This window comes from Microvirga sp. BF8 (assembly GCF_059888585.1).
Map to the genome: position 1 here is coordinate 1,193,438 of NZ_CM187619.1, position 218,783 is coordinate 1,412,220.

Annotated in this window: 227 protein-coding genes and 7 tRNA genes (2 of these 234 running past the window's edge); 143 read left to right on the forward strand and 91 right to left on the reverse strand. The window is 64.1% G+C overall.

All coding sequences use genetic code 11. The features are described 5' to 3' along the window. Together AC522E_RS05630 and AC522E_RS05635 are read right to left on the reverse strand one after the other, a co-directional pair. Positions 1–346, reverse strand: the start of a protein-coding gene (locus tag AC522E_RS05630) for an extracellular catalytic domain type 1 short-chain-length polyhydroxyalkanoate depolymerase (RefSeq protein WP_500749402.1). 887 nt of this gene lie to the left of the window's left edge; 346 of the gene's 1,233 nt are visible here — the first part of the coding sequence; the start codon lies at positions 344–346; its stop codon lies off the left edge, out of view. 112 nt (positions 347–458) lie between these two features. Beyond that, positions 459–878 carry a ribbon-helix-helix domain-containing protein gene (locus AC522E_RS05635; RefSeq protein ID WP_500749403.1) on the reverse strand — a complete coding sequence of 140 codons (420 nt, stop codon included), beginning with the start codon at positions 876–878 and terminating at the stop codon, positions 459–461. A 280-nt stretch (positions 879–1,158) separates the two neighbouring features. Between AC522E_RS05635 and AC522E_RS05640 the strand changes: the two genes are divergently transcribed. From AC522E_RS05640 to dksA, 3 genes are all read left to right on the forward strand, one after another. After that, the gene (locus AC522E_RS05640; protein WP_500749404.1) at positions 1,159–2,532 is read left to right on the forward strand and encodes an MBOAT family O-acyltransferase; all 1,374 of its coding nucleotides are present in this window, start codon (positions 1,159–1,161) and stop codon (positions 2,530–2,532) included. Continuing rightward, positions 2,507–3,544, forward strand: coding sequence for a hypothetical protein (locus AC522E_RS05645; protein ID WP_500749405.1), 1,038 nt, complete (start codon positions 2,507–2,509; stop codon positions 3,542–3,544). Before AC522E_RS05640 ends, AC522E_RS05645 begins: the two co-directional genes overlap by 26 nt. A 161-nt stretch (positions 3,545–3,705) precedes the next feature. After that, positions 3,706–4,125 carry an RNA polymerase-binding protein DksA gene (dksA, locus tag AC522E_RS05650; protein WP_500749406.1) on the forward strand — a complete coding sequence of 140 codons (420 nt, stop codon included), beginning with the start codon at positions 3,706–3,708 and terminating at the stop codon, positions 4,123–4,125. A gap of 74 nt (positions 4,126–4,199) precedes the next feature. On the opposite strand, the gene AC522E_RS05655 is transcribed toward dksA, so the two are convergent. Beyond that, complete coding sequence (locus AC522E_RS05655; RefSeq protein ID WP_500749407.1) at positions 4,200–5,465, reverse strand: hypothetical protein; 1,266 nt, start codon at positions 5,463–5,465, stop codon at positions 4,200–4,202. A gap of 405 nt (positions 5,466–5,870) precedes the next feature. On the opposite strand from AC522E_RS05655, the gene cckA reads away from it, so the two are divergent. From cckA to AC522E_RS05685, 6 genes are all read left to right on the forward strand, one after another. Beyond that, on the forward strand, positions 5,871–8,390 hold the full coding sequence (gene cckA, locus AC522E_RS05660) for a cell cycle histidine kinase CckA (protein WP_500749408.1): 2,520 nt from the start codon (positions 5,871–5,873) through the stop codon (positions 8,388–8,390). 196 nt (positions 8,391–8,586) lie between these two features. Then, positions 8,587–9,678: a recombinase RecA gene (gene recA, locus AC522E_RS05665; RefSeq protein WP_500749409.1), complete on the forward strand. Its 1,092-nt coding sequence runs from the start codon at positions 8,587–8,589 to the stop codon at positions 9,676–9,678. Between the two features lie 255 nt (positions 9,679–9,933). Further along, positions 9,934–12,585: an alanine--tRNA ligase gene (alaS, locus tag AC522E_RS05670; protein WP_500749410.1), complete on the forward strand. Its 2,652-nt coding sequence runs from the start codon at positions 9,934–9,936 to the stop codon at positions 12,583–12,585. Between the two features lie 82 nt (positions 12,586–12,667). Beyond that, complete coding sequence (locus AC522E_RS05675; protein WP_500750598.1) at positions 12,668–13,762, forward strand: cyclic nucleotide-gated ion channel; 1,095 nt, start codon at positions 12,668–12,670, stop codon at positions 13,760–13,762. Positions 13,763–13,847: 85 nt separating this feature from the next. Continuing rightward, a complete protein-coding gene (locus AC522E_RS05680; RefSeq protein ID WP_500749411.1) occupies positions 13,848–15,824 on the forward strand; it encodes a vWA domain-containing protein in 1,977 nt (658 codons plus the stop codon). 115 nt (positions 15,825–15,939) lie between these two features. Continuing rightward, the gene (locus AC522E_RS05685; RefSeq protein ID WP_500749412.1) at positions 15,940–16,704 is read left to right on the forward strand and encodes an SDR family oxidoreductase; all 765 of its coding nucleotides are present in this window, start codon (positions 15,940–15,942) and stop codon (positions 16,702–16,704) included. A 71-nt stretch (positions 16,705–16,775) separates the two neighbouring features. Here AC522E_RS05685 and AC522E_RS05690 read toward each other — a convergent pair whose 3' ends face one another. After that, positions 16,776–17,243 (reverse strand): GFA family protein, encoded by a 468-nt coding sequence (locus tag AC522E_RS05690; protein ID WP_500749413.1) that lies wholly within the window; start codon positions 17,241–17,243, stop codon positions 16,776–16,778. A 51-nt stretch (positions 17,244–17,294) separates the two neighbouring features. Then, positions 17,295–17,483: a hypothetical protein gene (locus tag AC522E_RS05695; RefSeq protein WP_500749414.1), complete on the reverse strand. Its 189-nt coding sequence runs from the start codon at positions 17,481–17,483 to the stop codon at positions 17,295–17,297. A gap of 24 nt (positions 17,484–17,507) precedes the next feature. Here AC522E_RS05695 and AC522E_RS05700 point away from each other — a divergent pair, with 24 nt between their 5' ends. The 3 genes from AC522E_RS05700 to ligD all read left to right on the forward strand — a co-directional run bounded on the left by AC522E_RS05700 (position 17,508) and on the right by ligD (position 21,935). Beyond that, the gene (locus AC522E_RS05700; protein ID WP_500749415.1) at positions 17,508–18,047 is read left to right on the forward strand and encodes a hypothetical protein; all 540 of its coding nucleotides are present in this window, start codon (positions 17,508–17,510) and stop codon (positions 18,045–18,047) included. 413 nt (positions 18,048–18,460) lie between these two features. Then, positions 18,461–19,366 (forward strand): non-homologous end joining protein Ku, encoded by a 906-nt coding sequence (ku, locus tag AC522E_RS05705; RefSeq protein WP_500749416.1) that lies wholly within the window; start codon positions 18,461–18,463, stop codon positions 19,364–19,366. Positions 19,367–19,370: 4 nt separating this feature from the next. Further along, positions 19,371–21,935, forward strand: a complete 2,565-nt coding sequence (gene ligD / locus AC522E_RS05710) for a DNA ligase D (protein ID WP_500749417.1) — start codon at positions 19,371–19,373, stop codon at positions 21,933–21,935. Between the two features lie 24 nt (positions 21,936–21,959). Here ligD and AC522E_RS05715 read toward each other — a convergent pair whose 3' ends face one another. Together AC522E_RS05715 and AC522E_RS05720 are read right to left on the reverse strand one after the other, a co-directional pair. After that, positions 21,960–23,174, reverse strand: coding sequence for an NADP-dependent isocitrate dehydrogenase (locus AC522E_RS05715; protein WP_500749418.1), 1,215 nt, complete (start codon positions 23,172–23,174; stop codon positions 21,960–21,962). Positions 23,175–23,286: 112 nt separating this feature from the next. Then, positions 23,287–23,670, reverse strand: a complete 384-nt coding sequence (locus AC522E_RS05720) for a phospholipase A2 family protein (protein ID WP_500749419.1) — start codon at positions 23,668–23,670, stop codon at positions 23,287–23,289. A gap of 256 nt (positions 23,671–23,926) precedes the next feature. Here AC522E_RS05720 and AC522E_RS05725 point away from each other — a divergent pair, with 256 nt between their 5' ends. Continuing rightward, positions 23,927–24,220: a hypothetical protein gene (locus AC522E_RS05725; RefSeq protein WP_500749420.1), complete on the forward strand. Its 294-nt coding sequence runs from the start codon at positions 23,927–23,929 to the stop codon at positions 24,218–24,220. A gap of 101 nt (positions 24,221–24,321) precedes the next feature. Here AC522E_RS05725 and AC522E_RS05730 read toward each other — a convergent pair whose 3' ends face one another. Further along, positions 24,322–25,719 carry a metal-dependent hydrolase family protein gene (locus AC522E_RS05730; protein ID WP_500749421.1) on the reverse strand — a complete coding sequence of 466 codons (1,398 nt, stop codon included), beginning with the start codon at positions 25,717–25,719 and terminating at the stop codon, positions 24,322–24,324. A 293-nt stretch (positions 25,720–26,012) separates the two neighbouring features. Here AC522E_RS05730 and AC522E_RS05735 point away from each other — a divergent pair, with 293 nt between their 5' ends. From AC522E_RS05735 to murI, 3 genes are read left to right on the forward strand one after another with little or no spacing between them, the layout of a single operon-like run. Further along, on the forward strand, positions 26,013–26,747 hold the full coding sequence (locus AC522E_RS05735) for an RNA methyltransferase (RefSeq protein ID WP_500749422.1): 735 nt from the start codon (positions 26,013–26,015) through the stop codon (positions 26,745–26,747). Positions 26,748–26,805: 58 nt separating this feature from the next. Beyond that, positions 26,806–28,008, forward strand: a complete 1,203-nt coding sequence (locus AC522E_RS05740; RefSeq protein ID WP_500749423.1) for a dienelactone hydrolase family protein — start codon at positions 26,806–26,808, stop codon at positions 28,006–28,008. Between the two features lie 14 nt (positions 28,009–28,022). After that, positions 28,023–28,886 (forward strand): glutamate racemase, encoded by an 864-nt coding sequence (murI, locus tag AC522E_RS05745; RefSeq protein WP_500749424.1) that lies wholly within the window; start codon positions 28,023–28,025, stop codon positions 28,884–28,886. A 106-nt stretch (positions 28,887–28,992) separates the two neighbouring features. Here murI and AC522E_RS05750 read toward each other — a convergent pair whose 3' ends face one another. Next, the gene (locus AC522E_RS05750; RefSeq protein ID WP_500749425.1) at positions 28,993–29,931 is read right to left on the reverse strand and encodes a PLP-dependent cysteine synthase family protein; all 939 of its coding nucleotides are present in this window, start codon (positions 29,929–29,931) and stop codon (positions 28,993–28,995) included. Positions 29,932–30,045: 114 nt separating this feature from the next. Here AC522E_RS05750 and AC522E_RS05755 point away from each other — a divergent pair, with 114 nt between their 5' ends. Further along, positions 30,046–30,726, forward strand: coding sequence for a winged helix-turn-helix transcriptional regulator (locus AC522E_RS05755; RefSeq protein WP_500749426.1), 681 nt, complete (start codon positions 30,046–30,048; stop codon positions 30,724–30,726). Between the two features lie 187 nt (positions 30,727–30,913). Then, the gene (gene rpsD / locus AC522E_RS05760) at positions 30,914–31,531 is read left to right on the forward strand and encodes a 30S ribosomal protein S4 (RefSeq protein ID WP_500749427.1); all 618 of its coding nucleotides are present in this window, start codon (positions 30,914–30,916) and stop codon (positions 31,529–31,531) included. Between the two features lie 439 nt (positions 31,532–31,970). On the opposite strand, the gene AC522E_RS05765 is transcribed toward rpsD, so the two are convergent. The 6 genes from AC522E_RS05765 to rpe form a co-directional block, all read right to left on the reverse strand. Beyond that, positions 31,971–32,561: a Spy/CpxP family protein refolding chaperone gene (locus AC522E_RS05765; RefSeq protein WP_500749428.1), complete on the reverse strand. Its 591-nt coding sequence runs from the start codon at positions 32,559–32,561 to the stop codon at positions 31,971–31,973. Between the two features lie 98 nt (positions 32,562–32,659). Then, a complete protein-coding gene (locus AC522E_RS05770; RefSeq protein ID WP_500749429.1) occupies positions 32,660–33,211 on the reverse strand; it encodes an RBBP9/YdeN family alpha/beta hydrolase in 552 nt (183 codons plus the stop codon). Between the two features lie 44 nt (positions 33,212–33,255). Next, positions 33,256–34,506, reverse strand: coding sequence for a cyclopropane fatty acid synthase (locus AC522E_RS05775; protein WP_500749430.1), 1,251 nt, complete (start codon positions 34,504–34,506; stop codon positions 33,256–33,258). A 71-nt stretch (positions 34,507–34,577) separates the two neighbouring features. Continuing rightward, complete coding sequence (purB, locus tag AC522E_RS05780) at positions 34,578–35,891, reverse strand: adenylosuccinate lyase (protein ID WP_500749431.1); 1,314 nt, start codon at positions 35,889–35,891, stop codon at positions 34,578–34,580. Positions 35,892–36,020: 129 nt separating this feature from the next. After that, positions 36,021–36,464 (reverse strand): CBS domain-containing protein, encoded by a 444-nt coding sequence (locus AC522E_RS05785; RefSeq protein ID WP_500749432.1) that lies wholly within the window; start codon positions 36,462–36,464, stop codon positions 36,021–36,023. A gap of 352 nt (positions 36,465–36,816) precedes the next feature. After that, positions 36,817–37,488: a ribulose-phosphate 3-epimerase gene (gene rpe / locus AC522E_RS05790; protein ID WP_500749433.1), complete on the reverse strand. Its 672-nt coding sequence runs from the start codon at positions 37,486–37,488 to the stop codon at positions 36,817–36,819. 198 nt (positions 37,489–37,686) lie between these two features. On the opposite strand from rpe, the gene AC522E_RS05795 reads away from it, so the two are divergent. After that, positions 37,687–38,928, forward strand: coding sequence for an NAD(P)/FAD-dependent oxidoreductase (locus AC522E_RS05795; RefSeq protein WP_500749434.1), 1,242 nt, complete (start codon positions 37,687–37,689; stop codon positions 38,926–38,928). 92 nt (positions 38,929–39,020) lie between these two features. On the opposite strand, the gene AC522E_RS05800 is transcribed toward AC522E_RS05795, so the two are convergent. Next, complete coding sequence (locus AC522E_RS05800; RefSeq protein WP_500749435.1) at positions 39,021–39,455, reverse strand: hypothetical protein; 435 nt, start codon at positions 39,453–39,455, stop codon at positions 39,021–39,023. A gap of 132 nt (positions 39,456–39,587) precedes the next feature. Next, positions 39,588–40,664 (reverse strand): P1 family peptidase, encoded by a 1,077-nt coding sequence (locus AC522E_RS05805; protein WP_500749436.1) that lies wholly within the window; start codon positions 40,662–40,664, stop codon positions 39,588–39,590. A 40-nt stretch (positions 40,665–40,704) separates the two neighbouring features. Here AC522E_RS05805 and AC522E_RS05810 point away from each other — a divergent pair, with 40 nt between their 5' ends. Further along, the gene (locus AC522E_RS05810) at positions 40,705–41,430 is read left to right on the forward strand and encodes a cytochrome c biogenesis CcdA family protein (RefSeq protein WP_500749437.1); all 726 of its coding nucleotides are present in this window, start codon (positions 40,705–40,707) and stop codon (positions 41,428–41,430) included. A gap of 35 nt (positions 41,431–41,465) precedes the next feature. On the opposite strand, the gene AC522E_RS05815 is transcribed toward AC522E_RS05810, so the two are convergent. From AC522E_RS05815 to AC522E_RS05850, 8 genes are all read right to left on the reverse strand, one after another. Next, positions 41,466–42,005 carry a GNAT family N-acetyltransferase gene (locus tag AC522E_RS05815; protein ID WP_500749438.1) on the reverse strand — a complete coding sequence of 180 codons (540 nt, stop codon included), beginning with the start codon at positions 42,003–42,005 and terminating at the stop codon, positions 41,466–41,468. Between the two features lie 11 nt (positions 42,006–42,016). Further along, positions 42,017–42,622, reverse strand: coding sequence for a helix-turn-helix domain-containing protein (locus AC522E_RS05820; RefSeq protein WP_500749439.1), 606 nt, complete (start codon positions 42,620–42,622; stop codon positions 42,017–42,019). A 195-nt stretch (positions 42,623–42,817) separates the two neighbouring features. Further along, on the reverse strand, positions 42,818–43,945 hold the full coding sequence (locus tag AC522E_RS05825) for a branched-chain amino acid ABC transporter substrate-binding protein (protein WP_500749440.1): 1,128 nt from the start codon (positions 43,943–43,945) through the stop codon (positions 42,818–42,820). Between the two features lie 125 nt (positions 43,946–44,070). Continuing rightward, positions 44,071–44,433 (reverse strand): DUF6867 family protein, encoded by a 363-nt coding sequence (locus tag AC522E_RS05830; RefSeq protein WP_500749441.1) that lies wholly within the window; start codon positions 44,431–44,433, stop codon positions 44,071–44,073. Further along, entirely contained in the window at positions 44,433–45,206 is a 774-nt protein-coding gene (locus tag AC522E_RS05835; protein ID WP_500749442.1) for an ABC transporter ATP-binding protein, read from the reverse strand. The genes AC522E_RS05830 and AC522E_RS05835 overlap by 1 nt, the downstream gene beginning before the upstream one ends. Further along, positions 45,203–46,045, reverse strand: coding sequence for an ABC transporter ATP-binding protein (locus AC522E_RS05840; RefSeq protein ID WP_500749443.1), 843 nt, complete (start codon positions 46,043–46,045; stop codon positions 45,203–45,205). Before AC522E_RS05840 ends, AC522E_RS05835 begins: the two co-directional genes overlap by 4 nt. Next, positions 46,045–47,460, reverse strand: coding sequence for a high-affinity branched-chain amino acid ABC transporter permease LivM (gene livM / locus AC522E_RS05845; protein ID WP_500749444.1), 1,416 nt, complete (start codon positions 47,458–47,460; stop codon positions 46,045–46,047). The genes AC522E_RS05840 and livM overlap by 1 nt, the downstream gene beginning before the upstream one ends. A gap of 10 nt (positions 47,461–47,470) precedes the next feature. Further along, positions 47,471–48,391 carry a branched-chain amino acid ABC transporter permease gene (locus tag AC522E_RS05850; RefSeq protein WP_500749445.1) on the reverse strand — a complete coding sequence of 307 codons (921 nt, stop codon included), beginning with the start codon at positions 48,389–48,391 and terminating at the stop codon, positions 47,471–47,473. 312 nt (positions 48,392–48,703) lie between these two features. Here AC522E_RS05850 and AC522E_RS05855 point away from each other — a divergent pair, with 312 nt between their 5' ends. Then, the gene (locus AC522E_RS05855; protein WP_500749446.1) at positions 48,704–49,231 is read left to right on the forward strand and encodes a flavin reductase family protein; all 528 of its coding nucleotides are present in this window, start codon (positions 48,704–48,706) and stop codon (positions 49,229–49,231) included. Positions 49,232–49,302: 71 nt separating this feature from the next. Here the strand turns inward: AC522E_RS05855 and AC522E_RS05860 are convergent, their stop codons facing one another. Both AC522E_RS05860 and AC522E_RS05865 read right to left on the reverse strand, forming a co-directional pair. Beyond that, on the reverse strand, positions 49,303–50,154 hold the full coding sequence (locus AC522E_RS05860) for a methionyl-tRNA formyltransferase (protein WP_500749447.1): 852 nt from the start codon (positions 50,152–50,154) through the stop codon (positions 49,303–49,305). A 90-nt stretch (positions 50,155–50,244) separates the two neighbouring features. After that, positions 50,245–51,711 carry a patatin-like phospholipase family protein gene (locus AC522E_RS05865; RefSeq protein ID WP_500749448.1) on the reverse strand — a complete coding sequence of 489 codons (1,467 nt, stop codon included), beginning with the start codon at positions 51,709–51,711 and terminating at the stop codon, positions 50,245–50,247. Positions 51,712–51,941: 230 nt separating this feature from the next. On the opposite strand from AC522E_RS05865, the gene AC522E_RS05870 reads away from it, so the two are divergent. Both AC522E_RS05870 and AC522E_RS05875 read left to right on the forward strand, forming a co-directional pair. Further along, a complete protein-coding gene (locus AC522E_RS05870) occupies positions 51,942–52,211 on the forward strand; it encodes an usg protein (protein WP_500749449.1) in 270 nt (89 codons plus the stop codon). Positions 52,212–52,316: 105 nt separating this feature from the next. Continuing rightward, complete coding sequence (locus tag AC522E_RS05875; protein WP_500749450.1) at positions 52,317–52,913, forward strand: exopolysaccharide biosynthesis protein; 597 nt, start codon at positions 52,317–52,319, stop codon at positions 52,911–52,913. A 183-nt stretch (positions 52,914–53,096) separates the two neighbouring features. On the opposite strand, the gene radC is transcribed toward AC522E_RS05875, so the two are convergent. Next, positions 53,097–53,783 (reverse strand): RadC family protein, encoded by a 687-nt coding sequence (gene radC, locus AC522E_RS05880; RefSeq protein WP_500749451.1) that lies wholly within the window; start codon positions 53,781–53,783, stop codon positions 53,097–53,099. 101 nt (positions 53,784–53,884) lie between these two features. Continuing rightward, positions 53,885–54,706, reverse strand: coding sequence for a type I methionyl aminopeptidase (gene map / locus AC522E_RS05885; protein WP_500749452.1), 822 nt, complete (start codon positions 54,704–54,706; stop codon positions 53,885–53,887). 146 nt (positions 54,707–54,852) lie between these two features. On the opposite strand from map, the gene AC522E_RS05890 reads away from it, so the two are divergent. Then, positions 54,853–55,677, forward strand: coding sequence for an FkbM family methyltransferase (locus tag AC522E_RS05890; protein ID WP_500749453.1), 825 nt, complete (start codon positions 54,853–54,855; stop codon positions 55,675–55,677). Positions 55,678–55,999: 322 nt separating this feature from the next. On the opposite strand, the gene sfsA is transcribed toward AC522E_RS05890, so the two are convergent. After that, positions 56,000–56,719, reverse strand: a complete 720-nt coding sequence (gene sfsA, locus AC522E_RS05895; RefSeq protein ID WP_500749454.1) for a DNA/RNA nuclease SfsA — start codon at positions 56,717–56,719, stop codon at positions 56,000–56,002. Positions 56,720–56,835: 116 nt separating this feature from the next. Between sfsA and AC522E_RS05900 the strand changes: the two genes are divergently transcribed. The 5 genes from AC522E_RS05900 (at position 56,836) to AC522E_RS05920 (ending at position 61,694) form a co-directional block, all read left to right on the forward strand. Next, entirely contained in the window at positions 56,836–57,582 is a 747-nt protein-coding gene (locus tag AC522E_RS05900) for a competence/damage-inducible protein A (RefSeq protein ID WP_500749455.1), read from the forward strand. A 37-nt stretch (positions 57,583–57,619) separates the two neighbouring features. Continuing rightward, a complete protein-coding gene (gpt, locus tag AC522E_RS05905) occupies positions 57,620–58,126 on the forward strand; it encodes a xanthine phosphoribosyltransferase (protein ID WP_500749456.1) in 507 nt (168 codons plus the stop codon). A gap of 28 nt (positions 58,127–58,154) precedes the next feature. Next, a complete protein-coding gene (locus AC522E_RS05910; protein ID WP_500749457.1) occupies positions 58,155–59,714 on the forward strand; it encodes an AMP-binding protein in 1,560 nt (519 codons plus the stop codon). Between the two features lie 98 nt (positions 59,715–59,812). Further along, positions 59,813–60,109, forward strand: a complete 297-nt coding sequence (locus tag AC522E_RS05915) for a hypothetical protein (protein ID WP_500749458.1) — start codon at positions 59,813–59,815, stop codon at positions 60,107–60,109. A gap of 244 nt (positions 60,110–60,353) precedes the next feature. Further along, the gene (locus tag AC522E_RS05920; protein ID WP_500749459.1) at positions 60,354–61,694 is read left to right on the forward strand and encodes a porin; all 1,341 of its coding nucleotides are present in this window, start codon (positions 60,354–60,356) and stop codon (positions 61,692–61,694) included. 128 nt (positions 61,695–61,822) lie between these two features. On the opposite strand, the gene AC522E_RS05925 is transcribed toward AC522E_RS05920, so the two are convergent. Then, a complete protein-coding gene (locus AC522E_RS05925; RefSeq protein ID WP_500749460.1) occupies positions 61,823–62,077 on the reverse strand; it encodes a hypothetical protein in 255 nt (84 codons plus the stop codon). 102 nt (positions 62,078–62,179) lie between these two features. Next, on the reverse strand, positions 62,180–62,626 hold the full coding sequence (locus tag AC522E_RS05930; RefSeq protein ID WP_500749461.1) for a GNAT family N-acetyltransferase: 447 nt from the start codon (positions 62,624–62,626) through the stop codon (positions 62,180–62,182). A 607-nt stretch (positions 62,627–63,233) separates the two neighbouring features. Between AC522E_RS05930 and AC522E_RS05935 the strand changes: the two genes are divergently transcribed. Continuing rightward, positions 63,234–64,220: a hypothetical protein gene (locus tag AC522E_RS05935; RefSeq protein ID WP_500749462.1), complete on the forward strand. Its 987-nt coding sequence runs from the start codon at positions 63,234–63,236 to the stop codon at positions 64,218–64,220. Between the two features lie 99 nt (positions 64,221–64,319). Here AC522E_RS05935 and AC522E_RS05940 read toward each other — a convergent pair. The 3 genes from AC522E_RS05940 to AC522E_RS05950 form a co-directional block, all read right to left on the reverse strand. Further along, positions 64,320–64,405: transfer RNA gene (locus AC522E_RS05940), tRNA-Leu, on the reverse strand. Between the two features lie 75 nt (positions 64,406–64,480). Further along, positions 64,481–65,662, reverse strand: coding sequence for an FAD-dependent oxidoreductase (locus AC522E_RS05945; protein WP_500749463.1), 1,182 nt, complete (start codon positions 65,660–65,662; stop codon positions 64,481–64,483). Further along, positions 65,659–65,934, reverse strand: a complete 276-nt coding sequence (locus AC522E_RS05950; protein ID WP_500749464.1) for a zinc-finger domain-containing protein — start codon at positions 65,932–65,934, stop codon at positions 65,659–65,661. The genes AC522E_RS05945 and AC522E_RS05950 overlap by 4 nt, the downstream gene beginning before the upstream one ends. Before the next feature lie 203 nt (positions 65,935–66,137). Between AC522E_RS05950 and AC522E_RS05955 the strand changes: the two genes are divergently transcribed. Both AC522E_RS05955 and AC522E_RS05960 read left to right on the forward strand, forming a co-directional pair. Further along, positions 66,138–66,902, forward strand: a complete 765-nt coding sequence (locus tag AC522E_RS05955; RefSeq protein ID WP_500749465.1) for an alpha/beta fold hydrolase — start codon at positions 66,138–66,140, stop codon at positions 66,900–66,902. 169 nt (positions 66,903–67,071) lie between these two features. Then, complete coding sequence (locus AC522E_RS05960; RefSeq protein WP_500749466.1) at positions 67,072–67,605, forward strand: class I SAM-dependent methyltransferase; 534 nt, start codon at positions 67,072–67,074, stop codon at positions 67,603–67,605. On the opposite strand, the gene AC522E_RS05965 is transcribed toward AC522E_RS05960, so the two are convergent. Next, complete coding sequence (locus tag AC522E_RS05965) at positions 67,592–68,392, reverse strand: enoyl-CoA hydratase (protein WP_500749467.1); 801 nt, start codon at positions 68,390–68,392, stop codon at positions 67,592–67,594. The genes AC522E_RS05960 and AC522E_RS05965 overlap by 14 nt on opposite strands. 82 nt (positions 68,393–68,474) lie before the next feature. Here AC522E_RS05965 and cysE point away from each other — a divergent pair, with 82 nt between their 5' ends. The 3 genes from cysE to AC522E_RS05980 all read left to right on the forward strand — a co-directional run bounded on the left by cysE (position 68,475) and on the right by AC522E_RS05980 (position 70,212). Then, positions 68,475–69,311, forward strand: a complete 837-nt coding sequence (gene cysE, locus AC522E_RS05970; RefSeq protein ID WP_500749468.1) for a serine O-acetyltransferase — start codon at positions 68,475–68,477, stop codon at positions 69,309–69,311. A gap of 93 nt (positions 69,312–69,404) precedes the next feature. Then, complete coding sequence (locus tag AC522E_RS05975) at positions 69,405–69,617, forward strand: DUF3126 family protein (RefSeq protein WP_500749469.1); 213 nt, start codon at positions 69,405–69,407, stop codon at positions 69,615–69,617. Positions 69,618–69,681: 64 nt separating this feature from the next. After that, positions 69,682–70,212, forward strand: coding sequence for a gamma carbonic anhydrase family protein (locus AC522E_RS05980; protein WP_500749470.1), 531 nt, complete (start codon positions 69,682–69,684; stop codon positions 70,210–70,212). 15 nt (positions 70,213–70,227) lie between these two features. Here the strand turns inward: AC522E_RS05980 and AC522E_RS05985 are convergent, their stop codons facing one another. Then, positions 70,228–70,917: a transglutaminase-like cysteine peptidase gene (locus AC522E_RS05985; RefSeq protein WP_500749471.1), complete on the reverse strand. Its 690-nt coding sequence runs from the start codon at positions 70,915–70,917 to the stop codon at positions 70,228–70,230. Positions 70,918–71,223: 306 nt separating this feature from the next. Between AC522E_RS05985 and AC522E_RS05990 the strand changes: the two genes are divergently transcribed. Then, a complete protein-coding gene (locus AC522E_RS05990) occupies positions 71,224–72,042 on the forward strand; it encodes a rhomboid family intramembrane serine protease (protein ID WP_500749472.1) in 819 nt (272 codons plus the stop codon). 132 nt (positions 72,043–72,174) lie between these two features. After that, positions 72,175–72,606 carry a CBS domain-containing protein gene (locus tag AC522E_RS05995; protein WP_500749473.1) on the forward strand — a complete coding sequence of 144 codons (432 nt, stop codon included), beginning with the start codon at positions 72,175–72,177 and terminating at the stop codon, positions 72,604–72,606. Here the strand turns inward: AC522E_RS05995 and AC522E_RS06000 are convergent, their stop codons facing one another. From AC522E_RS06000 to folE, 4 genes are all read right to left on the reverse strand, one after another. Beyond that, positions 72,607–73,620, reverse strand: a complete 1,014-nt coding sequence (locus AC522E_RS06000; RefSeq protein WP_500749474.1) for a patatin-like phospholipase family protein — start codon at positions 73,618–73,620, stop codon at positions 72,607–72,609. 97 nt (positions 73,621–73,717) lie between these two features. Continuing rightward, positions 73,718–74,860, reverse strand: a complete 1,143-nt coding sequence (locus AC522E_RS06005; RefSeq protein ID WP_500749475.1) for an MFS transporter — start codon at positions 74,858–74,860, stop codon at positions 73,718–73,720. Positions 74,861–75,096: 236 nt separating this feature from the next. Beyond that, positions 75,097–75,507 carry a phosphoribosyl-AMP cyclohydrolase gene (gene hisI / locus AC522E_RS06010; RefSeq protein WP_500749476.1) on the reverse strand — a complete coding sequence of 137 codons (411 nt, stop codon included), beginning with the start codon at positions 75,505–75,507 and terminating at the stop codon, positions 75,097–75,099. Between the two features lie 64 nt (positions 75,508–75,571). Beyond that, the gene (gene folE / locus AC522E_RS06015; RefSeq protein WP_500749477.1) at positions 75,572–76,213 is read right to left on the reverse strand and encodes a GTP cyclohydrolase I FolE; all 642 of its coding nucleotides are present in this window, start codon (positions 76,211–76,213) and stop codon (positions 75,572–75,574) included. A gap of 156 nt (positions 76,214–76,369) precedes the next feature. On the opposite strand from folE, the gene AC522E_RS06020 reads away from it, so the two are divergent. The 3 genes from AC522E_RS06020 (at position 76,370) to thrS (ending at position 79,229) form a co-directional block, all read left to right on the forward strand. Next, positions 76,370–76,813 (forward strand): iron-sulfur cluster assembly scaffold protein, encoded by a 444-nt coding sequence (locus AC522E_RS06020; protein ID WP_500749478.1) that lies wholly within the window; start codon positions 76,370–76,372, stop codon positions 76,811–76,813. Beyond that, positions 76,814–77,143 carry a membrane protein insertion efficiency factor YidD gene (gene yidD, locus AC522E_RS06025; protein WP_500749479.1) on the forward strand — a complete coding sequence of 110 codons (330 nt, stop codon included), beginning with the start codon at positions 76,814–76,816 and terminating at the stop codon, positions 77,141–77,143. A gap of 73 nt (positions 77,144–77,216) precedes the next feature. After that, positions 77,217–79,229 carry a threonine--tRNA ligase gene (gene thrS / locus AC522E_RS06030; RefSeq protein WP_500749480.1) on the forward strand — a complete coding sequence of 671 codons (2,013 nt, stop codon included), beginning with the start codon at positions 77,217–77,219 and terminating at the stop codon, positions 79,227–79,229. Positions 79,230–79,449: 220 nt separating this feature from the next. On the opposite strand, the gene AC522E_RS06035 is transcribed toward thrS, so the two are convergent. The 3 genes from AC522E_RS06035 to AC522E_RS06045 form a co-directional block, all read right to left on the reverse strand. After that, positions 79,450–80,787, reverse strand: a complete 1,338-nt coding sequence (locus tag AC522E_RS06035; protein ID WP_500749481.1) for a CBS domain-containing protein — start codon at positions 80,785–80,787, stop codon at positions 79,450–79,452. Positions 80,788–80,948: 161 nt separating this feature from the next. Then, a complete protein-coding gene (locus AC522E_RS06040) occupies positions 80,949–81,785 on the reverse strand; it encodes an RgsD C-terminal domain-containing protein (RefSeq protein WP_500750599.1) in 837 nt (278 codons plus the stop codon). 58 nt (positions 81,786–81,843) lie between these two features. Beyond that, positions 81,844–84,297, reverse strand: a complete 2,454-nt coding sequence (locus AC522E_RS06045) for a YfhO family protein (protein ID WP_500749482.1) — start codon at positions 84,295–84,297, stop codon at positions 81,844–81,846. A 320-nt stretch (positions 84,298–84,617) separates the two neighbouring features. Here AC522E_RS06045 and AC522E_RS06050 point away from each other — a divergent pair, with 320 nt between their 5' ends. Both AC522E_RS06050 and AC522E_RS06055 read left to right on the forward strand, forming a co-directional pair. Then, positions 84,618–85,181 carry a nitroreductase family protein gene (locus AC522E_RS06050; protein WP_500749483.1) on the forward strand — a complete coding sequence of 188 codons (564 nt, stop codon included), beginning with the start codon at positions 84,618–84,620 and terminating at the stop codon, positions 85,179–85,181. Positions 85,182–85,190: 9 nt separating this feature from the next. Then, on the forward strand, positions 85,191–85,799 hold the full coding sequence (locus tag AC522E_RS06055; protein ID WP_500749484.1) for a flavin reductase family protein: 609 nt from the start codon (positions 85,191–85,193) through the stop codon (positions 85,797–85,799). Here the strand turns inward: AC522E_RS06055 and AC522E_RS06060 are convergent. The 3 genes from AC522E_RS06060 to AC522E_RS06070 are packed head-to-tail and all read right to left on the reverse strand — an operon-like array spanning position 85,796 to position 88,003. Continuing rightward, positions 85,796–86,668: an HpcH/HpaI aldolase/citrate lyase family protein gene (locus AC522E_RS06060; RefSeq protein ID WP_500749485.1), complete on the reverse strand. Its 873-nt coding sequence runs from the start codon at positions 86,666–86,668 to the stop codon at positions 85,796–85,798. The genes AC522E_RS06055 and AC522E_RS06060 overlap by 4 nt on opposite strands. Before the next feature lie 6 nt (positions 86,669–86,674). Beyond that, positions 86,675–87,169 carry a MaoC family dehydratase gene (locus tag AC522E_RS06065; protein WP_500749486.1) on the reverse strand — a complete coding sequence of 165 codons (495 nt, stop codon included), beginning with the start codon at positions 87,167–87,169 and terminating at the stop codon, positions 86,675–86,677. A 60-nt stretch (positions 87,170–87,229) separates the two neighbouring features. Then, a complete protein-coding gene (locus tag AC522E_RS06070; protein WP_500749487.1) occupies positions 87,230–88,003 on the reverse strand; it encodes an NAD kinase in 774 nt (257 codons plus the stop codon). 50 nt (positions 88,004–88,053) lie between these two features. Between AC522E_RS06070 and cutA the strand changes: the two genes are divergently transcribed. Beyond that, a complete protein-coding gene (gene cutA / locus AC522E_RS06075) occupies positions 88,054–88,374 on the forward strand; it encodes a divalent-cation tolerance protein CutA (RefSeq protein WP_500749488.1) in 321 nt (106 codons plus the stop codon). On the opposite strand, the gene AC522E_RS06080 is transcribed toward cutA, so the two are convergent. Further along, on the reverse strand, positions 88,371–89,342 hold the full coding sequence (locus AC522E_RS06080) for an MBL fold metallo-hydrolase (RefSeq protein WP_500749489.1): 972 nt from the start codon (positions 89,340–89,342) through the stop codon (positions 88,371–88,373). The genes cutA and AC522E_RS06080 overlap by 4 nt on opposite strands. Before the next feature lie 66 nt (positions 89,343–89,408). Further along, a complete protein-coding gene (locus AC522E_RS06085) occupies positions 89,409–90,242 on the reverse strand; it encodes a TrmH family RNA methyltransferase (RefSeq protein WP_500749490.1) in 834 nt (277 codons plus the stop codon). A 137-nt stretch (positions 90,243–90,379) separates the two neighbouring features. Here AC522E_RS06085 and AC522E_RS06090 point away from each other — a divergent pair, with 137 nt between their 5' ends. After that, the gene (locus tag AC522E_RS06090; RefSeq protein ID WP_500749491.1) at positions 90,380–90,544 is read left to right on the forward strand and encodes a hypothetical protein; all 165 of its coding nucleotides are present in this window, start codon (positions 90,380–90,382) and stop codon (positions 90,542–90,544) included. 609 nt (positions 90,545–91,153) lie between these two features. Then, positions 91,154–91,663: a DUF4142 domain-containing protein gene (locus AC522E_RS06095; RefSeq protein ID WP_500749492.1), complete on the forward strand. Its 510-nt coding sequence runs from the start codon at positions 91,154–91,156 to the stop codon at positions 91,661–91,663. A 78-nt stretch (positions 91,664–91,741) separates the two neighbouring features. Here the strand turns inward: AC522E_RS06095 and AC522E_RS06100 are convergent, their stop codons facing one another. The 3 genes from AC522E_RS06100 to AC522E_RS06110 are packed head-to-tail and all read right to left on the reverse strand — an operon-like array spanning position 91,742 to position 93,576. Continuing rightward, complete coding sequence (locus AC522E_RS06100; RefSeq protein ID WP_500749493.1) at positions 91,742–92,245, reverse strand: hypothetical protein; 504 nt, start codon at positions 92,243–92,245, stop codon at positions 91,742–91,744. Further along, the gene (locus tag AC522E_RS06105) at positions 92,226–92,549 is read right to left on the reverse strand and encodes a hypothetical protein (RefSeq protein WP_500749494.1); all 324 of its coding nucleotides are present in this window, start codon (positions 92,547–92,549) and stop codon (positions 92,226–92,228) included. The genes AC522E_RS06100 and AC522E_RS06105 overlap by 20 nt, the downstream gene beginning before the upstream one ends. A gap of 40 nt (positions 92,550–92,589) precedes the next feature. Further along, positions 92,590–93,576 (reverse strand): hypothetical protein, encoded by a 987-nt coding sequence (locus AC522E_RS06110; RefSeq protein ID WP_500749495.1) that lies wholly within the window; start codon positions 93,574–93,576, stop codon positions 92,590–92,592. A 341-nt stretch (positions 93,577–93,917) separates the two neighbouring features. Here AC522E_RS06110 and AC522E_RS06115 point away from each other — a divergent pair, with 341 nt between their 5' ends. Then, entirely contained in the window at positions 93,918–94,244 is a 327-nt protein-coding gene (locus AC522E_RS06115; protein WP_500749496.1) for a putative quinol monooxygenase, read from the forward strand. A 40-nt stretch (positions 94,245–94,284) separates the two neighbouring features. On the opposite strand, the gene AC522E_RS06120 is transcribed toward AC522E_RS06115, so the two are convergent. Beyond that, positions 94,285–94,360: transfer RNA gene (locus AC522E_RS06120), tRNA-Thr, on the reverse strand. Positions 94,361–94,504: 144 nt separating this feature from the next. On the opposite strand from AC522E_RS06120, the gene AC522E_RS06125 reads away from it, so the two are divergent. Then, a complete protein-coding gene (locus AC522E_RS06125; RefSeq protein ID WP_500749497.1) occupies positions 94,505–94,822 on the forward strand; it encodes a hypothetical protein in 318 nt (105 codons plus the stop codon). Positions 94,823–94,924: 102 nt separating this feature from the next. Here the strand turns inward: AC522E_RS06125 and AC522E_RS06130 are convergent, their stop codons facing one another. Both AC522E_RS06130 and AC522E_RS06135 read right to left on the reverse strand, forming a co-directional pair. Beyond that, positions 94,925–96,604: an MFS transporter gene (locus AC522E_RS06130; protein WP_500749498.1), complete on the reverse strand. Its 1,680-nt coding sequence runs from the start codon at positions 96,602–96,604 to the stop codon at positions 94,925–94,927. A gap of 216 nt (positions 96,605–96,820) precedes the next feature. Beyond that, positions 96,821–97,645 carry a TrmH family RNA methyltransferase gene (locus tag AC522E_RS06135; RefSeq protein ID WP_500749499.1) on the reverse strand — a complete coding sequence of 275 codons (825 nt, stop codon included), beginning with the start codon at positions 97,643–97,645 and terminating at the stop codon, positions 96,821–96,823. Positions 97,646–97,828: 183 nt separating this feature from the next. Between AC522E_RS06135 and AC522E_RS06140 the strand changes: the two genes are divergently transcribed. The 39 genes from AC522E_RS06140 (at position 97,829) to AC522E_RS06330 (ending at position 128,678) form a co-directional block, all read left to right on the forward strand. Further along, a tRNA-Tyr gene (locus tag AC522E_RS06140) sits at positions 97,829–97,913 on the forward strand. A gap of 28 nt (positions 97,914–97,941) precedes the next feature. Continuing rightward, positions 97,942–98,015, forward strand: a tRNA-Gly gene (locus tag AC522E_RS06145). Positions 98,016–98,241: 226 nt separating this feature from the next. Next, the gene (gene tuf, locus AC522E_RS06150) at positions 98,242–99,432 is read left to right on the forward strand and encodes an elongation factor Tu (RefSeq protein ID WP_500749500.1); all 1,191 of its coding nucleotides are present in this window, start codon (positions 98,242–98,244) and stop codon (positions 99,430–99,432) included. A gap of 46 nt (positions 99,433–99,478) precedes the next feature. Further along, positions 99,479–99,555 (forward strand) — tRNA-Trp (locus AC522E_RS06155). A 165-nt stretch (positions 99,556–99,720) separates the two neighbouring features. Next, on the forward strand, positions 99,721–99,921 hold the full coding sequence (secE, locus tag AC522E_RS06160; protein ID WP_500749501.1) for a preprotein translocase subunit SecE: 201 nt from the start codon (positions 99,721–99,723) through the stop codon (positions 99,919–99,921). A gap of 12 nt (positions 99,922–99,933) precedes the next feature. Beyond that, positions 99,934–100,467, forward strand: coding sequence for a transcription termination/antitermination protein NusG (gene nusG / locus AC522E_RS06165; protein ID WP_224311551.1), 534 nt, complete (start codon positions 99,934–99,936; stop codon positions 100,465–100,467). A 166-nt stretch (positions 100,468–100,633) separates the two neighbouring features. Then, a complete protein-coding gene (gene rplK / locus AC522E_RS06170) occupies positions 100,634–101,062 on the forward strand; it encodes a 50S ribosomal protein L11 (RefSeq protein WP_500749502.1) in 429 nt (142 codons plus the stop codon). A 10-nt stretch (positions 101,063–101,072) separates the two neighbouring features. Next, positions 101,073–101,774 carry a 50S ribosomal protein L1 gene (gene rplA / locus AC522E_RS06175; RefSeq protein ID WP_500749503.1) on the forward strand — a complete coding sequence of 234 codons (702 nt, stop codon included), beginning with the start codon at positions 101,073–101,075 and terminating at the stop codon, positions 101,772–101,774. Positions 101,775–102,543: 769 nt separating this feature from the next. Further along, positions 102,544–103,062 carry a 50S ribosomal protein L10 gene (gene rplJ, locus AC522E_RS06180; RefSeq protein ID WP_500750600.1) on the forward strand — a complete coding sequence of 173 codons (519 nt, stop codon included), beginning with the start codon at positions 102,544–102,546 and terminating at the stop codon, positions 103,060–103,062. A 53-nt stretch (positions 103,063–103,115) separates the two neighbouring features. Next, complete coding sequence (gene rplL / locus AC522E_RS06185; protein WP_500749504.1) at positions 103,116–103,493, forward strand: 50S ribosomal protein L7/L12; 378 nt, start codon at positions 103,116–103,118, stop codon at positions 103,491–103,493. A gap of 256 nt (positions 103,494–103,749) precedes the next feature. Beyond that, the gene (gene rpoB / locus AC522E_RS06190; RefSeq protein WP_500749505.1) at positions 103,750–107,880 is read left to right on the forward strand and encodes a DNA-directed RNA polymerase subunit beta; all 4,131 of its coding nucleotides are present in this window, start codon (positions 103,750–103,752) and stop codon (positions 107,878–107,880) included. A 134-nt stretch (positions 107,881–108,014) separates the two neighbouring features. Beyond that, positions 108,015–112,190, forward strand: a complete 4,176-nt coding sequence (gene rpoC / locus AC522E_RS06195; RefSeq protein WP_500749506.1) for a DNA-directed RNA polymerase subunit beta' — start codon at positions 108,015–108,017, stop codon at positions 112,188–112,190. 526 nt (positions 112,191–112,716) lie between these two features. After that, positions 112,717–113,088: a 30S ribosomal protein S12 gene (gene rpsL, locus AC522E_RS06200; protein ID WP_109596495.1), complete on the forward strand. Its 372-nt coding sequence runs from the start codon at positions 112,717–112,719 to the stop codon at positions 113,086–113,088. Positions 113,089–113,122: 34 nt separating this feature from the next. After that, the gene (rpsG, locus tag AC522E_RS06205) at positions 113,123–113,593 is read left to right on the forward strand and encodes a 30S ribosomal protein S7 (protein ID WP_500749507.1); all 471 of its coding nucleotides are present in this window, start codon (positions 113,123–113,125) and stop codon (positions 113,591–113,593) included. Positions 113,594–113,618: 25 nt separating this feature from the next. Next, positions 113,619–115,694 carry an elongation factor G gene (fusA, locus tag AC522E_RS06210; RefSeq protein WP_500749508.1) on the forward strand — a complete coding sequence of 692 codons (2,076 nt, stop codon included), beginning with the start codon at positions 113,619–113,621 and terminating at the stop codon, positions 115,692–115,694. 44 nt (positions 115,695–115,738) lie between these two features. Continuing rightward, positions 115,739–116,929 carry an elongation factor Tu gene (gene tuf / locus AC522E_RS06215; protein WP_500749500.1) on the forward strand — a complete coding sequence of 397 codons (1,191 nt, stop codon included), beginning with the start codon at positions 115,739–115,741 and terminating at the stop codon, positions 116,927–116,929. A gap of 62 nt (positions 116,930–116,991) precedes the next feature. Continuing rightward, complete coding sequence (rpsJ, locus tag AC522E_RS06220) at positions 116,992–117,300, forward strand: 30S ribosomal protein S10 (RefSeq protein WP_009764298.1); 309 nt, start codon at positions 116,992–116,994, stop codon at positions 117,298–117,300. A 48-nt stretch (positions 117,301–117,348) separates the two neighbouring features. Then, positions 117,349–118,080 carry a 50S ribosomal protein L3 gene (gene rplC, locus AC522E_RS06225; protein WP_500749509.1) on the forward strand — a complete coding sequence of 244 codons (732 nt, stop codon included), beginning with the start codon at positions 117,349–117,351 and terminating at the stop codon, positions 118,078–118,080. After that, complete coding sequence (gene rplD / locus AC522E_RS06230) at positions 118,080–118,700, forward strand: 50S ribosomal protein L4 (RefSeq protein WP_500749510.1); 621 nt, start codon at positions 118,080–118,082, stop codon at positions 118,698–118,700. Before rplC ends, rplD begins: the two co-directional genes overlap by 1 nt. Next, positions 118,697–118,993 (forward strand): 50S ribosomal protein L23, encoded by a 297-nt coding sequence (locus AC522E_RS06235; protein ID WP_500749511.1) that lies wholly within the window; start codon positions 118,697–118,699, stop codon positions 118,991–118,993. Before rplD ends, AC522E_RS06235 begins: the two co-directional genes overlap by 4 nt. Before the next feature lie 20 nt (positions 118,994–119,013). Beyond that, positions 119,014–119,850, forward strand: a complete 837-nt coding sequence (rplB, locus tag AC522E_RS06240; protein WP_500749512.1) for a 50S ribosomal protein L2 — start codon at positions 119,014–119,016, stop codon at positions 119,848–119,850. A 15-nt stretch (positions 119,851–119,865) separates the two neighbouring features. After that, a complete protein-coding gene (gene rpsS / locus AC522E_RS06245; RefSeq protein WP_196272220.1) occupies positions 119,866–120,144 on the forward strand; it encodes a 30S ribosomal protein S19 in 279 nt (92 codons plus the stop codon). 1 nt (position 120,145) lies between these two features. Beyond that, on the forward strand, positions 120,146–120,526 hold the full coding sequence (rplV, locus tag AC522E_RS06250) for a 50S ribosomal protein L22 (protein WP_500749513.1): 381 nt from the start codon (positions 120,146–120,148) through the stop codon (positions 120,524–120,526). An 11-nt stretch (positions 120,527–120,537) separates the two neighbouring features. Further along, the gene (gene rpsC, locus AC522E_RS06255; protein ID WP_500749514.1) at positions 120,538–121,242 is read left to right on the forward strand and encodes a 30S ribosomal protein S3; all 705 of its coding nucleotides are present in this window, start codon (positions 120,538–120,540) and stop codon (positions 121,240–121,242) included. A gap of 24 nt (positions 121,243–121,266) precedes the next feature. Further along, entirely contained in the window at positions 121,267–121,680 is a 414-nt protein-coding gene (gene rplP / locus AC522E_RS06260; RefSeq protein WP_500749515.1) for a 50S ribosomal protein L16, read from the forward strand. A 10-nt stretch (positions 121,681–121,690) separates the two neighbouring features. After that, positions 121,691–121,903 carry a 50S ribosomal protein L29 gene (gene rpmC / locus AC522E_RS06265; RefSeq protein ID WP_500749516.1) on the forward strand — a complete coding sequence of 71 codons (213 nt, stop codon included), beginning with the start codon at positions 121,691–121,693 and terminating at the stop codon, positions 121,901–121,903. An 11-nt stretch (positions 121,904–121,914) separates the two neighbouring features. Next, positions 121,915–122,154 (forward strand): 30S ribosomal protein S17, encoded by a 240-nt coding sequence (gene rpsQ, locus AC522E_RS06270; protein ID WP_227386517.1) that lies wholly within the window; start codon positions 121,915–121,917, stop codon positions 122,152–122,154. 162 nt (positions 122,155–122,316) lie between these two features. Beyond that, on the forward strand, positions 122,317–122,685 hold the full coding sequence (gene rplN, locus AC522E_RS06275) for a 50S ribosomal protein L14 (RefSeq protein ID WP_009764309.1): 369 nt from the start codon (positions 122,317–122,319) through the stop codon (positions 122,683–122,685). Then, positions 122,685–123,002 carry a 50S ribosomal protein L24 gene (gene rplX, locus AC522E_RS06280; RefSeq protein ID WP_500749517.1) on the forward strand — a complete coding sequence of 106 codons (318 nt, stop codon included), beginning with the start codon at positions 122,685–122,687 and terminating at the stop codon, positions 123,000–123,002. The genes rplN and rplX overlap by 1 nt, the downstream gene beginning before the upstream one ends. Beyond that, entirely contained in the window at positions 122,995–123,561 is a 567-nt protein-coding gene (rplE, locus tag AC522E_RS06285) for a 50S ribosomal protein L5 (protein ID WP_500749518.1), read from the forward strand. Before rplX ends, rplE begins: the two co-directional genes overlap by 8 nt. A 39-nt stretch (positions 123,562–123,600) precedes the next feature. After that, the gene (gene rpsN / locus AC522E_RS06290) at positions 123,601–123,906 is read left to right on the forward strand and encodes a 30S ribosomal protein S14 (protein WP_500749519.1); all 306 of its coding nucleotides are present in this window, start codon (positions 123,601–123,603) and stop codon (positions 123,904–123,906) included. Between the two features lie 13 nt (positions 123,907–123,919). Beyond that, entirely contained in the window at positions 123,920–124,315 is a 396-nt protein-coding gene (gene rpsH, locus AC522E_RS06295) for a 30S ribosomal protein S8 (RefSeq protein WP_500749520.1), read from the forward strand. A gap of 37 nt (positions 124,316–124,352) precedes the next feature. Beyond that, a complete protein-coding gene (rplF, locus tag AC522E_RS06300; RefSeq protein ID WP_500749521.1) occupies positions 124,353–124,886 on the forward strand; it encodes a 50S ribosomal protein L6 in 534 nt (177 codons plus the stop codon). A gap of 12 nt (positions 124,887–124,898) precedes the next feature. Further along, positions 124,899–125,261, forward strand: coding sequence for a 50S ribosomal protein L18 (gene rplR / locus AC522E_RS06305; RefSeq protein WP_500749522.1), 363 nt, complete (start codon positions 124,899–124,901; stop codon positions 125,259–125,261). Between the two features lie 64 nt (positions 125,262–125,325). After that, positions 125,326–125,892, forward strand: coding sequence for a 30S ribosomal protein S5 (gene rpsE / locus AC522E_RS06310; RefSeq protein ID WP_500749523.1), 567 nt, complete (start codon positions 125,326–125,328; stop codon positions 125,890–125,892). A gap of 13 nt (positions 125,893–125,905) precedes the next feature. Beyond that, positions 125,906–126,115: a 50S ribosomal protein L30 gene (gene rpmD / locus AC522E_RS06315; RefSeq protein WP_500749524.1), complete on the forward strand. Its 210-nt coding sequence runs from the start codon at positions 125,906–125,908 to the stop codon at positions 126,113–126,115. A gap of 10 nt (positions 126,116–126,125) precedes the next feature. Continuing rightward, entirely contained in the window at positions 126,126–126,599 is a 474-nt protein-coding gene (rplO, locus tag AC522E_RS06320) for a 50S ribosomal protein L15 (RefSeq protein WP_500749525.1), read from the forward strand. A gap of 107 nt (positions 126,600–126,706) precedes the next feature. Beyond that, positions 126,707–128,044: a preprotein translocase subunit SecY gene (gene secY, locus AC522E_RS06325; RefSeq protein WP_500749526.1), complete on the forward strand. Its 1,338-nt coding sequence runs from the start codon at positions 126,707–126,709 to the stop codon at positions 128,042–128,044. Positions 128,045–128,096: 52 nt separating this feature from the next. Then, positions 128,097–128,678: an adenylate kinase gene (locus AC522E_RS06330; protein WP_500749527.1), complete on the forward strand. Its 582-nt coding sequence runs from the start codon at positions 128,097–128,099 to the stop codon at positions 128,676–128,678. 139 nt (positions 128,679–128,817) lie between these two features. Here the strand turns inward: AC522E_RS06330 and AC522E_RS06335 are convergent, their stop codons facing one another. Next, positions 128,818–129,045: a DUF6968 family protein gene (locus AC522E_RS06335; protein ID WP_500749528.1), complete on the reverse strand. Its 228-nt coding sequence runs from the start codon at positions 129,043–129,045 to the stop codon at positions 128,818–128,820. 713 nt (positions 129,046–129,758) lie between these two features. Here AC522E_RS06335 and rpsM point away from each other — a divergent pair. The 7 genes from rpsM to crcB all read left to right on the forward strand — a co-directional run bounded on the left by rpsM (position 129,759) and on the right by crcB (position 135,625). Further along, positions 129,759–130,127 carry a 30S ribosomal protein S13 gene (rpsM, locus tag AC522E_RS06340; RefSeq protein WP_500749529.1) on the forward strand — a complete coding sequence of 123 codons (369 nt, stop codon included), beginning with the start codon at positions 129,759–129,761 and terminating at the stop codon, positions 130,125–130,127. A 79-nt stretch (positions 130,128–130,206) separates the two neighbouring features. Beyond that, on the forward strand, positions 130,207–130,596 hold the full coding sequence (rpsK, locus tag AC522E_RS06345; RefSeq protein ID WP_091136316.1) for a 30S ribosomal protein S11: 390 nt from the start codon (positions 130,207–130,209) through the stop codon (positions 130,594–130,596). A gap of 87 nt (positions 130,597–130,683) precedes the next feature. Further along, complete coding sequence (locus AC522E_RS06350; RefSeq protein ID WP_500749530.1) at positions 130,684–131,706, forward strand: DNA-directed RNA polymerase subunit alpha; 1,023 nt, start codon at positions 130,684–130,686, stop codon at positions 131,704–131,706. 123 nt (positions 131,707–131,829) lie between these two features. Then, on the forward strand, positions 131,830–132,252 hold the full coding sequence (rplQ, locus tag AC522E_RS06355; protein ID WP_500749531.1) for a 50S ribosomal protein L17: 423 nt from the start codon (positions 131,830–131,832) through the stop codon (positions 132,250–132,252). A gap of 156 nt (positions 132,253–132,408) precedes the next feature. Next, positions 132,409–133,830, forward strand: coding sequence for a Do family serine endopeptidase (locus AC522E_RS06360; protein WP_500749532.1), 1,422 nt, complete (start codon positions 132,409–132,411; stop codon positions 133,828–133,830). Positions 133,831–133,891: 61 nt separating this feature from the next. Beyond that, entirely contained in the window at positions 133,892–135,202 is a 1,311-nt protein-coding gene (locus AC522E_RS06365; protein ID WP_500749533.1) for a replication-associated recombination protein A, read from the forward strand. Positions 135,203–135,238: 36 nt separating this feature from the next. Beyond that, positions 135,239–135,625 carry a fluoride efflux transporter CrcB gene (gene crcB / locus AC522E_RS06370; RefSeq protein ID WP_500749534.1) on the forward strand — a complete coding sequence of 129 codons (387 nt, stop codon included), beginning with the start codon at positions 135,239–135,241 and terminating at the stop codon, positions 135,623–135,625. Positions 135,626–135,643: 18 nt separating this feature from the next. Here crcB and AC522E_RS06375 read toward each other — a convergent pair whose 3' ends face one another. Further along, the gene (locus tag AC522E_RS06375; protein ID WP_500749535.1) at positions 135,644–136,243 is read right to left on the reverse strand and encodes a TetR/AcrR family transcriptional regulator; all 600 of its coding nucleotides are present in this window, start codon (positions 136,241–136,243) and stop codon (positions 135,644–135,646) included. Between the two features lie 96 nt (positions 136,244–136,339). On the opposite strand from AC522E_RS06375, the gene AC522E_RS06380 reads away from it, so the two are divergent. From AC522E_RS06380 to AC522E_RS06395, 4 genes are all read left to right on the forward strand, one after another. Next, entirely contained in the window at positions 136,340–137,080 is a 741-nt protein-coding gene (locus AC522E_RS06380; RefSeq protein ID WP_500749536.1) for a 3-oxoacyl-ACP reductase family protein, read from the forward strand. A 97-nt stretch (positions 137,081–137,177) separates the two neighbouring features. Further along, the gene (locus AC522E_RS06385) at positions 137,178–138,410 is read left to right on the forward strand and encodes an RluA family pseudouridine synthase (RefSeq protein ID WP_500749537.1); all 1,233 of its coding nucleotides are present in this window, start codon (positions 137,178–137,180) and stop codon (positions 138,408–138,410) included. Between the two features lie 290 nt (positions 138,411–138,700). Further along, complete coding sequence (locus tag AC522E_RS06390; protein ID WP_500749538.1) at positions 138,701–138,994, forward strand: hypothetical protein; 294 nt, start codon at positions 138,701–138,703, stop codon at positions 138,992–138,994. Between the two features lie 129 nt (positions 138,995–139,123). After that, positions 139,124–139,726, forward strand: coding sequence for a GNAT family N-acetyltransferase (locus AC522E_RS06395; protein WP_500749539.1), 603 nt, complete (start codon positions 139,124–139,126; stop codon positions 139,724–139,726). Between the two features lie 45 nt (positions 139,727–139,771). On the opposite strand, the gene AC522E_RS06400 is transcribed toward AC522E_RS06395, so the two are convergent. Further along, complete coding sequence (locus AC522E_RS06400) at positions 139,772–141,106, reverse strand: protoglobin domain-containing protein (RefSeq protein WP_500749540.1); 1,335 nt, start codon at positions 141,104–141,106, stop codon at positions 139,772–139,774. Positions 141,107–141,341: 235 nt separating this feature from the next. Here AC522E_RS06400 and AC522E_RS06405 point away from each other — a divergent pair, with 235 nt between their 5' ends. From AC522E_RS06405 to AC522E_RS06420, 4 genes are all read left to right on the forward strand, one after another. Next, entirely contained in the window at positions 141,342–142,409 is a 1,068-nt protein-coding gene (locus tag AC522E_RS06405; protein ID WP_500749541.1) for a patatin-like phospholipase family protein, read from the forward strand. A gap of 105 nt (positions 142,410–142,514) precedes the next feature. Further along, the gene (locus tag AC522E_RS06410) at positions 142,515–143,192 is read left to right on the forward strand and encodes an HAD-IA family hydrolase (protein WP_500749542.1); all 678 of its coding nucleotides are present in this window, start codon (positions 142,515–142,517) and stop codon (positions 143,190–143,192) included. A 17-nt stretch (positions 143,193–143,209) separates the two neighbouring features. After that, positions 143,210–143,989, forward strand: coding sequence for an ATP12 family chaperone protein (locus AC522E_RS06415; RefSeq protein WP_500749543.1), 780 nt, complete (start codon positions 143,210–143,212; stop codon positions 143,987–143,989). A 121-nt stretch (positions 143,990–144,110) separates the two neighbouring features. Then, positions 144,111–145,643 (forward strand): acyl-CoA carboxylase subunit beta, encoded by a 1,533-nt coding sequence (locus tag AC522E_RS06420; RefSeq protein ID WP_500749544.1) that lies wholly within the window; start codon positions 144,111–144,113, stop codon positions 145,641–145,643. A gap of 53 nt (positions 145,644–145,696) precedes the next feature. Here AC522E_RS06420 and AC522E_RS06425 read toward each other — a convergent pair whose 3' ends face one another. Then, entirely contained in the window at positions 145,697–146,308 is a 612-nt protein-coding gene (locus AC522E_RS06425; RefSeq protein ID WP_500749545.1) for an alpha/beta hydrolase, read from the reverse strand. 46 nt (positions 146,309–146,354) lie between these two features. Further along, the gene (locus tag AC522E_RS06430) at positions 146,355–147,281 is read right to left on the reverse strand and encodes a ring-cleaving dioxygenase (RefSeq protein ID WP_500749546.1); all 927 of its coding nucleotides are present in this window, start codon (positions 147,279–147,281) and stop codon (positions 146,355–146,357) included. Positions 147,282–147,587: 306 nt separating this feature from the next. Between AC522E_RS06430 and AC522E_RS06435 the strand changes: the two genes are divergently transcribed. The 5 genes from AC522E_RS06435 (at position 147,588) to AC522E_RS06455 (ending at position 151,441) form a co-directional block, all read left to right on the forward strand. After that, entirely contained in the window at positions 147,588–148,001 is a 414-nt protein-coding gene (locus AC522E_RS06435; protein WP_500749547.1) for a hypothetical protein, read from the forward strand. 110 nt (positions 148,002–148,111) lie between these two features. Next, complete coding sequence (locus tag AC522E_RS06440; RefSeq protein ID WP_500749548.1) at positions 148,112–150,112, forward strand: acetyl-CoA carboxylase biotin carboxylase subunit; 2,001 nt, start codon at positions 148,112–148,114, stop codon at positions 150,110–150,112. Between the two features lie 26 nt (positions 150,113–150,138). Then, complete coding sequence (locus AC522E_RS06445; protein WP_500749549.1) at positions 150,139–150,651, forward strand: gamma-glutamylcyclotransferase family protein; 513 nt, start codon at positions 150,139–150,141, stop codon at positions 150,649–150,651. 82 nt (positions 150,652–150,733) lie between these two features. Next, on the forward strand, positions 150,734–151,144 hold the full coding sequence (locus AC522E_RS06450; RefSeq protein WP_500749550.1) for a DUF6766 family protein: 411 nt from the start codon (positions 150,734–150,736) through the stop codon (positions 151,142–151,144). 6 nt (positions 151,145–151,150) lie between these two features. Further along, positions 151,151–151,441, forward strand: coding sequence for an acylphosphatase (locus AC522E_RS06455; protein ID WP_500749551.1), 291 nt, complete (start codon positions 151,151–151,153; stop codon positions 151,439–151,441). Here the strand turns inward: AC522E_RS06455 and AC522E_RS06460 are convergent. Further along, entirely contained in the window at positions 151,438–151,848 is a 411-nt protein-coding gene (locus tag AC522E_RS06460; protein ID WP_500749552.1) for a rhodanese-like domain-containing protein, read from the reverse strand. The genes AC522E_RS06455 and AC522E_RS06460 overlap by 4 nt on opposite strands. Before the next feature lie 69 nt (positions 151,849–151,917). Between AC522E_RS06460 and AC522E_RS06465 the strand changes: the two genes are divergently transcribed. After that, positions 151,918–152,625 carry a DUF599 domain-containing protein gene (locus tag AC522E_RS06465; RefSeq protein WP_500749553.1) on the forward strand — a complete coding sequence of 236 codons (708 nt, stop codon included), beginning with the start codon at positions 151,918–151,920 and terminating at the stop codon, positions 152,623–152,625. Continuing rightward, positions 152,603–152,875, forward strand: coding sequence for a DUF3253 domain-containing protein (locus AC522E_RS06470; RefSeq protein WP_500749554.1), 273 nt, complete (start codon positions 152,603–152,605; stop codon positions 152,873–152,875). Before AC522E_RS06465 ends, AC522E_RS06470 begins: the two co-directional genes overlap by 23 nt. Here the strand turns inward: AC522E_RS06470 and AC522E_RS06475 are convergent, their stop codons facing one another. Together AC522E_RS06475 and AC522E_RS06480 are read right to left on the reverse strand one after the other, a co-directional pair. Continuing rightward, entirely contained in the window at positions 152,876–153,673 is a 798-nt protein-coding gene (locus AC522E_RS06475) for a YdcF family protein (RefSeq protein ID WP_500749555.1), read from the reverse strand. 23 nt (positions 153,674–153,696) lie between these two features. Next, positions 153,697–154,401 (reverse strand): ribonuclease activity regulator RraA, encoded by a 705-nt coding sequence (locus tag AC522E_RS06480; RefSeq protein WP_500749556.1) that lies wholly within the window; start codon positions 154,399–154,401, stop codon positions 153,697–153,699. Between the two features lie 157 nt (positions 154,402–154,558). On the opposite strand from AC522E_RS06480, the gene AC522E_RS06485 reads away from it, so the two are divergent. Next, the gene (locus AC522E_RS06485; protein ID WP_500749557.1) at positions 154,559–155,506 is read left to right on the forward strand and encodes a DUF6454 family protein; all 948 of its coding nucleotides are present in this window, start codon (positions 154,559–154,561) and stop codon (positions 155,504–155,506) included. 7 nt (positions 155,507–155,513) lie between these two features. Here AC522E_RS06485 and AC522E_RS06490 read toward each other — a convergent pair whose 3' ends face one another. The 5 genes from AC522E_RS06490 to AC522E_RS06510 all read right to left on the reverse strand — a co-directional run bounded on the left by AC522E_RS06490 (position 155,514) and on the right by AC522E_RS06510 (position 163,942). Further along, positions 155,514–156,686, reverse strand: coding sequence for an isovaleryl-CoA dehydrogenase (locus tag AC522E_RS06490; protein WP_500749558.1), 1,173 nt, complete (start codon positions 156,684–156,686; stop codon positions 155,514–155,516). Positions 156,687–156,856: 170 nt separating this feature from the next. Continuing rightward, a complete protein-coding gene (locus tag AC522E_RS06495) occupies positions 156,857–160,756 on the reverse strand; it encodes an autotransporter domain-containing protein (RefSeq protein ID WP_500749559.1) in 3,900 nt (1,299 codons plus the stop codon). A gap of 203 nt (positions 160,757–160,959) precedes the next feature. After that, on the reverse strand, positions 160,960–161,847 hold the full coding sequence (locus AC522E_RS06500) for a glycoside hydrolase family 25 protein (RefSeq protein WP_500749560.1): 888 nt from the start codon (positions 161,845–161,847) through the stop codon (positions 160,960–160,962). Between the two features lie 200 nt (positions 161,848–162,047). Next, on the reverse strand, positions 162,048–163,472 hold the full coding sequence (mgtE, locus tag AC522E_RS06505; protein WP_500749561.1) for a magnesium transporter: 1,425 nt from the start codon (positions 163,470–163,472) through the stop codon (positions 162,048–162,050). Between the two features lie 385 nt (positions 163,473–163,857). After that, positions 163,858–163,942: transfer RNA gene (locus AC522E_RS06510), tRNA-Leu, on the reverse strand. 254 nt (positions 163,943–164,196) lie between these two features. On the opposite strand from AC522E_RS06510, the gene lipB reads away from it, so the two are divergent. The 4 genes from lipB (at position 164,197) to AC522E_RS06530 (ending at position 168,403) form a co-directional block, all read left to right on the forward strand. Beyond that, entirely contained in the window at positions 164,197–164,925 is a 729-nt protein-coding gene (lipB, locus tag AC522E_RS06515) for a lipoyl(octanoyl) transferase LipB (protein WP_500749562.1), read from the forward strand. A 95-nt stretch (positions 164,926–165,020) separates the two neighbouring features. Further along, positions 165,021–165,347: a hypothetical protein gene (locus AC522E_RS06520; protein ID WP_500749563.1), complete on the forward strand. Its 327-nt coding sequence runs from the start codon at positions 165,021–165,023 to the stop codon at positions 165,345–165,347. A gap of 117 nt (positions 165,348–165,464) precedes the next feature. After that, positions 165,465–167,072: a carboxyl transferase domain-containing protein gene (locus tag AC522E_RS06525; RefSeq protein ID WP_500749564.1), complete on the forward strand. Its 1,608-nt coding sequence runs from the start codon at positions 165,465–165,467 to the stop codon at positions 167,070–167,072. A gap of 443 nt (positions 167,073–167,515) precedes the next feature. Then, entirely contained in the window at positions 167,516–168,403 is an 888-nt protein-coding gene (locus AC522E_RS06530) for a tetratricopeptide repeat protein (RefSeq protein ID WP_500750601.1), read from the forward strand. A 16-nt stretch (positions 168,404–168,419) separates the two neighbouring features. Here the strand turns inward: AC522E_RS06530 and xth are convergent, their stop codons facing one another. Next, positions 168,420–169,205, reverse strand: a complete 786-nt coding sequence (gene xth / locus AC522E_RS06535) for an exodeoxyribonuclease III (RefSeq protein WP_500749565.1) — start codon at positions 169,203–169,205, stop codon at positions 168,420–168,422. 266 nt (positions 169,206–169,471) lie between these two features. Here xth and AC522E_RS06540 point away from each other — a divergent pair, with 266 nt between their 5' ends. From AC522E_RS06540 to AC522E_RS06560, 5 genes are all read left to right on the forward strand, one after another. Beyond that, positions 169,472–169,873, forward strand: coding sequence for a GFA family protein (locus AC522E_RS06540; RefSeq protein WP_500749567.1), 402 nt, complete (start codon positions 169,472–169,474; stop codon positions 169,871–169,873). A 291-nt stretch (positions 169,874–170,164) separates the two neighbouring features. Then, complete coding sequence (locus AC522E_RS06545) at positions 170,165–170,842, forward strand: ceramidase domain-containing protein (RefSeq protein ID WP_500749568.1); 678 nt, start codon at positions 170,165–170,167, stop codon at positions 170,840–170,842. Further along, complete coding sequence (locus AC522E_RS06550) at positions 170,839–171,381, forward strand: dihydrofolate reductase family protein (protein ID WP_500749569.1); 543 nt, start codon at positions 170,839–170,841, stop codon at positions 171,379–171,381. Before AC522E_RS06545 ends, AC522E_RS06550 begins: the two co-directional genes overlap by 4 nt. A 609-nt stretch (positions 171,382–171,990) precedes the next feature. Further along, positions 171,991–172,119, forward strand: a complete 129-nt coding sequence (locus AC522E_RS06555; RefSeq protein ID WP_500749571.1) for a hypothetical protein — start codon at positions 171,991–171,993, stop codon at positions 172,117–172,119. 63 nt (positions 172,120–172,182) lie between these two features. After that, positions 172,183–172,737 carry a peptidase S14 gene (locus AC522E_RS06560; RefSeq protein WP_500749572.1) on the forward strand — a complete coding sequence of 185 codons (555 nt, stop codon included), beginning with the start codon at positions 172,183–172,185 and terminating at the stop codon, positions 172,735–172,737. Between the two features lie 16 nt (positions 172,738–172,753). On the opposite strand, the gene AC522E_RS06565 is transcribed toward AC522E_RS06560, so the two are convergent. The 6 genes from AC522E_RS06565 to AC522E_RS06590 all read right to left on the reverse strand — a co-directional run bounded on the left by AC522E_RS06565 (position 172,754) and on the right by AC522E_RS06590 (position 179,873). Beyond that, the gene (locus AC522E_RS06565) at positions 172,754–173,704 is read right to left on the reverse strand and encodes an aldo/keto reductase (protein WP_500749573.1); all 951 of its coding nucleotides are present in this window, start codon (positions 173,702–173,704) and stop codon (positions 172,754–172,756) included. Between the two features lie 83 nt (positions 173,705–173,787). Further along, a complete protein-coding gene (locus AC522E_RS06570) occupies positions 173,788–174,903 on the reverse strand; it encodes a DUF1513 domain-containing protein (protein WP_500749574.1) in 1,116 nt (371 codons plus the stop codon). After that, positions 174,890–175,945 (reverse strand): imelysin family protein, encoded by a 1,056-nt coding sequence (locus tag AC522E_RS06575; protein WP_500749576.1) that lies wholly within the window; start codon positions 175,943–175,945, stop codon positions 174,890–174,892. Before AC522E_RS06575 ends, AC522E_RS06570 begins: the two co-directional genes overlap by 14 nt. Before the next feature lie 5 nt (positions 175,946–175,950). After that, entirely contained in the window at positions 175,951–177,135 is a 1,185-nt protein-coding gene (locus AC522E_RS06580; RefSeq protein WP_500749577.1) for a di-heme oxidoredictase family protein, read from the reverse strand. Continuing rightward, positions 177,132–178,595: a multicopper oxidase family protein gene (locus tag AC522E_RS06585; protein ID WP_500749580.1), complete on the reverse strand. Its 1,464-nt coding sequence runs from the start codon at positions 178,593–178,595 to the stop codon at positions 177,132–177,134. Before AC522E_RS06585 ends, AC522E_RS06580 begins: the two co-directional genes overlap by 4 nt. 3 nt (positions 178,596–178,598) lie before the next feature. Continuing rightward, a complete protein-coding gene (locus AC522E_RS06590; RefSeq protein ID WP_500749582.1) occupies positions 178,599–179,873 on the reverse strand; it encodes an imelysin family protein in 1,275 nt (424 codons plus the stop codon). A gap of 349 nt (positions 179,874–180,222) precedes the next feature. Between AC522E_RS06590 and AC522E_RS06595 the strand changes: the two genes are divergently transcribed. Next, on the forward strand, positions 180,223–180,555 hold the full coding sequence (locus tag AC522E_RS06595) for a hypothetical protein (protein WP_500749583.1): 333 nt from the start codon (positions 180,223–180,225) through the stop codon (positions 180,553–180,555). 27 nt (positions 180,556–180,582) lie between these two features. Here the strand turns inward: AC522E_RS06595 and AC522E_RS06600 are convergent, their stop codons facing one another. Then, a complete protein-coding gene (locus AC522E_RS06600; RefSeq protein ID WP_500749585.1) occupies positions 180,583–181,002 on the reverse strand; it encodes a DUF1236 domain-containing protein in 420 nt (139 codons plus the stop codon). A gap of 183 nt (positions 181,003–181,185) precedes the next feature. On the opposite strand from AC522E_RS06600, the gene AC522E_RS06605 reads away from it, so the two are divergent. Beyond that, positions 181,186–181,401 (forward strand): DUF1059 domain-containing protein, encoded by a 216-nt coding sequence (locus tag AC522E_RS06605; RefSeq protein ID WP_500749586.1) that lies wholly within the window; start codon positions 181,186–181,188, stop codon positions 181,399–181,401. 32 nt (positions 181,402–181,433) lie between these two features. Here the strand turns inward: AC522E_RS06605 and AC522E_RS06610 are convergent, their stop codons facing one another. The 3 genes from AC522E_RS06610 to AC522E_RS06620 form a co-directional block, all read right to left on the reverse strand. Then, on the reverse strand, positions 181,434–183,065 hold the full coding sequence (locus tag AC522E_RS06610) for an alpha-D-glucose phosphate-specific phosphoglucomutase (RefSeq protein WP_500749588.1): 1,632 nt from the start codon (positions 183,063–183,065) through the stop codon (positions 181,434–181,436). Between the two features lie 93 nt (positions 183,066–183,158). Continuing rightward, positions 183,159–184,121: a PfkB family carbohydrate kinase gene (locus AC522E_RS06615; protein WP_500749590.1), complete on the reverse strand. Its 963-nt coding sequence runs from the start codon at positions 184,119–184,121 to the stop codon at positions 183,159–183,161. Between the two features lie 147 nt (positions 184,122–184,268). Continuing rightward, positions 184,269–184,931 carry a phosphoribosyltransferase gene (locus AC522E_RS06620; RefSeq protein ID WP_500749592.1) on the reverse strand — a complete coding sequence of 221 codons (663 nt, stop codon included), beginning with the start codon at positions 184,929–184,931 and terminating at the stop codon, positions 184,269–184,271. A gap of 316 nt (positions 184,932–185,247) precedes the next feature. On the opposite strand from AC522E_RS06620, the gene AC522E_RS06625 reads away from it, so the two are divergent. Next, a complete protein-coding gene (locus tag AC522E_RS06625) occupies positions 185,248–185,379 on the forward strand; it encodes a hypothetical protein (RefSeq protein ID WP_500749594.1) in 132 nt (43 codons plus the stop codon). 218 nt (positions 185,380–185,597) lie between these two features. On the opposite strand, the gene AC522E_RS06630 is transcribed toward AC522E_RS06625, so the two are convergent. Further along, positions 185,598–185,999 (reverse strand): DUF930 domain-containing protein, encoded by a 402-nt coding sequence (locus AC522E_RS06630; protein WP_500749596.1) that lies wholly within the window; start codon positions 185,997–185,999, stop codon positions 185,598–185,600. A gap of 445 nt (positions 186,000–186,444) precedes the next feature. On the opposite strand from AC522E_RS06630, the gene AC522E_RS06635 reads away from it, so the two are divergent. Together AC522E_RS06635 and AC522E_RS06640 are read left to right on the forward strand one after the other, a co-directional pair. Next, a complete protein-coding gene (locus AC522E_RS06635; RefSeq protein WP_500749598.1) occupies positions 186,445–186,978 on the forward strand; it encodes a hypothetical protein in 534 nt (177 codons plus the stop codon). A gap of 102 nt (positions 186,979–187,080) precedes the next feature. Beyond that, a complete protein-coding gene (locus AC522E_RS06640) occupies positions 187,081–187,452 on the forward strand; it encodes a hypothetical protein (RefSeq protein WP_500749600.1) in 372 nt (123 codons plus the stop codon). A gap of 22 nt (positions 187,453–187,474) precedes the next feature. On the opposite strand, the gene mepK is transcribed toward AC522E_RS06640, so the two are convergent. Both mepK and AC522E_RS06650 read right to left on the reverse strand, forming a co-directional pair. Next, entirely contained in the window at positions 187,475–188,668 is a 1,194-nt protein-coding gene (gene mepK, locus AC522E_RS06645) for a peptidoglycan L,D-endopeptidase MepK (RefSeq protein WP_500749601.1), read from the reverse strand. Between the two features lie 277 nt (positions 188,669–188,945). After that, positions 188,946–189,644: a L,D-transpeptidase gene (locus tag AC522E_RS06650; protein WP_500749602.1), complete on the reverse strand. Its 699-nt coding sequence runs from the start codon at positions 189,642–189,644 to the stop codon at positions 188,946–188,948. 155 nt (positions 189,645–189,799) lie between these two features. Between AC522E_RS06650 and AC522E_RS06655 the strand changes: the two genes are divergently transcribed. Both AC522E_RS06655 and AC522E_RS06660 read left to right on the forward strand, forming a co-directional pair. After that, positions 189,800–190,093, forward strand: a complete 294-nt coding sequence (locus AC522E_RS06655) for a hypothetical protein (protein WP_500749604.1) — start codon at positions 189,800–189,802, stop codon at positions 190,091–190,093. Between the two features lie 135 nt (positions 190,094–190,228). Further along, complete coding sequence (locus tag AC522E_RS06660) at positions 190,229–191,047, forward strand: M55 family metallopeptidase (RefSeq protein ID WP_500749605.1); 819 nt, start codon at positions 190,229–190,231, stop codon at positions 191,045–191,047. A gap of 14 nt (positions 191,048–191,061) precedes the next feature. Here AC522E_RS06660 and copM read toward each other — a convergent pair whose 3' ends face one another. From copM to AC522E_RS06675, 3 genes are read right to left on the reverse strand one after another with little or no spacing between them, the layout of a single operon-like run. Then, positions 191,062–191,439 carry a CopM family metallochaperone gene (gene copM, locus AC522E_RS06665; RefSeq protein WP_500749606.1) on the reverse strand — a complete coding sequence of 126 codons (378 nt, stop codon included), beginning with the start codon at positions 191,437–191,439 and terminating at the stop codon, positions 191,062–191,064. 37 nt (positions 191,440–191,476) lie between these two features. Beyond that, positions 191,477–191,689: a heavy-metal-associated domain-containing protein gene (locus AC522E_RS06670; protein WP_500749607.1), complete on the reverse strand. Its 213-nt coding sequence runs from the start codon at positions 191,687–191,689 to the stop codon at positions 191,477–191,479. Between the two features lie 58 nt (positions 191,690–191,747). Then, a complete protein-coding gene (locus tag AC522E_RS06675) occupies positions 191,748–192,617 on the reverse strand; it encodes a LysR family transcriptional regulator (RefSeq protein ID WP_500749608.1) in 870 nt (289 codons plus the stop codon). Positions 192,618–192,710: 93 nt separating this feature from the next. On the opposite strand from AC522E_RS06675, the gene AC522E_RS06680 reads away from it, so the two are divergent. Together AC522E_RS06680 and AC522E_RS06685 are read left to right on the forward strand one after the other, a co-directional pair. Next, positions 192,711–193,013, forward strand: coding sequence for a putative quinol monooxygenase (locus tag AC522E_RS06680; RefSeq protein ID WP_500749609.1), 303 nt, complete (start codon positions 192,711–192,713; stop codon positions 193,011–193,013). After that, positions 193,010–193,294 carry a DUF2798 domain-containing protein gene (locus AC522E_RS06685; RefSeq protein ID WP_500749611.1) on the forward strand — a complete coding sequence of 95 codons (285 nt, stop codon included), beginning with the start codon at positions 193,010–193,012 and terminating at the stop codon, positions 193,292–193,294. The genes AC522E_RS06680 and AC522E_RS06685 overlap by 4 nt, the downstream gene beginning before the upstream one ends. A gap of 804 nt (positions 193,295–194,098) precedes the next feature. Here the strand turns inward: AC522E_RS06685 and uvrA are convergent. Beyond that, the gene (gene uvrA, locus AC522E_RS06690; RefSeq protein WP_500749612.1) at positions 194,099–197,062 is read right to left on the reverse strand and encodes an excinuclease ABC subunit UvrA; all 2,964 of its coding nucleotides are present in this window, start codon (positions 197,060–197,062) and stop codon (positions 194,099–194,101) included. Positions 197,063–197,352: 290 nt separating this feature from the next. Between uvrA and AC522E_RS06695 the strand changes: the two genes are divergently transcribed. The 4 genes from AC522E_RS06695 to AC522E_RS06710 all read left to right on the forward strand — a co-directional run bounded on the left by AC522E_RS06695 (position 197,353) and on the right by AC522E_RS06710 (position 200,067). Beyond that, positions 197,353–197,700 (forward strand): hypothetical protein, encoded by a 348-nt coding sequence (locus AC522E_RS06695; RefSeq protein WP_500749613.1) that lies wholly within the window; start codon positions 197,353–197,355, stop codon positions 197,698–197,700. A gap of 121 nt (positions 197,701–197,821) precedes the next feature. After that, the gene (ssb, locus tag AC522E_RS06700; protein WP_500747284.1) at positions 197,822–198,322 is read left to right on the forward strand and encodes a single-stranded DNA-binding protein; all 501 of its coding nucleotides are present in this window, start codon (positions 197,822–197,824) and stop codon (positions 198,320–198,322) included. A gap of 171 nt (positions 198,323–198,493) precedes the next feature. Continuing rightward, entirely contained in the window at positions 198,494–199,603 is a 1,110-nt protein-coding gene (locus AC522E_RS06705; RefSeq protein ID WP_500749614.1) for a M20 family metallopeptidase, read from the forward strand. Between the two features lie 119 nt (positions 199,604–199,722). Then, on the forward strand, positions 199,723–200,067 hold the full coding sequence (locus AC522E_RS06710; protein WP_500749616.1) for a GNAT family N-acetyltransferase: 345 nt from the start codon (positions 199,723–199,725) through the stop codon (positions 200,065–200,067). Here AC522E_RS06710 and AC522E_RS06715 read toward each other — a convergent pair. After that, positions 200,064–200,702 (reverse strand): MarC family protein, encoded by a 639-nt coding sequence (locus tag AC522E_RS06715; protein WP_500749618.1) that lies wholly within the window; start codon positions 200,700–200,702, stop codon positions 200,064–200,066. The two genes, AC522E_RS06710 and AC522E_RS06715, sit on opposite strands and share 4 nt — an antisense overlap. 70 nt (positions 200,703–200,772) lie before the next feature. Here AC522E_RS06715 and AC522E_RS06720 point away from each other — a divergent pair, with 70 nt between their 5' ends. Next, positions 200,773–201,624 carry a hypothetical protein gene (locus AC522E_RS06720; protein WP_500749619.1) on the forward strand — a complete coding sequence of 284 codons (852 nt, stop codon included), beginning with the start codon at positions 200,773–200,775 and terminating at the stop codon, positions 201,622–201,624. Between the two features lie 100 nt (positions 201,625–201,724). Here AC522E_RS06720 and AC522E_RS06725 read toward each other — a convergent pair whose 3' ends face one another. Both AC522E_RS06725 and AC522E_RS06730 read right to left on the reverse strand, forming a co-directional pair. Beyond that, positions 201,725–202,750 carry a M48 family metallopeptidase gene (locus AC522E_RS06725; protein ID WP_500749620.1) on the reverse strand — a complete coding sequence of 342 codons (1,026 nt, stop codon included), beginning with the start codon at positions 202,748–202,750 and terminating at the stop codon, positions 201,725–201,727. A 12-nt stretch (positions 202,751–202,762) separates the two neighbouring features. Next, positions 202,763–203,320, reverse strand: coding sequence for a LemA family protein (locus AC522E_RS06730; RefSeq protein ID WP_500749622.1), 558 nt, complete (start codon positions 203,318–203,320; stop codon positions 202,763–202,765). Between the two features lie 316 nt (positions 203,321–203,636). On the opposite strand from AC522E_RS06730, the gene gyrA reads away from it, so the two are divergent. From gyrA to tgt, 7 genes are all read left to right on the forward strand, one after another. Further along, on the forward strand, positions 203,637–206,411 hold the full coding sequence (gene gyrA, locus AC522E_RS06735; RefSeq protein ID WP_500749624.1) for a DNA gyrase subunit A: 2,775 nt from the start codon (positions 203,637–203,639) through the stop codon (positions 206,409–206,411). 257 nt (positions 206,412–206,668) lie between these two features. After that, the gene (gene coaD / locus AC522E_RS06740) at positions 206,669–207,169 is read left to right on the forward strand and encodes a pantetheine-phosphate adenylyltransferase (protein WP_500749625.1); all 501 of its coding nucleotides are present in this window, start codon (positions 206,669–206,671) and stop codon (positions 207,167–207,169) included. 29 nt (positions 207,170–207,198) lie between these two features. Then, complete coding sequence (locus AC522E_RS06745) at positions 207,199–207,747, forward strand: peptidylprolyl isomerase (RefSeq protein WP_500749626.1); 549 nt, start codon at positions 207,199–207,201, stop codon at positions 207,745–207,747. Further along, positions 207,747–208,253: a UCP034077 family protein gene (locus AC522E_RS06750; protein WP_500749628.1), complete on the forward strand. Its 507-nt coding sequence runs from the start codon at positions 207,747–207,749 to the stop codon at positions 208,251–208,253. Before AC522E_RS06745 ends, AC522E_RS06750 begins: the two co-directional genes overlap by 1 nt. A gap of 54 nt (positions 208,254–208,307) precedes the next feature. After that, positions 208,308–208,775: a peptidylprolyl isomerase gene (locus AC522E_RS06755; RefSeq protein ID WP_500749629.1), complete on the forward strand. Its 468-nt coding sequence runs from the start codon at positions 208,308–208,310 to the stop codon at positions 208,773–208,775. Positions 208,776–208,898: 123 nt separating this feature from the next. After that, positions 208,899–209,978: a tRNA preQ1(34) S-adenosylmethionine ribosyltransferase-isomerase QueA gene (gene queA, locus AC522E_RS06760; RefSeq protein WP_500749630.1), complete on the forward strand. Its 1,080-nt coding sequence runs from the start codon at positions 208,899–208,901 to the stop codon at positions 209,976–209,978. 101 nt (positions 209,979–210,079) lie between these two features. Further along, entirely contained in the window at positions 210,080–211,252 is a 1,173-nt protein-coding gene (gene tgt, locus AC522E_RS06765; protein ID WP_500749632.1) for a tRNA guanosine(34) transglycosylase Tgt, read from the forward strand. 220 nt (positions 211,253–211,472) lie between these two features. On the opposite strand, the gene AC522E_RS06770 is transcribed toward tgt, so the two are convergent. Continuing rightward, positions 211,473–213,881, reverse strand: a complete 2,409-nt coding sequence (locus AC522E_RS06770) for a thiamine pyrophosphate-binding protein (RefSeq protein ID WP_500749633.1) — start codon at positions 213,879–213,881, stop codon at positions 211,473–211,475. Between the two features lie 131 nt (positions 213,882–214,012). Between AC522E_RS06770 and AC522E_RS06775 the strand changes: the two genes are divergently transcribed. From AC522E_RS06775 to AC522E_RS06785, 3 genes are all read left to right on the forward strand, one after another. Next, positions 214,013–214,088: transfer RNA gene (locus AC522E_RS06775), tRNA-Lys, on the forward strand. A 603-nt stretch (positions 214,089–214,691) separates the two neighbouring features. Beyond that, positions 214,692–215,213, forward strand: coding sequence for an arsenate reductase (azurin) small subunit (locus tag AC522E_RS06780; RefSeq protein WP_500749634.1), 522 nt, complete (start codon positions 214,692–214,694; stop codon positions 215,211–215,213). A gap of 11 nt (positions 215,214–215,224) precedes the next feature. Continuing rightward, positions 215,225–217,843, forward strand: coding sequence for an arsenate reductase (azurin) large subunit (locus AC522E_RS06785; RefSeq protein WP_500749636.1), 2,619 nt, complete (start codon positions 215,225–215,227; stop codon positions 217,841–217,843). Between the two features lie 179 nt (positions 217,844–218,022). On the opposite strand, the gene AC522E_RS06790 is transcribed toward AC522E_RS06785, so the two are convergent. Next, the gene (locus tag AC522E_RS06790; protein WP_500749638.1) at positions 218,023–218,154 is read right to left on the reverse strand and encodes a hypothetical protein; all 132 of its coding nucleotides are present in this window, start codon (positions 218,152–218,154) and stop codon (positions 218,023–218,025) included. 194 nt (positions 218,155–218,348) lie between these two features. Here AC522E_RS06790 and AC522E_RS06795 point away from each other — a divergent pair, with 194 nt between their 5' ends. Beyond that, positions 218,349–218,783 carry the 5' portion of a nitroreductase family protein gene (locus AC522E_RS06795; RefSeq protein WP_500749639.1) on the forward strand. 201 nt of this gene lie beyond the right edge of the window, so only the first 435 of its 636 coding nucleotides appear in the window; the start codon lies at positions 218,349–218,351; the stop codon falls past the right edge of the window.

Here is a 218,783-nt window from a genome sequence, read left to right on the forward strand (position 1 = left end):
TGGGCGACGGGCCTGTCCAGCCCTGAGGTCCCCTGGCGGGGCCGGGTTGCGGCGGCCCGTCGAGGAATGCCCGGAGAGCCTCCGGCATCTGCGGCTGGGCCATGCCTCCGGAGAAATACGCGGCGGCAGGCGCCGACTGCTCCGTGCCTTCGGCCCGTCCGGATGCGGGCTCCATGTCCAGTAGGGGAGCCCGAGCCTCGGCAGGTCTCTGCCCTTCGTCGCCGCCGAGAGGCGCTTGCGAGGAGCCGTGAAGCGCCTTGCGCAGAACGGCCATTGCCTCTCCCAGGCGGCCTTCGCGCGTGAGGCGCGTCGCCTCCTTCATGTCGATCTTCGAGAGCAAAGTCATGGGATGGGGATCCTAATGGGGAGGAGACTCCGTCGGGGCAGAAGCTCGGACGAGCGCCTCCAGAACAAATTTGATGCGGTTTCACAAATGGTCGCGAAAGGACTGATCCGGTTCAGGAAATGCGGTCGGCAAGGGTCGCCTTGACTTCAGCGCTGGCCTGCAAAGCGCCTAGCACGTGAAGGGATGCGATCGTGTCGCGGGCCAGTTCGGGTGGGACATCGGCTGCGATGATGGCGAGGCCGAGGACCTGGATGTGAAGCCTTTCCCCCGCTGCTTTGACGGCTTCCAGATCCTGGCGGGTGTATTGGCGGAGGCCCAGATCGAGCCGGTGCCGTGTGACCGATTGCCGGATCGCTTCATTCTGGCGGTCGAGCTGATTGCGAATGGCCGTCCGAATGAAATCCGTGCGGTTGGAATAGAATCCCTCCCGGACCAGCAGGTCGATCTGGCCGAGATCCACATAGCCGAGATTGATCGTGATCTTTTCGGTATCGGCCGGCCTCGGGCGAAGCTCATGTACCTTGGTAGACATCGTTTCCATCCTCGCACCATCCATGTGGATGGTATATGGAGTTCAGGGTTTCCAATGCAAGGCGGAATTTCCGCGGCGATAACCCTGGCCCGGCCGGCCAAATTGCCGCTGTTCGAGTGGCAGGGGGCCGCCTGGGCCTTAGGGGCGAGTACCATGAACCGCTTCTTGGGCGAGGGCGCGTCGCTTCGGAAAGTTGACGCCGGGCCCGCATTCCCGCACAAGAGCGCGCCTTCTGGCGCGGAAGGGAGCATGGCGCGCCGTCTGACCCATTCAAATTGCGATGCTCTTTAATTCCTTTGTCTTCCTCTTTGCCTTTCTGCCGGTTGCGCTTCTCACGCATTGGCTCGTAGAGCGGTTCAAGCCTGAATGGCGCCTGCCGGTGCTTCTGGCGCTGTCCCTGTTCTTCTACGGCTACTGGGACTGGCGCTTCGCGCCGCTTCTCATCGTCTCGATCCTGGTCAACTGGCTCATCGCCCGCGCCTTCATCCGCTCCGGACGGGACATCCTGATTCCGCTCGCCATCACGGCGAACCTGATCGTCCTGGCGATCTTCAAGTATTTCAATTTCTTCGCCGATGTAGCGGCCCTGATCCCCGGGGTGGCGACGCCGCATTACGATATCGCGCTGCCGCTCGGCATCTCGTTCTTCACCTTCCACCACATCATGTACCTGACCGATCTGAAGGCCGGCAAAGCGCCGCGCTTCGATCTGGTCCGCTACGGGCTCTACATCGCCTTCTTCCCGCAGGTTCTCGCGGGCCCGTTGGTGCGGTGGAGCGAGATCATGCACCAGTTCGAGGAGCGTCCCTATGCGCGCCCCGACGCGGCGGAGCGGTTCGCCCGCGGCCTGATGCTTCTGGTGATCGGCCTCGCCAAGAAGGTCTTTCTCGGCGACCAGCTGGCTGAATATGCCAACCCGATCTACCAGTCCGCCACCGCGGGCCACGCCATCGGCATGGGCGAGGCCTGGCAGGCGGCGCTGGGCTTCACCTTCCAAGTCTATTTTGACTTTTCGGGCTACACCGACATGGCGCTGGGACTGGCGCTGCTGTTCGGCATCGTGCTGCCGCAGAACTTCGATGCGCCTTACCGTGCCGTCTCCCTGCAGGACTTCTGGAGGCGCTGGCACATGACCCTGTCGCGCTTCCTGCGCGACTATCTCTACATCGCCATGGGCGGCAGCCGTAAGGGACTGGCCGTGCAGATCGGAGCGCTGACCGCGACCATGACGCTCGGCGGGCTCTGGCATGGGGCGGGCTGGACCTATCTGGCCTGGGGAGCCCTGCACGGAGTTGGCCTTGCCGCCAACACCCTCTGGCGCAAGGCCGGATACACGATGCCGAAGCTCCTCGGCTGGTTCTTTATGTTCAGCTTCTTCGTGCTGACCATCATCGTATTCCGGGCGCAGAGCTTCGATGCGGCGTGGCGCATCTATCAGGGCATGATCGGCATGGGCGGCGAGGGCGCCGGAATGAAGTGGCGGGCCATTGCCGTCGGCGCGGCCTTCGCCTTCATCGGTCCGACTGCATGGACGCTGGTCCACAAGGTGCCGCCGCGGCGCTGGATCGCACTCGCCTTTGCCCTTCTCTTCGTGATCGTGTTGTTCAAGATCGGCGACGACGTGAACTATGAATTCATCTATTTCCAGTTCTGATTCCTCCTCGGAAGTCTCCTGGCGGCGCTTCGCCGTCTTCCTCGTCGGCATGACGGCGTTCGCCATCATCGCGATCATCGCGGCCGCCTATGTCATCGACCCCTACGATACGGGACGCTCGTCCCTTCTTGCCCGCGATGGCGTGCGGCCCCAGGGGCCGCGCACGGCCAATGCCAGCCGGGGACGTGATCCGTCCTTCGACTCCGCGATCTTCGGCAACTCGCAGATCCAGCTGCTCTCCCCGGAGCGGCTGAACCAGAGGACAGGGTTCAACTTCCTGCAGCTGGCCGTCCCGGCCACCGGGCCGAAGGAGCATTTCACCCTCATCGACTGGTTCCTCAAGCATCGGAAGGGGCCGGTGAAGGCCCTCGTCCTCGATTCCGACGAGACTTGGTGCATTTCGGATCCGGCGATGCCGAATTTCCGGCCGTTTCCGTTCTGGCTCTACGCCTCGAACCCGCTGGAATACGCCAAGGGCCTGATGCGCTACGACATTCTCGAGGAATTGCCGCGTCGCGTCGGTTACGTGTTCGGCAAGAATCCCGAGCGCGCCCGTCCGGACGGATACTGGGACTATGAGCCGAACTATCTGAACCTGGGCTATGACACCCGCCCCGAGGTGCGCGCCCGGCTCGAGAAGCCCTATTTCGCCAGCGAGCCGACCTTCGAACGCGACCCCAAGGAGGGCCGGCGCAGTTTTCCGGTGGCGGCGCGGCTGAAGGAGCTTGCCGATTCCCTGCCGGCCGAGACCGCCCTTATCCTCGTCCACCCGGCGCGCTACAAGAACTACCTGCCGCCCGCCGGCACGGAGGAGGGATATCTCGACAAGGCTTGCAAGGCGGCCATGAAGGCGGCTCTCGCGGGACATGCGAAGAGTGCTGTCGTGGACTGGCGAATCGACCGGCCCGAGAACCGCAATCCGGACTATTTCTTCGACCTGAGCCATTACCGGCAGCCAATTGCCATGGCGATCGAGGCCGATATTGCCAAGGCTGTCGAGAACCTGCGCTGAGGCCAGGATCGGGCATTTTCGGTACTTTCCTTGCTTTTCAAGCGGATAGCCCGTTCCCGCCTGCGGCGTCTTAGACAAACCGATGACGTTCTTGCGCGTTGTCCCGCGCCTCGCTTGACGATATAGGGGCGCCACGGTTCATCGGGGATAAACGGCCCACAATGACGAACATCCTGATTGATGAGGGTTATCGACCGACTGAGGACGAGCCCTTCATGAATGAACGCCAGCGGGAATATTTCAGACGCAAGCTTATCCGGTGGAAGGGCGAAATTCTGAAGGAGGCCCAGGAAACCCTGGCAGCCCTGCAGAGCGAGAACGAGAATCATCCCGATCTCGCTGATCGTGCTTCCTCCGAGACGGACCGCGCGATCGAGCTGCGGGCCCGGGATCGGCAGCGCAAGCTCATTTCCAAGATCGATGCCGCCCTGTCGCGGATCGACGACGGAACCTACGGCTACTGCGAGGAGACGGGCGATCCGATCTCCCTCAAGCGCCTCGAGGCCCGTCCGATCGCGACCCTGTCGCTGGAAGCGCAGGAGCGACACGAGCGCAACGAGCGGGTTTATCGGGACGACTGATCCTGACGAAAAAGGGCTCCGGTAACGGAGCCCTTCTTGTTTGGGTCTTTAGGATCGCGCGCGCTGCAGGCGGCTCAGCTCTTGCTGTCAGGGCTCCGCGGGCGGCCGAGGAGGCGGGCGAACTCCGCCTCGATCTCTTCCACCGAGAAGGGATCGCTCACCTTTTGCGCCGGGGCCGGTTGAGCGGGGGCGGGGGGAAGCGGAGGCGCAGGATGCGGCTCGGCCGTGGTCCGCATGGGCTCCGGAATGGAATGCCGCGGTTCGATCCTCTCCGCGACGGGCGCTGCATGCGACGCCGGCTCGTCCTTTTCCGGTGCCGCGACCGGCTCCAGGAGTTCGTCCTCGTCCAGGTCCGCATGGCCGGCGGGCGGTGCTGTTTCCGTCTCCGCCTCGACAGCAGCCGGCGGGACTGGCGCCGGCGCGATCGACGGCGCAGGAACGGGCTGTGCCGGACGCTTCAGGGCCTCTTCGAGCTGCTTGGCCATGTCCGACAGGATAGCGGCGTCGGGCGCTTTCGCTTCGGCGGCGTCCGGTTGCACGGGGCGCACGACCTCGGGAGCTGATGCGAGGGCGGCCGGTGGCGAGGGCGGCACGGGAGTCGGACGTGACTGGAAAGGCGGCGGCGCGACGTCGGGGCGCGGCTCGGGGCGCGACGGTTCGGGGCGGGTTTCCGGGCGCACGGAAGGGGGCGCCTGGAAGGCAGGCGTCGCAGGTGCGCGAAGGAAGCTCGACGGCTGCGGCTGCGGATGAGAGGGCAGGGGCTCCACGGAGGACGCCGAGGTGACCGTCACGTGATCCGGCTTCAGGACAGGTTCGGGCCGCGCTGGTGCCGGCGCAGTGACCGAGGCGACGGGAGCCAGCTCCTGATCGATGTCGGATTCCTCAGACGGGCGCCGGATGAAGGCACCGAGTTGGGCGGCGAGCTGCGTCTCGATGGATGGGCGGGCAGCGGGCTCGACCTGCGGACGGGCGGCCTGGTCGAAAGTCGGCTCGAAACGCTCGGGCGCGTTTTCCGCCACGGGAGCGGGAATGCGCGCGCCTGCGACGCGGACGATGTTGGTCTCGATCACGACGTCGTTGAGGCCGCCGATGAGCAGGAGATGCTCCACGTTGTCCCGGCGCAGGAGAACGAGCTGACGCTGGCGGTCGAGGTCGTAGATATCGACGACGCCGAGTCGCGGCTGACGGCTGCGGCCCCGGTCATGGCCAGGGATCATGAGGCGTCCGCCCGTCAGTTTGCGAAGAACCAAGCCGAAGAGCGCAACCAATACCAGGATGATCGCAAATGCGATCACGTATTGGGCGGCCCGTGACGCTTCGATACCTAAAAGAGATGACACGATGAACTCTCAAGCGTTGTTCAGACCTTGTCAGGCCCTATTCTTGACGCCGTTTGTACCACATCGGGCACCAAAGCCAGCGGCAAGGTTAACAGATGGTTAACGCCCTGGACGTGAAGCGAGGGCGCAGGTGGCGAAAACGAACGAATGGCGGCAGAAACCCTTGCCAAGGCCTTCTTTGTAAAGGCAGATGTGGTTCAGGGCTCGGAAATCACAAGGCCTGGATGTCTGCAAGGGGCGTCCGGCTATTGTTCCTGCCCATGCCGGCACCTTAGAGGTCGGTCAATAAATTCCGGATAGCCTGGGCGGAAGAAGGCATGGCCGGTCACCCCGCTCAAGCCGTGTCGTGAAGCCTAACGCGCCATTCCTTGGAGATACTGAAGTCCCATGGCTCACCAGGGCGAGATGCCAAAGAGCGCAACGATCGACCGCTCCGACCGTCCCGGCCATATCGGGCTGGTCCTGCTGCTCGCCGGCATTCTCGTCGGCGCCATTCTGGGCTTGCGCTTTCTCGAGACCGGTCAGGCGCAGATCCTGATTCTCAGCCTCCTCGCCTTCTTCGCGATGGCCGGCGTCTTCTTCCTTTTCGCTTCAGCCATCGGCGTCATCCGCTTCGCGGGCCATTCCATTCGCAACGACATTACGAAATCGATGGCGGACACCTCCGCGGATGGCGTGGTCGTCATCGAGGACGATGGCCGGGTTGTCTATGCCAACGAAACCTATCTCGCACTCTCGGGCTCTTCCGCCGGTGGCGACGTGCGGCCGGTGGAACGGCTGTTCACCGGTGCGCCGGAAGTCTCGGAGGCGATCTATCGCCTGTCCCAGGCCGCCCGCGAGCACCGCACCGGGGCGGAGGAGATCCGCCTGTCGCCCTCGCTCGACGGATCGCAGGAGTTCGGCTGGTACCGTGTCCGCGTCAGGCCCCTGCCGCGTCCGGGAGGGCGCCGGGCATCCCTGTGGATCATCGCCGATGTGACCCATGAGCGCGAACGGCAGGAAAACGTCTTTCAGGAATTACAGCACGCGATCGACTATCTCGATCACGCGCCAGCCGGCTTCCTCTCCATCGATCCGGCCGGACAGATCATCTATCTCAACGCCACCCTGGCCTCCTGGCTCGATTACGACCTCGCCCAGGTGGGGTCGGGGGGGCTGAGCCTCTCCGACATCGTGCCGCGCAACGTGGTGGCGATGATGACGTCCTTCTCCGGCGAGCCGGGCAGCGTGCGCACCGAGACCTTCGATCTCGACCTGCGCCGCCGCAGCGGCCAGTCCCTGCCGGTCCGCCTGTATCACCGCATCGCCTTCGGGCAGAACGGCCGCATGGGCGCGTCGCGGACCCTCGTCCTCAACCGCTCCCCCGGCCTCGACGTGGACGAGGGCCAGCGCGCGGCGGAGGTACGCTTCGCCCGCTTCTTCAACAACACGCCGATCGCCATCGCGACCGTGAATCGCGCCGGTCGGGTCCTTCAGGCCAACGCGCCCTTCACGAAGCTGTTCGGCGCCCTGCCGCGGACGGGCGAGAACGGGGAGGGGCCGACGATCGCCGCGGCGTTCCGCGACGGGGAGGGCGCGCAGGTTGAGGCAGCGCTCAGGGCGGCCGCCGAGAACCGCAGCGACATCCAGCCCCTCGAATTGCATACGGCGGGCAGCAACGGCAGTTCTGTCCGGGTGTGGGTCACGTCGGTCGATGTCGCCGGCACGGATGGCGAGAGCGCCATCCTCTATGCCCTCGACACGACCGATTTCCGCAAGGTGGAGGAGCAGCTCGCCCAGTCGCAGAAGATGAACGCGGTCGGCCAGCTCGCCGGCGGCGTGGCGCACGATTTCAACAACGTGCTCCAGGCGATCATCGGCTACAGCGATCTCCTCCTCGGCAACCACCGGCCGACAGACCCATCCTTCCAGGACATCATGCAGATCAAGCAGAACGCGAACCGGGCCGCGAGCCTTGTGCGCCAGCTGCTTGCCTTTTCGCGCCGCCAGACCCTGCGTCCGGAGGTGCTCAATCTCAACGACCGGCTCTACGACCTCTCCATGCTGCTCAAGCGCCTTCTCGGCGAGCGGGTCGAACTCGATCTCAGCCACGGCCGCGACCTGTGGTTCGTGAAGGCCGACCTGAACCAGTTCGAGCAGGTCGTCATGAACCTGGCGGTGAACGCTCGCGACGCCATGCCGGACGGCGGCAAGCTGTCGATCCGCACGGCGAACGTCGCTGCCTCCGAGGCTGCCCGCCTCTACGTGAGCGGCATGCCGCCGGCCGATTACGTGATGGTCGAGGTGGCGGATACCGGCACGGGCATGGCCTCCGAGGTTCTCGAGAAGATCTTCGAGCCCTTCTTCACCACGAAGGAAGTGGGCAAGGGCACCGGCCTCGGCCTGTCCACCGTGTTCGGCATCGTCAAGCAGTCCGGCGGCTTCATCGACGTGGATTCGAAGGTCGGCGGCGGCACGATCTTCCGCATCTATCTGCCGCGCCATATCCCCGAGGCCGAGGAGCTTCCGGAGACCGTCAAGGAGGACACCGCCAAGAAGCCCGCCGCCGACATGACCGGGCAGGGCACCATCCTGCTCGTGGAGGACGAGGATCCTGTCCGCGCCGTCAACGCCCGCGCCCTGTCCGCCCGGGGCTACACGGTGCTGGAGGCGGCCTCCGGCATCGAGGCGCTTCAGGTCATGGAGGAGCGCGGCGAGCCGGTCGACCTCGTGGTCTCGGACGTGGTGATGCCGGAAATGGATGGCCCGACGCTCCTCGGCGAACTGCGCCGGCTCTATCCGGACCTGAAGGTGATCTTCGTCTCCGGCTATGCCGAGGACGCCTTCCGCAAGAACCTGCCCGAGGGCGAGGAGTTCAACTTCCTCCCGAAGCCCTTCAGCCTGCGGCAGCTGGTGGAGACGGTGAAGCAGGTGATGGGGCGGTGAACGCGGGTGCAGTGCCCCTGGTAGCAGGGGTTCACACGCTGCCCTGACCGTCGGGTCCGAAGGGCTGCGCATCTCTGTGAATAAAGTTGCTTCAGAACAAAAAAGGAACTTGCTTCCGAGAACAAAAAGGGTACATATATGCCCTCAACATCGCGTTGAGATTCAGCCTCCCTCCGTGCCATAAGGATGCTTGGTCATGTCGCAGTCTTCTTTGAGACTGGTGGAAAGTTCATCAATGGATAAAGACAAGTCGAAAGCTCTCGACGCGGCGCTCTCCCAGATCGAACGCGCCTTCGGTAAGGGCTCGATCATGCGGCTGGGCAAGGGGCAGCAGCCGGTTGAGATCGAGACCATCTCGACCGGCTCCCTCGGCCTGGATATCGCACTTGGCGTCGGCGGCCTGCCGCGCGGGCGCATCATCGAGATCTACGGTCCGGAATCGTCGGGTAAGACGACGCTCGCCCTGCACACCATCGCCGAGGCCCAGAAGAAGGGCGGCGTCTGCGCCTTCGTGGACGCAGAGCATGCGCTCGATCCGGTCTATGCCCGCAAGCTCGGGGTCAACCTGGACGACCTCCTGATCTCCCAGCCCGATACGGGCGAGCAGGCCCTCGAGATCGCCGATACGCTGGTGCGCTCCGGCGCAGTCGACGTCCTGGTCATCGACTCGGTGGCGGCCCTCACCCCGAAGGCCGAACTCGACGGCGAGATGGGCGAGGTCCAGCCCGGTCTCCAGGCCCGCCTCATGAGCCAGGCCCTGCGCAAGCTCACCGGTTCGATCTCGCGCTCGAACACGATGGTGATCTTCATCAACCAGATCCGCATGAAGATCGGCGTCATGTACGGCTCGCCGGAGACCACCACGGGCGGCAACGCCCTGAAGTTCTACGCGTCCGTGCGTCTCGACATCCGCCGCATCTCGACCCTCAAGGATCGCGACGACCCGATCGGCAACTCCGTGCGCGTCAAGGTGGTCAAGAACAAGGTCGCGCCGCCCTTCAAGCAGGTCGAGTTCGACATCATGTTCGGCGAGGGCGTCTCGAAGGTGGGCGAACTCATCGATCTCGGCGTCAAGGCCGGCATCGTCGAGAAGTCCGGAGCCTGGTTCTCCTATGACAGCCAGCGTCTCGGCCAGGGGCGCGAGAACTCGAAGCAGTTCCTGCGCGACAATCCGGAGGTCGCCAACAAGATCGAAGGCCTGATCCGCCAGAATGCCGGCCTTCTCGCCGACCGGATCCTGGAGCAGGCGACGCCGACCGCGGACGACCTCGACGAGGGCACCGAATAAGAGATTTGCTCTCCTTCAAGGGCAAAAGGCAGGCCGTCGCGAGCGATCGCGGCGGTCTTTCCGTTTGCTCGCCTCGGCAGAACCGGGGCGCGGAGAACTCTCACCGATAGGACGAAGCCGAGAGTCGTGTCTGTGCCAAGGTGAACCACGCGCAGGCATCCCGATTCGAATGCCTCGACAGCGCCCCAGCCTGCGTCTAAAACCGCCTCCGCAATATTTTTTGGGCCCTGGCCTCCATTCCGAGCTTTGAATTCCATGAGCGGCGTCAACGAAATCCGGTCGACCTTTCTCGATTACTTCGCCAAGAACGGCCATGAGGTCGTGGCCTCGAGCCCGCTCGTGCCCCGCAACGACCCGACCCTGATGTTCACCAACGCGGGCATGGTGCAGTTCAAGAACGTCTTCACCGGGGCGGAGAAGCGTCCCTACAGTCGCGCGACGACGGCGCAGAAATGCGTTCGCGCGGGCGGCAAGCACAACGATCTCGACAATGTGGGCTATACGGCGCGTCACCACACCTTCTTCGAGATGCTGGGCAACTTCTCCTTCGGCGATTACTTCAAGGAACGGGCTATCGAGCTTGCCTGGAACCTGATCACCAAGGAATTTGACCTTCCCAAGGACAAGCTCCTCGTCACCGTCTATCACGATGACGATGATGCGGCGAACCTGTGGAAGAAGATCGCCGGCTTCCCGGATTCCAAGATCATCCGCATCCCGACCTCCGACAATTTCTGGCAGATGGGCGATACCGGCCCCTGCGGCCCGTGCTCGGAAATCTTCATCGACCAGGGCGAGACCCTCTGGGGCGGACCGCCCGGCAGCCCGGAGGAGGATGGCGACCGGTTCCTGGAATTCTGGAACCTCGTCTTCATGCAATACGAGCAGATCGAGCCGGGCAACCGCATCGGGCTGCCCAAGCCCTCCATCGACACCGGCATGGGGCTGGAGCGCATTTCTGCCATCCTCCAGGGCGTCCATTCCAACTACGATACGGACCTGTTCCGGGCCCTGATCGAGGCGGTCGCCCATGCGACGGGCGTCGCGCCGGAGGGCGACCGCAAGGCGTCGCACCGGGTGATCGCCGACCATCTGCGCGCTTCCTCGTTCCTGGTCGCGGATGGCGTCCTGCCCTCCAACGAGGGCCGTGGCTACGTGCTCCGCCGCATCATGCGCCGCGCCATGCGTCATGCTCAGCTGCTGGGCTCCCGCGATCCGCTCATGTACCGTCTCGTGCCGACCCTCGTGCGCGAGATGGGGCAGGCCTATCCCGAGCTCGTGCGCGCCGAGGCACTCATCACAGAAACGCTCAAGCTCGAGGAAAGCCGCTTCCGTAAGACCCTCGAACGCGGCCTCTCGATCCTCGACGAGGAGACCCGGAGCCTGACGACGGGCGAGAATCTCTCCGGCGAGACTGCCTTCACGCTCTACGATACCTACGGGTTCCCCCTCGACCTGACGCAGGATGCTTTGAAGCCGCGCGGCATTGGCGTCGACCTGCCGGCGTTCAACGCCGCCATGGAGCGTCAGCGCGAGAAAGCGCGTGCCGCATGGTCCGGCTCGGGCGAGGCAGCCACCGAGACGGTCTGGTTCGGGGTCAAGGAGCGCGTCGGCGCGTCCGAGTTCCTCGGCTATGACACCGAGATCGCCGAGGGCCTCGTTCTCGCTTTGCTCAAGGACGGGCAGGAAGTGACGGAACTCAAGGCCGGCGAGACTGGCCTCGTCATCCTCAACCAGACCCCGTTCTACGGCGAATCCGGCGGCCAGGTCGGCGACACGGGCATCATGCAGGGCGAGGGCGCCCGGCTGCGCGTGACCGGCACCGAGAAGAAGCTCGGCGACCTCTTCGTGCATCACGTCCTCGTCGAGCACGGGACGCTGAAGCTCAGCCAGTCCCTGGAGCTGACTGTCGATCACAGCCGGCGCTCGGCGATCCGCGCCAACCATTCGGCGACCCATCTCCTGCACGAGGCGCTGCGGCAGGTCCTCGGCGATCACGTGGCGCAGAAGGGGTCGCTCGTCGCGCCCGACCGTCTGCGCTTCGATTTCAGCCATCCCAAACCGATGGGCGAGGACGAGTTGGCCGAGGTCGAGACCATCGCCAATCGCGTGCTGCTGCAGAATGAGCCGGTCGTCACCAAGCTCATGGGCGTGGAAGAGGCCATCGAATCCGGCGCCCGCGCTCTCTTCGGGGAGAAATACGGCGAGGAAGTGCGGGTCGTGTCCATGGGCAAGGCCGACGGCAACAGGACCTTCTCTGTAGAGCTGTGCGGCGGCACGCACGTGAACCGCACCGGCGACATCGGCTTCATCACCATCGTTTCCGAAGGCGCGGTCGCGGCGGGCGTGCGCCGGCTCGAGGCCATGACGGGTGACGCGGCAAGGCACCATCTCGAAGACGGGAGCCGCAAGCTCCGCGAGATTGCTGGCCTTCTCAAGACGCCTGTCGACGAGGCGTCCGAACGTCTTGCAGCCCTGCTCGAAGACAAGCGCAAGCTCGAGCGCGAGCTGACGGAGGCGCGCCGCAAGCTTGCCATGGGCGGTGGCTCCGGCGAGAGCGAGCCGGTTCGGGATGTGGGCGGCATCAAGCTCATGGCCCGCGCGGTCTCCGGCATCGAGATGAAGGACCTCAAGAGTCTCGCCGACGAGGGCAAGAAGCGCCTCGGCTCCGGCGTGGTTGCCATCGTGGGCGTCGCGGAGGACGGCAAGGCCGGCATCGTCGTGGGCGTTACCGAGGATCTCACGGGCAAGGTCGATGCGGTCAGCCTCGTCCGCGCTGGCGCCGAGAAGCTCGGCGGCAAGGGTGGCGGTGGTCGGCGCGACATGGCGCAGGCAGGCGGTCCCGACGGGGCCCAGGCCGAGGCCGCGCTCGCGGCGGTCGAGGCGGCGCTCGCTACGGCCGCGTGAGGGCGCTGCCGTGGCCCGGGAGCGAGCGCACCCGACACGGCATCGGACCTACGAAATTTTGGAACGGAGCAGCGTGGACGACATGACCGTCCACGCGGTCCACGTTTTTCTCATCGTCCTCATCGTCGTCAACGTGACGGCGGTCGTGCTCGAAAGCGAGCCGTCCTTTCACCTGGCGTACAGGTGGCTTTTCATCGCCATCGAAGTTCTCAGCGGGTTCGTCTTCACAGTCGAATATGCAGCCCGCCTCTGGTGCGCACCGGAGCATGCGCCCTGGCGGCACATGAGGCCATGGCATGCCCGGCTCAGATGGGCACTCCACCCGCAATCGATCATCGATCTGCTCGCGATCCTGCCGTTTTATCTCGTGTACCTGGATGTCGGCGGACTGCGCGCGTTCCTTCTGCTCCGGCTCTTCCGGTTCTTCAAGCTGGCTCGTTATTCGCCCGGACTGACGAGTCTGATGGAGGCGATCTATTCCGAGCGCCGGGCATTGATCGCCTGTGGAGTCATTCTACTTGGCGCGGTTCTTCTGGCGGCGACCGCGATGAACCTCGCCGAGCGCGACGCCCAGCCCGACAAATTCGGTACCATTCCCGACGCGATGTATTGGGCGATCCTGACCTTGACGACGGTGGGATACGGCGACGTGGTCCCCGTGACGCCCGTGGGGCGTCTCATCGCAGGGATCGCGGCCGTGGCCGGCCTCATCATGCTCGCGCTTCCGGTCGGCATCATCGCCAGCGCCTTCTCGCGAGAAATTCATCGGCGCGACTTCATTATCACATGGAGCATGGTGGCGCGGGTGCCGCTCTTCGCCGATCTCAGCGTCGAAGAGGTCGCCTCCGTCATGCACCGGCTCCGCTCGCAGAGCTGCGGGCCGGGGGAAATCGTGGTCCACAAGGGCGAGTATGCCCATGCCATGTACCTGATCGCCGCGGGCGAAGTCGAGCTTCTGCTGCCAGGCGAAGCCGTCAGGCTCGGCCCGGGCGATTTCTTCGGCGAGAAGGGTGTGCTGGAGCGCCGCCGCCGTCGCATCACCGTCAGAGCCGCCACGCCCTGCAAGCTGCTTGTCCTCGATGCGGAGGAACTGCGCCAGCTCATGGCGGAGAATGCCACTATGGCGCAGCACCTGTATCATGCGATGCAGGAGCGCGACGACCGGCAGGCAACCTGAAGATTTCCTTTGGGTTTCCACCAAGCTTGACTTGACGGAAGCTGCATTATCCTCGATGCCTCGCCGAGCATTTGGATACGTTACAATGAAAAGATTCAGCGCGGCGGTTGTTGTTTTTCTCGGCGCTTTCTTCGCAATGGCGCAAGGGAATGCCCAGGAGAAGGGCGCCTCATCCACGGTCCTCGTCATCGACGCCTCGAACAGCATGTGGGCGCGGATCGATGGCAAGCCAAAGATGGACATTGCCCGGGACGCGGTCGCGTCCCTGGTCGAGTCCCTGCCGAAGGGGGCTCGTCTCGGTATTGTCGCCTATGGGCATCGCCGCGCGGGCGATTGTGGCGATATCGAAACGGCGCTGCCGGTCAGACCCGTCGACAAAGCCAGGATCCAGTCCGTCGTCAGCCGGCTCATGCCACGGGGCAAGACGCCGATTACAGCCTCGCTGAGGCAAGCCGCCGGCCTGCTGGATGCGGGAAAGCCGGGCGGCGTCATCATCGTCACGGATGGGATCGAGACCTGCAAGGGCGATCCCTGTGCGCTGGCCGAGGACCTGAAGCGCAGGAATGCCGGTTTCGTCGCGCATGTGGTCGGGTTCGACCTCTCTGCCGGGGAGCGCGCGAAGCTGTCCTGCATCGCGGAGCGGACGGGCGGGACTTTCGTCGCGGCTTCCAATGCCGGCGAACTCGGCGAGGCCCTGAAGACGACGGCCAAGGCAAAGCCGAAAGCGGCGGCCGTCACCCGCGCGATTCCCCTCGAGGCCACGGATGGCGGGCACCCGGTTCCCGAGGCGACCTTCACCATCGTCCGGAGCGGCGACGCGGGCGCGGTTGCCGAGGGCATTTCCGGTTCGGTGTCTCTCCCGCCGGGCCGCTACCGGGTCTCGGCGGTGACGGCTGCGAAATCCGGCCAGTCCGAGGTCGAGGTCACGAAGGATGCGCCTGCCAGGATCACGGTTGCACTCTCCACGAACCTGCCGAAGGCGAGCCTTCAGCCGGCCAGCACGAGCGTTCCCGCCACGGCATCGCTCGAGGTGAAATGGTCGGGCCCCAATGCCAAGGACGACTACATCGCCGTCGCACGCTCCAATGGCGAGACTTTGGAAACGAGGCACTACACCTACACGAGCGAGGGCAATCCCCTGAAGGTGCGCGTACCTGGCGATGCGGGCGAGTACGAGCTCCACTATGTCTCGGACGCGACGGGCGCGATCCTGGCCCGGGCCAAAATCACCGTCACCCCGGTGACGGCCAGCCTCGATGCTCCGGCGAAGGGCATGGCAGGCGCGGAAATCCTCGTGGCGTTCAAGGGGCCGAATGCGCCCGAGGACTGGGTCGGACTGGCAAGTCCCGGAGCCGATGCGAGCACCTATCTGTCCGGCGCGTGGATCTACGCGGATAATGGTTCTCCCGCGAAGCTGACGCTGCCGGCGGAAGCGGGACCCTACGAGATCCGCTATGTGTCCGGCCTCGATCCCAAAATTCTCGCCACCAGGAAGATCGACGTGACGCCAGCCAGTGCCGGAGTGACAGCGCCATCGCGCGCGATGGCGGGAACGACCATCCAGGTCGACTTCCGCGGCTCGGGAAGCGGTGACACCTTCATCGGCATCGTCAAAAAAGCCGCGCCTGAGGCAGACTGGATTACGGGTTCCTACGAGCGGCCGGAAGGCGACCGGGTTTCCCTGCGCGTGCCTGGCGCTCCGGGCGAATACGAGGTGCGCTTCGTATTGGAAGCCAATGGGACCTACAAGGTTCTTGCCGCAGCGCCGCTGACGGTCGAACCCGCGGTGGCCACCCTCAGCGCTCCGGACCGGGTCAAGCGGGGTGCGCGGGTCGAGATCGCATTCACAGGTCCCAAGGGCGAAGGGGACTACATCGCCATCGAGCGCCCCGACGCGCGTTTCGACGCGTCCGGCCATTACGATTCCGTCACGCCCGACAGCTCCTCCGCTACGGTGGACGCGCCCGATGAGCCTGGAGCGTACGAGGTGCGCTATGTCATGGTCGCGCCCGGCGACGACGGGTACCGCGTGATTGCACGCAGACCGATGAAGGTCGATTAGGCCCGTCCGCGCTTTCTCCCGCCGCAGAAATCGTGCGGCGGAAACGGGTCGCTGGCGGACCCCGGATGTCGCAATTCCCTCTCCGGGCACAAGGTCCCGGAAGAGGGTTTCATCCATGACGACGCTTATGAACAAGACGGCAATCGTAACCGGCGCCAGCTCCGGCATCGGCTTCGCCACGGCGAAACTGTTTGCGCGGGAAGGGGCGAACGTGGTCGTCACGGCGCGGCGCAGCGACGCGCTGGACCGGCTGGTTGCGGACATTGAGGCGGGGGGAGGGCAGGCCTTCGCCGTCGCAGGCGACATTCGGGACGAGGCGCTGGCCCGCAAGCTCGTCGATACGGCGCTCGGCCGGTTCGGCGGGCTCGACATCGCCTTCAACAATGCGGGCATGAACGGTGAGATGGGCCCGACACCGGGGGTTTCGCTTGCCGGGTGGAACGAGACGCTTTCCGTCAATCTCACAGGAGCCTTTCTCGGCGCCAAGTATCAGATTCCGGCCATGCTCGAACGGGGAGGCGGCTCGGTGATCTTCACGTCGACCTTCGTTGGCCACACGGCCGGCATGCCGGGCGTCGCTGCGTATGCGGCAAGCAAGTCCGGACTGATCGGGCTCACTCAGGCGCTTGCAACCGAGTTCGGGCCGAAGGGCATCCGCGTCAATGCACTGCTGCCGGGAGGCACCGACACGCTGATGGCCGAGGCCTGGGTTCCGACGCCGGAAGCGAAAGCGTTCGTGGAAGGGCTCCACGCGCTCAAGCGGCGCGCCCGTCCCGAGGAGATCGCGCAATCAGCGCTCTATCTGGCATCCGACGCATCGAGTTTCACGACAGGCATCGCGCTTCTCGCGGATGGGGGTGTGTCCATCAACCGGACCTGACCGCGCTGGTCTTCGCCGTTGAGCGCATGGCGAAAAGGCGGGCTGAGGGGCGTCGCACGCTGCGATGCTCCTCAGTCGTGATCCGGATGCTGGCGCGACGCCATGGTGGCCAGCTCCTCCTGCGTCGCGATCTCCTCCGTGCGCTCGCCCGGAAGGGTATGCAGGATTGCGAAATCGGGCAGCATGCTCTCGACACCGTATTGGATTGCGGGCCTGACACGGGCCGGCTCGTCGAGGCTGCCGATGGAGACACTGATGCGGTCATGCGCCATGAAGCGATAGGTCAGCGGCGTGCCGCAATCCCTGCAGAAGCCGCGTTCGACGGCCTGTGAACTCTTGAATACGCCGGGCGCACCTTTCGTCCAGGCCAGGTCCTGCAGCGGCACGCCGGTGAACGGGGCGAAATAACTCCCGAATGCCTTCTGGCACATGCGGCAATGGCAGATGCTGGCATGGGTCGGCTCGGACATCAGCGCATAGCGCACCGCGCCGCACTGGCAACCGCCGGTCATGACGGGGCGGCTTTGCTGTTCAGACACACGGACCTCCCGGGATGAACGTGGAATCGACGCGTTCGGCGCTTGTGCCGATTACGCTCCGGATGGAGTGATCCTAGCCTGAAGATCTTCCACGGTCACGCCGGTCTTCTCAGCCAGGGCGTGCAGGGTCGCGTCGTGATCCCACGGTCGCTCGCCGCGCCGCGCCTCTTCGAAGAGACGGTGATATTCTCTCACGGCATAGTCCAGAGAAGTGTCGGGCGAGGCTTTGTCATTGCTCATCGGTGCATTCCCATCACACGGACCATGCCGTATCTGGTGCCGGCTTCCACCAAGGCAAGGACATTGTGCCGACACGGCCGGGGCATTGTTCCCGACAGCGGATGGCGCTTGAGGCTCGGATGCTTCTGCTCCAATGGCAGTGCATCGTCTGTTGTGGAAAACTCCGGTTCCGTCTTCAATGACATGGCCGCCGGCCCAGCACGGAGAAGGCTGGGAGATCCGGTGTCACGAACAGAGAGAGTGAAATTGCCCTACACGGTCATCGTCGCCGACAATTTCCACTATCAAGATCCGGACGAAGAATACATGGCTGGAACGTTCGAAACGGCAGAGCAGGCGCTGATCGAAGCCCGCAGGATCGTCGATCGTAGCCTTGCCGAGTCTTTCAAGGCTGGAATGAGCGCAGCCGGTCTTTTCGAACTCTACACGATGTTTGGCGAAGATCCCTATATCGTCGCCTCGGACGGAGCCGCCGACGTCTCGTTCAGTGCATGGGACTATGCGCGTTCGCGCGCGAGCGAGATCATCGCAGCCGCTCTCGGGACCGACGCCGCACAGCATTGAGTTCCGACACTCCGCATGCGTGGGTGGATGTTCCCTGGCGCATCTGGCCGGCCGCCGGCGCACGACGCACATGTCCCTTCGCATGGGGCAGTCGATCTCCGTCGCTCGGTCGCCTTTATGGTCGCGGACCGGGCGATTGCAGCGATCGGACGTCCTCGTTTTGGAACAAAATGCGAACATTTCCAGTCACCTTATTCGGCGCTGTCCCGATTCCGCGCTGAAGCATTCGTGTCCGAAGGCGTGGCAGCCATCCTGGTTTCGCCGATTCTGCCGCACTTTTCGGAAGAAAAACCCCAAGAAAAAATGATTCGGAACGACTCAATTTGAGTCGCGTTTGATTCGGGCTGGGGCCGGGAAGAGTCGGCGGAGAGTCGATATGACTCTGAGGCGCAAGTATTGCGAGGAGTATTACTATGGCAGCGCGGGCGATCTGGAAAGGTTACTTGAAGTTGTCCCTGGTGTCATGCGCTGTCGCGATCTATCCTTCGATCAATTCCTCAGCTCGGATCCGCTTCAATACGCTCAACCGCAAGACCGGAAACCGTGTCCAGCGGCAGTTCGTCGACGCGGAGACGGGTGATCCGGTCGAGCCCGAAGATCAGGTCAAAGGCTATCAGGTCGGCAAGGGCAACTACATCATGGTTGAGGACGAGGAACTCGATGCCCTCAAGCTCGAGAGCACCCACACCATCGATATCGAGGCCTTCATTCCCCGCCAGGAGGTGGACGAGCGATACCTCGACACGTCCTATTACATCGCTCCCGACGACCGGGTGGCGCAGGAGGCGTTCGCCGTCATCCGCGACGCCATCCGCGACAAGGGCATGGCCGGACTCGGCCGTGTCGTGATGGCGCGGCGCGAACGGCTGCTGCTGCTGGAGCCGCTCGACCAGGGGCTTGTTGGCACGACCCTTCATTCCGCGGCGGAGGTGCGCGACGAAAGCGGTATCTTCGAGGATATCCCGCAGGTCAAATATCCGAAGGAAATGCGCGATCTCGCAGTGCATATCATCGAAGGGAAGACGGCCCATTTCGATCCCAAGCTGTTCGAGGACCGCTACGAGAACGCCTTGATCGAACTCGTGCGCTCGAAGCAGGAGGGACATGCTGCAAAAGCCGTGTCGGCGCCGAAGCCCTCGAACGTGGTCAACCTCATGGATGCCCTGCGCCAGAGCCTCGCGGCGGAAAAGGGCGCATCCGGAGGACGGGCGGCCTCGCCATCCAAGGCGCCGGCGCGCGGGTCGGGGCGGAAGAAGAGCGCCACGAAAGGGTCCGCATCCAAGGCGCGGCGCTCCAAGAGCCTGAAGCGGGCGAGCTGACCGGATGGCCAGAGACACTCCTGCGAAAAAGCCGCGCACGGTTCCCAAGCGCAGGCGCGACGCGAGCGACTCGCTCAAGATCTACGATGCCAGACGCGATTTCTCCGTTACCAACGAGCCCAGGGGAAAGCGTGCGCGGACGAAAGGCAAACGCTTCGTCATACAGAAGCACGCCGCGCGGCGACTGCATTTCGATCTCAGGCTCGAACATGACGGCGTGCTGAAGAGTTGGGCCGTCACCCGGGGCCCGAGCCTCGTGCCGGGCGAGAAACGTCTGGCGATCCATACCGAGGATCACCCGCTCGATTACCTCTCCTTCGAAGGCGTCATTCCTGCCGGTCAATACGGTGGTGGAACGATGATCGTATGGGACGAGGGGTGTTGGAGTCCGGAAGGCGATGTCCGCGAGGGCTATGCGAAGGGGCACCTCACTTTCACCCTCGAAGGCCTCCGCCTGAAAGGGCGATGGCATCTTGTGCGCACGCGGCCGAAGCCGCGCGAGACCAAGGAGCAATGGCTGCTTCTGAAATCCGACGATGAATACGCCCGCAAAGTCGGCGAGCCCGAGATCGTGGACACGGAAACAACCTCCGTACTGTCGGGCCGCACCATCGAGGAGCTGGCCTGTGAGGGCGAGGTGCGCTCCGATCATGCCGCACGCGCCAAGGTCGGCGCGTCGCGCCCCAAGGACACGAAGCGCGGCAAGGCTGTCCCTGGTGCGAAGAAGGCGATTTTACCGCCTTTCGTCGAGCCGTGCCTCGCCAGGTTGGCCACCGCGCCGGCGGGTCCACAATGGCTTCATGAGATCAAGTTCGACGGCTATCGGTTGCAGGCGAGGATCGACGGCGGCACGGTGCGGCTGCTGACCCGGAAAGGTCTCGACTGGACGGCGAAGTTCCGTCCCATCGCCAGGGCCTTGAGGGATCTCAAGCTCTCCTCGGCGCTCATCGATGGCGAAGTCGTGGTCGAGGATGAATCCGGTGTCTCGAGCTTCTCGGCGCTGCAGCAGGACCTGATGGAAAATCGCATGGACCGCATGGCGTTCTACGCCTTCGATCTGCTCTACTGCGACGGGCGGGATCTGCGCGGAGCGACGCTCCTCGACCGCAAGTCCCTTCTCCAGCTTCTCCTCGACGATGTGCCGGCCGGTGGTGTTGTCAGGTTCAGCGATCACATTGCCGATGATGGCGCCTCCCTCATTCGCCATGCCTGTCGCATCGGGCTGGAAGGCATCGTCTCCAAGCGCGCGGACAAACCCTATCGATCGGGACGCAGCGACATCTGGATCAAGAGCAAGTGTACGCAACGGCAGGAATTCGTGATCGGCGGATATGTGGCCTCATCCACGAGCCGCAAGGCCGTCGGTTCGCTGATCCTCGGCTATTACGATGGCGACAGGCTCGTCCATGTGGGCCGCACAGGCACTGGCTTTACGGCTGCGGCAGCACAGGCGCTATGGTCCGATCTCGGTGCGCGGGACATTCCGGCCTCGCCCTTCGCCGGGCGCCTGACGACGGAAGCGCGGCGCGGGGCGCGCTGGGTCAGGCCCGAACTTGTCGCCGAAATCGAATATCGGGGGTGGACGCATGACGGAAACCTGCGCCACGCGGCCTTCAAGGGCCTGCGGGAGGACAAGGATCCGCGGGAGGTCGTGCGGGAGGATATCGCGGCCGGCCGCGTGCCGACCATGCCATCGTCTCGTCGTCCGGCGATGGAACTGACCCATCCCGACCGGTTGCTCTGGGAGGGGGAAGGTGTGACCAAGCTCGGATTGGCGGAGTTCTATGCCGACATCGCCGACTGGATCCTGCCACACATCGTCAACAGGCCATTGTCGCTCCTGCGCTGCCCATCGGGATCGCAGAAGGAGTGCTTCTTCCAGAAACATGCCTGGGCTGGATTGGACGAGGATCTCGTCCGACGGGTCGATATCGGCGGCGACGAGGTCCTTGCGATCCAGAACCTCGGTGGCCTCCTGGCCCTTGTGCAGGCTGGCGTCCTCGAGATTCATCCCTGGGGCTCGACCCTCGCCGCGATCGATAAGCCCGACAGGATGACCTTCGATCTCGATCCAGGCGACGATGTGCCATGGAGCGCCATCGCGGAAAGTGCAATGGAGGTCCGCGAGCGCCTGAGTGCGCTGGGCCTCGCAAGCTTCGTGAAGACCACGGGTGGAAAGGGCTTGCACGTGGTCGTGCCGCTAAGTCCGAAGGCGGGATGGGATCGGGTGAAGGACTTCGCCGGGCGCGTTGCCCTCGCGATGTCGAAGGACAATCCGGATCGCTATACAGCCACCATGGCGAAGCGAGCGCGGACCGGTAGGATCTTCATCGACTATCTTCGCAATGGACGTGGCGCGACGGCTGTTGCGGCCTACTCGACGCGGGCTCGTGGCGGGGCTCCAGTCTCGACGCCCATTGGGTGGGACGAGCTTCCTGCGCTGCGCAGCGGGCAGCAGTTCCGCATCGCGAATCTGCCCGGACGTCTGCAGAACCTGAGGCAGGATCCGTGGTCAGGTCTCGCGAAGCTCTCGCAGGACCTGACCGATCGCATGGTGCGGCGCCTTTGAGGTGCCGCCGCAGACGAGGCGGATTTACGCCGCCATCGCCTTCTTGAGGTTCTCGTCGATCTTGTCGAGGAAGCCGGTGGTGGAGAGCCACTTCTGCTCGGCGCCGACGAGGAGGGCGAGGTCCTTGGTCATATATCCGGCCTCGACCGTGTCGACGCAGACCTTCTCCAGCGTATCGGCGAACTTGGCGAGTTCCGCGTTGTCGTCGAGCTTCGCGCGATGGGCGAGGCCGCGGGTCCAGGCGAAAATCGACGCGATGGAATTGGTCGAGGTCTCCTTGCCCTTCTGATGCTCGCGGTAATGGCGGGTCACGGTGCCGTGGGCTGCTTCCGCCTCGACGGTCTTGCCGTCCGGCGTCATCAGCACGGAGGTCATCAGGCCGAGCGAGCCGAAGCCCTGCGCAACCGTATCTGACTGTACGTCGCCGTCGTAGTTCTTGCAGGCCCACACATAGCCGCCCGACCACTTCAGAGCCGAGGCGACCATGTCGTCGATGAGACGATGCTCGTAGGTGATGCCGGCGGCGTCGAATTTCGCCTTGAATTCGTTGTCGTAGACCTCCTGGAAGATGTCCTTGAAGCGGCCGTCATAGGCCTTGAGGATCGTGTTCTTCGTGGAGAGATAGACGGGATACTTGCGGTTCAGGCCGTAGTTCAGCGAGGCGCGGGCGAAGTCGCGGATCGAATCGTCGAGGTTGTACATCGCCATGGCGACGCCGGCGTCCGGGAACTTGAACACCTCCTTCTCGATGACAGTGCCGTCCTCGCCTTCGAACTTGATCGTCAGGCGGCCCTTGCCGGGCACCTTGAAGTCGGTGGCCTTGTACTGGTCGCCGAAGGCGTGGCGGCCGACGATGATGGGCTGGGTCCAGCCGGGCACGAGACGCGGAACGTTCTTGCAGATGATGGGCTCGCGGAAGATCACGCCGCCGAGGATGTTGCGGATCGTGCCGTTCGGCGACTTCCACATCTCCTTGAGGTTGAACTCCGTCACGCGGGCTTCGTCAGGCGTGATGGTGGCGCACTTCACGCCGACGCCGTATTTCTTGATGGCCTCCGCCGCTTCGACCGTCACCTTGTCGTTGGTGGCATCGCGATTTTCGACGCTGAGATCGTAGTACTTGAGATCGATATCGAGATAGGGGTGGATCAACTTGTCCTTGATGAAGTGCCAAATGATACGGGTCATCTCGTCGCCGTCGAGTTCGACGACCGGATTGGCAACCTTGATCTTCGCCATGATCTCACCTTGCGCTTGAAAGCTTTGGGACCGCCCGCCGGACGGCAGGCATCGTGGCGCGGGCTATAGCGCGACTGGGCCCGAGGGGGAAGGGTCGACTTTCGGCGGGAATTCAGCGCCGGGCGGTGGTCGGGCGATTTTTCTGCGGTTCGACGCAGGGGGTGGCGCTGAACAGGGAATTGGCCGTTGCCGCCTTGCCGCGCAAGGTCTCGTCCATTCGCCGGCTGGCGATGAGGCGCGCCGTCGCCCTCAGGAAGGCCTTGTCGCAGGAGCAGGCGCCCCGTCCCATCCGCTCGTAGCAGAGGTCGTGCGCCCGGCAGGCCGAATCCAGGGCATCGACGGGCCTTGCCCGGTTCTCGTCGCCCGGGCCGCACCAATGGCCGTGAAAGAGGGGTGCGGCCGGCTCCGAGGGCGCTCTGTTCGCCGGTGCCGCTCCGGCCGTTCCCGCCATCAGCAGCAAGCCGAAGACGGCCTGCAGGGAAAGCAGCCGCTGCATGTGGTCAGACTCCATTTCAAGGATCGGGATATGGGGGTGTCCGGAGAGCGTGAGGGAAATGGCGGAGGCGGGGAGAGGTTCCCATTCCTGCCCTTGGGCAAACACTCCGTGTGCTGCCGCACTGCCGCGGAAGCTGAGCTGTTGAATTTATGAACAGCCTGATGAGGTAACCTAACGTAATATCACTTGACTCTTGAGATGATATTCCATTTAGAGCCCGAGGGCGAATTGCCGATCTTCATATGGGGAGCTGAAAATGCGTCTTGCTATCATCATCGGGATGGGGGCCACGGCCCTGCTTCTGGCCGGCTGCCAGACCGCTGAACAATCCATGGCCAATGCCGAGAACGTCTGCGTCGAATCGGGCCTGAAGCCCGGCACGAAGGCCTATGCCCGCTGCACCAATGCCAACTACCGCAACAACGTCGCGCAGTCGAACGCCGCTGCGAGCCAGGTCGCGGTCGGTACGGCCGTCGGCGTCATCGGCGGAGCCGCCATCGGCGCCGCCGCCGCGCGTCCGCACTACTATTGCGGCTGGGGCTGCTGGTAACACTCGAGACAATGGCCCGTCTCGGCGGGCCTACCGTCAGAGCCTCCTCGACGACTGGGCCTCGGGGAGGCTTTTTCTTTGCGAGAAGCCGGGAGGAAGCCTCACCTGGGCAGCGAATTTTTATAGATCCTGCCGTCCTTCATGATGACGAGAAAGCTCTTGCCCGGATCCGCGACGAGATCGAGGTTTTCCAGGGGATCGCCGTCGACCAGCAGCAGGTCGGCCAGGGCTCCCACCTCCACGACTCCGAGCCTGCCGGGATAGGGATTGATGAAGCCCGAAAGAGCCATCAGTTCACCATTGTCCGCGGTCGCCATCCTGAGTGCCTCGGCGGGTGTGTACCAGCGCGCCAGCATGGCAAGGGCGGCTCCCTGTCGGCCGGCCGCGTCTGCATCGCCGAGAATATCGGCGCCGAAAGCCGTCCTGATGTTGTATTTCTTGGCCAGCCGATAGGCATTGTCGGTGCCTTCGAATACCTGCATGGCCCGCTGCCGTGACGCAACCGGCATGTGTTCGGACATGTGGGTGTCGTAGGTCAAGGGTTGCAGGCTCCACCAGATTCCTTTCTCCGCCATCATCCGGGCCGTTTCCTCGTCGGCAAGCTGTCCGTGCTCGATAACCTTGACGCCCGCGCGAATGGCCATCTGGATCGACCGCGAATGGTAGGCGTGGACGGCAACATATGTGCCCCAGTTCTCCGCGGCCTCGACCGCCGCACGCAGTTCCGCCTCCGTGTACTGGGTCGACTCGATCGGATTGTGAGGCGGCGAACTGACGCCGCCGCCGGCCATGAGCTTGATCTGGCTGGCCCCCATTCTCAGTTGCTCGCGCACCCGCAGCCGGACTTCATCGGGGCTGTCGGCGATCGCCGAAATTCCCTGGGTCTCGGTATAGCTCAGTGGCCCGCCCGGCTTTCGCGGCAGTTCGAAGAGGAAGCGGAAATCGCCATGGCCGGAGGTCTGGGAGATGAAGGCCCCGGACGGATAGATCCGTGGACCAGTCATGACGCCTTCGTCGATGGCACGCTTGAGCCCGAATACAGGACCGCCGAGGTCACGGATGGTCGTGAAACCCCTCATCAGGGTCGCCTCGGCCTGTCGCGCCGCCAGCAGATGGAGATATGACGTCTCGGCCGTCATCAGGACCGATTGGGGCGTCGCGGCCATGAAGGCATGCCAGTGGGCGTCGATGAGGCCCGGCATCAACACCCGCCCACCTGCGGCGATGACCTGGAGATTCGCATCCGCTTCCAGAGCCGCCGGGTCCGTCGAAATGCGCTCGATGCGATTGCCTTTGACCAGTACGTCGGAAGGAGGCGACAGCACCGGACTTCTGCCGTCGAAGATGCGGACGTTCTTGAAAAGAGTTCCGGTGGGGCTGACGGCCGGAGCGGAAGGGGCGGCGCTCGGAACTGCCAATTCGTCCGCCTGGCTCGTTCCGCCGAGGCCTATCGTTCCCGCCGCCCATACCAGCCATGGAAGCAGCATCCGTTTCAGCATTCGCGTTCGACTAAGACGAGTGCCTGCTCTCCGCCTGCTCATGGCCGTGTACCTTTCGGGTCTCCAGAATGCAGATGCGCGATAGGTTTCAAATCCTCCAGGCAAAACATGTCTTTTCTGGGTGAATACTGTCATTTCACTCAGTCATGTCTGTAGAGGCCGCAAATGACCCGCTCAATCATGCGGCGTTATCCCGCTCTCCGGTTCAGGAGGCGCGACCCGAACCCCCTTGACTTCGCCCCGCCGGATCGTGTCATCCCCTGCTCATCGCCGCACGGTCCGAGAATGCGATCATGAAACATCCCATCATCGTCCTGGTCGAGCCACAGCTTGCCGAGAACATCGGGATGGTCGCCCGGGCCATGGCGAATTTCGGTCTCTCGGAACTGCGCCTCGTCTCCCCCCGCAATGGCTGGCCGAAAAAGGGCGCCCATTCTGCTGCCTCGGGGGCGACGCATATCCTCGAAAGCGCAAAGCTCTTCGACACGGCACGGGAAGCGATCGCCGACCTCAACTACGTCTTCGCCACCACGGCCCGCGAGCGCGGACAGATGAAGCGCATCTTCGGCCCCGAACCTGCGATGGCGGAGGCGCACGGGCGCATCGGCGAAGGGCAGGGGGTCGGCATCCTGTTCGGACGCGAGAGGACGGGCCTGGAGAACGACGAGATCGCGCTCGCCGACGCCATCGTCACCTTTCCGGTCGACCCGAAATTCTCGTCCCTCAACCTCGCGCAGGCCGTGCTTCTCATGTCCTACGAATGGCAGCGATGCGCGACCGGCGGCGCGTTGCCGTTCTCCGGGGAAAGGTCGTCGCTGCCGGCGCCACGGGAGATGCTGGTCTCGTTCTTCGATTACATCGAGAACGAGCTCGATGCGGTGAATTATTTTCCCGAGGACAAGAAGCCGATCATGGCGCGCAACATGCGGGACATCTTTCACCGCCTCGAAATGACGGAGCAGGAGGTCCGCACCCTGCGCGGGGCGATTCGTGCCCTTGCGGAAGGTCGTCGCTTGAGAAACCGTTAAAGATCTTATGGTTTGATAGCCCGAGCGTAATTTTCGCTTGCCGTCAGAACAGAGTCGCATGATGCGTCGCCCGCTATCCGCTTTCCTCCTCATCGGCACCTGTCTGATGGCTCCGGCGGCCCTCGCCGCCTCGCCGCCGAAACAGCCAGTGCGCGGGCCGGGTGGCGCCGATTATCCGGTATCCCAGGTCGTGAAGCGGGCCATCGGCACGGTGGGTGCTGCAACCTTCGTATTCCATGGTGCGGACGCTGCAAGCGCTCCCCGTCCGGTGGCGGTGTTCCTCCATTCCTGGGGCGCAACGAATCCCGGCCTCTACGGAGGATGGATCGACCACCTGGCCCGCAGGGGCTATGTCGTTCTCTATCCGCGCTTCCAGGACGTGAACCGCACGCGCCCCGCCGATGCGTCGGGGATTGCCGCAGGCCTCGTTAGGGCCGCGCTGGACGCGCTGGCGGCCGACGCTGCGGCCCGGCCCGATCTCGAGCGCGTCGCCTATATCGGGCATCTCGCGGGCGTACCGATCGCGCTCAATCTCGCGGCCGCGGACAGGGACCAGGGCCTGCCCGTGCCGAAGCTGCTTTTCGGCGTCATGCCCGGCGGCATCGCGTCCGATCCGAAGGCGCGGGGCATCCCGCTCGCCGACCTGTCCGCCGTCGACCCGTCGATGCTTTTCATCGCCATGAGCGGCGACCGCGACTACCTCCCGACGGATCGCGCCGCGCGGCGCCTCCTGAAGGAGACCGAGACCATTCCCGCCAGCCGCAAGCTCTTCATGCGCGCCGGTTCGGACGATCATGGCTTTCCGGCCCTCACCGCGACGCTGGCCTCGCCGGGATCGCCGAAGGCGGATTACGATGCCGCCACCATCAAGGTGCAGCCCGATCCACCCCGCGATCCGAAGCAGAAGAACACCTGGCGCTGGAGCGCCGACATGGCGTTGACCGGAGAGCAGACGATCCTGACGGCGCAGCTCGGCAACAACCCGACCGACTCGCTCGATTATCTCGCCTTCTGGAAGACCTTCGACATGGCGGCGGAGGCGGCATTCTCGGGCAAGGATGCCGCTGCCCTCGCTCGCGATCCGAGCTTTATCGACATGGGCGCCTGGACGGACGGCTGGCCTGTTCGACGCCTTTCGGCGCAGATGCCGAAGGGGCAGGGCGATGACGAGAAGCCAGAGAAGGGCCCGCGCCGGAAGCTGAACCTCGCGCCGAGCGAGACTCGGCAGACATTATCCGGGTTCCTGTCCGGCCGGTCCTGAGAGGCGAGGCAGGCATGCAGGTCGATCTTCTGGCTGGAACCGCTTATAACCCGGCCGCCATGCCGGCTCCCGTGCCCACGATCCTGGTATTCGATTCAGGCCTCGGCGGACTCACCGTCTTTTCCGAGGTGCTGAAGGCGCGTCCAGATGCGCGCTTTGTCTATGCCGCCGACGACGCCGCGTTTCCTTATGGCCGCCTCTCGGAGGAGGCCCTCGTCGCCCGAGTGCTGACGGTCATGGAGCGGCTGATCGGCCTTTACGATCCCGATCTTGCGGTGATCGCCTGCAACACCGCCTCGACCCTGGTGCTGCCGCATCTGCGCCGACGCTTCCCGATCCCTTTCGTGGGCACCGTGCCGGCGATCAAGCCGGCCGCGCAGACGACGCGCAGCGGCCTCGTTACGGTCCTCGCGACGCCGGGCACCGTTGCACGAGACTATACCCGCGGCCTTGTCGCGGCCTATGCCGCCGGCTGCCGGGTGAAACTCGTGGGCTCGACGAAACTCGCGGGATATGCGGAAGCGGAGCTCGAAGGTCGGCCCGTTCCCGATGAGGACTTGGTGGCCGAGCTCCTGCCCTGCTTCGTGGAGGAGGGTGGGCGCCGCACCGACGTGGTGGCGCTCGCCTGCACACATTATCCGCTGCTTCTGTCGCGCCTGAGGTCCCTCGCGCCCTGGCCCGTGACCTGGATCGACCCTGCCCCGGCCATCGCCCGGCGCGTGGTGCAGCTCATCGGCGGACCCGTTCCGGGCCATGAGGAGGGGGAGGACGAGGCCGTCGCCGTGTTCACGGAAGGGAGCGGGCTCACCACGCCCTTGCGCACGGCACTTGGGCAGAAGGGCCTGCCCGTCATCACTGTCGAGGACCTGCCGCTTTAGGTCATCCGAAAGGAAGGGGCCGGCGCGAAGCCGGCGACCGAGCCCGCGGAATAGAGCGCAGCCCCATGCTGGGATGACGACGGGCCGCCGGGGAGACGCGCGCCGCTCAGACGAGCTTGGTGCCGTACGTTCGCAGATACTTCATTCCCGTATCGCACATGATGGTGACGATAGTCGCATCGGGTCCCAATTGGTCGGCCAGCCGCAATGCGGCGATGACATTGGCGCCGGTGGATGTTCCGGCAAACAGGCCTTCCTCCCGTGCGAGGCGGAAGGCCATCGCCATCGCCTCCTCCGTCGAGACCTGTTCGATGGCGTCCGCAATGTCCTTCTGCCAGAGCGGCACGACGAATCCCGCGCCGATGCCGTCGATCTTGTGAGCTCCCGGCGGGCCGCCCGACAGGACCGGAGATTCGGAAGGCTCCACGGCGACGATCCTGATCCTGTCGTCGCGGCGTCGGAGAGCCTCTCCTGTCCCGCGAAGCGACGCTGCGGTTCCGACGCTCTGGACGAAGCCATCGATGCGACCGGCGGTCTGATTCCAGATTTCCTCCGCAAGTGTGTCATAGGCGGCGAGCTGGTCCCGGTTCTTCATCTGGTCCGTCCAGTAGGCTCCGGTTGCTTCCGCGATCACGCGCGCACCTTCGATCATGTCCCGCGTGAGCTTTTCCGTCATGCGGCCGCTCTCGCTTCGCACGATCTGGAGCCGCGCTCCGAGAATTTTCATGTGATCGAGCTTTTCGCGGGCGAAGGCGTCCGACGTTACGATATGCAGGGGATGGCCCTTGACGGCGCAGACGAGAGACAGGGACACGCCGGTGCTGCCGCCGGTATACTCCACGACAGGACCGCCAGCCGGGAGGCGACCGTCCGCTTCCGCCGCCTCGATCATGGCGAGCGCCATCCGGTCCTTCATGCTCCCCGTCGGGTTCTCGCTCTCCAATTTCAGCAGGATGCGCGCGCCGTTGCCGGGCACGATATTGCGCAGGGCCAATAGGGAGGTATTGCCGATGCGTTCAAGGATGGTGTGCCGCTGTCCATTCATGAGTCCCGTCCCTCGTTTATCCGGTCGCCCACCAGCGCTTAGGCCAGAGCGGCGGGAATGTCAGGTCCGGAATCCGGACTTCTCAGGCCGGGGGGAGCATGATAGCGCTTCGGCATGTCGGGTTATGGCCAGTTCTGCGCGGTGGCGCGCGCCCATGAAGCGTTGGGCGGTCGGTGGACGCTGCTCGTCGTGCGGGAGCTCCTCTGCGGGAGCCGCCGTTTCAACGATATCCGCCGCGGCATACCGCGCATTTCACGGACCATGCTCTCGGAGCGGCTGCAGGAGCTGATCCACGTCGGGGCCGTTATGCGCAGCGACGGCGGACATGGTCCCGAATACGATCTCACGGAGTCGGGCCGGGAGCTGGCAGCCCTCGTGAGCGCCCTGGGCACCTGGGGGCAACGGTGGCTGCCGAGGCAGGCGGAGAGTGAGGACCTCGACCTAGAGCCCGTGCTCGTCGACATGAAGCGGCGGGTCCGTGTCGAGGCTCTGCCCAGGGAGCCGGTCGTCGTCCGGTTCGAGATCGATAATAAGGCGCCTCGCTTCATGCTGCTCAAGGCAGGGGAAGCCTCCCTGTGTAACCAGAACCCGGGATTTCCGGAGCCGCTGCGCGTGCGTGCCCGGCTTCCCGCCCTGGTGGCATGGTGGCGGGGCGATATCGATTTCCGCGAGGCGCTGCGGACAGGGTTGACCGTGGAGGGGCCGAAGGTGCTGGCACGTGCCTTTCCGGACTGGTTCGAGCGCTACCTGTTCGCCGCCGTCGGCCCCGCCGCTCCGGGACAGGGAGCCTCCTGACCTCGTGAGCGCAGGTCTTCCTTGACACTTGGGCCGTTTTCCCCTAGGCCATCCCGGTTCGCGCGGTCCCGCAAGGGCCGCGTTCACTTTTTACGCTCCCGTGGCCCGGCTCCGGCCGGCCTGTCGTCCCGTAAGGGAAGAGGAGGGCGCGTTCCTCGCAATTTCGACCTGAGCAAGAGGAACAGCGATGTCGAAGCGCATTCAGGCCAAGCACAAGCTTGACCGCCGCATGGGGCAGAACATCTGGGGCCGCCCGAAGAGCCCCGTCAACCGCCGCGAATACGGCCCCGGCCAGCACGGCCAGCGCCGCAAGGGCAAGCTCTCTGACTTCGGCACGCAGCTGCGCGCCAAGCAGAAGCTGAAGGGCTATTACGCCAACATCACCGAGAAGCAGTTCCGCCGCTACTACGCGGAAGCGATCCGCCAGCGTGGCGACTCGGGCGAGAACCTGGTCGGCCTGCTCGAGCGCCGTCTCGACGCGGTCGTGTATCGCGCCAAGTTCGTTGCGACCCCGTTCGCCGCGCGCCAGTTCGTCAATCACGGTCACGTGAAGGTCAACGGCCGCCGCGTCAACATCCCGAGCTTCCTGGTGAAGCCGGGTGACGTGATCGAGGTGAAGGACAAGTCCAAGCAACTCGAGGTGGTCGTCGTGGCCTCTCAGCTCGCCGAGCGTGACGTTCCGGATTACATCGAGGTCGATCATTCCAAGATGACAGCCCGGGTGACCCGCATCCCGACCCTGTCGGAGGTGCCCTATCCGGTTCAGATGGAACCGAACCTCGTGATCGAGTTCTATTCGCGCTGATTGCCGCGACGCTGGTTGCAAATCCAAAAGGCCGCCCTCCGGGGCGGCCTTTTTCGTTCTTGCTCCATCGCCGCATCTTCGGTCGTTCTGGGACAGTGCGTGCCGCTCGGCCCGGAGCCCGTAGCCACCGACGATGCAGGACGAAGGGCTATGGTTGCCGCTACGTTCTATCCTCAACCGTTGCCGTTTATGGGTTCCGGACTCTCGCCTCGCTCGCCCCGGAATGACGGAGGTTGATGCTCTCACACTGTCATTCCGGGACGCACCAAAGGTGCGGGCCCGGAGCCCATAACCAAGACGGTTTGGAAAAGAGCGTGATCGATGCTGCGCCTGATCCTGAACCGTTGACGTTTATGGGTTTCCCCGCTTCGCGGGGCCCTTTGGGCCGTCCCAGAGCGACGGTCTAAAGAGAAAGGCCGCCAAGGTGGCGGCCTTTCATTTACGGCTGTTTCGGCGGCTGGGCGGGTTGTTCTCCGCCCGATCCCATCATGCCCTGGCCGCGCTGCATCATTCCGGGACGGCCCTGCATCATGCCCATATGTCCGCGTGGGCCGTGATGACCGCGCCAGGCGCCGCGGCCCTGGCGGCCCTCACGCATCAGGACTGGCAGAAGCCGCTTCTGGCGGTCGTCGAGCGAGGCCCAGAGGGGCTTCATGGCCGAGGAGAGCGCATTGAGGTTTGCAGCGCCCTTCGCGGCCAGATCGGCGCGCCGCTCGAGGCGCTGCATCATGTCGGGCCGCTCCGTCCGGGACCCCTGCTGGCGCCTTTCCTCGATCCGCTGCGCCCGTGATGCGGCCTGAGCCCGGAGAGCCTGCTCGACAGGCCCCCACAGCTTCTGCTGATCGGGGGTGAGCTTGAGCCCGGCCTGGATGGCGGCGATCCTGGCATCGGTCAACGAGTCGAAATCCTCCCGGCTCATCTGCGGTCGCGGGCCGGATCCGCCCTGCGGCGGAGGAGCGGGCTGAGCGTAGGCCACCGTGCCGGCCACCACGAGGGCCGTAGCTGCGGATAGGATGGCGAGAGTTTTCATGCAGGTCTCCTCCTTGGAGTTGAGGATGTCAGGATCGGCTCAGCTTGCTCTCGCCGAGGTGACTGCAACATGAACTTTTTGTCATGTGGAGGAGCGGGTCAGAGGATCTTGAGAAATCCCGCGAACCGCATCAGACCCTCTGGCCAGGGCCCGTGGCCGCTATCCGTATTGATGTGCCCGGCGTCGCCTGCATCGACGATAGCGGAGCCCCACGCATAGGCGACGTCCTCCGCCTTCTCGTAATCGCAATGCGGATCCGTGCGGCTCGCCACGAGGACGGAGGGAAAGGGCAGGGGCTCCCGGGGGATCGGTGCAAAGGCGCGGTCGATCTCCGGGACGAAACCAACCCTTTCCACGTCGGGGAGTCCTACCAGAAACGCACCCTGCACCTTGTCGGGGGGCAAAAGCGGCGCGGCATGGGCGATGGCGAGGACGCCCAGGCTGTGGCCGACGAGAACGACCGGCAGCCGGGCCCGCCCCACGTCCTCGACGATCGTCCTGACCCAGTCGTCCTTCCTGGGAGAATCCCAGCTCTCCTGTTTGATCCGCCGCGCGGTCGAGAGCTGCCGCTCCCAGCGGCTTTGCCAATGGTCGACGCCGGAATCCTGGTAGCCGGGAACGATGAGGATGTCGCAATCGGAAGTTTTCATGGTCCCGAGGTAGAGGTCCCGAGGTCCACCTTCAAGATCGAACCTCAGGCGCTCCACCGCATCTCCGTCGTCTCCGCCACTTTGAGCGCAGCCTCTCGCTCGGCAATGTAGTCCCGCGTCAGAGGCACGACATCGTTGCGCTTGGCGAGCTGGATCTGGAACACCACAGCGTCCTGGAACCGGAAGGCGGATTCCGACATGGCGAGATAGCACTCCCACATCCGGCAGAAGCGTTCGTCGTAGAGACGAAGCACCTCTTCCCGGTGGGCCATGAAGCGCTCGCGCCATTTCTCCAGCGTGAAGGCGTAGTGCAGGCGCAGGATCTCCACATCGGTCACGATCAGTCCGGCGCGCTCGATGGCGGGCGTGACTTCCGAGAGGGTCGGAAGATGGCCGCCGGGAAAGATATAGCGGGCGATCCAGGGATTGGTCGGGTAGGGCTGGCCCGTGCGTCCGATGGTGTGGAGCAGCATCACGCCATCGTTCTTGAGGAGGCGCTGGCACGTGGCGAAATAGGTGTCGTAGGAGGGAACGCCCACATGCTCGAACATGCCGACCGAGACGATGCGGTCGAAGGTTCCTTGCGTCGATCGGTAGTCCTCGAGCTCGAAACGGACCCTTTCCAGGATGCCGGCGGCTGCTGCCCGCTTTCGCGAGATGTCGAGCTGCTCCTCCGACAGCGTAACGCCTCTCACCGAGCCCGCGCCGCCGGCCTGGGCCATGTACAGCCCGAGACCGCCCCAGCCTGAGCCGATATCGAGGACACTCTGACCCGGATCGAGGAGGAGCTTGGCGGTGATATGCCGCTTCTTGGCCATCTGGGCCTCCTCGAGGGTGGCGTCGGGATGGTCGAAATAGGCGCAGGAATATTGCTTGTCGCTGTCGAGGAAGAGAGAGTAGAGGCGCCCGTCCAGATCGTAATGATGAGCGACATTGCGCTTGGAGCGAAGCGCATCGTTCTCGCTGCGCAACTTCATCCACGTCCGGATCTTGCGCAGGCGATGAAGGGGAAGTTCGTCGAGCTCTCCATGCGTGTCCTGAAGCAGGAGTTGCAGCAGGTCGAAGATCGTCCCGTGCTCGACGATGAGCCGGCCGTCCGTGAAAAGCTCACCAAGCTTCAGTTCGGGGTGAAGGCAGAGTGCGAGCTGGGCCGCATCGTCGGTGAAGCGGATCGCGACCTTGGGCTCGGTTCCGTCGCCGAAGGTGAACTTGCCCCCCTGGGCCGTTGTCATGGTCAGGGTGCCATGTTTCACGGCCCGCGTCAGGGCCGCCTTGAGAAGTCTCTCCGACAGCATGGATTATCCCCGTCGTCGTTTATCTCCGGACGGGGATTGTCGCGCATTGCGGAAAGATTTCCAGCCCGAAGCTATGCTTTGCTTGCGCCGAAGACCCGCGTGAAGATCGTATCCACGTGCTTGTAGTGGTAGCCAAGGTCAAAGCAGGCTTCGATTTCCGGTGGGGAAAGATACTTCGTCACGTCCTGATCATTCTTTAGTAGGGTCAGGAAATCTCCCTCTCCGCGCCAGACCGGCATGGCATTGCGCTGAACGAGACGATAGGCCTCCTCGCGGGAAGCGCCTTTCTGGGTGAGGGCCAGGAGCACGCGCTGCGAATGGACGAGACCGCCGAGGCGATCGAGGTTCTTCTGCATGTTCTCCGGGTAGACGACGAGCTTGTCGATGACGCTCGTGAGCCGCGCCAGGGCGAAATCGAGGGTGATTGTGGCGTCTGGACCGATCATGCGCTCGACGGAGGAGTGGGAAATATCCCGTTCGTGCCACAGGGCGACATTCTCCATGGCCGGCAGGGCGTAGGCGCGGACCATGCGCGCCAGGCCCGTCAGGTTTTCAGTCAGGACGGGGTTACGCTTGTGCGGCATGGCCGACGAGCCCTTCTGGCCCGCCGAGAAGAATTCCTCGGCCTCCAGGACTTCGCTCCGCTGCAGATGCCGGATCTCGACCGCGAGGCGTTCCATGGAAGACGCGATGACGCCGAGCGTCGCGAAATACATCGCATGCCGGTCACGGGGGATCACCTGCGTCGAGACCGGCTCCACGGAGAGCCCCATCTTCTCGGCCACGTATTCCTCGACCTGCGGATCGATATTGGCAAAGGTGCCGACGGCGCCCGAAATGGCGCAGGTGGCAACCTCGCGCTGGGCCTCGATGAGCCGGAGCTTGCAGCGCTCGAATTCCGCATAGGCCTGGGCGAGCTTGAGGCCGAAGGTGGTGGGCTCCGCATGGATGCCGTGCGAGCGCCCGATGGTCGGCGTCATCTTATGCTCAAAGGCGCGTCGCTTCAGGGCCGCGAGCAGGGCCTCGATGTCCTTCAGGAGGAGATCGGAGGCGCGCACGAGCTGCACGTTGAAGGTGGTGTCGAGCACGTCGGAGGAGGTCATGCCCTGGTGGACGAAGCGAGCCTCCGGCCCGACGATCTCGGCGAGATGCGTGAGGAAGGCGATGACGTCATGCTTGACCTCACGCTCGATCTCGTCGATGCGCTCGACATCGAAGGTCGCCTTGGAGCCCTTGTCCCAAACGAGCTGCGCGGCATCCTTCGGAACGACGCCGAGATCGGCCAGCGCGGTCGTGGCATGTGCCTCAATCTCGAACCAGATCCGGAATTTGGTTTCGGGCGACCAGATGGCCACCATCTCGGGGCGGCTGTAGCGGGGGATCATGGGCTCGTCTCATGCAATCGATGGGGGTTCGACGGCGGTAACACGCCAAGCCGTCGATCTCAACATTGCCCTCAGGATCGAGGAGCCGCCGTCACGCTGCCGGCCGGTCCGGGGAGGCTTCGGCCCCGATCAGCGATATCCGACGGACATGACGTAATCGCGCAGCATCTGCTCCTCGTCCTCGATCTCTCCCAGCAAGGCCTGAAGGGCGTCGCGGGCATAGAGGACGCCGAGGGCTTCCGCGCGCGAGCCGAGAACGGGCAACTGCAGCAATCCGGTGCTTTTCATGACAGACCAGGCATCCACAAGCCAGTCCTCGGGCCGGCAGGCCGTGATGTCCCGCGTCATCACGCTCGCCGCCGACGCCATGCACCCATCGCCGCGGCATACGGTCATTTGCCGGACGATATCGGTCTTGGTCAGCACGCCGGACACGACACCGCTCTCCGAGCAGACCAGGACGATATTGTTATGGCCTTGGCTAAGGAGCTTCGCGGCGGCCAGAAGGGGCGCGTCCTCCTGGACCGAAACAAGCCGTTCTTTCGCGATGTGCAATATCCGCTCGACCAGCATCACCCGATCCTTTCTCGAGGTCCATGCGGAAGCCTGAGCACGGTCTCAGAACCCCCTTGGGAACAGGCATTGGCGCAGTTCATGAGAGCCGGAGCGGTCCGGCAGGCGCCTGGCATCTCCGGCCCGCAACCCTCACGGTCGGTGCCTATGCGTCGATGCGCGGCTTGGTGTCGTCGTCCCGGTCGGGCCGAGACCGGCCCTCGCCGAGTTGGGGATCCTTGGCGGCAGCGTGAACTTAGCAATTCGAGCCTCCTCAGAACGGTGTCATGAGAGGGAGCGGTCGCCGGAGCGCGCGCGGCAGAGCAGAACCGCAGGACCCGAATGGCATCCTATCAGACGGCGAAGGGGAACTTCAACGCGCCTTCGCCGCCGCCTCGCGGATCGCGGAGATGTTCCCGGCATAGGATTCCGGGCCGCCCTTGAAGACGGCGGAGCCGGCGACGAGGGCGTTCGCGCCCGCGGCGGCCACGATCGGAGCGGTTTCCGGCGTTACGCCGCCGTCGATCTCGAGGTCGATGGGACGATCCCCGATCATCGCCTTGACCCGACCCACCTTCCGGGCGACCGATGAGATGAAGGCCTGCCCGCCGAAGCCAGGATTCACGGTCATCAGCAGGACGAGATCGACGAGGTCGATCACCGGCTCGACGACACTCTCGTGGGTGCCCGGATTGAGGACAACGCCGGCCTTCTTGCCGAGTCCCCGGATCATCTGGAGGGAGCGGTGGAAGTGCGGGGTCGCCTCCGCATGGATGCTGATGATGTCCGCGCCGGCTTTCGCGAAGGCCTCCAGATACGGATCGACCGGGGCGATCATCAGATGGACGTCGAACACCTTCTTGGTGTGCGGCCGGATGGCCTTCACGATGTCCGGCCCCATCGTGATGTTGGGGACGAAATGGCCGTCCATGACATCGATATGAATCCAGTCGGCACCGGCTGTGTCGATGGCGCGGACCTCCTCGCCGAGCTTGGCGAAATCGGAGGCCAGGATGGAAGGGGCGATGAGCAGGGGGCGTGTCATGCCCGCGCGGTAGCACGGGCCTCGCCGCGCGGCAACGGGGCGCGGTGGGCCTGCCGGGCCGAGACAGCTGGGGAGAGGGCCATTTGCCACAGGAAAGACATGGACGGCCCCGAACGAACGGGAGTAAAGAAGCCTCGCGCAAGAGGCTTGGGCGCCTCTTGCCGCTCGGCTTTGAGACATTAACGGGGCAGGGTCTTCATGCGTAAGGATGTTGTGGTTCTGGGCGCCGGCATTGTCGGCGTGTCGATTGCCGTTCATTTGCAGAAGAGGGGTCGTTCCGTCCTTCTCGTGGACAAGCGGCAGCCGGGCCTTGAGACGTCCTTCGGCAATGCCGGACTGATCCAGCGCGAGGGCGTCTACCCCTATGGCTTCCCGCACGATTTCGGCGCGCTCGCGCGCTATGCGCTGAACAACACCATCGACGCCTCCTATCACCTGGCGGCGCTCCCGAAGCTCGCACCCTTCCTGTTCCGGTACTGGATGCATTCCCGCCCCGAGGAGCACAAGGCGATCGCACGGCTCTATGCGCCGCTGATCGAACACAGCGTCATCGAGCACATGGCGCTGGCGGAGGAAGCGGGCTCGACCCAGCTCATCCGCCCGACCGGCTGGATGAAGGTTTTCCGTTCCGACAAGGCCATGGAGACCCAGTTCCGCGATGCGGAGCAGGTGAAGCGCGATTTCGGCGTCAATTTCGACGCACTGGACGGCAAGGCGGTGGCCGAGCGCGAGCCCCATCTCAAGGTGGCGTTGAAGGGCGGCATCCACTGGACGGATCCTGCCGCCATCTACGATCCCCACGCCCTCGTCATGTCCTATGTGGAGCTGTTCGAGCGCCTGGGCGGGGAACTGGCGGCGGGCGATGCCAAGACCCTCGAGCAGGACGCCGGCGGGTGGCGCCTCCAGACCGAGAAGGGGCCGGTCGAGGCCGGCGATGTCGTCGTGGCGCTCGGTCCCTGGGCCGACGTGGTCACGCGGAAGCTCGGCTACCGTTTCCCGCTGGCGGTGAAGCGCGGCTACCACATGCACTACAAGGCGGAGGGCAACGCGGTGCTTAATCGCCCGACCCTCGATTTCGAGCGCGGCTACTTCCTGGCCCCCATGGCCCGGGGCATTCGCCTCACCACGGGCGCCGAATTCGCGGACCGCGACGCGCCGAAGACCCCGGTGCAGCTCCAGCGCGCCGAACCGATCGCGAAAGCATTCTTCCCACTCGGGGAGCGGGTCGATCCCGAGCCCTGGCTGGGCATGCGCCCCTGCACGCCCGACATGATGCCGATCATCGGACGCGCCCCCCGCCACAGGAACCTCTGGTTCAGCTTCGGCCACGCCCATCACGGCATGACTCTGGGGCCCATCACCGGCCGCCTGATCGCCGAGATGGTGACCGGGGAAGCGCCCGTGATCGATCCCAAGCCCTACCGGCCCGAGCGTTTCTGACGAGCGCCGCCGCTGCCCGCATGAGGTATCAAAGAAATGAGCCGGGGCGATCACTCGCCCCGGCTCATTGCATTCCGATCCGGGCGTGACGATCAGCTCGCTGCGCGCTTCAGTGTCCAGCAGGAGACGACGCGGCTCGTGGCGAAGCTGTGGTGGTAGCAGACATCGAGGGTATCGGCGTCCCGCAGCGTGAAGGCGAAGCTGCCGTCGTCATCCGTCATGATTCCGGTCTTGTTGTCGCCGCTGACGGCACCGATCAGGGTCTCCGTGAACTTGCCGTTGCTCGAGGTCCCGGCGAAGCGATTTCCCTGTTGCTCTTTGATCGCGAAGGTGAACTCGATCTCATTGCCGGAAAAGTTCGGTCCGTTCTTTTCAGCGACCCGATAGGGATTGGAGCCGATGTGGACGGCCTGCGCCATGCCTTTCCATGTTCCGACCATCTTCGGCGGATCCTCGGCGCGAGCGCCGCTGGCCGACGCCAATCCCGCAACGATTACGGCCGTCGCGACTCCGATCCTTGTGTTCATGCAACCCTCCCGTCCCATGTTCTGGCGAGGGCGTTACAATGATGACGTTGCGTAAATATTTCGTATTGCGATCCCGACTGGTCACGTTTTCCTGAGGTGTTGCACCTCCTATACGAGGATCGACTTGACCCATCAGGTCGTATGCAAGTTCTTCGATTCCGTTCTTCCATGAAGATCTCTCCACGCCGGCTGCGCTCCGGGGAACGGCAGGGCCGTTGCCTCATACACGCCGCGGGCGATGGCACGGGCGAGGCAATCGGCGGCGGCTGCGGTGATGTGGGTGAAATCCGCATCGTCCCCGAGCGGCTTTCGCCCGGTGGCGGCAGTGAAGATGGTGTCGCCGTCGTAGAGGGCGTGAGAAAAACGCAAGCCCCTCGCGATGCCCGCATGGGACGAGAGGGCGAGGCGCTTGGCCTGGGCCTTGGTCAGGATCGCATCCGTGGCGACGAGGGCGATGGTAGTCGCTGGTTGCGGGCCGCCTTTCCAGATCAGCCTGCGCTGCTCGGGCTCGATCCGGACGGGATGGCCGAGGCCGCCGAATTCGTCTCCTTCCTCCAGGGTGCCGGCCCAGAAGTGTGGTCCTTGGCCGATCACGGCGGAGGCGATGCTGTTCACGATCACCAAGGCGCCGACGAGGTGGCCGGATACGGTGACCGTACTCGTGGAGCCCAGGCCGCCCTTCAAATTCGCCGTCGTCGCGCCATAGCCGCCGCCGGCGGTGCCGAGATCGAAAACCGTGGAGGCGTTGCGCGCCGCCTCGTAGCCGAGGTCCCGATAGGGCGGGTAGCGGCCCCATTCCTTGTCGCCGCCGTTGAGCATGTCGAAGACGACGGCCTGGGAGACCAGGGGAATACGGACATCTCCGACGGGAAAGCCGATTTTCTGCTCGCGCAGCCAGGCCTGGACTCCGCTCGCCGCATCGAGGCCGAACGCGGAGCCGCCCGAGAGGGTCACCGCATGGATGCCCGGCACCATTTTATCTGGTTCGAGAAGGTCGGTTTCCCGGGTGCCGGGGGCACCGCCGAGCACGGCGCAGGAGGCGACCGTCGGCGTGTCGAACAGGGCGACCGTGACGCCCGAGGCAAGGGCGGGGTCATGGGCATTGCCGATGCTGAGGCCGGCGATGTCGGTGATGAGGTTGCGCAAGGCGGTCATGGCGCAAGGCAAGCTCAAAACGGCCGCGTTCACAAGCTGGCGACCCTTCGCCACGCAGGCTTTCCTGTGCGCAGGCAACCGGCTAGAAGGCCTCATGCTCAACGTCTCGCTACCGGCTGCGGCTCTCGGCGGCCTCATCAGCTTCCTGAGCCCCTGCGTTCTGCCGCTGGTGCCGCCCTATCTGTCATTTCTAGCGGGAACCACCTTTGACCGCCTCAGCGCGGGCGATGGCGCGGTCCGGCGGCGTGCCATGCTCGCGGCGCTCCTGTTCGTAGCGGGTTTTACGACCGTCTTCGTGCTGCTGGGCGCCACCGCGTCCGCACTCGGCCAGGCGGTCCGGCAATATCTCGACGTGCTGAGCTGGCTTGCGGGCCTCGCCATCATTGCGATGGGCCTGCATTTCCTCGGGCTCTTCCGCATCGGGCTGTTCTATCGCGAGGCCCGATTCTCCGTGAACCGGCCGGTCGGCCTCTGGGGCGCCTACGTGATGGGCATTGCCTTCGCCTTCGGCTGGACCCCCTGCATCGGTCCCGTACTCGCCGCTATCCTGACCGTTGCCGGATCGGAGGCGAGCGTGTCCCGCGGCGCCCTGCTTCTTGCTGCCTATTCGGCGGGCCTTGGCATCCCCTTCCTTCTCGCCGCCTTCGCCATGAAGCCCTTCGTGGCGCTCACCAAACGTATGCGCTCGCATTTCTCCGTGGTTGAAAAGACGATGGGCGTGCTCCTCGTCCTCACCGGCATCGCCTTCCTGACCGGCTGGATCGGCAACATGTCCTTCTGGCTGCTGGAAACATTCCCGGCGCTGGGACGGCTGGGATAGGTTCCAGACAACAGAGGCGCGTCACCGCTCCGCTCTCACGCCGTTCCGATCTGCTTGTGGAACACCGTCGTGTCGCAGAGCCCGCCGCGGGGCCAGAGGGCATAATTGGGGATGACGCCCACGCGCATCCATCCGAGGCGCGCATAGAGGCGCTCGGCGTCGCCTCCTGTCACGGTGTCGAGCACGAGCACCGATCTGCCGGCCTGGCGGGCGGCCGCTTCGGCTGCCTGCATCAGAGCCGCGCCGACGCCCCGTTTCCGGGCATTGCGATGGACAAGCATCTTGGCGATGTCGGCGCGATGGGGCTGGTTGTCCGGCTGTTTGAGCACCACCTGCACGGTGCCGACGACAGTCCCGCTGTCCTGGTCCCGGGCGACGAGGAGGATGCGCTCGCCCCGGGCGACGCCGCCGGCCACATCCTGCCAGAACGCATGGGCTTTTTGTTCGCTCAGCGGCGCCATGAAACTGACCGAGGCGCCACCCTCGACACAGTCGATCAGCACGTCCGACAGGCCGCTGATGGCCCTCTCGGCCTCCGGCGCAGTCAGGATGCAGACGGAGATGGATTCGGTCATGGGAAGGGTCCTCAACGTTGTCTCTCGCCGAGGCCACCGGGCGCGGCGTCGGGCGCGAGCGCCACGAGATAGCGTGCCGGTCGGTCGGTGGGGTTGCAAAACACGTTCGGCCGGTCGATCCGCATGGCAAGGCAATCGCCGGCGCCGAGGCGAAAGGTGTCGGCTCCCGTCGTCACCACGACCTCGCCTTCGATCAACCAGATCTGCTGGCTGATGCCGTTGGTGCGCAGTCCCGAGTCGTAGGCGACCCGGGCGCCGGGCGGGAGGACGACCTCCGCCAGTTCGAGAGGGGACGAAACCCCGGGCGGCGACAGGATGCGGCGCAGATAGCCGCTTTCCGGATCGCGCCATTCCTTCTGCCCGGCATGGCGGACGAGGGGCGATGCGTCCGGCCTGGCCTCGGTCACGAACAGGGAGCCAAGACTTACACCAAGTCCTGATGCCAGCCTGTTCAGGACAACGGCGGTCGGGCTGCTCTCGCCGCGCTCGATGAGGGAGATCATGGAACGGCTGACGCCGGTCAACTCGGCCAGTCCGTCGAGCGTCAGGCCGCGCGCAGTTCGCAGGCCGCGCAGCCGTGCCGCGAGGTGGCGATTGATGTCGTACTCGGCTTCCATGAAACCAGACTATAAATCCAGTATATTGGAGTCAAGCGAGCTTGGCGGTAGACTTGCGCGGCCTTTTCCGGGACGCGACGGTCCTTTTCCTTCGGCCGCTGAACGCCGCGGCGCCCTGCAACCTGTCCGTTGCTCATGAAAAATCCCGCCCTGTCTCCAGGGCGGGTTCCATAGGTTCAGCTCAAGGCCGATCGATTACATGCCGATTTCGTTGCCGGAATAGTCGATCTTGCCGTCGGCGCCCTTCTTCCAGACATACATGACGTAGTCCGGACGGGTGATGTCGCCCTTCTTGGTGAAGGACAGGTCGCCGATCACGGTCTTGAACGGCTTGCCGGCGTGGATGACGTCGGCAACCTTCTTGCCGTCGACGCTGCCGGCCTGCTTGGCGGCCTCCGCCAGGACCTGGGTCGCGGCGTAGGAGTAGAGGGTGTAGGCCTCGGGATCGTAGTTCCTGGCCTTGAACTTCGCCACCACGTCCTTGGCATTCGGGTTCTTGCGCGGATCGGGCGAGAAGGTCATCAGAGTGCCTTCAGCGCCGGGGCCGGCGATCGAGGTGAACTCGGCCGACACGATGCCGTCACCGGACATCATCGGGGCGTTCAGGCCCTGGTCGCGCATCTGGCGGATGATGAGGCCGGCTTCCGTGTGGAGGCCACCGTAATAGACCACGTCGACGCCAGCCTGCTTCAGCTTCGAGACGAGTGCGGAATAGTCCTTCTCGCCCGGGTTGATGCCTTCATAGACGACTTCCGTGAGACCCTTGCCGTTCATGGCCTTCTTGGTTTCGTCGGCAAGGCCCTTCCCGTACGGGGTCTTATCGTGGACGACCGCAACCTTCTTGCCCTTGAACTTGTCGGCGAGATAGGCACCGGCCACGAGGCCCTGCTGGTCGTCGCGACCGCAGGTGCGGAACGTGTTCCACATGCCGCGCTCGGTGTATTGCGGGTTGGTCGACGCAGGCGAGACCTGAACGATGCCAGCTTCCTCATAGACCTGCGAGGCCGGGATGGACACGCCGGAGTTGAAGTGGCCGACAACCCACTTGACGCCTTCGGCCGCGAACTTGTTCGCTACCGACACGCCCTGCTTCGGGTCCGAAACGTCATCGCCGACGACAAGCTCAAGCTTCTGGCCATTGACGCCGCCAGCGGCATTGATGTCCGCGACAGCCTGCTCGACGCCGTTCTTGAGCTGCGCGCCGAAAGCGGCATTGGGGCCCGTGATGGGACCGGCAACGCCGACCTTGATCTGCGCGTTGGCAGCGCCGGAGAAGGCGAGGCCAAGACCGAGCGCGACGCCGGTCAACAGCAATTTCTTCATGAGGTCACTCCTCTGGGTGGTTTTATAGGCCCCCTTCCTGGGGCCGGTGCAGCAGGCTTGGGGCCCGCAGTCCGCGTGATATCATGACTCTTTTTGAGCGGAAGTCACGCTGGAATTTCTGGTACTTAGCCGTTCGTATGAGACGTTTTTTCCTTCCAGCCGAAAGGCCCCGTCCGCTCGTAGAGCCAGCGGTACTGCGTCGTCATCTGGGTTGCGCGATTATACTGGAACCCGAGCGCGCCGATGATCAGGACGACGATCGCGTCGATGGCGTAGTAGTGCACTGAAAGCAGGGTGCCGCCGAAAAGGGCGAAATGGATGAATCGCACGGCAGCCGCGAGGATCAGCAGGTAGACCAGGAGCTGCCGGAACGGACGCCATGTGATGGCGATGGCCCGGCCGGTCATCCAGGCGGCCGCGCCGCCGAGGACCACGGTGACAAAGAGAAAGAGCCAGATCGAGGGCTCTTCGTAAAGGAAGCCCTGCATCAGTGATGCCCTCCTTCGAGATAGGCGGCTTTGACCTGGGGATTTTCGAGCAACTCCTTGCCTGTGCCGCTCATGGTGATGTTGCCCGTCACCATCACGTAGCCGCGATGGGCCAGCTTGAGGGCATGGTAGGCATTCTGCTCGACCAGAAACACCGTCATGCCGTCCTGCTCGTTCAGCTCTTTGATGATCGTGAAGATCTGCCTCACGATGAGCGGGGCCAGGCCGAGCGACGGCTCGTCCAGGAGCAGGAGTTTGGGCCGGCTCATGAGGGCGCGGGCGATGGCCAGCATCTGCTGCTCCCCACCGGAGAGGGTACCGCCGCGCTGGGTCAGGCGCTCCTTGAGGCGAGGGAACAGGGCGCAGACGCGCTCGAGATCCTGGTCGAAATGGGCCAGCCCGTTCATGGACGCGCCCATCTGGAGGTTCTCGAATACCGTCATGCGCGGGAAGATGCGCCGCCCTTCGGGGGATTGGGCGATCGACAGGCGCGCGATCTCGTGGGTCGGCATCTTGGTGATGTCCTTGCCCGCGAAGGTGATCGTGCCCTCCCGCGCCCGCGGGTTTCCGAAGATCGTCATCATCAGGGTGGACTTTCCGGCGCCGTTGGCGCCGATCAGCGTCACGATCTCGCCCTCGTGCACGTCCATGTCCACGCCCTTGAGGGCGATGATGTTGCCGTAATAGGTCTTGACGCCACGGACGCTCAGGAGCGGCTGGCGCGCCACGCCGCTCTGGAGCGTCGCCGATGGGTTGATGGCAGCCGTACTCATGCGCCGATCTCCGCTTCGACTTTTTCCACTTCCTCGTCGGGAACGCCCAGATAGGCGGCGACGACGCGAGGATCGCTCCTGACCTCGACCGGCGTGTCGTCCGCGATCTTGGTGCCGTAATCCAGCACCACGACGTGGTCCGAGATCTCCATCACGACGGACATGTCGTGCTCGATCAGCAGGATGGAGGTGCCGTGGTCCTTGCGGATCGACAGGAGCAGCTCGTTGAGTTCCAGGGACTCGCGAGGATTGAGGCCCGCGGCCGGCTCGTCGAGGCAGAGCAGGAGCGGGTTCGTGCACATGGCGCGGGCAATCTCCAGCCGGCGCTGATCGCCATAAGGCAGGTCGCCGGCCGGATCGTCCGCCCGGTGGAGGAGGCGGGTCTTCTCGAGCCAGAAGCGGGCGCGCTCGATCGCCTCCTTCTCGGCCTTGCGGTAGCCGCCCACCCCGAGAACACCGAGGAAGGTGAAGCCCGAGGAGATCATGAGCGGGTTGTGCTGGGCCACCAGCAGGTTCTCCAGCACCGTCATGCCGGAAAACAGGCGGATGTTCTGGAAGGTGCGGGCGACCCTGCCTTTCCAGTTGATGTTATGGCCGGGAAGGCGCTCGAGGAGCAACTCCCCGCCTTCCGGCTTGCGAAGCGCGATCATGCCTTCGGTCGGCTTGTAGAAGCCGGTGATGCAGTTGAACACGGTCGTCTTGCCGGCGCCGTTCGGGCCGATGAGGGCCGTGATGTCGCCGCGCCCGGCGCGGAACGAGAGGTCGTTGATCGCGACGAGGCCGCCGAAACGCATCGTCAGATGCTGGACGTCGAGAAGGGGGTCCTGAAGCCAGCGCATTAGCCGTGTCCTTCTTTCACGAACGAGCCCGAGATCGCTTTGCGCTCTTTGAGGACGACCGAGGGTTCGCGCTCGGAGATCAGGCCGCGCGGACGCCAGACCATCATGGCGACCATGCCCATGCCGAAGAGCAGCAGGCGGTACTCATTGGGATCGAAGCCCTCGCCGAAGACAGCCTTGAGGAAGTCGAGGTTGCGCAGCATTTCAGGCCCGCCGACAAGCACGACAGCTGCGATGGCGACGCCGATCTGGGAGCCCATGCCGCCCATCACCACGATGGCCAGAATGATCGCCGATTCCAGGAAGTTGAAGCTCTCCGGAGAGACGAAGCCCTGGCGGACCGCGAAGAACGAGCCGGCGAACCCGCCGAACATGGCGCCGATGGCGAAGGCCGTCAGCTTGGTGTTGGTGGTGTTGATGCCCAGCGAGCGGCAGGCAATCTCGTCCTCGCGCAGGGCCTCCCAGGCGCGGCCGATGGGCAAACGGCGCAGGCGCATGGTGACGAAGTTGGTGAGCAGCGCCAGGGCCAGGATGAGATAATACAGGAAAATCATCCTGTGCATGCCGTTGAACTCGAGCCCGAACGTGCTCGCGAACCCGCCTTCGCCGGCCGTGAAGGGGAGGCCGAAGAACGAAGCGCGGGGAATCGAGGAGATGCCGGCGCCGCCGTTCGTGAGGTCCGTCCAGTTGATGAGCACCAGACGGACGATCTCCCCGAAGGCCAGGGTCACGATGGCGAGATAGTCTCCCCGCAGACGCAGGACCGGAAAGCCGAGAATGATTCCCCAAAAGGCGGCGAGGATGCCGGCGAGGGGAAGGCAGACCCAGAAGGAGAGCCCGAACGTGGTCGAGAGCAGGGCGTAGGAATAGGCCCCGACCGCATAGAAGGCGACATATCCGAGATCGAGAAGCCCCGCGAGGCCCACCACGATGTTCAGGCCCCATCCGAGCATCACGTAGGTGAGGATGAGGATGCCGAGGTCGACCCAGTAGCGCGACTCGGTGAGGCCGCCCTGAACGACGTAGACCAGGAACGGGAAGGCCAGGGCGATGCCGAGAAAGAAGGGAATCGCGTAGCGCGAGACCTTCTGGTAGGCGCTCGGCTCCGCATGGACCGGCTCTGTCGCCTGGTGCGGATCGGGCAGGGCCTGCCGCGCCGCGCGCGTCGCCATGAAGGCATGCTGCAGCACGCGGAGCCCAAAGATGATCGCGCACATGATGGCGACCAGGCCCCAGCGCGGGACGAGCGTCAGGCTCGAGCCGCTCTGGTCGGTCTTATAGGCCAGGATCGGAATCGACAGGCCAAGGGTAATCAATGCCGCCAGCAGGGCGTCCTTGAGGGCGGCTGCGAGATCGAAACGGCTCGGCGCGCCCGTCTGTTCGGCCGAGGAGGTCGTGATCGGAGGAGCGTTCATGGGGTGCTCCTTAAACCTTCTCGACCTCAGGCCGACCGAGAATACCGGAGGGCATGAAGATCAAGACGATGGCAAGGATCGAGAACGCGGCCACGTCCTTGTACTCGATCGTAAAATAGGCGGACCAGAATGTCTCGATGAGGCCGATGATCAGCCCTCCGAGAACCGCGCCCGGGAGCGAGCCGATGCCGCCCAGAACCGCTGCCGTGAAGGCCTTCACCCCGGGCACGAAGCCGTCGTTGAAGCTCACCACACCATAATACAACAGGTACATTGTGCCGGCGACCGCCGCGAGAGCGGCACCGATCACGAAGGTGAGGGAGATCGTCTGGTCCACGTTGATGCCGAGCAGGGCGGCCATCTTGCGGTCCTGCTCGCAGGCGCGCTGGGCCCGGCCGAGGGAGGTCTTCTGGACGATGTACCAGAAGATCGTCAGCAGCACGGCGGTCGAGACCATGATGATGATCTGCTTGTAGGAAAGGGCCACGTTGTAGCCGCTTTCACCCTGGAACAGGACGATCACGTCGCCGATCATGGGAGGAGTCGGCTTGTTGCGGGCGCCCTGGGACACCTGGACGAAGTTCGACAGGAAGATGGACACGCCGATGGCGGAAATGAGCGGCGCCAGGCGGAACGAGCCCCGCAGCGGCCGGTAGGCGATGCGCTCGATCGCCCAGCCCCACAGGGATGTCACCACCATCGCGAGCACCAGCACGATCAGCAATGCCACGACGACGGAGGAGATCCCGAGCCAGGTGGTCAAAATCAGAAAAAAGATGAGAGCGACGAAGGCCGAGAGCATGAAGACGTCGCCGTGGGCGAAGTTCACCATGCCGATGATGCCGAACACCATCGTGTAGCCGATTGCGATGAGGCCGTAGATCGACCCCAGCGTCAGCCCATTGATGAGCTGCTGCACAAAAATTTCCATGTCCTACCCTTGCCCCTCTGGAAGGGGTCATTCTTAGAGCCGTCCCACCAAAGCACGATGCCGGAGCAAGGCCAAGCGGGACATAAGGTGGAGGGGTCTCTAGCAAACCACGAACCCCGCGACAACAATCTGTTAAGTTTCCTATCAGTCGGGCTGATGATAGATCGGATCTCCTTGCGAATAGATCGGATCTCCTGGCGAAGAGAGCGTTCATTCGGCGCCTGCCACTTCCAAAAGTCGGGATGGCAACCATATGCCCCTTATGGACTTGTGCTCCTCGCAAAAGGGTGAAAGAGGCTTCTCCGGAACCAGATGTTGAAGACTCACCCCACCCCCAATCCCGCTCAGGCCGATTCCAGCGCCACCGATCCTGTTCTTTTCCGGGAGGGCATGAGTCGGGTCGTTGCCGCCGTTCATGTGGTGACCACCGACGGGCCCTCCGGCCGCGCAGGCTTCACCGCCACCGCCGTCACCCCGGTCACGGACGATCCAGCCTCGCTGCTGATCTGCGCCAATGCGTCGGGGCGCACCGCGCAATCCCTAATTGCCAACGGGGTTTTCTGCGTGAACACCCTCGGCATCGAGGATGTCGCCGTAGCCGATGCCTTCGCCGGGCGGGCGAACCTCCATGGGCAGGACCGCTTCACGGTCGGCACCTGGGACGTGCTCAAGACCGGCTCGCCTCTCCTAACCACGAGCCTCGCCGCCTTCGATTGCCGGCTCGCCGACGCGCGGCTGGTCGCCACCCATTACGTGATCGTCGGCCAGATCGTTGCAGTCCGACTCGGGGAAGCGAAACCCGCACTGGCCTACAAGGGTCGGCTCTATCACCAGATCTAGAGCATCGTTCCGACTGGAACCCTGAGTCCCTTTTTCGTCGGCGCAGAGCAGTGGGTCCGTCCTCACAACGCTCAATCGCGATAGCGCGGCCCCCGAGGCGTGTAGGCGCTCCAGCCCGTCAATTGCACGAAGCCGCCCCCTGCGGCGACCACCAGGTGATTGCGGTGACGATGGGCGAGGGTGCCCGGATCGTAGCCGTGGTTCTCATACCAGCCGCTGCCTTCCCAGACATAGACAAAGCGTGAGTTCACCTGTGCGAAGGTTTCGATGGAGCCGAAGGCGCGAATGGTGCGCAAAATCTCGTCGACGCTCCGAGTCCAGTCGAGGGTGCGCTGGGCTTGCGTCATTCGCGGCCAATAACTGCCCGCTCCCTGCGGCTCCGCCTGGGTCCAGAGCCCAGGCAGGTCCTCGGCGATACGGGAGGCGATTCGCTTCGCCGCCATCTGGCACCGGGCGAGCAGCCGGTCATGGTTCTCGTCCGGGTCGAGGGGGAAGAGGTCCTGCGCGACGATGGGGCCGGTATCGAAGGACGGGGTCAGGGCATGGGCGGTCACGCCCCATTCCGGGACCTGCTCGAGGATGGCCTGGAACAGGGGATAAGGTCCTCGCCCCATGGGCAGGGGGGAAGGGTGGAAATTGACCGCGTAGGGGAGATGCGCCTCCCATCCCTTGATGAGCCAGGGATAGCCCGCGACGATCAGTGCCTCGCACCGGGACGCCCGGAGTTGGGCGAGATCGGCGGGAAGGATCCGGGACAGCTGCACCGGGATCCGCAGCGACCGGGCCCTCGCCATGGTCACGTCGTTGAAATCGTAGATGCCGTCGCAGGGGCGGCTGAAGAGCTTGACCGGCTCCCAGCCCTTGTCCAGGAGCGCTTCGAAGACGTCTCCCAGGAAGTCGATGCCGGCAAAGGCGAAACGCATGGCGTACTCACCGAAGGGGGAAGGAGGAACCGTCCTTCCCGAGAACTGAAAGTCGGGCTCGCGGCGCCCCGTTCAAGCGGCGAGGGCGGTCTATTCCGGGACCGGTTGGGGTGAAGGCGAATTCTCGAGAGCGACGGTCAGCAGACGCTGCGGACCGCCGCGGATGAATGTCCGGAAGACCGCATTGTTGCGCAGGGCGACCTCGCCCGTCTCGATCACCGTCTCCAGGGTCGGCCGGTCGAGCTTGAAGCGGGTGGGCACGTCGTCCATGTGCTTGCGCAGCTCCGGCCCCGCATCCTCCGAGGAAACCCGGCCCACCGTGAAGGTCACATCGGCGCATTTCCAGCCCTCCAGAGTGCCCCGCAGCTTCAGCACCTCGTCGCTTGAGAGGGAGCAGCGCCAGCGCCTGAGGTCGCTCTGCCAGCCGTTCATGATGGTCGTGAAGTAGTCGTAGCCCTTGTATACGCCGGAATCGATGGCGACGTCGGTCACGATGCCGGCGAGCTCCATCCCGGAAGGGGAGGCGAGATGCTCCGGCCACTTTCCGCCCGGGCCGCGACCCGCATCGACGACCAGGAACAGGAAGCGCTTGACGCGCACGGCCTGCTCGGCGGTCATCGGCATGTAAGGCCGGTCGCGGTTGGTTCTGGCGATGGCGAGCGAGTGAATGCCGAAATTGTCGGTCAGGCCGCCGTCGAGGAGTTTAACGTAACGGAAGCGTTCCGGGTCCTGGCGGTATCGGACCAGGGCGGCGGCACTCGCCTTCAGCGTGGCGGGGGCACTCGGATCCACGGCGCCGCGCTGGTAGAATTGCGGGATGTGGCCGCCGCAGGATGAGCCGTAATTCTGGACGTTCAGCGGGATGAAAAGCCCGGGTACCGCGGCGGAGGCTGCCACCGCCTCTGAGAGGCGAACCTGGCTCAGGTCGCTGCACAGGGCACTGAAGGTCACGGGTTCGAAGACGAACGGGACCCGGCTGTAGATATCGGAGGCCGCGATCCAGACCAGCGGCCGCTTCCTGGCGAAGAGATCCGCATAGGTGGCGCCGTCGAAGAGGTTGTCGTCGAGCCATTTCGGGAACTTGGAGCGGTCGTTGACGCCACCGTCGTCGATGATCCTGAGGACGTTCGCCAGCGAGATGTCGGTGTCGAAACCCTGCTCGGCATCCTGCTCGAGGAACCGGGAGCGGAAGGTCGGCAGGCCCTCTCGGCCCCTGAGGCCGAAATAGGCCGCGGTCACCGAGCCGCCGGACACGCCGGAGGCCAGGCCGATCATGTCGGTCATCCGCTGCGGTCCGCGATCGGTCGTCACTTGGTAGCGGTCGAGCTCGTTGAGGACGCCGTAGGAAAAGGCCGAGGCGCGCATGCCGCCGCCGGAAAATGCGACGCCGATGACGGTCGAGCCGAACTGGTCGGGCCCCAGGGGCCATCCGCCCTGATCCGACACGTTGGCGATGGGGCCATTGATCGGGGTGTTCAGAACGTTTCCGCTGCAAGCGGACACCGCCATCGCCAGAGCGCCCGCCATGAGCCAGCGCCGCCACAATCCCCGGTTCATCGTCCTGTCCCCGTCCCCGATTGCGTAACGGAATACGATGACAGGCGGGAAGTCTCAATAGGCGGCGTGCAGGTCCGACGGAAAGCCGGCCTCGAGTTGTGAACAAGGTTGATGGAGTGGCCGGACATGCGTCTTTGGTTGGTGAGGCAGTCGCGGAACTCTCAAGCTCGCCTACGCTTTAAATCGTGAGGCTGCGCCTCGCGGCCGCCCCGTTTCTGGAAGGAGTTCGCATGGTTTCCAGGGATTTCATCCGTCAGCTCGAAGGCTATGGACTCACGACCGCGAGCATTCTCTACCGGATGCCCGACCACCCCCATCTCCTGCAGACCTATATCTGGCAGGAATACGATCTCGCGCCCCGTTTCCCGGTTCTGCTGGAGTTTCTCGATTTCTGGCAGCGCGAACTCGCGGGCCCCCTTCATTCCGTAACGGTAAGCCATGCCGGATTGATCCGTCCTGCCGAATACCGGGCCGTCGACGGCGAGTTCAGCCTCCATTGAGCGGGGCGGCCCGGCCCTGCCTGCGACTTGCCTGCACACTTGGCCACAGGATCCATCTCGGGTAGAGAGGCGTGTCTAGAGCATCCTCGAACTTGCCGGGGCTCCTTGTTTTCCAACGCGCGTACTTCTCAGATACTGGCGGCGCTGGCGTCACAGCCGGGCGAGCGCCTCACTGTTCGCGACATCATGGGCGTGTTGCAGGACCGTGCCTTCGCGCTCCTGATCGTGCTGCTGGCCTTGCCGAACTGCCTGCCGATGCCGCCGCCGATTCCCTTGATCTGCGGGCTCCTGCTGGCCCTGGTTGCCGTCCAGATCATCTTTGGCCGTCCGACACCTTGGCTTCCGAATGCCCTGTTGAACCGCTCCATCGCGAGCGTGGACGTGGAGCGGGCGGTGGCCCGGGCGCTGCCGGCGTTCCGCCGGCTCGAGCGATTCTCCCGTCCCCGGATGACGTTTCTCGATACGCCGATCACCATGCGGCTGATGGGTCTGGTCCTCCTGGTCATGGCCCTGGGCCTGCTGTTCGCGCCGCCCTTCGTGGGGCAGATTCCGATGGGGCTCGCCGTCTGCCTCGTGGGTCTCGGTCTGGTCGAGCGGGACGGGGTCGTCGTCCTCAGCGGCCTCGTCATCGGCGCCTTCGGCCTGACGCTGAGCCTGGGATTCATCTACGCCATCTTTTCCGGGCTGGAGACCCTCTTCTGAAGAGCTGCCCGCCTTCGCCGCCGTTCCCGGACAGTTCGGAGAGCTGGGCCCGGAACCCATAACCGCCAGCCGTGGAGAATGAAGAGCAGCGGCTGTCGCCCGTCTTGTTCTGAATCGTCGTGTTTATGGGTTCTGGGCTCCGCTATGCGGCCCCGGAATGACAGGGACTTCTGGTACGGCGGGTCAGATCAACTTCAGCCCCTTCAGGCTCGCATGTCCCTCCCGGCCGACAATGATGTGGTCGTGGACGACAATGCCGAGGGGTTTGGCCACGTCGATGATCTCGCGGGTCATCTTGATGTCGGCGGAGGACGGGGTCGGGTCGCCACTGGGGTGATTGTGCACCAAAATCAAGGCGGAGGCCGAGAGTTCGAGGGCCCGCTTCACCACTTCGCGGGGGTAGACCGGGGTGTGGTCGACGGTGCCCGATTGCTGGACCTCGTCGGCGATGAGCGCATTGCGCTTGTCGAGGAAGAGCAGGCGGAACTGCTCCTTGTCCATAAAGGCCATGGCGGTGCGGCAATAGTCGATGACCGAGGCCCAGGAGGTCAGAACCGGCCGCTTCGCCACTTCGCCCTTGGCGAGACGACGGGCGGAGGCCTCGACGATCTTGAGGTCGGTGACGACGCTCTCGCCGATCCCCTCCACCTCCATGAGGCGGGCGGGGGAGGCGGCGAGCACCTCGGCGAAGGTGCCGAAGCGCTTCAGCAGTTCCTTGGCGATCGGCTTCACGTCCCGGCGCGGGATGGAGCGGAACAGGACCAGCTCCAGCAGTTCATAATCCGGCAGCGCATCGCCCCCGATCTCCGAGAAGCGCGCACGCAGCCGGTCCCGGTGGCCGAAATAATGGGGAGAACCGTCGCCGCTCATGCCCGCCCGCTCGCCTCTGCAGAGAATCTCGATGATACTCTGTTGCGTTAAAGGCTTGAAGCGCGAGGCAGTGTCAAGCGTCGCGCCGCGCCGGTCAGTCTTCAGGCGAGGTTATAAGGCGGCTTGTCGTAGCCCTTGGGCGAGAGGGTGAAAATCTCGACGCCGGTGTCGGTTACGCCGACCGTGTGCTCGAACTGGGCCGAGAGGGAACGGTCGCGGGTCACGGCGGTCCAGCCGTCGGAGAGCACCTTCACCTGCGGGCGGCCGAGATTGATCATCGGCTCGATGGTGAACAGCATCCCCGCCTTCAACTCCACGTTATAGGCCGGCTCCACATAGTGGAGGATGGTCGGCGAATCGTGGAATACACGGCCGAGGCCGTGGCCGCAGAAATCCCGCACCACGGAGCAGCGCTCGGCCTCCGCGTAGGATTGGATCGCGGCGCCGATATCGTTGGTGGTCGCGCCGGGGCGCACCGCCGCGATGCCGCGCATCATTGCCTCGTAGGTGATCTCGCACAGGCGCTTGGCCCGCCGGGGGACATCCCCGACATAGAACATCCGGCTCGAATCCCCGTGCCAGCCATCGAGGATGACCGTCATGTCGATGTTGACGATGTCTCCGTCGCGCAGGGGCTTGTCGTTGGGGATGCCGTGACAGACCACGTGGTTGATGGAGGTGCAGATGGTCTTGTTGTAGCCGCGGTAATGCAGGCAGGCGGGATAGGCGCCATGGTCCCGGATAAAATCGAAGGACAGCTTGTCGAGGAACTCCGTCGTCACGCCCGGCCTTACTTTGTCGGCGAGCATGTCCAGCGCCTCAGCGGACAGGCGGCCGGCCCGGCGCATGCCCTCGAAGGCCTCGGGGCCATGAAGGGGAATCTCGGCGGCCCGCCTGCGTTCGATGGTGTCTGTCTCTGTCATTCTCGGTCCTTGGATGGTTTTCCGAATGTAAGGATTGGCGCGCCCGACGCAAGCAAAGAGAGCCGCCGGCTTGCGATTGGCGCCCGGGGGTGTCATGACCTCCCCAACATTTCGCCGGTCTCCCGGCTTCATTATTTCGAGACGACATGAACGATCCACGCCCCTACGGTGCCTATGCGCCCTCCGGCCTGGCAAGCTTCGCCATTGCGAGCACGCGCCGCCTTCCCCAGCGCTGGGCCACGCGCCGCATCGCCCTGATGCTGCGCCATCTCGTGCTCCATTCCCTGAAGGGCGCCCCGATCGACGTCGAAACCTTCGGTGTGCGCATGCGGCTCCATCCCTACAACAACGTGTGCGAGAAGCGCATCCTGTTCACGCCGCAGTATTTCGACCCCGCCGAGCTCGACCTGCTCTCAAGCCGGATCGGCGAGGGATTCACCTTCGTGGACGTGGGCGCCAATGTCGGCTGGTATGCGCTTTTCGTCGCAGCCCGCGCGGGTGCCTCGGCTCGGATCCTGGCCGTCGAACCGCAGCCGGAGGTGTTTGACCGGCTGACCTATAATATCCGCCAGAATCCCTTCGGGACGATCAAGGCCGTCGCCTGCGCGGTGGCGGACAAGACCGGCGAACTCACCCTTTTCCTCGATCCCAACAACCGGGGCGAGTCGAGCGTGAAGATCGTCAGCTCGAGCCAGACCGACGCCATCCGCGTTCCCGCCGTGACCCTGCTCGATCTCCTCTACCGCGAGGGCTTTGGACGGGTCGATGCGGTCAAGCTCGACGTGGAAGGGGCAGAGGATCTGATCCTCGACCCGTTCTTCCGCGATGCGCCGGCCTCGCTCCACCCCTCGCTCATCGTCATCGAAGACGGCCGGGACCGCTGGCAGACCGACCTGCCGCAGCTCCTGGCGACCAAGGGCTATCGCCTGATCCTGCAGACCCGGATGAATCTGGTATTCGAGCGGGGGTAATCCGGGCGAGCGAAGCGGAGCTCGACCTGAAGGGCCACGCGAGGCGAGCAAACCCATAAGCTCTATCCTTTCAGGATAAAGCGCAGCGGCTGCCGTAACTCTCTTCTGTACGATCGTGTTTATGGGTTCCGGGCTCCGCTTCGCAGCCCCGGAATGACGGAGGTTGATCCCCTCACGCCGTCATTCCGGATTGCCGTCAGGCAAGTCCGGAATCCAGCACCGCTGACGATGCCCGAGAAAGCGCAACCGCAGCCACAGGCCTTCATTCTGAGCCGATGAAGATTGTGGGTGTTCGGCTTCGCGCCGTCCCGACAGACGGCGTCTACCGTGGCGTGATGATCTCGATGGGGCGGTCGATCGTCACCTCTTCCGGGGTGAGCCGGCAGATATAGGCATAGGACTCGACCCCCGCCGCGAGGGCGTGGCGGAAGGCCCTGTCGTAGGCGGGATCGATGTCGCGGGCGACGTCGAATCGGCCAGCCCGCATCTGGATCACATAGACCAGGGCCGCGCGGGCGCCGGTCGCAGCCATGTCCGCAAGTTCGTAGAGATGCTTGGCGCTGCGGGCCGCGACACAATCGGGAAACTCCGCAAAATCCGCCTCGCGCATCAGGTGGCAGTTCTTGACCTCCAGATAGCAGGGTGGGGCGCCCTCCTTTTCGAGGAGAAAGTCGATCCGGCTGTTGCGGCCGTATCTGACCTCAGGCCGCACGCGGTCATAGCCCGTGAAGGGAGCAAGCCGGTTCTCGCGCAGGGCTTCCGCCACCAGGAGGTTGGGGCGGGACGTATTGATGCCGACGAGCTGGCTGGGGCCGCCGCCCGCCGCGACCTCCACGAACTCCCAGTTATAGGCCAGCTTGCGCTTCGGGTTCGACGCCCGCGAGAGCAGAACCCTCGAACCGGGCTCCTTCAGGCCGAGCATGGCGCCCGGATTGGCGCAATGGGCCGTCACCCGCTCTCCACTGTCGAGCACCACGTCGGCCAGGAAACGCTTGTAGCGCTCGATCAGGCGGCCCGCGAGCAGGGGCACATGAAAACGCATGATGATCCGTCGGTCTGGAAAAGGTCTCCCTACAGGGGAGAAGCCCGCCCTTCAACCGCGGCCTTGCTTGAGAAATGGCGCGTCCGGCGCTAAACGCCCTCAAAAGGACCCTTCCCATGGCCGTTTCCGTCACTGCCGCCCTCCTCATCATCGGCGATGAGATCCTGACAGGCCGCACCAAGGACAAGAATATCGGCTACATCGCCGAATATCTCACCGGCATCGGCATCGACCTGCGCGAAGTCAGGATTGTTCCGGATGTCGAGGAGGAGATCGTTGCGGCGGTGAACGCCCTGCGCGGCCGCTATTCTTACCTGTTCACGACCGGCGGCATCGGGCCGACCCACGACGACATCACCGCCGACAGCGTCGCGAAGGCGTTCGGGGTCGGGATCGACTACGATCCTCGCGCGGTCGCCATGCTGCGCGAGCGCTATCAGCCTCACGACCTGAACGAGGCGCGGATGCGCATGGCCCGTATCCCGGAAGGGGCGGACCTTATCGAGAACCCGATCTCAAAGGCACCTGGCTTCAGGATCGGGAACGTGTTCGTCATGGCGGGTGTGCCCTCCATCATGCAGGTCATGCTCGATACGGTCGCCCCGACGCTCGAGACCGGGGAAAAGCTGATCGCGACCACCATCGAGGCGGAGGGGCTGGCGGAGGGCATCTATGCCGAGGGCCTTGCCGCCATCGCCGCCGCGAACGAGCGCGTGACCATCGGGTCCTATCCCTCCTTTTCCACGAGCGGCTTCCGCAATCAGATCGTCGTGCGCGGCAAGGATGCCGCCGCAGTCACCGCGGCCGTCGATGCCGTCCACGAACTGCTCGGTCGCTTGAAGGCCGACCGCAATCCGCTATGAGTCCGTCCCCGATCCAAAAGCCCTACGAGTGAGCCCGATGTCCCCCACCTCTCCGAAAGCCTTCCCGGTCTCCTGGGATCAGTTCCACCGCGATGCCCGCGCCCTGGCCTGGCGGCTCGCCGCCGCCGGTCCTTTCGAGGCGATCGTCTGCATCACCCGCGGCGGCCTCGTCCCCGCGGCCATCGTGGCCCGCGAGCTCGATGTCCGCCTCATCGAGAGCGTCTGCATCGCCAGCTATCACGACTACAAGAGCCAGGGCGAGCTGCAGGTGCTCAAGGATATCGCGCCCTCGATCAAGTCCCTCGGTGAAGGGACCGGCAAGGGCGTGCTGGTGGTGGACGATCTCACCGACACCGGCAAGACTGCGAAGATGGTGCGCGACATGCTTCCCGACGCGCATTTCGCCACGGTCTATGCCAAGCCGGCCGGCCGGCCCGTCGTCGACACTTTCGTCACGGAAGTCAGCCAGGATACGTGGATCTATTTCCCGTGGGACATGGGCCTCGCCTACCAGGCGCCGATCCGCGAAGGTTCCGCTGGATAACGTCAGGGTTGGGAGGAGGGGAACGCCTTTGGCTGGGTTCGATGTTGCCGCGACACGCAAAAGCCTGTTCACCGCTCTGCTCGACGCACGGGACCGTTTCGGGCGAAACAAGGCGGCCCTCGAGGATCTGGAGCGTCAGCCGGTCACTTTCGGACGCCTTGCCCTGGGTGCGCTTCTCCTGGGCCGCAAGCTCGCGGGACGGCTCGCGCCGCGCGAGACGGTGGGCGTCCTGCTGCCGAACGTCCAGGCTATCGCCGTCACCCTGTTCGGGCTCAATGCCTTCGGCCGCGTCCCGGCCTTCCTGAACTTCACGGCCGGGATCAGGAATCTCGAGGCCGCCTGCGACATCGGGCGGATCCGGACCATCGTGACGTCCCGCCGGTTCATCGAGCAGGGCAAGCTGGACGACGTGCTCGCAAGCCTGGGCGAAGGCCGCACGGTCATCTACCTGGAGGATGTTCGGGCGACGATCACCAGCCTCGACAAGATCCGCGCGCTCCTCGACAGCTGGTGGGCGCGCCGCGTTCACGCGGGGGCGGACGTGAAAGCCGACGATCCGGCCGTCGTGCTGTTCACCTCCGGGTCCGAGGGCAAGCCGAAGGGCGTCGTGCTGTCGAACGCCAATCTGGTCGCCAACGCATATCAGGTGAAGGCCCATGCGGGCGACGTCCTCGGCGACGACGACATCTTCTTCAATCCGCTGCCGATCTTCCACTCCTTCGGCCTGACGGCGGGCCTTCTCACCCCCGTCCTCAACGGCATGAAGACGGTCCTTTATCCGAGCCCGCTGCATTACAGGCAGGTGCCGAAGCTCGTCGCCGGGACGCATGCGACGATCATGCTTTCGACCGACACCTTCCTGCAGGGCTATGCCCGTGCGGCAGGCGAGAGCGATCTGGCCAGCGTGCGCTACGTGATCGCCGGTGCGGAGCGCGTGAAGGACGAGACGCGCAAGCTCTGGGGCCGCCACGGCACCGTGATTCTCGAGGGCTACGGCGCCACCGAGTGCTCGCCCGTGATCGCCGTCAGTCTTCCGGAACGAAACCGCCCCGGAGCCGTCGGGCCCTTCCTGCCAGGGCTGGAAGGGCATCTCGACCCTGTGGAGGGTGTTCACGAGGGCGGGCGGCTTCGGGTGCGCGGGCCCAATGTCATGAAGGGTTATCTCGACCCCGACCATCCCGGGGCGATCCTGCCGCCGCCCGACGGCTGGCATGATACGGGCGACATCGTCGCCGTCGACGAGGCGGGGCTGGTCAGCATCCTTGGCCGCGCCAAGCGCTTCGCCAAGATCGGCGGCGAGATGGTTTCTCTCGCCGCCATCGAATCCGTGGCCCAGAGCCTGTGGCCGACCTTCAATCACGTGGTGGTGGCGTTGCCCGATCCGCGGAAGGGCGAGCAGATCGTCCTGATCACGGACAAGCCGGACGCGGATCGCGACGCGCTTCTCGACCATGCAAGGGAGCAGGGGTTTCCGGAGCTTTGGGTTCCCAAAGCCGTTCTGATTTCGGCCATTCCCGTTCTCGGCTCGGGCAAGACGGATTATGCGGGTGCCCTCGAAATGGCGCGGCGACTCCAGCCGATGCTCTAGAAGGCCGGGGGCCTTCGGTCACAAAACGGTGTTGCCTGCTTTGCCGTTCCTGTCCGACCTCTAGTTTCCTACAGAACCGCATCCCTCGGACACAGGTCATGAAGAAGCTCGCCCTGATCCTCGCCTTCACCGCCCTCGCGACGACGGTCGCTGACGCGCAGCAACGGCCCCTCACGACAGCCATGACCTGCCGGCAGGCGCAACAGATCGTCTTCTCCCGGGGCGCAGCGGTGCTCAGCACCGGCACCTATACCTATGACCGGTTCGTGCGCGATCGCAGTTTTTGCGAGATCAACGAATACCTTGATCCTGCCTGGGTCCCGACGCGGGACTCGCCGCAATGCCCGGTCGGCTATCGTTGCCGGAGCGGCGACCTGGATTTCTTCGGCGACTGACCCTCGGTTCAGCTTGTGTGATGTTCGGGGACATGCCCTTGCGGCATGTCTGTGGCCCCTCTGCAACACTCATCCCGACAGTGAATCCATGACGTCTCGATTGGCCAGTTTTTGGGCAAGGCGCTCGCAACTTCAGCGGTCGAGGCCTTCCTGAGGCATTGTCTCCCATCTCCGAATGTAAATAGTGTTACATTCCAGCCCGGGGCTTAAAGTCCTCGGGGGACAGGCCAGAGTGGAGATTTCGATGAAGCTCGTTCAGAGTCTTCTAATTGGTTCGCTGATGGGGTTGGCGTCGACTGCAGGGGCCCAGGCGGCGGACCTGCCGGCCCAGAAGGCCGCTCCCGTCGAGTATGTTCGTGTCTGCTCGACCTACGGGGAGAGTTTCTTCTCCATCCCCGGGACCGACACCTGCCTCCGGGTGGCTGGCCGAGTCCGCGCCGAAGTTCTGTACACCGAGCCGCTGGCCCGTGGCGACGACGCCGTCGGCTTCTATACCCGCGGCCGCATCCAGCTCGATGCGCGCACCGCGACCGCTTACGGTTTGCTCCGTTCGGTGATCCGCTTCGAGATCACCCGGACGTCGGGCACGCCGTTCAACGGAGCGCCCGGTGGCGTCTCCACCTCTCCGAACCTGGCCGAAGCCTTCGTTCAGTTCGGTGGCCTGACGGCCGGTCGCGTCGTGTCCTTCTTCTCGAACGGCGACCTGCCGACGGAGCATTTCGGCACGCTGCGCTTCGACGACGCGCCGGACGTCAACCTGCTGGCCTACACCTTCACCTTCGGCAGCGGGTTCTCTGCGTCGATCGCCGTGGAAGACGGTCTCGAACGGCGTCGGAACGATTTCATCCCCGGCGGCCTTGCGGCCAGCGGCCTGACCTATGCCGGGCAGCGTCTTCCGGACGTCGTCGGCAATCTCAAGTACGAGGGCACCTGGGGCACGGCTCAGCTCTCCGGGGCCGTCCACCAGATCCGCAGCAACGACCTCTTCTCGGCCGCCACTCCACTCGGTCCGGCGGCCGGGTTCCCGGATAGCGAATACGGGTTTGCCGTGGCCTTCGCAGGCAACGTGAACCTTCCGCAACTCGCTCCCGGTGACGCCCTGTGGTTCGCCGCGACCTACACCAACGGCGCGCTGGCATATATGGACGGCGGCAACGCCGGCCTCAACTCATCGCCCTTCAACGCAATCACCGCCAATGGCGGCGTCGGGCTCGTCGATGCCTACATCAATCCTGTCACCGGAGACATCGATCGTGGGCACGGCTGGTCGATTGCGGGCGGCCTGCGCCATTATTGGACACCGAGCCTCCGCCAGTCGATCTTCGGCTCGTATATGCGCGTGGATTACGGTGCAGGCGCCAGCTTGGTGTCGCCCGAGGGCTTCGTGACCGGCCTTACCGATTTCAACGAGTGGCGCGTCGGATCGAACGTGATCTGGAGCCCGGTCGGCGGACTCGATTTCGGTGTCGAGGTCATCTACGCCCGCGTCGATCCCCGCAATCGGATCTTCGTCCCGGCGACCGGCCAGGCTCTTGGATCCGACAGCGGCTGGGAAGGGCGCCTGCGCATTCAGCGTGACTTCTGATCGCCGCGTCTCGCGAGACAACGCAAAAGCCTCGGCGGGATGGCCGAGGCTTTTGTCGTCATGCCGGTCTGAGCGGCGGCCGATCTTCAGGGATCGTGCCGCGCCGGCCTGTTGCCATCGCGAGGCTGTCAGCACTCCGTCTTCTTGGTCGTCTTCGTATCGCCGAACTCGTTGGTCTTTTCCTTCACTTCGGTGCTGCAGCCGACGCTGCCGGTCGTGGTCACGGACGTGGACGTCGAGGTATCGCTCGGTTCGGTCTTGCGCTCGATGGTGGTCTTGCTACCGAGGAGACCGTCCTCTTTCTTGATCGTGGTGGTGGTATCCTGAGCGAACGCGGCCGTGCTGAACGCTCCCGCAAACAGGACCAAGGCTAGCTTCTTCATCGTGCAAACTCCGCTCAATGCTGGTGCGGAGCGAACGTCACCCTCCGGGCTGTGGTTCCGTCGAAATGTGGAGACCGCGGCCTTGCCGAAGCGAAAACGCCGTCAGTCCAGCGCCTTCATCATGAAGAAGCGCGGATAGATCGGGGCCGGCCCCTCGAGCTGGCCAAAGACCGTGAAGCCGAGCTTCTCGTAGAAGGGACGGGCCTGGAAGCTGTAGGTATCGAGCCACATGTGGCGGCACAGCCTGCGCCGCGCCTCCGATTCGGCAGCCCGCATGAGACCTGTGCCCACACCTTGGCCGCGCAGGGTTTCCGGCACGACGACCATGTCGATGTGAAACCCGCCCCAGCGCGACTGGGCCCAGAGGCCGCCGATGGGGTCGCCGGTCACCGGGTCCGGAATGAGAAGCGCGAAGTCGCTGTTGTCCGGCGCTCCCACGGCGCCGGCGGTGAAACGGCGCAGCGCAGCGAGAAGCGCATTGTAGGCCTCGGGGGAGGGTGATTTCGTCTCGATGAAAGCAGGCCCCGCCTGCACGGCATCTCCCTGCATGATTGTCTCCCAATGTCTTTTCCACGGCCCATGCGCCCGAAAGGGCCGGATTCCGGAGCTTTGCCGTCGAATTGACACGATATGGAGATTTGAAAGGGCGCGCCATAGGCGCAAAAAGAAAGCCCGCTCTGGATCGGCGGGCTTAGAAAGAGACCTAGGTCGTGCAGTTTACGGACCTGGCACAAGGGGTGTGCGGGGGGCATTTGAAGGTCCGCACATTCGAAATGGTGACGGGGTCCGGTCCCTGCAAGGACCGGACCCTTCACGTCTTCGTGTGAACGCGGAGATGTTGCGGGTGCGGATGGCGACGTTCCAACTCGGCCGCTCGCCACCCTTGATCAAGGAGGGACGTTCGGAAGCCCCGAACAGGTTGCCTTCGAAATTCAGCTAAAGGGTCGAACGGTGTTGTTCGACTGCGCTCGGATGTAGAGGCAGCCTAAAGCGAGCGGGGGTCTCAGGCACTCTCCATAACAGACCCTCATACATCCCTCATAATAGCGCATACCAATTCTTTAGACATGGCTCCCTCAGAATCCATGCCCTGCTATCATCAAGCATCGTGCCTACCCTTTGCATGCCAATGCGCCACTTTTGCTGGGGGGCTTCAATGAACAAAATTTCCAAATCCGAAGTGCAGGCTGCCGTCTCTGCAATCTTGAAGAAAGAGCAGTCTAAACCCGTATCGTCGCATTCCTCCTTGGATTCCCAGCTTTGGGACCTTCGCCGTGACTTCAGAAAACGTCTCGAGCCGACGCTTGCGAAGGGCGGCTTTGATATTACCCAGTTGAACAAAGCCCTTACACAGCATCACGACGATGCCACCCGTCTCCTCGAGAAGCAAAAAGCCCAGACTGACAAGGAGTTTACTGCTACGCTTCACCAGTTTCGGGAAGGGAATGAAAATCGCAGGAGAGTTTACGAACTCATTGGCGGCAAGCCACTGACGATAACGCCGATCATGGTGAACACTCCCTTTTCAACTTTTGCGCACCCTTCAGGAATCATGGATGATTCACACATCGAAGCGTGGAACAGTTGGGTGAAATTTCTCCATGGCGATAACGTAGACACAGCGTCCAAGACCGTCTGGATCAGCTTCTTCTTCGCCTGGAAGAATGACTCTGACTACTATGCAATCATCAACGCGAAGACCGACTTGATTTCGCAAGGCCGTTGCACGGCACGGGCGGTGCCAGGCACTTTCTTCGGCGGTGCGGTTTCCCTAACCCTGAGCGCTTCCCTTGCGGTGCATATGGGGACGACGACGATCAACTATTACGGCAGTCAATCGTCCGGCGTGGCCCAGCTTTATGCAAGCACATGGGGCGACATATTCGGTGGGGACAGCGAGACGAAAGTCGCGAATGTGAACACCACATCCAGCGTATCGTGCCCGAACATCCTGGTCAGGGATGGCGACCTGGTAATTTTTCAAGTCACGCTTTCGGCAAATTATTGGATCGACAATGGGTCAGTCCTGCTAAATTTCATCAATGATTACCATGTGAATTGCCCTGTACTGGTCGTTGAACTCCTAACAGCTCCGACATTTACAGGCGATCTCAGCGCAGTCGATCCTGTCATCCATCCGTGAAAGTGCGACAGGAAATGGCCTGCCCGGGCGGGTGGCCCGGGTGCGATGCTCATCCAGCGCCGGTCTGGACGCCAGCCTGGGAGCCGAGATCAGGATTTCTGGTGCGGACGGCGGGGGTCGAACCCGCACGGGCATAGCCCGAGGGATTTTAAGTCCCTTGCGTCTACCGGTTTCGCCACGTCCGCATGTGGGTTGACGGTTATCGGGCCGCGCGGAGGAGCGCAAGTCCATCCGCGCTCGAAGGTCCACGCGCCGGCCGGTCAGCCGCGATAGCCGTAGAGCCAGGCATAGCGCTCGGTCATGCCCTCCGGACCGAGATGGCGGATCACCCGGTCGCGACCGAAGGCGATGAGCCCGCCGGCATGGTAGATCCGGCCGTTGCGCCGGGCATGGTCCTGGACCTGCCGCGCGCGGCCACGACGCTGTTCCTCATAGGTCCGGAAGCTTTGCGCGATGTCCGCCTGCGGACCGCCCAGCTGGGCGCCCAGGGCAGCCGCATCCTCGATGGCGAGGGCGGCCCCCTGCGCCAGGAATGGCAGCACGGGATGGGCGGCGTCGCCGAGCAGGGCGATCCGCCCCTGCGCCAGCCGCCCAGCAGGATGGTCGAAGAGCGACCAGCGCAGCCACTGCTCCGCGGCGCCGAGCAGGCTGCGCAGAGACGGAGCGGCGGAGCGATAATGGGCGAGGAGGTCATGTCCCTGGCCGGGAGCGGACCAGCCTTCCACGGCGGAGGGACTCTTCTCGATGGCGACGATGTTGATCAGATTTCCGCCCGCGATCGGGTAATGCACCACGTGGCCCTGCGTGCCCAGCCAGAGACCGGTCTCGTTGCCACCGAGCCCCGCGGGCGCGGCTTTTCGGTCGATGGTCGTGCGCCAGGCGATGGCATTGCGGAATGTCGGCCCATCTCTGTCGCCGAGCGCCTGCCGGACCTTCGACCAGACTCCGTCCGCACCGATGATGGCATCGACGGACAGCGTCTCGCGGGCCTGGTTGGCGGAGACCATGACAAGGCTCGCCTCGTTCGGCCCGTCGGCAATGCCTTCGACCGTCCGGCCCATAACCAGGCGGATGCCGGGAAGGGAGCGCACGGCGTCCAGGAGGACGGTCTGCAGGTCCGCCCGGTGCACCACCCAATAGGGCGCGTCGAACCGCTCGCGCATGAAGGCGCCGAGGGCGATCCGGCCGATCTCCCGGCCCGACCGGATGGAGCGGATCACGACCCGTTCCGGCTCCGTGACGACCCGGCGCAGGGCCGGGCCCAGGCCGAGTTCAAGGAGGATGCGGCTCGCATTGGGCGAGAGCTGCAGGCCGGCTCCGACCTCCGTGAAGCCGGTCCGCCGCTCCACGAGGGTCACCGCATGGCCCTGGCGGGCGAGCGTGAGCGCCGCCGCCAGTCCGCCGATGCCGGCGCCGACGATGGCGAGGGAACGGCGTGTCACCGTCCAGGATGGGGAATATCGGCGACGATGGCCGGCTCGTCCCAGGCACATTCCGCCGGACGGGCCTCGAAGGCCTTCAGGGAGGGATCGTACTTGTACAGCGTCGAGCAATAGGAGCAGACGATCTCGTCGTCCCGGCCCATGTCGAGGAAGATGTGGGGGTGGTCGAAGGGCGGTTTCGCGCCGATGCACATGAACTCCTTCGAGCCCACGTGAATCACCGGAACACCGGGTTCGTTGTGGAAGTGAGGGGTGCCTTTGTTCTCAGCCATCGCCGTTGCTCTGAACCTATCGATTTGGCGCGCACCATAATGGCGGATCGCCCGTGCGCCTAGCGTATTTTGCGGTGCGTCAGGCCGTCCTGCAGACGCCCGGCGGCGCAGTCCGCATGAACATGGTCCGCTCAGGATTGCAACCGCCCCAGGCGCTGCCTTAGGGTGCCGCCCGACCCCCATCCCTAAGGCCTCCGGATTCCATGCGCTTCTTTAATTCCAATGGCGTCAGAATCGCCTATATCGACGCCGCCCCCGAAGGCGGGGAGGGCGAGCCGATCCTCCTCATCCACGGATTCGCCTCCAATCACATGATCAACTGGGTGAACACGCTCTGGGTGAAGACCCTGAGCCGGGCGGGATATCGGGTCATCGCACTCGACAACCGGGGCCATGGCCAGAGCGAGAAGCTTTATCTGCCGGAGGATTACGATTCCTACGAGATGGCTGCGGACGCACGGCGGCTTCTTGATCATCTGGAGATCGAGCGGGCCGATGTGATGGGCTATTCCATGGGCGCACGGATCACCGCTCATTTCGCGGTGTCGGCGCCGGAGCGGATGCGCTCCGTGATTCTCGGCGGTCTCGGCATCCACCTCATCGAAGGCGTCGGCCTGCCGATCGGCATCGCCGATGCCATGGAGGCGCCGTCCCTGGACGATCTCACCGACCCGATGCAGCGGATGTTCCGGGCCTTCGCGGAGCAGACCAAGAGCGACCTCAGGGCGCTCGCGGCCTGTATCCGTGGTTCACGCCAGGTCCTGACGAGGGAGGAGGTTGGCGCGATCAGGCTTCCCACTCTGGTCGCGGTCGGGACAAGGGACGATGTGGCCGGGTCCGGCCCCGAGCTCGCGGCCCTGATCCCGAACGCTGTGGCGCTCGATATTCCGGGCCGGGACCACAATCTCGCGGTCGGCGACCGGGCCCATAAGCAGGGCGTCCTGGACTTTCTTGCTCAGCGGCCCTAGCGGCGCCGAAAAAGCCCGCTGCCGGAGGAACTTGGCCAGGGCACCTCGCACGCCGAACGAGCCGGGCTGCCCCTGCACCGCCAGCTCGCGCATCGATTCAAGATCCCATGGGCAGGTCATTGATTTCATGGTCGATCATCCCATTTCCCTTCGGGAAAGTGGAACCGAGATGACCCGCCTCGACAGCGCCATTCGACGGCTGACGGCCCAACGCGATCTTCTGGACTGGGCGAGCCGCATCGTCGCGCCGACGGGTTTCGTGCTCGAACTCGGTCTCGGCAATGGCCGAACCTACGATCATCTGAGAACCCGCCTGCCGGGGCGGGACATCTATGTCTTCGAGCGGGCGCCGGCAGCACATCCGCACTGCATGCCGCCTTCCGGGTATCTGCTGGTCGGCGACATGTTCGATACGCTCCCGGCCTTCATCGAGAGCAAGGGCCCATATCGGGCCGCGTTGATCCATGCCGATATCGGTTCGGGAGACGAGACCCTGAATCGGGAGGTTGCCCTGCGGATGTCGCCGCTTCTCGGCAAGCTCCTGCAACCGGGTGGCCTGCTTCTGGCGGACCGGAGCTTCGATCTGCCGGATTGCACCGACATTACCGGCGAGACGGGGATCGCAAAGGGGCGATACTACGTCTATCGCCGCCGGGGAGAGACCCGTCGCATGACGGCAGAACAGCGGACTATCGCCCCGTAAAGATCGGCTTGCGCTTGTCGAGGAAGGCCTTCCGTCCCTCAGCGGCGTCCGCGCTGTCGAAACACAGATCCGCGAGGGCGCCCGGATCGGCTCCCGGGCGCGGGATTCCCACGGCTTCATCGATGGCGACCTTTGCCGCGCGGATCGTGAGAGGGGCATTGCCGGCGATTTCGGCGGCAAGCGACAGGGTCGCTGCTTCGAGCTCCGCGTCGGCGAATACCCTTTGCACGACACCGAGGCGCTCGGCTTCCGCGGCGCTGATCCGGCGCGCCGTATAGAACAGGTCGCGCGCGGCAGGGCCACCGATGGCCGCAGTGACCAGTCGCATGGCGCCGGGCGGGTATCCAATGCCAAGCCTTGCCGCCGGGATGCCGAATACGGCGTTCTCCGACGCGATCCGGAGGTCGCAGGCCGCCGCAAGGCCGAAGCCGCCACCGAGGCAGAAGCTCCGGATCATCGCCATCACAGGTTTCGAGCAATGGGCGACCGCCCAGAACGCAGCCTCGTTCGCGGCCTCGTAGAGCCGTCCGCCCGCCGCATCGGCGCGCACGGTCTCGAACTCGGAGATGTCGGCTCCGGAGGCGAAAGCCCCATGTCCAGCGCCGCGCAGCACGATCACATGAACACGGATATCCCGATCCAGCATGGCCATGACGGGCGGCAGCGCCTTCCACATCTCGAGATCGATGGCATTGCGCTTGGACGGATTGTCGATGGCGACGGTGGCGACGCCCCCTTCGAGAGAGAGGACGAGCTTCGAGGAGGGCGACGAAAAAAAGGCGGTCATGACCGAATCGGATCTAGGGGAATGACAGGGGCGGGCCTATGTAAGCTACTCCAATCGAACCCGGTTCGGCAGGGAGCACAGCATGACACAGGCACGAATAAAGCCGGGAGCCCCGGAGCGCGTCGCCGGGACCGTCGATCCGTTATGGGACCGGCTGCGGAGCGAGGCGGAAGCCCTGCTCCGGGCGGAGCCCGCCATGGGCGCGCTGGCCCTCGGCACCGTGCTCCACCAGCCGGGCCTGGAAGCCGCGGTGATCCATCGGGTCGCGACCCGGCTCGACCATGAGGCGCTCGGGGCCGATATCCTCGAGCAGACCTATCTCGAAGCCGTCGCCCTCGATCCGCAGATCGGCGAGGCTTTTCGCGCGGATATCCGCGCCGTGCTCGACCGGGACCCGGCGGCTACGCGGGCGCTCGAGCCTGTCCTCTATTTCAAGGGTTTCCACGCCATCCAGACCTATCGTCTGGCGCATTGGCTGTGGAATCACGGACGGCTGGATTTCGCCCTGTATCTCCAGAGCCGGTCTTCGGAAGTCTTCCAGACCGATATTCACCCTGCAGCCCGCATCGGCCGGGGCATCTTCCTTGATCACGCCACCGGCCTCGTGGTTGGCTCCACCGCCGTCATCGAGGACGATGTCTCCCTGCTCCAGAACGTCACGCTCGGTGGGACGGGTAAGGAACGCGGGGATCGCCACCCCAAGATCCGGCATGGGGTGCTGATCGGGGCGGGCGCCAAGATTCTCGGCAATATCGAAGTCGGCCACTGCGCCCGCGTGGCGGCCGGATCCGTGGTGCTGAAGCCCGTACCCCACAATGCGACCGTGGCCGGGGTTCCTGCCAAGGTGATCGGCAGCGCCGGCTGCGCCGAGCCTGCCCGGTCGATGGATCATTTCCTGTCCGAGATGGAAGGCATCTGACGCGCTTTTCCTTCCAGGGGACCCAACCCGGCTTGCCCGCGTTGGCCCGGCATGGCAAGTGCTGCATCCATGCAAACGATGAAAGGATGAGCGGTGGACAAAACGGAGATGGCGAAAGTCGAGCGATATCTGCGCCAGACTTTCGCAAACCACTCGATCCGTGTGGTCGGTCGTCCCAAGAAGACCGATTCGGCGGAAGTGTATATCGGCGACGAGTTCGTCGGAGTTCTCTTCGTGGACGATGAGGACGGCGACCGTTCCTTCAACTTCACGATGGCGATTCTCGATACCGACCTCGAGGATTGATCGCGGCGGCGCCGGCCCGGAGACGGGCCCGCTGCAACGCCCCCGAAACCCACCGGACGACCCCATGCCGATCTACAGCCTCGACGACCGCATGCCGGAACTGCCCGAACCGGGGCGCTTCTGGATTGCTCCGGATGCCCATGTGATCGGCAGCGTCCGCCTCGCGCCGGATGTGGGAATCTGGTTCGGCGCGGTGCTGCGCGGCGACAATGAACTCATCGATATCGGCGAGGCGAGCAATATCCAGGAAGGCGCCATGCTGCATACCGATCCCGGAGCGCCCCTGAGCGTCGGCGCTGGCTGCACGATCGGCCATCACGCCATCCTCCACGGCTGCACCGTCGGGGAAAACTCCCTGGTCGGCATGGGCGCGACCATTCTGAACCGGGCGCGCATCGGCGCAAATTCCATCGTCGGCGCCAACGCGCTGGTGACGGAAGGCAAGGAATTTCCGGATAATGCCCTGATCGTGGGCTCCCCCGCGCGGGTGATCCGGGCGCTGGACGATGGGTCCGTCGACCGTCTCAGGGCCTCGGCGCGCAGCTACGTGGCGAACTGGAAGCGTTTCGCCGCCGGCCTGAAGCGGATCGACTGATCCGCTTCGCTAAAATTACCGGTTCGCAGTGGTGGTGGGCGAGCTGATCGTGGGCGAAGTGATACCGCCCAGGGAGACCCAGCCCGTCGCCGCCTGGCTTTCGCGCTTGATGTAGACGTAGCCCGTCCGGTCCCAGGGATGGATGGTCGAGGTCTTGTTGTCGAGGACGTAGTCGCCCTGGTTCGTGCGGAGCAGGAGGACCGCATGGCCTTCGCCAAGCTCATCGATCACGACCGTCATGCGCATGGCACGACGGGGCAGGCCGCTGTCCGCAAGGATACGGCGCTTCAGGAGCTGGTAATCCTCGCAATCGCCCCGGCCGTCATCCGGAAAGCTCCAGATGTCCACGACACCCCAGTGGTCCGCGTCGGTGACGGCCTTGATCGAGGAATTCACGCGCTGGTTCACGGAGGTGATCAGTTTCCAGACCTGGGGAGTCAGCTCGATGGTCTGCGGCTCGGCCGTATTGACCGCGCATTCCGACGGGTATTTCTCGCAGAACTTCACCCAGCCCATGATCGGCTTGGCGCCGCCCATATCGGTAATCGAGTGGCCCGCCGGCGGAAGCGAGGCGAGGGTCTGTGCCTCGGCGAAGGAGACCGGAGCGAGGAGGGTTAGGCCGAGAAACGCTGTACGAACGACTTTGGAGGAAAAGAACGACTTTGTCGCCTGACCAAGGAAGTTTTTGAAATAATCCTGCTGCATGCCCCACCAGCCGGTTAATGTTCTTTTAACCAAACTGACACGGTCGGATTCGGGGCTCAAGCAGAAAGTAAAAGGTGAGTTAACGCGTCGCGGGTCGATGGGTTCCGTTATGGTTAATGAAAAGTTGCCATTCTTCCGCGACGGAAGCTAAGCCATTGGCATTGCTCGTGCCCGATCATACATGCAGCTGGCGCTAGGGGAACTGCCTCTGGAAATATTCTGTGTCAAAAAGGGCGGGACCGCCATCCCGTCTCCCGCCGCGGCACCTGCATTGGCGCCGCCCCACCCCCGTGCAAAGCTTGCCTCATGGCCCCGAATCCCTCCCGCCCGCCCCGCGAGCCGCTCCTCAACCTTCCGTCCATCATCGCATGGAGCATCGGCACGTTGATCGCCATCCACGCCCTAAGGATGCTTCTGTCCGAGGACGTGGATTTCCAGCTTCTCATCGACTGGGCCGTGATTCCGGCCCGTTGGGCGGTCGCCTACGGGGGAGTGGAGGCGCAGGAGATCCTGACCGAGGTGCGGCGGAGCTCCTCGGCTGCCGAAGCATCGCCGCTCGTCGCCCTCGCGCAGTTCGTTCTGCAGGACGAGGACGGCCGGCCATGGACGGCGTTGACCTACGCGCTGCTTCACGGATCCTGGAGCCATGTCCTCATCAATAGCGTCTGGCTTGCGGCCTTCGGAACTCCCATCGCCCGGCGCTGTGGCGCGGGACGGTTCCTGGCCCTCGCCACCGCGTCGGCCATTGGCGGAGCCGTGCTCTACGCCGTCGTGAATTCCCACCAGATCATGCCGATGATCGGGGCTTCTGCGGCCGTGTCGGGAATGATGGCGGCGGCGTCCTGGTTCATGTTCGCCCCGGCGGAATGGTTGCCGGAGGGACGACCATCCCATCCTCACGAGCGTCCGCGCGAGGCATTGCTCGATATCGCCCGCAACCGGCAGGTCCTGATCTTCCTGGGGGTCTGGTTCGCCGCCAATTATCTGTTCGGCTTCGTTCAGCCCTTCGGCGTCACGGATGCCAGCATCGCCTGGGAGGCGCATATCGGAGGATTCCTGGTCGGTCTGGCGCTTTTTCCCATCCTCGATCCGCTTCCAGCCCGCCAATCCCGCTTCACCGCTTGAAAAGGGCGGCGTTTCGCCGGATCATTGCTCTGCTGACGCTAGGTCATAGCTTGTTCCGGCAGGACAGCGGGCCGGTCGTCGGATTTGCGGCCGCGACGGCTTGGGCTTCGCAGCCGCGCAACGGAGGCGAGCATGTCCGTCAATCGAATTCTTTCGACCAAAGGCCGCAACGTCGTTACCATCGAACCGCAGAGGACCTTGGGCGAAGCGGCCCGGATCCTGGCTGACCGGAAAATTGGCGCGCTCCTGGTCGTGGACGGCTCCCGCCCGGTCTCGGGCATCATTTCGGAACGCGACATCGTCTGGGCCGTCTCTGCCCACGGGGCCAAGGCGCTCGACCAGCCTGTCTCACAGTTCATGACTGGGAAGGTCGTTACCTGCACGAGCCGGACGGCGGTCAACGATCTCATGGAGACCATGACAAACGGAAAGTTCCGCCACATCCCGGTGGTGGAGAACAGCTCATTGGTCGGCATCATCTCGATCGGCGACGTGGTGAAGTATCGACTGGCCGAAATCGAGGCCGAAGCCCAGGCCATCAAGGACTACATCGCCACCGCCTGATCATGCCGTCTGATTCGCCTCCTGAATCAGCTCGAGGATGTCGGGGAGGGCCCGTTCCGTTGCCTGACGGCCGAGGGTGATGCATTCCTCCGCGCGATGAAACTCGAAAAGCCCCATCTTCGAGAGCTTGGGCGCGATCATCACGTCCGGCGGGTCACCCGCGAGACGGGACCGCGCAATCCGATCCTGGGTGATATTGAAGGCGTCCACCATCACGGTGGCGATGCCCGGGGCATTGGGCTTGCGTGGCTTGCCCGCACGGGACGGCGGGAAGATTCCCCAGCGCCTGGGCTCGACCATCGCCTCCTCGATCTCCAGCTCGTCGCTCGCTTCGTCCGCCGAGTCGTAGGACTGGATCACGGTGCCGCGAATGCGGATCTCCCCGTTCAGGTTGACGCAGATCACCAGATCCGCGCCCATCGCCCGGGCTGCGGTGATCGGGATCGGATTCACCAGGGCACCGTCCATGAGCCAGCGCCCGCGGACAAGGATTGGATCGAACACGCCCGGCAGGGCGTATGAAGCACGCATTGCCTGGACCAGGGAGCCGCGGGTCAGCCAGATCTCATGCCCGCTCGCGAGTTCGGTAGCGATGGTGCAGAACCGGATCGGCAGGGATTCGACCTTCTGATCCGTCAGGTCCTCGTCCAGGAGCCGCTGCAGGCGACTTCCTGCGATCAGGCCGGATCCGCTGATGTGGAAATCGAGGAGACCCATGACCCGGCGCTTGGTGAGGGACAGCGCGAAGGATTCCAACTGATCGAGCTTCCCCGCCGCGTAGCAGCCTCCGACCACGGCGCCGATCGAGCAGCCGGCAATCACATCGGGCACGATGCCGGCGTCGCCCAGCGCCCGCAGGACGCCGATATGGGACCAGCCGCGGGCCGCGCCACCGCCGAGCGCCAAGCCGATTTTGACCTTGGCACGAGGATCCCGTTCAATCGGTGCATGCATGTCTGCAATGCCCCCACCGCCTGACCCGGCACTGCGCCGGGCGATGTTGTCCCACAACATGGCCGAACTCCAGACCTGCCCTGACTTTATGCGACGCCTGTCGTGAAAGTCTCATGAATAACGCGCGACAAGCTTATCAGGTCGGTCCCCGGGACAACTAAACCGCGGCCGGGCGGAGGACGAGGCGCGCGACGATGGCGATGACCAGGGCGCAAAGGGCGAGCAGGCCGAACATGGCGCGCAGGCCCATGAGATCTGCTCCGAACCCGATCAGGGGCGGGCCGAGGAGGAGGCCCGCATAGCCGAGCGTGGCGACCATGGTGACGCCCATGCTCGGGGGGATGCCGCGGGTTTCCGCCGCAGTGCTGAAAAGAACCGGCACCACGTTGGCGAGGCCGAGTCCCACCAGGGCAAACCCGATGGTGGCGGGAGCGGGATGCGGCACCAGGATCGCCGTGCCAAGGCCAAGTGCCGCTAGGAGACCGCCCGCCACGAGGGCCCTGGCACGCCCGAGGGCGCGGACGGCGAAATCGCCCATGAACCGGCAGATCGTCATGGTGAGCGAAAAGGCCGCAAAGCCGCTCACCGCCTTTTCGAGGGACGCTCCAGCAATCGTCCTGAGGTAGATCGCCGACCAATCGACCATCGCACCCTCCACCAGGAAGCAGAGGAGCGTCAGCCCCGCAAGCGCCAGGATGCCCCGGCGGGGCAGGGCGAGGCCATGGCCCCCGCGGCCGCGATACGTCTCGCTGATCGCGAAGAAGGATGCCGCCAGAAAGAGCAGGGCCACGCCGCCGCAGGACAGCAGAAGAGTCGGGACGAGGCCGAAGTTCCAGGCGATGAGTGTTCCGGAGGCGGCCGCGCCCAGCAGCCCGCCGAGACTGAAGAAGGCGTGGAACGACGACATGATCGCCTGGCCCCAACCGCGTTCCACGAGGGTGGCGTTCGTGTTCATCGACACGTCCATCGTGCCGTTGCACGCCCCGGCGACGAAGGACGCCGCCACGAGTGCGGGCAGTGTCGCCGCGAAACCTGGAAGCAGCAGTGTCGCCGCGAAGCCAAAGGCAGACGCGACAGCGACGCGGCCACTGCCGAGCGCCGCCGTGAGCCAGCCGATGAAGGGCATGAGCAGCACGGCTCCAAGGCCGAAGGCGAGGAGGGCAAAGCTCAGCTCACCATCGGTCAGGCCGAGCGCCGCCTTGAACCGCGGAAGCTGGGCCGCCCAGGTTCCGATCAGGAAGCCATTGCCGAAGAAAAGGGCGCTGGCGGCGGCCCGTGCCGGGAAAAGATCGTGTCGCATCGCCCGCCGTTCATAGACCGCAACGGAGCCGCTTTCATCCCGGCAAAGTGGGATGGCAGCCTTCCGAATTTGAAGAGGTGGAGGGGATTGTCATTCCGGGGCCGCGCAGCGGAGCCCGGAACCCACAGCCACAGGCGTGGAAGGATCGAGAGCAGCGCTCGCCGTTGCGTCCCGCCTGTCGATCTCAGCGGTTGTGGCTTCCGGGCCTGGAAAGCCGTCCCGGAAGCAATGCAGTTTCAAGCAAATACGAGGGCCGCCCCGCCATCCTCCGCTACCACCCTGCGGTAGAAGCAGGAGCGGCGGCCCGTATGGCAGCAGCCGCCGTCCCCGGCGACGTTGACCTTGAGCCACAGGGCATCCTGGTCGCAGTCGATGCGCATTTCGACCACGCTCTGGATCTGGCCGCTCGTTGCGCCCTTGTGCCAGAGCTCGCCCCGCGACCGGGACCAGTACCAGGCCTCGCCGGTTTCCAGCGTCTTCGCCAGGGCATCGGCGTTCATATGCGCCACCATCAGCAGATCGCCCGTTGCCGCATCGGTCGTGACGCAGGTCACGAGCCCGTCAGCTCCGAACCGGGGTGTCAGGTTTGAACCCTCCTCCAGCTCCGCTTTCGGGCCGGGGGCAGGAAAGGAATGGGACGCGCACATGGGAGAAACCTTGCAGGTGGCGAGCCGCGACGCCGTGGCTCTGGACGGGACGGAGAGGCTATTCTCAAGCCTTACCCTGCCGCAGGAGCGTGAGGAAGCGCACCTGCTCGGCCGGTTCGTCCTTGAACACGCCGGTGAACTGGGTCGTGATGGTCATGGCGCCGGCCTTCTGCACGCCGCGCATGGACATGCACATATGCTCGGCCTCGATCATCACGGCAACGCCGCGGGGTTCGAGAGACTCCACGAGGGCGAGGGCGATTTGCGCCGTCATGCTCTCCTGCGTCTGGAGGCGCCGGGCGTAGACCTCCACGAGGCGGGCGAGCTTGGACAGCCCGACGACGCCCCTGGAGGGATAATAGCCGATATGCGCCATGCCGTAGAACGGCACCATGTGGTGCTCGCAATGGGAGTAGAACGGGATATCGCGCACGAGAACGATGTCGTCGTAACCCTCGACTTCGGCGAAAATCTTGTCGAGGACCTCCCGCGGATCGTCCTTGTAGCCGGCATAGAGTTCCTTGAAGGCCTTGGTCACGCGCTTGGGCGTGTCGACCAGCCCTTCCCGGCGCGGATCGTCACCGGCCCAGCGGATCAGGGTGCGGACGGCTTCCTCGGCCTCCTCCCGGGTCGGGCGGTCGGCGGCCTTCAGCTTTTCCGTGAGTGGTTTCATATGCTTCGACAGGGACTCAACCACATCGTCCATGTGGTGCCTTTCTTCAGTGATTGGGATCAGGGGTGAAACCTGGGCAGTTCGGCATCCTGTGCGTGCGACCCCGACGCCTCGGTGCCGCCGGGTCGCGAATTCACGTCGTGAGGCTTATATTGTGCGTCGACGCCCATCTGTCACGTTAAGAGCGCAATGCTGAACGAGATCTATAGCCGCCGCATTCTCGAGCTCGCAGCCGCGATTCCCCATCTCGGGCGGCTTGCCGATGCCGATGCCAGCGCAACGGCCCATTCCAAGCTCTGCGGATCGACCGTGACGGTGGATCTGAAGGTCGAGGGCGACGTGGTGATCGGTTTCGCCCATGACGTGAAGGCCTGCGCCCTCGGACAGGCCTCGTCCTCGATCATGGGCCGCCACGTCATCGGATCGACGGCCGATGAGTTGCGTGCCGTCAGGGAGGCGGCCCGCCGGATGCTGAAGGACGACGGCGCCCCGCCGACGGGAAAATGGGAGGATCTCGCGCTGCTCGAACCCGTCCGATCCTTCAAGGCGAGGCATGCCTCGATCCTTCTCACCTTCGATGCCGTGGTCGACGCGCTCGACCAGATCGCGGCGCGGCGGTCCAAAGGACAATAGATGGCCAATCCCGCTCAGCAGGCGGCCCATGTTGCGATCCGTGGCTACCAACTGACCCTCTCAGGGCTGATCGGGCGCCAGTGCCGCCATCTGCCGTCCTGTTCCGAATACACCGACGAGGCCATCCAGAGGCACGGCTTCTGGGCCGGAGGCTGGATCGGCCTCGCCCGCATCTGCCGCTGCGGCCCCTTGGGGACGTCGGGGATCGACATTGTCCCTGAAACATTGCCCGACGCCTCCGCCTGGTATAAGCCCTGGTCCTACGGCCGCTGGAGAGGCGTCAATGCCCCGGCGATCGTCTGCGAGTCGGTCGAACCTGACGGCGATTGACTTCTCGTCCTTTCCACCATCCGTCGGCCCCCGCTTACCTGCTCCGTTGGCAGGAGTGAGCAAGGAGAACCTGATGATTACGCTGACATTTCCCGATGGCGCCCAGCGGCAATACGCACCCGGAACGACCGGGCGCGAGATCGTCGAAGGCATTGCCAAGTCCCTGGCCAAGCGCACCGTCGCCATGGCGCTCGACGGCACCGTCGTCGACCTGGCCGATCCGATCGGGCGGGATGCAAGGATCGAATTCCTCAACCGGGAGGATCCTCGCGCGCTGGAGCTGATCCGGCACGATTGCGCGCACGTTCTCGCCGAGGCCGTGCAGGAGCTGTTTCCCGGGACGCAGGTCACCATCGGCCCGGTCATCGAGAACGGCTTCTATTACGATTTCGCCCGCAACGAGCCCTTCACACCCGATGACTTCGCCGCCATCGAGGCGAAGATGCGCGAGATCATCGCCCGCGACAAACCTTTCACGAAGGAAGTCTGGGGCCGCGATAAGGCCAAGAAGGTCTTCGCCGACAAGGGCGAGAGCTACAAGGTTGAGCTCGTCGATGCGATTCCCGAAGGGCAGGACCTCAAGATCTATTACCAGGGCGACTGGTTCGATCTCTGCCGCGGTCCGCACATGACCTCCACGGGCAAGATCGGCAACGCCTTCAAGCTGATGAAGGTGGCCGGCGCCTACTGGCGGGGCGATTCGAACAACGCGATGCTGACCCGCATCTACGGTACGGCCTGGGCCTCCCAGGACGATCTCGATGCCTATCTGAAGCAGCTCGAGGAGGCAGAGAAGCGCGATCACCGTCGCCTTGGCCGCGAAATGGACCTCTTCCATTTCCAGGAGGAGGGCCCGGGTGTCGTCTTCTGGCACGCGAAGGGGTGGACCCTGTTCCAGGAGCTGATCTCCTACATGCGCCGCCGGCTGAAGGGCGACTATCAGGAGGTCAACGCGCCGCAGATCCTCGACAAGGCCCTCTGGGAAACGTCCGGGCACTGGGGCTGGTATCGGGAGAACATGTTCGTCACCAAGACTGAGGACGAGCGCGTTTTCGCGATCAAGCCGATGAACTGCCCCGGCCACGTGCAGATTTTCAAGCATGGGCTGAAATCGTATCGCGATCTGCCGTTGCGGCTCGCCGAGTTCGGCGCGGTCTCGCGCTATGAGCCGTCGGGCGCCCTGCATGGGCTGATGCGCGTGCGCGCCTTCACGCAAGACGATGCGCACGTCTTCTGCACAGAAGACCAGATGGCGGCCGAGTGTCTGAAGATCAACGATCTGATCCTCTCGACCTATGCCGACTTCGGCTTCGAGGACATCGTCGTGAAGCTCTCGACGCGGCCCGAGAAGCGCGTCGGCACGGACGAGATGTGGGATCATGCCGAGGACGTGATGATGCGCGTTCTCAAGCAGATCGAGGACCAGTCGGGCGGACGCATCAAGACCGGCATCAATCCGGGCGAAGGCGCGTTCTACGGCCCGAAATTCGAGTACGTGCTGCGCGATGCCATCGGCCGCGACTGGCAATGCGGCACCACGCAGGTGGACTTCAACCTGCCGGAGCGCTTCGGCGCGTTCTATGTCGACCAGGATGGGCAGAAGAAGACGCCGGTCATGGTCCACCGCGCCATCTGCGGTTCCATGGAGCGTTTCGCCGGCATCCTGATCGAGCATTTCGCCGGGCATTTCCCGCTCTGGCTCGCCCCCGTCCAGGCGGTGGTTGCCACCATCACCTCCGATGGCGACGACTATGCAAGCGAAGTGGTGCGCGCTGCGGAGAGGGCCGGCCTGCGTGTCGAGGCGGATCTGCGCAACGAGAAGATCACCTATAAGGTGCGCGAGCACTCGCTCGCCAAGGTGCCGGTGCTTCTCGTGGTCGGCAAGAAGGAAGCCGCCGAGCGGACGGTGTCGATCCGTCGCCTCGGCAGCCCCGATCAGACGACCATGACCCTCGACGAGGCCCTGAAAGTGCTCGCGGCCGAGGCCGTCACCCCGGATCGCAAGCGCGCCGCGAAGGCCCTGGCCGAGCCGGAGGAGCACCTCACCCTCGACGGTCACCATGTGGTGGCGCGGACGGTGGCGTAGGCGAAAGAGAGAGCCTCACCGTCGTTCCGGATTGCCGTCTGGCCAGTCCGGAACCCTCAGGAACCCATGGCCCCTGACGACGGGCTGGTTGCACCGGCAGCCGTCGCTCCCTGGTCCGAGCGATGGGTGTCCATGGGCCCGCAGCTCGGCGGGCTCCGGAATGACAATACTCCCCTTCACCCGTCCCGGGTGAAGGGGAGCGCTGACTGAAGGTCTCTCATCAACTCGTCTGTGGCTGCCGCCCTGTCCTGCGTCCCCCGGACGGGGACCCCCCTGCGACACCCGCCGTGCCGCTGCCGGGATTCCCGGTCGCCACACCGGAATCGCCGACCTCGGTCCCCGAGGGGTGGCCTGGCTGATGCTGACCGACCCGCAGGTTGTTCTGGACGTGGGTGACGCCGGAGACGGCTTCGGCGATGTCCTCCGCCCGCCGCTTTTCAGTGCGATCGCGGACCGTTCCGCTGAGCGTCACCTCCCGATCGCTGACGGTGACCTCGATCTCCGATGCGTCGAGAAGCGCGTCGTCCATGAGGTGCTCGCTGATATCCTCGCGGATGCGGTCGTCGGAGCGCCGGTAGCTCCGCGGGCCCTTGCCCCGATGCTCGCCGCGACGCACCTCGCCTCGGCTGCCCGTGGCATCATTCTCAAAACGGGTATTGCCCGGGCCGCTGCCATAATTGCTGTGGTCGCGCCTCTCGTTGACGAGGCTCCATGTGCGCTCCCGGTCCTGCATGCGCCGTTCGCTTGCGCTGCTGTCGTCACCGGGATGCTCCCAATGCCCGGTTGCGGTCGAGGTCCCGAACTGGCGCGGGCGATATCCGCCTCCGCCCCGTCCGGTATCATAGCGGCCATAGTCCTCGCCGTAATTCTGGTAGCCCTCGCCTCCAAACCCGCCGCGCATGCGCGGATTGCGTTCACGTGCGCCGACAGGGCCTCCCGTGCTGCCGAAGGCGGCGCGCTCGTCGTCCTCGTCCCGGAACTGGAAGCGGGCGGAGCCAGGATCATGCCGTCGCGTCGGGACATGCGGCGGACGCGGGGGCTCTCCACGGCCGCCCTCGCGCTCGCGACGGGTGAGTTCCCGTTGTTCGGTTTCGCTCAGCCACTGCCGACGAGGACGCTCCCAGCCGCCGGGCGAGCGATCCGGCTCGGAGGGGCTCGAGATCCGGTGCAGGGCCGTCGAGGCACTCGCCTGATCATCGGTTGCCAGATCCCCGAGGGCGACGATGCCGACGAGGTGCTTGTCATGATCGACCACAGGAAGGCGACGGATCTGATGATCGCTCATGAGCTCGACGATGTGGTTCACATCGTCGTCGTCGAAGCACCACCAGACGTTATCGGACATGATGTCCCGGACGAGAGTCTCGTCGGGGGGAAGGCCGGCCGCTGTCGCGCGCACGGTGATGTCCCGGTCGGTGATGACACCCTTGAGGCGGCGGCCATCGCAGACCGGCAGCGACCCGATATTCATTTCGTCCATCAGGCGCGCCGCATCGCGGATCGACCGGTCAGGCGCGATCACGCGCACATCGCGGGTCATAACCTCTGAAATCCTCATGAGCCTGCTCCCGTTTGAGGCCGCCCACGAAGGTTATCGATAAGGACCCGGCGACCGTGCATTCCTGCCCGTCAATGCCGCCGAGGGTGAAAAAGTTCAGGATTTCAGGGCATTTTCATGAATGGCGACGCTGGCCCAACGTCTGCAGCAACCCGAGGGCCCTACGGCTTGGCGACGATCTCCACATCCCGGTCGAGACCGCTCTCCACCTTGAAGTCGCGGGTATGGACCTTGCCCTCGTGGCGGGCGATGAGGACGTAATCGCCCTCCGCGAGCGTCACGGAGGGAAATGCGCCGATGGCTTCGCGGATCACGTCGCCGCCCGGCGTCAGAACGCTGAAGGCCGTTCCTGCAAAGGCCTCGCCACCCTCAGCCGCGACGAGCTTCAGGGTCACGGTAGCGGCGCGATGGTTCAGGGTCGCTTCCGTCACCTTGCCGTTTTCAACCTTCAGGTCCGCGCGCATGATCGCGTTCGCATCGCCGTAGGTGGAAACCACATGATAGGTGCCCTCGGGCAGACGGATCACCTGGTCCGCCTTGGCGTCGCCGATGACGAGTCGCCCTTCCGAATTCGAGCCGATCGGAACATAGACCGCGAAGGTGAGCTTGCTGGCCGGAATTGACGTGTCGCCGACCGCTCCCTTGAGCCGGAGAGCACCGGCGCTGATGACCAGGCGCTCGGTCAGCCCGCCGGACTGGATGCTGAAACGCTTCGAAGCGCCCGCAAACCCATAGGCGACGTGCACGATGTAGTTCCCCGGAGAAAGGGAAAAGGTCGGGGCCGGGCTGCTCGAGCGGGCGATGATGGTCGGCTGGGTCGTATCGCCCTTGTCCTCGTAGACCCGCCAGACGAGGCCGGACCTGATCGGCTGGTTGTCGGAAAAGACAGCGCTGGTTGCCAAGGTCACTTGACCAAGGGTGATCGGCGGCGGCTTCTGGCTCAGGGACGGAACCGCCGGCGGTGTCTGGGCCTGCGCGGCCCCGGAAAGGAGCAGCATCGCCAGGCAAAGGGAGGTCGGGCGCAATATCACGTCAAATCATCCACGAGGGCCGATTTCACCGCGGCCGAGGGGCTTCGGCGGTTCTGATCGGCTGTTCCTTCTTGCTTCTGACGAGGTCGGAAGCGGCCGCGATCAGGTTTTCGTACGACATGGGCCGAAAATTGAACTCGACCCGGTGCCGGCCCGCCGGAATCTCGACGCCGCGGAAGAGCAGGTTGGCGCGGAGTATCGGCTTGCGCTCCCCGTCCACGGTCACTTCCCAGCCGGGGTAATAGACGTCGTGCAGCACGAGCACGCCGGCCTCCTCCGCCTCCACGTCGATGGCGATGGAATTGCGCTGGTAGCTGACGATCTTCGTCTGATCGTGCAGGTCCTTCGGGCTCACGCCTTCCGCGGAGGAGGCATAGCGCTCCTTGAGATGATGCATGCTGGCATCGTCGATCAGCGCTTCGCTCTGGCGGTTGAATTCCGGCAGCTCCTCCTGGTCGAGGGCGGCCTCCGAATCCACGGCGCTGACCTCGTGGGCCATATAGACCCGCGGGCTGGCCCCGTTCAGCCGGTAGATCCACATGCGGCCCGTACCGTAGACGATCTCGGCACCCGTCAGGCGCGGGAAATGGCGCGGCATCCGCTCGATGGGACGATCGAGGACGAGATATTCGAGGCCGAGAAGGCTGGCGAGACGGCACTTGTAGCCCCGAAACGTCGCCGGGAAGGTGCGCAGATTGGGATCCTCGGCATTTTCGCCGGGCCCCACGGCCCGCTCGTAATCGGCCAGCCGAAGCGGGTTGTAGCCGATGATGTCCTCGAGCTGGAGAACCATGGAGGCATTCTGCCAGGGGCCCCCGAGGCCCAGGATCTCGACGCGGGGATAATCGCCCTGGGCATGACGGTCGGCAAGCTCGCGCTTGAGGATCTGGAGGCCCTGGAGCTGCTCCGGCGGCAACTGGCGGAACACGGCATAGCGTTCCGCGGGCTCGGCATTCAGGGGGGAGGCCGCATGGCGCAGGACGAGCTCTCCGCCGGTCATGGCGATGAGCAGGGCAGCGGAGATTTCGCGCCAGCGCGGAGTGCCGCTCGCTTTCGCCAGGAGGCCGATGAGAATGGCGGCTGCGACCAGGCCGAGGCCGATTTCGCGCATGGCCGCCGCCCCCTGTCCCGCGCGCAGGGCGAAGGCCATGGCGCTGGCAATGGCGGCGATCACGAGCGCCAGGGCGAGCATCGGCAGGAACAGATGGAGCTTGCCGAGCGCCGAAGCCGTCCACTTCGGGAGGCCGTCGACGATGTAGCGATGAACGAGATACCCCGCTGAAAAGGCGAGGATCACATTGATGAGAAACGTCGCATCCGCGGGACGACGATAGAGATCGACGCCCGGCATATGGTCGAAGATCATCTCGAAGCCCGGTGTGTACCGGCCGAGGGCATAGAGCAGAGCCAGCAGGCCCGTCACGAGGAAGAACCGGAATTCCCGCGCCAGCAAGCGGCCGCCCGCGATGCCGTGCCAGAGCAAGAGCAGGGCCGGGATGGTGCCGATGAAGAGATAGTTGGTGGCGCGATCCGTCCAGGTGCCCTCGGAGAGGCTGTGCCAGTCCGGCCCCCAGTAATCGTACGTCCAGCGCAAGGAGCCGAAAACATTGCCGAAGAGGACCGTCGCCAGGCTCTCAGGCGGGAGGGATCCCATGGCGGCGACCCCGAAGCCGAAGGAAGGCCGGGTCGACGTCGCCAGGAACTGCATCGTCAGCACGACGGGCACCGCCAGCAGCGCGCCGCCGATAACCGCCATCGAGAAAAGGACGCCGAGACGCGACTTGAAATAGGCGAGGGGGCGTGGCGCCGTGGCAATGCGGTAGCCGGCGGCGGCGATGAGCGTCATGTCGCACAGGAACGCGACCTGGTCGCGGCCGATGGTCATCAGGACGGCGACGATGGCGAACAGGGCCCCGAAGCGATAGGAGCGGCGGTCGAGGGCCTCCTCCAGCATGAGAAGCGCCAGGGGAAACCAGCCATAGCTCAGGATGATGCCGGTATGTTGCAGGCGGGCGCTCGCCGAGCCACCGAGAATGAACACGATCGCCGCGACCACCGCGCCCGCCGGATGCCATCCGCGCCGGCGGAACAACGGCACGAAGGCCAGGGCGCCGGGAAGGAAATGCGCGAAGACCACCACGTCGAAGAGCTTCATCGACGGTTCCGGAACGAGCCAGCCGAACAGGAGCATGGTGGGGGTGAACAGGAGCGACTGAGGATCGGCGGCGGAGGGATGGCCGCCGAAATGGTAGGGGTTCCAGAACGGCATCTCGCCATGGGCCAGCGCCGCGCCGAGGTAGCGCAGAGTGGGATAGAACTGGTTCTTGGAATCCCAGGGGACCACGGCTCCGGTCAGGGGCCACACGAGGGCCGCGAGGGCCCAGACGCCGACGATGATCGCCAGAGCGACAAGGGTCGGCCGCGTCGTCCAGATCCCGGGCCCAGGAGGGCCGCCCGATGCAGGTACTGATGTGCTCATTGTTGTTATAGCGGCGCTTGGCCGGTTAACTCCTACGCAGACTTAGACGAAGAAGCCCGAGCCGCGCGAGGGCCGCATCGCCGCCGATGGCAGCACGCCGCCGCTCCTTGCCATGCCCGGGAAACCTGCTTGGCGTGACGCCGCGCTCCCCCTATACATCCATCGCGATTTGTTTTGTGCGACGGCCCCCAACAATGCCCGCGCTCCCTCAAGCGCAACAAGACGGCGATACCATGGCAGGGGCTTGCCCTGTCGGGAACTCACCATCTTGAGGCATACCCACACAGTGTCTCATATAATCCTTGCCGGATGAAGGTCCTATGAACGAAAGCCTTGCCCGCCTTCAGCAACGCCGCTCGGTGCCCGCCCGCTGGCTCGCAGAGCCTGGCCCCAGCCCATCCGAGATCGACACCCTGCTGACTGTCGCCGCCCGCGTGCCGGACCATGGCAAGCTTGTCCCTTGGCGCTTCATCCTCATCGAGGGAGAGGGGCGCCAGCGGCTCGGGGCGGAACTGGAGAAGGTCTACCTGGCCGACCAGCCCGGTGCCGATGCCGAGAAGGTCGCGGCGGAGCGCGCGCGGTTCGCCCAGGCGCCGCTCGTGGTCGCCGTCGTGTCCCGGGTGACACCGCACGTGAAGATCCCAGATTGGGAGCAGGTTCTCTCCGCCGGCGCGGTCTGCATGAACCTCCTCAATGCCGCCACGGCCCTGGGCTATGGGGCGAGCTGGCTGACGGGGTGGACGGCCTATGACCGGCGCGTTCTCGATGCTCTCGGCCTCGCCCCCGAGGAGCGGATCGCCGGATACATCCATATCGGGACAGCATCGGAGACCCCGACGGACCGGCCCCGCCCGAACCTCACCGACATCGTCACCCGTTACTGACCGGCCCCCATGTTCTACGAAACCGCCGCCAAGAACCACGGCCTGCCCCACGATCCGTTCAAGGCCATCGTGACACCGCGACCCATCGGCTGGATCACGGCCATGAGCGCGAAGGGCGAGATCAACCTGTCGCCCTACTCGTTCTTCAACGCCATTTCCGAGAACCCGCCCATGGTGGCCTTTTCGTCCAACGGGCTGAAGGATGCGGTGACCTTCATCGAGGAGACGAAGGAATTCGTCTGCAACCTCGCGACCTACGATCTTCGCGAGCAGATGAACATCACCTCGGCGCCTCTCCCCCGGGGCGAGAACGAGATGGCCCATGCGGGCCTCGAGGCCGCGCCCTCCCGCCTCGTCAGGCCGCCCCGCGTTGCCGCGGCTTTGGCGGCGCTCGAATGCAAATGGGTCCAGACCGTGCCGCTCGTTCCCCTGGAAGGCGGCCAGCCGTCCTACCATCTCGTCATCGGACAGGTGGTCGGCATCCATATCGACGACCGGTTCATCGTGAACGGCCTCGTCGACACGGCTGCGATGCGTCCGATCGCTCGGTCGGGCTACCGCGACTATTTCGTCGCGACCCCGGAGACCAGGTTCGCGATGACGCGGCCTGGGGCCTAAAGCTTCCCGGCCCGTGCCAGGAGACGCTCTGCCCGGACGAGATGAGGGCGGTCGAGCATTTCTCCCGCAACGCCAACGACTCCGGCGCCAGGGTCGACCTTGAAAGCCGCCACCACGGCCTGCGCTTTCGCGATGGCCTCGCTCGACGGCGTGAAGGCCTCGTTGATGACCGGAACCTGGGCCGGGTGGATCGCCATCTTGGCGACGAAGCCGTCCCGACGGGCCTCGCGACATTCGGCGGCGAGGCCATGCGTGTCGCGGAAATTCGTGTAGACCGCATCGACGGCGTCGACACCCGCCGCTGCGGCGCCAAGCAGGGTCAGGGATCGGGCGAGCCGGTAGGGCTCGGTGTAACGCCCATCGTCGCCCCGATTGGCCTCCGCGCCGAGATCGGCCGACAAGTCCTCACCTCCCCAGGCAATCCCCGCGAGACGATGACTTGCTCCCCCGAAGGTCCCAAGGGCGAAGACGCCGAGGGCATTCTCCGTCGCGATGGCCAGTATCCGCGTGCTGCCGTCGTCGAGGCCGAACTCCGCTTCCCGGACCGCGAGCTTCGCCCCGAGATGCGAAGCGTCAATGCCGCCGACCGCCTTGGGCAGAACGATGCCGTCGGGCCCGGGTCCCATCACCGCGTCGAGGTCTTCGTCGATCATGCCCGTGGTCAGGCCGTTGACCCGGACGTAGAGGCGGGGACGGTTCGTTTCGAGCTTCGCTTCCGAAAGGAATTGGGCCGTGACCTGCCGAGCGCCCGCCTTGCCGTCGAGTGCGACCGAGTCTTCGAGATCGATCAGCAGCGCATCGGCCCCGGCGGTCAGCGCCTTGTCGAGTTTCTTGCGGCTGTCGCCGGGGACGAAGAGGAGAGAACGCATGGAATATCAAACCTCTATCGTCGTGTTGCGCTTGCGCATGAAGGCCTGGCGCCGGCACTCGGCCACCAGGGTTCCATCCTGCTTGTAGGCGCGGTGAAGAAACTCGACGATGCCGGCATCGGGCCGCGACTTCGATTCCCGCTTGGCGACGACATCCGTCGTGGCGCTGACCGTATCGCCCTCGAACAGGGGAGCCGGAAACCTCACGTCCGTCATGCCGAGATTGGCGATGGTGGTGCCGACCGTGGTGTCGTTGACCGAAATGCCGATCATGAGGCCGAGGGTGAAGAGGGAGTTCATCAGCGGCTGGCCCCATTCGGTCTCGGTGGCGCAGAAATGCGCGTCTATATGGAGGGGCTGCGGATTGAGCGTCATGTTGGAGAACAGCATGTTGTCCATTTGCGTCACCGTCCGGGTGAGGCGGTGGCGGATGACGTCGCCGATGGTGAAATCCTCGAAATAGAGGCCGCCGCGCGGATGCCTCGTCCTATCGTCGCTCATGCAAGGATCCTTGTTCTCGCCCGTCCTCCGGAAACCGCATGCCGCCGGCGGACGCGGCCGTCAATAACCGAACTGCTCCCGCAGGATGCGCTCGTCCAGGCTGTGGCCGGGATCGTGGAGCATCACGAGATCGATGCTGCGGTCCAGGGAAGTATGAACGCGCGACACGTCGCGGAATTCCGTATGGTCCGCCACGGCACTGACCGGCCGCTCCTCCGGCTCCAGGACCTCGATCTGAATCTTGGCATAGTCCGGCAGCAGCGCACCGCGCCAGTGGCGCGGACGGAACGCTGAAATCGGCGTCAGCGCCAGGAGCGGCGCGTTGAGAGGCAGGATCGGGCCGTTGACCGAGAGGTTGTAGGCGGTCGAGCCGGCAGGGGTCGCGACGAGGATGCCGTCGGCAATCAATTCCGACAGACGGACCTGGGTGTCGATGCTGACGCGCAGCTTCGCGGCCTGGTAGGTCTGGCGCAGCATGGAGACCTCGTTGATCGCCCGCGCCGTATGGGATTGGCCGCGCACATCCCACGCCACCATGAGAAGCGGATGTGCGACGCTTCGCTGCGACGTCTCGAGACGCTCAAACAGGTCGTCGTCGCGGTACTCGTTCATGAGAAAGCCGACCGTGCCCTTGTTCATGCCGTAGATCGGCTTCGACGTGCCCATGAAACGATGGAGCGTCCGAAGCATGAGTCCGTCGCCGCCGAGGGCGACGATCACGTCGGCCTCTTCCGGCTCGACGCTGGGATAGCGGCTCTTCAGGCTCGCGAATGCGGACTGGGCGTCCGGGGTCGGGCTGGCGACGAAGGCGACATGGTTGAAACGGCGGGCCATGCCCGGATACCCTCCTCGCACGCGAACGGTTGCTGGATGGAAGGCATAGCATGGAGAACCCACTGCTCGTCTATACGACCTTTCCCGATGTCGACACGGCATTGGCGATCGGTGAGGATCTCGTGCGCGAGCGGCTGATCGCCTGCATCAACGTGCTGCCGGGAATGAAATCCGTCTATGCCTGGAAAGGCAGCATCGAACGCGCTGAGGAGGCCGTCGGCATCCTCAAGACGCGCAAGGGCCTGCAGGAACAGGTTCTGCAGGCCCTTAAGAAGCGCCATCCCTATGAGACGCCCATGATCCTGTTCATCGAGCCTGACGCCGCCGACCCCGGGACCCTGTCCTGGCTCCTGGATGAGACGAGGCCTTAGATCGCCGAGCTCCACTGGACCGGGACGAACCGGTAGCCGCCGCCATCCTTGGCGATGTGGCCGGTGGCCGGGAAGGGGGCGTGATAGAAGGAGACCTGAGCACGCTCGGCGGCCGCCATATCGAGCATCCTGTGACGTGTCTGGCGTGCCTGGTCGGCGTCCATGTCGAACACGGCCGACCAGTCCGGATGGCGGACGAAGAGAGCGGGATGGTTCGTGACATCGGACATGACGATCAGCTTGCCCGAGCCCGAGTTCAGCATGAAGGAGGTGTGGCCCGGCGTGTGCCCGGGGGTGGCGATGGAGGTGAGACCTGGGACGATCTCCTTGTCGGCCTCGTAGCGCTTCACGTCCTTGGCGATCGGATCGAAGACACGGTGCACGCCCTGGAAGGCACCTTTCATGCCTTCGGGCGCCTGGCTCATGCGCGCTTCGTCCATCCAGAAATCCCATTCCCTGGCCGGGACCAGAACCTCCGCTTTCGGGAAGACGGCCGTACCGTCCTTGAGGCGCAGACCGTTGATGTGATCGCCATGGAAATGGCTGATGACCACGGTGTCGACCTGCGCCGGGTCGAAGCCGGCGGCGCGGAAATTCGACATCCATGTCCCCGAGGTCGGAGCACCCGAGTCGCCGTTGCCCGTGTCGATGAGTGTCACGCGGCCGTTCTGCCGGAGCACGAGGGTCGTGAACGTGATCGGGAGCCGGTCCGCCGGGAGGAACGCGTCCTGCATCGCCCTCTGGACGTCGGTCAGCTCAGCATTGCGGACAAAGCCCTCGAGGGGTCGAAATGCAAAGCCGTCGTTGATGGCCGTGACGTCGATATCGCCGACCCTGTAGCGATAATAGCCCGGAGCCTGCGTTGAGGCCGAAGGCTGAGATCCAGGCATCTGGCTCGACTGGGCAAGGACTGGACCGACGACGGGAACGGCGGCACTGGCGAGGATGGCGCGGCGTGTCAGGGACATGAAACCTTCTCCGAAGAACGGGTTAAAGGCTAGAGATCCCCTTGCGGTGAGCAAGAGCTTGGCCTTTCACGAATCGGAGAGCTTGGAAGCGTCGTAGGGAGCAACGCGCGTGAGCTCATAGAGAGCAATCCCGCTCGTCGTCGCCACATTGAGCGAGTCGAAGCCGCCGCTCATGGGAATCGTGACGGTGCGGGTCTCGGCGAGGAGCGATGGCGGCAGTCCCGGACCCTCCGCCCCGAGGAGCAGGGCCGTTCTGCCGCGGCGGCGGACCTGGCTGAGCGTTTCCGCGCCAGAGGGCGATAGCGACAGGATCTCGAAACCGGCTGCCCGCAGGCTCCCGACCATGGTGTTCGCCGCCCCGGCCCGGGCGAAGGGAACGACGAGTGCTCCCCCAACGGAAACACGGATCGCCTTGCGATAAAGGGGATCGCAGGTCGCATCGTCGAGCAGGATGGCATGCGCGCCGAAGGCGGCGGCGTTGCGGAAAATGCCCCCGACATTGTCATGATTGGCCAAGCTCACCAGGCCCAATACGAGTGCGTCCTCCGGCATTTCGGCAAGAAACGAATCCGGCGAGGGCAGCGGAGGCTTGCGGGCGACAGCAAGGATGCCGCGATGGATCGGAAACCCGACAATGGCATCCATTACGGTCCGGTTGGCGACATAGAGAGGGGTATCGGCGGCGAGAGAAGACAGGACATCCGCCAGGCCTCCGACCCTGCTTTCCGACAGCAGAAGCGATTCCACGTCGAAGCGGCTCTGTCGCAGCAGGACGCGCAGAACAACCTCTCCCTCGGCCACGAAACGGTTCTCCCGTCCGACCAGGTCGCGCTCGCGCACGGCGCGATAGGGCTCGATGCGGGGGTCTTCCGGATCGGTGATGACAATCGGCTGGATCATCTGTCCGCTGGCCATGTGAGACGTGGATGGTTCTGGCTATGCCGGTGCTTCGCGTCGGGAACAACGACTTTCTGCGGCTGTTAGCCCAGCAGCTGTATTCCAGGGCGTGCCCTGGGCGAGAGAGAGGGAGACATCCAATGACTGGTGGGTGGCTATGGGGCTTCGTCATTATCGGGGGTCCCATTCTCCTGGGTCTCGCACTTCTCCTGTTCACCGGCAGGCACCGCAGGATGACACAGCGTCAGGTGGAAGCATCCGAGGAAGCGGCCCGGGAGAACTGGGGCAAGGAGCGTAGTCACTAGCGCCGGGCGCGGCGCATTCGGGAAGACTGTGCCAAATCATTATTGAAACGATATCATATTTATAGAATTTTAGGAGGCAGCTGATATGTCGACGCTGCGGGCGCTTTCCAAAAGAGCGACGTATCGGAAACAAGGAAGCCCTCATGAAACGTTCAGGTTTGACACTGTTCCTGGCAGCTTTTGCCCTTGCTCCCAGCACCGCGTTTGCAATCCCGGCAAATGGCCTTGCCCTTTCGCCTTCACCCCGGGGAGATCTGCTTCAAGAGGCATGGCATAGCGGGCTGCCTCACCGGCGAATCGTCGGAGACCGCGTTTATGGCGGCCGCTGTCCTCCGCAGGGCTGTCCAGCTTGGACTCAGAGGGACCTTCGCCAAGATCCTCGGACCGGGGAATGGTACAGCCCGGAAAACGAGCGCCAACGCTATTACCCTCGCCATGAAGGGCGCCGGACATACAACAGATACTGAGGCCGCCGCATCCGCCTTATGCCGACACGTCAGGCGGAAGGGTGTCGAAATGCGCCGTTCCGGACGTTGAGGAACCGCGTCATCACCAATCGGTTTCCTCCGGAGCGATCTTCGTATGTTCGCATGGCTCCGGAGGTGCGTTATGGCGAATGTTCTCGCAAAAGCCGGCCTTGTCGCTCTCATGTCCCTGTCGTCCTGGGGGGCCTGGGCTAAGGAGGATCCTGCCCGCCAGTTCATCACCAAGGCAATCCAGGGCAACCTGGCAGAAATCGCCATGGGACAGCTCGCTCAGCAAAAGGGCACCAGCGAAGGTGTGAAGTCCTTCGGCCAGATGCTGGTCCAGGACCATTCCGCCGCCAAGGACCAGGCGACTGCCGCAGCATCCAGCCTGCAGGTCACGGCTCCGACCGAGCCGAGCAAGGAGCAGAAGGCGGCTTATGACCGGCTGGCGAAACTCAGCGGCAACGCCTTCGACCGCCAATTCGTCACCCATATGGTGACCGACCATAAGAAAGATATCAGCGACTACCAGAAGGAATCGAAACGCTCCGACGGAACCGTCAGCGACTACGCCAAGGCCTCGCTGCCGACGCTTCAAAAGCATCTCGAGATGGCCCAGTCCCTCGAGAAGCAGGAGAAGGCGACCCAATAGGCCGAAAGACGGGGCAGGGAGCTCCAGTCCGCTCCTCAGGGCCGTTCCCAGGGTGGGGCTGTCGGAGCTTCGAGAGCCTCACGGGGAGCCGGCAAGCAGGAAGTCGTCGCGAGTGGCCAGATCGACAAAATTGAGGAGCACCGCCTCGATTCGCTCCTCGTCGACCTCAGCGATGGGAATGTCCGTGAGGTGGGTCCCCGTTGGCAGGTACATGCAGACATGAACGATGCCGCGCTCCGAAAGGGCGACTTCCAACGTGCGCGTCGTGATTTTTCCGTCCTGAAAGAAATCGACACGGCCGTGTCCGATCGGCGGGTGACCCAGGTGCGATGCGTCGTGTGGCATGGTCTTACTCAGCCTCACCTCGCTCCCGATGGATGACAATTTTTCGTTGAGGTCGTTCAGGATCGGACCGATGCGGTCCCTGACCTGAAGCCACGTTCGGAGAGCGGCGAGTCTCATCGAGGCCTTGGCCTCGAACTCCCTCGCGGTCCTGGCGGCAGCAGCATTGGCATCCCTTCGCTCGAAAGTCTCGCGACAGACGATCCACTTGATATGCCTGTCATTCTCTTCGTTGCTCATTGCGGTGCCTGAATCTTTTTTTCCGAGGTTGTTCTTCGCTCGCTCCGTCTCGCGCGTCATTGCGCTTACGCAATCCGGCTGAGCAATGGCGAATTGCCGGGATGAGCGCGAACAGCAATGATCCGGTGAGCGACCCGGCGCCAAACTCCAAAATGGCATGCATGAACGGATCGGCGTGACGGATATCGTCCGACAGGACGTGCTCGACCTGATGAGCCAGCACGGCTGACACGCCGAGAATGGCTCCGCAGAGCGCGAAGTCCAGAATCCTCCAGCGCGTCGGGGAGGCCGCGATTTGCTTCATGACGTAGTTGTCCGGGGCAAGCTCGGCGGGCACGCGCGTGTCAGTCTCGTACGAAGCGCCAGGTCAGAACGCCGCTGACCGGTGCGACCGTTGCGCCGGAGTTGTGCGAGACGCTCCCGAGCTTGGCGAGACGTTCGCTTCCAGCCCCTGTCCTGCCGTCCGGGTCGAAAGGCTGGTCCAGGATCTCGATCTTGCCGGCCCCCTCGAGGAAAGGCACGGACCTCTCCGAGGTAAAGGCCTGCCCCTGCAAGGTGACGGGCGTCGGGAAGCCGAATCCGGCCAGCCGAAGGCTGAGGCGGTTCGACTGCGTGTCGATGCTGACATCCGCCTGGCAGACCTTCTCGATCACCGCCGCGGACTCGACCGGCAGCGTGAGGCGGCCGGTGCGCGTGAACCGATACGGCGCCGCAGGGGATGGCGGTGCGATATTGACGCCGTCACCTTCATCCTCGATGACGACAGTGCCTCTCGCGCATGCGCTGCGGCGATCCACGATCCAGTTCACGTAGCGCTTGTCATCCAGCTTCATAGACCGCGGCACTTTCGGGCTCGCCATCATCTGAACCGCGAAGGCCGCCGCTGCCCTCTTCTGGCAGGCTTCGTCTCCCTCGCAGCTTTTCATCGCTCTGCCCATTGCCTCCAGGCCCGGAGGCATACCCGCAGCGCTCTCGTCGCTGCCTCCGACCGGCAGGGAGAGCGCAAGACTTGGGCCAGGCACGACCATCGCGAGTTCCAGGTCGAGTTTGCGTGTCGTCTTCAGGCGGGACCACTCGACCTTGTTGGGGAGGTCCTTGCGGCCCGATCCATGGACCTCCAGCGTAATGAACAGGCGTCCGGTCGGCGCGCCCGCAAAGGGGGCGGGCACCTCCTGTGCCGCCACGGGGCCGATGGGAAGGGCGATCGCAAGCGCCAGGATGCCGCCCGCCGAGGCCCGTGAGAGGCGCCGGAGCGAAGACGAATTGCTGTTGTACCGGGACAGTGAGGTTCCTCTGCTCCGGCCGGCGGAGACCGGACGGAGACGAAGCACCTTTCGTAGAGGAATTCGCGCGCACATCTAAATTATCGTCCCAAGATCTGGAGTTGGTCCTGCATAAGCTTGGCGGTGGTATCGTAATCGATCAAAGTCCAGAGTGTGCGGGCGCACCTGATGCGGTCTACACGCCTGAGAATTCTTTTGTTTCGCAGAGTTAAAGCCTTGAAGACACGGGACGGCGGCAGAGAAGACGACGTTCGCGGGGCCGGCTTGATCGTTTGACCTCGGGAGTGCTGTATTTCTGTTTCGATGCCGGGGCATTATCCGATCGCTCCCGGGCTTGGCTCTGCCCCAAGAGGCTTTCATTTTTTCCCGTCGAGGAAACGGAGAACAAGATGGCTAAACTTGCGCTGTACGTGGCCCTGGAGGCCAGAATGGGCAGGGAGGAAGAGGCTGCCGAGTTTCTCCGGTCAGCCTTGCCTCTCGTCGAGGCGGAGCCGGGCACAACGACGTGGTATGCCCTTCGATTCGATCACAATTCGTTCGCGATCTTCGACGCCTTCCCGGACGAAGCGGCACGGGACGCCCACCTTGCGGGCGAGGTTGCTGTGGCTCTGATCCGTCAGGCTCCCGAACTTTTCGTCGATCCTCCAGAGATCAAGCGCGTGGAGGTCCTTGCCTACAAGCCCCATCGCGCTGCTTCGAACACGCAGCCCGGCTAGGCTGAGCCGCTTTCGGATCGGAAACTGGGGACGTTCGGAGTGGTGCCGGTTGCGGGACTCGAACTCGCGACCTACCGCTTACAAGGCGGTTGCTCTACCAACTGAGCTAAACCGGCTTTCCACCTGAGGCGGATGAGGTAGCAGCGCACGCAAGGGCGCGCAAGTTCCATCACTGCGGAAAAATAATGTGCTGCGGAGCACCGCAACCATCGCCCGGGTGTGGAATTGTCCCCTCAATGTCCGCTGAGGAGTTCAATCCCATGCTTGGTTTCAGACCATCCGTGGCCGGTAAGATCTTGCCTTCACGAGGCAGCGCAGGCCTTCTCGCCGCCGCCATCGTCGCCGGCCTCGCTCTTTTCACGCTTCCCGCCCAGGCGTCCCATGTGGCGTCCCGTTCCACTCCACACGAGACAGGCAAGCCCGCCAAGGTAGACCGCACGGCTGTCGCCGCCAAGGACCTCGACGTCACCGGCTCGCTCCGCACCGACGATGCGACCCCGAACTGCAGCCGGTCACGCAAGAAACTCTGGGTCGAGGACGAAGGCTGGATCGTCCGTCAGGTCACGACCTGCTACTGAACACAGCTCGGGCGATCGATCCGCCGATCGGAGCGAGTTCGAAAATGAAAAGCCCCGCCAATGGCGGGGCTTTCCGTTGGTGAAAGAGTTGACCGTCGCCGATCACTTGTTCTCGTAGGTGAAGATATCGCGGTTCTTCGTTTCCGGAACGAAGAGGAGGCCGATCACGAAGGTGATGAGTGCCACGATGACCGGATACCAGAGGCCGGAGAAGATATTCCCCGAGGCCGCCACGATCGCGAAGGCGGTCGGAGGCAGGAACCCGCCGAACCAGCCGTTGCCAATGTGGTAGGGCAGAGACATGCCGGTATAGCGGATCCGGGTCGGGAACAGTTCCACCAGCATCGCCGCGATCGGGCCGTACACCATGGTCACGAAGACGACCAGGATGAACAGGATTCCGATAGCCGTCAGAGCCCGCGCATCCGACAGCACGCCGCCCACGCTCGGAGTCTTGAGGATGGAAGGATCGCCGGCCTTGGGATAACCCGCCGCCTGCGCCGCCGCGACGAGGGCTGCGCCCGTGTTGTCGGCCACCGGCACGTCCGCGCCGTTGATCTTGGCGCTGAGCGGGGTGCCTGCGGGTGCCTTGACCAGATCGTAGTGGATCGAGTTGTTCGCGAGATTGCGGCGGATCACGTCGCAGGGCGCGGTGAAGACGCGGACACCCACAGGGTCGAACAGGAAGCTGCAGCTTGCGGGATCGGCGGTCAGCTCGAGCTTCACCTGGTTCGTCGCCTCGATCAGCTTCGGATTGACCGTCTTGGCCAGCGAAGCGAAGAGCGGGAAGTAGGTGATGGCCGCGATCAGGCAACCGAGAAGCAGAATCGGCTTGCGGCCGACCTTGTCCGAGAGCCAGCCGAAGAAGATGAAGAACGGCGTTCCGAGGAGGAGCGCGAAGGCGATCATCAGGTTGGCCGTGGTGCCGTCGATCTTCAGGGTCTGGGTCAGGAAGAACAGGGCGTAGAACTGACCCGTATACCAGACCACCGCCTGACCGGCCGTGCCGCCGAGAAGGGCGACCAGGGCGACCTTGGCGTTCTCCCAGCGTCCGAACGCCTCCGTGAGCGGCGCCTTCGAATGGGTGCCCTCTTCCTTCATCTTCTGGAAGGCGGGTGATTCGTTCAGCTGCAGGCGGATCCACACCGAGAAGGCCAGAAGAATGATCGACAGCAGGAACGGAATGCGCCAGCCATACGCCGCGAAGGACTCCGGCGACATGCTCAGGCGCAGGGTCAGGATCACGATCAGCGAGAGGAAGAGACCCACCGTCGCCGTCGTCTGGATCCAGGACGTATAGAAGCCACGCCGCCCGTGAGGCGCGTGTTCCGCCACATATGTTGCTGCGCCGCCATACTCGCCGCCGAGCGCGAGGCCCTGCAGGAGGCGGCAGATAATGAAGGCCGTTGGCGCCAGGTAGCCGATGGTGGCATAGCCCGGCAGAAGGCCGACGACGAAGGTCGAGAGACCCATGATCGTCATGGTGACGAGGAAGGTGTATTTACGGCCGATCATGTCGCCGAGACGGCCGAACACCAGGGCGCCGAAGGGGCGCACGGCGAAGCCGGCAGCGAAGCCGAACAGAACGAAGATGAACTTGGCCGTATCGTTCGTGCCGGGCACGAAATTCTGGCTGATATTCGCGGCGAGCGAACCCGCGAGATAGAAGTCATACCATTCGAAGACCGTACCGGCCGAGGAGGCGACGATGACCTTCCTCTCCTCCCGGCTCATAGGTCGGACTTGAGCGTCCGTCCTCGGCGTCGTTGCTGCTGTTGCCATAGCGTTTCCTTCCAAAGTGTGGTGGCGCCCGGTGGGCCGGGTCTTGATTTTCCGTGTGCGCGGGGCACCGGAATCTTTCAGGATGGAAAGCTAACTGCGGCTTCGGGCTCCACAATTCTCAATTGGTAGTTTCGACTTCCGTCTAAGCCGGGTCGTCGTTCCAAGTAATTACCAAGAAATAACAAGGCTTTGGCTTTGAGGGCGTAGCCATCCAACCTATCCGTTCGGCTTCGGCGATACGGCTTTGGTCACAGCAAAAAGAGAAATCGCCGCAGCGTTGGACACGTTCAGGCTCTTGATGGCTCCGGGCATGTCGAGCCGGCCGATGACGTCGCAACATTCACGGGTGCGCTGACGCAGGCCCTTTCCTTCCGATCCGAGGACGAGAACCACAGGCTGCCGCAGCGGCGTTTCGTCGAGGCGCGATTCGCCCGACGAATCGAGACCGACCCGCTGGAAGCCGCGCTCGCCGAGGGCGATCAGGGTGTCCGCGAGGTTGCGCACGACCATGAAAGGCACGTGCTCGAGCCCTCCGGATGCCGATTTCGCGAGAACGCCCGTGGCAGCGGGGCTGTGCCGCGCGGTCGTGATGATCGCCTCGACACCGAAGGCTGCGGCCGTGCGAACGATGGCGCCGACATTGTGAGGGTCCGTGATCTGGTCGAGGGCCAGCACGACCCGTTTGCCGCTCAGGGAATCAACACTGGGCGAGGGCAGGGGCGTCGCTTCCAGGTAAAGACCCTGGTGGACGGCATCCGCCTCCACGAGACGGTTGATCTCGTCCGGGCGAACGATCTCCGGTTCGGCGGGGAGGAATTCGCCGAGTTCTTCGTGCAGGCGGCGGGCCGAGTTCTCCGTCGCCAGGAGACGAAGGACCTTGCGCTTGCCATTGCGCAGCGCCTCGACGACAGGGTGCCAGCCATAGAGGACCACGACGTCGGGGTCGCCGAAGGTGCGGCGGGGGCCATGATCGCGACGTCCTGCCTTCCCGTGGGAGCGCTGGAAACGGGGCTTGCGGGTTGGGGAAGGGCGGTCGCTCATGATGCTCGTTCGTGTCCGATGGTTCCAGGCACATAACACAGGATGCGCAGACCCCGACAGGCCGCATATCGATTGCGCTTTGGTGTTGACACCGGCCATCAGGGTCACCATAAGAGCGCCCACGGAAGCCCGGTGGGCGTTTCCGTCGACGGCCTCAGCGCGTTGCGTTCTGGTTGGGCAAATGGGGGAATGTCCCGAGCGGCAAAGGGGGCGGACTGTAAATCCGCTGGCTATGCCTTCGTAGGTTCGAGTCCTACTTCCCCCACCACCCAAACCTCTGCTAGCCTCTCCGGCACGCGGGTGTAGCTCAATGGTAGAGCAGCAGCCTTCCAAGCTGAATACGAGGGTTCGATTCCCTTCACCCGCTCCAATTTCCCTGGTGCCCCAGACTTAGGTTTCCCTTGCTCAAGCTTGGCCGGTCGGATAGCGCCCGCTCCCCGTCGTAGTCGGATCAACGGGTTCCGGTCGGACGTCGGCACCTCCGTGATGACCGATAATCTAACGGCATATCGAAATTGGCTCTTGCGCAATGAGCGCAACCGCAATATCGGGACGCCCTGAGAATTTTGTTCCTGGCCTCGGTAAGGTAGAGATCAATGGCGAAGGAAAAGTTTGAGCGGACGAAGCCGCACTGCAACATTGGGACGATTGGGCACGTTGACCACGGCAAGACGTCTCTGACGGCGGCGATCACGAAGGTTCTGGCGGAGTCTGGCGGTGCGACGTTCACGGCCTACGACCAGATCGACAAGGCGCCGGAGGAGAAGGCGCGCGGGATCACGATCTCGACCGCTCACGTGGAATACGAGACGACGAACCGGCACTATGCCCACGTCGACTGCCCCGGCCACGCCGACTATGTGAAGAACATGATCACCGGCGCGGCGCAGATGGACGGCGCGATCCTGGTGGTGTCGTCGGCGGACGGCCCGATGCCGCAGACCCGCGAGCACATCCTCCTGGCGCGCCAGGTCGGCGTTCCGGCGCTGGTGGTGTTCATGAACAAGGTCGACATGGTCGACGATCCCGAGCTTCTCGACCTGGTCGAGCTCGAGGTGCGCGAGCTGCTGTCGAAGTACGACTTCCCCGGCGACGACATTCCGATCGTCAAGGGCTCGGCGTTGTGCGCGCTGGAGGACCGTTCGCCTGAGATCGGCCGCGATGCGGTGCTGAAGCTGATGGCCGAGGTCGACCGCTACATCCCGCAGCCGGAGCGTCCGGTGGATCAGCCGTTCCTGATGCCGATCGAGGACGTGTTCTCGATTTCGGGCCGCGGCACGGTGGTGACGGGCCGCGTCGAGCGCGGCATTGTCAAGGTTGGCGAGGAAGTGGAGATCGTCGGCCTGAAGGCGACGCAGAAGACGACGGTGACCGGCGTCGAGATGTTCCGCAAGCTGCTCGACCAGGGCCAGGCGGGCGACAATGTCGGCGTTCTGCTGCGCGGCACGAAGCGCGAGGACGTGGAGCGCGGCCAGGTGCTGTGCAAGCCGGGCTCGATCAAGCCGCACACCAAGTTCAAGGCCGAGGCATACATCCTGACCAAGGAGGAGGGCGGGCGTCATACGCCGTTCTTCACCAACTACCGTCCGCAGTTCTACTTCCGCACGACCGACGTGACGGGCGTGGTGAAGCTGCCTGAGGGCACGGAGATGGTGATGCCGGGCGACAACGTCGCGATGGAAGTGGAGCTGATTGCTCCGATCGCGATGGAAGAGAAGCTGCGCTTCGCCATCCGCGAGGGCGGCCGCACCGTCGGTGCCGGCGTCGTCGCTCAGGTCATGGACTGAGAATAAAGTTCCAGGTGGCGGGTTCCCGCCGCCTGTGATCCGCCGGAGGAGTGTAGCTCAATCGGCTAGAGCACCGGTCTCCAAAACCGGGGGTTGGGGGTTCGAGTCCCTCCACTCCTGCCAGCGGATCGACAAAGCGGGCGTTTTGGGTTAGAGAGCGCCCCAGTGATGGTTCTGAAGGTGGCGCGACGCTCAGAAAAAAGAGCGTCGCGCCCCTTCACTTTGGGCCGAATGGTGCCCTCAAGAGGACGTCCGGAGCCGGCTTGACGGTTCGTGGACGCAGGCGAAATGGCAAAGACGAACCCGTTCGATTTCTTACAGCAGGTGCGCTCGGAAGCCGCGAAGGTGACTTGGCCGACCCGCAAGGAAACCATGATCACGACCGCCATGGTCTTCGTGATGGTCCTGGTCGCCTGCCTGTTCTTCTTCGTGGCGGATCAGGCAATGGGCTGGGTGGTCCGTACGGTCCTCCTGGGCTTCGGCGGTTAAGAGGTGGATGCGATGACGAAGCGTTGGTACATCGTCCACGCTTATTCGAATTTCGAGAACAAGGTTGCCCAGTCGATCAAGGATCAGGCCGCACAGCGCGGTCTCGAGGACAAGTTCGAAGAGGTGATGGTGCCGACCGAGAAGGTCGTCGAGGTGCGCCGCGGCCGCAAGGTCGATACGGAGCGCAAGTTCTTCCCGGGCTATGTCCTGGTGAAGTGCGACCTGACCGACGAGGTCTATCATCTGATCAAGAACACCCCGAAGGTCACGGGCTTCCTGGGCGCCGACAAGTCCAAGCCGGTTCCGATCCCGGACCGCGAGGCCGAGCGCATCAAGGGGCAGGTGGCCGAGGGTGTCGATCACCCGAAGCCCTCCGTCAGCTTCGAGGTCGGCGAGCAGGTCCGCGTATCGGACGGTCCGTTTGCTTCCTTCAATGGCGTGGTCGAGGAAGTCGACGACGCCCGGGCCCGCCTCAAGGTGGCGGTGTCCATTTTCGGCCGTGCGACGCCGGTCGAGCTCGAATACGGTCAGGTCGAAAAGATCTGACTGTAAGGAGCGGCTCCTCCAGGGCGCCGCTTCGTAAGCCCCGAGGGGCTTTCATCCGCGGGAGGTCCGCCCGGTCGCCAGCCGGGAGCATCGGGCCGAACCGCGACCTGCAACCACCGAACCGTCCGGTTGGCTCCGGGCGGTTGGTCCATTGGAGAGCAGTCCTATGGCAAAGAAAATCGCGGGCTACGTCAAGCTTCAGGTGCCCGCCGGCGCGGCCAACCCGTCTCCGCCGATCGGCCCCGCGCTGGGTCAGCGCGGCCTCAACATCATGGAATTCTGCAAGGCCTTCAATGCCAAGACCTCGCAGATGGAGAAGGGCACTCCGATCCCGGTGATCATCACCGCCTATCAGGATCGTTCCTTCACCTTCGAGATGAAGCAGCCGCCGGTCTCCTACTTCCTCAAGAAGGCGGCCAAGGTCGAGAAGGGTTCGCAGACCCCGGGCAAAGGCGGCAAGGCCGGCTCGGTTACGCGGGCCCAGATCCGTGAGATCGCCGAGAAGAAGATGGTCGATCTCAACTGCGACACCGTTGATTCCGCCATGGCCATGATCGAGGGCTCCGCGCGCTCGATGGGCCTCGAAGTGGCGTAAGGAGGGCACGATGGCTGTGAAAGAAGGTAAGCGCATCCGCAGTGCCCGCGAGGGCGTCGATGCTGCCAAGCTCTACGGCATCCAGGATGCGGTCAAGCTGGTCAAGGAACGCGCCAAGGCGAAGTTCGATGAAACCATCGAAGTGTCGATGAACCTCGGTGTCGATCCGCGCCACGCGGACCAGATGGTCCGTGGCGTCTGCAACCTGCCGAACGGCTCGGGCCGGACGGTCCGCGTGGCGGTGTTCGCCCGTGGAGCCAAGGCCGATGAGGCGAAGGCTGCCGGTGCCGACGTGGTCGGTGCGGAGGAACTCTTCGAGACCGTCAACGGCGGCACGATCGACTTCGACCGTGCGATCGCTACTCCTGACATGATGGGCCTCGTCGGCCGCCTCGGTAAGGTTCTGGGTCCGCGCGGCCTGATGCCGAACCCGCGGGTCGGAACGGTCACCATGGACGTGAAGGGCGCCGTCGAGGCCGCCAAGGGCGGCGCGGTCGAGTTCCGCGTCGAGAAGGCCGGTATCGTTCACGCCGGTGTGGGCAAGGCCTCCTTCGACGAGACCAAGCTCGTTGAGAACATCAAGGCGTTTGCCGATGCTGTCGCCAAGGCAAAGCCGGCTGGCGCGAAGGGGACGTACATCCAGCGCGTCGCCATCTCCTCGACGATGGGCCCGGGCGTGAAAGTCGACCCCGCCTCGGTCCTCAACGGCTGATCAGCGCTTCAACAAAGATACGAAACGAAGCCCGGCGCACAGCGCCGGGCTTCTTCGTTTCCGGGAGGATCGTTGCGAGAGGGGGCGCTCGCCGCTCTGCGCCTCGGTCCCCTGCAGTCCTCCATCCAGCCTGAGGGCCTATTCGCCCCTCGGCTTGAGTCGCACTGGATCGCCGCAAAGCTCTTCGCCCGAGGACGGAGGGGCCATCAGGGCCGAAAGGAGGCGCGCCGGCGCGGCTGCTGAAGACGCGCTATATTCCTCTAGGGAACTATTCCCCTTGAAAACCGGCCTGCGAAGGTCTACATGGTCCAATGCTTCCATCTTGGCACGAAAAAGACACGCAATTGCCTCTTGGCTTTTGTGTCCTAAGGGCTTATGGAATCGCGTTGAGTTTCCAAAAACTGCCGAAGCTTGTCCTTTTTCGGAAGGCATCGGCTGCAAATCCGCTCCGCGAGGAGCGGTGACAGGCTGGCGGGCCAAAGGTTCTCCTTTGGCGCGATCCGGCTATGTCCTGTCCGAGACTGCAGGCGCTGGCTGGTCCAGCTTAATTCGTGAGGGCCTGCATAGACGGGGAAGCCGAATTCCGGCTCGTTAACGCGAGCCAAGAGTGTCGGTTCGAACCATCTCGCCTGGTGCGCTCTTCCTGGGGCGCGATCTGGGGGACAGGGCTTGCGAGAGCGTCGTTCCAAGGCGCCTGCGGCCCCAAGCCGAGGCGCTGACGAGCGACTGGTGTAACCGGCGGATCCTTCCGCCAACCGGAGAGAGCCCAGTGGAAAGAGCAGCAAAACGCGAGCTCGTCTCGACGCTCAACGGCGTGTTTTCCAACACGAGCGTGGTCGTCGTTGCCCACTATGCGGGCCTTACGGTCGCTGACATGCAGAAGCTGCGCGCGCAGATGAAGCAGGTTGGCGCCACCGTTAAGGTCGCAAAAAACAGCCTCGCCAAAATCGCTCTCGAAGGCACGGACGTCGCGTCCATCTCGGGCCTTATGAAAGGTCCGACCCTGATCGCTTATTCGAGCGATCCGGTCGCGGCTCCGAAGGTTGCTGTCGATTTCGCCAAGGCCAACGAAAAGCTCGTGATCCTTGGCGGCGCAATGGGCGCAACCACCCTGAACGTGGACGGAGTCAAGGCGCTTGCCACACTTCCGTCCCTCGATGAACTGCGCGCCAAGTTGGTCGGCCTCATCCAGGCTCCGGCTACCAAGATCGCTCAGCTCAGCACGGCGCCGGCAGCGAAGCTTGCCCGCGTCTTCGGGGCTTATGCCAAGACAGGCGAAGCGGCGTGAGGCCGTAACCTCAACCATCAAACCGTTCGAATCGAACTTAAGGACTGAAATCCATGGCTGATCTTGCCAAGCTTGTTGACGATCTTTCGTCGCTGACCGTTCTCGAGGCCGCTGAGCTCGCGAAGCTCCTCGAAGAGAAGTGGGGCGTTTCCGCTGCTGCGGCTGTCGCCGTTGCGGCTGCCCCGGCCGGTGGCGGTGCTGCCGCTGCTGCCGAAGAGCAGACCGAGTTCACGGTCGTTCTCGCTGCGGCTGGCGACAAGAAGATCGAAGTCATTAAGGAAGTCCGCGGCATCACCGGCCTCGGCCTCAAGGAAGCTAAGGACCTCGTCGAAGGTGCGCCGAAGCCTGTCAAGGAAGGCGTTGCCAAGGACGAAGCCGAGAAGATCAAGGCGACCCTCGAGAAGGTCGGCGCCAAGGTCGAGCTTAAGTAATCTTGCGACCTTCGGGTCGCGAGGTTCCCCGGCCTCAAGCCGGGGTCCAAGAAACAAGCGGTCCCAGGCAATTTTGCTTGGGGCCGTTGTGTCGTCCAAGAGGTTCGGTGTCCTGATGCCGGAAATCGGGCGATGTCCGGAGAGCCGAAAGGCTCTGGTTTTGTGGGAGTTTCTGGCGGCGAATGGCCGTCGGGCGGCTGATCGAGCATCCGGATGGCGGGTGCTCGATCAGCTGTAGATGAGGAACGAGGTCCAGATGGCCAACACACTGATCGGCCGGAAGCGCATTCGCAAGTTCTTCGGAAAAATCAGAGAAGTGGCGGAGATGCCGAACCTCATCGAGGTTCAAAAGGCGTCCTACGACCAGTTCCTGATGGTCGAAGAACCAAAGGGTGGCCGGCCGGAAGAGGGACTGCAAGCGGTCTTCAAGTCGGTTTTCCCAATCTCGGACTTCTCGAACACCGCTCTGCTCGAGTTCGTGAAGTACACATTCGAGCCTCCGAAATACGATGTTGACGAGTGCCGCCAGCGCGGCATGACCTTTGCTGCACCCCTCAAGGTGACGCTGCGCCTGATCGTGTTCGATGTGGATCCCGACACGGGCGCCCGTTCGGTGAAGGACATCAAGGAGCAGGACGTCTACATGGGCGACATGCCGCTCATGACCGACAACGGCACCTTCATCGTCAATGGCACCGAGCGCGTCATCGTCTCCCAGATGCACCGCTCGCCGGGCGTGTTCTTCGATCACGACAAGGGCAAGACCCATTCGTCGGGCAAGCTGCTGTTCGCCGCCCGTATCATCCCATATCGCGGCTCCTGGCTTGACATCGAGTTCGATGCCAAGGACATCGTCTATGCCCGTATCGACCGCAAGCGTAAGATCCCGGTCACGTCGCTGCTCTATGCCCTCGGCCTGGACAGCGAGGAGATCCTCGACACGTTCTACGATCGTGTCATCTACAAGCGCGCGAAGGACGGCTGGACGGTTCCCTTCGACGCGGAGCGCATGAAGGGCTTCAAGGCCACGGTCGACCTGATCGACGCCAAGACGGGCGAGGTCGTGCTCGAGGCAGGCAAGAAGCTGACCGCCCGTACGTCCCGCCAGCTCGCCGAGAAGGGCCTCAAGGCCCTCCGTGCGACGGACGAGGACCTTTACGGCCAGTACATCGCCGAGGATCTCGTCAATCCGAGCACCGGCGAGATCTATGCCGAGGCAGGCGAGGAGATCACGGAAAAGCTGCTGAAGGGCCTGGAAGAGGCCGGCTTCAAAGAGGTTCCCGTTCTCGACATCGATCACATCACGGTCGGTCCCTACATCCGCAATACGCTGGCTGTCGACAAGAACTCCGCCCGTGAGGATGCCCTGTTCGACATTTATCGCGTCATGCGTCCGGGTGAGCCGCCGATCCTCGAGACCGCCGAGGCGATGTTCAACTCGCTGTTCTTCGACGCCGAGCGCTATGACCTCTCGGCCGTCGGTCGCGTGAAGATGAACATGCGCCTCGACCTCGACGCAGAGGATACCGTCCGTACGCTGCGCCGCGAGGACATCCTCGCCGTGACGAAGGCTCTGGTGGACCTGCGCGACGGCAAGGGCGAGATCGACGACATCGACCACCTCGGCAATCGCCGCGTGCGTTCGGTCGGCGAGCTTATGGAGAACCAGTACCGCCTTGGCCTGCTTCGCATGGAGCGCGCGATCAAGGAACGCATGTCGTCCGTCGATATCGACACCGTCATGCCGCAGGACCTGATCAACGCCAAGCCGGCGGCCGCCGCGGTGCGCGAGTTCTTCGGCTCGTCGCAGCTCTCGCAGTTCATGGACCAGACCAACCCGCTCTCGGAAGTTACCCACAAGCGCCGTCTTTCGGCCCTTGGCCCGGGTGGACTGACCCGCGAGCGCGCCGGCTTCGAAGTCCGCGACGTGCATCCGACCCATTACGGCCGCATCTGCCCCATTGAGACGCCGGAAGGTCCGAATATCGGCCTGATCAACTCGCTGGCGACTTTCGCCCGCGTGAACAAGTACGGCTTCATCGAGACTCCGTTCCGCCGCGTCCGCGACGGCAAGGTCACCGACGAGGTGATCTACCTCTCGGCCATGGAAGAGGCGAAGTACAACGTCGCCCAGGCGAACTCCACGATCGACGACCAGAACCGGCTCACGGAAGAGCTGGTGATCTGCCGTCGGGCCGGCGACAACATTGTCGTCGCTCCCGACCGGGTCGATCTCATGGAGGTGTCGCCGAAGCAGCTCGTGTCCGTAGCCGCGGCGCTCATTCCGTTCCTCGAGAACGACGACGCGAACCGTGCGCTCATGGGCTCGAACATGCAGCGTCAGGCAGTGCCGTTGGTCCAGGCCGATGCGCCCTTCGTGGGAACGGGCATGGAGGCCGTCGTCGCCCGCGATTCCGGTGCCGCCATCGCGGCCCGCCGGGCCGGCGTGGTCGACCAGGTCGACGCGACTCGTATCGTTATCCGCGCCACGGAAGAGACCGACCCCACCCGTCCGGGCGTCGACATCTACCGCCTGCAGAAGTTCCAGCGTTCGAACCAGTCGACCTGCATCACGCAGAAGCCGCTGATCCGCGCCGGCGACGTGGTCCGCAAGGGCGACATCATCGCCGACGGTCCGTCGACGGAGCTCGGCGAACTGGCCCTCGGCCGCAACGTGCTCGTCGCGTTCATGCCCTGGAACGGCTACAACTTCGAGGACTCCATCCTGCTCTCCGAGCGGATCGTGAAGGACGACGTCTTCACCTCGATCCACATCGAAGAGTTCGAGGTGATGGCCCGCGACACGAAGCTGGGTCCGGAGGAGATCACGCGGGACATTCCGAACGTTTCGGAAGAAGCGCTGAAGAACCTCGACGAAGCCGGCATCGTCTATATCGGTGCCGAGGTCCATGCGGGTGACATCCTCGTCGGCAAGATCACGCCAAAGGGCGAAAGCCCGATGACGCCGGAAGAGAAGCTTCTGCGCGCCATCTTCGGCGAGAAGGCATCCGACGTTCGCGACACATCCTTGCGCGTCCCCCCGGGCGTGACCGGGACGATCGTGGAAGTCCGGGTCTTCAACCGCCATGGCGTCGATAAGGACGAGCGCGCACAGGCGATCGAGCGCGAGGAGATCGAGCGTCTCGCCAAGGACCGCGACGACGAACAGGCGATCCTCGACCGCAACACCTATGCCCGGCTGGCCGAGATCCTCATCGGACAGAGCGGCGTCGCAGGCCCGAAGGGCTTCAAGAAGGACGCCAAGATCACCCGCGAGATCCTCAACGAGCATCCGCGGTCCCAGTGGTGGCAGTTCGCCGTCGACAACGATGCCCGCATGGCCGAGATCGAGGCCATGCAGAAGCAGTATGACGAGTCGAAGAAGCGTCTCGAGCAGCGCTTCCTGGACAAGGTCGAAAAGCTGCAGCGGGGCGACGAGCTTCCTCCCGGCGTCATGAAGATGGTCAAGGTCTTCGTCGCCGTGAAGCGCAAGATCCAGCCCGGTGACAAGATGGCCGGCCGCCATGGCAACAAGGGTGTCGTGTCGCGCATCGTGCCCATCGAGGACATGCCATTCCTCGAGGACGGCACGCACGCGGATATCGTGCTGAATCCGCTCGGCGTGCCGAGCCGCATGAACGTCGGTCAGATTCTCGAGACGCATCTCGGGTGGGCTGCCGCCGGTCTCGGCAAGCAGGTCTCGCAGGCGGTCGACGCCTACATGAAGTCCGGACAGTCGAAGCAGCTGCGCGATCAGCTGGTCTCGATCTACGGAAACATGCCGGAAATCGACCAGGCCTCCGATGATGAGCTCGCGGAACTTGGACGCAACCTGCGCCGCGGCGTTCCGTTCGCCACGCCCGTCTTCGACGGAGCGAAGGAGGCGGATATCGAGGCGATGCTGGAGAAGGCCGGCCTCAACCCGTCCGGGCAGGTCGTGCTCTACGACGGCAAGACCGGCGAGCCGTTCGACCGCAAGGTCACGGTGGGCTACATCTACATGCTGAAGCTCCACCACCTCGTGGACGACAAGATCCACGCTCGCTCCATCGGCCCCTACAGCCTCGTCACTCAGCAGCCGCTGGGCGGCAAAGCCCAGTTCGGTGGTCAGCGTTTTGGCGAAATGGAGGTCTGGGCGCTCGAAGCTTACGGCGCGGCCTACACCCTTCAGGAAATGCTCACGGTCAAGTCGGACGACGTGGCCGGCCGCACCAAGGTCTACGAGGCCATCGTGCGCGGCGACGATACCTTCGAGTCGGGCATTCCGGAGAGCTTCAACGTTCTCGTGAAGGAAATGCGCTCGCTCGGCCTGAACGTGGAGCTCACCAATTCCAAGAAGGCCGCCAACGAACCGGAGCAACTGCCTCCGTCCGAAGCGGCTGAGTAATTTTTACGTCGTCATCCCCGGGCCCGAGGTCCGGGGATCTCAATCCGAAGGGGCTTGCCGAGAGAGCTTGCCTTTTCAGACCAAGATGGCCGGACGATCCGGTCATGACGCCTTCGAGGTTTTAGGAGACGGCGATGAATCAAGAGGTCATGAATCTTTTCAACCAAACGGCGCAGCCGCAGAGCTTCGATCAGATCAAGATCTCGATCGCGAGCCCTGAGAAGATTCTGTCCTGGTCTTACGGCGAAATCAAAAAGCCCGAGACCATCAACTACCGCACGTTCAAGCCCGAGCGCGACGGCTTGTTCTGCGCGCGCATCTTCGGCCCGATCAAGGACTACGAGTGCTTGTGCGGCAAGTACAAGCGCATGAAGTACAAGGGCGTGATCTGTGAGAAGTGCGGCGTCGAGGTGACGCTCGCGCGCGTCCGGCGCGACCGCATGGGCCATATCGAGCTGGCCGCCCCGGTGGCGCATATCTGGTTCCTCAAGTCCCTGCCGAGCCGCATCGGACTGCTGCTCGACATGACCCTGAAGGATCTGGAGCGGATTCTCTATTTCGAGTCCTACATCGTCGTCGATGCCGGCCTCACGCCTCTGAAGGATCGCCAGCTCCTGACCGAGGAGGAGTATATCCGCGCTCAGGACGAGTACGGCGAGGATTCCTTCACGGCCATGATTGGCGCCGAAGCGATCCGCCGCATCCTCCAGGAACTCGACCTGGACAAGATCGCGGCCGACACGCGCGAGGAGATCGCGACCACCACGTCGGAGCTGAAGCCGAAGAAGCTGATGAAGCGCCTCAAGATCATCGAGGCGTTCCTCCAGTCCGGCAACAAGCCCGAATGGATGATCCTGACGGTCGTCCCGGTAATTCCGCCGGACCTGCGTCCGCTTGTGCCGCTGGATGGCGGCCGTTTCGCGACCTCGGATCTGAACGATCTCTATCGTCGCGTCATCAACCGCAATAACCGCCTGAAGCGGCTGATGGAACTGCGCGCGCCGGACATCATCGTCCGCAACGAGAAGCGCATGCTCCAGGAGGCCGTCGATGCTCTGTTCGACAACGGCCGCCGCGGCCGCGTCATCACGGGCGCCAACAAGCGTCCGCTGAAGTCGCTCGCCGATATGTTGAAGGGTAAGCAGGGCCGGTTCCGTCAGAACCTGCTCGGCAAGCGCGTCGACTATTCGGGCCGCTCGGTCATCGTGGTCGGCCCCGAGCTGAAGCTCCATCAATGCGGCCTGCCGAAGAAGATGGCGCTCGAGCTCTTCAAGCCGTTCATCTACGCCAAGCTCGATGCCCGCGGCCTGTCCGCCACCGTCAAGCAGGCGAAGAAGCTTGTCGAGAAGGAGAAGCCCGAGGTCTGGGACATCCTGGACGAGGTCATCCGCGAGCATCCGGTTCTCTTGAACCGCGCGCCGACCCTGCACCGCCTCGGCATCCAGGCCTTCGAGCCCACCCTGATCGAAGGCAAGGCGATTCAGCTGCACCCGCTCGTCTGTGCCGCGTTCAACGCGGACTTCGATGGTGACCAGATGGCCGTTCACGTGCCGCTCTCGCTGGAAGCCCAGCTTGAAGCCCGCGTGCTTATGATGTCGACCAACAACATCCTGCACCCAGCCAATGGTCAGCCGATCATCGTGCCGTCGCAGGACATCGTCCTTGGTCTCTACTATCTCTCGATCATCTCCGACGGCGAGCCCGGCCAGGGCAAGGCCTTTTCGGACATGGGCGAGATCGAGCACGCGCTGCACGAGAAGGTAATCACGCTTCACTCCAAGATCCGCTACCGCTGGGAGGGTCTGGGCGAGGACGGCAAGCCGGTGTCGAAGATCGTCGACACCACCGCGGGCCGTGTCATGCTCTCGCGTGTACTGCCGAAGCATCCGATGCTCCCCTTCGACGTCGTGAACAAGCTCATGACGAAGAAGGAGATCTCCAACATGATCGATGCCGTCTATCGGCATTGCGGTCAGAAGGAATCGGTCATCTTCTGCGATCGCATCATGGCGCTCGGATTCTACAACGCGTTCAAGGCCGGCATCTCGTTCGGCAAGGACGACATGGTGATCCCCGAGAACAAGTGGGAGATCGTCGAGGAGACCCGCGCGCTCGCGAAGGATTACGAGCAGCAGTATCAGGACGGCCTCATCACCCAGGGTGAGAAGTACAACAAGGTCGTCGACGCCTGGGCGAAGTGCTCGGATCGTCTCGCAGGCGAGATGATGGCGCGCATTTCCGCAGTTCAGAAGGACGATGCCGGTCGCGACAAGCCGGTGAACTCCATCTACATGATGTCCCACTCGGGCGCCCGTGGCTCGCCGGCCCAGATGAAGCAGCTGGCGGCGATGCGCGGCCTCATGGCCAAGCCGTCCGGCGAGATCATCGAGACGCCGATCATCTCGAACTTCAAGGAAGGCCTGGACGTGCTCGAGTACTTCAACTCGACGCACGGCGCTCGTAAGGGCCTGGCCGACACCGCGCTCAAGACCGCGAACTCGGGTTATCTGACCCGCCGTCTCGTGGACGTGGCGCAGGACGCGGTCATCCGCGAAACCGATTGCGGAACCGAGAGGGGCATCCGCATGCGGGCCATCATCGATGCCGGCCAAGTGGTCGCATCGCTGGCTTCCCGTATCCTGGGCCGTTCCACGGCCGAGGACCTCGTGGCCGCAGACGGCTCGATCATCGTTCCGAAGGGAACCATGATCGAGGAGGCGCATCTCGAGGCCATCGGCGCTGCCGGCATCCAGGAGGTGAAGATCCGTTCGGTGCTCGTCTGCGAGTCCAAGAACGGCGTCTGCGCCACCTGCTACGGACGTGACCTGGCTCGCGGCACGCCGGTCAATCACGGCGAGGCGGTTGGCGTCATCGCGGCGCAGTCCATCGGCGAGCCGGGCACCCAGCTCACCATGCGCACCTTCCACATCGGCGGTGCGGCTCAGATCGCCGACTCGTCCTTCATCGAGTCGAGCTTCGAAGGCACGATCGGCTTCCGCAACAAGAACATCGCGCGGAACTCCGATGGTGACCTCGTGGTCATGGGACGCAACGTTTCCGTGGTGATCACCGGTGCGGACGGCACCGAGCGCGCGGCTCACCGTCTTCAGTACGGCTCCCGCCTGAAGGTGGACGAGGGCGACACGATCAAGCGCGGTCAGCGCATCGCGGAATGGGATCCCTACACCCGTCCGATCCTCACCGAAATCGACGGTGTGGTGGGCTATGAGGATCTCGTTGACGGCGGCTCGATGATCGAGACCATGGACGAGTCGACCGGCATCGCGAAGCGCGTCGTGATCGACTGGCGCGGTTCGCCGCGCACGGCGGACCTGCGCCCGGCCGTGATCATCGAGGGCAAGGGCGGTAAGGTTGCCAAGCTGCCGCGCGGTGGCGACGCCCGCTACCTGCTTCCGGTGGACGCGATCCTCGCGGCCGATCCGGGCTCCAAGGTCAAGGCCGGCGACGTGCTCGCCCGTGTCTCGACCGAGAGCGCCAAGACCCGCGACATCACGGGCGGTCTGCCGCGCGTGGCGGAGCTGTTCGAGGCCCGTCGTCCGAAGGATGCAGCCATCATCGCGGAGAAGTCCGGCACGATCCAGTTCGGTCGCGACTACAAGAACAAGCGTCGCCTGACGCTGACCCCGCACGATGGCTCCGAGCCGGTGGAATACCTGATCCCGAAGGGCAAGCATATCCACCTGCAGGACGGCGACGTGGTCGAACTCGGTGACTTCATCGTCGACGGGAACCCGGCTCCGCACGACATCCTGGCGATCAAGGGCGTCGAGGAACTGGCCGCTTACCTCGTGAACGAGATCCAGGAGGTCTATCGCCTCCAGGGCGTGCTCATCAACGACAAGCACATCGAGGTGATCGTCCGCCAGATGCTCCAGAAGGTCGAGATCACCGACGGGGGCGATTCCGAGCTCCTCACCGGTGAGCAGATCGACCGACTGGAAATGGAGGAGATCAACGAGCGGCTCGTGACCGAGAAGAAGAAGCCCGCCGTCGGCGTGCCGGTTCTGCTCGGTATCACCAAGGCATCGCTCCAGACGCGCTCCTTCATCTCGGCCGCGTCCTTCCAGGAAACCACCCGCGTCCTTACGGAGGCGGCGGTCAACGGAAAGGTCGACACTCTCGAGGGCCTCAAGGAGAACGTCATTGTCGGCAGCCTGATTCCGGCCGGTACTGGCGCGCTTAACGCCCAGATCAAAGCTGTTGCGCAGCACCGCGACGAATTGATCCTGCAGCAAAAGCGCTCCGAATCCGCTGCTCAGGTGAGCGAGCTGCCCCCCGCGGCTGAATAACGACCGCGAAGACAAAGACCGATCAGGGCCGCCTTCGGGCGGCCCTGTTTTTTTAAAGGCGACTCGATCCTCTTGGGCGGGGCAGGGTAGGCGGCATCGCGGCCGAATGGTTTGCGATCCCGACCTTCTGCATCTCTCGGTAGAGGAAACCCCGAGAATGTCGCAACTTACGAGTGAATAGACCTCCCTCGGCCGGAAATCGCAAAATCTGTTGACTTTCCGCGACTCGAACGGTAGAGAGACCGGACTTTCCGGCTGGCCGTAGATCTTGACTGTTGGGGCGACGAGCTCCGACCCAATCGATCTAAACGCTGCCGAACTCAACCTTGACTGACACAAGTCAGATTTGGGGCACGACCGCGGCTTCGCCGTGGTCCTCTGCATTGGCACCGCGCCAAGGGCTTGAAAACGCCTGTGGCGCGGCTTCGTTTTGCGCAAGCCCCGGCTTGCCGGGCGCTGCGTTGCAGCGTCCATCGTTGAAGACACGCAAAGCCACCGGGTGGTGGTGGGTGAAAGAGGGCAGAGAATGCCAACGATCAGTCAGCTGATCCGCAAGCCGCGGACGGCGCAAAAGAGCCGGAATAAGGTTCCCGCGCTTGAGGCCTGCCCGCAGAAGCGGGGCGTGTGCACGCGCGTTTACACCACGACCCCGAAGAAGCCGAACTCGGCTCTTCGTAAGGTCGCCAAGGTTCGTCTGACCAATGGCTATGAGGTCATTGGCTACATCCCCGGCGAAGGTCACAACCTTCAAGAGCACTCCGTGGTCATGATCCGCGGCGGTCGTGTGAAGGACCTTCCGGGCGTTCGCTATCACATCCTTCGCGGTGTTCTCGACACCCAGGGCGTGAAAAATCGTAAGCAGCGTCGTTCGAAGTACGGCGCGAAGCGGCCCAAGTAAGCCGTCCAACTGTCATTGAGGTCGGAGTCAGCTCATGTCCCGCCGCCACAGCGCCGAAAAGCGTGAGATCATCCCGGATCCGAAATTCGGGGACGTGGTCGTCACGAAGTTCATGAATTCCATCATGTACGACGGCAAGAAGTCCGCTGCCGAGAGCATCGTCTATGGCGCTTTCGATATCATCGAGGCGCGCGCCAAGTCGAACCCGCTCGAGGTGTTCAAGCAGGCGCTCGACAACGTCGCGCCGGCGATCGAGGTTCGGTCCCGCCGCGTCGGTGGCGCCACCTATCAGGTTCCGGTGGAAGTTCGCGCCGAGCGCCGTCAGGCACTCGCGATCCGCTGGATCATTCAGGCCGCTCGCGGCCGTAACGACAAGACCATGGTCGACCGTTTGTCCGCAGAGTTGCTCGATGCCTCGAACAACCGCGGCAACGCCGTGAAGAAGCGCGAAGATACGCACCGGATGGCGGAAGCCAACCGCGCGTTCTCGCACTATCGCTGGTAACGGTTGGACCTTGAGGAGCTGAGCGATGCCCCGCACGCACGCAATTGAGGACTACCGTAACTTCGGCATCATGGCCCACATCGATGCCGGCAAGACGACGACGACCGAGCGTATCCTTTATTACACCGGCAAGTCGCACAAGATCGGTGAGGTCCATGAAGGCGCTGCCACCATGGATTGGATGGAGCAGGAGCAAGAGCGTGGCATCACGATCACGTCCGCTGCAACCACCTGCTTCTGGAACGGCAAGCGTCTGAACATCATCGACACCCCCGGCCACGTGGACTTCACCATCGAGGTGGAGCGCTCCCTGCGCGTGCTCGACGGGGCGGTCTGCGTCCTCGACGGCAACCAGGGCGTCGAGCCCCAGACGGAAACCGTTTGGCGCCAGGCCGACAAGTATGACGTTCCCCGTGTCGTGTTCGTGAACAAGATGGACAAGACCGGCGCAAACTTCTTCAACTGCGTCGACGATATCGTGAAGCGCGTCGCCGGTAAGCCCGTCTGCCTGCAGATCCCGATCGGCGCGGAAAGCGACTTCCGCGGCATGGTCGATCTCATCAAGATGAAGGCTCTGGTGTGGTCCGGCGAGGCACTCGGCGCCAGCTTCGAAGAGGTTGAGATCCCGGCCGAGTTGAAGGACCAGGCTCTGGAATACCGCGGCAAGCTCGTCGAGGCGGCTGTCGAAATGGACGACGACGCGATGGTCGCGTATCTCGAGGGTCAGGAGCCCGACGAGGCGACTCTCCGCCGTCTGGTGCGCACGGCCGTTCAGCGTCGCGCGTTCCATCCGGTTCTCTGCGGCTCGGCCTTCAAGAACAAGGGTGTTCAGCCGCTCCTCGACGCGGTTGTCGACTTCCTGCCGTCTCCGGCCGATCGTGAGGCGATCCAGGGCATCGACTTCAAGACCGAGGAACCGACCACCCGCAAGCCGACCGACGAAGAAGCATTCTCCATGCTTGCCTTCAAGATCATGGACGATCCCTTTGTCGGCACGATTACCTTCTGCCGTGTCTATTCCGGCAAGGTTTCGGCCGGCGAGACGCTTCTGAATTCGGTGCGCGACAAGAAGGAGCGCGTCGGCCGCATGCTGCTCATGCATGCGAACAACCGTGAGGACATCAAGGAGGCCTATGCGGGCGACATCGTCGCTCTCGCCGGCCTTAAGGATACCCGCACCGGCGACACGCTCTGCGATCCCGGCAAGCCGGTGATCCTCGAGAAGATGGAGTTCCCAGAACCCGTCATCGAGATCGCCATCGAGCCGAAGTCGAAGGGTGACCAGGAGAAGCTCGGCCTTGCTCTGGCGAAGCTCGCGGCGGAGGATCCATCCTTCCGCGTTTCGACAGACCAGGAATCCGGACAGACCATCCTGAAGGGCATGGGCGAACTGCACCTCGACATCAAGGTCGACATCCTCCGTCGTACCTACAAGGTCGATGCCAATGTGGGCGCTCCGCAGGTGGCCTATCGTGAGACGATCACGAAGAAGGCCGAAGTGGATTACACCCATAAGAAGCAGACCGGCGGCACGGGCCAGTTCGCCCGCGTCAAGCTCGTCGTTCAGCCGAACGATCAGGGCGCCGGTTTCGCCTTCGAGTCCAAGATCGTCGGCGGCGCGGTTCCGAAGGAATACATCCCGGGCGTCGAAAAGGGCCTGAATTCGGTGGTGGGTGCCGGTGTCGTCGCCGGCTTCCCGGTGGTCGACCTCAAGGTCGAACTCATCGACGGTGCCTTCCACGAGGTCGACTCGTCGGCTCTGGCCTTCGAAATCGCGTCTCGCGCAGCACTCCGCGAAGCCCTTCAGAAGGGTGGTTCGGTTCTGCTCGAGCCGGTGATGAAGGTTGAGGTCACGACGCCGGAGGACTACACCGGTTCCGTGATCGGCGACTTGAACTCGCGTCGTGGCCAGATCCAGGGTCAGGACATGCGCGGCAACGCAGTGGTCATCAATGCGATGGTCCCGCTCGCCAACATGTTCGGCTACGTCAACACCCTGCGCGGCATGAGCCAGGGTCGGGCGAGCTACACCATGCAGTTCGACCACTATGAACAGGTGCCGTCGAACGTGGCTGCCGAGGTTCAGGCGAAGTACGCCTGAACCCACTGAACAACAACAGATTGATTTAAGGAACGGGTGCCACGATGGCGAAGGAAAAGTTTGAGCGGACGAAGCCGCACTGCAACATTGGGACGATTGGGCACGTTGACCACGGCAAGACGTCTCTGACGGCGGCGATCACGAAGGTTCTGGCGGAGTCTGGCGGTGCGACGTTCACGGCCTACGACCAGATCGACAAGGCGCCGGAGGAGAAGGCGCGCGGGATCACGATCTCGACCGCTCACGTGGAATACGAGACGACGAACCGGCACTATGCCCACGTCGACTGCCCCGGCCACGCCGACTATGTGAAGAACATGATCACCGGCGCGGCGCAGATGGACGGCGCGATCCTGGTGGTGTCGTCGGCGGACGGCCCGATGCCGCAGACCCGCGAGCACATCCTCCTGGCGCGCCAGGTCGGCGTTCCGGCGCTGGTGGTGTTCATGAACAAGGTCGACATGGTCGACGATCCCGAGCTTCTCGACCTGGTCGAGCTCGAGGTGCGCGAGCTGCTGTCGAAGTACGACTTCCCCGGCGACGACATTCCGATCGTCAAGGGCTCGGCGTTGTGCGCGCTGGAGGACCGTTCGCCTGAGATCGGCCGCGATGCGGTGCTGAAGCTGATGGCCGAGGTCGACCGCTACATCCCGCAGCCGGAGCGTCCGGTGGATCAGCCGTTCCTGATGCCGATCGAGGACGTGTTCTCGATTTCGGGCCGCGGCACGGTGGTGACGGGCCGCGTCGAGCGCGGCATTGTCAAGGTTGGCGAGGAAGTGGAGATCGTCGGCCTGAAGGCGACGCAGAAGACGACGGTGACCGGCGTCGAGATGTTCCGCAAGCTGCTCGACCAGGGCCAGGCGGGCGACAATGTCGGCGTTCTGCTGCGCGGCACGAAGCGCGAGGACGTGGAGCGCGGCCAGGTGCTGTGCAAGCCGGGCTCGATCAAGCCGCACACCAAGTTCAAGGCCGAGGCATACATCCTGACCAAGGAGGAGGGCGGGCGTCATACGCCGTTCTTCACCAACTACCGTCCGCAGTTCTACTTCCGCACGACCGACGTGACGGGCGTGGTGAAGCTGCCTGAGGGCACGGAGATGGTGATGCCGGGCGACAACGTCGCGATGGAAGTGGAGCTGATTGCTCCGATCGCGATGGAAGAGAAGCTGCGCTTCGCCATCCGCGAGGGCGGCCGCACCGTCGGTGCCGGCGTCGTCGCTCAGGTCATGGACTAATTCGAAGAGGATCAAAGGAGTTGGCCGGTTCGGCCGGCCTTCTCCCTTGTTGAGGTCAACCCATGAACGGTCAGAATATTCGCATTCGCCTTAAGGCGTTCGACCATCGGATCCTCGACGCTTCGACACGGGAAATCGTGTCGACCGCGAAGCGGACCGGCGCTCAGGTGCGCGGGCCTATCCCGCTGCCGACGCGCATTGAGCGCTTTACGGTGCTTCGCTCGCCGCACATCGACAAGAAGTCGCGGGAGCAATTCGAGATGCGCACTCACAAGCGTGTTCTCGATATCGTGGACCCCACTCCCCAGACGGTGGACGCGCTGATGAAGCTCGACCTCGCCGCGGGCGTGGACGTGGAGATCAAGCTCTAAGCCTCTGGGCTTGGAGCTTTCGGTAGGACACGCCGAGAGGATACGCACATGCGCTCAGGCGTCATTGCACAGAAGGTCGGGATGACACGCATCTTCACGGATGCGGGCGAACATGTCCCGGTAACGGTTTTGAAGGTCGATCAGTGCCAAGTGGTCGCCCATCGGACCAAGGACAAGAACGGCTATACCGCGCTGCAGGTCGGCGTCGGCAAGGCCAAGGTGAAGAACGTTTCGAAGGCCGAGCGCGGACGGTTCGCCGTCGCCAAGGTCGAGCCGAAGCGCAAGCTCGCGGAATTCCGCGTCTCCGAGGATGCTGTCATCCCGGTGGGCGCCGAAATCACCGCTGATCACTTCGTCGTCGGTCAGTTCGTGGACGTCACGGGCACCACGACGGGTAAGGGCTTTGCCGGCGGCATGAAGCGCTGGAACTTCGGCGGTCTGCGCGCCACTCACGGCGTGTCGGTTTCGCACCGTTCGATCGGTTCGACCGGTGGCCGCCAGGATCCGGGCAAGACGTTCAAGAACAAGAAGATGCCGGGTCACCTCGGTGCCGAGCGCGTGACCACGCAGAACCTGCGTGTCGTGTCAACGGACCCCGAGCGCGGTCTGATCCTGGTCGAGGGCGCCGTTCCCGGCGTCGCCGGCGGCTGGATCTTCGTTCGCGACGCGGTGAAGCGCAAGCTGCCCAAGGAAGTGCCGATGCCCGGCGCGTTCCGGACGGGCGACAACGAAGCTGCGCCGGCCGTTCAGGCTGACCAGGCCCAAGAGGAGAACGCGTGATGAAACTCGACGTCACCACGCTCGAGGGTAAGAAGGCCGGCTCGGTCGACCTCGATGAGGCCATCTTCGGTCTCGATCCGCGCGCCGATCTTCTCGCCCGGTGCGTCCGCTGGCAGCTCGCGAAGCGCCAGGCCGGAACGCATGCGGTGAAGAACCGTTCGGCGATCGATCGGACCACGAAGAAGGTCTACAAGCAGAAGGGCACCGGTAACGCCCGCCACGGCGCTGCGAGCGCTCCCCAGTTCCGGGGCGGCGGACGCGCCTTCGGCCCGCAGGTCCGTAGCCATGCGCACGATCTGCCCAAGAAGGTCCGGGCTCTTGCGCTGAAGCATGCGCTCTCGTCCAAGGCCAAGGACGCTTCGCTCATCGTCGTCGACGAAGTGCAGCTCTCCGAAGGTAAGACGAAAGCTCTCGTCGAGCGGTTCGGAAAGCTCGGGCTCGCGAATGCCCTGATCATCGGCGGCGCCGAGATCGAGGCCAACTTCCAGCGGGCGGCGCGCAACATCCCGAACATCGACGTCCTGCCGGTGCAGGGCATCAACGTCTATGACATTCTCCGTCGCGAGAAGCTTGTTCTCACGAAGGCGGCTGTCGATGCGCTGGAGGCGCGCTTCAAATGAGCCTGGACCCGCGCCATTACGATGTGATCGTAAGCCCGGTCATCACCGAGAAGGCTACGACCCTGTCCGATCAGAACAAGGTCGTTTTCAAGGTGAGGACCGATGCGACGAAGCCGCAGATCAAGGAAGCGGTGGAGAAGCTGTTCGATGTCAAGGTGAAGAGCGTCAACACGCTCGTCACCAAAGGCAAGGTGAAGATGTTCCGCGGCACCCGCGGCCAGCGGTCGGACGTGAAGAAGGCGGTTGTGACCCTCGAAGAGGGCCAGACCATCGATGTCACGACGGGCCTCTGATCGGTTGAGAGAGTGATCCGATGGCTTTGAAGACTTTCAAACCAATCACCCCCGGCCTGCGCCAGCTGGTGATCGTCGACCGCAGCGAGCTCTACAAGGGCAAGCCGGTCAAGACGCTGACGGAGGGCAAGTCGTCCTCCGGCGGCCGCAATAATCTGGGTCGCGTGACTGTCCGCTTCCGTGGCGGCGGTCACAAGCGCACCCTGCGCAATGTCGACTTCAAGCGCCGCGGGCGCCTTGGCGATGTGGCGACCGTGGAGCGGATCGAGTATGATCCGAACCGCACCGCCTTCATCGCTCTGATCCGCTACGCCGATGGCGAGCTGTCCTACATCCTGGCTCCGCAGCGTCTTGCTGTCGGCGATCAGGTGTCGGCCGGTGAGCAGGTCGACATCAAGCCGGGCAACGCGATGCCGATTGGCAACATGCCGGTCGGTACGATCATCCACAATATCGAACTGAAGATCGGCCGCGGCGGCGCCATCGCCCGCTCCGCCGGCACCTACGCTCAGATTGTGGGTCGCGACCAGGGCTATGTGACCGTTCGCCTCAACTCGGGCGAGCAGCGCATGGTTCACGGGCTGTGCTTCGCCAGCGTTGGCGCGGTGTCCAACCCCGATCACATGAATACGTCGATCGGTAAGGCTGGCCGCAACCGCTGGCTGGGTAAGCGCCCGCATAACCGCGGTGTCACCATGAACCCGATCGACCACCCGCACGGTGGTGGTGAGGGCCGCACCTCGGGCGGTCGCCATCCGGTGACGCCGTGGGGCATTCCGACCAAGGGCAAAAAAACCCGTTCGAACAAGCGGACCGACAAGTTCATCGTGTCGAGCCGTCACGCACGGAAGAAGTAAGGACAGAGGCACGTCATGGCACGTTCGCTTTGGAAGGGCCCGTTTGTTGACGGCTACCTCCTCAAGAAGGCCGAGGCTGCCCGTGGTGCGGGCCGCAACGAGGTCATCAAGATCTGGAGCCGTCGCTCCACGATCCTCCCGCAGTTCGTGGGCCTCACCTTCGGGGTCTACAACGGTCAGAAGCACATTCCCGTCTACGTGAGCGAGGAAATGGTGGGTCACAAGTTCGGTGAGTTCTCGCCGACCCGCACTTTCCACGGCCACGCGGCGGACAAGAAGGCGAAGAGGAAGTAAGATGGGTAAGGCCGCGACTCCTCGCGCGCTCAGCGACAATGAGGCTCAAGCCGTCGCTCGCATGCTGCGCGTCAGCCCCCAGAAGCTCAACCTTGTTGCGGCCCTTATCCGCGGCAAGAAGGTTTCTTCGGCTCTCGCCGATCTCGAGTTCTCGCGCAAGCGTATCGCTCGGGACGTCAAGAAGTGCCTCGAGAGCGCTATCGCCAACGCTGAGAACAACCACAACCTCGATGTGGACGATCTCGTCGTCAGCCAGGCTTTCGTGGGCAAGGCGCTCGTCATGAAGCGCTTCCACGCCCGGGCTCGTGGCCGGGGCGCCCGTATCATGAAGCCGTTCTCGAACCTCACGATCGTGGTTCGGGAAGTCGCCGAACAGGCGTAAAGGAGAACCAGATGGGTCAGAAAGTTAACCCGATCGGTCTTCGGCTCGGCATCAACCGGACCTGGGACTCGCGCTGGTTCGCCGGCAAGGGCGAGTACGCAAAGCTGATGCATGAGGACATCGCCATCCGCGATGCCCTGATGAAGCAGCTCAAGCAGGCCGCCGTTTCGAAGATCGTGATCGAGCGCCCGCACAAGAAGTGCCGCGTCACCATCCACTCGGGTCGTCCGGGCGTGGTGATTGGCAAGAAGGGCGCCGATATCGAGAAGCTGCGCAAGCTCGTGGCCAAGATGACGGACGCGGACGTGGCGATCAACATCGTCGAGGTTCGCAAGCCCGAAGTCGATGCGACCCTGGTCGCCGATTCGATCGCTCAGCAGCTCGAGCGTCGTGTCGCGTTCCGCCGTGCCATGAAGCGTGCCGTTCAGTCGGCGATGCGTCTGGGCGCCGAGGGCATCCGCATCAATTGCTCGGGCCGCCTCGGCGGAGCCGAGATCGCCCGTCTCGAATGGTACCGCGAAGGCCGCGTTCCGCTGCACACCTTGCGTGCGGATGTCGATTATGGAACGTCGACGGCTTTCACGACCTATGGCACCTGCGGCATCAAGGTCTGGATTTTCAAGGGCGAAATCCTTGAGCACGACCCGATGGCACAGGATAAGCGCATGAACGACGAGGGAGGCCGCTCGGGTGGCCGCCGCGAGCAGGCGGCGTAACCGAGGGGTCAGGAGAGGTTTGCCATGTTGCAACCGAAGAAAACGAAATTCCGTAAGCAGTTCAAGGGCCGCATTTCCGGTACCGCGAAGGGCGGCACGGACCTCAACTTTGGCCAGTTCGGCCTGAAGGCGATGGAACCCGAGCGTGTCAATGCTCGACAGATCGAGGCGGCTCGCCGTGCGATCACCCGTGCCATGAAGCGTGCCGGCCGTGTTTGGATCCGCATCTTCCCCGACGTGCCGGTGTCGTCCAAGCCGACCGAAGTGCGTATGGGTAAGGGTAAGGGCGCTCCCGAGTTTTGGGCCGCCCGCGTGAAGCCTGGCCGTATCATGTTCGAGATCGACGGGGTGCCGGAGGAGACGGCCCGCGAGGCGCTTCGCCTCGGTGCGGCCAAGCTCCCGATCAAGACGCGTTTCATCCAGCGCATCGCGGAGTGAGGAGGGGATCATGAAGACGAAGCAGAGAGCCTCTGACCTCAAGGCGATGTCGACGGACCAGCTGTCGGACGAGTTGCTGAACCTGAAGAAGGAACAGTTCAACCTCCGGTTCCAGCGCGCGACGGGGCAGCTCGAAAACACCGGGCGCGTTCGTGAGGTCCGCAAGGACATCGCCCGCGTCAAGACGCTGCAGCGCCAGAAGACGGCGCCGGCGAAGGCTTAAGGGGAATCAGGATGCCGAAGCGCGTTTTGCAGGGCGTCGTTGTCAGCGATAAGCAGGACAAGACGGTCGTCGTGAAGGTAGAGCGTCGTTTTACGCACCCGGTCATGAAGAAGACCGTGCGTAAGACGAAGAACTACCACGCTCACGACGAGAATAATCAAGCCAAGGTTGGCGACACGGTCTTCATCGAGGAGTCCAAGCCGCTTTCCAAACTCAAGACCTGGGTGCTCGTGGACCAGCCGAAGGCCTAAGGGTCTTCGATTGGGACTTGTCTTACGAGGGCGGCTCGTGTATACGGCCGCCTTTCTCGACATGAAGGGCAGGGGACGTCAGATCCCCATCAGGCGTAGTCCGGGAAGGCAATCGTGCCTTGGCCCGGAAACCTGTCTGAAACAAAGGAAAGGATCAAAGCCATGATCCAGATGCAGACGAATCTTGACGTCGCCGACAATTCCGGCGCCCGTCGCGTAATGTGCATCAAGGTTCTCGGTGGTTCGAAGCGTAAGTATGCTTCCGTCGGCGATATCATCGTCGTCTCCGTCAAGGAGGCCATTCCGCGTGGCCGCGTGAAGAAGGGCGACGTCATGAAGGCGGTCGTCGTTCGCACGGCCAAGGATATCCGTCGTGCTGACGGGTCCGTAATCCGGTTCGACCGGAACGCCGCGGTTCTGATCAACAATCAGAAAGAGCCCGTGGGCACTCGTATCTTCGGCCCCGTTCCGCGTGAACTGCGCGCCAAGAATCACATGAAAATCATTTCGCTGGCGCCGGAGGTGCTCTAATGGCCGCGAAGATCAAGAAGGGCGATAAGGTCGTCATTCTGGCCGGTCGCGACAAGGGCAAGACCGGCGAGGTTGTTCAGGTTATGCCGAAGGAGGAGCGTGCGCTCGTCCGCGGCGTCAACCTGGTGAAGCGTCATCAGCGCCAGACGGCCTCCCAAGAGGGTGGTATCGTCACGAAGGAGGCGCCGCTGCACCTCTCTAACCTGGCGTATGCAGACCCGAAGGACGGTAAGCCGACCCGGGTTGGTTTCAAGGTTCTGGAGGACGGCCGCAAGGTCCGTTTCGCCAAGCGTTCGGGAGACCTGATCGATGGCTAAGGCTCAGGTGGACGGCTACCTGCCGCGTCTGCGGAAGCACTACGAGGAAGTGGTGCGTCCGAAGCTGATTGAAGAATTCGGCTACAAGAACCCGATGGAAGTTCCGAAGATCGACAAGATCGTTCTGAACATGGGTATCGGCGAGTCGACGGCGGATTCCAAGAAGGCCAGCGTGGCCGCTGCGGATCTCGCTCTCATTGCCGGCCAGAAGCCGGTGATCACGAAGGCCCGCAAGGCGATCTCGCAGTTCAAGGTCCGCGAGAACATGCCGATCGGTGCCAAGGTGACGCTCCGCAAGGCTCGCATGTACGAGTTCATGGATCGCCTTGTGACCGTCGCTCTTCCCCGCGTCCGTGACTTTCGCGGCCTGAACCCGCGGTCTTTCGACGGTCGCGGCAACTACGCCCTTGGCATCAAGGAGCACCTGGTGTTCCCTGAGATCAACTACGACAAGGTCGAGCAGGTTTGGGGTATGGACATCATCATCGCGACGACGGCGAAGACGGACGATGAGGCCCGCGCCCTGCTGCGTCACTTCAACTTCCCGTTCCGGCAGTGAGGACAGACGTCCTCAAACGCGGACACTGGAGAAAATCGAATGGCTAAGAAAAGCGCTATTGAGAAGAACAAGCACCGTCGTGAGCTCGTGAAGAAGTTCTCGGGCAAGCGTACTCGCCTCCTGGCGATTGCGAACGACGAGTCGAAGTCCATGGAGGAGCGCTTCGAGGCGCGCCTCAAGCTCGCCGAGCTTCCCCGCAACGCGAACCCGACCCGCATCCGCAACCGGTGCGAAGTCACGGGCCGCCCGCGGGCCTATTACCGTAAGCTCGGCATGTCGCGTATCGCTCTGCGCGAACTCGGCTCCAACGGCCTGATCCCGGGCCTTGTGAAGTCCAGCTGGTAAGGGAGAGCATCATATGATCAACGATCCGTTGGGCGATATGCTCACCCGTATCCGCAACGCGCAGATGCGTCGTCGCGGAAACGTTTCCACCCCTGGCTCGAAGCTTCGCGCCCGCGTTCTCGACGTGCTCAAGAGCGAAGGCTACATCCGCGATTATTCGCAGACCGAGTTCGGCAACGGCCGGACGGAGTTCTCGATCGAGCTGAAGTACTACGATGGCCAGCCGGTGATCCGCTCGATCGAGCGTGTCTCCAAGCCGGGCCGCCGCGTGTATGCTTCCGTCGGCACCATGCCCCGCGTGGCTGACGGCCTTGGCATCACCATTCTCTCGACGCCCCAGGGCGTGATGGCCGATCATGAGGCCCGTGAGAAGAACGTGGGCGGCGAAGTGCTCTGCAAGGTCTTCTAAGGCCGGTCAGCAGCACAGAACCACGGAGATTACGAAAATGTCTCGAGTAGGCAAGAAGCCCGTCCAGGTTCCGTCCGGTGTGACGGCGTCCGTCGACGGTCAGTTGGTAAAGGTGAAGGGCTCAAAGGGCGAGTTGTCGTTCCTGGTGCCCGAGGAAGTGTCGGTGGCTCTCCAGGACGGCGCCGTGTCGGTTAACCCGCGCGACGAGTCCAAGATTGCCCGGGCCAAGTGGGGCATGTCCCGCGCTCAGGTGGCGAACCTGGTCGAGGGCGTCTCCAAAGGCTTTGAAAAGCGCCTTGAGATCAACGGCGTGGGTTATCGCGCGGCCGTCGCAGGCAAGATGCTGAAGCTTTCGCTCGGCTACAGCCACGACATCGACTATGAGATCCCGGCAGGCGTCACGATCACGACGCCGAAGCCGACCGAAGTGGTCGTCGCGGGCATCGATAAGCAGAAGGTCGGACAGACCGCCGCCGAGATCCGCGAGTACCGCGGCCCGGAGCCCTATAAGGGCAAGGGCGTCAAGTATTCCGACGAATTCATCTTCCGCAAGGAAGGCAAGAAGAAGTAAGGACGACGTATCATGGCTGAGAAGAAGGGCGCCGAAGATCGCCGCAAGGCTCGGGTACGCCGTGCGATCCGTAAGGCAGCGAATGGCCGTCCGCGTTTGTCGGTCTTCCGTTCGTCGAAGCAGATTTACGCTCAGGTTATCGACGACGAGCGCGGCGTAACCGTCGCGTCCGCCTCGACTCTCGAGAAGGACCTGCGGTCCACGCTGAAGACCGGAGCCACCGTCGAGGCGGCGCAGCAGATTGGCAAGCTCGTGGCTGAGCGTGCGGTGAAGGCCGGCATCAAGAATGTCGTGTTCGACCGTGGCGGCTACCTCTATCACGGTCGCGTCAAGGCTCTGGCCGACGCCGCCCGCGAAGGTGGTCTGGATTTCTAAACGGCGGGTAGTATCGAAACACCCTTAGCGAGCGGGCCCGCCGCCCGCGCAAGTGAGAGGTCTCATGGCGAGAGAACCAAGAGAACGTGCTGATCGCGAAGAACGCGACAGCGAATTCGTCGACCGGCTGGTCCATATCAACCGCGTCGCGAAAGTCGTGAAGGGCGGCCGTCGTTTCGGCTTCGCCGCTCTGGTGGTGGTCGGCGACCAGAAGGGTCGCGTCGGCTTCGGTCACGGCAAGGCCCGCGAAGTTCCGGAAGCTATTCGGAAAGCCACGGATGCCGCCAAGCGCTCCATGATCCGCGTAGCGCTCCGCGAGGGCCGCACGCTTCACCACGACGTCAAGGGACGTCACGGTGCGGGTAAGGTCGTCCTCCGCGCTGCCCCCCAGGGTACCGGCATCATCGCCGGCGGTCCTATGCGCGCCGTCTTCGAGACGGTCGGCATGCAGGACGTGGTCGCCAAGTCGCTCGGCTCTTCGAACCCCTACAACCTCGTTCGCGCGACTTTCGACGCGCTCAAGAACGAGGACAGCCCGCGCTCGGTCGCTGCACGTCGTGGCCTCAAGGTCTCGACGCTCCAGGCTCGCCGCCGCGACTCGTCCGACGCCGATGTCGGCGCCGAAGCGTAAGGGAGGCTGATCCATGGCGAAGAAGCCTTCCGCCGAGACGGCGAAAACCATCACCGTTGAGCAGGTCGGATCTCCGATCCGTCGCGAGGCCAAGCAGCGCCAGACGCTGGTCGGCCTGAAGCTCAACAAGCTTCATCGGACCTCGACGCTTGTCGACACCCCTGCGGTGCGCGGCATGATCGAGAAGGTCAAGCACCTCGTGCGCGTTGTCGACGGGCAGTGAGGAGAGCGTCATGAAACTCAATGAAATTCGTGACAACGAAGGCGCCACCAAGAACCGGATGCGTGTCGGCCGTGGCATCGGCTCGGGCAAGGGCAAGACCGGTGGCCGCGGCGTGAAGGGTCAGACGTCCCGTACCGGCGTCGCGATCAAGGGCTTTGAAGGCGGTCAGATGCCGTTGCATCGTCGTCTGCCGAAGCGTGGCTTCAACAAGCCGAACGCGATCGACCTGAACGAGGTCAATCTCGGTCGGATCCAGCAGGCCGTGGATGCGGGCAAGCTCGATAAGAGTGCAACCGTCACCAATGAGGCTCTGGTTGCCGCCGGCGTGCTTTCCAAGCCCCGTGACGGCGTGAAGATCCTCGGTGTCGGCGAACTGAAGGCCAAGCTGTCCTTCCAGGTGGCCGGCGCGTCGAAGTCTGCCGTCGCGGCGATCGAGAAGGCCGGCGGCTCGGTGACCGTCCTGGGTGCTGTTGCACAGGCGTAAACCGAGGCTTACATCGGTGAAAGATCCAAGCGGCGGCCCGCGTCTGATCGTGAGGCCGCCGTTTGCGTGATGACGATCACGTATCCAGTTAGTCAAGGACGAGAACGATGGCTTCAGCAGCCGAGCAACTTGCCGCCAACATCAATTTCGGCGCGATCGCCAAAGCCGAGGAATTGAAGAAGCGCATTTGGTTCACTCTCGGTGCGCTGCTGATCTATCGGCTTGGCACTTATATTCCACTGCCGGGCATCAATCCCGAGGCACTGCGGCAAAGCTTCCAGAGCGCCAGCGGCGGTGTTCTCGGGCTCTTCAACATGTTCTCGGGCGGCGCCGTGGAGCGCATGGCGATCTTCGCCCTGAACATCATGCCCTATATCTCGGCCTCGATTATCATCCAGCTCCTGACCTCGGTTTTGCCATCGCTCGAGTCCCTGAAAAAGGAAGGCGAAGCGGGGCGGAAGATCCTCAACCAGTATACCCGCTACCTGACGGTCCTCCTTGCCTTGTTCCAGTCCTGGGGTATCGCGGTCGGCTTGCAGAGCTCCGGCAGCATCGTGAGCGCGCCCGGGCCGTTCTTCCTGATCTCGACCGTGATCACTCTGACCGGCGGCACCATGTTCCTTATGTGGCTGGGCGAGCAAATCACGTCGCGCGGCATCGGCAACGGCACGTCGCTGATCATCTTCGCCGGCATCGTCGCCAACCTGCCGCACGCGATTGCGGGGACCCTGGAGCTTGGCCGGCAGGGAGCCATCTCGACCGCGGTCATCCTCGGCGTTATCGTGATGGCCGTCGCGATCATCTATTTCGTCGTGTTTATGGAGCGCGCCCAGCGCCGCTTGCTGATCAACTACCCTAAGCGCCAGGTGGGCAATCGGATGTACGAGGGCCAGACCTCGTTCCTGCCGCTGAAGCTCAACACATCTGGCGTGATCCCGCCGATTTTCGCGTCGTCCCTTCTTTTGCTGCCGGCGACCATCGCCAGTTTCCAGAGCGCGGGCGACGGCACCGGCTTCGTGGCGACGCTCACGGCCTATCTTGGCCATGGGCGTCCGGCCTACATGTTTCTCTATGCGGCGCTGATCGCGTTCTTCGCCTTCTTCTACACTGCCATCGTGTTCAACCCCCAGGAGACGGCCGACAACCTGAAGAAGCACGGCGGCTTCATTCCAGGCATCCGGCCCGGCGAGCGGACAGCCGAATATATCGATCAGGTGTTGACACGCATCACGGTTCTCGGTGCAGCTTATCTGGTCGTCATCTGTCTGATTCCGGAGCTTCTGGTCTCGTATGCGGCGCTGCCGTTCTATTTCGGCGGAACCTCACTCCTGATCGTCGTCTCGGTCACGATGGATACGGTGGCCCAGGTCCACGGTCATCTTCTCGCCCATCAGTACGAAGGGCTCGTGAAGAAGGCCAAGCTCAAGGGCGCCAGGCGGCGCTGAGCCGTCGTCCCGCCGTCAGGGCGGGACTGTCGACGAAGTCAGGGGGACGTCGATGAGAATCATTCTGCTGGGGCCGCCGGGGGCCGGAAAAGGCACTCAGGCCGTGCGCATGGTCGAGCGGCTGGGTATTCCCCAGCTTTCGACAGGCGACATGCTCCGGGCGGCGGTGGCCGCCGGAACCACGGTTGGCCTGAAGGCCAAGGAGATCATGGATCGCGGCGATCTGGTGTCGGATGACGTGGTCGTCGGCATCATTGCCGACCGGATCGAGGAGCCGGATGCCAAGGCCGGCTTCATCCTCGACGGGTTTCCGCGCACGGTCGCCCAGGCCGAAGCCTTCGATGCGATGCTTGCCGAGAAGGGCCTCAAGCTCGACGCAGTCATCGAGTTCAAGGTCAACGAGGTCGAACTCGTGGACCGGATCGTCAAGCGCGCCAAGGAGACCGAGGCCCGCGGCGAGCCCGTCCGCAAGGATGATAACCCGGACGTGTTCAAGACCCGGCTCGAGGCCTACCGGAAGCAGACTGCACCGCTCTCCGCTTATTATGCCGGGAAGGGGCACCTCAAGACCGTCGACGGCATGAAGCCCATCGACGACGTCACCGAGGCGGTCAAAACCATCCTCGGCCGATGAGGGCAGGGGCCATTCGAGCCCCTGCAATTCAGCCCTCGAAGCGAGGATCATCGCCGATCAGGAGATCCCTTAGGTTCTTCGGGGCCGGAAAATCGTACCCGCTTGCGGGCTTTTCGAAACAAAGCCTGCCGGTCTTGTGCTAATCGCTGCAATAGATGCGAGTGCCGATCATCTGTGAGGTCAGGATCAGGGCTTGCATGGCATCGACACCGTAGCCGGCCTCCTCCTGCCGGCCATCCCGCCAATCGATCGCGTAGCGGCAGCGCCAGTCTCCATTGCTTTCTTTGGGGGCAAACAAGCAAATTGGAATGGGGGTGGTCGCACCATCCCTTGTTGCATATTCAAGGTTTCGCTTTGCGATAAGCATATCTAAAACTCAGCAGTTGAGCTGGGGTCTTGGATCTCCGTTCAGACACGCGGCATAACGGGCATTCGCCTGCCTGTAACAATTTCTGCGATCTACTGGCCCGCATAGGAATAGATCTCTCTCTAATAGAACTTCGCACTCTCTTTCTTTCCTGCGAGAAGTAGCCGGAATGACAAGAGATTTGCCTGCCTGAGATTGGGGCTTTCACTCATATAAAGATTCAGGAAACTGCCTTGATAGGGTGCCGCCTTCACCGCTCCAGCGACCCAGTTGGTATGCGAGGCTGATGAGGATCATAGCGTCGCTCAATAACGCGACGTAGCCGGACTTCTTCGACTTGGCCGCGAAGCAGAGCTAAATCCGACTGCAAGCGGACCATCTCTCTTCGGAAGCGTGTAAGCCGAGACATCATGCTCTCGCATCAACACATTTTTCCGGAACGCAGTATCATTTAATGATTCAGAGGAGAACAAGAAGAGAACATGACTTCTGCTGCGACACGCAGATGGCTTTAATGAAGGAGTTTAAATCCCTTGACGTGCCTTCCCCAATACGCTAGGGAACCGGTTCTCGCAAAAGAAGACGCGATCCGGAGGGCTTCGACAGGGGCCGCTCCGTATTGTCGTGTTCTCACAACCCGCGCAAGGGCCGGCCTCCACCGGACGCGCGATAACGCCACCGAAGCCTAAAGCTTCGCCACATGGAGATGGACGATGGCCCGTATTGCAGGCGTCAACATTCCGACCAACAAGCGCGTCGTGATCGCGCTTCAGTACATCCACGGCATCGGGGCCAAGAAGGCCCAGGAGATCGTGGAGAAGGTGAACATCCCGGCCGAGCGCCGCGTGAACCAGTTGACCGACGCCGAGGTGCTGCAGATCCGCGAGACGATCGACCGCGATTATATCGTGGAAGGCGATCTGCGCCGCGAAGTTTCGATGAACATCAAGCGCCTGATGGATCTCGGTGCCTATCGTGGCCTTCGTCATCGCCGTTCGCTGCCGGTCCGCGGCCAGCGTACGCACACGAATGCCCGCACCCGCAAGGGCAAGTCGAAGCCGATCGCCGGCAAGAAGAAGTAATTTCCCGTGGCCACCGGCAACGGTGGCCCTTTGCTCCCGAGCGCCTGGCATGACGGGCGCGTTTGAAGGATTCTGACATATGGCTAAAGAAGCTACCCGCGTCCGCCGTCGCGAACGCAAGAACATCGTGTCCGGCGTCGCCCACGTGAACGCCTCGTTCAACAACACGATGATCACGATCACCGACGCCCAGGGCAACACCATCTCCTGGTCCTCGGCCGGCGCGATGGGTTTCAAGGGCTCGCGGAAGTCGACTCCCTATGCGGCTCAGGTTGCAGCTGAGGATGCGGCCCGCAAGGCTGCCGAGCACGGCATGCGTACCCTGGAGGTCGAGGTTTCAGGTCCCGGCTCCGGCCGTGAATCCGCTCTTCGGGCGCTCCAGTCGGCTGGTTTCACGGTCACTTCGATCCGTGACGTGACGCCGATCCCGCACAACGGCTGCCGCCCGCGCAAGCGTCGTCGCGTCTAAGGTCATCCAGCGCGTGGGTCCGCCCACGCGCATCCCGGTTTCAAGGGTAGGTTTCAAGCCTCCCTTCAAGCCGTACCTTCAAGAGGTGTGGTTGTGATCCAAAAGAACTGGCAAGAGCTGATTAAGCCCAACAAGCTCGAAGTCGCTCCCGGCGACGATCCGAAGCGCATTGCGACGGTTGTGGCCGAGCCCCTCGAGCGCGGTTTCGGTACGACGCTCGGCAACTCCCTGCGCCGCGTGCTGCTGTCGTCCCTCCAGGGCGCGGCGGTGACGTCGATTCATATCGACGGCGTGCTGCACGAGTTCTCTTCCATTCCGGGCGTCCGCGAGGACGTGACGGATATCGTCCTCAACGTGAAGACCATCGCCATCAAGATGCAGGGCGAGGGTCCGAAGCGCATGACGCTTCGCAAGACCGGCCCCGGTCTGGTGACGGCAGGCGACATCAATACCGTTGGTGACGTGCAGATCCTGAACCCGGAACTGGTGCTTTGCACCCTCGACGAGGGCGCCGAGATCCGCATGGAGTTCACCGTCGATACCGGCAAGGGCTACGTTCCGTCCGAGCGCAACCGCGCCGAGGATGCTCCGATCGGTCTCATCCCGGTCGATTCCCTCTACAGCCCGGTGAAGAAGGTGTCCTATCGGATCGAGAACACCCGTGAGGGCCAGATTCTCGACTACGACAAGCTCATCATGACGGTGGAGACCAACGGCGCCGTGACCCCCGAGGACGCAGTGGCATACGCCGCGCGCATCCTTCAGGATCAGCTCCAGGTCTTCGTCAACTTCGAGGAGCCCCGCAAGGAAGAGGCCGCCGCCGCTGCGCCGCAGCTGCCGTTCAATCCTGCGCTTCTCAAGAAGGTCGATGAGCTCGAGCTGTCGGTCCGTTCGGCGAACTGCTTGAAGAACGACAACATCGTCTATATCGGCGACCTGATCCAGAAGTCCGAGGCGGAAATGCTCCGCACCCCGAACTTCGGTCGTAAGTCGCTCAACGAGATCAAGGAAGTCCTGGCTTCCATGGGCCTCCATCTCGGCATGGACGTGCCCGGCTGGCCGCCGGAGAACATCGAAGATCTCGCCAAGCGCTTCGAAGAGCATTACTGAGCGGTGAATGGGGAATAGGAAGGGCGAACGGATCGCAACCGTTCGCCACTTACTTTCCGCCACTCGCCATAAAGAAGGACGGCCGACCCTTGGCACGGCGGCCGGAAGATCAAGGAGAAAGCCATGCGTCACGGATTTAGAGGCCGTCGGTTCAACCGCACGTCCGAGCATCGTAAGGCCATGTTCGCCAATATGGCGGCTGCGCTGATCAAGCACGAGCAGATCGTCACCACCCTTCCCAAGGCGAAGGACCTGCGTCCCGTCGTCGAGAAGCTGATCACCCTCGGCAAGCGCGGTGATCTTCACGCCCGCCGTCAGGCGATGTCGCAGCTTCGTGACGAGGACATGGTGAAGAAGCTCTTCGCCGTCCTCGGACCGCGCTATCAGGACCGCCAGGGCGGCTACACCCGCGTCCTCAAGGCCGGTTTCCGCTTTGGCGACAATGCCCCGATGGCTGTGATCGAGTTCGTGGACCGCGACGTCGATGCGCGCGGCCAGGATTCGGGCCCGACACAGCGGGAAGAGATCGTCGAGGCAGCCGAGTAAGCCTTCCGGCTCCAATGGTTTTCAAGAAGGGCGGTCCTTGGGGCCGCCCTTTTTGCTGGCGAAGCTTCTGTGGACCCATGGGCGGTAGTCCTGGAATTTGAAGGTTTCGCACCCACGTTCTATCAAGCCTCACTTTGCCCGAACGGATTCGCCAGCATGTGCCCAGTCTCCCTCCGCCGCTCGCTCATCGCTGCCGCCCTGGCCGTTCTCGGGGCGGTTGGCGCCCATGCCCAGACGCCGTCCCAGAACCGGGCCGTGCCGGACAGCCAGGCGCAGATCCAGCTCTCATTCGCGCCCATCGTCCGCCGCACGTCCGGCGCAGTGGTGAATGTCTATGCCACCCGGTCCGAGCGTCGCCAGAATGCTGCCATGGAAGAGTTCTTCCGGCGCTTCTTCGGGGATGGCAGTGGGCCCAGCGTGCCTCCTGGCCGCTCACAGACCTCTCTCGGCTCCGGTGTCATCGTCGATCCGTCCGGTCTCGTGATCACCAACAATCATGTGATCGAGAACATGACCGAGGTGAAGGTGGCGCTGGCGGATCGGCGCGAGTTCGAAGCGGACATTCTGCTGCGCGACCAGCGCAGTGACCTCGCCGTGCTCAAGCTGAGGGACTCCGGTGATCTTCAGGTGCTCGAACTTGGGAATTCGGAGGCGCTCCAGGTCGGCGATCTCGTCCTGGCGGTCGGAAACCCCTTCGGGGTCGGGCAGACAGTGACCCAGGGCATCGTTTCCGCCCTTGCCCGCACCCAGGTCGGCGTGACCGACTACCAGTTCTTCATTCAGACTGATGCAGCCATCAATCCAGGCAATTCGGGCGGCGCGCTCATCGACATGAACGGCCGTCTGGTCGGCATCAATACGGCAATCTTCTCCCGTTCGGGCGGCAATATCGGCATCGGCTTTGCCATTCCCTCGAGCATGGTCCAGGTGGTGCTGAACTCGGCCCGCAGCGGCGCGCGCAATGTGGTTCGGCCCTGGCTCGGCGCCCGATTGCAGGCGGTTGACGGCGAGATCGCCACGAGCATCGGCCTGCCACGCCCGACCGGCGTCCTCGTCACGTCCGTCTATGACAAGGGACCCGCCGCCGAGTCCGGCTTGAAGCGTGGGGATGCCATCCTTGCTGTCGACGGCCAGGTCATCGATAACCCCGATGCCTTCGGCTATCGGTTCACGCTGAAAGGCACGCAAGGCCAGACGCCCCTGACAATCCTGCGAAACGGCAAGCGGATGGACCTGCAGGTCAAACTCCTGCCGCCGCCGGAAATTCCTCCGCGTGAACCCGTCAAGGTGACGAGCCGCTCGCCGCTTTCCGGCGCGACGCTGGTCAACATGTCGCCCGCTGTTGCCGAGGAACTGCAGGTCGATATTTCCGACGATGGGGTGGTCGTGGCAGATCTGGACGAGAATGGCGTCGCCGCCAGCCTCGGGTTCCAGAAGGGGGATCAGATTGTCGCCGTCAACGGCGAACGGTTGGCCTCGACAAAGGACGTGGAACGGCTGGGAAGGCGTGGGAATGGCTACTGGGAGATCACGATCAACAGGGGCGGAAGGATCTTCACCACCGTTCTCGGCCGATGAGTCCTTGTGCTCTCTCCCACGGATTCGGGCTCGGATCCGGAATGCGGCATCGTAACCTCCTATGAGCGACCTGTTCTCCTCCGCCGGCCTCGACCAGAACGCACCGCGGCCATTGGCCGACCGGATGCGACCGACGACCCTGTCGGAGGTCGTGGGCCAGGATCATCTCGTCGGTCCGGACGGTATCCTGACGCGGCTGATCGCCTCGAAAACCCTCGGTTCACTGATCTTCTGGGGTCCTCCCGGCACCGGAAAGACGACGGTGGCAAGGCTCCTCGCTCATGAGACGGACCTTCATTTCGAGCAGATCTCGGCGATTTTTTCCGGAGTCGCCGATCTCAAGAAGGTCTTCGAGGCCGCGAGGGGCCGCCGTTCCACGGGTAGAGGCACACTGCTTTTCGTCGACGAGATTCACCGCTTCAACCGGGCACAGCTCGATGCCTTTCTTCCGGTGATGGAGGACGGCACGATCACGCTCGTCGGCGCCACGACGGAAAATCCCTCCTTCGAGCTCAACGCAGCGCTTCTCTCCCGCGCACGGGTCCTCATTTTCAAGTCGCTCGACGAGGAAGCTATCCGGAAAATCCTGCTGAGGGCGGAGGAAGTCTCGGAAAAGCCCCTGCCGGTCGATGAAAAGGCGCGGGCCTCTCTCGTACGCATGGCGGATGGTGATGGCCGTGCGGCCCTGACCCTGGCGGAGGAGGTATGGCGCTCGGCGAAGCCGGGGGAGATCTTCAATGCGGGGCAGATGCAGGACATCATCCAGCGCCGTGCCCCGATCTACGACAAGGGGCAGGAGGGGCATTACAACCTGATTTCGGCTCTGCACAAGACAATCCGCGGTTCCGATCCGGATGCGGCCCTCTACTATCTGGCCCGCATGCTTGATGCCGGCGAGGATCCACTCTTCATCGCCCGCCGGCTGGTGCGCATGGCGGTAGAGGATATCGGCCTTGCCGATCCGCAGGCCCTCGTCGTCGCGAATGCCGCCAAGGATGCCTTCGACTTCCTGGGCTCACCTGAAGGTGAGCTGGCTCTGGCGCAGACGACGGTCTATCTGGCGACCGCACCGAAATCGAATGCGGTCTACACTGCTTTCAAAGCGGCGACGCGGGTAGCGAAGGAGAAGGGCTCCCTCATGCCGCCGAAGACAATCCTCAACGCACCCACCAAGCTGATGAAGAACATTGGGTATGGGGCGACGTACCGCTACGATCATGATGAGCCCGACGCATTTTCGGGGCAGGATTATTGGCCCGAGAAGCTCGAGCCTCAGACCTTCTACGAACCGGTCGACCGCGGCTTTGAACGGGAGATCAGGAAGAGGCTCGACTGGTGGGCGCGGCTGAGGGTGGAGCGGCAGAACAAGTGAATGTTTCCCAGTGCCGCTTCGCAGGGGGCTGATCGTATGACTTCCTATCTCCTCGTCTTCCTCGGCGCCGGGATCGGCGGCGCCCTCCGGCATGGGGTCAATCTCGGATGTGCCCGCTATTGCGGGATTGGATTTCCATGGGGAACCCTCGTGGTGAACATTGTCGGGTCGTTCCTCATGGGCGCGCTCGCCGGATGGCTGGCCTTCAGGGCCGGGGCGGGCTGGAGCCAGCCTGTGCGCCTGTTGCTGACGACGGGAGTTCTCGGCGGTTTCACGACCTTTTCCGCCTTTTCCCTCGATGCCATTCTTATCTGGGAGCGAGGTGAGGCAGGGCTCGCCGCAGGCTATGTCGCCGCTTCGGTCCTCCTCTCACTCGCAGGCCTTGTTGCCGGATTGGCACTGGTGCGCAGCGTCGCTGCCTGACGCGGCGCAGGCCTTCGTTCAACGGATCAGGCTGTCCCATGCGGCCATGGCCGCGTGGGCGATGGCCCGAAGGTCCTCGGCGCTGGCTCCATCGCGGGCCTGAATCGACATTCCCTGCTGGACGCTGAGGTAGAAGCGGGCCATCGCCGTCTTGTCGACAGTAGGCGGCAAGTCGCCCTCGTTCACGGCACGGGCGAGCCGCGCCTCGATGGCGGCAAGTCCCCGCGCGCGGGCCTCCACGACCATGGCGCCGAGACGATCGCAGCCCTCGTTCGCGACGGCGGAGAGCGTCACCATGCATCCACCCGGGCCGTTGGGAGAGGCGAGGGCCGTGGCGGAAGCCAGGAGGAAGCCCTCGATTCCTGTGCGAGCCGTCGTGGCCTCCTCCAAAGGACGCCAGATCAGCGGCTTCACAACGGACTCGTAGTGGCCGAGCGCCTCCGCATAGAGATCCTCCTTGCTTCCGAACGCCGCATAGAGGCTCGGCGAGCCGATCCCCATGGCGCTGCACAGATCTGACATGGAGGTTGCCGTGAAGCCTTTCTGCCAAAAGAGCCGCATTGCCGCTGTGAGGGCGGCGGCGCGGTCGAAGCTTCTTGGGCGTCCTCGTTCGGCCATATCGATCTTTCTGTATCGATCAACACATAATTCTGTTGACAGCTTGGAACAAGGGGATCACCTATTTTATATCGATCATTACAGAAAGATGCAGACATGACGTATCTCGTTGGCAGGCGCGCGCTGGTGACAGGTGCGAGCAGGGGAATCGGGGCAGCAATCGCGAAGACCTTGGCGCGGGACGGGGCAGATGTGGCAATCACCTATGAACGCTCGGCGGATCGGGCCGCCGGGGTTGTCCGCGACATCGAGGCGCTGGGGCGGCGCGCTTTTGCAATTGCCGCCGACAGCGCCGATCCGGATGCGGTTCGACGCTCGGTGCAGGAGGCCGCCAGTGGCCTGGGCGGTCTCGACATCCTCGTCAACAATGCCGGAATTGCCCGGGGCGGACCATTCGAGGCCATGAGTGTCGAGGACATCGACGCGACACTCGCGGTCAATATCCGCTCGGTTGTGCTCGCTTCCCAGGCTGCACTGGCGCATCTCGGCGAGGGTGGCCGCATCATCAATATCGGCAGCTGCCTGGCGGAGCGCGTCACGAAGCCGGGTGTCACGGTCTATTCGATGAGCAAGTCCGCTTTGATCTCCCTGACGAAGGGACTCTCCCGGGAACTGGGCCCGCGCGGCATCACCGTCAACATCGTCCATCCCGGTCCGACCGACACGGACATGAACCCCGCGGACGGCCCCCAGGCGGAGGGACAGCGGACCCTCATGTCGGTCGGCCATTACGGGACTGCCGACGACATCGCGGCGATGGTCGCATTCCTCGCCGGTCCGCAAAGTCGGCAAATCACCGGAGCCGGCTTTACGGTCGACGGGGGATTGAACGCCTGAATCGGGGCGGCGGCCCCGTGAGAGGACGCTGCGGGACCCGTCCGACCTCCCGAAGCCTCGATTGCCGCCCGCGCCGCGCTCTGTTACCCACTGTTTCATGAGACAGAGCGGTTCAGGACGAAACGGCGCCCGCGGCGGACGGTCGGGGATGCGGGAGAGGGTTCCCTCTCGCGAGAGCAAGCGCGCGCGCCCAGGCGATACCCAGAAGCCGCGGTCTGCAAAGCCCGCGGCGGCAAAGGAACGGCCGCCGGCCGCGTCGCGCACAAAGCCGGCTGCGGAGGCGCCGCGCCGGCCGACGCGTGCCGAGGCCAAGGCGGCAGCGCAGGAGACGTTGGCGACCGGCGTCCAGACCCTCGTGGTCGAACCCGATGAGGCCGACATGCGTGTCGACCGTTTCCTGGTGGCGCGGTTCCCGCAGCTCGCCTTCACTCATATCCAGCGCATCGTCCGCAAGGGCGAGCTGCGCGTCGACGGCAAACGGGCACAGCCGAACGACCGCCTGCAGGCCGGACAGAAGGTCCGTATTCCGCCGCTCAAGCTCGACCAGCCGAAGCTCGTGGCGCGCAGCACCGTGAAGGAGCAGGGCGACCGGGACTTCCTGAAGTCGATTACTCTCTACGAGGACAAGGACGTCCTTATCATCAACAAGCCCATGGGGCTCGCCGTGCAGGGTGGGTCCGGCACCACGCGTCACGTGGACCAGCTTCTCGAATCCATGCGTGACGACGAGGGACAGAGGCCCCGGCTCGTACACCGTCTCGACAAGGACACCGCAGGTTGCCTCGTCATTGCAAAGACGCGGTTCGCCGCGTCGACCATGGCGAAATCCTTCCGTTCCCGCACGACCCGCAAGATCTACTGGGCACTTGTGGCCGGCGTGCCGCGGGTCCGACAGGGGCGGATCTCCACCTATCTTGCGAAGGAGGGAGAGGAGGGCGATTCCCGGATGCGGGTCGCGCGCCACGGCGACGAGGGAGCGAGCCACGCACTCACCTATTATGCGGTCGTGGAGACAGCGGCGCAGAAGCTCGCCTGGATGTCGCTCAAGCCGGTCACGGGACGGACGCACCAGCTGCGCGCCCATACGGCCCATATCGGCCATCCGATCGTCGGAGACCCGAAGTATTTCGACATCGAGAACTGGGAATTGCCGGGCGGCATCCAGAACAAGCTGCATCTTCTGGCTCGACGCATCGTGATCGCGCATCCCAGAACCGGCAAACCGATCGATGTTACTGCTCCGCTGCCCCCGCATATGCAGCAAAGCTTCAACCTTCTTGGATTCGATACCGGTCGCTATGACCCGATCGTCGATGCGCCCGAGGATTAACGCGCGTCACAATTCTTAAAATCTTTCTTCTCGTAGTCGCACTTTTGCCGCGCCGTGGGTGCAGCATAGGTCGTCTCGGCAAGTCCTTGTGGCAGGCCGGGCCATTGCAAGGAGAAAGATCGATGGAACATAAGCATCTTGATCAGCTCCGTAGCGTAGCCGATGTTCAGCCGAGGTCGATGACTCGGCAGGAGCGCCTACAGCGTTGGGTCGAGCTTCTCGAGCGGAACCCCACGCGTCGACTGAATTCACTTGGTGAAATCGAGTACAAGCCGCCAGCAGAACGAGCGTTGATCCGCGTAGACGATTCCCCCCTCTCCGTCGCCTTTGAGGACCCTGTTCTGAAGGCTGAAGGGCTCGCCAGCGACCGACTCGGCGATGCCATGAACTTCTTCGAACTCTCCGATGGCCAGGCGCACTATGCCCTGTGCTCCTGCCTGAGCGGCCGCACGATGGAATCGGCTTCCTTCGCCCAGCGTCTGCGCAACACCACGGACGGAACCGGCTGGCGTCCGGTGGCTGGCGCGTGGGCTCTGGCAGGCTTGGCCATGACTTTGCCCGGCTTCGTCTATCTGTTCACCTGACGCAGAAGACGGGTCGGCCGACGACACTCCATGATCAGGAGACCTCCGGGTCTCCTGATCGGCGCCTTTGGCTGTTGCCTGATGGATCTCGATGAGGGACAAAGCAGCAGTTGAGAAGGCTGCCACACCATGCTTCATATTGAGCCGGTCACCCTTGCGACCGACCGCCTGATCCTGCGGCCCATGAGCCTCGATGACGTGCCTGCCCTAGCGGAGGCGTCCAAGGACGGCTCCTTATGGGAGAAGAAGACCACAACCGTGCCCCGGCCGGAGGATTTTGAGCCTTATGTCAGGAAGGCCCTCGAGCTTCAGGCGGCCGGACTGGCACTTCCCTTCACGACAGTGGTCCGGGATGGGAACGAGGTCGTCGGCTCGACCCGTTATATGAATATCGATGCTGCGAACCACCGGGTCGAAATCGGCACGACCTGGATTGCCCGCTCCTGGCAGCGCTCCTTCGTCAATACCCACGCCAAGTTCCTGATGCTCCGGCACGCGTTCGAGGTTCTCGGGTGCAATGCTGTGGAATTGCGCACTCACCGCCTCAACGATCAGTCCCGTGCCGCCATCGAGCGCCTGGGCGCGTCCCTCGACGGCATCCTGCGCCGACACATGATCATGCCTGACGGGCATGTGCGCGACACGGTGGTCTACAGCATTCTGAGCGACGAATGGCCGGAGGTGAAGGCACGCCTCGAGCAGCGGATGGTCGGCGTCGCGCATACGGCCTAGGGACGAGGCAGCGCCAGCGCTGCCTCCCCTCGAACCCCATCGGTCTCAAGCGGCGCGCGCGGTTTCGAGAAAGCGGTCGATATCCTCGCGCAGCCTTGCCAGTTGCTGATCGAGGGTTTCCTTCGCCTGCGAGACCTTCAGAGCCGCCTCGGCCGCCGATGCAGTCGAGCCGTTCAGCGTCTCGATGCTTTGCACCATTGCCTGTGTATGCCCGCTCGTCTGCTGCACGTTCATAGCTATGTCGGAGGTGACTGCGGCCTGTTCCTCGACGGCGGCGGCGATGGCGGTAGCGATTTCGCTCACCTGAGCGACGACACGGGCGATGTCCTCGATCTCGCTTGCGCTCTTTTGCGTCGCATTCTGGATCGCGGTGATGCGCGAGCCGATCTCGGTGGTGGCCTTGGCAGTCTGCGTCGCGAGGGCCTTGACCTCCTGCGCCACAACCGCAAAACCCTTGCCCGCCTCTCCAGCGTGAGCAGCCTCGATGGTCGCATTGAGGGCTAGGAGGTTGGTTTGGGCGGCGATCTGATCGATCAGCTCCACCACGTCACCGATTTCCCTGGCCTGTTCGGCAAGGCTGGCTACCGACTCCTTGGACCGGTGCGCGCCTTCCAGCGCGTGGCGCGCCACGTCGGCGGAGCGACTGGCTTGTTCGCCGATTTCCTGGACGGAAGCAGCCAGTTGCTCTGCGGCGGACGCGCCGGATTGCAGGTTGAGCGCCGTATGCTCGGCACTGCTTGTCACTTCGCCGGCGAGGGCGCTGGCGGCGCCGGTCGCCACGTCAAGGGTCGAGGCGCTGGCCGACAGGGCCTCGCTGGCTTCGCCGGAGATGCGAAGGCTTGCCTGCACGGCGCCGGAAAAGAAGTCGATGGCTTCGGAGAGCTCAGCACCCCGCCTTTGGCGCTCCTCGATCAGGGCCTCCTGATAGACGGAAATCGCATAATTCATATCGAGCATGACGGCCTTGTTCACCAAGGCGATCTTGCGGGCGAGCGTATTGCCGCTGAACCGGTGCTTTGCGGACAGAGCTTGCACAAGCTCGTTGAGGACGAAGGCGTAGCCGCCGATGTACCATTGCGGCTCCAGCCCGATCTTGTTGTGCACGAGTCCGATGCGGCGGATGCTGTCGACATACTCTTTGTCGAATCGTCCGCTGAAGAGCCTGCCCCAGTGCTGCGACTGGGCGCCGATGAGGCGCTCCTGCTGAGAGCCGATGAGGGCCGCAAGTCGAGGCACCTTACGGACATGCGCATAGAAGCGTTCGAGGATGCTGGGCAGAGCAGGCGAAATGATCGGCCACAGGGACCGAATTTCCCGGCAGGCCTCCTCATCGATGCCGAGAAAGCGGAGCCTCTCCGAAAGGGAAGTATCGTCCTGCATAGTCGTTCCTTGTATCGAGCTGTTTGCGAGATCTAGGGCCTTGAAGTTAATCCAGTCTTACAGTCGGTCTGACCTTTGACGGGAGTTGGAAATGCTTCACTTTCCTTTTGGAAAGAAGCCGGACCGACGCACCGCCGACAGCCGATTTCTCGCGCGGAGCCGTCTCGGATAAGGTACGGATGCGCTGCGCCGAAAGAGCCTGCTCGGCCCGCCGAAACCTCGGGAGGAACATGTCATGACCGGCCGCGCAGGATACCTCACCAGCGGCCCCCGTGGTCTGGCGGGCCCGAAGGCCGAGAAAACAGTCGCTCTCGCGCTCCAGGGAGGAGGGGCCCACGGGGCCTTCACCTGGGGGGTGCTCGACTATATCCTGGAGGATGGCCGCCTCGCGATCGAGGCGATCACCGGCGCCAGTGCAGGCGCCATGAACGCTGTGGTCCTCTTCGAAGGCTGGCTCGAGGGCGGCGTGGAGGGGGCACGAGCGCAACTGAGCCAATTCTGGAAGCAGGTCAGCCTCGATGGAGTGCTATCTCCGATCCAGAGATCGCTCTTCGACCGCTTCCTGACCTATTGGACGCCAGACGGCTCCCCGACCCGATCCTGGATCGACGCGTGGTCGCGCATGGCGAGCCCATATGACTTCAACCCGCTCGACATCAATCCTCTGAAGGACGCCCTGAGCGGGCTGATCAATTTCGAGCAGGTCCGTGCCTGCAAAGAGGCAAAGCTCTTCGTCGCAGCCACCAATGTCTGGACTGGGAAGATCAAGATCTTCAATCGCGAAGAGTTAACGGTCGACCATGTGCTGGCTTCGGCCTGCCTCCCCATGATCTTCAAGGCGGTCGAGATCGACGGCGAGCCCTATTGGGATGGCGGCTACATGGGCAATCCCGCGCTCTTCCCGCTGTTCTACGAAACGCGGACGGACGACATCCTGCTGGTCCAGATTAATCCGATAGAGCGCCGCTCGACGCCCCGGACCGCACAGGAAATCCAAAACCGCATGACGGAAATCACCTTCAACGCCAACCTTTTGCATGAGCTTAGAACCATCGAGTTCGTTATGCGGCTCATCGATCAGGGCAAGCTCTCGACGACCAACTACAAGCGGGTTTTGATGCACCGGATCCATGGCAATCGCGAGCTGGACGATTTTGCGGCCTCCTCGCGCCTCGATGCACGATGGAGTTTCTTCATGGAGTTGAAGGACCTGGGTCGCGCCGCCGCGCGCCAATGGCTCGAGGACAATTTTCAGGCAATCGGGGAGCGGAGCACGCTGGACCTTCGGGCTGCTTATTCTTGACGTGTGCCGCCGCGCCCGTGCATGAGGACACGGCCATTTTCCTGCCTTTCTGCCACGGGAAATAGCGACGGCCGCTGCCCGGCGGCCACGAAACGGAACGCGGTCTTGAAACTTGTCATCTTCGATGTCGACGGCACGCTGGTCGACAGCCAGAACATCATCGTCGCCGCCCAGCACAGGGCGTTCGCGGCCGTCGGCCTCCCGCCACCGACGCGGGAACGGGCTTTGTCGATTGTCGGCCTGTCCCTGGTCGAGGCCTTCACCGTCCTCGTCGGGCCGGAAGGGCCTGTCGATGACATGGTCCAGGCCTATAAGGACGCCTTCGGATCGCTGCGGGCCGATCCGACCAATGCGGAGCCGCTTTTTCCGGGCGCGTCCTCATGCCTGAAGTGGCTTGAGGACCAAAGTGGCGCTCTTCTCGGCATCGCCACAGGCAAATCCCGGCGTGGCGTCACGCATTTCCTGGACCTGCACGGCTGGCACGATCGCTTCTCAACGATCCAGACCGCAGACGACGCTCCATCCAAGCCGCACCCGGCCATGATCCTCCAGGCAATGGGGGAGGTCGGCGCCACGGCACAGGATACGGTGATGATCGGCGATTCGAGCTTCGACATGGCCATGGCGCGGTCGGCCGGTGTTCTCCCGATCGGCGTATCCTGGGGCTTCCAGCCGGTGGCCTCCCTGACCGAGGCCGGGGCCCGCCACATCGTTCATTCCTATCGTGAACTTGAAGGCGCGCTCGGCCGTTTCCTTGCGCAGCCCTCGCCCAGCGCGGCCTGAGGCCTTATCTGACGGTCATGAGCGACAACGATTGGTTTCCCCCGGCGGATGCGCCGAACCCGATGCGTGCGGCCGAAACCGGCATGAAGCCGACGCTGCCGAAACGGTTCTACAAGGAGGCCGGCGTCGAAGAGGGCGGCGGCCTCCATGCCCTTGTCCTCGACGGGCGGCGCGCGCGGACCCCGGGCAAGCAGCCCCTGGCGGTCCCGTCCCGGCCCCTTGCCGAGGCCATCGCCGCGGAATGGGCCGGGCAGGCGACCGAGATCGATCCGTCGTCCATGCCGATCACGCGGATCGTGAATTCCGCCATCGATGGTGTTACCCCACGGATGGCGGAGGTCGTCGACGATCTCGTCCGCTATGCGGGCTCGGATCTTCTCTATTACCGCATGAGCGAGCCCGAACGCCTGGCGCAGGCCCAGAATGCGGCCTGGGATCCGATCCTCGCCTGGGTGCGCGACCGTCACGGCGCGCGCTTTGCCCTGGCGGAGGGTGTCATGCACGTTTCTCAGCCGGAAGACGCCATCGCCGCGATCCGCCGGGCCGTCGAGGAGATCAGCTCGCCTGTTGCCCTCGCCGCACTGCATGTCATGACCAGCCTGTCCGGTTCGGTCCTGCTCGCCCTGGCTCATATCTCCGGAGAGATCACGGCGGAGGATGCCTGGCGGGCTGCCCATGTCGACGAGTTTTTCCAGGAGAGCGTCTGGGGAGAAGACTCCGAGGCATCTGAGCGCCGGGAGCGGCGGCACAGGGATTTCCTGGCCGCGTCGGAGGCTTTCCGCCTGGCGCAACTCTGAGAGGCCTTTCATGGAAGGCCGGGACCGAGGGTGCTTGATACGGCAGCCGAAGGTGGAATTTCTCGTCGCTATCCGGCTATGCTAAGCCAACCCACCTTCTCAGACGTCCAGAGTATCCCCCATGAAAGACATCCTCGAACGGCTTGAAGATCGGCGGGCCCAGGCCCGGCTCGGCGGCGGCGCCAAACGCATCGAGGCGCAGCATGGGCGCGGCAAGCTTACCGCCCGCGAGCGCATCGAGCTTTTGCTCGACAGCCACTCCTTCGAGGAGTTCGACATGTTCGTCGAGCACCGCTCGTCGGATTTCGGCATGGACAAGGCCAAGATCCCCGGCGACGGCGTGGTCACGGGCTGGGGGACGGTCAACGGGCGCGCCGTCTTCGTCTTCGCCAAGGACTTCACGGTTTTCGGAGGCTCCCTTTCGGAGGCTCATGCCCAGAAGATCATCAAGGTCCAGGACATGGCGCTCAGGATGCGCGCGCCGATCATCGGTCTCTTTGATGCAGGCGGCGCCCGCATCCAGGAGGGCGTGGCGGCGCTGGGGGGCTATGGCGAGGTCTTCAAGCGCAACGTCATCGCCTCCGGTGTGATCCCGCAGATTTCTCTGATCATGGGACCCTGCGCCGGCGGCGACGTCTATTCGCCGGCCATGACCGACTTCATCTTCATGGTCCGCGACCGGTCCTACATGTTCGTCACCGGACCCGAGGTGGTAAAGACCGTCACCAACGAGACGGTCACGTCGGAGGAACTCGGCGGGGCTAAGATCCACACCACCAAATCCTCAGTGGCGGACGGGGCTTATGACAACGATGTCGAGGCGCTGCTGCAAATGCGTCGCCTGATCGACTTCCTGCCATCCAACAACATCGACGGCGCGCCGGAATGGCCGAGCTACGACGACCCCAACCGGGTGGACGAGAGCCTCGACACCCTGATCCCCGACAATCCCAACAAGCCCTACGACATGAAGGAGTTGATCCTGAAGGTCGTGGACGAGGGCGATTTCTTCGAGATTCAGGAGGCCTTCGCCCGCAACATCATCACGGGGTTCGGGCGCATCGAAGGGCAGTCCGTCGGCTTCGTGGCCAATCAGCCGATGGTTCTGGCGGGCGTGCTCGATGCCGACGCCTCGCGCAAGGCGGCGCGCTTCGTGCGCTTCTGCGACGCCTTCAATATCCCGATCGTCACGTTCGAGGACGTACCCGGCTTCCTGCCCGGCACGGCGCAGGAATATGGCGGGCTGATCAAGCACGGCGCCAAGCTCCTCTTTGCCTATTCGGAAGCGACCGTGCCTTTGGTGACGGTGATCACGCGAAAGGCTTTTGGCGGGGCCTATGACGTCATGGCCTCCAAGCATGTGGGCGGCGACGTCAACTATGCCTGGCCGACGGCGCAGATTGCCGTCATGGGCGCCAAGGGCGCGGTCGAGATCATCTTCCGGCAGGACCTGAACGATCCGGAAAAGATTGCGGCTCGCACCAAGGAATACGAGGACCGTTTCATGTCGCCGTTCGTGGCAGCCGAGCGCGGCTATATCGACGAGGTGATCATGCCGCATTCGACGAGGCGTCGGATCGCCCGCGCGCTGGCGATGTTGCGCGCCAAGGAGATCGAGCGGCCCTGGAAGAAGCACGACAATATTCCGTTGTAGGCAGCCTTTCGTTCCGGCGCGACCCACAAGGCCGGCCGGAACGATGCAAGGCCTCACCTGTTCAGAAGCCAGTTCTGCGTGAATGAGAGATCCTGCTGCGACAGCCCATGGCCGATAGGCAGGATTCGATGGTTCACCAGGGCCCCGGCAGCGGTGAGCTCGGCCGCAAGTCTGGCTGCGTTGTCCTCCGGGACGATGGGGTCGAGCTGTCCCGAAATCATCAGCACGGGCTTGCCCGTCAGGTCCGGCTTGGGCGCATCGCTCAAAGGCATCATGGCTCGCAGCAGCGCGGCTCCGGCCAGAACGTCCGGCCGGAGCATCAGTATGGCGGCTGCGATGTTGGCCCCGTTCGAGAAGCCGACCGCGATCGGTGCCTCCAGTCCATAGGCCTGCCGCGCTTCCACGACGAAATCGGCAAGCTCATTGGCCCGGAATTTGACGTCGGCCTCGTCGAAGACACCTTCTGCGAGGCGCCGGAAGAAACGGGGCATGCCGTTCTCGAGCACCTTGCCCCGCGGTGAGAGGATGGCCGCGCCGGGAGCAAAGATCTTGCCCAGAGACACCAGATCGTCCTCGTTGCCGCCTGTGCCGTGAAGCAGCAGCAACGGTGGATGGCCCGGTTTGGTCGCGGGCACGTAACGGTGAATGAAGGACAGCTCGCTCATGGTCTGACTTTCTCCCTCTGTCCCGAGGGAACGGACGTGACAGCTTTTATGTCAGCTCGGGCAGCGCGGTTTCGATGGCGCTGCGGCGCGGTTCGAGAAAGGCGGGCAGTTTAAGGTCGTGCCCGAGCCGCTCCTTCGGCTCATCGAATGTGAATCCAGGCTCGTCGGTCGCGATCTCGAACAGGATACCACCAGGCTCGCGGAAATAGACCGACCGGAAATAATTACGGTCGCGTTGCTCCGTCGCCCGGATGCCGTGCTGCTCGGCGAGACGTTCCACCATCCTAGCCTGGGCAGTGTCGTCTGCGGCGCGGAACGCCACGTGATGGACTGAGCCGGCGCCTTGGCGTCCGGGCAGAAATCCTCGCGCCCCGCGGATATCGACCTTTCCGCCGATGGTGGCATCGCCCTCGTAGCGGATGAGCGAACCGTCCCGGGCCGTCTCACGGAAGCCGAAGACGTCCGTGAGAATGGCGCCCGTCCGCTCGGCATCCTCGACCAGGAGCGTTACACCGTCCAGTCCCTGGATGGCGGCCTCTGCCGGAACTTCTCCGGTTCGGGGCGCCCCGTCCCCAGGGCTCGCAGTACCGACGAGGGCAAGACTGGTGCCGTCGGGGTCCTTGAAAGTGAGGACACTCTGTCCGAAACGCCTTTCGCGAGCATGATGAACGACGCCTTTCTCGAGCAGGCGGTGCGTCCAGAAGCCGATGGAGGATTCCGGCACGCGGAAGCTCGTTTCCTGTGTGGAACCCACGCCAGCACGGCCCGGCGCTGCGTGCTCCCAGGGGAAGAAGGTCAGGATCGAGCCGGGATCGCCGGATTCGTTGCCGTAGTAGAAATGATACGTGCCGGGGTCGTCGAAGTTGACCGTCTTCTTTACGAGTCTCAGGCCGAGAATGCGGGTATAGAAATCGACGTTGCGGCGGGCTGGGCCGGCAATAGCGGTAACGTGGTGAATGCCGTGACGTCCCATGATCGGCTCCATTCGGTGGGCGGATCGGCGATCCGCAGGACCGTGAGATAGGAGGGCGAAGGCCGACGGCCCATGCCGGAAAGGTAATATTGCGTAAATGCAATGTTACTGATGCCGGAGATGGATTTTATTTGCGTCCTTGCGAAAGGGGCTGGCAAGAATCCAGCAACCAAAAAGCCTCAACATCGCTTAACCTCAATGGAAGATCAGCATGTCCTGTTAACGGTTTGGGTTCTCCCGTCGTGTGACAGTCGTTGCGAACAGGAAGGTAACCGGCGTCGCGAAAAGTCGGGAGGAGTCAAACAGATGATGAGCGCTGATCTTCGGCATTTCATCGAAAGCGCAATCGACCGGCAGTTCATTTCGGCCGACGACGTGAAAATGCTTCGGGACGACATTCTGAAGCATGGACTGTCAAGTAAAAGGGAAGCGGAATCTCTTCTGGGACTCGACCGGTCCATTGCCGCGGATGAAAGCTGGGGGCCCTTCCTCACGTCCATCGTGGTCGATTTCGTGATCCGACGCCGGGAGTCCGCAGGGACCGTCGAGCACGACGACTCCCTCTGGCTGGCGACCGTGCTCGATGTCTGCGGTCCGACAAAGACAGCGATGAGCATCGCCTATGCCGTTCTCGACCAATCGCTGAATGTTGGTGCCGCGCTGCTCGATTTCATCATGCGCGGACGCCATCAGGAGCGCCAGCAGAGCATCGCTGCCTGACCTGACTTGTGCTGCCAGACGAAATGCTGACCAAGCTCCGCTTCCCGAACGCGCGGATGTGCAGTAACGGATGGGAGCAACAATAGTTGGGTGGAAGCGTTCGAGGGCTCATGTTCGACAAGATCCTGATCGCCAACCGGGGCGAGATTGCGTGCCGGGTCATCAAGACGGCCCAGCGTATGGGCATCAAGACGGTGGCGGTCTATTCCGACGCCGACCGGGATGCCTTGCACGTGGAAATGGCCGATGAGGCCGTTCATATCGGTCCGGCTGCCGCAGCTCAGTCCTACCTGGACATCGACAAGATTGTCGCGGCCTGCAAGCAGACTGGCGCCCAGGCCGTTCACCCGGGCTACGGGTTCCTGTCCGAGCGGGAGGCTTTTCCCAAGGCGCTGGCCGAGGCCGGAATCGTCTTCATCGGCCCCAATCCCGGCGCCATCGCCGCAATGGGCGACAAGATCGAATCGAAGAAGGCCGCGGCGGCCGCGAATGTTTCGACCGTTCCAGGCTTCCTAGGCATCATCGAAAGCCCCGGGCACGCCGTCAAGATCGCCGACGAGATCGGGTACCCCGTCATGATCAAGGCCTCCGCCGGTGGCGGCGGGAAGGGCATGCGCATCGCCTATTCGTCCGACGAGGTCGCGGAGGGCTTCGCCCGCGCCAAGTCCGAGGCGGCATCGTCCTTCGGCGACGACCGGGTCTTCGTCGAAAAGTTCATCACCGACCCGCGCCATATTGAAATCCAGGTGCTCGGCGACAAGCACGGCAACGTGATCTATCTCGGTGAGCGCGAGTGCTCGATCCAGCGTCGCAACCAGAAGGTCATCGAGGAGGCGCCGTCGCCGCTTTTGGACGAGGCCACCCGCCGCCTCATGGGCGAGCAGGCCGTCGCGCTGGCGAAGGCAGTGGGGTACGACTCGGCCGGTACGGTGGAGTTCGTGGCAGGGCAGGACAAGTCCTTCTACTTCCTCGAGATGAACACCCGCCTCCAAGTCGAGCATCCAGTGACCGAAATGATCACCGGCATCGACCTTGTCGAGGAGATGATCCGCGTGGCCGCAGGGGAAAAGCTGCGGCTCGCCCAGAGCGACGTGAAGCTGAACGGCTGGTCGGTGGAAAGCCGCATCTATGCCGAGGATCCGGTGCGCAACTTCCTGCCGTCCACCGGCCGGCTCGTCCTCTATCGGCCACCGCACGAGGGCGAGTCTGGCGGCGTGACCGTGCGAAACGACACTGGCGTTTACGAAGGAGGGGAGATCTCGATCTACTACGATCCGATGATCGCCAAGCTCGTGACCCATGCCCCGACCCGCGAGAAGGCCATCGCCGCGCAGGCCGAAGCCCTCGATGCCTTTGCCATCGAGGGGATCCGCCACAACATTCCGTTCCTCTCCGCGCTCATGCAGCATCCGCGCTGGCGGGATGGGCGTCTTTCGACCGGCTTCATTGCGGAGGAGTTTCCCCAGGGCTTCAAGGCTATCCAGCCGGCCGGCGAGGTCGCCCGCCGAATCGTCGCCGTGGCTGCCGCCGTCGATCATCTGTTCAACGAACGCAAGCGGCGGATCTCGGGCCAGATGCGGCCGCAATCCGCGGTCCGGTTCGACCGTGAGCGGGTCGTTCTGGTCGGACACGAGCGCTATGATGCCCTCATCGAGGATATCGACGGCGGCATCGCCGTGGTCATCGATGGACAGGCGTGGCCTGTCTCGTCGGCCTGGTTGCCGGGGGAGCCCGTCTGGCGCGGCCAAGTGGGCGGCGAACACATCGCGGTCCAGGTGCGTTCGATCCTGAACGGTTTCATGCTCGCCCATGCGGGAGCGTCCGCCGAGGTGCGGGTCTATACACGCCGCGAGGCGGAGCTCGCGCTCCTGATGCCGGAGAAGGTCGAGGCCGATACCGGCAAAAAGCTCCTCTGCCCGATGCCGGGTCTCGTGAAGGCGGTGTCCGTCAAGGTCGGTCAGGAGGTGAAGGTGGGCGAGCCCCTCTGCATCGTCGAGGCCATGAAGATGGAAAATGTGCTGCGTGCCGAGCGCGACGCCACCGTGTCCAAGATCCACGCGAAGGAAGGCGACAGCCTTGCCGTCGATGCGGTGATCATGGAATTCGCCTGAACCGGATTCCGGAACGAAGCATCGCCATGCCGCTCTATTTCGCCTACGGATCCAACATGGACCGGGCTGCCATGGCCCGGCGCTGCCCCGCCTCGAGGGTGATCGGTCCGGGGCGGCTCATGCGCCACCGGTTCTTTGTTTCCAGGGATGGTTACGCCTCCGTCATGCGCGATCCGCATGGAACGGTATGGGGATTGCTCTGGGAACTCGCCCTGGCCGACGTATCGGCTCTCGACCGCTACGAGAGCCTTGCGACGGGCCTCTACACCAAGGTCATCCAGCCCATCCTCGTCGGCCAGGGGCCGCGCCGGGCCATGCTCTATATCGGCCGTACCCAGGCACCCGGGTCACCCCGGCCCGGTTATATGGAAGGTGTCGTGAGGTCGGCGGAAGAGGCTGGGCTGCCTCTGGACCACATCCGGGACCTTCGGCGCTGGCTTCCGAATAGCTCGCAGGCATCGGAGTCCGCCGAGATCCCCAAAGTTCGTCCGCGCTGGGACGCGCCATCCGGGTCGCTCGGCAAGTTCCGCGAGATCTGATCCCTCGTCAACGGCCAGGCATGCCCGACAGAACCTTTGCCGCACGCGGGCGTTGAGTCGCCGTTACGTGTGAGGTTCTCGGATGAATACAAAGAGCGGGTCTCTCTGGAAACAGTACGGCTATGCCTGGGTCACGCTGGGCTTCTTCGCGATCTCTCTGGCTGGTCACTGGCTCTTCGGATGGTTCGCCTATGTGAACGAACAGCGCGCTCACTCGCAACCTGTCCAGGTCTCCGACTATACGGTCGAGATGATGCGGGATACGCTCGAAAACTGGCAATCCGAATTCCTCCAGCTGCTCTGGCAGGTTGGCGGCCTTGCCATCCTGCTCTATGTGGGATCGCCGCAGTCGAAGGAGGGCGATGACCGAATGGAGGCGAAGCTGGACGAAATCCTGCGCCGCGTGGACCCGCAGAATGCGGAAAGGATCATCTCCAGGCTCGATCAAGATTACGCTGGCCGCCATACCGACGCGCGCCTTGCCCACCGCTGAGGATCCATGCCGAATCGCATCCTGCACCTCATCATTCATGGACGGGTTCAAGGGGTCGGCTTCCGCGCCTGGACCCATCACCAGGCGGAACTCCATGGCTTGCACGGTTGGGTCCGCAACCGGCGTGACGGGACGGTGGAAGTGGTCATCTCGGGGCCAGACGACCGCATCGAGGCAATGCTGGCGACCTGCCGCCAGGGGCCGCGTGGCGCCGTGGTGGAGCGGATCGAGCCGGTCGGGAACGAGGACATCATCCTCGACGGAACGACGGGTTTCGAGGTGCGCGGAACGGTCTAACGGCCGTCGTCGTGTGACGTCTCTACCGGTCCGCCCGCTTTTTTCCAGGCCGCGAAGCCACCCTCGATATGGGCCACCGGTTTCAGTCCCATATCCTGGGCGGTGGCGGCGGAAAGCGCGGACCGCCATCCCGCAGCACAGAAGAAAACGAAGGTCTTGTCCTGCGCAAAGGCGGGCTTGTGATAGGGACTCTCGGGATCGATCCAGAATTCCAACATGCCGCGTGGGCAATGCAGCGCGCCGGGCAGCCGCCCCTCGCGATTGAGCTCCCGCGGATCGCGAAGATCGACGAAGACGGTGTCGTCCCGGCCATGACGGGCGATAGCCTCCTCGACCGTCAGGGTCTCGATCCTCGCATTCGCCTCGTCGAGCATGGCCTTGTAGCCGTGCGTGATTTTCTGAGGCATGAGCCCACCCTCTGTTTCAAGCTTCGACAAAACTGGGCATGATGGGGAAAGAGTCAACCGGAGACGATCGTGCTGGGTTTCACCGTTCTCGATGTCGTGGCGCTGGCCTTCTTCATTCTGGCCTGGCTTGGCTACCACGCCGCCGTGGAAATGACGCAAGCTGGCGGAAAAAGCCTGAACGCGATGATGAACGCCTATCGCTTTCGCTGGATGGAGCAAACGGTGATCCGGGAGAATCGCGTCGTCGATACGACGATCATGGGGTCGCTCATGAACGGAACGGCGTTCTTCGCGTCGACCTCGCTGATCGCCGTCGGAGGCGTGCTCGCACTCCTTCGCTCGGCCGATGCCGTTCTGCCGGTCTTCGCGACGCTGCCCTTCGGATCCTCGACGACGCCGCTCACCTGGGAGGTCAAGGTGATCGGAATGGCAGTCATCTTCGTCTATGCGTTCTTCAAGTTCGCCTGGTCCTATCGGCTGTTCAACTACATGGCGATCATGGTCGGGGCGATTCCCGTGCTCAACGACCGAAATCGGGAGGAGGCGGCTTTCGCAGCCCGGCAGGCGGCGGCCATGAATGTCGTGGCGGGAAAGCATTTCAACCGCGGCCAGCGCGCATTCTTCTTTTCCCTGGCCTATCTCGGATGGTTCGTGCACGCTTATCTCTTCATGGCGGCGACAGCCTGCGTGCTCTATGTGATGTGGCGGCGCCAGTTCATTTCGGACGCCCGATTGGCGGCACTGGGCAGGGGCGATGGCACACAAGGCAACGGCTGAGGAACTTGAAGAGGTGATGCTGGCTCTGGTCGCCGCGCGCGGCGAGGGGAAGACCGTCGATCCCACGGACGTCGCGCGGGCCTTGGGCGGAGACAAGCCGGAGGGCTGGGGACCCTTGATGCAGCCGGTTCGCCAGACGGCGGTGCGGCTTATGAAGGAGGGGCGTGTTCTCATCCTCCGCAAGGGGCGTCCGGTCGACCCGGACGATTTCAGAGGCATCTATCGCCTGACGGTTCCATCCAAGGTTTGATCAGGGCGCTGGGAGCAGCGCGGAAGTTTTGCCCGCCGCATAATAGCCTATGAGGCCCGCCCATTCCTTCGCGGCCACATCAAGCCTGCGAAGGCCATCAGAGACGGAAGCAAAGGGACGCAGGGTGTCTTCCGACCCCACGGTTCGGAAATCGACGGGATAGGGTACCACGTCCAGCCCTGCCTTGCGAAAGGCGCCGATGGCACGGGGCATGTGCCAGGCGGATGTGACGAGCAGCCAGCGCCCGCTCTGCTCGGGGTCGATGAGCTCCCGCGAGTACCCGGCATTCTCGGCCGTCGTACGCGAGCGATCCTCGATGACGATGCGGTCCGGTTCGATGCCGGCACCTTTGAGGAAATCCGCGATGACCGGCGCTTCCGCTGTCCCGTCCCCGAAAACGGTTCCGCCGCCACCTGAGATCAGGATCCTTGCCTTGGGATAGCGATAGGCGAGGGTGATGGTATCGAGCAAACGCTCGGCGGATTCATTGGCGACGAGGCTCCCACGCGAGAGGGAACCGGAGGCGTCGACGGCTCCGCCGAGAAGGATGATCCCGTCGACGGGCCTGCCGTCGTCGCGAAATACCGGAAACCGGTCCTCCAGCGGGCTCAGGAGAGCGTTCGAAAGGGGCAACAGGCCGAAGGCTGCCGTCGCGGCCGTACTGACGAGGGCAAGTCCTATTCCGAGGCGGTGCCCCCGGCGCGTGAAGCCGAGGGCGATGCCGATGAGGATGAGGCTGACAAGCAGGTTCGACGGCGTCGCGAAAAACCAGACGATCTTCGATGCGTAGTAGAACAAGAGCCGTCTTCCCCGGTGCGGTCTTACTGACCGCCCATCTCGGCCTCGTAGCGGGCCTTGTTCTCCGCGTTCGGCGGATAGAGGCCGGGAAGGGGCACGCCCTTCTCGACCTCGCGCATGATCCAGAGTTCGAGCCTTTCCTGCTCGACCGCCGCCTTCGCGACGTCCTCGACCAGCGCGGCCGGAATGACGACCACCCCGTCGCCATCGGCAACAATCACGTCATCGGGGAATACGGCGACTCCACCGCAGCCGATGGGCTCCTGCCAGCCGACGAAGGTGAGGCCGGCAACGGAGGGCGGGGCCGCGGCGCCGGCGCACCAGACGGGAAGTTCGGTACCCTCGACGCCGGCGGCATCCCGCACCACGCCGTCCGTCACCAGTGCCGTCACGCCGCGCTTCTTCATGCGTGCGGTCAGGATATCGCCAAAAATGCCGGCATCGGTGACACCCATGGAGTCGACCACGGCGATGCAGCCTTCTGGCATGTCCTCGATCGCCGCCCGGGTGGAGCGGGGCGAGGACCAGGATTCCGGTGTCGCCAGATCCTCGCGGGCCGGGACGAAACGCAGGGTGAAGGCCCGTCCGACGAGGCGCTCCGGAGCATTGAACATGGGCACCGGGCCCTGCATCCAGCAGCGCCGGATTCCCTTCTTGAGAAGGACCGTCGTGAGCGTGGCGGTGGAGGATGCACGCAGGGCATCGGCGATGGCTTTGTCCAGGGTCATGACGGTCTCTTTCAATGTCTGTTTCGCCACTCATAGCTCCCGGAGAGGAGCTTCGCCAACCGGTAAAAATGCCGGTTGTCACATTGTCGACGCGCCCGTCCGCTCCAAAACTGGTGGCGACCGTCCGCGGGGCGGCCCTGATGCCGGAGAATGATCGATGCGCCTCTTGTCCACCTGTCTCGCCGCTCTTGCGATCGGTGCCCTCGCACCTGCCGCCTTAGCGGCCGATAGCCGCGACACGCTTGCCGAGCGGGTCATGAAGCTCTCGCGCGGCACGCAATGGAAACCCGTCACCGCCGTCACGATCAACTTCCCGACCTTCCACCCTCAGGGCATGGTGAAGATTGGAGACGCTCTTTTCGTGTCTTCGGTCGAGATTACGACGCCGACCAAGCGATTCGCCCAGCCGGTTGACGGATTTGACAGGGACACCGGCGAGGGGGTGGCACATTTGTTCAAAATCGACTTGAAGGGCAATCTTGTGTCCGAAATCACCCTCGGAGAAGGCTCAATCTATCATCCCGGCGGGATCGATTATGACGGCCGTCACATCTGGGTGCCGGTCGCCGAGTATCGTCCCAACAGCAAGTCCATCGTCTACCGCGTGGATCCCGAGACGATGCAGGCCACCGAGATGTTCCGCGTCGCCGACCATATCGGCGGCCTGGTGCACGACACCGACGACAATTCCCTCCACGGCGTCAGCTGGGGATCGCGCCGCTTCTATCGGTGGACCCTCGGGCAGGACGGTAAGCCGACCAATGCCGACGAGGCGCCGGAGAAGCTCCGCAGGCTCAACACGTCCCACTATCTCGATTATCAGGACTGCAAATATGCCGGCGGCCATCGCATGCTGTGCTCGGGCGTGACGGAGATGCGGGTGACAACGGAAGGGCCGCTCTTCCGCCTCGGCGGTCTCGACCTTGTGAGCCTGACCGACGGTCGCCCGCTCTTCCAGACGCCCATTCTGCTGTGGACGGCGTCGGGATACGACATGACGCACAATCCGGTCTGGATGGAGACCAGCGACGTCGGGATCCGCGGCTACTTCATGCCAGAGGACGACAAGTCGACCCTCTACATCTATGAGACCGAGGTGAAGTAGACGGCGGTCACGCCGTCTTCTCGAACAGTTCCCGCCCGATCAGCATGCGCCGGATCTCGCTCGTGCCGGCGCCGATCTCATAGAGCTTGGCGTCGCGCAGCAGGCGGCCCGTCGGGTAGTCGTTGATATAGCCGTTGCCGCCGAGGAGCTGGATGGCGTCGAGGGCGCATTGCGTCGCCTTTTCGGCCGCGTAGAGGATCGCGCCGGCTGCGTCCTCGCGGGTGGTCTCGCCCCGGTCGCAGGACTTGGCGACCGCATAGACATAGGCCTTGCAGGCATTCATGGTCACATACATGTCGGCGACCTTGGCCTGCACGAGCTGGAAGCTGCCGATGGGCTGGCCGAACTGCTTGCGCTCGTGGATGTATGGCAGCACGATGTCCATGCACGCCTGCATGATGCCGAGCGGTCCCGCCGCCAGCACGGCGCGCTCATAGTCGAGGCCCGACATGAGCACGTTGACGCCGCGGCCGACCTTGCCAAGCACGTTCTCCTCCGGCACCTCGCAATCCTCGAACACGAGCTCGCAGGTGTCGGAGCCGCGCATGCCGATCTTGTCGAGCTTCTGCTGCGTGGAGAAGCCCGTGAATCCGCGCTCGATGATGAAGGCGGTCATGCCGCGCGGACCGGCTTCCGGATCGGTCTTGGCATAGATCACCAGGACATCCGCCGACGGCCCGTTGGTGATCCACATCTTGCTGCCGTTGATGACATAGCGGTCGCCGCGCTTCACCGCATGGGTGCGCATGGAGACCACATCGGAGCCGGATCCGGGCTCCGACATGGCCAGCGCGCCGAGATGCTCGCCGGAGATGAGCTTCGGAAGATAGCGGCGCTTCTGCTCATCGCTGCCATTGCGCCGGATCTGATTGATGCAGAGATTCGAATGAGCGCCGTAGGACAGTCCGACCGAGGCCGATCCGCGGGAGATCTCCTCCATGGCGATCACGTGCTCGAGATAGCCGAGGCCGATCCCGCCATATTCCTCCTCGACCGTGATCCCGTGCAGCCCGATTTCGCCCATCTTGGGCCAGAGGTCCCGCGGGAACTCGTTCGTGCGGTCGATTTCCTGCGCCCGCGGCACGATGTGATCCTGGGCGAAATCGCGCACTGTCTGGCGGATCGCCTCGGCGGTCTCGCCGAGGTCGAAATTAAAGGTCTTGCTGACATTCGGTATCATCGGTCCCTCCCTCCATCCGTCGATCCGCAGGGGCGGGAGCGTGATGGCTTGTTATCGGACCATTTTGGTCAGCATTACTGCCCTTTTCAAGCGGGTGCGAAAAGAAAAGTGAGCTCTGGCAGCGCAGGCATTCGATGGCAGGCCTCCCTCGGACGATGAGGGCTGTTGTCTCAGTGGGTATTGAAGGTCCAGAGGAGGTTTGCCTTGAGGGTGTGGTCCTGGGCGCGGCGGCCGATCTGGCCGCTGTAGCTGAGGCCGAGGCTGAGGCGGTCGGCGGCCTGCCAGGCAAGCCCGGCCTCGGCGACGAGGGCATCGCGGTCGAGCGGCACGCCGGCGACCGCAAACGGGCTGGTGCCGCCGGCAAAGGCCAGGAGCGCCGCCGGCGCGACATCGCCATAGGCATGGCGCCAGCCGAGCAGGCCGCGCAGGGTCAGCGGCCCCTGGTCGCCGATCTGGGCCGCGCCGCGCAGCCCCACCGTGGTGGTGGCGAGATCGAAGCGCTGGCCAAAGCCGGTGAGCGCCGCCGCGCCGCCGGTCTCCTGGAAGCGGTCGGTGTCGAGCCGCAGCACGGATGCGCCGGCGAACGGCTCGAGGGCGGCCGCTCCGAGGCCGATCCGGTAGCCGATCTCGCCAAACGCCTGCAGGGTCGAGCCGTCATAGGCGGCGCTCACGGCATCGGCAAAGCCGGGAAAGGCGATGCTGCGCCGGGTGGCGATGTCGTGGCGGGCATAGGCCGCGCCGAGCCGCAGATTCAGGTCGCCCCACGAGCCTGTGCCGTAGAGGGCGCCGACCACGCTCTCGCTGGTGCCGGAGGAGAGCCGGGCATCGACGTCGAAGCGGGTGCGGGTGAAGCCGCCGGCGAGGCCGAGGCGCAGGCCGTCGGAGACGAGCGCATCGGCGCCGAGCAGGAAGCCGCCGGTGGCGGTGGCGAGGCTGGCGGCATTGCCGTCCGAGCGGCGGCGGCCCCAGGCGCCGAAGCCTTCGCCCCACAGGGCATAGCGCGGCTCGACCGGGGCCAGGGCCACGGGCTGCGGCGCTGTCCCGGGCCGGTCGGCGGCAAAGGCGGCGGGATAGGGGCCCTGGGCCAAGAGCGGCACGGACGAGCCGATCAGGGGCTGGCGCAGGCGGGCGAGCAGGGCGGTCTCGACCAGGCGGGCATCGCCGTAGGCCGCCGTCACCGCACCCGCATGCGCCTCGCCCGACAACGCATCGAACGCCTGCCTGGCGCCGACGACGCTCGCACCCAGCACCGTGTTGTAGAGGCGGTTGCCGGCGCGCAGCGCCTCGATGGCGTCGGCGGTGCGGTACTGGTTCTTCGTCACCGCCACGGAGTGGAAGGCCAGCGGCCGGGGTGCGGGAGGCTGCGGCGCGGGCGGTTGTTCGGTCTTGCGCACCATGGTCAGGGTGACGGCATCGGTGCTGTAGCCCAGCGTCGGCGAGATGAAGGCGAACTCGCTGCTCTGGAGGCCGGCGAAGGTGCCGGTGACGCCGCCCGAGGCGGTGAGGATGGTATAGGGGGTGTCGGCGACGAAGTTGACGCCGGCATCGGGCAGGATCGTCACCGTGCCGCCGGTGAGGCTGGCGGCGCCGGTCGCGGCGATGCGGTCGGAGCGGCCGGCGCCGTCGATCTCGACCGCATAGAAGGAGCCCGGGCCGAAGGCGACATTGCCGGCGACGTTGAGCGTGCCGATCGAGTTGCCCGGTTTGACAAAGCCGCCGCTCTGCACCGACAGCCCGCCAATCCTGCCGATGCCCCCAAGCGCCCCGCCGTTCACCGTGACAGCCGAGACCAGAGAGCCGTTAACCACCAGCTTGCCGTCCTGCACCACTGTGCCGCCGCTGTAAGTGTTGGCGCCCGAAAGCGTGAGCGTGCCGGTACCGGTCTTGATCAGGCTGCCGCCGGTGCCGCCGCCGGCTCCGCCGTCTTCGATCACGCCGCCGACCGTGGTCGACTGGCCGTTGGCGCCGACCGTCAGTGCATTCGCGCCGAGCTGGAAGGTGCCGCCACCTTCGATCGAGCCCGCCGTCAGCTTGCGGTCGAATGCCGGGCCAGCGCTCCCCGAGAAGTCGACTACGCCGCCGGCATAGGTGACAAGCTGCGCATTGCTTCCGGTGCTCCAGCCCCAGAACTCGGTGAGGCCGCCAGCATTGGTGACAACGATGCTGCTGCCGGCATTGCTGCCGTCCTGGAACGATGTCACGCCGCCGGCATCGGCGGTGAGAACCGCGTTACCGGCCGTGGCGGTTCCCGTGAAGAAGGTGTAGCCATTGGCGGTCGAGAAGACCATGCCGCTGGCGTTAAAGCCGTTCTGCAACTGGAGGTAGCCACCATTGACGGTGACAGCGCCGGTGCCAAGCGTGCCGGCGCCGTCGGCGTACAACCAGCCGCCATTGACGATGGTGCCGCCGGCATAGGTGTTGGCGCTCGACAGCAAGACTCTGCCTGTGCCGAGCTTCGTCAGGCCGCCAGCGCCGGAGACCGCGCCCGACAGGGTGAGCACGGTGCCCTGATCGTCGATGAAGCCCATGCCGCCGGCCATCGTGATCGGATTGGCGAGGGACAAGCCGGTTGTCGTCGCCTGCAGCACTGTGCCGGAGGCCATGTTCAGGGCTCCGGTTCCAAGCGCGGCGCTATGGCCGACCGCCAGGGTACCGGCCGATAAGGTCGTGCCGCCAGTATAGGTATTGGCACCTGTCAGCGTCAGAATACCAGAACCGGTCTTGGTGACAGTCCCGCTGCCGGAAATGGCTCCGGACGCGAGAAGATTCATCGGGGTTGAAGGGCCAGACGAGGTCACGTTGAACGTTACGGCAGAGGCGGCGCTGCCGAGGCTGATGCGGTTGCCGAGCGTCAATCCTGCATTCTGCGGCGCAATCGTTGCGCCCGCACCCGGTGCAAGGCTTAGGTCGCCGGACATATTCGAGCCGGCGAGCAGATTTAGCGTGTTGCCCGTCCCTTCGAATTGGATCGCGGATGCCCTTGTGATGCCGTCGCTGTAGAGCCCTCCGCTGATCGTGCCGGCATTGGTGATCGTAGCGTTGCCGCGGGCAATGATCCCGGCCCCGGCCGGAGCGTCGTTGCCGGCGCCGCCGACGATCGTTCCGACGTTGGCGAGGGCGCTGCCGGAGCCGGCGAGGTTGACGCCCGCTCCGCTGAAGCCCGAGCCGACGCGGCCGGAAGAGTTGCCGAAGCCGCCGAAGCCGCCGATGCCCCCTGTAATTGTGCCGATATTGGTAATGAACGAATTGACGCCGAACACCATGAGGCCGTCGCCGCCGCCGCCTCCGCCGCCGCCGAAGCCACCGTCTCCACCGTCGCCCCCGCGGCCACCGATAATAGAGCCGTTATTGGTGATCTGCGCGCCTGCGGCCACCGATGCGATGCCAGTTCCACCTCCCCCGCCTCCGCCGCCATTGCCGCTGCCGGTGTTGAAGGTGGCCCCGCCCACCCCTCCTGCACCGCCCTGGACCGAGCCACTAGGGCTGATCGTCAGCTCAAAGCCGCTGAAATAAAGGCCGGTGCCGCCACCGCCGCCACCTGCGCCGAAGTTAGCGCTGGTGGGGCGGGCTTGCCCTGCCGCACCTGGCAGGTTCGCGTTGATGGCGATCGATCCGCCGATAGCGAGGCCGACGGCGCCACCGTCTCCGCCGGTGTTGTCTCCGTCCGCTCCCTTGCCGCCATTGCCTCCCGACCCCGGTAAACCGGGCACAACGATCGTATCGCTGCCAGAGAGAATACTGGTGCCGCCGCCATCGCCATTGCCTGCGCCGCCGCTGCCGGAACGCCCCGGTTCGCCGATGCCGCCGGGAGCGCTGCAGGCCGTCGTCGCGCCGGGCAGGCAGGCTGCCGAGGCCGCGATCGGAAGCCCGGCGAGGCCTAGGCCCAACGCGATGGGAACGGCTGCGCCGAGGCAAAGACCCGAACGCGTGACGGAGGGCAGGGTGGCGGTGCCGAAAAGGGCTGCCCGCGAGGACAGCTTTCCGGCAGGCTGAAGCAGACGAGCGGGGACGTCACCGGTTCGCCGGAGGGGCTTTTGCAGCGCGCGGTCGAAACGGGACGAATAATGCATGGAGCCTCCGCTCCGGCACGGAGGCGCAAATCAAAGTCGTCCTTGGCCGGGAGCGGAGTATTGTGAGAAAAAGCCTAGTCGTTCTACCAACAATTCCGTTTGGTAAGGCATTTCTCCGAGCGTGTTACCTTGCGGCAACGCCAAGGCCAGCCTGGATTCGGGATGGTCGTGTGTGGACAAAGAAGGCCCAGATGGTTCCGGTCTCACTCCTCGATGCTGGCCGTCTGGACCGGATCCATCTCGCGGCATACGCCCGTGGGCCTGAGGCGCTGGTGGTCGCGGGGGTCACAGGCGCTCTGGACGAACATGCGCCACTGGTTCTCGGTGCCGTAGAATGTGTTGCGATCAATATCGCCGGTCACGCCAGGGACACGACCGGTCGTCGTGAACTGCCAGAATGTCCAGCGCCGGTCGCTGTAACGCTCATGGGGTTCGGCCGCGACGCTGCGGATCCAGAAGGGATAATCGTTGAATTCCCCTTCGAGAATTTCCTTATGGAAGGTGATGTCGGTGTAGATGATCGGACGCTTGCCCGTATGGGCCTGCATTTCCCGAAGCAGGGTCTCGATCATCGCGAGGGCCTGCTCGCGCGGTACCTTCCGGGGACAATTCTGCGATTCGCCGTTCCACTCCACGTCGAGGACGGGGGGGAGGGCATCCGGATCCTGGGGCACGTTCTTCTTGAACCAGGCAGCCTGCTCATGGGCCGGCCGGCACCAATAGACGAAATGGTAGGCGCCCCGCGGGACGCCGGCATTCTTGGCGCCCCACCAGTTCTCCAGGAACCGGTTATCCACGTGATCGCCGCCTTCGGTCGCCTTGATGAAGGCGAATTTGGTTCCGGCCTGGCGCAGGGCCGCCCAGTCGACCTTGCCCTGCCACTTGGAAATGTCGACGCCGTGAATCGGAAGGCGATGCGCCGATGCGACGCCGGAATGCGGTTTTGCATCGGATTTCGCGGGGTAGCGGCTGGTCGGCGCGATCGCGCAGGAGGCCAGGCCGATGGCGAGAGTGGTCACGGCCCCAAATCGGCTCAGAGCCAGGAGCGGGAACCGTCGGGCTTTCGGGCGGCGAGAGGTGCGACGCGTCATGGGGATCAATCAGAAAGTTACGCAACTGCTGGACCCTATGAGCGATGCCTGAAAGTCCTTAACGGACTCTTGAAGGGTGCCGCCCATCCCCGAAAAAGACACGGCTTCGTCGCATTTGTCTACACCTCGAAAGAGGAGTCCCCAGGAGAGGCGTGATCCGGCTGGTGCTCGAAGAATACCGCTCTACGCAGAGCAGGCCGTCAAAGCCCGAACCAGAAAGTCGCGATCCCGAGGAAGGAGAAGAAGCCGACCACGTCGGTGACGGTCGTGACGAGGGGCCCGGACGAGACTGCCGGATCGACGTCGTACCGATGGAGCACAAGGGGAATGATGATCCCCCCGAAGGCGGCCGAGACGAGGGTCACGACGATGGCAAGGGCGATCACCGGGCCGAGATTGGCGGTGCCGAACCAGAAGATGGCGACGCCGGCCATGAGGGTGGCGAAGACGAGCCCGTTGAGAAGTCCGACGATCATCTCGCGGCGGATGATGCGCCAGGCATTGGCGCGGCCGAGTTCCCGCGTCGCCAGCGCCCGCACGGCGACCGTCATCGTCTGCGTTCCCGCATTCCCGCCCATGGATGCGACGATCGGCATGAGGACGGCAAGAGCGACCATCTTCTGAAGCGAGCCGGAGAAGGCGTTGATCACGGAAGCGGAGACGAGCGCCGTGCAGAGGTTGACGAAGAGCCAGGTCGAGCGGCTCTTCATGATGTCCCACACGGTGTCCGAAAGTTCCTCCTCGGAATTGACGCCGCCGAGCTGCTTGATGTCGGCATCGGCCTCCTCGTCGAGCACGTCGACGATATCATCGACCATCAGAACGCCGACGAGCCGGCCGGCCTCGTCCGTCACGGCGGCGGAGACGAGGTTGTAGCGCTGGAAGATGCGGGCTGCATTCTCCTGCGGATCTGTCGCTTCTACCCGGTCCGGGTCGTCGTTCATGATCTCCTGAATCGTGATCGGCCGCTTGCTGCGCAGGAGCCGGTCGAGAGGAACCGCGCCGAGAAGATGGCCGCCGGGATCGATGACGAAGATCTCGTAGAAGGTGTCGGGCAGATCGTCGGTATCGCGCATGAAATCGATGGTCTGACCGACCGTCCAGAACGGCGGCACCGCGATCAGCTCCGACTGCATGCGCCGGCCGGCCGACCCCTCCGGGTATTCGAGGGCGCGTTGCAGGGCGACGCGCTCGATGGCCGGGAGCTGGTCGAGGATCTCGGCTTTATCTTCCTCGTTCAGATCCTCGAGAATGTAGACGGCGTCGTCGTGATCGAGTTCGCGCACGCCCTCGACGACGGTCTGGGTCTCCAGTTCCTCGAGGATCTCCTCGCGGACGGCGTCATCCACCTCGGTCAGCGCTGCGAAATCGAAGGCCGGGCCGAGAAGCTCGATCAGACGCGGACGGTCGTCGTGGTCCAGGGCCTCGAGCAGGTCGCCGAGGTCGGATTCGTGGAAATCCTCGACGAAATGCTGCAGCCGCTCGGAATCGGCGGCACGGATGGCCGCCGCCACCGCATCCAGGAAGGCGGGGTTGATGTCCTCGTTTTCATCCCGGAAGCTCAACGGATCCATCGCCACGCCAGCGAGGGAGGGAGGCGGCGTCCTGTTTTCGACGTCCTGCATGAGCCTGTCCTCAGAAGATCCAGAGGCCTTTTAGGCGCATGCCCCGATGAGCACAATGCGCCGTAAAGACGAGAAGAAAGAGTCGGTTAGCGGCAGTTCCTGCAAGGCTGATTCAGCCATCTGCGGAAGCTGCCCCGGGGGGCGAGAGATTCGGATGAAGTCACTGTGAAAACTAGGGCATCGCGCGGAAAAGTGGACCCGGTTTCGGAGGCGACCATGCGCCGCTTAGGATTGAGCATCGGATGGATCCCGAGAGTGGAGTTCACCCTTGGGCCCGATGTTCAGTGAAGCGGCTTCGCATCCGAATGACAACCGTGTCCGCCCAACAAAAAAGGCCCCGCAAGCGGGACCTCTTTTTGTGGCCTTCAGGGCCATCTCGAAGGTTTGGTGCGGTCGAGAGGACTCGAACCTCCACGGGTCTCCCCGCTACCACCTCAAGGTAGTGCGTCTACCAATTCCGCCACGACCGCGAAACCTTCAAAGCCAAGGTTGTTTCCCCTGGCGAGGCGGTGGCTATACAAGATCGATTGCGCCACCGCAAGCCCATCCGGCGAAGACTCGGCGACACCGCCGAAGTCGAACCCTGCGCAGGGCGAAGGCCACCGTTTGGTGCCGTCCCTATAGCGATCCTGTTCCGGTTCGTCCACCAGGAAAGTCGTAGTTGACCTCGGGCGCGATAAGGGACGAAAACGGCGCTCGTTTCCTACCCGGAGAAGGTGACGCCGTGCCGAGGCTTCGCGACAATCTGGCCGACGCTTTTCTGCCCGCCGAAGGCGCGGCGCCTGTGCAGTGGGCGATCGCCGAGGGGTTGACCGGCTATGAGGAGGCCGTTGCCTTTATGGAGGCGCGCGCGGCCGCTATCGCGGAAGGCGAGGCCTCCGAACTGGTCTGGCTGGTGGAGCATCCGCCACTCTATACCGCCGGAACTTCCGCACAGGAGGCGGACCTCGTTGAACCCGACCGGTTTCCCGTTTTCCAGTCCGGTCGTGGCGGACAATATACCTATCACGGGCCGGGGCAGCGGGTTGCCTACGTCATGCTCGATCTCAAGCGGCGGCAACCGGACCTGCGGCGCTATGTGGCGGCCCTGGAGGCATGGTTGATTGCGACGCTCGCCGAGTTCAACGTGAGGGGCGAGCGCCGGGAGGATCGGGTCGGCGTCTGGGTCCGTCGGCCGGAAAAGGGTGCTGCCGTCGAGGACAAGATCGCCGCCATCGGAATCCGGGTGCGGCGGTGGGTGAGCTTTCACGGCATCAGCCTCAATGTGGACCCCGACCTGTCCCATTTCTCGGGGATCGTTCCCTGTGGAGTGCACCAGCATGGCGTCACGAGCCTCGTCGATCTCGGCATTCCCGTGACGATGCCCGAGATGGACGCCATGATGCGGAAGACCTTCGAAGCGATTTTCGGCCCCGTGGAAAGGGTTGGCGCGCCGTTGCTTTCCGGCAACTAGGGGCCGGTTTCCCACTGCGCGGACGTCCGGGCTTCTTCCCAAGCCCGCTCGATGCTCTAAGCTTGTCCGAACGGTTGACCATCGGCGGATAATCCATGCATCGCACGCTTCTCGCCTCCTTCATTGCTCTGGCCGCTTCGGCGTGCGCCTATACGCCCACCCCTACCGAAACCATTCACATCGTCGATTCGCCGGCCGACGTGCGCTTCTGCACCCGTCTCGCCGAGGTCAGCCCGACCGTCCCCACCACGCCGGGCTTTGGATCCGCCACTGAAGGCATGCTGGAGGCGACAGTCGCGCTGGGCGGGACGCATCTCTATCTCGAGAAGCGCTCAAGCGACTGGCTCCTGGTCCGCGGCATCGCCTATCGGTGTGGCCCCGGCCCTGTGCGCGAAAAGGTTGTCATCCGCGCGAAAGGCTAATACGCCCGAAACGGCAGCCCTCACTCGGCCGCCCGAACCGGACCGGCTTTTTGCCGGGCAGTCTTCATCGTGCCTCCGGGCGCTCCGGGGCTTCAGCAACAGCAGGGGGCCGACGACGTGCCTGTCATCGCCACATCCGCCGATCTGACCTCGGACGCCGCGCGGACGAACCGCGAATCCTGGGCCGAGCTTTCACGGGAACTGTCCGGAAAGAGGGCGGCTGTGGCGGAGGGCGGGCCGGCCAAGGCGCGCGAACGGCATCTCGCCCGTGGCAAGCTGCTGCCGCGCGAGCGTGTGACGCGCCTGCTCGATCCCGGCGCACCCTTCCTCGAGCTGGGTGGGCTCGCCGCACACGGCATGTATGGCGACGCCATCCATGGCGCCGGCATCATCACCGGTATCGGGCGTGTCGCCGGACGCGAGGTGATGATCGTCTGCAACGATTCCACCATCAAGGGCGGCACTTACTATCCGATGACGGTGAAGAAGCACCTGCGCGCCCAGGAGATCGCCCGCGAGAACCGGCTGCCGTGCATCTATCTCGTCGATTCCGGCGGTGCCAACCTTCCGCACCAGACCGAAGTGTTTCCCGACAAGGAGCATTTCGGACGCATCTTCTATAACCAGGCGACCCTCTCTTCGCTCGGCATTCCGCAGATCGCCTGCGTGATGGGTTCGTGCACGGCGGGCGGGGCTTACGTCCCGGCGATGTCCGATGAGACCGTCATCGTGCGGCACCAGGGCACTATCTTCCTCGGCGGCCCGCCTCTGGTGAAGGCCGCCACGGGCGAAGTCGTCTCGGCCGAGGATCTGGGAGGCGCGGACGTTCACGCTCGCCAGTCCGGCGTCGCCGACCACTACGCCACCGACGATGTCCATGCGCTCGCCATCGTCCGCCGCATCGTCGGCTCCTTGAACACGCGCAAGAGCGTGGACCTCGACCTTGCCGAGCCTGTCGAGCCCCGATACGCGATCGAGGATCTGGACGCGATTGTGCCGACGGACCTCAAGAAGCAGTACGACATCCGCGAAGTCATCGCCCGTCTCGTCGACGGCTCCGATTTCGACGAATTCAAACGGCTCTACGGCACCACCCTGGTGACCGGGTTCGCGCGCCTCTGGGGTATGCCGATCGGCATCGTCGCCAATAACGGCATCCTGTTCTCCGAGAGCGCGCTGAAGGGGGCGCACTTCATCGAGCTGTGCTGCCAGCGGCGCATTCCGCTGCTCTTCCTCCAGAACATCTCCGGCTTCATGGTCGGGCGGCAGTACGAGGCCGGTGGCATCGCCAAGGACGGGGCGAAGCTCGTGACCGCCGTGGCCTGTGCGCAGGTGCCGAAGATTACCCTCCTTGTCGGCGGTTCATTCGGGGCGGGCAACTACGGCATGTGCGGCCGGGCCTATTCCCCACGCTTCCTGTTCACCTGGCCGAATTCGCGGATCTCCGTGATGGGCGGCGAGCAGGCGGCGAGCGTTCTCGCCACCGTGCGGCGCGACAACATCGAGGCCGATGGCAAGACCTGGAGCGCCGAGGAGGAGGAGGCGTTCAAGGCGCCCATCCGGGAGCGCTACGAGGAGGAGGGCAGTCCCTACCACGCCACGGCGCGCCTCTGGGACGACGGGATCATCCTGCCCTCCGAAACCCGGCGCGTCCTCGCCCTGGCGTTTTCGGCCACCCTCAACGCGCCCGTGCCGGAGACGAGGTTCGGCGTCTTCAGGATGTAGCGAATCATTCGGGAGCACGGCGGGTGAGCCTGCCGCCGGCGGAAGCAGGACGCGATCTCCTTCCCGGAGGCCTTGCCAAGTATTCCGAGCCGAAGGGATGCCTCCAAAAGTAGAATAAGGGGCCTGCAAAAATGTTGCGGGCGCGCAACACCTTCAAAGCTTCCTAGTCCTGCCTATCTTGGCCCAAGCTCCGCCAAGATGCCGCCATAAACGAAGCTCAACTCAAGAACCTGGCTAAACTGCTTCAACCCCAACGCTTTAGACAAGGCGACCCAAGGAAAGCAGAGCATTAAGCCTTCTTGGCTTTTGCTTTCGGGGACCGTTGCGTCTGTGGCGCGGAGCGTGGCAGATCACATTAGTTTCGCAACCATTCGTAACTAGGGTGGAAGGCCGAGCGGGGAAGTAGACACGCCATGAATGCGCGCCGTTTCGACAAGTCGCGATTGCCCAGCCGTCAAACGACGGAGGGGCCCGTTCGTGCAGGGCGCAATCCTGTGTCCCGAGGCTCGCATCGGGTCCCGTTGCTCCGTTTTGCCGCTGCCGTGCTGGGTACTGTCGTTCTCGGCACCGGCACTGCTCTTGCGCTCGATGCGGCGCCGCGGCCGCAGCCGCTGATGCCGGTCACCAAATTCAGCTCGGTCCGTGAAGCCCTGCGCACGGGAATGCGCGACTACAACGCCGGTGACAAGCTGGGTGCGGCCCAGGCGCTTGAATATGCCGCCGGGCAGGGGCACACGCTCGCTCTCTGGAAGCTCGGTCGCATGTATGCCGACGGCGACGGCGTGCAGCACGACGACCTGAAGGCTTTCGAATATTTCTCCAAGCTCGCGGATCAGAACGCCGAGGAGAGCCCCGATTCTCCGAACGCGCCGGTCATCTCCAGCGCCTTCGTGGCGCTCGGCACTTATTTCCTCGATGGAATCAAGGGCACCTATGTAAGCGCCAATCCGGTGCGCGCCGTGGAGATGTTTACCTACGCGGCATCCTATTTCAGCGACTCCAATGCGCAGTACAATCTGGCGCGTCTCTATCTGGAAGGCACCGGGGTCGACAAGGATATCCGGCTGGCGGCGCGGTGGCTGAATCTCGCGGCGGAAAAGGGGCATCACCCTTCACAAGCGGTCCTGGGACACTTGCTCATGACGGGGCAGGGGGTGCCGCGGCAGCGGGCGAAAGGCCTGATGTGGCTGACACTGGCCCGCGAATCGATCGATCCCGGCAAGGATCAATGGATCGCGAAGCTCTACGACGATGCCTTCGAGAATGCCGGTGAAAGCGACCGGAAGCTCGCACTCGCCCTGCTCGAGCAATACATCCAGTCCCGTCACTGAGACCGATTTCCGGCCATCAGGTTAGGTCGAGATCAACAAGCACGGGAACGTGATCCGAGGGCTTGTCCCACCCGCGCACTTCCTTTCGAATCGACGTGGTTCTGAGCCTGTCCTGCGCCTGCGGCGAGAGCAGCAGGTGATCGATCCGGATGCCATTGTTTCGCTGGAAGGCGCCCGCCTGATAATCCCAGAACGAATAGAGGCCCGGCTGGTCGTTGCAGGCACGGACGGCATCGCTGAAGCCGAGGTTCAGGAGCTCCCGGAACTTCGCCCGGCTCTCGGGCTGGTAGAGCGCATCGTTGAGCCAGGCGGCCGGGTCCGCGGCATCCTTCGGCTCCGGAATGACGTTGTAATCTCCGCACAGGACGAGAGGCTCCTCGAGGGCGAGCAGCTGGCCGGCATGAGCGGTCAGCCGGTCCATCCAGGCGAGCTTATAGTCGAATTTCGGGGTGCCGATGGGATTACCGTTGGGCAGATAGATCGAGGCCACGCGGACGACGCCCGTCTCCGTCGAAACCACTCCTTCGAGATAGCGCGCCTGGTCATCGCTTTCGTTGCCCGGAAGGCCCCGGCGAAGGTCCTCGAGCGGACGCTTGGACAGAATGGCGACGCCATTGTAAGCCTTCTGCCCATGAGTGGCGACGTTGTAGCCCAGAGCCTCGACCTCGGCGCGCGGAAACGCCTCGTCCACACATTTCAATTCCTGCAGGCAGACGATATCCGGCTCGGCGCTTTTCACGAAAGTGACGAGGTGGTCCAGCCTCTGCTTGATTGAATTGACGTTCCAGGTGGCGATTCGCATTCGACGGATAACCTATTGAAAGAACGCACGAATTATTGACGGAACACTTACGTGAGCGCCACCATACCACCAGCGCTAACCGCTGCAAAAATTTCCTTCGGATCGCGCGGGGGATGTCCGTTGCATATTGCGCAGGGGCCGCCCCGGCGGCACCGACTCGCGAACAATTGCGGGTCTGATCTCGGGCTATGCATCGGCCAGAGGTTGCGTGATATTGTTCCTCCGTGCACAGCAAGCGCGGAGCAGCGCGTCGCAGGAGGAGCGGCATGGACCGATTCATGGGGAGCTGCCTGTGCGGCAACGTCCGGATTGTGGCGTCAGGACGCCCGTACCGGGTCGGCCTTTGTCACTGCCTCGACTGCCGGAAGCATCACGGGGCCCTTTTTCACGCCTCCGCGGTGTTCCCTCAGGATGCGGTGACGATCGACGGCGAAACACGCGATTATGCGGGGCGGTCTTTCTGTCCCCGCTGCGGATCGTCCGTTTTCGCACGCACCGCTGACGAAATCGAGGTGAACCTCGGGTCCCTGGATGCTCCTGACCAACTGATGCCAACCTACGAAAGCTGGGTCGTCCGGCGTGAGTCCTGGTTGCCGCCATTTCCGCTCACGAGACGATACGAACGCGATCGCGACGCCACAAGTCGCTTTGAGGAGGAGGGGACCTGAGAAGGAAGACGGGCATTGTGATTTGCGCATACTGTGACCTCCGTAATGTCAGCCGTGCCGCGCGCTTCATGGGTCTACGGCAAGGTCGCGACTTCAGCAGTGCTCGAGGCTGGAGCGAGTGATGAAGACCGGCTGTCACGCGCATGGGCACGGCGGAGCCGAGTGGCTGTCACCGCAGGTGGCAATTTACATCGTACCCTGCACGGTTGTTCCAACCCTTTTCGCTTCATCGGACGTCTGCCCTGGGCCGGCAAGGTGAAACCGAAATCCACCAACACAACGGATGCCTCCATGTCAGCCTCCTGGTTCTCTCCGGTCGACAACTACTGCGAGCGGGTCGACGTCTCTTTCTGGTCCGAGCCGCTGAACGCGGTGACGAACGCGGCCTTCCTCGTCGCCGCGGCCTATGCCTTCGCAAGATGGTACAGAAGCGATGCAAAGGACGGGCCGGTCCTGTGGCTGATCGGCGTGACCGCAATGGTCGGAATCGGAAGCTTCCTCTTCCACACGGTTGCGGAGCGCTGGTCGCTCCTGGCTGACGTCGTGCCGATTGCAGTCTTCATCTACAGCTACTTCCTCCTCGCCCTGCGCCGCTATCTGCAGCTGGGCATGGCCATAGCGATAGGAACCACCGTGCTGTTTGCGGTCTTCAACATGTCCTTCGAGACCCTCTGGAGCAGCATCTTTCCAGGGCTGACCCTCAACGGCTCCGTCGGCTACCTTCCCGCAGCCGCGGCGCTCCTCGGGGTCAGCGCGCTTTGCATGGATCGGCAGGAACGGCTCGCCGGCACGGCGTTGCTTTCAGCCGCGGCAATTTTCATCGTATCGCTCGTCTTTCGGTCGCTCGACCGGACGCTCTGTGCGTCTTTGCCCATGGGAACCCATTTCCTTTGGCACATCCTGAACGCCGTCGTGCTCGGAACCCTGATGAGCGCGGCCATCGCGCATCACAGGAAGTTTGCCCGATGATCGAGGTTCACGGCTACGCCATTGTCTCCGACGACGACCGCATCGCCGATGCCGAGGGACGCATGCCGGAGGCTCTGCGCAGCGAGGCGGACTGGTCGTATTTCCAGGCGGAGCTCGACCGGGCCGTGGCCGTTGTCCTGGGTCGGCTTGGCCACGAAGCCCATCCGAACCCGCGGCGGCGGCACCGCATCGTCGTATCATCGTCCGCATCCGGCCTTGAGGAGCGCAGCGATGCCTGGTGGTGGAACCCGCAGGATCTGCCCTGGGACGAAGTGGTGCGTCGTGCGGTTCCAGATGGTGGGCGGGTCGCGGTCCCCGGCGGGCGCCGGGTCTTCGATCTGTTCCTCGGGATCGGTTATGCCGCCTTTCATTTGTCTCGCGCGGAGGGAATACGGATCCCGGGAGGGGTTCCGCTGTTTTCAGCCTGCGCCGAAGGCGAGAGCGTGGAATCTGTCCTTGCCGGGAGGGGCATGAAGGCCGGACAGCACCAGGTTCTTGATCCGAACGGTCCCGTCAGCCTGACCGTCTGGCGCCGCTGACCGAAACCTCGGCAGGGTTGCGACGTTGACCCTCAAGTCAACGTGCCGGGGAAATTCGATGCGATACCTTGCTATGACAGCTGCCCTTGCCGGCCTCATCATGGCGGGGGCGGCATTCGCCCAGAGCGGCGGTGGCTCGGGTGGCGGATCAGGTGGCAGTTCGGGATCGGCAGGAGGCTCGAGTTCGGGATCCTCCGCGTCGCCTGGTTCGGCGCCGAGCGCAGCCTCGCCGGGCTCTGCGCCCAATGCGCCAAGTGCGCCTCTCCCCCCGCCGGGAACGCAGGGCAGCAGCGGCAGCCCTGCCAATGCCGGTCCGAGCACGACCGGATCCAGCGGCCCGGGCATCGGCGGGCCCGGTTCGCGCAGGCCGGCCGACCCGTCGACAATCCCGTCGACCGAGCGGGAGCAACAGTTGCTGCGCCGCAATCAGGACATTGACCGGCGGGTGAAGCGAGGGATCTGCAACGGCTGTTAAAGACGTTGTCCCGTCGTCCGGCGAAGGCTGTTCCTCGGGCGCGCCCAATGGAATTTGCAGCCCCGCTCGAACCAAGGGCTGCGTAACGGTGTTCCCTGCTTGGAGCACGGCTCCACCACATAGAGGAAAGACCGATGCCAGATCGCAAGGACGAACAACGCCAGGAGCGCCAGCGCCAGGAGGAGCAGCGCCAACAGCAGAACACCGATCGCCAGCGGCAGGGAAGCCCGCGCCAGAAGCAGGAGGATCGGCGGCAGCGTTGACCCTCTCCGGGACCGAATTCCGAAGCGGGGCTGTAAAGCCCCGCTTCTCATATCGGGGCTTTCATGTCTGACGAGCCGCATCTCATCGAACCGGACATTTGCCTCTACGGGTCCGTGGATGATACCATGTTCCACGATTTCAGCAGCAAGCTGAGCAAGGCTCCCAGTGGACGGCCCGTTGTCGTGGAACTGATGACCTTCGGCGGGGATGCGGACGTGGCCCGCCGGATCGCCCTCGAGGTCCGGCTGGCCCGGGAGCGGATGGGGCAGGACTTCTACTTTCTCGGCAAGACCGTGGTCTACTCCGCTGGCATCACGATCATGGCCGCTTTCCCACGTTCCAGACGCTATCTGACCCGCGACACCATCCTGCTGATCCACAGCCGTCGGATGGACAAGCACCTCCACCTGAACGGGTCGCTCTCAACGAGCCTCCAGATCACCAGGGAGACCCTCTCCCAGCTTGAGGTCGGCGTGAAGCTGGAGAGGGACAGTTTCGCGGAACTGATTGCCGGCAGCGATGTCGGCGAGGAGGAGATCCTCCGGAACGCGGAAACGAGCTGGTATCTGACGGCCGGGGAAGCACTCGGGCACGGATTGATCGCTGGGATCCTGTGACAAGCGAGAGGGATTGTCACTCCGCGCTGGCGCGGTCGAGATGCTCGAGGCTCGATGGGTCAAGCTTCAGGCGCGTTGCAGCGACGAGGTCATTGAGCTGCTCGACCTTCGTGGCGCTCGCAATCGGCGCCGCGATGGTCGGCTGCGCCATGAGCCATGCCAGAGCAACCTGTGCAGGACTGGCGTTGTGGTGAAGGGCGATCTCGTCGAGGGCGGTCAGGATCCGCCGTCCGCGATCGTTCAGGTACTTGGCCATGTTGGCACCGCGGACGCTCTTCCCGAAATCCTTTTCCGACCGGTACTTCCCGGTCAGGAAGCCGCTTGCAAGCCCATAATAGGGGATGACGCCGACCTCGTTCTCGCGGCAGAGCGGCTGAAGTTCGCGTTCGAATTCGGCGCGGTCGGAGAGATTGTAGAGAGGCTGCAGGCTCTCGTATCGGGGCAGACCCATCCGGGCGCTGATGTCGAGCGCCTCCTTGAGCCGCGCCGCCGTGAAGTTCGATGCGCCGATGGCGCGAACCTTGCCGCTGGCAATGAGGTCCCCGTAGGTGCTCAGGGTCTCTTCCTGCGGCGTCTCGAGATCGTCCCGGTGGGACTGATAGAGATCGATATAGGTCGTCTGGAGACGCTTCAGCGAGTCCTCGACCGCTTCCATGATGCGTGCCTTGGACAGGCCCTTCTTGCCGGGTCCCATCTCGGATCCGACCTTGGTCGCGATGACGATCTGGTCGCGGTTGCCGCGGGCCTTCATCCACTTGCCGATGATCGCCTCCGACTCGCCGCCTTCATGGCCGGGGACCCAGCGGGAATAGACATCGGCGGTGTCGATAAAATTGCATCCTGCCTCGACCAGAGCGTCGAGGATCTTGAACGAAGTTGCCTCGTCCGCGGTCCAGCCGAAAACGTTTCCGCCCAGGCAGAGTGGCGGTATCATGATGCTGGAACGGCCCAAACGACGCTTATCCATGGCGATCTCCTGTCTGCTGCCGATGTGTGTCACCGGTCGGATATCTCAAGTGGCTTTGCCGCTTCTGGATCGTGATGCCAGGCTCAGATCGAACGGACATGGTTGTCCCAAACCCAGCGCCCGAGCTGCGTTCCGTCAAGAGGCCTGAGTTCATCCTTCCCGACGGGCGCCAAGCGAACACCCGCATTGCCCGACGTCGCAAGGAAGACGCCCTCTGTGGGCACGGCGGTGACGCCGCAGACATCCGACATGCGCCTTCGGCCGAGGAAGCGGCCGGACTCGAGATCCCAGAATGCGATGGTATTGCCGATGGGGCTCGTCGCGGCGGCGATTCGGCCGGCGGAGTCGAGCGCGACCGAGCCGACATAGTTCCTCATGGCATCGAGAGCATCGTCAGGCATGTCAAGAAAGCGGGTCCTGCCGTCCGAAGTCAACAATCCGACCAGGGCGGGCATCTCGTTCTCGTCGCCTTCGAACTGGCAGCCGAACACCGTGTCTCCGCGAGGGGACACTGCCAGATGGCGGATGCTGAGGCCCTTCAGATCCGGCCCGAGATCGACCTTCAGCAGAACGCTCTCGCTCGCCGGATCGACGATGGCGAGGCTCGGCTCCATCTGGTTCCTGTTCAGAGTTTCGCGCCCGGTCTCAGGATTGGTCCTGATGCCGCCATTCGCGACCACGATGTGACGCTGGCCGGGAAGATAGGCGAGGTCGTGCGGGCCGATGCCGAAGCTCGGCATTTCTCCGATCCGCCGATAGCCTTCGCTTGCATTGTAGATACCGAGCATGCCGGCGCCGCTCGTGACCTTGTTTTCGGTGGCATAGAGCAGGGTGCCATCGCGGGAAAACACGCCGTGCCCATAGAAATGGCGTCCCTCCGCTGACGTCACCACCCGCCGGACCTCTCCGGTGGTACGATCGACGACCGCCGCCCAATTCCCGGGCCTGCGCGCGAAGACCACGAGTTCATTGCCGTGAGGGCGGACGGCGATGTCGTGCCCCCGATCCGGCAGGCGTGTATTGAACAGCATCTCGCCATCGAGGGAGAACACAGCGACGGAGGCTGTCTGCTCACCCTCGAAACAGGCCGAGACGAAGAGCGGGCGCTCGGACGCGGCAAACCCGGATTTCGGGTAGAAGGTGCCTGCGACCGCCGCGCCGAGAGCCCCCAGGAACGAGCGTCGATCAATCACCGTCACGGCTGTTGAATCCCAGGGAAATGCCGAGTGCGGCCGGAACGGACGCCTCGGCGGTCTCTCGTAACGAGTGGACGGCGTCGCGCAGCAGGACGATGTTGCTGCGCTGCCTCGGATCGGCGGCAGCCTTGCCGATATCGGATGGGGCACTCTCCTCCATACCGCGCGCGGTGCGCAGCGCATAACCGAGCGAGACTCCCTCGTCGGACGTTGGATCGACCAGAATTCTGCCCAGTGCCTCCGCAGCTTCAAGATTGGCGCCGATGGCCCGCATGGAGCGCCCGCTGCGCCAGCCCTCCGCAAGAGTCGGCCTGACGTTGTCGACACCGTCGCCCATCACCGCACCCAGCTTCTGATCGTCGATGATTTCGAAGAGCGCAATGTAGTCTGTGGCAAGCCTGGTCGCCGCTTCCTCCACCTTGGCGTCGTCGCCCTTTTCGATCTCGGCGAGCGTGCCATCCGGGCGGCGCCATTCGTCAAGAACCTGGGCACTGGTGCGTGCGAGGTTGCCGGCGATGGCCATGCCGACACCGCAGCGCCGCGTCGCCTCGTCGGACCCGGTCGACAATGCATCGGCGGCATTCTCTCCATAGAGAATGCGCTCAAGGGCGGAGAGGCCCTGTACAGCGGCGCTGGTCTGGGAAAAGCGTTCGGGCGCGAGGTCGTCCCCACCTTTTCGCGCGAGCAGGTTCGAAAGGGCCCGGCCGATGGCGTTCTTGCGCTCCGGCCAATGGGCCATGCGCTCATAACGGAAGTCCTTGGCGATCGGGCCGTAGAGGACGAACTCGATCCTCGCCCAGGCATCCGCTGCCTTCAGATAGCTGTCCTTCAGGCCAGTGACGGCGTCGGCGCGCGGCGCGGCGCAAAAGCGCGTCCACGCCTCTTCCTCAGCCTTGGTTTCCCGAGCCAGAGCATCGTAGCCGGGAATGATGAATTCCCGGGCCGCACGCAGGACCGTCCCGCGGCGCTCGTCACTGTGTTGGGCAAGAGCCGGCCCGGCAAGGGCAAGACAAATCAGGGTGGCGATCTGGGGCGCGCGCATCATGCGTCTCACAGCGATTTCAGAAATTCGACCAGTCGGCGTTGTTCTGCCTCCGATAGAGACTTGAAACGTGACCTTGAGAGGGCAGCCTCGCCGCCGTGAAGGCCGATGGCGTCCTCCACGGTCCGGGCCCGCCCGTCATGCAGGAGGCCGGCCCCGTTCGCAAGGGTCCGCGAGAGACCCCAGAGCGGAGCCGTGCGCCATTCGGTCGAGGCGACGCCTGGTTCCGTGGCGCCGCCGTCGAGGGCTGGCCCAAGGTCGTGCAGCAGCAGATCGGTGAAGGCGCGCACCGGTCCGGCCTTGCCGGGCAAGGAAGGGCGATGACAGGCCGCACATCCGACGGCTTCGAACAACGCCAATTCGGCGCTCCCGCCTTCCGGCGGTGCGACGGGACCGAGGGACGCGAGATAGGCGGCGATGCGCGAGACGATATCCGGTGAAATCTCCGGTCCGCCGTCGTCTCCCATGGGAGCGGCCAGACAGGAGGCCTGGGCGGAGGTACAGTCTCCTTGCGGTGGCGAGCGTCCTTTCGTCGAGAGGCCGAGGTCGAGCGCGAAGGCGTTTTCGACCTGCTCTTCCAGCGTGGGCTCGGAGGCCTTCCAGCCGAACCGTCCCGCCCGGCGCCGGCCCTGCGCATCCACGACCCAGTTGACGCGGCCCGCCACCCCGTCGGCGCGACGGGTATTCTCAGCGGCGAAGGCGTCGAGGGCTTCGTCGGAAATGGCTTCAAGCTCCCCAAGGCCGCGAAGGGATGGCGCAAGCAGTGCTCCGGATCGAATGCCAGGGGCCAGAGCACCATAAGCGAAATCGACAGGCCCGAATCCCTGCACGGTCCTCGCAATGCGCCCTTCGGGCGGCACACCCGCCACAGCGGAGGTTTGCATCTGACGGCCATAGACCGGGTCAGGCTCTCCATCCGGGCCGCTGAAGCGCAGGACGAGATGGTCGCTTCGGACCATGCCCGCCGGATCCGTCACGACCGGCATCCGATCGAGGTCGCGATGACAGGCGGAACAGGCGCGGGCGTTGAAAAGCGGCCCCAGGCCATCGTTCGCCCGCGTGGAGGAGGGGGCTGGCACCCACGGGCGGCGGAAAAGGGCGCGTCCGATGGCATCGTCGAGGGCGTGTGCGGAGACCGGCGCCGCAAGAAGCAGGAGGACGGCCGTTCGCCCCAGAGCCCGCCCTTTCATCATGAAACCCGCAGATAGCCCATCATGCCGTATTCGAGATGCTCCAGGACATGGCAGTGGAACATCCAGTTGCCCTCGGCTGCGACGAAGGCAATCTCGATGCGCTCCTTGGGCTGCAGCAGTACGGTGTCGGCGAAATGACGGGGCCGCTTGAGCCGCGAAGCGCTCAGTACCTCGAAGGTATGGCCGTGCAGATGGATCGGGTGATGATGCGGTGTCGCGTTCATGAGCTCGAACACATAGGATCGACCCGTCGTCAGCACACCGAGGGGCGCTGGCAATTGGCGGTGCTGGTCGGAGGCCCAGGAAGCCTTGTTGATGGCCCAGAAGGAGGTGTCGCGCACACAGAGACCGTCGAGCAGGATCTTCGCGAGCGGATCGTCGGGTGCCAGCGCCGCCGCCGCGTCCGCCACGGAGCCGGACGCCGCGCTGAAGGTGAAGCTCATGCGCTCGGCGTTCGTGAGATCTGCCCGCGGTAGCACCGCTTCGAAGAGAATGGCGGGATCGAAGATCCGTGCGGGCCGCGCTGGACCTTCTGCTTCATATGTGCCGAGCGTCCAGGGTTCGGATGAAAAATAGTCGATGACTTTGAAACTCTTTCCCGGCGCCGGAGCACGGACCAGCAGATCGATCCGCATGGCAGGCCCCATGCGCCATGTATCGAGCGGGAAGGGCGTCACGGCATTCCCGTCGATGGCGATCACCGCCGCCTCGGCGCCATCGACTCCGATCTCGATCACGCGAGTGCTGTCGAGATTGAGGACGCGCAGGCGGATGTCGCCCCCGGCGGGGATGGCATGGCGTGCCGGCGCGACGCCGTTGACGGCGCGGACGGTGCCGTAGGTACCGGCGCGGCTTGCCCCTTCCGGCGTCTCGAAGGCCAGCCAGGTTCCGTCGTCGGCAAGCCGCCAGTCCTTGTAGGCAATGACGAGATCCGCATCGGCGCGGTGGCGCTCGTCGCCATCGACGATCAGGACCCCGGCCATGCCGCGACCGGCCTGGCCGGATTCGTTGCAATGGGGATGAAAGAAGAAGGTGCCGGGATCAGGCGGCGCGAACTCGTAGAGAAAGCTCTGGCCCTTGTTCACCGGAGGCTGGGTGAGAAAGGGAACGCCGTCCATGGCATTCGGCACGCGGATGCCATGCCAATGGATCGCCGTATGCTCCCCGAGCCGGTTCTCCAGCCGTGCCCGGATGATGTCGCCCAGGCGGATCCGCTTCATCGGCATGAGATTGTCGGAATAGGTCCAGACCGTTGTCGCTGGACCGTCAGGGCCCAGAAGGCGCGCAGGTCGCTCTGCGGCGGCAAAATGCCAGTCGTGGACCTGGCCCGCCGGGACGGGTGGGCGCGGCGCAAGCTGCGGCATGGCGCCCGGCCGCGCCAGCAGGCTCGTTCCCCCGGCGGCGGAGGCGAGCCCCGCCGCGCCGAGACCTTTCAGAAGCTGCCTGCGATCGAGTGCCATCTCTTACTTCGATACGGCCGACGGGTTGTCGAGGCTGTTGGAGCCCTCGACCGAGATGGTCAGCCCGAGTTTCTTGACGAGGGTCTCAATGGCCCGCGCCTGCGCCACCAGCGCGTCGACACCGTCCTGGACCACCTTGTTTCCCTCGACATTTCCTTCGCCGATCATCTGGTCGTAGGCTTCCTTGCCCGAGTCCGCGCGGTCCTTGATGGCACGCAGCTTGTCGGTGGCATTCTTCATGGCGGCTTCGACCTTGGCGGCCTCGTCCGGCGCCTTGGCGCGGGCATAGCCGGCCATGCTGGGCCCCTGCAGGAGCTTGCCGTCGAGGCGTGTGTAGCGTCCCTCATAGATCGCCACCATGCCGATCTGGTCGGCATAGTGCGAGTTATGGGTATTGTCGGAGAAGCAGTCATGCTCCTCCTCCGGATCATGGAGGATGAGGCCGAGCTTCATGCGTTCGCCGGCCAATTCTCCATAGGAAAGGCTGCCGAGGCCCGTGAGGATCGTTGCGAGGCCCTCGTTGGGTCCCTTCCTGACGAGGTCCTGTCGGGCCTTACCCTTGGCGTCCCAGGCCTTCGCCATTTCGGATAGATCGTCGACGAGCAGCCCGGTGGCCGCCTTCAGGTAATCACGCCGCCGGTCGCAATTGTCGTGCGTGCAGGCCTTGAGGGAATAATCGGTGGCCGGCCGGGCGCCGGCACCCGGCCCCGTGCCGTTGAGGTCCTGTCCCCAGAGCAGAAACTCGATGGCGTGGAAGCCGGTCGCCACGTTCGCCTCGACGCCTCCCGCCTCCTGCAGCGCATCGGAGAGAAGCTTCTTCGTGATCTTCGTGGCATCAACCTGCTTCTTGCCGATGCGGATGGATGTGTTGGCAATGACGTTTGCGCGGTAGAGCGGGTTCTCGTCCGATGTCTCGCCATACGACTTGGTGTCGACGTAATCGATCAGACCCTCGTCGAGAGGCCAGGCATTGACCTTGCCTTCGAGCTCGTCCATCGCCTTGTTGCCGAAGCGGAAGCCCTCGGTCTGCTGGTAGGGGATGCGTGCCTTGCGCCAGGCGGCGCGGGCTGCGTTCAAGGTTTCGTCGGTCGGATCGGCAAGGAATGCATCGACCGTGGTGGCAAGCTCGCGAGCGGCGATTGCGGCATCGCCGTACATCGCCTGGGCAAGGGAGATATAGCTCTCGATCACCGCCTTCGGCTGAGGCGCTTCCGCCCTGGCGGCGCTGCTCAGCGCCGTTGCGGCCATCACGGCCAACGCGAATGCGCGCAATCTCATGTCCATCTCCGCCTGCGAAGTCGGCTGGGCTCCGCAAGAACGAGACCCTGGCCGTGCCAATCCTGTCGCGGGGATGGCTAATCCGATCGGGCTGCCATGGCAATGGTAAAATTGCTATATAGAAACATTCTAAAGTAAGTATTGCGGCTGGGTAGAAAGTATATTTCTCACAATTTCTGCATTTGGTGCCTTTAGTTTTGAATTGATCAAAAGTAGAGGCGTGGGAAATGCCCTGGCGTGCAGCCTTAACCCTCCATGGTCGCATGGCATGAAGCGGTATCTCTCTTGAAGGAACTGACAGGGCGAACCGGCTCCTGCCGAAAGCGTTAGGCTTGCACAGGAGGTGACCATGCCTGAACTGGTCCGCGAATGGCCGCATCTCTTGGACAGAGTCCTGGAACAGATCCGGCCTGTGAATGGAAGGGCCGACTCCTACGTCGCCGAGGTCGACCTGTCCGAGGATGAATTGCGGGCGTTGAACCTGTTCGAGGCGAGCGCGCGCCATGTGCATGTCGCCTTCACAGATCCGACCACTGCCGAGGGGCGCTTCGCCTACCTCAACACCCCCATCGGTCTCGGCCAGCCGCGGGAGCAACACGGCATCGCGCGGGTGAGGGTTTCATTCACCGCGGTTCAGCGGATGAGACCCCTGGAGGCGCGCTCGGAGTTCCATGACGGATGAGAAGCCGCCTCCAGGTTTGGCACTCCGCTACGGGATGATCTCCACGACTTCGCGGGTCTGCGGGTCGACGAGCAGCTTCTGGTCGTTCACGACCGTGTAGCTGTAGGTCGATTGAAGGCCCACGCTGTTCGGAATCGGGAACAGCCGGATCCGTGTCGGCAGGGTCTCTCCGACCATGACCGTTTCGGTCATGCGGATCGAGGGGCGTCGCTGTGCGACGATGAAAGTGCGCACGCGGGTGGACTCGCCGGCGCTGAGCACGCCGCCCGCTGCGGCTCCGGCCACGCCGCCGACCGCAGCGCCGACAGGTCCGCCGACCACGGCGCCGGCGACGGCGCCGCCGGCGGCACCGGTCGCCGGTCCGGCGGCGGTGTCGGTCTGGCAGGCGGCGAGAGGAAGGGCGAGGAGGGCGAGGGCGAGTGACGGGCCGAGAACACGATGGCGCATGGCGGCATTCCTTTCCAATTGGCATCAGTCGAACGCACCGAACCTTGGCCGGTTCCTTCGAACGGAAGCCTTGCAGGGTGTGCCGACGCCTTGTCTGGAGTATGATTGCCGCCCGGCCGCCCGACGCACGGGCCGCCGGACTCGTCATCCGATCATGCGTCTGAGCCTCAGAGGGAGCGGGACATGGGACGGAAGTTCATCGATTGCCGTGAAATGCCGAGCGAAGTGAAATGCAGCCTGGCCCTCGTTGCCGATACGGAGAACGAGGTCCTGGAGGCGGCGGTGACGCATGCGGTCACCGTCCACCACCACCAGGACACGCCCGAGCTACGGAACCAGATCCGAAGCGCGATCCATGACGGTTCCCCGCCGGCCCACGCGCCACGCCAGAGTGCTTGAGCAGGTTGTCAGGCGCGCCCTGACAGCCCCCGTCAGGTAATGACGTCGGGGGCGTCTCTGTCTGTTCTCTGCCGGATTCCTGCGATCGCATCGGCTGCGGCGATGATATCGGCGAGCACAACCTGAGGATCGCGGTCGTGGCGTGAAGGATCGGGCTCGAAGCGCTCGAGATAGACGCGAAGGGTTGCGCCTTCCGTGCCCGTGCCGGACAGGCGGAAGACCGCCCGCGCCCCATTGTCGAACAGGATTCGCACACCCTGGTGCCGGGTGATGGAGCCATCTGTCGGATCCTCATAGGCGAAGTCGTCGGCGACTTGTACCGTGAGGCCTGCGAAGTTCCGGCCCGGCAGAGTGTCAAGGGCGCCACGGAGGTCCGACATGAGCGCGTCGCCAGCGGCAGTGCTGATGCCTTCGTAATCGTGGCGCGTGTAGTAGTCGCGCCCATAGGTCCGCCAGTGATCCGTCATGATCTCGGCAATGGACTGGCGGCGCGCCGCGACGATATCGAGCCAGAGGAGGATTGCCCAGAGGCCGTCCTTTTCGCGGACATGGGCCGATCCCGTTCCGGCGCTTTCCTCGCCGCAGATCGTCACCCGACCGGCATCGAGCAGATTGCCGAAGAACTTCCACCCGGTGGGCGTCTCGAACATCTCGACCTTGAGTTTTTCCGCGACGCGGTCGGCGGCACGGCTCGTGGGCATCGAGCGGGCGATGCCTTTCAGGCCGCTGCGATATCCCTTGGCTTCGTGAATATTGGCTGCGAGCACCGCCAGGCTGTCGGACGGAGAGACGGCAAGGCCACGGCCGAGGATGATGTTGCGGTCGCCGTCGCCGTCGGAGGCCGCTCCCATATCGGGTGCATCGGGCGAGAACATCAGCCGGAACAACTCCGCGGCATGAACCGGATTCGGATCGGGATGGTGGCCGCCGAAATCGGGAAGCGGGACGGCGTTGACCACCGTGCCGGCGGGGGCGCCGAGCGCACCCTCGATGATGGCCTTCGCATAGGGGCCGGTGATCGCGTGCATCGCATCGAAGCGAAGCCTGAAGCCGGAGGCGAAGAGTTTCCTGATCCGGTCGAAATCGACGAGGGTTTCCATCAGGGCGGCATAGTCGGCGACAGGATCGATGATCTCGACAGCCATGTCGCCGAGGCTCGTTTCGCCGAGTGTGGCGAGGGACGGCGCCGCATCCTTGAGGATGCGGTACGCGCTGACCGCCTTCGTGCGCGCAAAGATCGCATCGGTGATCGCCTCCGGAGCAGGGCCGCCATTGGCGATATTGAACTTGAGCCCGAAATCGCCATCCTTGCCGCCAGGATTGTGGCTGGCCGAGAGCACGATGCCACCGAACGCCTCGCGCTTGCGGATCACATTGGACGCTGCCGGCGTGGAGAGCATGCCGTTCTGCCCGACGATGGCGCGCGCGGCGCCATTCGCAGCGAGCATGCGCAGAATGATGGCAATGGCTTCGTCGTTGAAAAAGCGGCCATCGCCGCCGACCACGACGGTGCGTCCCTCGACGCCGCCGACGCCTTCGATCACGGCCTGGACATAGTTTTCGAGATAGCCGGGCTGCATGAACACGGCCGTCTTTTTGCGCAGTCCCGACGTGCCGGGCTTCTGACCTTCGATCGGCGCCGTGGAAACAGTCTCGACGTTCATTCCTCGTATCCTCTTCGTCTCGGCCCACGGAGGGGCGTTGGCGGGTTCAATGGTCGGCGTCGTTGCACATCCGCAGCGAGGCGGCGATGGCCGTCACGTCTGGTGCTCCTTTAGAAAGGCTTCTACCGCTGCCCGGGTAGGGAGGGAGGGGATGGCGCCGCGTCCCGTGGCGGTAAGGGCACCGGCCGCATTGGCGAAGCGGCAGATCTCGTCGAGCCGCGCGGGATCTCGCGGCATCCCCGGTTCGGCCAGCAGCCCTGCAATGATGCCAGCCATGAAGGCGTCGCCCGCCCCCGTCGCGTCGATGGCATCGATCTTGAATCCGGGAACCTTTCCCTGAGCCTCCTGTGTCAGCCAGTAGCAACCCGCGGGACCGCAGGTGACGGCCATCAGGACAGTGCGATCCGTCCACAGGGCACGGGCTCCGGCGATGGGGTCGTCCTCGCCCGTCAGGAAGGCGACCTCCTCCGCCGCGATCTTCACGATCTGGGCATGTTCGAATCCGAGCCGCATGCCGTCGCGGGCAGCCTCCGCATTGGGCCAGATGTGCAGGCGGAGATTGGGATCATAGGTGATGAGCTTGCCGGACCGGCGGGCGCGTTCCACCGCGTGGAGGGTGGCCGCGCGGGACGGGTCCGAGATGAGACTGATGGAGCCGAAATGAAAGGCCCGCGCCTTCTCGATGGCCGTCCCGTCGACGTCTCCGGGAGCTATCAGCATGTCGGCGCTCGGGCTGCGATAGAACAGGAATTCGCGCTCGCCGTTCGCCTGCAGGGAGACGAAGGCCAAGGCGGTTGCCGCGCGGTCGGTGAACAGAAGAGGGGATACGTCGACACCGGCCTCCCGGAGGGCCTCCGCCAGGAAGTGGCCGAACCCGTCGTCGCCGACCATGCCCATGAAGGCGCTTGGAACGCCGAGCCGCGTCAACGCCACGGCGACATTCGCCGGGGCCCCTCCGGCAGCCTTCCTGAAGGCTTCCGTGCCGGCAAAACCGAGCCCGTTGACGGTCGGCACGAAGTCGACCAGCAATTCGCCAAACGTGACGACGTCGGCCATGCCGGCGTTCCTCATTCTCATGAAAGGCTCGGGACGGAATGCCACGAGCAGGACTTTCGCCGGCCGCGAAAAACCCGGCGCCGGGTCCGTCTTATAGGTTGTCCTCGGACATCTGTTAAGCTGCTCCACGACGACGGCAATCGGCAATCAGGGCGCCAGGCCCTCCGAAGAGGGTTCCAGCATGTGCGTGACCTCCGCGTCGGTGAGCTGGTGGAACTCCTGATAGAACGGGCTGAGGGCATAGAAATCCTGCGGCGCCTGAAGGCATACCACATCGTCGACGAGAGGCCTCAAGGCTTCGATGGTCTCGGCCGGGGCGACCGGCACGGCCAGCACCAATCGGGCGGGGCCCCGCCTGCGCAGGGCGGACAGAGCGGCCCGCACCGTTGTCCCTGTGGCGATCCCGTCATCGATGACGATGGCGGTCCGTCCCTCGACGGAGACCGGGCTTTTGTCCTTCATGTAGACCTTGCGTCGCCGCTCCAGCTCCCACAGCTCGGCTTGCGCAAGGTCGTCGATCTCGTCCTCGGTCAATCCGACCAGGGACATGACGGGCCGGTTGAAGACGATCTCCGGCTGTGCCCCGTCGACAATCGCCGCTGCCGCCAGTTCCGGTTGTGCCGGAACCCCGATCTTGCGCACGAGGAGCAGGTCGAGCGGCGCATGGAGGGCCGCGGCGACGGGCTTCGCGACTGGAATTCCGCCCCGCGGCAGCGCCAGAACGACAGGATTTGCAAGTTTCATTCCGGCAAGCCGGTTCGCAAGCTGCCGGCCTGCGTCGTCGCGATCGCGAAATCGAGCTGTTTCCATCGGGCCGCCTCCTGTTGTCGCCAGGAGGCCCGTCCATGCCCCGCGCCTTCAGGACAGGGTACGAGCCTTGAACGAATATCTTACACCCATGCTGGTAGCCCGGCGACCGGGGAGTGGCGGCGCGAAGCGTCTGCAAGAGGAAGGCAAGCCTCGCGAAAGCCTAGGCTGATAATCCTGTGACCGTGCTTCGGCTGTTCCGGTATTCTCTTGATGGGGGCTTCGGGCGGAAATCGGGATGGAGGGCACGACAGGGCTGCGCCCGTTAACGTTTCATTGACCTTGCGGGCGCACGCTCCCTCTCTGACAGGAGGTCTTCATGATTGCGTTGCTTGTCGGTCTGGTCGTCGGATCCTTCACATGTCTCGTCGCACCGCCCGCTGTCCGGATGGTCATGCGTCGGCGCGACATCAAAGCGACGACACGGATCCGGCCTATCGCGTTCGGGTAATCGCTTCGCGCCATGCGTGAACCGCATGCCAGCTTTTCATAGGAAGGCCTCCCTGCGGTACCCTCTGACCTCCACATTGGGGTCATGACGCCGCAACGATGGCGACGTTGTTCCCTCTGAAGTTTCTTCCCTTACTTGGGCCGCTGTCACAGGCGGCCCATTTTTCTTGGTCTATTTTCCGGCACGGGATCGCGGGCGCCACTGCGTTCGCGCGCTCGTCAGCGCCACAGTCCGAACCGCTCCCACTGATCTTCAGGGATGATGTCGCCAACCCGATAAGTGAACGATGTGGCAGCCAGGCTGTCGTCCGTGAGCGTGCATTTGAATTGGAACTGGTGCCATTGCCCCCGGTTCCGGAACGCGCCTCCGTCGCCCGAGATGATGTTCTTGTCGAAGGTCGGATTCGACATGGCATCGACGACGACCCGGTCGAGACGGGAAAATTCCTTCTCCCGCGAAATTTCGTGCGAGCCCTTGTTGTTGCAGATCTGCAGACTGCGTGTCCTTGGCTCCATCTTCATGAAGCCTTTGGGAAGGCGGGCATTGGCCGCATGGGCGGCGGGGATGAAAAGCAGGGATGTGAGGAATACGATCGCGAATCGAGCCGTCAGCCTCGTCATGCTGGGCGTATCTCCGGAACCAAGAGAGGGATATACTGGCGGTAGCCGCCGATGCGGTGCAGCGCAGTGGCGGCGCCGCAGTCTTGACTTCGGTTTAGACCGCAAGCGCGTTTAAACAAGCTCGTCTGGTGCAGGGCCCGTCGCCCACCCATGCGCAGGGCCGATAGGGCAAAGCGGCATTCGCAAAAAACCGGGCGTCTCCTCTTAAAATAGCCGCATTTCTGCATGGCATGCGGAGACGGCGCCGGATGTGATGATTCCCTTGGGCTGACTCATTTTCAGGCACACGAACCGTGCTCGGAAGGATGGCTTCGGGCGGAACGACGCGCTATGGAAAACTCATCTCCCGCCGCGACGACGAGTCGGTTTCCCAACCGATAGTCCTGCCCCGACCTATCGTCCTCGCACGCCGTCCTGTACCAGAGCATCGGGTTCGAACCGCGTGATGAAAACACTCCTGAAAACACTTCCAGGCGCGACCCTTGCGACGATGCTGGCCTCGGCCGGAGCGTTGGCTGACGGAATAAATCTCACTGGCTCCATGTGGAACTGCACGCGGGAGCGAGACGGCTCGCAGTTCATCATCGTGTTCTACCCCGATGGCGGAGTCGGAGGCGGCGAACTCGAGCGGGGAGAGGTGAGCCCTTACGTATTCGATGCGTCGAGAACGAAGGACGGCCACTGGCCGGGCCGGTGGACGCAGCGGGGCCAGGACTTCAGTTGGGAGTTTCCCGATCAGCATATGCGGATCGATGGAGTGATCGAGCCCCCATCCAAGGCGAAGGATCGCCTGCGAGGCACCGAGACGGCGCTGGAACTTACATCCTCCATCGATTGTACCTCACAGACGAGGCCGCCGAGACTGGGTGCCGGCCTTGTCATCCCGAAGGACGGCCATTTCATCGATCCCGACGATGCCGAGGGCGAATTGAAAGTCCCCACCGGAGTCTCCCTTCAGCCGCCCGGCCGTTCGCGGTAGCAGCGGCGGGACGCCGACACTCCTGGACGAGGCTCGGCCCGATCCCGTGATAACCTTTCGTGGAAAGGCATGCTAAGTGGGAGCTGACGAAAGGATATTGGCGTGGTGAAGCGCATTGGATCGATGGCGTGGCGGGTCGACGTAGCCGCCGATGGACAACTCTTCTCGCTCAGTGTCCGCACCGACTCGGGGCGGGAATACGAGGTGTTGCTCGGAACGGTCGATTCCACGCCGATCCTGTCGGATCTGTTGAACGAGATCGCCCGGGTGCACCGCGCGCTGCCGCCGCGGGTATTTGCAGAAGGGGCGGGGCCGAACCACCCGCGCAGCGTGCCGCTTCAGCCCCTGTCGACCCGCGTCGAGGAGCAGGCCGGCAAGCCTGTCCTCGCGCTTGATTTCGGAGGGACCATCCTCAAGGTGCAGATCGATCCTGCGGTGCTGCAGCAGGAGCTGGCCCGGCATCACGCCTCATAGAGGTTGGCGCACGTCAAATGTCTCACGATCCCGTACTGGCTTCCGCGCTGGCCTGGCGAACCAGCAGGGGCTGCTTGATCGGCAATGGCTTCACCGCCGGTCCCGTAAACCCCGTGGTCGAGAGATCGCTCTTCACCTGCGGCGCGAATCCGAGGTCGAGGAAGGCCGTGCGCGGATCGAAAAGCGCCTTCACGGAGGCCTTCCTGTCGGGGCCGATGATCGGCTCGATGGACGGCCGCGTCGCTGCCCCGGCAAGGGCCGCCGTCACGATCGGGCGTTCGGGCCGAGGCGGTGGTGGCGGTTCCACGGACGCCGTCAGCAGCAGATCCCGCGGACGGGGCGGCGGAACAGGGGCGAGCGCAAGGGCCGTCTCCGGAATGTCCGGCCTGCTCGCCTGCGTGGCGGGGGCTGTGCTGGGCGCGGGCTCGACCGGGGCTGGGCGCGGTGGCTCCCTGCGGCTGAACAGCGCCGTCATCACGCTGCCGAGCGAGCCGCCGGAGGCGGCCTGGGCCGCCAGCGCTGCATTGCGCGGGAGGATCTCGGCCTTGGCTTCCTCATAGCCGCGGAGCGGCCGGCCATTGCTCGGCAGGTGGACGGTCTTGCCGTCCGGGAACAGGCGGGCAAGCTGGTCCTGCGTCATGCGCGGCCAAGCCCGCACATTGCCGGTGTCGACATGTACGAATTCGGAGGAGGGGTAGTAGCCGACACCTCCATATTGCAGCTTCATGGCAATCGCCCGAAGACGCCCGATATCGACGTCCGGGAGCCGGATATCCATTGCCTTTCCGAGCATGTGCTGGCTGTGCTCGGCGACCCCGCTCGAGCGATTGCGGAGCATGGCGTTGGTTTTCGGCGAACGGTACGACGAGATGATGTTGATGGGCTCCTTCGATCCGCTCTCCCGATAGACCTCCCAGAGGACGTCGAAGAGCCGGGGATCCATCTTGGCGGGCTCGTCCGTGCGCCAGTCCCGGAGGTACCAGTTGAGCTGGGTCAGGGCCTGGTCATCGAAGCGCCCGTTCCGTCGATAGGTGATCGTCGCGGTGTCGCGCCGATGGGTATGGAAGAAGGTGAGCGTTCGCGTGTCGCCGTCGGCTGCCGCGTCCTGCGTGGCGATGGCGGCGGTCAGACATGCGGCGACGGCCGCAGTCGAGCACAAAGCAAGGCGGATGAGCCGCTGCGCACGGGCGCTACGGCCGAGCGACGCCGGGATCATGGTTGACCCTCCCAGGCGCCGGTCGTGACGAGAAATCCCCTTGATATCTTTATGCCGTTCCGGCGCCTCGACCTGCTTCCTGGCCGACAACCATGGCAAAATTGGCGCGCGCCAGTCTCGGAGGTGCGGCGGATTGTCGGGGCGGAGGACGGAAGCTGACGCATGGGCACAGTCTTGCGCCGAGCGTTTAACCGACCGTTAGCGACGATCGAAAAAACCCGTCTGCGGACGATGTTCTTGTCTTGACGAAATTACCCCTCGATTTCGGATTTATAACCTAGCTCGGAGTCTCGGCCCGCCTCACTTTTTGACCTCCGGCCGAGAGGACGACGACCTTGGTTCCGATCGGCGCCCGCTGGTAGAGGTCCATGACATCCTGGTTGATCATGCGAATGCAGCCCGAGGATACGTTGGTACCGATCGTCCAGGGTTCGAATGTGCCATGGATGCGATAGAGCGTATCCTTGTTGCCCTGCCAGAGGTAGAGAGCGCGGGCGCCCAAGGGATTGCCAGGACCCCCCGGCATTCCAGGGCCACCGGGCAGGTCGCCCATCTGATCCATCAGCTCGGGCTGGCGGCCGAACATCTCCTTCGGAGGATACCAGTCGGGCCACTCCTGTTTGTCGTGGACCGTCGCTTCACCCGACCAGGAAAACCCCGCCCGGCCGACACCGACTCCGTAACGCATGGCCATGCCGCCGTCCTGCACATGGTAGAGATAGCGGGCGCGTGGATCGATGACGATGGTGCCCGGCGGCTCCGGCCTCTCGTAGGGAACCTCCTTGCGGAGGAATGCCTGATTGATCCGCGACAGCGGAACTCCAGGGACCGGATAAAGGTCGGTGTCGATGGGCGCGTACATCGCACCATAGGCCGTCCTGTCGAAGGCCGGTTGCGCGAAAACCTTGCCGCCGGACAGGGCGATGCCCGTCGCGGCCGGGGCACCCAGGAGGAAGGCGCGGCGGCTGAGATCCATGGTTCACCTCCTTTGGAAAAGCTTGCCTTCAGGAACATCTAGGCAGGGAGGCGCTTAGGACCAGAACAGGAGGGGCCAAAGTCTTTGCGAACGGGTTGGAACTGGAATGGTTACGCTTCGTTAACCATATGCTCCTCGAACCAGGCGGGCCCCGCATGACTGTGACAGGCGACAATCCCCGGAAGGCGCGTAGTAACCAGCCGCCGCTGCCGCGGCAGATTCAGGAACACCTCGGCCAAACGCTGCGCGCGCAGCTCTACGAGGCCTCGCCGAAGCCGCAGTATCTTGGCGATCCCGTCGTTCCGCGGGAGTTCGATTCCCTGATCGAGCGGATCGAGATGCGGGACCGCATGAGGCGAAGCGAGCGTATCGCCCAGGCCGCCCATCAGGCTGTCGAGGAGGCCCTGCGCGGTCTGGCAGGGCCCTCGGGGGTGTCGAGAAAGTTCTGACGCTGCCTTCAGCTTCCTGATCCGCGATGGACCGGCGCGTGTCGTCCCTCGGTGCCGCGAGAGAGAACGGCTGACATCTTCACCAACTTGAGACGGTTGGTCGCTTAACGTGCCGTCGAAAGTCTGGAGATTTCCATGAAGATCTATCTCTCTGCGGATATCGAGGGCGTCGCGGGCGTCGTGAATCCGCAGCACGGCGCCATGGGCAACAGCGAGTACGAGCGCGCCCGGCGCCTGATGACGCAGGAGGTCAATGCTGCCATCGCGGGCGCCTTCGCCGGCGGTGCCAGCGAGGTGCTCGTCAACGACTCCCATGGCGACATGCGCAATCTCGTGCCCGAGGACCTCGACGCCCGCGCCGAGGTCATTCTCGGCAAGCCGAAGCCGCTCAACATGTTCGAGGGACTGACGCGCGATCACGCGGGGATCTTCTGTCTCGGATATCATGCACGTGCTCGGGCCAAGGGTGTTCTGGCGCATACGGTCAACGGCTTCGCGTTCGGCCGCATCCGCCTGAACGGACTCGAACTCGGCGAGGCCGGACTTTATGGCGCCTATGCCGGAAGCCTCGGCGTCCCCATCATCCTGCTCACGGGCGACGATTGCCTCCAGGAGGAGACGAAGGACCTCTTTCCCGACGCCATCTATGCGGTTGTCAAGCAATCCCTCGGGCAGCGTGCGGCACGCAGCCTTGCACCGGAGCGGTCACGGGCACTCATCCGCGAGAAGGCCGAGGAGGCGGTGCGAAGGGCAGGCGTGTCGCAGCCCTTCACGCTGAAAGGTCCCTATCGGCTCGAAATCGAGTTCAACACGCCGGCGCTTTGCGACCTCGCCGCCGTCATCCCCGTCGCAACGCGTGTCGACGCGGTCACCGTCGCCTTCGATCCGGAAAACCCGGAACATGCGGTGCGCTGGATCAACACCCTGTCGGCGCTCTCGGCCGTTCTGCGCTGAGCGGGGCGACCGGCCTATTCGACGCCCTTGCTCTTCAGCCAGGCCCGCATTTCGCCGATCTCCCGTTCCTGCTCGCGGATGACGTCGGTCGCCCATTTGCGGACCTGCTCGTCCTTGCCGTTCCCGAGGGCGACCTTCGCCATGTCGATGGCACCCTGGTGATGGGGAATCATGCCGCGCACGAAGTCGATATCGGCATCGTTCGTGTAGGCGATGTCCATGTCGCGATGCATCCTGGCATTGGCCTCGCGATAGGCCTTCGTCGCCGGCGAGTCGGTGCGCGGCGTCGATGCCGCGTGGCCCATATGGCCGCCATGGGACATGCCCTGTGCGAGAACGGCCGTCGGTGCGGCGGCGAGCATTAGGATCAGGGAGAGGGTCCGTATCGTCACGGTGAAGCTCCGAATGGTTCCAGAGGATGGGGGGCGACTAGCGCAGGGCCTCGGCGACAGGCTCTGCCGGATAGCCGGATTTCCGCAAAGCCCCGAGCACAGCTTCCTCGGTGGCATGGGTGGTGACACGGAGGGTGCGCCTGTCGAGATCGCCGTCGACGCGGGCCTGCGGATCGAGCGCCAGGATGGCGAGAGTCACGGTCTTGAGGCAGCCGCCGCAGCCCATCCTGGGGACATGAAAGGAATGCATGATTCGGTCCTTGGTCATCATGATCCTGGACCTTCTGGACCTTGCCACGGTGGGAAGGTCAAGGCCGTCCGCCCAGGGGCACGACCCTCCGCACGCAATCGGCGATGAAGGCCGAGACCGCGGCAATGGCCGGGTTGTCGCGCAGATCACCATGATAGGTGAGCCAGGCATCCCGTGTGAAAACGCGGTTCTCTGAATCGGCGCCGGCCAATCCGCAGGCGTCGGCCAGGAAATCGGGCAGGGCGGCGATTCCGACATGTGCCTGCGCGGCGGCGCATTGAACGGCGAGGTCGTTGGTGCGGAACACGATGGGCCTGTGTCCGGCAAGGGTCTTCAGCCAGGTCTGCTGGGGCACGTCGTCGAGGCTCTCGTCGAAGGCGATGAACTCGAAATCCTCCGGAGTGCGGGACGTCACGTAGTCCTTTGAGCCGTAGAGCCGATACGCCAACGAGCCGACTTTCCGAGCGACGAGGGTCGTGTCGCTCGGCCGCATCAGGCGCAGGGCCAGATCCGCCTCCCGCCGCGGAAGGGAGACGGCATGGCTCTGTCCGAGAAGCCGCAGGCGCAGGCGTGGATAGGCCCGCCTGAGTTCCGACAGGTGGGGAGCGATCAAGGATGCAGCGAGAACGGGTGGTGCGGTGACCGAAATCTCGGCCGCGACGTCCTGCTGGCGGGCCTTCACCGCCCGCTCCACGGCGAAGGCCTCGGCTTCCATCCGTCGGGCATTTTGCGCGACGCTGTCGCCTTCGGCGGTCAGCACGTAGCGCCCACCGCGCCGGTCGACGAGCTTTGCTCCGATCGCTGCTTCGAGCGCAGCCACCCGGCGGGCGACTGTCGCATGTTCGACCCGGAGACGACGGGCCGCCGCCGACAGGGAGCCTCCATCGGCCAAAGCCACGAAATGACGCAGATCGTCCCAGTCGAACATTCCCGATTCTTTCACAGTCAGTGGGAGAACTTCGGCAATTTCGCACAGAGGCTTCCGGATGCAAGGTGCTGGCATCCTTTGAGGGAGATCACTTTGTCCGATCATGTCATAGCCGCCTCTCTGCGAAAGATTGTGCGGATCCAGGCCAGGGCCGGCCTCGCCGCCGCGATGCGCCGTGCCCTTCTCGACCTGCAGGGCGCCACACGGCTGGAGCCGGGCTGCCGCGAATTCTCGTTCTTCCAGGCCCTCTCCGACGAGAGCGCCTTCCTGCTCGTGGAGGATTTCGTCGACGCCGGAGCGTTGGCCCGGCACATGAATCTTCCCCACACGCAAGCCTTCTTCGCGCAGGATCTCGCCGCCGCGATCACGCCCTTCGAACGCGGGTGGATGTCATGAGAGCGAAGACCATGCCTGAATTGTCCTTTCGCCTGCCGCGCCTGCGCAAGCTTCCGTCGAGGGCCCAGATCGTGATCTTCCCCCTTGTCCTCTCGCTGCTCATGTCCGGGATCGTCTCGACCATCGCGACCCTTCGAGCGGTCGGACTCGAAGCGGATGTGTTCTCGAAGATCCTGCAATCCTGGGGCATGTCCTATGCCGTCGCATTCCCCACCGCGCTGGTCGTGATGCCCGTCGTCCGGCGGGTCGTCGCGCTTGTGGTGGAGATGCCGACACGGTGAGCGAGCCGGAAGCCTCGCGGCCGACCTGTCTTCATGCAAATCGGATATTCCCGCGTGTCGGGCAGTGTGGGAGGCCTCGGCATCGGCAGCTGCGGGAGGGCATGATCGGTGCGGCTCATGGTGAAGATCCTTCGGCAATGAATGGATGACTGACGGAACGGAAGGGATGGCTGAAACCGCCACGCCGCTTCCGCCTCCGGGCTGTGGGCCCGGAGGGGAGGCCGGCTCGAGGGGGGCGCGGTGTCGGCTCCGGCTCGGGTGGGATGGGAGTGAAGCGAAGAGCCGAAGCGTCATCGCGCACGGTTTGTTGCGGCGGACAGGCGGCGCAGGGCTGGCCTGCTGCCCGGCGCGGACACCGCTGTTCGCGACAGCGGGCGGCGGCGGACCAACCGGCAGCCCCGGGCACAGCCTGGGCCCCCCGCCCGGCAAAGGCGGCGTGACCTTGCCTGCGGGACCGTTCCCACCGCCACACCAGCGACGCCTCGCGCGCGCGCCCCTCGCTGCGGCGGGACAGGTCATGATATAGTATAGCTTGAGCGCGGCGTCAAGAACAAAGACGGAACAGCGGCCCGGCTGAGGGTTCACAGTGGGAGAGCGGCGCCATCCGCGGCGCTTCCCGCTGCACTGGCAGCGGTGATGGGTTCCGGGCCCAGCGTGATGCGCTGTCCCGGAAGGACGGCAGCGGGAGCAGCCTCGGAATGACAGGGGAGCGAGACGGTGCGCCTCACTCCTCCCCACCGCGAGTCAGGTGTTGCGGACTTGTGCTCCGGGAGCGGATCGCGGGCGTTGCCGCGATCCAGGAGGTCACTCCGCCGCCTGCCGTGTCACCTTCTTCGGCTTCTTCCGAGCGACCTCGGGCACCCCCTTCAACGGGCGGCGCGCCAGCACCTCTTTCAGGAACCGGCCCGTGTGGCTGTCCTTCGACGCCGCGATGTCTTCGGGCGTACCCTGGGCGACGATCCGTCCGCCACCGTCGCCGCCTTCGGGGCCCATGTCGATGACCCAGTCGGCGGTCTTGATGACTTCGAGGTTGTGCTCGATCACCACCACGCTGTTGCCCTGCTCGACAAGTTCATGCAGCACTTCGAGGAGCTTGGCCACGTCGTGGAAATGCAGGCCCGTGGTCGGTTCGTCGAGAATGTAGAGGGTGCGGCCGGTGGCGCGCTTCGAGAGCTCCTTGGAAAGCTTGACGCGCTGCGCCTCGCCGCCGGAGAGCGTTGTCGCCTGCTGGCCCACATGCACGTAGTCGAGGCCGACGCGGGCGAGCGTCTGCATCTTCTCGCGGATCGTCGGCACGGCCTTGAACAGCTCGCGGGCTTCCTCCACCGTCATGTCGAGAACGTCGGCGATGGACTTCTCGCGATACTTCACCTCCAGCGTCTCGCGGTCGTAGCGCTTGCCCTTGCACACGTCGCAGGTGACGTAGACGTCGGGCAGGAAGTGCATCTCGATCTTGATGACGCCGTCGCCCTGGCAGGCCTCGCAGCGGCCGCCCTTCACGTTGAAGGAGAACCGCCCCGGCTGGTAGCCGCGCGCCTTCGCCTCCGGCAGGCCCGCGAACCACTCGCGGATCGGCGTGAAGGCCCCGACATAGGTCGCCGGGTTCGAACGCGGCGTGCGGCCGATGGGCGACTGGTCGATGTCGATGACCTTGTCGAGATGCTCCAGCCCCTCGATACGATCGTGTGGCGCCGGATGTTCGAGGGCGCCGTTGAGCTTTCTCGCCACCGCCTTGTAGAGCGTGTCGATGACGAGGGTCGACTTGCCGCCGCCGGAGACGCCGGTGATGCAGGTGAAGGTGCCGAGCGGGATCTCGGCCGTCACGTTCTTGAGGTTGTTGCCGCGCGCGCCCACCACCTTGAGCATGCGGCTCTTGGTGGGCTTGCGCCGCTTTTCGGGCACCTTCACGGAGAGTGCACCCGTCAGATACTTGCCGGTGAGCGATTTCGGGTTCGCCATGATCTCCGGCGGCGTGCCTTCGGCGACGATCTTGCCGCCGTGGATGCCCGCGCCGGGACCGATGTCGAACACGTAATCCGCCTGCAGGATCGCGTCCTCGTCGTGCTCCACCACGATCACCGTATTGCCGAGGTCGCGCAGGCGCTTGAGGGTCATCAGCAGCCGCTCGTTGTCGCGCTGGTGCAGGCCGATGGAAGGCTCGTCGAGCACGTAGAGAACGCCGGTGAGGCCGGAACCGATCTGGCTGGCGAGGCGGATGCGCTGGCTCTCGCCGCCGGACAGCGTGCCGGACGAGCGGGCAAGCGTCAGGTATTCCAGGCCGACATCGACGAGGAAGGTGAGGCGTTCGCGGATTTCCTTGAGGATGCGGCCGGCGATCTCGTTCTGCTTCTTGGTGAGCTGCTTCGTCAGGGCGCCGAACCAGGCATGGGCGTCCTTGACCGACAGGGCCGTGGCGTCGCCGATGTCGGATCCGGCGATCTTCACCGCCAGCGCCTCCGGCTTCAGGCGCTTGCCGCCGCAGGCGGCGCAGGGCGTCTCGCTCATGAAGCGGCCGATCTCGTCGCGGGCCCAGTCGCTCTCGGTCTCCTTGTAGCGACGCTCGAGATTGGGGATCACGCCCTCGAAGGGCTTGCGGACCTCGTAGGCGCGAAGACCATCATCGTAGGCCATGCGGATGGACTGATCGCCGGAGCCGTAAAGGATGACGTCGCGCACCGTGTCCGAGAGCTCGTTCCAGGGCTTCGTCATCGAGCCCTTGTAATGCCGCGTGATGGCTTCGAGCGTCTGGTTGTAATAGGGCGAGGTGGACTTGGCCCAGGGTGCGATGGCGCCGCGCTTGAGGGGCAGGCTCTCGTCGGGAACGATCAGGTCCGGGTCGATGCGCATCTCATGGCCGATGCCGCCGCAGGCGGGGCAGGCGCCGAAGGGATTGTTGAACGAGAACAGGCGCGGCTCGATCTCCGGAATGGTGAAGCCGGAAACCGGGCAGGCGAACTTCGAGGAGAATACGATCCGCTTCGGCTTCCCCTTCTCGTCCTTTTCGTCGGCATGTTCGATGACGGCGATGCCGTCCGCGAGATCGAGGGCGGTCTCGAGGGAATCGGCGAGACGCGCGGCGATATCGCCTCGGACCACGATGCGGTCCACCACCACGTCGATGTCGTGCTTGAACTTCTTGTCGAGGGCAGGGGCCTCGTCGATGGCGTAATATTCGCCGTCGATCTTCAGGCGCTGGAAGCCCTTCTTCTGGAACTCGGCGATCTCCTTGCGGTACTCGCCCTTGCGGCCGCGCACCACGGGTGCGAGGAGGAAGAGCCGCGTCTTCTCGGGCAGTTCGAGGATGCGGTCCACCATCTGGCTCACGGTCTGGCTCTCGATGGGCAGACCGGTGGCGGGGGAATAGGGGACGCCGACCCGGGCCCAGAGCAGGCGCATGTAGTCGTAGATCTCGGTGACTGTTCCGACCGTCGAACGCGGGTTCCTGGAGGTGGTTTTCTGCTCGATGGAGATTGCGGGGGAGAGGCCATCGATCTGGTCCACATCCGGCTTCTGCATCATCTCCAGGAACTGGCGGGCATAGGCCGACAGCGACTCCACGTAGCGCCGCTGGCCTTCGGCGTAGATGGTATCGAAGGCGAGCGACGACTTGCCCGAGCCGGAAAGGCCCGTGAACACTACGAAATGGTCCCGCGGAACCATCAGGTCGACGTTCTTGAGATTGTGCTCCCGTGCCCCGCGCACGGAAATCACGCGCGCATCGCGGTCGCCCGCCTTGGCGCGGTTGAACAGGTCGTCAAGTTTAGCCATGGCCAGCTCAGCTTCGGTAAGGGAGGGATCCTGCCCCGTGGGCGGATACCGGGATATGTGATCGGACCGCTCCGTAAGCAACCCGGAGAATCCGGCGCGACCACGTTCACTCTAGAACAAAGAGGGTACGGGCGGCAAGACGGGGCGGGAGGACAATATTCTTTCGCCGCCTTGATCGCATCCCGGGAAAGGTCTTGCCGAGACAGGTCTTGCCGGGACAGGTCGTGAGGATGGCAGGCATCTGGTATGATGGCGATGCCATGGGGGCTACCTTTCGGGGAGGTCACGTCATGATCGTGGTTCGGACAGCGGCCCTTGCGGCGGCCCTCATCCTTTCGGCCGGTCCCGGCCTCGCGGGCCCCTGCGCGACGGCCATCGACCAAGTGCAGGCTCAACTCGACGCCCGCGTCGACGCGACGGCCGGAGGCGGCCCGGCCGGGCCGGAAAGCACGGGTGCGCTTCTCCATCGCCAGCCGACTCCGGAGTCGATTGCCGGGGCCGAGCGGAAGCTGGGCGAGGGGCAGCGCCTGGACGTCGCGCTGACCGCTCTCGGGCGCGCGAGGCGCGCCGATGCCGCAGGGGACAGGGGTGCCTGCGAACAGGCTCTGATGGAAGCCCAGCAGGCCATGAAGCCATAGTTTCCCAGTGCCTGCCCGGGATCTCCATTAATTGGGGACAGAGCTGTGCAGAACTGCCACGCCAGCTTGTTCCCCATGCGCTCTGGCCCCAGAACAGCCGTCTGTGAACAGGAGACGCCCGATGGCAGGCAGCGTGAACAAGGTGATATTGGTTGGCAATCTGGGTCGGGACCCGGAGGTTCGGCGTCTGAACTCTGGCGAGCCGGTGGTGAACCTGCGGATTGCGACGTCGGAGACCTGGAAGGACAAGGGGACCGGGGAGCGCAAGGAGAAGACCGAGTGGCACTCGGTGGTGATCTTCAACGAGAACCTGGCGCGGGTGGCGGAGCAGTATCTCAAGAAGGGTTCGAAGGTGTATGTCGAGGGCCAGCTGCAGACGCGCAAGTGGCAGGACCAGCAGGGTGTGGAGAAGTACACCACCGAGGTGGTGCTGCAGCGGTTCCGCGGCGAGCTGACGATCCTCGACAGCCGGGGCGGCGGGGCCTCGGAATACGGCGAGGAGGAGCCCGGCCAGGTCAGCCGCGGCGGCGAGTTCGGGCGCTCGGCGCCGCTCGAGCGCAAGCCCGCGCCGGCAGGCGGCGGTTCGCGCTTTTCCGACATCGACGACGATATTCCGTTCTAGGCCCGAGCCTCGCTCCCACCACCACCACAATCCGGGCCCACGGGCCCCGATCGGCGCGCCGTCAACGGGCAGGGCCGCCATGCGTCGTCTCTTGATGACAGGCTGGGCCATGCCCGCTAAGAACAGGCGTGCCCTGAAAGTCCCTTGCCAAAGCCGGAACAGAAACCTGCCATGACGTCTTCCCTCGACACGCTCTTCACCTGGATCCGCACCGAGAGCCCCACCCATGACGTGGCGGGCGTGAACCTGATGATGGACCTCGTCATCGCGCAGATGCTCGAGACGCCTGTCGGGATCCAGCGGGTTCCGGGCGGGCAGGGGCTGGGCGACGCCCTTATCCTGCGCGCCGGGCCGCAGCGGGACGAGCCTGCGATCGTGATCATGTCCCATCTCGATACCGTGCATCCCGTCGGCACCATCGAGAAGGATCTGCCGCTTCGGGTCGAGGGCGACCGGCTCTATGGCCCCGGGATCTACGACATGAAGGGCGGAGCCTATTTCGCGCTCGAGGCCTTCAAGGACGTCGCCCGCCGTGGCAGCGCGGCGCGGCCCCTCGTCTTCATCGTCACGCCCGACGAGGAGATCGGCAGTCCGATGACGCGGCCCATCATCGAGGATCTCGGCCGCCGGTCGGCTTACGCGCTCGTCACCGAGCCCGCCCGCGACGGCGGCCGGATCGTGACCTCGCGCAAGGGTGTCGGCCGCTTCGATGTCCATGTGGAAGGTCGGCCCGCCCATGCGGGTTCGCGCCACAAGGACGGGCGGAACGCCATCTACGAGGCCGCGCGCCAGATCCTTGCGGTCGAGGCGTTGACCGACTACGCCCGCGGCATCACGACGACCGTCGGGATGATCTCCGGTGGAACCGCAGTGAACACCATTCCCCAGCATTGCCGCTTTCCCGTCGATCTCCGGGTCGAGACGGTGTCCGACGGCGAGGAGATGACCAAGGCGCTCCTCGGCCTGAAGCCCGGGAACCCGGATTTCAAGGTGACCGTGACCGGAGGCATGAACCGGCCGCCCTACGAGCGCACGGAAGGCACGGCGAAGCTCTTCGACCACGCGAAGGCGCTGGCCGCCGAGATCGGGTTCGATCTGGTATCCTCCGACAAGGTCGGCGGCGGTTCCGACGGCAATTTCACCGCCGCGATCGGCATCCCGACCCTCGACGGCCTCGGCATCGATGGCGATGGCGCACACACGCTCAATGAATACGGCCTGATCTCGTCCATCGCCCCGCGGCAGCAGCTCATGACGAGGCTCCTGGAGACCCTGCGCTGATCGCCGCCACCATCAGCGATCTGCGCGAGCGGCCGGTTTTCGCCGACACCGTTGCGGATCGCATCTGGCGAGCGTTCTGGAAGGACGAGGGACATCCGCTGAGCCTGCTCACGGGTCTCGTGCGCGACAGCCTCGGAACGGGTCCCATTCCGACGACCCTCGTCGCCCACGAGGGCGATCGCTTCCTGGGAACCGTCTCGATCATCGCCTGCGATGAGGAGAGCCGCCCGCAATACATGCCTTGGATTGCGGCGCTCTTTGTCGAGCCCGGGCACCGCGAGCGCGGGCTCGGCGAAGCCCTGGTCGAAGAGGCGTACAGGACCGCGTGCCGGGGACGCTTCACGTGTGTCCATCTTCTCGCGGCGGAGCAACGGCGGGCATTCTACGAGAAACGGGGATGGGCCGTCCGTGAAGAGAACGTACCGAAATCGGGCATGCACATCCTGATGCGGGACGGGGGCTAAGGGGAAGTCCCCCTCACCAGTGCCACGACCCCATCGATGATGAATTGCACGGCAAGGCCCGCGAGAATCACGCCCAGAAGCCGGCTGAGCACAACGTTTCCGGTGACGCCGAGCATGCGCGAGACGCGCTCCGCGGCCATGAACACGGCCAAGCAGATGGCCACGCCGAAGGCAATCAGCGCGATGAGCGACGAGAGATACACGAGGTCTCCGTTCGCTCGCCCGGCAAGAAGGATGATCGCGGTGATGGCGCCCGGTCCCGCCATGAGGGGGATGGCAAGCGGAAACGCGGCGACGTTGCGGATATGGTCCTGGGTAATCGCCACGTCGGCCGTGTGCTGCTTGCGCTCGTTGCGCCGCTCGAACACCATCTCGAAGGCGATCCAGAACAGGAGCAGGCCGCCCGAGATGCGGAAGGCCGGAATGCCGACGCCAAGCAGCCTCAGCAGGACTTCCCCACCGAGACCGAAGAACGCGAGGATGCAGAAAGCGATCATGGCGGCCCGGAGGGCAACCTGCCTGCGCTCGTTGGCGTTCATCCCCCGCGTCAGGGAGATGAAGATCGGCGCGAGGGCCGGCGGATCGAGCGTCACGAGGAGCGTCACGAAAGCGGCGGAAACATAGTCGAAGAGCATCGGCTGGACCTTATCGCTAGCTTTGCTTTATGGCGTTCTCAGGCGGGTTTGGCGAGAGGCGATTGATACAATGTTTACGACTTTGGACCGGATCAGCTGGCCGGGATCGCCCGAAAAGGCGAACGAGGACTCCTTCGGAACCTCCAACGACTGGGCATGGGTGATCGATACGTCCATCTTTCCCGGCACTCCGCCGATCATGAACGAGGTGAGCGACGCCACCTGGCTCGCCCGCTTCGCCACCGAGCGTCTGTCGGATCTGGCGGCCCGTGCCTATGACGGCGACGGTGTCGCCCTGCTGCGGCACGTGATGGAGGAGGCGAGGGTCGCTTTCCTGGCGAAGGCGACCGCCGAGCGGCTCGATCCCATCACCTGGCCACTTGGCGCCATGACCCTCGTCCATCGCGACGGAAGCCGACTCGATGTCTGGACCTTCGCCGACACGACCGCGTTCCTGCGTGGGCCGGACGGATCGGTCCGGACCATCGGAGAGGCTCCCGAGTTGCGGATCCACGAATCCGCCAAGGCCGCCGAACTCCTGCGTGCCAGCGGCGCGACGCCCAGGACCATTTTCGAGACGCCGGTCTTCCAGGCATGGCTCACGGAGCGGCGCCAGCGGAAGCAGGGGAGTGGACCGGCTTTGCTCGGACTCGATCCGACCGCGGCGGAGCGGGTGCGTCATGAGCGGGTTGCCTGCGAGGACGGCTCCATCATCCTGCTGACGAGCGACGGTTTCTCCGCCCTCGTGGATCTCTACAACGAAATGGATCCGGGCAGCCTGATCGAGGCTGCCCTGCGGGACGGGCTCGAGCCCCTCGTCCAGCGGGCGCGGGAGATCGAAACCATCCTCGATCCGGATGGAGCCCGCTATCCGCGATTCAAGGTGAGCGACGACGCAACGGCACTGCTCCTGAAAGCCTAGGGCCGTTTGCGTTTGGATGGAGTTGGCGACCGCATCAGGAAAGACCTTGTCCATCGCATTTTCGCGCGCCGAACCGGTAACCGCTTCGCCTGAAAACGCTCTAGGCGGCCGGAGCCTCGGGAATTCCCGCCGCGGGCGCATCATCGGCAGATGCCGGGGCACGCCCTCCGGCATACCGAACGAGGGCCGCAATCCGGTCTTCCACCGAGGGATGGGTGGCGAACAGGTCTGAAAATCCCGAACGCGGATTGTCGACGCAAAGCTCCATCACCGCCGATGGCACTCCCTGAATCTCGCCCTTGCCGTCGATCTTGCGGAGAGCCGAGATCATCGCATCGGGATTCTTGGTCAGCTCGACGGCGCCGGCATCGGCCAGATATTCCCGCCGCCGCGACAGGGAGAATCGGATCACGACGGACAATCCCCACGCGACGAGGATGAAGACGGCAGCGACGAGGATCGCGATGAACTTTCCGCCGCCTTTCTTCGAATCCGATGAGTCGGTGAACAGGCCGGGGCTCTCGCGCAGGCCCCTGTAGACGATTTCGCCGACGAAGGAGATGACGCCGACCACCAGGACGGCGACCGTCATGGTCCGCACGTCGTCGTTGCGGATATGGGTGAGCTCGTGGGCGAGCACGGCCTCCAGCTCCTGCTCGTCCAGGAGGTCGAGGAGCCCGCGCGTGACCGTGATCGCATATTGCTCAGGCCGCGTCCCCGACGCAAAGGCATTGGGTGCCTCCGTGTCCAGGACGAGCAGCTTGGGCATGGTCATGCCTCGCGAGATGCACAGGTTCTGGAGAAGGTCGTGCAGGCGCCGGTCGGTCCGGCGCGTCAGGGGTTTGGACCCGGTCGCGAGACCGAGGATGAATCCGTTGAACCGGAACCCGCACCACACCCAGAGCGCGACGAGGGCCGTCACGAGCGGAGCGAACCACAGGCAGTCCCGAAGAGCGCCTTCGAAAAGGGTCTCGAATGCCGCCGAGCCGTCGTCCTGCCAGGCGCGCGCGAGGAGTGCGAGGCCCAGTGCCATCAGATAGAAGAGAAGGAACAATCCGGCGATCAGGACAGCCGAGCGCCGGCGATTGGCCTGGATATGGGTATAAAGCCCGAAGGCAGGCAGCACGGCGGCGTCCGCCTAGAACGCCACTTTCGGCGGGGCTTCGAGGGCCTTGCGCTCGGTTTCGCCGACATCGAAGAACGTCTGCGGCCGAAAGCCCATGGGGCCGGCAATGATCACGGCGGGGAAATGCTGGATCGCGGCGTTGTATTCGCTGACGCCGTTGTTGAAGAAGCGCCGGGCGGCGGCCAGCTTCTCCTCGATATCGGCCAGGTCCGTCTGGAGCTGCCGGAAATTCGCGCTGGCCTTGAGGTCGGGATAGGCCTCCCCGAGAGCCACGAGGCGCCCGAGCGCGCCCGAGAGGGCATTTTCGGCGGCCGCCTGGTCCGCAGGCCCCTGTGCCCTGAGCGCGGCATTGCGGGTTTCCACAACCGCTTCAAGGGTACCCCGCTCATGGGCCACGTAGCCCTTCACGGTCTCGATCAGGTTCGGGATGAGATCGTGCCGCTGCTTGAGCTGCACGTCGATGTCGGCGAATGCCTGGGTGACCCGCGTCCGCAGCGTGACGAGGCCGTTATAGACCGAAATCCCGTAGAGCACGAAAAGCCCGACGATCACCCACACGACCCAGCTCATGGTCCTCAGCCCCCCGATTGTCCCTGCGTCACCCATGCCACGGCCGCGCTGGAACGGCAAGTTATGACGTTTCAGAATTTCTGACCTTTGGGCAGTGGGACCACAGGTCGGGCCGAAGAGGCCCGCATGCGGCAGTTTGTGCCCGCCAAAGCCTGCTCTCGCCTTTGGAAAACGCCCGAAATGCCTTGAAAAATGGCTCTCGATCGACCATCTAAGGACTTGATTTTCTTTGGATTCGCAAGGGTCTTCCAGGCCTGAAAGACGCGGCCGCCAAGCCGCCAGGGCCAGAGGCAGACTGTTTTGAGAAAGACCGACTTTGACCGATCCGAACGATAAGAATGGCGCCGGCCCCGGGGACGAGCCGCCGGCCAGCGACGTCAAGCTGATTTCCATCGTCGATGAGATGAAGCGCTCCTATCTCGATTACGCCATGAGCGTGATCGTGAGCCGCGCGCTGCCCGATGCGCGCGACGGCCTGAAGCCTGTGCACCGGCGCATTCTCTATGCCATGCACGAAAGCGGCTACACGCCCGACAAGAAGCACGTGAAGTCGTCCCGCATCGTCGGTGACGTGATGGGTCAATACCATCCGCATGGCGACCAATCGATCTATGACGCCTTGGTGCGGATGGCGCAGGATTTCGCCATGCGTGTCATGCTCGTGGACGGGCAGGGCAATTTCGGCTCGGTGGACGGCGATCCTCCGGCGGCCATGCGCTACACCGAGTCCCGCCTGACCCGCGCGGCGATGCCTCTGCTCGAGGACATCGACAAGGACACGGTCGATTTCAATCCGAACTACGACGAGTCGAAATTCGAGCCCGCCGTTCTTCCGGCACGGTATCCGAACCTGCTGGTCAATGGCGCGGGCGGCATCGCTGTCGGCATGGCCACCAACATGCCGCCCCATAACCTGGGCGAGGTCATCGATGGCTGCATGGCCTATATCGACGACCCGGACATTTCCACCGAGCGGTTGATCGAGATCATCCCGGGCCCGGATTTTCCCACCGGTGCCTTGATCCTCGGCCATGCGGGCATCCGCTCCGCCTACACCACGGGCCGCGGCTCCATCGTCATGCGCGCCAAGTCCGAGGTGGAGGAGGTCCGCAAGGAGCGCGAGGCGCTCATCTTCACCGAGATCCCGTATCAGGTGAACAAGGCCTCGCTGATCGAGAAGATTGCGGAACTCGTCCGTGAGAAGAAGATCGAAGGCATCTCCGATCTGCGCGACGAATCCGATCGCGATGGCATGCGCATCGTCGTCGAAATCAAACGCGACGCGATGGCGGACGTGGTGCTGAACCAGCTCTACCGCTACACGCCGTTGCAGACGAGCTTCGGCGCCAACATGGTGGCGCTGAACGGCGGCCGTCCCGAGCAGATGACGCTCAAGGACCTGATCAGCGCCTTTGTCGATTTCCGCGAGGAAGTCGTGTCGCGGCGGACCAAGTACCTGCTCGGCAAGGCCCGTGAACGTGCCCACGTCCTGTGCGGTCTCGCCATCGCAGTCGCCAATATCGATGAGGTCATCCGTCTCATCCGGACCGCGCCGGATCCGAACTCGGCCCGGGAAGCGCTCATGGGCCGCGACTGGCCGGCTCAGGACATCGCGCCGCTGATCGCCCTCGTCGATGATCCGCGTCACAAGATCAACGAGGACGGGACCTATCGGCTTTCCGAGACACAGGCCCGCGCGATCCTCGATCTGCGCCTCCAGCGCCTGACCGCGCTCGGCCGGGACGAGATCGGCGACGAGTTGTCCAAGCTCGCCACCGAGATCTCGGATTATCTCGACATCCTGCGCTCCCGCGAGCGCATCATGTCCATCATCAAGGACGAACTCACCGAGATCCGCGAAGCCTATGCCACGCCGCGCAAGACCCAGATCGTCGACTGGGATTCCGACGTGGATGACGAGGACCTGATCGCCCGCGAAGACATGGTCGTCACCGTCTCCCATGCGGGCTACATCAAGCGCGTTCCGCTCTCGACCTATCGGGCGCAGCGGCGCGGCGGAAAGGGCCGCGCCGGCATGACGACCCGCGACGAGGATTTCGTCACCCGCCTGTTCGTGGTCAACACGCATACGCCGGTGGTGTTCTTCTCGTCCAAGGGCAAAGCCTACAAGGAGAAGGTGTGGCGCCTGCCGCTGGCGGCGCCCAACGCCAAGGGCAAAGCGCTCGTGAACATGCTGCCGCTCGAGCAGGACGAGCGCATCACCACGATCATGCCGCTGCCCGAGGACGAGGCGTCCTGGGATACGCTCGACGTCATGTTCGTCACCACGCGCGGCACGGTTCGTCGCAACAAGCTGTCGGACTTCGTCCAGGTCAACCGCGGCGGCAAGATCGCCATGAAGCTCGATGAGGGCGAGGCCATCGTCGACGTGCAGATCTGCACGGAGAACGACGACGTCCTTCTGACCACGGCAAAGGGCCAGTGCATCCGCTTCGCGGTTCCCGAGGTTCGCGTGTTCAAGGGACGCGATTCCATGGGTGTGCGCGGCATCAATCTCGCCGATGGCGACCGGATCATCTCGATGGCGATCCTGCGCCATGTGGAGGCGACGGGCGACGAACGCGCCGGGTATCTCAAGATGCGCCGCGCGGTGACCGGCGAGCAGGCGAACGGCGAGGCGGAGGTCGCCGAGGCGGGCGATGAGGAGAACGTCTCGGACGAGGCTCTCAGCCTGGAGCGCTATACGGAGATGAGTGCGCTCGAGCAGTTCATTCTCACCATTTCCGAGAAGGGCTATGGCAAGCGCACCTCGTCCTACGAGTACCGCATCACGGGGCGCGGCGGCAAAGGCATCACCGCCATGGCGGTGAACAGCCGCAACGGCCAGCTTGTGGCCTCGTTCCCGGTCGAGAATTCGGATCAGATCATGCTCGTCACCGACGGTGGCCAGTTGATTCGCGTTCCCGTGGATGACATCCGTACCGTCGGCCGCAACTCCCAGGGCGTGACGGTCTTCTCGACCAAGGGCAAGGAGCGGGTCGTCTCGGTGGAGCACATCGAGGGCGAGGATGAAGAGGGCGCAGAGGACGAGGGCGACGAAGCCGGCGTCGCCGAGGCTGGCGAGGAGTAGCGCTTCTCCTGAGTGACTGAGACGGTGTGGCCGGCCCTGCGCCGGCCATTTCTTTTGGAAGGGGCCTGTTTACATGATCCCGGCCAGGGCGGCGGGGCTGAGCACGAGCGCGGCGGTAGCGGCAACGATCATGAGACGAAAGATCATCCGACCCTCCTTTTCCGAGGTCGACCGAGTTGTCGCATCCGTGGATCGTCGCCGCCGTGCGCCGCCGCACGGCTTGCTCCCTGGCCGTTCTCAAGCTACGCCTGAGGGCAATGACACGTACCGCGCTCTATACCGGCAGCTTCGATCCCGTCACGAATGGCCACCTCGACGTGGTGCGCCAGGCCAGCCGCCTGGCCGAAAAGCTCGTGCTCGCCATCGGGGTGCATTCGTCGAAAACCCCGGTTTTCGCGGCCGACGAGAGGGCGGACCTGCTCCGGGCCGTCTGCGGGCCGGTTCTGGCGGAAACCGGGACCTCGCTCGAGGTCGTGACCTTCAGTGATCTTGCCGTCGAGGCCGCACGTCGCCACGGCGCGACCCTGATCGTCCGGGGTCTGAGGGACGGCACGGATTTCGACTACGAGATCCAGATGGCATCCATGAACGCCGCCTTGGCGCCGGAGATCCAGACGGTCTTTCTCCCGGCCTCGCCCTCCGTTCGCCCCATCACCGCCACGCTCGTGCGCCAGATCGCCGGCATGGGTGGCGACGTCTCGGCTTTCGTGCCGGACCTTGTCTCCGCACGGTTGAAAGCCAGATTCAAGCGGCAATGACGCCGCCCATTCTCGAAGGAGCCCACTTTATGAAGCGTTTGCTCGTCGCCGGAGCGCTCGTGCTCGCCAGCCTTGTCCCCGCTGCCGCGCAGCAGGCCGCGGACCCGCAGAACACTGTCTATCTCGACACCAAGGACGGCCGCATCACCATCCGGCTGCGCCCCGACCTGGCGCCCAAGCATGTGGAACAGATCAAGGCGCTGACGAAGCAGGGCTTCTATAACGGCGTTCCGTTCCATCGGGTGATCGAGGGCTTCATGGCACAGACCGGCGATCCGACAGGCACCGGCACCGGCAAATCCGACCTGCCCAACATCCCGGCCGAGTTCACCAAGACCCAGTACAAGAAGGGTTCCGTGGGCATGGCCCGCTCTCAGGACCCGAACTCGGCCAACAGCCAGTTCTTTATCTGCTATGAAGGCTGTGGCCCCCTGACGGGCCAGTACACCCTCTTCGGCGAGGTCGTGTCCGGCATGGACGTGGTCGACAAGATCAAGAAGGGCAATCCCGCGGCCAACGGGACGGTCACCAGTCCGGACAAGATCGTGAAAATGCAGATCGCCGCCGACGCGAAGTGATGAAGCAGCCCCGAACACGGCGGGCGCGGCGGATCCTTGCCGCGTTCATCCTTGCGGCGGCGGGTCTCGGGCCTGCCGCTGCTCAGGACCTGTCGCCGTTCGGAGATCCGGACGAGCGGCAACGTCAGCTGGAGCCGGGCCCGAGCCTGCCCGAGAGCGTCAATGGAACGATCCGGCCGGGCGAGGGCGAACGGGCGGACCGGATCGACAATCTGACGGGGATCTTCCGCGCCCTCCAGGCCTGCTGGCAGCCGCCGGCGGGAAGCGGCTTTTCCGGCCAGGAGATCACGCTCCGGATTGCCTTCAAGCGCAACGGTGAGGTCCTCGGGCGGCCGCGGATCACCTATTACAGGGCGGGGAACCTGCCGGATCAGCGCGAGCCTTTTACGCGCTCCGTCCGCGACGCCTTTACGCGCTGCACGCCGCTTCCTTTCTCTGAAAAGCTCGGCGCGGCCGTGGCCGGCCGCATTTTCACCTTCCGTTTCTCCGACACGCGGCCTATGTGATCGGGCAGAAGCGACGTTTCGCGTCACACACCATTGAAAGAGCAGGAGAATCCGATGGCAGATCCCGAGAATACCCTCATCATGGAAACCACCAAGGGGCGGGTGGTCATCGAACTGCGCCCGGATCTCGCGCCCAAGCACGTGGAGCGCATCAAGACCCTCGCGCGCCAGGGCTTTTATGATGGGATCGCGTTCCACCGCGTGATCGAGGGATTCATGGCCCAGACCGGCTGCCCGCACGGCACCGGCACCGGCGGCTCGGACCTACCGGATCTCCAGGCCGAGTTCAATGCCGAGCCGCATGTGCGCGGCGTCTGCTCCATGGCGCGGACGAACAATCCCCATTCCGCCAATTCGCAGTTCTTCATCGTCTTCGACGATGCGCGCTTCCTCGACAAGCAATACACCGTCTGGGGCAAGGTGACCGAAGGCATGGAGAACGTCGACAAGATCAAGCGCGGCGAACCCGTGCGCGATCCCGATCGGATCGTCTCCATGAAGGTCGCGGCGGACGCGGCGTAAGACGGTCACACCGTCGTCCCGGGCCACACGGCGGAGCCCGGGATCGCTGGCGGAATAGGGTGCTATTTCGGTCGCGCGATCCCGGATCGCCATAGGGCGTCCGGGAGGACAGCCGGAGGTCCCATGCGCGTCGATCTTTTCGATTTCGAGCTTCCCGAAGACCGCATCGCATTGCGACCTGCGGAGCCGCGCGATGCGGCTCGCATGCTCGTGGTTCGGCCGCAGGACGCCCCATTCGAGGACCGGTTCGTGCGTGATCTGCCGGACCTCCTCGAGCCGGGCGACGTGCTGGTGCTCAACGACACCAAGGTCATTCCGTCGCGGCTGTACGGCGTGCGGGTTCGCGAGGAGAATGCGGCGCGGGTCGAGATCATGCTGCACAAGCGAGAGGGGAACGATCGCTGGCGCGCCTTCGCGCGCCCCGCAAAGAAACTGCATGTGGGCGACCGGATCCGTTTCGGCGAAGCATCGGAAAGCACGGCCTGCGAGCTGGTTCGCCTCGATGCGGAGGTCGAGGCGAAAGGCGAGGGCGGAGACGTGACATTGCGGTTCTCCTTTGCAGGCCCGTTTCTCGACGAGGCCATCGCAAGGCTCGGCGAACTGCCGCTGCCGCCCTACATCGCGGGCAAGCGCGCCACGGACGACAAGGACAGGCTCGACTACCAGACCGTCTATGCCCGCGACGAAGGCGCGGTTGCGGCGCCCACCGCAGGCCTGCACTTCACCGCCGATCTCTTTCGCCGCCTGGAGGCGCGCGGAATTTCCCATCACTTCGTGACGCTCCATGTCGGCGCAGGGACGTTCCTGCCCGTGAAGGCGGAGGATACGGCCGGCCATCGGATGCATGCGGAATGGGGCAGCGTCACCGAGAAGACGGCCCGGGCCCTCAACGAAGCCCGCGCGCGGGGAGGACGGATCGTCGCCGTCGGCACCACGTCCCTGCGGCTCATCGAAAGCGCTGCACGGGAGGATGGAACCATCATGCCGTTCTCCGGCGACACCGATATCTTCATCACGCCGGGCTATCGGTTCCGCGCCGTGGACGCGTTGATGACCAACTTCCACCTGCCGCGATCGACGCTTTTCATGCTCGTGTCGGCCTTTGTGGGGCTCGAGACCATGCGCGCTGCGTATGCCCACGCCATCGAGATGGGCTATCGGTTCTATTCCTACGGCGACGCGAGCCTGTTGTTTCGACGTTGATGATCTATGTCACGTGCCGGCACGGGTGACGATGACGATGGACGCGCCATTCCTGCGCCGGCTCTTGCGGCCGCCGGCCGGACCGACACAATGAGGTTCTGATGACCACTGAGCAGTTCACCTTCACCGTCACCAAGACGGACGGCGCCGCCCGGACCGGCGAGATCCGCATGCCGCGCGGCGTGATCCGCACCCCGGCCTTCATGCCCGTCGGCACGGCGGCGACCGTCAAGGCGATGTATCCCGACCAGGTGAAGGCGCTCGGAGCGGACGTGGTGCTCGGCAACACGTATCATCTCATGCTGCGCCCCGGCGCCGAGCGGGTGGCAAAGCTCGGGGGACTGCACAAGTTCATGAACTGGCCTTTTCCGATCCTCACGGATTCGGGCGGGTTCCAGGTCATGTCGCTCGCGGCTCTGCGCAAGATCGATGAGACCGGAGTCACCTTCCAGTCCCATATCGACGGCTCGACGCATGTGATGACGCCGGAGCGCTCCATCGAGATCCAGGGCCTCCTCGGATCCGACATCCAGATGCAGCTCGACGAATGCGTCCGCCTGCCGTGCTCCGACGACGTGGCGGAAAAGGCCATGCGGCTGTCATTGCGCTGGGCCGAGCGCTGCCGCATCGCCTTCGGCGAGCAGCCCGGAAAGGCGATGTTCGGCATCGTCCAGGGCGGCGCGGTCGAGAGTCTGCGCATCGAGAGTGCCAGGGAACTCGCAGGGCTCGATCTGAAAGGCTATGCCATCGGTGGCCTTGCCGTCGGTGAGCCGCAGGACGTGATGCTGCGGATGATCGAAACGGTCGAGCCACACATGCCGAGGGAGAAGCCTCGCTATCTCATGGGCGTCGGAACGCCCGACGACATCGTGGAGGCGGTACGTCGGGGCGTCGACATGTTCGACTGCGTCATGCCCACCCGCGCTGGCCGCCATGGACAGGTCTTCACGCGCTTTGGTCGCATGAACCTGCGCAACGCCAAGCATGCGGAGGATACCCGGCCCCTCGACGAGGGATCGAAATGCACCGCGACGAACACCTATTCGCGCGCCTATCTCCATCATCTCGTCCGCTCGAACGAGATCCTCGGCATGATGCTGCTCACCTGGAACAACCTGGCCTATTACCAGGACCTGATGTCGGGATTGCGCAAAGCCATCGCGGAAGGGCGCCTGGACGATCACATCGCCGAGGTGAAGGAAGGCTGGACCAAAGGCGAACGCGACGGGATCGCCGAGCATATCGACAACATCCCGACGGGTGGCGAGGATTGACGCGGATTGACGCGGTCGCACCGCGAGCCGGAGTGAAGCAAAAGGCGCTGCCGGGGCACGCGGCTGTCCTTCCGTGACAATCCGCAGGACCAGACCCGGAACCCGCAACCGCTGACGGCATAGGATAAACCGTAACGGTTGCCGCTGCACCTTGCCCACAAACCTCGGTGTTATGGGTTCCGGGCTCCGCTTCGCGGCCCCGGAATGACGCTACTGATCTTCAGCCCAATGCCTTCAGGTGTCGGATCGGCCGTCCCGGAGCGATCATTTCCGCCGCGGCGATGATGCCCTGGGCGTCGATGCCGAAATGGCGGTAGAGATCCTGGATCGTGCCGGTCTGGCCGAAATGCTCGACGCCGAGGGAGCGCGTGCGGTGGCCCATGACGGAACCGAGCCAGGCGAGCGTCGCCGGATGGCCGTCGAGCACCGTCACCAGTCCGCAATGGGGAGGCAGCTCGCCGAGCATGCGCTCGATATGGCTGCGCGCATGGACGAGGCCGCGCTCGCGGGCGCGCTGTGCCGCCGTCCAGCCGGCATTCAGGCGATCTGCCGATGTGATGGCGAGGAGCCCGATGTCGCGCCGGTCTTCGGCCATCAGGCCGACGGCTGCGATCGCCTCGGGCGCGACCGTGCCCGTATAGGCGACGACCACCTGCGCGTTCGGGCCGGGTTTGCGCATCCAGTAGGCGCCATCGACGATGTCCGATGCGAGATCCGCCGACATGTCCCGTTGCGGCTGGTCGATGCTGCGCGTCGACAGGCGCAGATAGACCGATCCCCCGGTTTCGTCGCGCAGCCAGGATTTCTCATTGAGGTCGCGGTCGTTCGGCCCGCCCTCGCCATCACGCTGGAGATAGTCGAAAGCCCAGCGCAGGATGACCGACAATTCGTCCACGAAGGCGGGCTCGAACGAGGCGAGTCCGTCCTGCGCCATGCCGATCAAGGGGGTGCCGATGGATTGATGGGCACCGCCCTCGGGCGCGAGCGTCACGCCGGAGGGGGTCGCGGCGACGATGAAACGGGCGTCCTGGTAGCACGCATAGTTCAGGGCATCGAGGCCACGGGCGATGAACGGGTCGTAGAGCGTGCCGATGGGAAGCAGCCGTTCGCCGAACAGGGAATGGGACAGTCCCAGCGCCGAGAGCAGAATGAACAGGTTCATCTCGGCGATGCCGAGCTCGATATGCTGGCCCTTTGGGCTGAAATCCCAGGTGAAGGTGGAGGGAATGCGCTCGGATCGGAAGATGTCCTTCATCTCCTCCCGCGCGAACAGCCCGCGCCGGTTCACCCAGGCGCCGAGATTGGTCGACACGGTCACGTCGGGCGCGGTCGTGACGATGCGGTCCGCAAGGGCCTCGCTGGAGCGGGCGAGTTCGTTGAGGATCAGGCCGAAGCCCTGCTGCGTGGACATCGAAGGCTGCCGCGGCGTCTCGAGAGCCGCCGGCACCGGCACCTTGGGCGCGCTGTGGCGGCGCCTGCCGCTTGCGTTGAACGGCACCGAGGCGAGAAAGCGCTCCAGGTCCTCCTCCCGCAGGTTCAGGCCCTCGAACTTATCCCATTCATGGCCCGGGCGGACCTTTGCCGCGGCACGGTAGCCCTCCATCTGGGTCGGGGTGAGCAGGCCGGCATGGTTGTCCTTGTGGCCGGCGAGAGGCAGGCCGAAGCCCTTGATGGTGTAGGCGATGAACACTGTCGGCCGGTCATGGTCGACGGACTCGAACGCCTCGAGCAGGCTCGGCAGGTCGTGGCCGCCGAGATTCGACATGAGTCGCGACAGTTCCTCGTCGGAACGCTTCTCGATCAGCCGCGTCACCGCGCCCTGGTCCCCGAGATCGTCGAGGAGGCGCTTGCGCCAGGCCGCGCCACCCTGGAAGGTGAGGGCGGAGTAGAGCTGGTTGGGACAGCTGTCGATCCAGTCGCGCAAACGGTCGCCGCCCGGTTCCCGGAAAGCTTCCTTCATCAGCGACCCGTGCTTGAGCACCACCACGTCCCAGCCGAAGGAGCGGAAGATCGACTCGAACCGGGCATAGAGCCCCTCCCGCACCACGGCGTCGAGGCTCTGGCGGTTGTAGTCGATGACCCACCACGTGTTGCGCAGGCCCTGCTTCCAGCCCTCCAGCAAGGCCTCGAAGATATTGCCCTCGTCCATCTCCGCATCACCCACGAGGGCAATCATCCGGCCTTCGGGCTGCTGCTTCCGCCAGCCATGAGCCTTGACGTAGTCCTGCACGACGCTGGCAAAGAGCGTCTGCGCCACGCCGAGGCCCACCGAGCCGGTGGAGAAATCGACGTCATCGATGTCCTTGGTTCGGGAAGGATAGGACTGCGCGCCCTTGTAGCCGCGGAAATTCTCGAGCTTCTCCCGGGTCTGGTGCCCGAGGAGGTACTGGATCGCGTGGAAGATCGGGCTCGCATGGGGCTTCACCGCCACCCGGTCCTCCGGCTTCAGGACGGCCAGATAGAGCGCGGTCATGACGGTCGAGAGCGAGGCTGAGGAGGCCTGATGGCCCCCGATCTTCAACCCGTCCAGGTTGGGACGGACATGGTTGGCGTGATGGATGGTCCAGCTGGACAGCCACAGGATCTTGCGTTCGAGTTCTGCGAGATAGGGCAGGCGGGAATCGGTCATGGAGACGCCCAAGATCAGGAGCGGAAAGGCATTTTCGGCGAATCCACTCCGCGGTTACGGAATTCGGCGCCCATACTAGGCCTTTTTCATTGACCCGCCAGCCGATAGCCCCTATTTCGGGCTCACCCTGGGAGCGCGTAGCTCAGCCGGTAGAGCATCTGACTTTTAATCAGAGGGTCCTGGGTTCGAGTCCCAGCGCGCTCACCAAGCCTTATCAAGCACTTAGATGCTAGTTCGGTTTGGTCTTGCTTCCCAGAAAATCGGATCGGGAAGCGTATGGGAAGCAAGCTCAACTAAATGAGCTTTTCCCCTGCAACGTATCGGTTCACCCCCACGTCGAACCTTACTGCCTGAATCAACGAACGTCAGGAATCAACTAGAGAGCGGACCTTGTTACGGCCGCGCTGAATGCCTCAGATTGACCCAGAGCGGTCCATCCACGATCACTGTCCGACAAGCCTCGCCTCATAGGTTCAGCTACCTCTTATGCATCGTTGCTGTCCCACCCCGGCCCGGTGTAGCGTCCTGAAAAGCCACGAGAATGGCACTGGGAGGAAGGCTTCGACGTGCGCGCAGGTCCGCACAGGCCACCGGTCTTCGCAGCAAGCGCACTCACCACCATCGGTCCGCGTGTCCTGGCGCCGCAGGACGGTTCCCCGGCAACGGCAGCCGCCGGACGTGTGATCGAACAGGGTCCACTTCCCGATAGAAGACTTCCGCCACGGCGCCGATTGAGCGCCTGACACGTGGGGCACCGAACGAGGTGCCTTGACCGGGATCCTCGCCCACAAGCAGAGGGAGACAACGGTCATGAAGCGATGCGATCTACTCGTCGACGTCGGCCGTCGTCGGTTCCTGTCGGGCGCCGGCATGGTCGCGGCGGGCGCCGCCGCCAGCACGGTCCTGCCGCCGGAGGCCAAGGCCGCCATCCCGACCGCCCGTGTGACCTATCCCTCCAATCGGCTCGGCAACGTCAAGGACCTCAAGGTCAACGAACCGATGGACGTCGCCTACCCGGACAAGGACGCACCGGGCGTCCTGCTCAAGCTCGGCAAACGGGTCGAGGGCGGCGCCGGCCCTGACGGCGACATCGTCGGCTTCACCACGATCTGCCCGCACAAGGGCTATCCGCTCGCCTACAACGCCCAGACCCGCACCCTGAACTGCTCCGGACATTACTCGGTCTTCGATTGCGAGGCCGGCGGCCAGGAGACCTGGGGCCACGCGACCCAGAACCTGCCGCAGTATGCGCTGCGGATCGACGACAAGGGCGACATCTATGCCGAGGGCCTCGACGAGCTCCTCTACGGCCGCCTGTCCAACGTGCTCTGAGGGAGGTTGCGATGGCCTACAAACGACAGGTCGACCGCCTTCCGATCATCCCGGCGGACGCCCGGGAGCACAACGTGGTGTGCCACTACTGCATCGTCGGATGCGGCTACAAGGCCTACACCTGGGACATCGACCGGCAGGGCACCACCGATCCGTCCGGCAACAAGTTCGGCGTCGACCTCGCCAAGCAGCAGGGCGCCGAGACCGAGGCCTGGTACGCGCCCGCGATGTACAACGTCGTCCGGCAGAACGGGAAGGACGTCCACATCGTCATCAAGCCGGACAAGGGCTGCGTCGTGAACTCGGGTCTCGGCTCGATCCGCGGTGCCCGCATGGCCGAGATGTCCTACTCGCCCGTGAGGAATAACGAGCAGCAGCGCCTGACGGACCCGATGGTCTGGCGCTACGGCCAGATGCAGCCGACGAGCTGGGAGGACGCCCTCGACCTCGTCGCGCGCGTCACGGCGGCGGTGATCGACGAGCAGGGCGAGGACGGGCTGTTCGTCTCCGCCTACGACCACGGCGGCGCCGGCGGCGGCTACGAGAACACCTGGGGCACCGGCAAGCTCTACTTCGGCGCCATGAAGGTGAAGAACATCCGGATCCACAACCGTCCGGCCTACAACTCCGAGGTCCACGCCACCCGCGACATGGGCGTGGGCGAGCTCAACAACTGCTACGAGGACGCGGAGCTCGCTGACACCCTTGTGATGGTCGGAGCGAACTCGCTCGAGACGCAGACCAACTACTTCCTCAACCACTGGATCCCGAACCTGCGTGGGACGTCCATGGACAAGAAGAAGGACCAGTTGCCGGGCGAGCCGCACGACCCCGTCCGCGTCATCGTGGTCGACCCCCGGCGGACCGTGACGATCAACGCCTGCGAGGTCGAGGCCGGCAAGGACCGGGTCATGCACTTGGCCCTTAACCCGGGAACCGATCTTGCGCTGTTCAACGCTTGGCTGACCTACATCGCCGACAAGGGCTGGGTCGACAAGGCCTTCATCGACGCCTCGACCAGGGACTACGACAAGGCGGTCGCCAGCAACAGGACGAGCCTCGAGGAGGCGGCGCGGATCACCGGGCTCACCGCCGACCAGATCCGCCAGGCGGCGGAGTGGATCGCCCAGCCGAAGGCGGGCGGGGCGCGGCGGCGCACGATGGTCGCCTACGAGAAAGGGCTGATCTGGGGCAACGACAACTACCGCACCAACGGTGCGCTCGTGAACGTCGCGCTGGCCACGGGCAACATTGGCCGTCCCGGCGGGGGCTGCGTCCGGCTCGGCGGGCACCAGGAGGGCTACTCCCGTCCGTCCGACGCCCATGTCGGCCGGCCCGCGGCCTACGTCGACCAACTCCTGATCAACGGCAAGGGCGGCGTCCATCACGTCTGGGGCTGCGATCACTACAAGACGACCCTGAACGCCCTCCAGTTCAAGCAGGTCTATAAGAAGCGGACCGACCTGGTGAAGGATGCCATGTCGGCCGTGCCCTGGGGCGACCGTCCCGCGATGGTGGCGGCGATCATGGACGCCATCCGCAAGGGCGGGCTGTTCTCGGTCGACGTCGACATCATCCCGACCCAGATCGGGCAGGCGGCCCACATCTGGCTGCCGGCCGCGACCTCGGGCGAGATGAACCTGACGTCGATGAACGGCGAGCGGCGCATGCGCCTCACCGAGCGCTACATGGACCCGCCCGGGCAGGCGATGCCGGACTGCCTGATCGCGGCCCGGATCGCCAACAATCTGGAGCGGGTCTTCCGCGAGATGGACAAGGCCGACGTCGCCGACCGCTTCAAGGGTTTCGAATGGAAGACCGAGGAAGACGCGTTCATGGACGGCTACCACCAGCACGAGAAGGGCGGCGAGTTCGTCACCTATGCCCGGCTGCGGGCGATGGGTACGAACGGCTTCCAGGAGCCGGCGACCGGCGTCGAGGGCATGGGCGCGGTCGCTACCGGCACGACGACGGGCCAGACGCCCGGGATGGTCGTCCAGGGTCCCGCCATCGAGGGCGCGCGTGGGAAGGAGCCGGTCCAGCCGGGCACGCCGGCCGCGACGCCGGTGACCCAGGCGATTCCGGCCGGTGCCGAACGGATCATCGGGACGAAGCGCCTCTACGCGGACGGCAAGTTCAACACGAAGGACGGCAAGGCCGTCTTCATGGAGACGCAGTGGCGGGGCTTGCAGGCCGCCGGCAAGCAGGCGGAGAAGGACAAGTTCGCGTTCCTGATCAACAATGGGCGCGCAAACCACTTCTGGCAGAGCGCCTATCTCGATCAGGAGAACGAGTTCGTGATGGACCGCTTCCCGTTCCCGTTCATCGAGATGAACCCGCAGGACATGGCGGAGCTCAACCTCAAGCCAGGCGACCTGGTCGAGGTTTACAACGACAACGGCTCGACGCAGGCGGTCGTGTACCCCACCCAGAACGCCAGGCCGAAGCAGACCTTCATGGTGTTTGCCAATCCGATGGGCGTGGTCGGCAACGTCGTCTCGGCCGGGGTGAACGAGTTCATCATCCCGAACTACAAGCAGACCTGGGGCAACATCCGCAAGATCGCGGATGCTCCGGAGGCGGTGAAAGGCCTGTCCTTCAAGGAAAAGGAGTACACGCCCCCCGTATAGCGATCCTCAGCTGCGGGCTTGGCAGCCCGGGCTGCCAGGCTCTTGAGGCCCGACGGTCGCACCGGAATCCATCGAGGGATGGTCATGGACCCCGTCATCACCTGCGAGGGCACGCCTGACAGGCGGCTGAGCCGCAGCTCCTTGATCCCCTTTGGCTCGACCCGCAATCAGGCTTCGATTCACAGGGGCATGGTGGCGACGTAGATTGCCAGGACCAGTAGGATGCAGGCTCCCAGGCTGGCGGCCATCCATGGCGCGAGCTGGGTCCCGTAGTGCTCTTCCACGCGTCTTTGGTGCTTGCGGCGGGACAACGTCGGCCTCCTCCCGGTGGATTGATGCACGGTGACGTGTCGCAGCAATCATAATCCGATGCCGACTCCGTGACGACCCCGCGCTGTAGCGTTCGAACGTCGGCAGGAGATGTGGCATCCTGGGCCTTCATCCATCGGGTGCGCCGGTGACATGTCGGTTCCCGGCTTTCACGTGACGCAGGAGATCATGCACCATGGCAAGCACCGGATCGGCCCCGTCGGAACTCCCTGACGCAAAGGCGGACGGACTGAGGTTGCTGCATCGCATCTGCGCGAGGCGATCGACGCCACCCCGGCATCTGGTGGCACCTGGTCCGTCCGAGGACGAGATCCGCATGATCGTGCGGGCGGCCTCCCGAGCGCCGGATCACAAGAGCCTGAAGCCATTCCGCTTTATCGTTATCCCACCCGACCGACGTGATGCCTTGGCGGATGCGTTCGAGACCGCCGAGCGCGAACTCGAATCCGACATTGCGGGCGAGAAGCTCGAGCGCGCCCGCGAAAAGGCTCACCATGCGCCGGTGCTTCTGGCCGTGATCTCCCGCGTGCAGGAGAACGCCGAGGTTCCCGAGATCGAGCAGCGTGCGTCGGCGGGGGCTGCGGTGGGCTACGTGGTTCTGGCCGCCGAC

What these genes read in the sequence shown, in the direction of transcription:
- AC522E_RS05635 (WP_500749403.1), bottom strand. Translation starts at nt 878, where the DNA reads ATGTCTACCAAGGTACATGAGCTTCGCCCGAGGCCGGCCGATACCGAA.
- AC522E_RS05640 (WP_500749404.1), top strand. Translation starts at nt 1,159, where the DNA reads ATGCTCTTTAATTCCTTTGTCTTCCTCTTTGCCTTTCTGCCGGTTGCG.
- AC522E_RS05645 (WP_500749405.1), top strand. Translation starts at nt 2,507, where the DNA reads ATGAATTCATCTATTTCCAGTTCTGATTCCTCCTCGGAAGTCTCCTGG.
- dksA (WP_500749406.1), top strand. Translation starts at nt 3,706, where the DNA reads ATGACGAACATCCTGATTGATGAGGGTTATCGACCGACTGAGGACGAG.
- cckA (WP_500749408.1), top strand. Translation starts at nt 5,871, where the DNA reads ATGCCAAAGAGCGCAACGATCGACCGCTCCGACCGTCCCGGCCATATC.
- recA (WP_500749409.1), top strand. Translation starts at nt 8,587, where the DNA reads ATGTCGCAGTCTTCTTTGAGACTGGTGGAAAGTTCATCAATGGATAAA.
- alaS (WP_500749410.1), top strand. Translation starts at nt 9,934, where the DNA reads ATGAGCGGCGTCAACGAAATCCGGTCGACCTTTCTCGATTACTTCGCC.
- AC522E_RS05675 (WP_500750598.1), top strand. Translation starts at nt 12,668, where the DNA reads ATGACCGTCCACGCGGTCCACGTTTTTCTCATCGTCCTCATCGTCGTC.
- AC522E_RS05680 (WP_500749411.1), top strand. Translation starts at nt 13,848, where the DNA reads ATGAAAAGATTCAGCGCGGCGGTTGTTGTTTTTCTCGGCGCTTTCTTC.
- AC522E_RS05685 (WP_500749412.1), top strand. Translation starts at nt 15,940, where the DNA reads ATGACGACGCTTATGAACAAGACGGCAATCGTAACCGGCGCCAGCTCC.
- AC522E_RS05695 (WP_500749414.1), bottom strand. Translation starts at nt 17,483, where the DNA reads ATGAGCAATGACAAAGCCTCGCCCGACACTTCTCTGGACTATGCCGTG.
- AC522E_RS05700 (WP_500749415.1), top strand. Translation starts at nt 17,508, where the DNA reads ATGCCGTATCTGGTGCCGGCTTCCACCAAGGCAAGGACATTGTGCCGA.
- ku (WP_500749416.1), top strand. Translation starts at nt 18,461, where the DNA reads ATGGCAGCGCGGGCGATCTGGAAAGGTTACTTGAAGTTGTCCCTGGTG.
- ligD (WP_500749417.1), top strand. Translation starts at nt 19,371, where the DNA reads ATGGCCAGAGACACTCCTGCGAAAAAGCCGCGCACGGTTCCCAAGCGC.
- AC522E_RS05715 (WP_500749418.1), bottom strand. Translation starts at nt 23,174, where the DNA reads ATGGCGAAGATCAAGGTTGCCAATCCGGTCGTCGAACTCGACGGCGAC.
- AC522E_RS05720 (WP_500749419.1), bottom strand. Translation starts at nt 23,670, where the DNA reads ATGCAGCGGCTGCTTTCCCTGCAGGCCGTCTTCGGCTTGCTGCTGATG.
- AC522E_RS05725 (WP_500749420.1), top strand. Translation starts at nt 23,927, where the DNA reads ATGCGTCTTGCTATCATCATCGGGATGGGGGCCACGGCCCTGCTTCTG.
- AC522E_RS05730 (WP_500749421.1), bottom strand. Translation starts at nt 25,719, where the DNA reads ATGCTGAAACGGATGCTGCTTCCATGGCTGGTATGGGCGGCGGGAACG.
- AC522E_RS05735 (WP_500749422.1), top strand. Translation starts at nt 26,013, where the DNA reads ATGAAACATCCCATCATCGTCCTGGTCGAGCCACAGCTTGCCGAGAAC.
- AC522E_RS05740 (WP_500749423.1), top strand. Translation starts at nt 26,806, where the DNA reads ATGATGCGTCGCCCGCTATCCGCTTTCCTCCTCATCGGCACCTGTCTG.
- murI (WP_500749424.1), top strand. Translation starts at nt 28,023, where the DNA reads ATGCAGGTCGATCTTCTGGCTGGAACCGCTTATAACCCGGCCGCCATG.
- AC522E_RS05750 (WP_500749425.1), bottom strand. Translation starts at nt 29,931, where the DNA reads ATGAATGGACAGCGGCACACCATCCTTGAACGCATCGGCAATACCTCC.
- AC522E_RS05755 (WP_500749426.1), top strand. Translation starts at nt 30,046, where the DNA reads ATGTCGGGTTATGGCCAGTTCTGCGCGGTGGCGCGCGCCCATGAAGCG.
- rpsD (WP_500749427.1), top strand. Translation starts at nt 30,914, where the DNA reads ATGTCGAAGCGCATTCAGGCCAAGCACAAGCTTGACCGCCGCATGGGG.
- AC522E_RS05765 (WP_500749428.1), bottom strand. Translation starts at nt 32,561, where the DNA reads ATGAAAACTCTCGCCATCCTATCCGCAGCTACGGCCCTCGTGGTGGCC.
- AC522E_RS05770 (WP_500749429.1), bottom strand. Translation starts at nt 33,211, where the DNA reads ATGAAAACTTCCGATTGCGACATCCTCATCGTTCCCGGCTACCAGGAT.
- AC522E_RS05775 (WP_500749430.1), bottom strand. Translation starts at nt 34,506, where the DNA reads ATGCTGTCGGAGAGACTTCTCAAGGCGGCCCTGACGCGGGCCGTGAAA.
- purB (WP_500749431.1), bottom strand. Translation starts at nt 35,891, where the DNA reads ATGATCCCCCGCTACAGCCGCCCCGAGATGGTGGCCATCTGGTCGCCC.
- AC522E_RS05785 (WP_500749432.1), bottom strand. Translation starts at nt 36,464, where the DNA reads ATGCTGGTCGAGCGGATATTGCACATCGCGAAAGAACGGCTTGTTTCG.
- rpe (WP_500749433.1), bottom strand. Translation starts at nt 37,488, where the DNA reads ATGACACGCCCCCTGCTCATCGCCCCTTCCATCCTGGCCTCCGATTTC.
- AC522E_RS05795 (WP_500749434.1), top strand. Translation starts at nt 37,687, where the DNA reads ATGCGTAAGGATGTTGTGGTTCTGGGCGCCGGCATTGTCGGCGTGTCG.
- AC522E_RS05800 (WP_500749435.1), bottom strand. Translation starts at nt 39,455, where the DNA reads ATGAACACAAGGATCGGAGTCGCGACGGCCGTAATCGTTGCGGGATTG.
- AC522E_RS05810 (WP_500749437.1), top strand. Translation starts at nt 40,705, where the DNA reads ATGCTCAACGTCTCGCTACCGGCTGCGGCTCTCGGCGGCCTCATCAGC.
- AC522E_RS05815 (WP_500749438.1), bottom strand. Translation starts at nt 42,005, where the DNA reads ATGACCGAATCCATCTCCGTCTGCATCCTGACTGCGCCGGAGGCCGAG.
- AC522E_RS05820 (WP_500749439.1), bottom strand. Translation starts at nt 42,622, where the DNA reads ATGGAAGCCGAGTACGACATCAATCGCCACCTCGCGGCACGGCTGCGC.
- AC522E_RS05825 (WP_500749440.1), bottom strand. Translation starts at nt 43,945, where the DNA reads ATGAAGAAATTGCTGTTGACCGGCGTCGCGCTCGGTCTTGGCCTCGCC.
- AC522E_RS05830 (WP_500749441.1), bottom strand. Translation starts at nt 44,433, where the DNA reads ATGCAGGGCTTCCTTTACGAAGAGCCCTCGATCTGGCTCTTTCTCTTT.
- AC522E_RS05835 (WP_500749442.1), bottom strand. Translation starts at nt 45,206, where the DNA reads ATGAGTACGGCTGCCATCAACCCATCGGCGACGCTCCAGAGCGGCGTG.
- AC522E_RS05840 (WP_500749443.1), bottom strand. Translation starts at nt 46,045, where the DNA reads ATGCGCTGGCTTCAGGACCCCCTTCTCGACGTCCAGCATCTGACGATG.
- livM (WP_500749444.1), bottom strand. Translation starts at nt 47,460, where the DNA reads ATGAACGCTCCTCCGATCACGACCTCCTCGGCCGAACAGACGGGCGCG.
- AC522E_RS05850 (WP_500749445.1), bottom strand. Translation starts at nt 48,391, where the DNA reads ATGGAAATTTTTGTGCAGCAGCTCATCAATGGGCTGACGCTGGGGTCG.
- AC522E_RS05855 (WP_500749446.1), top strand. Translation starts at nt 48,704, where the DNA reads ATGTTGAAGACTCACCCCACCCCCAATCCCGCTCAGGCCGATTCCAGC.
- AC522E_RS05860 (WP_500749447.1), bottom strand. Translation starts at nt 50,154, where the DNA reads ATGCGTTTCGCCTTTGCCGGCATCGACTTCCTGGGAGACGTCTTCGAA.
- AC522E_RS05865 (WP_500749448.1), bottom strand. Translation starts at nt 51,711, where the DNA reads ATGAACCGGGGATTGTGGCGGCGCTGGCTCATGGCGGGCGCTCTGGCG.
- AC522E_RS05870 (WP_500749449.1), top strand. Translation starts at nt 51,942, where the DNA reads ATGGTTTCCAGGGATTTCATCCGTCAGCTCGAAGGCTATGGACTCACG.
- radC (WP_500749451.1), bottom strand. Translation starts at nt 53,783, where the DNA reads ATGAGCGGCGACGGTTCTCCCCATTATTTCGGCCACCGGGACCGGCTG.
- map (WP_500749452.1), bottom strand. Translation starts at nt 54,706, where the DNA reads ATGACAGAGACAGACACCATCGAACGCAGGCGGGCCGCCGAGATTCCC.
- AC522E_RS05890 (WP_500749453.1), top strand. Translation starts at nt 54,853, where the DNA reads ATGAACGATCCACGCCCCTACGGTGCCTATGCGCCCTCCGGCCTGGCA.
- sfsA (WP_500749454.1), bottom strand. Translation starts at nt 56,719, where the DNA reads ATGCGTTTTCATGTGCCCCTGCTCGCGGGCCGCCTGATCGAGCGCTAC.
- AC522E_RS05900 (WP_500749455.1), top strand. Translation starts at nt 56,836, where the DNA reads ATGGCCGTTTCCGTCACTGCCGCCCTCCTCATCATCGGCGATGAGATC.
- gpt (WP_500749456.1), top strand. Translation starts at nt 57,620, where the DNA reads ATGTCCCCCACCTCTCCGAAAGCCTTCCCGGTCTCCTGGGATCAGTTC.
- AC522E_RS05915 (WP_500749458.1), top strand. Translation starts at nt 59,813, where the DNA reads ATGAAGAAGCTCGCCCTGATCCTCGCCTTCACCGCCCTCGCGACGACG.
- AC522E_RS05920 (WP_500749459.1), top strand. Translation starts at nt 60,354, where the DNA reads ATGAAGCTCGTTCAGAGTCTTCTAATTGGTTCGCTGATGGGGTTGGCG.
- AC522E_RS05925 (WP_500749460.1), bottom strand. Translation starts at nt 62,077, where the DNA reads ATGAAGAAGCTAGCCTTGGTCCTGTTTGCGGGAGCGTTCAGCACGGCC.
- AC522E_RS05930 (WP_500749461.1), bottom strand. Translation starts at nt 62,626, where the DNA reads ATGCAGGGAGATGCCGTGCAGGCGGGGCCTGCTTTCATCGAGACGAAA.
- AC522E_RS05935 (WP_500749462.1), top strand. Translation starts at nt 63,234, where the DNA reads ATGAACAAAATTTCCAAATCCGAAGTGCAGGCTGCCGTCTCTGCAATC.
- AC522E_RS05950 (WP_500749464.1), bottom strand. Translation starts at nt 65,934, where the DNA reads ATGGCTGAGAACAAAGGCACCCCTCACTTCCACAACGAACCCGGTGTT.
- AC522E_RS05955 (WP_500749465.1), top strand. Translation starts at nt 66,138, where the DNA reads ATGCGCTTCTTTAATTCCAATGGCGTCAGAATCGCCTATATCGACGCC.
- AC522E_RS05960 (WP_500749466.1), top strand. Translation starts at nt 67,072, where the DNA reads ATGACCCGCCTCGACAGCGCCATTCGACGGCTGACGGCCCAACGCGAT.
- AC522E_RS05965 (WP_500749467.1), bottom strand. Translation starts at nt 68,392, where the DNA reads ATGACCGCCTTTTTTTCGTCGCCCTCCTCGAAGCTCGTCCTCTCTCTC.
- cysE (WP_500749468.1), top strand. Translation starts at nt 68,475, where the DNA reads ATGACACAGGCACGAATAAAGCCGGGAGCCCCGGAGCGCGTCGCCGGG.
- AC522E_RS05980 (WP_500749470.1), top strand. Translation starts at nt 69,682, where the DNA reads ATGCCGATCTACAGCCTCGACGACCGCATGCCGGAACTGCCCGAACCG.
- AC522E_RS05985 (WP_500749471.1), bottom strand. Translation starts at nt 70,917, where the DNA reads ATGCAGCAGGATTATTTCAAAAACTTCCTTGGTCAGGCGACAAAGTCG.
- AC522E_RS05990 (WP_500749472.1), top strand. Translation starts at nt 71,224, where the DNA reads ATGGCCCCGAATCCCTCCCGCCCGCCCCGCGAGCCGCTCCTCAACCTT.
- AC522E_RS05995 (WP_500749473.1), top strand. Translation starts at nt 72,175, where the DNA reads ATGTCCGTCAATCGAATTCTTTCGACCAAAGGCCGCAACGTCGTTACC.
- AC522E_RS06000 (WP_500749474.1), bottom strand. Translation starts at nt 73,620, where the DNA reads ATGTTGTGGGACAACATCGCCCGGCGCAGTGCCGGGTCAGGCGGTGGG.
- AC522E_RS06005 (WP_500749475.1), bottom strand. Translation starts at nt 74,860, where the DNA reads ATGCGACACGATCTTTTCCCGGCACGGGCCGCCGCCAGCGCCCTTTTC.
- hisI (WP_500749476.1), bottom strand. Translation starts at nt 75,507, where the DNA reads ATGTGCGCGTCCCATTCCTTTCCTGCCCCCGGCCCGAAAGCGGAGCTG.
- folE (WP_500749477.1), bottom strand. Translation starts at nt 76,213, where the DNA reads ATGGACGATGTGGTTGAGTCCCTGTCGAAGCATATGAAACCACTCACG.
- AC522E_RS06020 (WP_500749478.1), top strand. Translation starts at nt 76,370, where the DNA reads ATGCTGAACGAGATCTATAGCCGCCGCATTCTCGAGCTCGCAGCCGCG.
- yidD (WP_500749479.1), top strand. Translation starts at nt 76,814, where the DNA reads ATGGCCAATCCCGCTCAGCAGGCGGCCCATGTTGCGATCCGTGGCTAC.
- thrS (WP_500749480.1), top strand. Translation starts at nt 77,217, where the DNA reads ATGATTACGCTGACATTTCCCGATGGCGCCCAGCGGCAATACGCACCC.
- AC522E_RS06035 (WP_500749481.1), bottom strand. Translation starts at nt 80,787, where the DNA reads ATGAGGATTTCAGAGGTTATGACCCGCGATGTGCGCGTGATCGCGCCT.
- AC522E_RS06040 (WP_500750599.1), bottom strand. Translation starts at nt 81,785, where the DNA reads ATGCTGCTCCTTTCCGGGGCCGCGCAGGCCCAGACACCGCCGGCGGTT.
- AC522E_RS06045 (WP_500749482.1), bottom strand. Translation starts at nt 84,297, where the DNA reads ATGAGCACATCAGTACCTGCATCGGGCGGCCCTCCTGGGCCCGGGATC.
- AC522E_RS06050 (WP_500749483.1), top strand. Translation starts at nt 84,618, where the DNA reads ATGAACGAAAGCCTTGCCCGCCTTCAGCAACGCCGCTCGGTGCCCGCC.
- AC522E_RS06055 (WP_500749484.1), top strand. Translation starts at nt 85,191, where the DNA reads ATGTTCTACGAAACCGCCGCCAAGAACCACGGCCTGCCCCACGATCCG.
- AC522E_RS06060 (WP_500749485.1), bottom strand. Translation starts at nt 86,668, where the DNA reads ATGCGTTCTCTCCTCTTCGTCCCCGGCGACAGCCGCAAGAAACTCGAC.
- AC522E_RS06065 (WP_500749486.1), bottom strand. Translation starts at nt 87,169, where the DNA reads ATGAGCGACGATAGGACGAGGCATCCGCGCGGCGGCCTCTATTTCGAG.
- AC522E_RS06070 (WP_500749487.1), bottom strand. Translation starts at nt 88,003, where the DNA reads ATGGCCCGCCGTTTCAACCATGTCGCCTTCGTCGCCAGCCCGACCCCG.
- cutA (WP_500749488.1), top strand. Translation starts at nt 88,054, where the DNA reads ATGGAGAACCCACTGCTCGTCTATACGACCTTTCCCGATGTCGACACG.
- AC522E_RS06080 (WP_500749489.1), bottom strand. Translation starts at nt 89,342, where the DNA reads ATGTCCCTGACACGCCGCGCCATCCTCGCCAGTGCCGCCGTTCCCGTC.
- AC522E_RS06085 (WP_500749490.1), bottom strand. Translation starts at nt 90,242, where the DNA reads ATGATCCAGCCGATTGTCATCACCGATCCGGAAGACCCCCGCATCGAG.
- AC522E_RS06090 (WP_500749491.1), top strand. Translation starts at nt 90,380, where the DNA reads ATGACTGGTGGGTGGCTATGGGGCTTCGTCATTATCGGGGGTCCCATT.
- AC522E_RS06095 (WP_500749492.1), top strand. Translation starts at nt 91,154, where the DNA reads ATGGCGAATGTTCTCGCAAAAGCCGGCCTTGTCGCTCTCATGTCCCTG.
- AC522E_RS06100 (WP_500749493.1), bottom strand. Translation starts at nt 92,245, where the DNA reads ATGAGCAACGAAGAGAATGACAGGCATATCAAGTGGATCGTCTGTCGC.
- AC522E_RS06105 (WP_500749494.1), bottom strand. Translation starts at nt 92,549, where the DNA reads ATGAAGCAAATCGCGGCCTCCCCGACGCGCTGGAGGATTCTGGACTTC.
- AC522E_RS06115 (WP_500749496.1), top strand. Translation starts at nt 93,918, where the DNA reads ATGGCTAAACTTGCGCTGTACGTGGCCCTGGAGGCCAGAATGGGCAGG.
- AC522E_RS06125 (WP_500749497.1), top strand. Translation starts at nt 94,505, where the DNA reads ATGCTTGGTTTCAGACCATCCGTGGCCGGTAAGATCTTGCCTTCACGA.
- AC522E_RS06130 (WP_500749498.1), bottom strand. Translation starts at nt 96,604, where the DNA reads ATGGCAACAGCAGCAACGACGCCGAGGACGGACGCTCAAGTCCGACCT.
- AC522E_RS06135 (WP_500749499.1), bottom strand. Translation starts at nt 97,645, where the DNA reads ATGAGCGACCGCCCTTCCCCAACCCGCAAGCCCCGTTTCCAGCGCTCC.
- tuf (WP_500749500.1), top strand. Translation starts at nt 98,242, where the DNA reads ATGGCGAAGGAAAAGTTTGAGCGGACGAAGCCGCACTGCAACATTGGG.
- secE (WP_500749501.1), top strand. Translation starts at nt 99,721, where the DNA reads ATGGCAAAGACGAACCCGTTCGATTTCTTACAGCAGGTGCGCTCGGAA.
- nusG (WP_224311551.1), top strand. Translation starts at nt 99,934, where the DNA reads ATGACGAAGCGTTGGTACATCGTCCACGCTTATTCGAATTTCGAGAAC.
- rplK (WP_500749502.1), top strand. Translation starts at nt 100,634, where the DNA reads ATGGCAAAGAAAATCGCGGGCTACGTCAAGCTTCAGGTGCCCGCCGGC.
- rplA (WP_500749503.1), top strand. Translation starts at nt 101,073, where the DNA reads ATGGCTGTGAAAGAAGGTAAGCGCATCCGCAGTGCCCGCGAGGGCGTC.
- rplL (WP_500749504.1), top strand. Translation starts at nt 103,116, where the DNA reads ATGGCTGATCTTGCCAAGCTTGTTGACGATCTTTCGTCGCTGACCGTT.
- rpoB (WP_500749505.1), top strand. Translation starts at nt 103,750, where the DNA reads ATGGCCAACACACTGATCGGCCGGAAGCGCATTCGCAAGTTCTTCGGA.
- rpoC (WP_500749506.1), top strand. Translation starts at nt 108,015, where the DNA reads ATGAATCAAGAGGTCATGAATCTTTTCAACCAAACGGCGCAGCCGCAG.
- rpsL (WP_109596495.1), top strand. Translation starts at nt 112,717, where the DNA reads ATGCCAACGATCAGTCAGCTGATCCGCAAGCCGCGGACGGCGCAAAAG.
- rpsG (WP_500749507.1), top strand. Translation starts at nt 113,123, where the DNA reads ATGTCCCGCCGCCACAGCGCCGAAAAGCGTGAGATCATCCCGGATCCG.
- fusA (WP_500749508.1), top strand. Translation starts at nt 113,619, where the DNA reads ATGCCCCGCACGCACGCAATTGAGGACTACCGTAACTTCGGCATCATG.
- tuf (WP_500749500.1), top strand. Translation starts at nt 115,739, where the DNA reads ATGGCGAAGGAAAAGTTTGAGCGGACGAAGCCGCACTGCAACATTGGG.
- rpsJ (WP_009764298.1), top strand. Translation starts at nt 116,992, where the DNA reads ATGAACGGTCAGAATATTCGCATTCGCCTTAAGGCGTTCGACCATCGG.
- rplC (WP_500749509.1), top strand. Translation starts at nt 117,349, where the DNA reads ATGCGCTCAGGCGTCATTGCACAGAAGGTCGGGATGACACGCATCTTC.
- rplD (WP_500749510.1), top strand. Translation starts at nt 118,080, where the DNA reads ATGAAACTCGACGTCACCACGCTCGAGGGTAAGAAGGCCGGCTCGGTC.
- AC522E_RS06235 (WP_500749511.1), top strand. Translation starts at nt 118,697, where the DNA reads ATGAGCCTGGACCCGCGCCATTACGATGTGATCGTAAGCCCGGTCATC.
- rplB (WP_500749512.1), top strand. Translation starts at nt 119,014, where the DNA reads ATGGCTTTGAAGACTTTCAAACCAATCACCCCCGGCCTGCGCCAGCTG.
- rpsS (WP_196272220.1), top strand. Translation starts at nt 119,866, where the DNA reads ATGGCACGTTCGCTTTGGAAGGGCCCGTTTGTTGACGGCTACCTCCTC.
- rplV (WP_500749513.1), top strand. Translation starts at nt 120,146, where the DNA reads ATGGGTAAGGCCGCGACTCCTCGCGCGCTCAGCGACAATGAGGCTCAA.
- rpsC (WP_500749514.1), top strand. Translation starts at nt 120,538, where the DNA reads ATGGGTCAGAAAGTTAACCCGATCGGTCTTCGGCTCGGCATCAACCGG.
- rplP (WP_500749515.1), top strand. Translation starts at nt 121,267, where the DNA reads ATGTTGCAACCGAAGAAAACGAAATTCCGTAAGCAGTTCAAGGGCCGC.
- rpmC (WP_500749516.1), top strand. Translation starts at nt 121,691, where the DNA reads ATGAAGACGAAGCAGAGAGCCTCTGACCTCAAGGCGATGTCGACGGAC.
- rpsQ (WP_227386517.1), top strand. Translation starts at nt 121,915, where the DNA reads ATGCCGAAGCGCGTTTTGCAGGGCGTCGTTGTCAGCGATAAGCAGGAC.
- rplN (WP_009764309.1), top strand. Translation starts at nt 122,317, where the DNA reads ATGATCCAGATGCAGACGAATCTTGACGTCGCCGACAATTCCGGCGCC.
- rplX (WP_500749517.1), top strand. Translation starts at nt 122,685, where the DNA reads ATGGCCGCGAAGATCAAGAAGGGCGATAAGGTCGTCATTCTGGCCGGT.
- rplE (WP_500749518.1), top strand. Translation starts at nt 122,995, where the DNA reads ATGGCTAAGGCTCAGGTGGACGGCTACCTGCCGCGTCTGCGGAAGCAC.
- rpsN (WP_500749519.1), top strand. Translation starts at nt 123,601, where the DNA reads ATGGCTAAGAAAAGCGCTATTGAGAAGAACAAGCACCGTCGTGAGCTC.
- rpsH (WP_500749520.1), top strand. Translation starts at nt 123,920, where the DNA reads ATGATCAACGATCCGTTGGGCGATATGCTCACCCGTATCCGCAACGCG.
- rplF (WP_500749521.1), top strand. Translation starts at nt 124,353, where the DNA reads ATGTCTCGAGTAGGCAAGAAGCCCGTCCAGGTTCCGTCCGGTGTGACG.
- rplR (WP_500749522.1), top strand. Translation starts at nt 124,899, where the DNA reads ATGGCTGAGAAGAAGGGCGCCGAAGATCGCCGCAAGGCTCGGGTACGC.
- rpsE (WP_500749523.1), top strand. Translation starts at nt 125,326, where the DNA reads ATGGCGAGAGAACCAAGAGAACGTGCTGATCGCGAAGAACGCGACAGC.
- rpmD (WP_500749524.1), top strand. Translation starts at nt 125,906, where the DNA reads ATGGCGAAGAAGCCTTCCGCCGAGACGGCGAAAACCATCACCGTTGAG.
- rplO (WP_500749525.1), top strand. Translation starts at nt 126,126, where the DNA reads ATGAAACTCAATGAAATTCGTGACAACGAAGGCGCCACCAAGAACCGG.
- secY (WP_500749526.1), top strand. Translation starts at nt 126,707, where the DNA reads ATGGCTTCAGCAGCCGAGCAACTTGCCGCCAACATCAATTTCGGCGCG.
- AC522E_RS06330 (WP_500749527.1), top strand. Translation starts at nt 128,097, where the DNA reads ATGAGAATCATTCTGCTGGGGCCGCCGGGGGCCGGAAAAGGCACTCAG.
- AC522E_RS06335 (WP_500749528.1), bottom strand. Translation starts at nt 129,045, where the DNA reads ATGCTTATCGCAAAGCGAAACCTTGAATATGCAACAAGGGATGGTGCG.
- rpsM (WP_500749529.1), top strand. Translation starts at nt 129,759, where the DNA reads ATGGCCCGTATTGCAGGCGTCAACATTCCGACCAACAAGCGCGTCGTG.
- rpsK (WP_091136316.1), top strand. Translation starts at nt 130,207, where the DNA reads ATGGCTAAAGAAGCTACCCGCGTCCGCCGTCGCGAACGCAAGAACATC.
- rplQ (WP_500749531.1), top strand. Translation starts at nt 131,830, where the DNA reads ATGCGTCACGGATTTAGAGGCCGTCGGTTCAACCGCACGTCCGAGCAT.
- AC522E_RS06360 (WP_500749532.1), top strand. Translation starts at nt 132,409, where the DNA reads ATGTGCCCAGTCTCCCTCCGCCGCTCGCTCATCGCTGCCGCCCTGGCC.
- AC522E_RS06365 (WP_500749533.1), top strand. Translation starts at nt 133,892, where the DNA reads ATGAGCGACCTGTTCTCCTCCGCCGGCCTCGACCAGAACGCACCGCGG.
- crcB (WP_500749534.1), top strand. Translation starts at nt 135,239, where the DNA reads ATGACTTCCTATCTCCTCGTCTTCCTCGGCGCCGGGATCGGCGGCGCC.
- AC522E_RS06375 (WP_500749535.1), bottom strand. Translation starts at nt 136,243, where the DNA reads ATGGCCGAACGAGGACGCCCAAGAAGCTTCGACCGCGCCGCCGCCCTC.
- AC522E_RS06380 (WP_500749536.1), top strand. Translation starts at nt 136,340, where the DNA reads ATGACGTATCTCGTTGGCAGGCGCGCGCTGGTGACAGGTGCGAGCAGG.
- AC522E_RS06385 (WP_500749537.1), top strand. Translation starts at nt 137,178, where the DNA reads ATGAGACAGAGCGGTTCAGGACGAAACGGCGCCCGCGGCGGACGGTCG.
- AC522E_RS06395 (WP_500749539.1), top strand. Translation starts at nt 139,124, where the DNA reads ATGCTTCATATTGAGCCGGTCACCCTTGCGACCGACCGCCTGATCCTG.
- AC522E_RS06400 (WP_500749540.1), bottom strand. Translation starts at nt 141,106, where the DNA reads ATGCAGGACGATACTTCCCTTTCGGAGAGGCTCCGCTTTCTCGGCATC.
- AC522E_RS06405 (WP_500749541.1), top strand. Translation starts at nt 141,342, where the DNA reads ATGACCGGCCGCGCAGGATACCTCACCAGCGGCCCCCGTGGTCTGGCG.
- AC522E_RS06415 (WP_500749543.1), top strand. Translation starts at nt 143,210, where the DNA reads ATGAGCGACAACGATTGGTTTCCCCCGGCGGATGCGCCGAACCCGATG.
- AC522E_RS06420 (WP_500749544.1), top strand. Translation starts at nt 144,111, where the DNA reads ATGAAAGACATCCTCGAACGGCTTGAAGATCGGCGGGCCCAGGCCCGG.
- AC522E_RS06425 (WP_500749545.1), bottom strand. Translation starts at nt 146,308, where the DNA reads ATGAGCGAGCTGTCCTTCATTCACCGTTACGTGCCCGCGACCAAACCG.
- AC522E_RS06430 (WP_500749546.1), bottom strand. Translation starts at nt 147,281, where the DNA reads ATGGGACGTCACGGCATTCACCACGTTACCGCTATTGCCGGCCCAGCC.
- AC522E_RS06435 (WP_500749547.1), top strand. Translation starts at nt 147,588, where the DNA reads ATGATGAGCGCTGATCTTCGGCATTTCATCGAAAGCGCAATCGACCGG.
- AC522E_RS06440 (WP_500749548.1), top strand. Translation starts at nt 148,112, where the DNA reads ATGTTCGACAAGATCCTGATCGCCAACCGGGGCGAGATTGCGTGCCGG.
- AC522E_RS06445 (WP_500749549.1), top strand. Translation starts at nt 150,139, where the DNA reads ATGCCGCTCTATTTCGCCTACGGATCCAACATGGACCGGGCTGCCATG.
- AC522E_RS06450 (WP_500749550.1), top strand. Translation starts at nt 150,734, where the DNA reads ATGAATACAAAGAGCGGGTCTCTCTGGAAACAGTACGGCTATGCCTGG.
- AC522E_RS06455 (WP_500749551.1), top strand. Translation starts at nt 151,151, where the DNA reads ATGCCGAATCGCATCCTGCACCTCATCATTCATGGACGGGTTCAAGGG.
- AC522E_RS06460 (WP_500749552.1), bottom strand. Translation starts at nt 151,848, where the DNA reads ATGCCTCAGAAAATCACGCACGGCTACAAGGCCATGCTCGACGAGGCG.
- AC522E_RS06470 (WP_500749554.1), top strand. Translation starts at nt 152,603, where the DNA reads ATGGCACACAAGGCAACGGCTGAGGAACTTGAAGAGGTGATGCTGGCT.
- AC522E_RS06480 (WP_500749556.1), bottom strand. Translation starts at nt 154,401, where the DNA reads ATGACCCTGGACAAAGCCATCGCCGATGCCCTGCGTGCATCCTCCACC.
- AC522E_RS06485 (WP_500749557.1), top strand. Translation starts at nt 154,559, where the DNA reads ATGCGCCTCTTGTCCACCTGTCTCGCCGCTCTTGCGATCGGTGCCCTC.
- AC522E_RS06490 (WP_500749558.1), bottom strand. Translation starts at nt 156,686, where the DNA reads ATGATACCGAATGTCAGCAAGACCTTTAATTTCGACCTCGGCGAGACC.
- AC522E_RS06495 (WP_500749559.1), bottom strand. Translation starts at nt 160,756, where the DNA reads ATGCATTATTCGTCCCGTTTCGACCGCGCGCTGCAAAAGCCCCTCCGG.
- AC522E_RS06500 (WP_500749560.1), bottom strand. Translation starts at nt 161,847, where the DNA reads ATGACGCGTCGCACCTCTCGCCGCCCGAAAGCCCGACGGTTCCCGCTC.
- mgtE (WP_500749561.1), bottom strand. Translation starts at nt 163,472, where the DNA reads ATGCAGGACGTCGAAAACAGGACGCCGCCTCCCTCCCTCGCTGGCGTG.
- AC522E_RS06520 (WP_500749563.1), top strand. Translation starts at nt 165,021, where the DNA reads ATGCATCGCACGCTTCTCGCCTCCTTCATTGCTCTGGCCGCTTCGGCG.
- xth (WP_500749565.1), bottom strand. Translation starts at nt 169,205, where the DNA reads ATGCGAATCGCCACCTGGAACGTCAATTCAATCAAGCAGAGGCTGGAC.
- AC522E_RS06540 (WP_500749567.1), top strand. Translation starts at nt 169,472, where the DNA reads ATGGACCGATTCATGGGGAGCTGCCTGTGCGGCAACGTCCGGATTGTG.
- AC522E_RS06545 (WP_500749568.1), top strand. Translation starts at nt 170,165, where the DNA reads ATGTCAGCCTCCTGGTTCTCTCCGGTCGACAACTACTGCGAGCGGGTC.
- AC522E_RS06550 (WP_500749569.1), top strand. Translation starts at nt 170,839, where the DNA reads ATGATCGAGGTTCACGGCTACGCCATTGTCTCCGACGACGACCGCATC.
- AC522E_RS06555 (WP_500749571.1), top strand. Translation starts at nt 171,991, where the DNA reads ATGCCAGATCGCAAGGACGAACAACGCCAGGAGCGCCAGCGCCAGGAG.
- AC522E_RS06560 (WP_500749572.1), top strand. Translation starts at nt 172,183, where the DNA reads ATGTCTGACGAGCCGCATCTCATCGAACCGGACATTTGCCTCTACGGG.
- AC522E_RS06565 (WP_500749573.1), bottom strand. Translation starts at nt 173,704, where the DNA reads ATGGATAAGCGTCGTTTGGGCCGTTCCAGCATCATGATACCGCCACTC.
- AC522E_RS06575 (WP_500749576.1), bottom strand. Translation starts at nt 175,945, where the DNA reads ATGATGCGCGCGCCCCAGATCGCCACCCTGATTTGTCTTGCCCTTGCC.
- AC522E_RS06580 (WP_500749577.1), bottom strand. Translation starts at nt 177,135, where the DNA reads ATGATGAAAGGGCGGGCTCTGGGGCGAACGGCCGTCCTCCTGCTTCTT.
- AC522E_RS06585 (WP_500749580.1), bottom strand. Translation starts at nt 178,595, where the DNA reads ATGGCACTCGATCGCAGGCAGCTTCTGAAAGGTCTCGGCGCGGCGGGG.
- AC522E_RS06590 (WP_500749582.1), bottom strand. Translation starts at nt 179,873, where the DNA reads ATGAGATTGCGCGCATTCGCGTTGGCCGTGATGGCCGCAACGGCGCTG.
- AC522E_RS06595 (WP_500749583.1), top strand. Translation starts at nt 180,223, where the DNA reads ATGCCTGAACTGGTCCGCGAATGGCCGCATCTCTTGGACAGAGTCCTG.
- AC522E_RS06600 (WP_500749585.1), bottom strand. Translation starts at nt 181,002, where the DNA reads ATGCGCCATCGTGTTCTCGGCCCGTCACTCGCCCTCGCCCTCCTCGCC.
- AC522E_RS06605 (WP_500749586.1), top strand. Translation starts at nt 181,186, where the DNA reads ATGGGACGGAAGTTCATCGATTGCCGTGAAATGCCGAGCGAAGTGAAA.
- AC522E_RS06610 (WP_500749588.1), bottom strand. Translation starts at nt 183,065, where the DNA reads ATGAACGTCGAGACTGTTTCCACGGCGCCGATCGAAGGTCAGAAGCCC.
- AC522E_RS06615 (WP_500749590.1), bottom strand. Translation starts at nt 184,121, where the DNA reads ATGGCCGACGTCGTCACGTTTGGCGAATTGCTGGTCGACTTCGTGCCG.
- AC522E_RS06620 (WP_500749592.1), bottom strand. Translation starts at nt 184,931, where the DNA reads ATGGAAACAGCTCGATTTCGCGATCGCGACGACGCAGGCCGGCAGCTT.
- AC522E_RS06625 (WP_500749594.1), top strand. Translation starts at nt 185,248, where the DNA reads ATGATTGCGTTGCTTGTCGGTCTGGTCGTCGGATCCTTCACATGTCTC.
- AC522E_RS06630 (WP_500749596.1), bottom strand. Translation starts at nt 185,999, where the DNA reads ATGACGAGGCTGACGGCTCGATTCGCGATCGTATTCCTCACATCCCTG.
- AC522E_RS06635 (WP_500749598.1), top strand. Translation starts at nt 186,445, where the DNA reads ATGAAAACACTCCTGAAAACACTTCCAGGCGCGACCCTTGCGACGATG.
- mepK (WP_500749601.1), bottom strand. Translation starts at nt 188,668, where the DNA reads ATGATCCCGGCGTCGCTCGGCCGTAGCGCCCGTGCGCAGCGGCTCATC.
- AC522E_RS06650 (WP_500749602.1), bottom strand. Translation starts at nt 189,644, where the DNA reads ATGGATCTCAGCCGCCGCGCCTTCCTCCTGGGTGCCCCGGCCGCGACG.
- AC522E_RS06655 (WP_500749604.1), top strand. Translation starts at nt 189,800, where the DNA reads ATGACTGTGACAGGCGACAATCCCCGGAAGGCGCGTAGTAACCAGCCG.
- AC522E_RS06660 (WP_500749605.1), top strand. Translation starts at nt 190,229, where the DNA reads ATGAAGATCTATCTCTCTGCGGATATCGAGGGCGTCGCGGGCGTCGTG.
- AC522E_RS06670 (WP_500749607.1), bottom strand. Translation starts at nt 191,689, where the DNA reads ATGCATTCCTTTCATGTCCCCAGGATGGGCTGCGGCGGCTGCCTCAAG.
- AC522E_RS06675 (WP_500749608.1), bottom strand. Translation starts at nt 192,617, where the DNA reads ATGTTCGACTGGGACGATCTGCGTCATTTCGTGGCTTTGGCCGATGGA.
- AC522E_RS06685 (WP_500749611.1), top strand. Translation starts at nt 193,010, where the DNA reads ATGAGAGCGAAGACCATGCCTGAATTGTCCTTTCGCCTGCCGCGCCTG.
- uvrA (WP_500749612.1), bottom strand. Translation starts at nt 197,062, where the DNA reads ATGGCTAAACTTGACGACCTGTTCAACCGCGCCAAGGCGGGCGACCGC.
- AC522E_RS06695 (WP_500749613.1), top strand. Translation starts at nt 197,353, where the DNA reads ATGATCGTGGTTCGGACAGCGGCCCTTGCGGCGGCCCTCATCCTTTCG.
- ssb (WP_500747284.1), top strand. Translation starts at nt 197,822, where the DNA reads ATGGCAGGCAGCGTGAACAAGGTGATATTGGTTGGCAATCTGGGTCGG.
- AC522E_RS06705 (WP_500749614.1), top strand. Translation starts at nt 198,494, where the DNA reads ATGACGTCTTCCCTCGACACGCTCTTCACCTGGATCCGCACCGAGAGC.
- AC522E_RS06715 (WP_500749618.1), bottom strand. Translation starts at nt 200,702, where the DNA reads ATGCTCTTCGACTATGTTTCCGCCGCTTTCGTGACGCTCCTCGTGACG.
- AC522E_RS06720 (WP_500749619.1), top strand. Translation starts at nt 200,773, where the DNA reads ATGTTTACGACTTTGGACCGGATCAGCTGGCCGGGATCGCCCGAAAAG.
- AC522E_RS06730 (WP_500749622.1), bottom strand. Translation starts at nt 203,320, where the DNA reads ATGAGCTGGGTCGTGTGGGTGATCGTCGGGCTTTTCGTGCTCTACGGG.
- coaD (WP_500749625.1), top strand. Translation starts at nt 206,669, where the DNA reads ATGACACGTACCGCGCTCTATACCGGCAGCTTCGATCCCGTCACGAAT.
- AC522E_RS06745 (WP_500749626.1), top strand. Translation starts at nt 207,199, where the DNA reads ATGAAGCGTTTGCTCGTCGCCGGAGCGCTCGTGCTCGCCAGCCTTGTC.
- AC522E_RS06750 (WP_500749628.1), top strand. Translation starts at nt 207,747, where the DNA reads ATGAAGCAGCCCCGAACACGGCGGGCGCGGCGGATCCTTGCCGCGTTC.
- AC522E_RS06755 (WP_500749629.1), top strand. Translation starts at nt 208,308, where the DNA reads ATGGCAGATCCCGAGAATACCCTCATCATGGAAACCACCAAGGGGCGG.
- queA (WP_500749630.1), top strand. Translation starts at nt 208,899, where the DNA reads ATGCGCGTCGATCTTTTCGATTTCGAGCTTCCCGAAGACCGCATCGCA.
- tgt (WP_500749632.1), top strand. Translation starts at nt 210,080, where the DNA reads ATGACCACTGAGCAGTTCACCTTCACCGTCACCAAGACGGACGGCGCC.
- AC522E_RS06770 (WP_500749633.1), bottom strand. Translation starts at nt 213,881, where the DNA reads ATGACCGATTCCCGCCTGCCCTATCTCGCAGAACTCGAACGCAAGATC.
- AC522E_RS06780 (WP_500749634.1), top strand. Translation starts at nt 214,692, where the DNA reads ATGAAGCGATGCGATCTACTCGTCGACGTCGGCCGTCGTCGGTTCCTG.
- AC522E_RS06785 (WP_500749636.1), top strand. Translation starts at nt 215,225, where the DNA reads ATGGCCTACAAACGACAGGTCGACCGCCTTCCGATCATCCCGGCGGAC.